Below are 230,686 nucleotides of genomic sequence, written 5' to 3' on the forward strand. Positions count from 1 at the left end.
CATGGTGGCACCAAGGTCGATATTAAGAGCTATTTGACTAAGCTTTTGACCTTTTTGATTGCGACCGTCGAAAATAATAAGTGGTACGCGTAGTGATTGTTCATAATGAGTCCACTTACCTGCAAAGCCACGGTCACCGGCATAATAACCATTATCCGCTGTGTAAATAATTACGGTATTATCATTGAGGTTTTTCTCTTTTAAGGCATCAACAACTCGGCCCAGAGCAAAATCAATACCCGATGCCATGCGAAGGTAATTGCGCATATTGTGTTGGTATTTTTCCGGTGTATCCCAACGCCATTTATAACGGTCGTTATGCATAGAATTTTGCATGAATTTAGGCTGTGATTCAAAAATCTTTCTATCGTGAAGTTTTGGTAATGGCATAGTCATGTCGGTGTAGAGATGGGCTGCTGATTCCGGATAAGGAAAATGATCTTTCTTATCACTATCCTCTGCGTGAGTAGCATTGAAGTTCATGTTTACAAAAAAGGGCTTTTCTTCACTTTGTCTTTTAATGAAATCAATTGCGAGATCCGCAATGATGTCGGTCTCGTGCTTTAATGAACCATCGGGCATTTTTTTATGAAAGGGGTTTCTTCCCACTTGTTTGAACTCATCAAACATTTTCGCCTGTTGCTTTTTATCCAAACGAAAATGCGTCTTGCCAAAGTACGCCGTTTGATAGCCGGCTTTTTTTAGCCCCATGGGGTAGGAAGTCGCTATGTATTTTGGATTAATTAGACCGCCTTGGAAACGGTGCTTACGCATGTACATACCCGTAAGAATGGAAGCACGACTCACCCAGCAAGTGGCCGTAGTCACAAAAGCATTTTTAAAAAGCGTTCCTTGATCAGCAAGCTTATCAATATTGGGAGTCTGAATGATCGGGTGTCCCGTACAGCCGAGAAAATCATTGCGTTGATCATCTACCAAAAAGAAGACAATATTAGGTTTTTCAGCTGCGCTAATCGCAAGAGTCGTTAGACTCAAAAGGAGTAATAAATATTTCATAGGTCTCGCTCTAATTATTTCAAAATTTTTCATGATTTCCAATATCTTTTATAGCTTATAAATTAGTTAATACAGACCTTTTTAGATTGTGGGACAGCTTAAAAAAATAAAAATTGTTTATTTGTTCATGCAGCAGAGGCTGCATGCCAGTGTCGCTTGGGCTTCCAGCCCTAAGGGTGGAAGCTCGACCGAACCCAGTGTGGGGTGTGCCCCCACGAAACCAAAGTTCTTAATACTCAGAAGTAGTAAGAAAGCTTTTATTTAAACTCAGTAATAACCTTGCGCTTTGTTACCGGGTACCAATCATTGATCATTTTTGCAAGTTCCGCAACTTTCTCAGGGTGATCCTTAGCAATGTTGTTGTGCTCCGCAGGATCTTTTGAAAGATCAAAGAGTTGTGGACGTTTCTCAGTACGCGGATGAGTTGAGATATATTTGCTGACTTTGCCGTCGTAAGTGAGTAAAAGTTTGTAATTGCCTTTGATGACCCAGCGGTAAAGTAAAGTCTTTTCGTGGTCGCTGATGTCCACAATATCGTGAGCAAAGCCCTCACCGAAGATATGATCACGGGGGATTTCTTTTTTCTCAATCATGTAGGAATTGAGATCTAAGCCAGGGAGGTTCTTTGGCATGCGAGCGCCAGCCGCTGCAATAATAGTTGGGAAAATATCAAGGCTTGTACAGAGTTCTGGGCGATCCTGAGGCTTGAGCTTGTTTGGCCAAGAAAAGAAAATTGGTGTGCGCGTGCCACCTTCATAAGCCGTTTGTTTTGAGCGTTGGTCATATCTATTAGCTTTCTCCGGGTGTTGAATCCAGCCATTATCGCAAACATAAACAATGAGTGTGTTGTCTCTTACACCTTTATCTTCGAGGTGTTGAATGAGGTCTCCGCAAGCCTCGTCAAACCATTCACACATGGCGTAGTACTTCGCTACTGGTAATGGGAGGTCATACTTTTTATACTTGTCTAAAATGCGATTAGGTGGCGTGTGAGGAGTGTGCGGCATAAAAGGAGCGTACCAGAGGAAGAATGGCTTTTTCTTTTCAATGGCCATATCGACAAAATCAGTAACAGGCTTGTTACCTGTACGGCCAATTTTCAAACCATCATCACCGTGACGTCCGCCTTTTTGAGGATAACCGCGAGTCATGCCGTGAGTAAAGCCACCGCGCTTGTAGTTGCCTTCCCACCATTTACCACTCTGGTGACTGAGGTAGCCTTGCTCGCCGAGGAGCTTGGCTAAAGTATCGTGTTGGTCAACCTTAGAGATTAAAGATTCGCGCAAGTCCGGATCGTTTGGATTCTTGCTATCACCCTTAGGGTCATTGCCTGTAATACCGTGCTGGTGAACGTATTTTCCCGTTGCAAAAGTCATAAGGGAAGGGCGGCAAAGAGCGGTCGGCACGTAAGCACGTTTAAAGAGTACAGACTCCGATGCCAATTTGTCGAGATGAGGTGTTTTAATCTGCTCGTGTTCCATGAAGCTATAATCAGTCCAGGCCTGATCATCTGATAAAATTAGAAGGATATTGGGTTTGTCTGCGGCCTGCAAAGAAAAGAACAGGCATAAAAATAGTGATGCTACTAAGCGCATAAGTACTCCTTTATTTAATTGATTGTTTATTTGATTGATTGACTGGATGCCAAGATTGAATTTTTGATTTTAAATCAGCGACAATATCCGGGTATTGATCAGAAAGGTTATTGAGTTCCTGTGGATCCTTGGATAAATCATATAAGTGAATAGGAGTTTTGTCCCATTCATGAACTTTTTTATAATTTGTGGTGTCAAGCCCCTGATAGCGAATGATGAGTTTCCATTTGCCTTTAATGCACCACAAATACTGCAGAGTTTCATCCGGATCGTTAGGGTTCATATTGTGGATTGAATTTGTACAACCAAAAATGATGTCGCGTTCGGAGCGTTGTTTCTCGTCGAGGAGGTCTATACCGGGAAGGTTTGAAGGTGCCTTAGTGTTGATCACACTAGCCAGAGTTGGGAAGAGGTCGATGGCATGGGCAAAGTCATTGGACTTTTGCGGAGTGATTGTTCCGGGCCATGATATCATAATCGGAGTTCTTATACCATTTTCATAGGGTGAGCCCTTGGATTGAGCAGCATAAGCTTTTTTAATGGAGGCTTTATGATTTCCTTTGGGTACAGACTTAGCGACCCAGCCGTTATCACAGATATAGAAAACCAGGGTGTTTTTGTAAACATCTTTCTCTTTTAAAAATGAGATTATCTCACCACAAGTTTCGTCGAACCACTCACACATGGCGAAGTATTTGGCTTCATCTAATTTAGAGGTGAGTTTTCTATATTTTTCTAGTAAACGTTTGGGGGGAGTATGAGGGTCGTGTGGTAAAAAGGGAGCATACCAAAGAAAAAAGGGTTTATTTTCTTTCTTCGCTATATTAACAAAATCTTTGATGGGTTGAATACCTTGGCGACCAATTTCCAGGCCCAGATCACCATGTCGGCCACCTTTCTTGGGATTACCATGGGTCATGCCGTGGGTGAAGCCGCCATCTTTGTGGGAGCCTTCCCACCACTTCCCAGATTGGTGAGCTAAATAGCCTTGGCTCGTAAGCATTTTTATAAAACTGGGAAGTTGGTTAAATTTTTCCTGAACGGGTTTATCTAATTCAGCTCGCTTGTTTCTTCCATCTACATCATTGCCTGTAATACCGTGATCAAAAGGGTAAAGGCCTGTAACCATGGAAGCTAAAGATGGACGACACAGCGGAGATGCCACATAACCACGTTCAAAAACAATGGATTCCGAAGCCAACTTATCCAAATGAGGTGTCTTTATATGTTCATGCCCCATGAAGCCATAATCAGTCCAAGCCTGATCATCCGAAAGAATCAGTAGAATATTGGGTTTGTCGGCTGCATGTAAAGAAAAAATACTTATTATCGAAAGTAGTATTTTTAATTTCACTTATGACTCCTTAGTTATTGAAATGATTTTATTCTTCATAATTGTTGTGAACTGATTAAATCTTACAAAAGACTTTAACTTTATCACCTCGATTATATGAACTTCTTTGATGTAAAAAAACACTATTTACCTTTAGCAGCAAATAGTGTTTCGATAATTGATTCGTTCTAATTTAGAACTTCTTCAATTGAATATTTTTGAACCAAGCTTTCATGGGAACGCCGGCGTGAAGCTGCATGCCAATCATGCCTTTTTTGAGGGCTTCAGGATGATTGTCCGTAATATCAACCGTGACTTTACCGTTGATTTTGTGAATCATGCGATTGTCTTTGCAGATCACTTCATAAGTTTGCCATTGAGTCACATCAATCTGTTCTGGTGCGGTGGTTTTGCCCGTAACACGAACTTTTTGATTAGCGTCGATCTCAACTTTTTGACCGCGTCTAGCGATGATGCCGCGTTTGCCGAGACCCTCACCGTAAAGCATGGCTAAGAACTCAGGTTTTGGGTGCATATCACATTGATATCCACTGAGGCGGAAAATGCTTTGGTCTTTCCAGAAAGCGCGGTACATCATGCCTGAGTTATTACCTTCAAATTTGCCTTCAAACTTCAGGTGGAAGTCTTGGACATCACCTCCCTCCCAAACGAGGAATGAATTGGCTTTCAACTTATTGCCATGAGTGCTGCCGTAAATGACGCCATCTTCAACTTTCCACAGTTTAGAATCACCAGCCCAGCCAGTTAGGTCTTTGCCATTAAAGAGGCTCGTTGCGCCTTCTAGTGATGATGAGCCTTGGAAGTACTCATGGTCAGGGTTGCCAGCAGAGAAGATATAAGCAATGAGGTCGCTGAGTTCGTCGGGGTTGAGTGAGTAAATAAGTGCTGGAGGCATAGGAGATACGTGCCATTCTTTTTCACTCTTAATATCATTGACTTTGATTTCTGCAGTGTAATCAGCTGAGTAGGGGTTAGTCATGAGGTGGAGTAAACCATCTTCCTCTGTACCTTTACGGCCGACAACTTCTGATCCATCTTTCATTTTAAAGACTTTGCTGCCGTATTGGTCAGAGATCACTTTCGAAGGTTCGATGATATTTTCCATCATATCTTTAAGTGTGTAGCGACTTGATGAACCCGTGAGGTCAGGACCGATACCGCTTCCTGCACCAGCAAAACGGTGACAGCTCGCACAAGCAACTGCGTGGTAAAGGTTCTCGCCAGCTTTGAAGTTACGTCCTTTAAGATTGTCTATTACTGCAGCAACAGCCGATTCGACAGTCCAAATTTGACCCGGTCCTTTTGGTGGTGTGATGGCTCTTGGTTTAATGAGAGATTTACTAGAGATTTTATCATATTTAGCCTTTTTTGCGGGGTTCGCAATATTAGCGAGGGCTTCTTTACGTGAGTTCTCGATAAAGATAGCGAAACTATTGCCACCCTGCCAAGTTTTAGCTTTAGGGAACCAAGAGAAGTATGTTGCGTAGTCAGCGTCAGTCCAGCCATTTTTGATGGAGCGAAGTGAGAAAGCTAAGGAGACTTGTTGAGTATTGGGGCGGAACTGCTCAGTTCTTTTTGCAGCAGCTGCATAACGGTCATTACGCTGGAGGATTTCGTCTGAGAGAATCTTCTTTTGTTCCTCAGTGGCACTGACCATTTCGCGGACAGCGCGAGTAATGATATTGGGTGCATCGAGGTAAAGAAGAACTTGAACGAGTTCACGGTTTTCAAAGTTACTTTTTGAGGGGTAGTGAGCATTAAGATTTTTTATAACAGCTTGAGCATCAGCAGAACTTGGCTTCTCTAAACGTGTGAAGGCAAGTTGGTAAGAACGAATGGCAGCCAGTTTTTGATCATCACTTAGTTTAGCATAATCAAGTTGATTAAGTTTTTTGAGGATAAGTGATTGATCAGCCTTTTCGCCCATACGAGCTAAAGCACAAGCTCCTTCGATGATTGCCCAAGAGTTATTCTCTGAGCTCAATTTATTTTTCCAATCAGCTGTTTTTTGTCTCTCGATAGCGACACGAGCAGCATGGCGAATGAAACGATCTGAATTACTGAGGTAAGGCCAAGCCTTATCTGCAATAGCTTTTGAAGCAGGTAAGGTATGAAGTACCTCGAGTTTTTTGCGCACTAACATATCTTTGTTAAGTTGATGGGCTTGCACGGGCTTAGTAGATTCTTTGCCAGTGTAAGTCACTTTATAGAGTGCAGATGCCGTGCGGCGACCACCGACTGCAAAGTACATGTTACCATCCGTGTGAATGATCACATCAGTAAGCGGAAGGGGTTTGCCCGAAATAAATTGTTCTTTTGTCGCTGTATAAGTTGCACCTTCTTGTTTGAGGTGAATCGCGTACATCGTTCCGTAAGTCCAGTCATTGATGAAATAAGAGCGTTGGTACTTTTCGGGGAATTTTGCGCCAGTACCCATTACTGTACCTGTTGGGCTACCTGGACCGATATCAAGGGTTGTTGGAACCGTGTCGGTGTAATACTCAGGCCATTTACCTGAACCATGACGCCAACCGTAGTCTGCTCCAGATACAACGTGATTAACACGACATGGACGGTACCAAGGTGAACCGATATCGTATTCCATATCAGCATCATAAGTGAAGAGTTCGCCTTCTAAAGTGAAGCCGGCATCAAATTGGTTACGGAAGCCATGAGCAATGAGTTCGCGATCTTTACCGTCAGGAGAAACTTTAAGGATCAAGCCGCCAGGTGCTAAGCGCCCACGATTGTGACCACGGCCATCGGCCATACGAGGAAGGATGTGATCTTCACTCCAGTTTTTTGCCATGCGGTATTTATTGATATAATCAGGCTGGTCAGTGTTGTTACCACCAATGAGGTAGATGGATTTTTTATCAGGAGAAAGAACGGCACTGTGAATTCCGTGCTCGCCTCTAGTTTTAAATTGAATAAGGAATTCTTCTTTGTCGTATTGGTCATCACCATTTGTATCCGTAAGGCGATAGAGACCTTTTGGGTCTTTTTCATTATTGATAACATAAAGGCTACCAAAAGCATAGAGGACACCGTGAGCATGGCTGACTTTTACATTGAGTTTTTCGACCTGTGGCTTGTTTCCACCTAAAGTTATACGGAAAATGCCACCGTACTGGTCACAGGCAATGAGGCGACCTTTGTTGTCTGAGCATAGACCAACCCAAGAACCTTGCGTTTTACTATCTACAGTATAAATCTTTTCTGCTTTGAAACCTGGGAGAGTTGTCACAGCTTGTATCGTTGGTGATGGAGCCACTGCGGGCTGTTTATTCTTTTCAAAAATTTTACCCCAGGGCCCTTTTCCATATTGAGCCACTTCTGCGGCAGCAGTCCACTTACCTTTAGGTGCACGAGCTTGCCAGCTTTTGTCAGAAGAGTATTTTTTGCCATCGATATCCAGAGTAAAAATAAGCCCGCCCATGCTTCCTTCATTATTGGCCTGGATGAAGAATTTATTTTTACCTTTTTTAAGGTACTGCTTTAAACTCACTGTTTGCGGCTGATTCCATTCTTTTGAACTGGCAATTTTTTTATCATTGATGAATAAGGTAAAACCATTATCACAAGTGATCACCATCGAAGCTTTCTTTGGCTTATTAACTAAGTTGATCGTTTTCTGAAACTCGGCTTTTTCAGTTGTGATTTTACCTTGTTTCCAGACCCACATGGGCTCAGCTGCAAAAACAGTTGTACAGAAGAGTAGTGCCAATAAATACTTCATAGTCTAATTATCCTTATTAAATACATTAATGAATTATGCATCACTCTAAGGAGTAAAGGAAGTTTTATATATGAATTATTTTGCGAAAAATATAATAAAATCGGCAAATGGTATATTTTTATACGTTTTTTGTAACGGCAGTGTAATTTTAAAGTATTACAAGTATTCCTTTTCGATTTCCTGTAACTCGAGTTTGAAGCCACCAGAGAGGATGGGGAAGCGGCACCAGGTTTTTGGATCGAGGCTTTCGTCATCTAAATGGAAGGCGGGAGCATAACGTTCACGTTTCCATTGATTACGACTCCAAAGAGTGAAGAAACGTTGCAGGTAAGCAAGACAATCCTTGTCTGTATAGTTTTTGCGAAGTTCGCAAAAGATCTCTTTTGGGCTGAGGCGATCACGAATAGCAAGCTTTTGTATTTGATCGAGAACTTCATAGGGCATGAGGTCTTCTTCATCTTTTTGCTCTTCACCTGGAGGGCGAAGCTCGGCGGTGGGTTCCTGGGCATTGACGTAAGATAGTGCGGGTAACTTGCTGAGTCCGCAAAGTTCATTGATTTCTATTTCTCTCAGGTATTCACGTAAGAAAACTTTCCCTATACCAGCTAAAGGAGAAAGGCCACCACAGGTATCGCCATCCATGGTTGCATAACCCACAGCGGCTTCTGAGCGATTCGAAGTTGTGAGTAGTAAAGCGCCTTTCAGGTTAGCCATCATCCAAACACCTGGAGCACGCCCACGTGCTTGGATGTTTTGCATGGCGAGGTCATCGCTTTCCCAAGCTAGTTCACGGCCAAGGGCGTTTTGACTTAAGCCGCGATAAATTTCTAATACGGGTTCGATATTGAAAAAGTGATATTCAGCTCCAATTGACTTAGCTAATTCTTCTGCAGCGGTTTCAGTCACAGGGCCACTATTTGCCGAGGCTTGGTAGACACAGCTCAAGAGTAGCTTACAGAGGTCTTGGGCATTTTTAACACTGTCTGTACCAGGAATATAAAAGAGTTTAGCTTTTGTTTGTTCTAAGCTTAGTTCCACAATTAGGCGCTCACACATGTGGTACACAAGTGTGGCACAAGTAGCAGAGTCGACACCACCTGAGAGGGAAAGAATAAAGCCTTTGCTCCAACTCTTTCTCATGTAATCATAGAGTCCGAGGGTTTCGGCTAAGAGAAATTCTTCATGAGCTTCTAATTGTTTGGAAGCGGGAAAGTTGGAAACTTGATCTGATTTTACTTCTTGGAAATCATGTGAGAAATGAACGATGCAGGGAGAAGAAGTGTATTTCTCTTTTGCGGATACAGCAATATTAAATTTGTGGGTTCTGAAATCATCTAAATGAAGGCGTTCGGATTCATAGATTAGTTTATTTGGGTCAGAGTAAAAAACAGCGCCATCGTAAATAACTCGGCCAGCTTCATTGCCATTGAGGTTAGCATAAAGGTAGTGACAGTCGAAGTTTTTGGCACCATCAATGATCAGTTGTCGACGTAGATTTTGTTTTCCTAAAGCAAAGTGAGAAGCACTCGGGTTGAGGATAAGGTCGAGTTGAAGTTCGCTAAGGTGTGAGTCAAAGCGAGTCTCTTCCCAGGCATCTTGGCATATTTCAAAAGCAAAACGGAAGTTGTTTACTTGGAAAACACAGTCGCCGACAGGAACCATTTGGCCGGCAATATGAATCTTTTCGACATGACGATCGGGCCATGGTTCAAACCAACGTTTTTCATAATGTAGGCCATCATTAGCCAGGTGCTTTTTACAGTAAAAACCGATAATTTTTTCATTTGCGATGATCGCAACGGCATTATAAAGTTTTGATTTCACTTCGAGAGGAAGGCCAATGGCAATAATTTGATTTTTGCTATGAGGGAGTAATTCGAGAAGAAGTTCTTGGCTTCGTTCGCGCAAGTGAGGGCTTAAAAATACATCTTCACAACCGTAGGCCGTTAGAGACATTTCGGGAAAAAGAATAAAGTCACTCGAGGGGCATTCAGCAATGGCCGATTTAATTCTATTGAGATTGTTTTCCCAATCGAGTGGAGTTTGGTTTATGGTGATGGCAGAGAGCTGCATTTTTTAAGTTTTCCTTGGTGAATTTTGGCGAATATACACCTTTTTGAGCGGAAAGAACTCGTGGAGGTGTTAGCTTTTAAGAAAAATAAGGAAATTTATTATGGCAGTAGAGTTAAATTACTTAGAAGGTCGCAGACTTTGTGTGGTGTTTTGTAAGCTTGAGGAAGAAGATGAGAAGGGCAAGTGCACCAATATGGAAGAGCCCAAATTCCAAATTAAAACAATGCATGGTCGCGCCAACGTACTCAATAATCAGTACTTAGAATGTGTAACTTCTGAAGGCGGAAATTTTAAAATTCCTCCGAGTGCTTATGACAAAATTTTTCCGAGTGATGGGACCGATATTCTGAAAGATGCAGAATATTTTGTGATGGTAAAAGTTTCGGGAATGGACTTATAGTCTTTGTTGACCTAGCGTTTTAGGTAAGTGTTAAACTCTCTGGCGTATAGCCTTTACCTAAGAGCTGATAGTCAAAGAAATTTCTCACTTCTTTATCTAGAATGGGGTGAGTGAATTTATGCTCGTAGTTATTTAGGGTGATAAGCTTACAATCGACACCCAAGCCGATAGCTTTATTTAAGTACGCTAAAGATTGATTATAGGGAACAGCTTCGTCTTTGGTGCCATGTGCTAAGAGGATGGGACAAGTCTCCTTGTTGAGGTGCTCATAGGGACTTGCATCAAGTAAAAGTTCCGGTGCTTGCAAAGGATCTTGACCAATCAGTTGAATCACTGGAGAGTCGGGTAGTATATGACTCTTTAGTTCATGCTCTTCGTATTCAAGAATATCTAAGAGGGGTCTGAAATGAGAAGGTGGGCAATAGGCAAGAACGGCATTGATTCGAGAGTCGTTGGCAAGATGCAAGGCGAGGTGAGCCCCAGAAGAGGAACCCCAGATAGCTACTCTGTCTGTGTCAATGCCATATTTATCGGTTTGCTTAAGTGCATAGTTGAGAGCCGCTAAGCAATCGTCTTTTTGAGCTGGCCAAGGAGCCTGTTGACTAAAGCGGTAATTGATGGCGATGGCGACAAACTCCCCAGATTCTACATAGGGGATAAGGTGAGGGATTTGTAGGTCTTTATCGCCGTGGTGCCAAGCTCCACCATGTATATAGATAATGAGTGGGAGTTTTTTATCTTGTTGTTTGGGTTTGAGAAGGTGAAAGCTTTGACGGATGTCCTTTGAGTCTTCGGAATAAAATATATCATTATGAAATTCTATATTTTCAGGGATTTCTAAAAGTATTTCTGGGCGTTGATAAAGTTGCATTTCTTTCCTTGTTAATCACTACACTGAAAAATTATGATACCTGATTGAACTCAAGTCAAATTTTCAATTGATTTTACTTGTCCCCAGTTACGTACAGAGTTTCCTAGGAAAACTGACTGAGCATTCTTTAAGTCTTTAAGGCTTAGAGTTTTTTCAATGACATCTTCGTTTTCGGTGAGCACTTGTCTAGTAATGCTTGGAAGGATGCCAGATTTTAATTTGGGGATGACTTTTTGTCCTGCGTGGTCAATGATCATCAAAGCGCTAATTGAGCCTTCGCAAACTTGCCCCTTTTTGTTGAGTATGATGACTTCATCGTAATCATATTCTTGTGCAAATTTATAGGCTTTGTTATAAATATCGCGACGGTCAGTTTTGTGATAGATATAGGGGTTTTTGGAGTTTATAGAGTCTTCTTTATAAATGGCTACGCGTAAGTCCTGCCAAAAGGGTTGCTCGAGCTTTTGCTGAGTAATAGTTAAGTCACCGTTGATGTTAATGGAGACACGTATTTTGGCGTAATTGGTTTTATTAGCTGTAAGCTGAGTTTCCAGTTTAGATAATTCACTACGACAGTGATCGACATTAAAAGGTCTTAGTAACCATTGGCAGCTATGATCTAAGCGCTTCAGGTGTTTCTCTAAATGATTAAAGTTTCCTTTACGTGACCAGAGAAAGCTAGTGAATACTTCGTTGGGTGGCGGGGGAAAGTTCAAGAAAGAACTTTTTAGAAGACATTCATCCCATTCTGGACCAGAACCAGAGTCAGCAACAATGCCACTGCCGATTCCTAGAAGGGTTTTGTCTTTATGGCATTCAATGGTGCGAATGCAGACATTGAAGTCAAAATCGCCATTGGGTTGAAGGTGAAAAATAGAACCCGTGTAAATACCGCGGGGAGAACTTTCGAGTTCTTCAATAATTTCCATAGCACGTATTTTTGGTGCACCAGTAATGGAGCCTGGAGGGTAGGTGGCATCCAAAATATTATATAAACTTAGGGCGGGGTTCAATTGTCCTTCAACAGTGCCAGTCATTTGATGTAGTGAGGGGTAACGAGTGACTTGGAAGAGGTCTTTGGTTCTTACGTTTTGGCATATGCGGGATAAATCATTGCGCATGAGGTCAACAATCATGATGTTTTCCGCACGACCTTTAGGGCATTGACTCAGGTCTTTACGGCGTTTTTCATCTTGATCCCAACGGCCGGCTCGTTTAGAAGTGCCTTTCATTGGTTTTGTTTTTAGCGTATTGCCACGTCGACTCAAAAAAAGTTCGGGTGAGAGCGAAATGATTTGGAAATCATCGGTTTCAATATAAGCGGCGTAGGGGACGGGGTGGTTTTTAATGAGATGAAGGAAAAACTGCTCCGGAGAGTTATTGAGTTCTAGTTCACACCTGAAAGTGTAGTTAACTTGGTAAATATCCCCGTTTGTAATGTAGTTAAGTGATTTTTCAATGGAGTCACAGTACTCAGCTTTATCAATAGATGGCGCCACTGAAACTTTGTTGAGTTGTTCATTCGGAGTAGGGATTTCTTCTAATTGCTTTATGGAATCAAAAGTTAAGGCCATGGCCAAGGGAAGCTTATCATTTTCAATAATTCTGTGCTTCTCATCAAAAGCAATCGATGCTTCATAGGATAAAAAACCTAGAGTATGAAAGCCGTTGTGGGAGTTGCCTTCAAGTTGTGAGATGAAATCTTCAATATCCTCGGAACGTGTACAGCTATGTGTTTCTCTAATTTGATCAGAGTAAAAAAGTTTTCCTTCGTTAAGAAAATAAGCTTTAGTCATTTTTTCGTATAATGATATCGTCAATATACACGGGGATACTGCGTACGGGGTAGGTTAAAACACTAACTTGACCTTTTAAATCTAAATTTTGAAAGTTACCACTTATCATCCAGCTTTTTGGAGATGTACCTTCTTCATAAGCTACACATTGTAGTGTTGATGTCGATCCAACAGTTTTTAAATCTAATCGAATTTTGTACCAAGTATCTGGAAGCATTTTCATTTCTACTTCGTCATAAGTTATACCATTATAGATGATTCTAAGTTTACCCATTTGATCACCCGTTGGGTATAGATGAACTTTAAATCCGGCAATGCCACCACCACCGACACCTGCGGCCACGGTATTGTTCGCCGTAGATAAGTAAAAGAAACTGGCTTCAAGAGTATAATTACTTAGTTTTTCTGGACCAAATAAGAGGGCGTTTTCGGTATTGCCATTAAAGCGACTTGTGAGAGCATTGCGGTCTCCAAGTGGATCTAAAACATAATTACCAGAGAGAACAAAGAAACTATCTTTATAATCCTCGAGGTTTTTATGGTCAAAACTTTCAGAAAAAATAATGTCTTTATTATTGGAGTTTACAGATGATTTGTACATATTGCCACAGGAGGCAAACAACAAAGTGGTGAGCATTAAGAGAGTGATTTTCATGAAAGCGAGTTCCTTTTTCTAATTGGCGCTGAATTTATCACCATTGAGAGGAACATAAAATCACTTTAATACTTAAAGTGATGAAAAAGTATCAATTCTCATTGTTGCCGTTTTTGTGAACTTCTTATTGAAACTTGGACGTATGTTCATGTTTTCAACGCTACTTAAGGTCGTTTGAAGTAATTTAATCACCTCTGACCAAGTCTGAGGGCGTTCATCAATATCGTAAGCCATGATTTTGTGAACGGCTTTACGAACACTAGAGGGCAGACCTGGTTGAATTTGTCCGATGGGGATGGCGTCAGCTTCGAGTTTTTTTACTAAGACTTCCATGGCCTTATAATCATCATAAGGTGGAACGCCACTAAGGCAATGATAGAGTGTCGCACCGAGTGCGTAGATGTCGCAACGGTGGTCAAGCTCTTTTCCTGCTGCTTGCTCGGGACTCATAAAATGTGGGGATCCTAAAATCATGTCCTTTTGGGTTATATCACTAGGTTCTTCCAAGCACTTCGCAATGCCGAGATCAGTTAAGAAAGCTTGTTTAGCAGTTGGATCAATGAGGATATTGGATGGCTTGATATCACGATGGATAAGCAAGTTTTCTGCCCAGGCATACTGCATAGCAGAAGCAATTTGTAAACAATAAGTCAAAGATTCGGAAACCTCGAGAGGTCCACCAACTTGGATGAGGTTTTTACAGGTTTTTCCTGTGATCATATCCATGGCTAAGTAATAGTCATTATTAAATTTTCCAGCGTAAAATACATGGATGAAGTTTGGGTGGCGGTAACTGGATAGTAATTCTATTTCACGGCGGAAGCGCTGATGCTCTTCATGATCAAGCTTATCATGACGAATAATCTTAATGGCACTAATTCGGTTCATCAGTTCATGTTTAGCAGAATAAACCTCAGCAGTACTTCCCGAGCCAATCAGCGCATCTATTTTAAAGTCGCCGATATAAGTACCCGTTGCGTAATCGGGCGCTGGTGCATGAAAATCACATTTGCATTTTGGGCAGGTGATTTCAGCGCCACGTAAATGTTCGTTAATTGAGAGTTTAAGTCCACAGACGTGACAGTAAAATTTATAATCCATGAAATGGCCATTTAAAAAGGTTATCTATAATAATGATTTTGCATCAAAATAGACTTATTTTCAAGGGACAAAGGAAAAATAGAGTGTCATCAATACTCATAAAAGTATTGATGAGCATTGACTGTTTTATTTAGATTTACTTTAAAAGTTGGCCGTATTTAACAAGTTTTTGTTCGTAAGCTTCTTTGTTAGCTTCATTAGGTAAGAGTTGAGACTTTGCAGCGGTAAACATACTGTTTAGTTCGGACCATGCTTGCTTTGAAGAAGCGTTGGCGGCCCGCATGGCGGCGCCTAAGGCGGCAGAGTTACTGATTTCAATTCTTTCGACTTTAGCTTGGAAAACATCAGCAATCATTTGAGCGATAGCCGTGTTTTGCGAAGCACCGCCAGTCAAGCGGATCGTGCTAATAGATTTTGCGTGCTTGTTGGCATAATAACGAAGGTTTAAAATCTGACTTTCAATGAGTCCTACTAAAGCCTTTGTCGCTGTGAATTCAGCCAGTTTATCTGAATCAATTTGAGCGGGGCAATGTGGGTACATTTCATCAACGATAAAAGGGAGGTAGTTTTCTTCTAAACATGGAGTGTTTTCGGCAATTAAGTTTTCGCCTTCTTGCCAGTCTAAACCAGTAGCTTTTAAGGCTGCTTCTCGGCTAAGCGAACCATTTCTAAAACAAATGAGACTCATGTAGCCGCCAGCAGGATTGCCAAAAATGTGTCCAACACCTTTCGTATCTATAGCTTCATTACCAATTGCACCAAAGAAAGTATCCGATGTGCCCATGCTGATAACTACTGTCCCTGGATCTGTGGCACCACAACCAATAAGACTGTTAGGGTTATCGCCTGACGATAAACAAATGTCGCAATTAGCATTGAGTGAATATTTATCAACAAAGTAAGGGGAGACTTTGCCCGCCACACTTGCTGCAGGGGCAAGAGAGGGGAGTTTGTCTTTGAGATCGGGAGCACAGGCATCAAGTAAATCTTGATCCCATTGACCCGTAGATAAATTCATTAAGTTCATGCCAGCGCCATCTGAGGTGTCAATAGAGACTGATTTACCTGCAAAAATAGAAGCGCAGAAAGAACTTGCTAAATGGATGTGTTTTGTGTCCTTGTAGGCTTCTGGGGAGTTTTTGTAGAACTTTCTGATCTGAGAAGCTGTGAAGCGTTCGCAGTACAAAGAACCTGAAAGTTCCGTAACGGAGCCTTTTAAGTTATTTTGCATTTCTTTACATTCTTCACTGGTCGAGTTATCCATCCAGATAGGAACGATAGGGCGGCTGAAGCTTGGCGTGAGGCTTTTGCTAAGTTCGTCAGAAGCTTTTAACTCGGTCAAGATTTGAGTGAAATTATCCTTGAGGTAGACAGAGGCATGTTGATGGCCAGAAATTGAAATGGTTTCAATTTTAGGAGCATAGGCTTCTAGAGCCAACATCATTTTATCTATCGCCACTAAATAGAGCTGAGGATAAGAGTAGAACTCTTGGTTCTTGCCTCTAATAAAGCCATTCTCAGTTTCAAATTCTGGAAAGCTTTCAGCAAAATTTATAGATTCCTCATGGATTATTTTTCCTGCAGCACTATCGATGAGTACTGCAGAGAGGCTTTGTGTACTTAAATCAAGACCGAGACAAATCATCGTTTATCCGAGGTGAATATTGTAGATGTTTTCGTAGAGCTCTTGTTGACCAGAAATTTGCTTAGGCTCACCATTGCTTGCAGCTAAATTACGAAGGTCAGTTAGGCTGAGTTTGCCCGCTTCGAATTCAGAACCTTTTCCTGAATCAAATGAAGTGTAACGAGCTTGTTTCATTTTTGGGATATCACCAGCATTCATTTCCTCTGCAATGACAAGTGCTCTTGCGAATGCATCCATTGCTCCAACGTGACCATAGAAAATGTCTTCTAAATCGGTTGAATTACGACGTGTTTTTGCATCAAAGTTTAAGCCGCCTGGAGCAAGGCCACCCTGTTCAAGAACGATTCTCATGATGTCTACTGCACCATCAAGATTAGTTGGGAACTGGTCAGTGTCCCAGCCATTTTGGTGATCGCCACGGTTAGCATCGATTGAACCGAGCATGCCTGCATCAGAAGCTACTTGGATATCATGAGCAGGGTCGTGACCTGCGAGAGTGCCATGGTTAGGTTCATGATTAATTTTGAAATGATCTTCTAAGCCATGTTCACGAAGGAAGCCAATAACTGTTGCTGAATCAACGTCATACTGGTGTTTAGTCGGCTCCATTGGTTTTGGCTCAATAAGGAATTGGCCAGTGAAATCAATTTCTTTAGCATAGTTAACGCATTGGCGTAAGAATTCTGCAAAGTGAGCTTTTTCACGTTTCATGTTTGTGTTAAGAAGTGAATCATAACCTTCACGGCCACCCCAGAATACATAGTTTTCGCCACCGAGGAACTTAGTTGCGTCAATGGCTGCTTTTACTTGTGAGGCGCCATAACATACAACATCAAAATTAGGGTTAGTAGCTCCGCCATTCATGTAACGTGGGTTAGAGAAGAGGTTAGCTGTACCCCAAAGAAGCTTTACACCACTTTCATCTTGTTTATCTTTAGCGCGTTTCACTAAATCCCAAAGGTTTGCTTCTGATTCCTCGACAGAATTACCTTCTGGAGCCATGTCACGGTCATGGAAGCAGTAGTAAGGAACACCAAGCTTTGTGAAGAATTCAAAGGCCGCGTCCATTTTTTCATAGGCTTGTTCCATAGGGTTAGAGTTATTTAGCCATGGGAGTTGTTGTGGCCCAGGGCCGAAGGGGTCGGCACCAGTTCCGCAAAAAGTATGCCAGTAACAAACAGCAAAACGGAGGTGCTCTTTCATAGTTTTACCGGCAACGACTCTATTTTCGTCGTAGTAGCGGAAGGCGAGCGGGTTATGGCTAGAGGTGCCTTCGAATTGAATTTTTTCGATATTGGGGAAGTAAGTTTTCATAGTTTTTTCCTTTGTTTACATATTGTTAACTGATTCACAATAATACATAGAATTTAGGAAATCAACACCAGATGATAAAAATCATGTTAAATTATTTATGTTAACTATGTTAAATAGTGACTTGTAAAACAGTTTTGAGTTTATTAATTATGTTAAATAAAATTAAATGGTAGCAATAATATGAGTCAAAAAGTAAGTTTACAGGATGTGGCAAAAGTAGCTGGGGTTTCTGCCATGACAGTTTCACGAGTCATTAATAATCACCCACGCGTCTTACCCAAAACAGCCGAAAAAGTTCAAAAAGTCATTAAAGATTTAGGTTACACAGCAGTCCCCTCACTACGAAAAAGAGGAAGAAGAAGTCGAGCTCACACAGGAATTCATACAGGACAAATAGCTTTAGTACTTCTCGGCATGGAAGAGAGTTTTGCTAATAACCCAGTCATTGGTAAAACACTTCATGGTATTCGTAGTCATTTAGCATCAAACGATATATCAACTGTCTTAGTTCCTGTTCAAGATCAAAAGCAAATACCAGATATACTTGATAGACGAAGTATAGATGGAATGATTGTTACAGGTGAATTTCCTAAGGACTCATTCAAAGAATATTTTGAGAACATGCCTTTAGTGTATGTCTATTGTTTGAGTAATGAGATAGAGATGTCCTATGATCAAATTATGCCTGATAATAAAAAAGTAGCGGAACTCGCCGCTAAAAATTTTCTAGCAAGTGGCGTAAAACATTGTGCTTTCTTTGATCCTTCGCCGAACCACCCTGAGTTTAATATTCGTGGCCAAGAGTTTTTGAAGTTGATTCAAGAAGCAGGTGGAAAAGTTGATATGTATTTGGACAAAGATTTATCAGCTGCCCCGGAATCAGCTGAACAAGATGTGGATCGCTTAAAGTTCAAGAAAATGATTGATCGGTTTTTATCAGATAAAAATAGGGCTAAAGCAGTCTTCTTACCTTCGGATTCAGTTACGGCAATTTTTTACAGAGAATTAAGAAGTCAGGGCTATGACCCCAAAGACTATAAAATCATTTCTTGTAACCAAGAAAAACCCTACCTTGAAGGTCTCTATCCAAGGCCACAGTCAATTGATATCCAATCAAAAAAAATTGGTGTACGAGCAGCGGAGAGGTTGTTGGAGCGTTTGGGTGATAGTGAGTTAGGTACCGAAACTATTCTGGTTGACCCCAAGCTATAAGTTTATATTTCTCTCACAGCAGAAATCTCGAAATCAATTGGGGCATGTTCTAGAGAACGGATTCTCTCATATTCTTCTGCGGTAAGTTGAAGGACATCCATAGCTTCAGATTTATGCTGGTGTTTTTCCTTGTCTGTGAGTAATTTATAGTAAAATCCATAGGCTTTTTGAGCGTCGTCGTCACGACCAAGCTGATCTCTAATCATAAATAAAGTGTACCAACAATCTTTATTGATGGGGGCATAGTGAGCTGCTTTCCTGAAACATTTTTCTGCAAAATCCATACGGAAGAAGTCTTCAGGTTCTTCTTCCAATACTTTTAAGCCTAGAAAATACCATTGATGCCAGACCACAGGAGATTTAGATATTCTTTTACTTAAATCATCTGCGGATAATTGTGAACTCTCAATCACAGTATTTCTATTTTTTAGTTCATCTCCCAAATTAATCCAAATATAAACTGTACTTACTATAAGTATGACAGGAGTAAATAAAAAACATTTAGAAAGATATAATAATTTTTTAGAGTGATAGTGTTTTCTATAGATTTGACCTTTGTAAAGCATTAAGCCATAAAAAATGGCAATATGAAAAGCATATATCGGGATGTGAAAACCGTAGTCGTAACTAGCGTGACAGATAAATACAATGAGGCCTGTAGAGCAGAAGGACGCTATGTACTTACTAACTTTTTTCTTTCGTACGTTGTCTATTACTTTATTAAGGTAAATTCCATTTAAAAAGATAAGTAGAATAAAAAAGGGAATGCCAAATTCCTGTAAAATGTGAAAATAAGTGTTTTCAGAATGGTGAAACACTCCATTACTATATATATGTCCAGTATATGATGGAGAGATATTGCGATAGGAACCTGGTCCAGTACCGATGGGGAACTCTTTGACTATATTTGGTACTGTAGCAAAGAGTTTGTAACGTATATCTTGATTCAAATCTCTAGTATTTATTTCATCTTCGAGTTTCAAAGGTGTTAATGTAGAAAAAATTAGAACAATAAATAAAATAAAAAAAGTCTTTAAAGGTCCTGAATCTTTTCGTTTAAAAGTAAATAAATAAGATGTGACTATGGAAATGACGCCTAATAAACAAGCTCCCATTGAAGACGATAACATTATCCCAAAAATTAAAAGAGCGCTTGTTATTAAAGAAAGAAGTAGATATTTGTATTTTTTCCTTTCTAAACTTTTGAAGAAATGGCAAATCGGCAGGCCTAGTATAGCTGCACAATAAGCTCCAAAATGATTTGGGTTAACAAAAGATCCAAAACTTTTACCTGTTTGACTATCCCATGCCCACCAAATAAAACCGCCTGTGTTTCTGATTTCTTGTTGATATAAAACGGCAAATACGTTAATGATGGTCATGCTAACAATTGCATAACTTAAATATAGTTTATGGCGATGTTTAAGGTTTGCGCAGAGGTAAACTATAGGGAAAAGGTTGGTGACAAGTATGAAAATGCTTAAAGAATTGTTGAGGTTAAGTGTATTTGAAAAATTATATTCTAGCATTTTGAAAAATGCTAACTGACTTCCTTCTGTCAAAAGGCTTTCAGTAGAATAATAGTATATGGCCACTGCCTCGTTAAAATTGAAAAGAGGTAAGAAAAATAGACTTATTAAAATTAATGATAAACCAGAAGTAATAGCTAAAGGTAAATGACAAAGGCGTTTTTCTTTGAAGTTTATGTAATTATGGTATAAAGCTGTGGAATTCAAGGCAAAAGAACTAATAAATAAGCTCTCTATGATTAACCCACCGCCACATAAATGAATCATCAAGAGTACTGCTATGATGACTGATAAAGAAATCATTTAGCGTGCAGTATTAAGCCTAGTATTGCAACAAAAAAACAGTAGTAAGCAAAAAGTTCCATTTTCTGCTTTCTTATGAGAGCCATTAAAAACTTTATAGCAAAGTAGCCAGAAATTGCGGCACTCATCATAGCAACCAAATAATTTATTATTTCAGTTTGTTTAATGTTCTCGCTTAATAAATCTTTGATTTCTAGAATAGTAATACCCGCAATAACTGGGATAGACATTAAAAAAGAAAATTTAGCTGCGAGTTCAGATTTGATACCTAAAGCCTCCGCAAGAGAGATAGTTGTGCCTGAACGAGAAATCCCGGGTAAGATAGCAAAGGCTTGCCCTATACCAATAAGTAGGCTGTCTTTACTTGTCATGAAATCTTTTTTAGGTCTTTTTTTAGACCATTTTAAAGAAAGAAGTATGAAACCTGTGATTATTAAACATGTAAAAACTACGTACAAGTTATGGTAGAATTTCTCTAAATAATCTTTGAAGAAAAGACCTATAATTAGTGCAGGGACCATTGAGATTAGTATATAAATATTTAAGGAGCGATATTGTTCTTTTTCTGTTTTATTAGGCATTTTTTTAGCCCAATGTTTTGGAAGGTTTGGTAACTCTTTCAATAGTAAGAGTATGTCTTTGTAGAAGCATGAGCATACTGCAAGTAGTGTGCCAAAATGCACAAAGACTTCTAAAGCAATTCCGTCTTTTTTAAGTCCTAGTATGTCACCAAAAATAACTAAATGACCTGAACTTGAAACTGGAAGAAATTCTGTTAGACCTTGAACAAGGCCAATGATAAGCATATTGATAAAATCGTTCATATTTTGTTTTTGTTTTTAATATTCTTTTTTATAGTTATAGCCTTTATAGCCATACGTGTAACCGTAGCCATTGGGTGAGTGCACTGTTCCGGTGTATTTAGTATCTTGGCTTCTGAAACCATTGACAACAAATCCTAATAGCTTTTCCTTAGGCAGTCGTTTTACAGTTGCAGAAACATTTGGTGCTAAAGTTTTTCCTGCGCGAACAACAATGACAGTTGAGTCGGCTACTTCAGCAAGATGAACTGTATCGATAACGCGAATAGCGGGAGCTGAATCAATAATAATTAGGTCATATTTGTTTTTTAACTCAGAGAAGAGTTCTTTGATTTTTTTACCATCAATAAGCTCAGTAACATATTCATCCGATGTGCCTGCGGGTAAGTAATCCAAATCACCTACAGGTTTTTTGATAATATATTTTTCAATATTCATAGTGTCATTTTTTAAGTAATCCATTAAGCCTTCTTTAGATTTATTGGGGAATATTTTTCTAAGTGTTACACGTCTAAAATCACCATCTATTAATAGTACTTTCTTGTCAGTCCAAGAACTGCATAATGCGGTGTTTAATGAAGTGCAAGTTTTACCTTCGCTTGGACCGGAGGAAGTAAATAGAACTATTTTTCCATCCATATTTTTATCCATGAACAAACGTAAACTTCGATATGATTCAGCCAATACGGAACTTTTAGAAATTTCATTTAAAAAGAAAGGATTTTGCTTTGCGAACTTAGCAGGGAAGTGAGGGATTGTTGCAAGGCAAGGTAGGTGGTTTTCACGAGAAATGCGAGAGAAATTATATCGTTTTATTTTTAAGAAGAAGTTAAATAATATTAAGGCTGAACTGATTCCAAAACAAACAACAAATCCTTTAATTATATATTTAGATTGTTGGGGTGAAACTGGACCATCATATAGAAAAGGCTCTCGTAGCATGCGTGTAAAATATTTATCTCCGCCACTACTAGATATAGAAACTAAGGTTTCGTGTAAACTAGCTCTTAAATCATTTAGTCTTTGTTGTTTATTAACAAAACCTTCCAGGGTTGAAATGACATTAGCATTTTGCCCAAAAGTATCCTCTATTCGGTCAGCACGTAATAGATAATTTCTGTTTTGAGCCTCTAGTGTTTTTACTTTTCCTCTAAGTCCACTTAGTATGTTTTTTCTAAATACTTCTTGTTCAACTTCAATGATCTCCAATTCATCAGTAACAGCTATAACTTTTGGGTGAGACAATTTATATTTCTTTAACATGATTTTAAGTTGAGCTTCAATTCTGAATCTTGATAATTTATGGTCCTTCCATTGTTGAATATCTTGCTCGAGTCCTGTTTGCCCTATTGATAGACGGTTGTTGCCGTGTCCTACTATTTCTATTATCTGGTCAAACACTTCAGATGCTAGCGACGTTTCTTTGTCTAATCTTATAAGTTCAGGTTTTAGAATATCTAGTATGAATTGATTTTTATTGGCTTTTTCAAGTAAGTTAGAGATATATTTTTGATCAAATTCAGTTTTTGTTGAAACAAAAACAAAATTATGACGAGTTTTAAATTCAATAATTTCTTTTTCAACATCATCAATTTGTTTATCCAATGATTGAATTTTTTGTTCTAGCTGTTCTCTGCTTGCTTCAACCTCGCCACTGTTGGTGTTCACCCTAAGGTTTTCATATGCAGGAATCAATTGTTTGAGGTATTCAAGAGAAGCTTCTTTATTATGGGAATCTACAGATATATCTATTAAATCATACTGAGCACCTTTCACTGGGTTTAGATTTAGTTGGAATGATGTTAAGTTAATTTGTTTAAGTTTAGGGAATTTTTCCAATACAGAGTTTCTAATTGGGGTATTTAGTTTTGAGCTTCTAAGCATAAGCATATGCTTTTCCATCGGGTCCTCTTCCCAATAGTCATCTTTGATTCTTTCTGCAACTTGAATAGCTTGATTTTCAAAGATTTCGAAACGACATTCAGCGCGGTATTTCTTGGGTAAAGTCATACTATATGCCATCATGGCACCAGCGCCGATTAGGGATATAGGACTTATTATCCACCAATAATGAAGTAGAACTTTTAGATATTGAAGGAATTCAATATCCTGAGAAAATTCATTTTCATTAATTTGTTGATTCATATTGGCTCTCCCACAATGAAATAGAGCTCATAATTAATACACACAGTGTATTATTAGTACCCTCAGATTACACGATAAGCATAATGTAATGCTGTAAATGTTAATTACTGAATATTAAATCACTAAAAGTCTTAATTTTATTGAAAAAAATTTATTCTAGTTGAGTGGCAGAACGAAGATTTTTTAACATATATGATTAATTATTTGTCATGAGTATAAAATCTCTTTAAGCTTGACTTTTTAATCATAGCTGAAATCTTCAGAAAAATTTAATTAAGGAATCAATTGATGAGTGAAATAGAAGTTTTCTATGATATTATTTCTCCCTATTCATTTTTAGCATTGGAGCTCCTAGATAGATCGAGTTTAAAGGATGAACATGATGTCATTTTAACTCCCGTCGCTTTAGGGTCAATTTTACAAATGACAGGCAATCCTGGCCCTGCAGGAGTGGAAGCAAAAAGAGGAGAAGCTTTACGCGATTGCTGTATGCAGGCTCAAAGGCAGGGCGTTCAATTACTTGGGCCACCAGCACATCCATTTAATACTTTACCCGCATTGCGATTTATCACTTGTATTGAAGACCAAGCAGAAAGGTATGAAGTAGCGATTAAATTGAATCGCGCTTGTTGGTCTGAAGGAAAAGATATTAGTACAGATGAAGGGATCGAAGCCGTTCTCTGTGAATTGGGGCTTATGAAAGATGAATGGAAGGATGTTTATAATTTTATCAAAGAGAATAAAGGAAGGCCGTTACTCAAGCAGGCAACGAGTCGTGCTCTAGAACTCAAGGTTTTCGGTGTACCTACTTTTCGAATTGATGATGAAATGAATATTTGGGGATCAGATAGATTTGAATTGATTGAAGATTATATCAAGCGACCTGATTTTTATAGCTTTGAAGCGTATGAAAGAATGTTAAATATTAACTCGGGAATGTAAGGTCATGGATTACGAAGATTGCGCTCTCTATATATATGCGCAGGACAGCAACTGGGTGCCAGAAGCTAAGCTGATGAACTTTTTGTTGACGATGAATGAGGCCTACGATTATGCCGGCAACAAAGAGGCGGTGTTTTATAATGGATTACTCAAAAGCGATGATGATACCTATATGGATTTTGAGGTCGAAGAAAAGCAATTAAGAGAATTATTAGCCTTGTATAAACACTCAAATGTGGGTTTGTTAGACTGGTTAGGTGATGAGTTGTTAAAGTCTGTTGCGGATGATTTTGACGATGTGGCTCATCAAGAGGGACTGAGTATTGATGGTATCTCATACTTATTAGGTGAGCACGAGATTCTCAATATTGAGAATAAAAGAATTGTAAAAACAGGTTTTTCCTTTTCTTTTTACTGTCCTAATGCTCCCCAAGGAGATCTTGCACGACTGAATAAAGCTTTGAGAAGCGACGATGAATTCATGGCTCATTTCAGCCAACTTCAGGATATCATTGCTACGGAATGTAATTTTGTTATCGGACCTGCTTAGTTGAATTTAAAACAACCAGTAGATTTACATTGCCATTCAAATATCTCGGATGGCAAATTGACGCCAGTTGAGCTTACAGAGTTAATGAGTCAGCAGGGAGTTAAATTATTTTCTTTAACAGATCATGATACGACAGCCGGTTGCAAAGAAGCGGCTGATCATGCAAAGAAATTAGGTCTGCAATTTATACCTGGTGTTGAGGTTTCGAGTGATTTTAATGACAAATCGCTTCATATACTTGGCCTAGATATAGATTTAGATAACGAAGATCTCCAGTCTTTTTTAGATAACAATCGTCGATTAAGGCGCGATAGAGTTGAGAAGATTTTAAGTCGCTTGGAACATTTCAACATCAATATACGCGAAGAGTTAGGCGAATTTAGTGACGGTCAATCACCCGGAAGAACTCACTTTGCTGAAGCACTTGTAAGCAAAGGATATGCTGAGGATAAAGGAGAAGCTTTTCGTCGTTATTTACTCAAGGGTGGTGCGGCATATGTAAAGTGTCCTTGGCCAGGAATTCAAAAGACTATAGAGACCATTCATAAAGCAAACGGTAAAGCGGTCTTGGCTCATCCAGGACGCTACGGTTATTCATTGCCTGGCTTGCGAGGCTTATTTCGTCAATTTCGCGATGCAGGGGGTGATGGAGCTGAAGTTTCGAGTGGACCGCAGGCTTTAGGAGTCGTGCAACGCTTATCTCAGCTTTGTTCAAAATTTGGTCTTATGGTTTCTGGTGGTTCAGATTTTCACGATCCGTCATCTAAATGGGTAAAGGCAGGGGAGTACCAGCAAATCCCCAAGAGATTAACGCGCATTTGGGATGAGATGGAGTGGTTAGTTGAATAATCTTCCCGAAGTGATTGAAGAATTTGAAGACTTTATACTCGTCAATAAAAAGCCTGGAGAAAATTTCCATAGTGAATCTGGAGAAGAGGGGCTCTTTCATCAACTTAAGGAACATTATGGGGAACTTTACCCAGTTCATCGCTTAGATAAAGTAACCAGTGGCTTATTGTTGATGGCTAGAAATCTGCAAAGCTGTCAAGAATTAAATCAATTATTCGAAGCCCAAAAAATAGAAAAGTTTTACCTAGCGATATCCGATAGGAAGCCCAAAAAAAAGCAAGGATGGGTCATTGGGGATATGGAGAAATCTCGGCGCGGAGGTTGGAAGCTTTGCGAGTCTCGCAAGAACCCAGCAGTGACGCAATTCTTTAGTTACTCAATAGGGCAAGGGAAAAGAGTCTATCTACTTAGACCAAGGACAGGCAAAACACATCAATTAAGAGTGGCGATGAAAGCGATAGGTGCACCCATATGTGGCGACCCTAATTATTATCCAGGCCTGATTAAAGGTCATGAAGAAAGGTGTTACTTACATGCCTACGTAATTCGGTTCACCCTAAAGGAACGCGAGTATCAATTTACACTAAAACCTCATATGGGAACATATTTTTCCGATGAAACTTTTTTAAAAGTTTTAGAGGAGCAGTATCTTAAGCCATGGGATTTGAATTGGCCTGTAAAGAAATAAGAGAGAGTTGGATGAAGAAGAATATTTTGAAGGATTGGGCCGAACTTGTTCGCTTTCCAAATCTATTTACTGTACCAGGGGATATTTTACTGGGCATGTGTGCGGTCTCCAGTATAGCGACTTTAAGTTTAAGCAGTTATTTATATGTCTTGCTCATTTCACTTCTTCTGTATGCAGGAGGAATGATTCTCAATGATATTATGGATTATGATGAAGATAAGCAAGCTCGCCCACATCGAGTTCTTCCATCTAAGCGAATTACTATAGATACCGCAAAACTTGCTGTTGCAAGCTTTTTTGCGATTGCGCTTCTTTTAAGTTATTTTCACAGTCAAAGCGTATTCGTTATTTCTCTTATTCTTGTAGTGGTTATTTACCTCTATGATGGTCCCAGCCGAAAAGTTCCTCAGTTGGGTTTTTTCAGTATGGGAGCCTGCCGATCATTAAATATTCTCTTAGGTGCGGTCGCGATTAGTGATATAAACTTTACGGCTCTATTAGTTGCCTTTTGTGAAGGTGCGTACATTTACGGTGTTTGCGTCATTGCTCATAATGAAACTAAAAGTCTTCCGAAACCATTTTGGTGTAAGTTTCCGCTAATAATTGTAGGAGTGACAGTCGCTTATTTATGTGTCTATACAAATTTTGCATGGTTAGGAGTGATTGCTGGGCTCTTCTTGATAGCGACCACTTACAATATCGTTAAAGATTTGAATAACTTGTTGCCCGTAGCTAAAATACCGCCTTATATAGGTAAGCTTATTCGTAACTTAATACCTCTACAATTTTGTTTAGCTTTGTGTGTAGCTCCTCAGTATTGGTACCTATGTCTCATACTGATGTTGAGCCTACCCCTATGTGTCCGTTTGGCAAAAAAGATAACAATGAGTTAGTATACAGATTGTTCTATTTTGGCGTAAAACAACAAAAAGTTGCCGAGATTATCCTATATGACTGTCTAAAAAACACATAATGTTATGTGTATATAATTAGAAGTAATAAAGAGCAAATTATACATATTTGAATAAATATAACCATAAAACACTTGCTTAATAAATAGCCGATTAAGTTTATAATAGATTATTAGAGATTTCGGCATACAATTAATTGAGTACAAAAATTAAAGAGTTTTACTATGAAATATAAACAGAGTTTCCAAGTCGATTATACATATGAAGTGCACTTCACTCATAATGTGTTTAGTTCAGATAATGAAACATTGACCGAAGTCTTTGGTGATTCGGGTGCAAAAGCCATGTTTTTCATAGATGAAAACGTCCACAAATCCTTTCCGACACTCAAACAGGATATTCAGCATTGGTGTGAGGAACATCCTCAGAACATTAATCCAAGCCTTCCGATTCATGTCGTACCTGGCGGCGAGAAAATTAAAAATGATTTCAGTGTTGTTGAAAAATTGATTTCAGCAATGCTGGAAGGTGGAATATGTCGCCACTCCTATGTGGTGATCATTGGTGGTGGCGCTGTATTAGATGCAGTGGGTTTTGCGGCCGCTATTTTTCATAGAGGTGTGAGACAAATAAGAATACCGACCACAATTTTAGCCCAAGATGACTCAGGAGTTGGCGTAAAAAATGCCGTGAACTTTTTGGGTTCTAAAAACTTATTGGGAACCTTTGCACCTGCCACGGCAGTCATAAATGATTCTCTATTTATCAGTTCTTTGAGTGAACGCGATCGTTTAGCGGGAATCGCAGAAGCATTTAAGGTCGCTTTGATAAAGGACGAACACTTTTTTGACTACTTAAAAAATAATACCGAGGGTATTAAATCTGGTGACCCACTCGTTATTGAGAATTTGATCAAACGCTCGGCAAAATTACATATGGATCACATATGTCAAAATGGTGACCCCTTTGAAAAAGGCTCATCACGACCTTTAGATTTTGGTCATTGGTCAGCACATAAACTCGAAGCTTTAACTGATCATGCGCTCTCTCATGGAGAAGCGGTAGCGATTGGTATCTGTGTAGATATGTTAATTGCTTCGATGTTGGGTATGGTTGAATTAAAAACGAGTTTAGATGTTATCGGAACTTTCCAAAAGACGGGTTATGCCATTTGGCATCCTGCTTTAGAGCAAAGGAACTCCAAAGGTGAACTTGCCGTCGTCAGAGGCTTAACTGAATTTAAAGAACATTTGGGTGGAGAACTCACGATTCCTATGCCAACTCGGATTGGTAAAATGACAGACATCCATGAGCTTTCTCCAGAGATAGTTCGCGAGGCATTAATTCAATTAAAAGAACTCGCGGGCGTATGCAAATAAGTTCTGGGCAACACTTATCCTTTTGCCTCAATGTTTTTGCTCTAGATGATTTAGAGAAGATTTTTGCGGTTCTCGCAAATGAATGTCAATCAATAAAATCCCAAGTAAGTGAAAAACAGCCTATGGGCCTGGGCCTATGGCTTAGTGCACAGGTTGCGGATGAGTTACAAGACGAAGAGAAACTCAAATCACTTCAAGTTCAGTTAACAAAGTTTGATTTTTATGTATTCACTTTAAATATCTTTCCCTATGGAAATTTCCATGAAAGCCCCGTTAAAGAAAAAGTTTATTACCCTGATTGGGGTGATCAGAAACGTTTAGATTATACTTGTAAGGCCGCTGAAATTTTAGCTAAACTTTGTCCTGATGAATATGGGACGATGAGTACTGTTCCTGTGACTTTCGGCAAAGAACTACCACTAGAGGCAGTTGATACTATTCGTCAATGCAGTCAGTATTTACAGGCTTTAGAAAGCAGGACTGGAGTGAAAATTGAATTGGCTTTTGAGCCCGAACCCGATTGTTACTTAGAGACCTGCGATGAAGCACTTCGTTTTTTTGAAGAACTTCGTTCGCAATTAACAAAGGGTGAGATGGAGTATTTGGGTGTCTGCTTGGATACCTGTCATTCAGCTTTACAATACGAAGATCCAATAGAGAATTTAGAAAAATATGTCAATGCGGCTGTGAAAGTTTCCAAAGTTCAAATTTCGGCAGCCCCGGTGATTATGTGTGGTAGTGATAGTGATAAAGAAATTTTAAGACCTTTTGCAGAGCCAGTTTATTTACATCAGACAAGAGTAAAAGATAGTGAAGGACTTGTGACATTTTATAAAGACCTTCCCGAGGCTCTATTGAATGGTGATGCGGGTGAATGGCGTTGCCATTTTCATATTCCATTACATTTTACAGGGAATGGGGTACTTCAATCGACGAACAAAGATTTATCAAGGAGCTTTTTTGCTTTGGCTCAAAAGCATTGTCGTCACTTTGAAACGGAAACCTATACTTACTTTGTTCTTCCCAACGCGTCCGAAAGCGTTAGCGATTCAATAAGCCAAGAGTTAATGTGGGTGAAAGAGAGATTATAGCAGTTTAACTAAACTGTTTTCTTTTGACGCGCTTTTTTGTCCCAGAAGTACAATTGTCGAGTGATTGGAGAAGTTCCTGGACATAGCTACTCTCGGTTTGTGAATTAGAAATCCAATCATCAAAATTCTTAGCCACTTTTTGTACGCTCATATTTTCGGTGAATAAAATCCATATGCTATCATTATCAGCGTGGTCGATGTATAAGAATTCTTTATGACTTCTTCCAATAACTGTGGAGTTGAGTAAACGTCTAGGGTGAATAAAACCAAGATCTGAGATGATGATGTTATCTTCGGACGTTTCAATACAAGCATTTATGTGTTGATTCATAATGACTTGCATATCAAAGAATTCGGAAAGTTTTTTAGAAGATGAAAAGAGTGTCCAAGTCCTCAGAGTTGTTTTGTATTGACTCATGTACCTTGGGAAAATGTATATGTCAGTGTGATTATGGTTCTTGATAAAATCTGAGTATCTTGATGTTTGTGTTTTCATTTACCTGTCCTTTTTTAATTACCAAACCTGCGCCTTAGTAATTTAATGAATGACAAAATAAATCTAAAAGCAAGAGGTTTTTTTGTTAAAAAATCATTAGCAAAAAAGATTTGTACTTAGAGTGCTTTTTTCTTAATTGAAAATTTATGTTAAATATTATTTTTTTGACAAAAGTACTATTTCTTATCCAAATTATTTGGATTGAGACTGGTGAAAGTTCCTCTTTTAATTTAAACTCTAGTGACTGATTAATTAACCCAATGATTAGGTAACTATCATGAAAAAGATTTTAGGCTTTGACTTAGGTGGTACAAAAGTACTTGCAGCCGTTCTAGATAATGATTTTAACATACTCTCGCGAGTAAAAATGAAGGCCAATGCTGACTTAGGTGTTAAGTCAGTATATAAAGTGATATGTGCGGTCATTAAAGATGCCTGTGATGAAGCTGGTATAGATGTGTCTGACTTATCGGCAATTGGTGGTTGTGCACCGGGCTTAGTCGAGCCAAAGACAGGTTTGGTCTATGATACGCCTAATTTAGGCTTTAAGAATTTCCCATTACAAGAGAAGCTTTCTCAAGACTTTAATATTCCAGTGCACATTGAGAATGACGTCAATGCAGGCTTATATGGTGAGCTTCATTTTGGGGCCGCAAGAGGAATGGAAAATGTCTTAGCGCTTTCTCCAGGAACAGGAGTCGGAGGTGCGATTGTCATTGATGGTAAGTTAATTAGAGGGAGTCGCGGTGGTGCAGGAGAGTTTGGGCATATTATCGTTCAACCTGATGGGCCCCTCTGCGGATGTGGCCAGCGTGGGTGCTTAGAAGCGATATCGAGTCGTACGGCTCTTTCCCAACAAATATTATCTTTTGCCGTTAGAGGGAGGGTGCCTTTAGTGATCGATGAAGCAAAAGGCAATCTAAAAAAAGTGAAGAGTGGTTTAATAGCACGAGCCTACAATAGTGGTGATGAGGATGTACAGGCTATTGTAGATTATGCGGCGCGTTATTTAGGTGTGGGCATGTCAAATTTAGTTAATTCATTTAATCCAGAAGCGATTATTTTAGGAGGGGGATTAATAGAAGCACTTCCTGAGCCCTTTTTGAAAATCTCTACTAAAGTAATGCGAGAAAAAGCCATGGGAGTTAATGGAGAAAAAGTCAAAGTCTTAGCAGCTGAATTAGGTGATGATGCCGTTATTAAAGGCTCAGCGCAACTTGCAGCTGAATTAGTTCGCTAGTTTTTATGCCTTAGATTATACCAAGTAAACAAGATCCATAAAAGTAGATGGATTAAAGCGATAATAAGATAGGTTTTACTTAGTTGACCTTGAGCAGAAGAAAATGCAAAAAACCATATCACTGTACTAAGGAAGAATATTCTGCTGGGAAATACGTTTTTCTTCATTTACTCTCATTTGCTTTTCACAAAGATATATTTCTGCAAGATATTTATCCAAGTCCAAGTGAGTACGTTTTTTCTAGGAGGAGATAAAAAATAATAAAAAAAAGGCCTTTGCGATCACCGCAAAGGCCTTTGTTACTTTAGATAAGTCGAATTAGTAAACGTCTCTGACGTAACGTTTATCTGCTTTCATTTTATCCACATAAGCAATGGCCTCATCATCTGACATCTTACCGTGCTCTGCAATTACATCATGAAGGGCTTGATCCACGTCTTTAGCCATTCTGTAAGCATCACCACAAACAAAGAAGTAACCGCCTTCTTCAAGCCACTGGAAAAGTTCAGCACCATTTTCGCGCATGCGATCTTGGACATAGATTTTTTCTTCTTGGTCACGCGAGAAGGCTAGGGAGAGCTTCTCTAGGTAGTTATTGTCTTGTAAATCTTTGAGTTGCTCCTTATAGAAGAAGTCATTCGCTTCATTTCTATCACCAAAGAAGAGCCAGTTTTTACCATTTGCTTGGCGCATCTCACGCTCTTCTAAGAAAGCGCGGAAGGGAGCAATGCCCGTTCCAGGACCAACCATAATCATTGGTAAACCATCATTTTCTGGTACAGCAAAAGCTTTATTGGCATGCATGTAGCAGAGGATGTCTGTTTCATTTTCAACAACGCGATCTGCAAGGAAAGTTGATGCAACACCATGACGAGTACGGCCGTGACTGCTATAGCGAACGCTACCCACGGTTAAGTGAACTTCACCAGGGTGTTTCTTTGGACTCGAAGAGATTGAGTAAGCGCGTGCTTGAAGCTTCTTTAAGAGCGGAATAAAGCTTTGAGCCTCAAGACCGTGTTCATAGTGAGCTAAGAAATCGATGAGGTCACGTCCCCAAAGGAAATTACTTAAAGCATCTTTATCTTCCACAAGGCTTAATAATTCTTTATCTTGTGAATTTTGAGCCACTTTATTAATAAGATCTTTTGTGGGGGTCTTAATTTCGAATTTATGAAGAAGGGCGTCACGGAAGCTAACTTTACCATCTTTACCAAGGTCAAGGATTTTTTCAGGATCCTCAGCAAGCACTTCAATAATGTCGTCGACTAAAGATTCCTCGTTTACTGGGATCACATTTAAGGCATCGCCAGCTTTGTAGTCATAATCAGAACCATCTAGGCTAATTTCATAGTGAACGACTTCTTTGCTCGATTCATCAGAGGTTAAAGTGACTTTCTTGAGAAGTTTAGCAGGGAAGGGCTTTTTCTTGCCAAATGCATTATCATCCTTTTTAGTCGCCACATTGGGGCCGCCGGCTACATCGCCAGCAGATTGATCACCAAGAGCCGATAGTGCTGGAAGAGATTCGCAAGCCCACTCTTCAAATGGATCTTCAAAATCAACATCACAGTCAACGCGTTTAAAAGCACGAAGAGCACCTTGTTTCTCTAGAACTTCATCCCACTGTTTGCCCGCTTCACAGAAGAGGTCGTAAGAGCTGTCGCCTAATGAGCAGATGGAGAAGAACATACCTTCAAGAGAAGGTGCATCAGCCGAAGTCATGGCCGTGTAAAGTGCTTGAGCATTATCAGGTTGCTCACCTTCACCATAAGTAGATGTGATGATTAGGACACGTTCCATTACTTTTAGATCGTCTGCAGAAATATTGCCCATATCATGAACTTGAGCTAGCATGCCAAAGTTCGCTGCTAGAGCCGCACAATCATTGGCTAATGATTCCGAATTACCTGTTTGCGTACCAAAGAGGATATTAAGCTCTTTACCTTTAGGGGAAGAATCTTCAGAACTCGCCACACCAAAACTGAGGCCATTGAAATAACCATTAAGCCACTTTAATTGACCTTCACTAAAGGGGACGTTTTCTGGGATGAGTGGTAGGCCCGTTTCTTTATTAAGCGCATCTTTTACCAAAGCAAGTGATACTTGTGCCGCAAAACCTTTGAGGAAAGTCATGCGAGCTGCGATGGCTTCTTGGTTCTTGAGATCTTGTTCCATGATCCAAGCGTAGGAACCAAGGGAGTTGTTTTCTAAGACATCACGTAAGTAAAGGGCTTTCTTATAATCGTACACGCGCTTGTCAGCTAAACTTTTCGCAAGAAGTTCATCATCAAACTTCGAGAGAACATCACGAGAAACTTTAAGCAGCAACTCCATGAGCCCTTTATCTTCTGTAAAGATAATATTTTTGATGTACTTCGCTAAGGTTTCGTCTTTGAGTGCGAGCTCAAATTTGTTCATCTTATCTAATGTGATCGTCGACGCTTTACAGAAAATAGAATAACGAGAGATTAGACGGAAAATTAAAGCCGTATTAGTGTCGCCCAAAGCAGGTGTTTGACCATTAAAGAGGCGAGTCTCATTTTTGTATGCATCTTTGATTTGCTCAATCTGAATATGAGTATAGTTGCTTGCGAGTTCCTCGAGCATTTCTTTACGAGAAGAATTTTTAAGCAAACATTCCCAAGTTTGAGTCTCAAATAAGGCTAAAGGAATAGCGTAGTAGAAGTTAGCTTTTTCTTCTTCCCATTTATTTAGGATCTTTTCAGCAATTTCAGATTGGTTATATTTAACTTGTTCTTGAAGTAGGTAATGAACAATTTTTGCATGAACTTCAGAGTCCTTGCTCCCGTCAAATTTCTTGATGATGACAGAGTCTTGATTGTAAAATACGGGAAGTTTGTTGTCTGGATCGTACTGGTAGGCATTACCACCAGACATACCGTTGCCCCATCCTTTACCAAATGTACCCAAGTTGAGGATTGTGCCAGAAGTCATGTATTCACAGAAGAAATCACCGACGCCTTCCACTACGGCCATGGCACCTGAGTTACGAACAGCAAAACGGTCACCAGCTTCACCATTGATATAACAGCGACCACCAGTGGCGCCGAAGAGGGCGAAGTTGCCGATGAGCACGTTTTCACCCGCTAGTGAAGAACCCCCACCAGGTGATTTCACTGTGATGATACCGCCAGATTGAAGTTTACCCACGCCATCATTACAGGTTCCGAAGTGTTGGAGTAGCATACCGTTATTGAGTAGAGCACCATAGGACTGACCTGCAGAACCGTTGGTTTGAATCGTCAGACTTTCAGGAGCGAGGTAACGTCTGCCAGTATCGTTTTGAATAACAGCTATCGAACTATTAAAATCACTATCTTTAAAACGGTGATTAACAATGCGTTCAATATCTACAGAGAGTTGACCACCAACAGATTTATGACGATTGTTGAGTTTGTATTCAGCGCCTTTAAGGAGGAGTTTAGTCTCTTTGCCATAGAGGAGCTCTTTTTCAACTTTACCTAAAATCTTGTCATCAATAGAGAAGTCAGCTTCTAAGTAAATAGGATCTTCAATTTTAACTTCATCAACTTCTGCTAAAAGAGCTTTAAAGTTGAGTTGTCCAATGATTTTATCGTGATTGACGAGGTGAAGTAATTCAGTTTTACCGCGAACCTCATCAATACTCTTGTGACCAAGGTACGCTAAGAGCTCACGAACTTCTTGAGCGACATTGAGGAAGTATTGAGCAAGAGCACGAGCATCACCTGTGAATAATTCAGGGTTAGTTGTGATACCTGCAGGACACTTGATGTTACAGTTTTTAGCCATAACACATTTGAGCATCATCAGTGCTGAAGTGCCGAATTCGAAGGAATCAGCACCAAGGATCGCAGATTTGATGACATCAATGCCCGTTTGGTGAGCATTTGATGAACGTAAAATAACTTTGTCGCGAAGACCGTTGAGGGCGAGTGCTTGGTGAACTTCAGCAATCCCGAGTTCAGCAGAGCGACCCGTGTTTTTAAGTGAGGTTACCGCAGCGGCGCCTGTACCACCAGTATTACCGGCCACGTTAATGACATCGGCGCCCGCTTTAGCTACACCAACGGCAATCGTACCAATTCCCTCAGAGGATACGAGTTTAACAATCACTTTGGCACGTGAAGCTTTACAGTCGTGGATGAGTTGTCCCAAGTCCTCGATTGAGTAAGTATCGTGGTGAGGAGGTGGAGAAACGAGTTCAATTTTGGGGGTACCACCACGGCTAGAGGCAATCATTACAGTGACTTTGAACGAAGGAAGTTGACCGCCTTCACCTGGTTTTGCGCCCTGCGCAATTTTAATCTCTACTTGCTCTAAGTAAGGGTCGGCAAAATAACCAGCCCAAACGCCGAAACGCCCAGAGGCAACTTGCTTAATGGAACTCGCTTTAATTGTGTTGTAACGTACGCGTTTTTCGCCACCTTCACCGGAGTTGGAGAGTGCGCCAGCAATATTGGCACCCTGTGATACAGCTTCGTGCGCTTCGGCAACGAGTGCTCCATGAGACATGGCGGCAGATGAGAAAGTAGCCGTCACTTTGTGGGCATCTTGAACGAGTGATTTATCAATCGAGTCTTTCGCTGTACGGATATTATTTAAATAGAACAAGATATCTTCATCAGAAGTTTGAATAGTTACAGAAGAATCTTGAACCTTAGCCTGAATAAGTGAGCCAAAACGCTCTTCAAAGTATTCTTTTAGCCATTGGACACGTTCGTCACTACTTAAGGACATGGTAAGCTTAAAAGTATTGTCCTTGACTGGTTTTACGCTTAAGCCTTTTATTTTAAAACAGTTGTTACCTTTTAGGGCCTGTTTGTTAAGGATAGCTTTGAACTTTACAGCATCTTTCGCTTTGTTGATGTCTGCAGGGAAATACATGATATCACGTAGAGCAGCAGGGCGAACTTTACGTTCAGTATAAACGTTTCCTGCGAATTGACGATAGGCTTGAGTGATGCGATGTGAGTCAATTTCTTCAGGAGTTCTTTGACGCTCACCATACTTTTTGTAAGTGAGGTGGCCCAAAGGATCATCTTCGGGGTGTGGCGCTTCGGTCAAGAATTCATCAATATCGGAAGTGTAGTCCTCAGAATCGGCAATTTCAGTGTCGCGAATGAGGTTGCGATCAAGAACGCTTGCGATGGAACGCATAGCCGCTTGGTGCATCGATAATTCGGCATCCGCAAAAATGTCTGATAAAGCTGCAATCAAGTCACTTTCGTGCATGATATCTTTGCCAATTCTTTTGTAAATTTTCTTGAGATCAGCAAGAGCATTAGGGAAAACTTCTTTGAGTTCGAAACGTTCAAAAATATCTTCGAGTTCTTCGTCGATTGAATAAAGAACTTCTTCTTCAGTCATGTTGATGTACTCTCGTACTGCCACTAAACCAAATGAGTGACCTGCGCCACCTTGGCGTTCTTTGAATAAGCCTAAGTGAGGAATATCGTTTTCATCTTTGATGCCAAAAGCTTTGAAGTGCCATTCACTTGCGGAGGCCGCAATTTCTGCGTAGCCTACACCACCGACTGGCGAAGTAATATTAGGGAAGTGTTTCTTAAGTTGAGGGTCTTCTGTATTTAAGTAGTTCGATTCGAAAATTTCGCCGCCGATGTAAGATTCAGCCGTGCAGAGACCAAATTTACCCATGATTTTCATGAGAGATTTTGCGATAGCTTTTCTGTAGTTAGAGAGCGCTTTATCAACTTCATTAGGCATTAAGCTTTGAGCACGATCTTCAATAGTGAGCGGGCAAATAGCTGATGAACCAAAACCGAGTGCAGTAGCGACATCATGAGATGAAGCAATTTGTCCCGTTTCGGCAATGAGTGAAGAATTAAAACGCAAGCCTTGCTCAATAAGGTGCTGATTACTTGCGGCAATCGCAAGCAAGAGTGGGATAGCAGCTTTTGATTTGGAGATATTCTTATCAGAAAGAATAATAATGCCATTCTTTGCTCTTGCAGCGACTTCGACTTCTTTGCAGATTTGCTCGAGAGCAGAATTGAGCTTGCTCTCATTTTCTTCTTTATCTTTTGAAGGAGTATAAAGAATATCTACAGTGCAAGTTGTCAGATCTTTTTGGGCGCGAACCGAACTCAGTTCAGCAAGAGTCAAGTAGGGGTTTTGAATGACGATTTGCTTGGAGTCAGATTCAGAAAAGTTAGGTTTTGCGCCGAGGGAAACACGTAAAGTCATACCATCTTTTTCACGAATGGAATCCAATGGCGGATTAGTAACTTGAGCAAAGCGTTGTGAGAAATAACGCGACATGCCGCCTTCGTCAGCATTGAGTACATTGAGTGAAACGCCATAACCCATGGCAGAGATTTTTTCTGCTGCACCTTGGATCATTGGATCAAGTAAAAAGCGGAAGGATTCTTGATTCATGCCGTAAGCTACAGCACGTTCATAAGTGTCGAGTTCACTATTTTGTTCGGGTAGTTCTACTTTAGGAAGGTCTTCGAGAGCTAATTTTTTCTTTTCTAAAAGTACTTTATAATCTGCTTTTTTCGCAAGACTTTTTTCAATAGTTTCTGTGGTGTATGATTCGCCTGTTTCGTGGTCAAAATACAACATGCCACCAGCTTCAATACGCCCGCGAGTGACAACTTCCTCTGGGGGGAAATCAATTTGGCCAGCTTCAGACATGACGCAAACGTATTCAGTCGTTTCAATAGAGCGGAGGGGACGTAAGCCTAAGCGGTCGAGGCGAGCACCAACTTTTGTGCCGTCGGAAAAGAGCAGGGCTGCGGGACCATCATTCTTCTCTTCATATAAGGAGAAATATTCGTACATGTCGCGAATGAGCGGGTCAATATCTTGTTTGTTTTCCCATGCAGGAGGCATCATTGCGAGCACCGCAGTGGCGATATCCATTTCATCTTCGATGACTCGACGTTGGAGAGTTTGGTCAAGTCGAGCTGAGTCAGATTGACCTTTGGGGAAGATGACTTTCTTATTTTTTTGCTTGGCAATCGCATCTTCAGATAGACGGTTTTTCTTATCTGTATTTAGTTCGCCGTTGTGCGCCATGCGACGAAAGGGCTGAGCCATGAAAGTTGCTGGAGCCGTGTTGGTGGAGAAACGTGTGTGGAAAAGGAAAACGCGAATTTCCATATCTAAATCAGAAAGATCTTTGAAGTAGGGAACGACTTCGCCTGAGTTAAGGCGACCTTTATAGACGATTGTTTTTGAACTCAAAGACATGGGGTAAAAGCCATTGAGCGCTGAGTCAGAGTAACCTGCAGATTCGATTTCTGTTAGAGCGTCATTAATGAGGTTTTCGAAATCGTTTTGTGTCTTGCATGATTCTGGTTTGGCAAAAATGATTTGATAGATCGGTAATTGGGCTTTTGCAGAAGCTTCGTTGAGAGCTTTAATATTGACCGGTACGTCACGCCATTTGAGAATAGTGATTTTATATTTATCAAAAACAGTTTCAATGATTTCTCGAGCTTTGTTATCTTGACTATGGTCTTCAGGAAAGAAGAAGTTACCGACGCCAAATTCACCTAGTTGAATCTTGTCGTCCTCAAGAACTTTCTGGAAAAACTTCAGAGATAAATCAATATTGACACCTGCGCCATCACCGATACCTTCGGCACTCATGCCGCCACGGTGAGGGATAACACATAGGGCTTCATGTCCCTTGAGTAAAACATCATGGCTTTGTAGACCATCTTTGCGAGTTATAAATCCGACACCACAGTTGTCATGATACTTGTCGGCATCATACAATAATTTATTTTTTATCATTCTATAGACCTTACGAGATTTTATCTGTACAAGACAGACCCACCTTTAGTTTTTATATAAAGGTTTGATTAAATTTTATAAATCCAATAGGTCAATGGAAATAAATATTACAATATTGTTGGAATCGTTTTTTTGTGAAAAATACATATAAAATGATTTATTATATATGTAAAACATTGAATACAAGTAGTTTAAATTTATGACAAAAGTCTGTTTTTGGCACTTGTGAATTGTCGTGTTTTACAAAATAGTTATTTTGAAAAATGTACCAAATAGGATATTAATTACGTTTATGTAATAAATTAAATAATACTTACATCTATGATGTTATTTTCGAGGTCGTTTCTTTATAAGTAAAAAGACTTGATTCTAAATTTAGTCAGAAAGTACAAAGGAAGATAACTTAACTCTTTGCCACAGGTCGGAAAGGGTTGGGTGTTTCTTTAAGCCAGTTAGCTAATTCATCGAAGGACATGGATGAGACCATGAGACGGCGTGTTTTACCTTTAACCGCAATTTTGTATTCCCGTTTGAGAGCTTCTGAATCACGTAGAGAATAAAAACTCTGACACATGACAACGTTTCCATGAAGAGTTTTTGAAGCTTCTTCGAGACGAAATGCCGTGTTCACCACATCGCCCAAAATAGTGTTTTCACTCATAGCTACCGATCCCATGTTAATCCCACAGCCTATATCGATATCCTTTGGAATTCCTGGATGGATTTTGGGCAAGGTTTTGGTTAATTGATGAATATCATAAGCAGCATCTAAAATGAGGGGTACTGCAGCTGGGTCGGGACGTTTAAGTTCCCACTTTGCGAGAACGCAATCTCCAATAAACTTATCGACGACTCCAAAATTTCTTTCAATGATATTTCGAGTTGCTTTGAACCAATAAGTCATGGCCTTGGTAAGTGTTTCAATAGGAAGAGTCTCAGACATTTGTGTGAAGTTTCGTATATCGGCAACTAAAATAATCACTGAACGTATTTCCGAATTAAGCTTAACCTCTCCATAGTCGTATGAATCAATATCACCAGTTGGAGCATTTTTATGCTTGTGAAAAATTATTTTTGTAGTACCGATAGTCACAGTATCTTGATCAGAAAGTAGTGTAGGATTAATGACTCTCTGATTGTTGAGATAGACCCCATTGCGACTGCCCATGTCAATAAGGTAGTAATTATCTTTACCAACGTAATTAATTACGGCGTGATTACGTGAGCATAATGGGTCAGAGAGTTGAACAACATTAGTCGAATCTCTTCCTATAGGAGTTATAGGAAGACAAGGAACTTTTTGCGAAGATTGATCGCTATTAAAAATTTCTACAAATGAAGTCATACAAAAATATACCTTATGTTCATCCCTAATGCACACATTAAGCCAATTATCTCCAGATTAAATTGATCTTTAATATATGAAATTAGTCATTTTTTTTGTATTTAAAGAATAATGAAATTTTCTTAGTGGTTTAACACAAGATAGATATTTAAGATTTTATACTTTTTAAGTGTGAATGATTAGCATAAATATATAATTTTTTCTTAAAATCAATAATTCCTAATGAAAATATGGGGCAATAGTTAGAGTTCATATTTATGTATCATAATACGTTGTTTTTGGAATCTTTATTACAAGAATTTTAGAATCTCTAAAGCCATGAAAAATAGGCTGTTTCAAAAATATTGTAAAAAAAAACTATTTAGACAAGACGCATAACTATATGGCTTTATAGTCCTCGGATAATTATAAAGTATTAGGTATAAAAATGATTAACTCATTGTTCTTGGCGAGTTCTTCTGGACTGAACGCCACAGACCACCCCTTAGGCTATTTAGCGATAGCTGTTTTTGTGCTCTCTTATGCATGTGTGATCTTTGAAGAAATGCTTCACATGAAGAAGTCAAAACCTGTTATGTTAGCTGCTGGTCTAATTTGGATCATCGTAGGTATGATTATTTATACTCAGACTGATGATACTCCAGTCCAATCAGCTTCAGTTGAGCAGGTGCAATTGGTGGCTTCAAGCGAAAGTGTAGATAATCAGGCAAATCCTCCAGAAATCACTAAAGAAATCACGACAGAGCATGTAGAAGAAAACTCACATGATCATGTTGAAAAAGAAGTTGTTAAGACAGAGAGAGAAGAAGCCTTTTTCCACTATAACAAAGAAATCAAACACCTCTTAATCGAGTTTGCCGAGTTGTTCTTCTTCCTCTTTGTGGCAATGACTTTTATTCTCACCATGGAAGAACGCGGTGTATTCCGCGTACTACGTGCCTACCTAGTAGGTAAAGGTTACAGCTTTAGACAGTTATTTTGGATTACGGGTATCATTTCCTTCTTTCTCTCGCCGATTGCCGATAACCTTACTACAGCCTTGATTATGGGCACAGTGGTTTCTCGTATGGCGGACGGCAATAAAAAGTTTTTAGTTCCCGCATTCGTCAATATTGTTGTTGCCGCGAATTCAGGCGGAGCATTCTCACCATTTGGTGATATTACTACGCTTATGGTATGGCAAGCAGGTAAGGTTACTTTCTTTGAATTCTTTGCTCTCTTTTTCCCTGCAGTGGTTAATTTTATCATTCCCGCCGCAATTCTTTATTTTTTCGTTCCTAAAGAAAAACCAGAGCCACTCAAAGAAGAAGTTAAAGTCTATTATGGTGCTAAAACCGTTAGTCTTCTATTCTTAGTAACAGTGGCATTGTCAGTGACCCTCCACAACATGTTCCACATGCCTCCTTTCTTAGGCATGATGACAGGTATGTCTTTCTTACTCATTTATAACTACACACAGATTGTTAGAAACCGCGAAAAGCACAATGGTCAGCCTGAGATTAATGTTTTTAAATACATTGAGAAAACTGAATTTGATACACTCTTCTTTTTCTTCGGCGTCATTTTCTGTATTGGTGGTTTAGCCTACATTGGCTACATCGACAAATTGGCTTCTGTGATGTACGCAGCAGAAGATAAAACAATGGCTAACGTGATTGCAGGACTTCTATCAGCAGTCATTGATAATATCCCAATGATGTTCGGTGTCTTGAAAATGGATCCGACTATGAGCCATTATCAGTGGCTAATGATCACCTTAACGGCAGGTGTGGGTGGTTCAGTATTAGCTTTAGGTTCTGCCGCTGGTGTAGGGCTCATGGGTGTAGCTCGGGGTGAATATACCTTCATGGCTCACCTCAAGTATTCTTGGGTTATTGTCATCGGTTATGCTGCAGCAGTCTACACACATTATTTAATTAATTACCCTGGATGAGGCTTTAGTGCCTAATACTTGCTTTTATTTTTGATAGCTTATTAAAATATTCGATATAAGTAAATTTGAAAATGGGAGTTATGATCCAGTTTTTTAATAAGCACTATAGGAACCATATTCGTGAACTGTAGGGTTCTATAGAGCCCTATGTAGAGAATTATGCTTTTACTTGCACTGTTCGATATTTGCTTAAACTGAGAAAAAAAAATGACCTGTATTCCCAGGTCATCATAAATTATCTTGTCTTAAAGTAAGTTCAGGAAATCAGGTATGCGACCGATGTAGTAGAGGTAGCACATAAGCACCATAAAGCAGAAGAAGGTATAGATAGCAAAACCTAGACCGCTATTTTGTCTTCGAATAGTTTTATTGGCAGCAGCAGTGTGTTGCACAGTTGCTTTATTTGCTTTGATCGCATTCTTTTTCTTCTCGGGAGCAGGTTTGGACGCAGCTTTGGCAGAACCTTCACTACCGAGTGCTTTATCGAGAAGTAGCATAAGTTTTTCCCAACTCTCGTAACGATCGTCTGGGTTCTTGGCGGTCATTTTACCTATAATAGTATGGATCTTACTTGAGAAACTTTTATTGGGTGCCAATTCCTCAAGACTAGGGATAGGTGAGGAAACCTGCATCTGGAGGACTTCCTGAGGCGTTCCTTGGTAAATCCTTTTGCCACTTAGAGCATAAATCATTACTAAGCCCAAAGAGTACATGTCCGTATGGAAATCGACTTCTTTCATCGTGGCTTGTTCAGGACTCATGAAATCTGGAGTACCATTGATATAACCGGAATCATCGACACCACCTTGCATAGCGAGGCCAAAATCCATTACCAAATAACGTCCCTTGCTATTGCAACGAATGTTTTCTGGTTTTATATCGCGGTGAATCATATTGTGGTCATTCCAAGCATAGGAAAGTGCTTGAGCAATTTCTTTAACGAGTGTTAAAGCACCTTTTTCATCTAAAGTTTTGTTTTCATTAACAACATCAGATAGGTCATGTCCATCGACGTACTGCATGGTGATAAAGAAAATGTTATTTTTGCAACCTGCATTGTAGGTCGTGACAATGTTGGGGTGTTGAAGCGCAGCCGAGTTTTGTACCTCTTTGATAAATAAATCAACGGTACCTTCTGTATGTAGTTGATCAGGACTAATAGTTTTTAAAGCGACCTGACGATTCATTAATAAGTGTTCAGCTAAGAACACAAAACCCATTGATCCTTTACCAATAAATTCCTTAATAATATGATCGTCGATTATATTTCCAACTTCCAATTCACCTTGAAGAGGTATTTGAAACTCAGAAGAACAACTAGGGCAGTTCACTGAGTGACCACATTCCGCACTATCGGCGGCAAATACTTCGGCACATGCGGGGCATGATACTTTTATGAGCATATCCATTTCCAAATGACTATTTTAATACCTTTAAATTCTAGCATGATTTAAGAAAAAAACTATTAAGCATAAGCTAGCTTAGGTCTAAAAAAGGTGGTGATTAAGCATTTTTATGTATAAAATGATTGTTTAGATCTGAGCGATTTAATAAAGTAAACTTTATGTCTCATAAGTTCGAGTGCCCATAATAGCGCTACCAATGCGTAAAATATGAGATCCACATTCGATAGCTTCATCAAAATCGCCCGACATGCCCATACTCAATTTCACATCATTTTCGAAATACTTGCTATGTTCGACACTTTGTTCTTTTAACTCTTTAAACACTTTTAAGTTTTCTTCTTTACTCGCACTCAAAGGCCCCATGGTCATTAAACCAATTAAGTTAATGTTTTTGAGTTCTGAGCAAGAGATGAGGAGCTTTTCTAGAGAAAGGGTACTGATCCCGCTTTTTTGAATTTCTCCTGTTAAGTTGAGCTGAATGAAAATATCGATCTGTTTGCCTTCTTCTTCAGCAATGCGATCGATGCGTTTCGCTAGGGAAGTATTGTCAACTGAATGGATAGTTTTAGCCACTTTGACGGCCTGTCTCACTTTATTGGACTGCAAGGGCCCAATGAGGTGCCAGTGAATATCTTGGGGCAAGCTTTCCGCTTTTGTTAAAAGCTCCTGCACACGATTCTCAGCAAATTCATTTTGACCATGTTTATAAAGGGCAAAAATTTTATCGGCGGGATGATTCTTAGTGACAGTTAATAATTGAATATCAGTCATGTCTCTTTGATGTTTTTTTGCGGACTCCGCAATATCGTTAAGGACATTGTCGTAACGTTGGGGGACTTCACTGTTTTCGACAATAGAGTCGAGGATGTGTTTAACCATATAACAGGAGTTTTCAGCAACTAAGGGCAAAAGTGTATTAAAATCGCAAGCGGCGTTACCATCGGCACGATCTGAGATTGTCCGAATAACGAGAAAAGGGATTTTATGGCGAGAAGCCACGAAAGCTAAAGCCGCGCCTTCCATTTCGACGGCATCGCCTGCAAGTTCTTCTGTGAAGTAAGGCTTCACGTGTTCATGTGTGATGAATTGGTCACCAGTTAAAATGCGGCCTTTGAAAGTCTTGTGATTCTCTGTGTGAAAGCTTTCTGCCATATTGCACAAAAAGTCACAGGCATGAAAAACCTTTTCTTTTGTATAAGGTATTTCACCTCGCTCAAAACCTAATGCATTCAATTCTAGATCATGTTGAATAAATTCCGTACCAATGACCACATCTCCCGTATCATATTCTTCATTCAAGGCGCCTGCCACACCAGTAAAAATGAAGTAGTCCGGTTTCCAAATGTCTGCTATATGTTGAACGAGCATTGCTGCTTGGACTTTGCCTATACCAGATAGAGCTAAGAGGCAGTTAATGTTTTTATAGGAACATTCTTCATATTGAAAAGGCCCATGATTGATCGACTTTGCTGAACCAAGTTGAGGTTTAAGTTTTTCCAGTTCTTCGGGCAAAGCACCAATGATGGCGATTCTGACTTGATCTAGAGACATAATTGAATCCTGATATTTTATGATATTTGTCTATAATAGGCTCATTTTTAAAAAGGGAAAAAGTTCAAACGCTTTTAATTTCCTTTTATTATCTAATTGTTGAAATCTCATTAAAAAAATGCTTTCTGTGTCTTAGTGAATAGCCAAGTGAGTTGGGCACTATAATTTCTAGTGAACTAAACATGACAAGAAGGATTTAACTATGTCTCATTATGAAAAAATCTGGTGGTTAGCAGATGGAAAACTTGGCGGTATGCCAAAGCCACCAGTAGAAGATATTGCACAATTAAAAGCATCTGGCCTTGGCGCTATTGCTTCTTTTTTAGAAGGACGTGATAATTTAGCTGAGTATGAAGAGCATGGCATCGAGTACTTTTGGTCGCCAGTCGTCGATGATGAAGCGCCATCCCTAGAACAAGTCAAAGATTTTATTAACTTCGTTGATCAAACTCTCGAAGATGGCTTGTCACTTGCGGTACACTGCAAGGGTGGCAATGGCCGTGCGGGAACTATGTTAGCAGCTTATTACATTTCCAAAGGAAAATCAGCTGAAGAAGTTTTACAGTTTATGCGGGCCATTAATCCACGTGCAGTAGCCACGAAAACTCAAGAAGAGTTTTTAAGCCAGCTCGTCTTTGATTAAAAATTAATCCTATGTTTTGCTTTCTCTACACAGATAATGTCGCAGTTTTTGCTCCGAGCGAAAATTGTGCTTATGGGAGTTCTTTGGCAATAGAGAAAGATATTACTTACTATAAAGATTTAAGTGAAGACTTTACTTTTACACCTGTGTTTTCGAACTCGCGAGCAGCTTACTTATCAATGCCACTTGTTAACGAAGAAGGGACTTTCCCTGTTCGCCAACGCAGCGAATTTAAAGGTTTAAATGGCTATGATTTTTATGGTGGAGGGGAGCAACTTGGTAAGCTAAGGAAAAATGGTGAAGTTTTACCTGTGTACAACCGTGATAACTTCATGTATGAACAGGGGCAGAATTTATATCAAGCTCATCCATGGATTATGGCCGTGGGTCCAGATGGCGTGAGCTATGGCTTTTTAGCAGATAGTACTTATCGAGGCGAAATAGACCTCAGAGGGAATCAGCTCGCTTTTGAATTTGAAGGTGAATCTCACCGCATCTTGGTCTTAAAAGGCGAGACGCCGAGTGAAGTCCTCAAACTATTAGCCGAACTTATTGGCAAAATGACCCTACCTCCTAAATGGGCACTCGGTTACCAACAGTGTCGTTATTCATATGAGAATGAAGATGAAATGAAATCTATTATAGATGATTTTCGTTTGCGACAACTACCCTGCGACGTGGTGTGGTTTGATATTGATTACATGGATCATTTCAAAGTATTCACCTTTGACTCCAAAGCGTTTCCAGATCCAAAGCGCATGAATACTTATGCACACAAGCACAACTTTAAAACAGTTTGGATGATTGATCCAGGAGTTAAAGTTGAAGAGGGCTATAATATTTATGAGGAGATTAAGCAACAAAACCTGTATCTCAAATATAGCGACACTCCACAAGGTTCTCACCATGATATCAAAATTGATTTAGACTTAAGTTCAAATTCTCAAGATGGACACAAGCTTATCGATGGTAAAATGAGCACAGCTTGGCAGGCTTCAACTTATGATCAAAAGCCCTCTATTATTTTAGATTTAAATGCAAGTAGTGAGATTTTGAGTGTAGAACTTTATTGGCAAAAGAGTTTTCCCTTAGACTACACGATTCATCATTCCCTAGATAAGGTAAAGTGGTTTTTATTGGGGCAAGGAAAAGGCTTTATTTCAGGTGGTAAACATTCACTCCCATCGCATAAGCAAACTCAAGCGCGCTATATAAAGCTTAGTTATAGCTCTGACCCAAATCAAGATTATTCGCTAGAACAAATCATGCTTAATGGTGAAAGTTTTCATCCACTCAATGATATAACTAATGAAGATATGTTTGTTGGCAATGTGTGGCCAGGGCGCTGTGTATTTCCAGATTTTACTCGTCAAGACTGTAGTGATTGGTGGAGAGATTTGTACCCTAAGTATGTGAGTTGTGGGATCGATGGTGTTTGGAATGATATGAATGAGCCTGCGGTTTTCGGTGGAGGACCTCAAATGACTGTGCCAGATGAAGTGATGCATGAGGGTGGCTTAAGTATTCATCATCAGACTTTAGAAGCAGGACCACATAATAAGTACCATAATGTCTATGGGATGTTGATGGCCAAGGCGACGCGTGAAGGTATGCTTAAGGCTAATCCAGGCAAACGCCCATTTGTCTTAACGCGTGCCAATTACCTTGGCGGCCACCGTTATGCAGCTACTTGGACGGGCGATAATAAATCTACACTCAAGCATCTGAAGTTGGCGACACCCATGTGTTTAAATATGGGCTTATCTGGGCAAGCCTTTGTCGGTCCTGATTTAGGTGGTTTTGCGGGGAACGCAAAAGCAGAGCTCTTTGAACAATGGATGGCTATTGGAGCTTTTTATCCATTCATGCGAGGCCATTCATCTAAAGGAACCAATCGTAAAGAACCTTGGGCTTTCGGTCAGTCAACAGAAGACTCTTGTCGTTTGTCCTTACATAATCGCTATCGTTTAATCCCTTATCTCTATACACTTTTCTGGGAGGCTTCAAATACCGGCTTACCGATTATGCGTCCTGCCTTTTTTGCGGACCTCGCAAATAAAAGTTTACGCAAGGAAGAAAATAAATTTTTACTAGGAAATGATTTACTCATTGTCCCTGCATGGGATAAGACAAAACGCTTTCCTAAGGGAGACTGGAAAGAGCTATCTACTTTGTGTACTGAGTTCATCAACGTTTATTTACGCCAAGGAGCAATATTAGCTTTAGGAAAAGCCGTCAACTATGTTGAGGAACAAAAAAACTATGATTGGGAATTTATCATAAACCCGAACCAAAATGGGAAAGCAGAGGGCTTAGTTTACCTTGATTCAGGCGAGGGCTGGGATTACCTCAAGGGTGAGCAAGAACTGATCCAATTATCATATCAAAAGAGCTTGTTGAAGTCTAGCAACAACAAGCTCAATATAAGTGAGTTCACACTGCTTTAAGGCTAAGGCTTTGTTTATATAAACTCAGTTTGTCGGCCATTTTTTCACATGTAAGCCTTGAGGCCAAATAATAGTTAAGACTGCAGTTATAGTTTTTGCGAGAGGTTTTAGGGTGATCCATGCCTTGTTTTTGTAGAACTAAAATCTGTAAATGATCAATTATGATGTCGACCGAATGTGAGATGGCACGTATATAGTTGCGCATCAGTTCATAGTACTGTTTTTCCCAACGACTTAGATATAGAGCTTGGCAATTAAGTGGCTCACTGCTATTTCGTTTAAGTTCATCAATATCCATTTTTGCTTTTTGAGTATTAATGAGGATCGCTGAATAGTAATCCGCTGATTTCAACAAACGGGATAAATTCCCCTTAAGTCCATAGGAATTCGCTTTCATTGATTGATGAATAGCCGCATACTGATTTTCCGCTTCAGAAAGTCCATTTTCTAAATATTTTATTTTTTCATTAATTGAAGCGCGTTGTGATTTTTTGATTTTTTCTATGTAGTCTGATTTTAACATGATAGCCATGATTTTCTCCATACGATTGTGTTATCTTTTATTCAATTTTTAAAAGCCTTAATAGTGGCTTAGATAAAAAATAGACTAAAAGATATATTTTTATGGTGATGGTGTGTTGGCTTCATTTTTTGACTTTGTATACTCGTTTTTATAGATCAATTCTTACAGATAATATATGCCTATAGCATATAAAAACCACTCGAATATTAATCAAATTTTAATATTTGTAAAAAACATGATCTATTTTATAGTCAAAGCCATATAAATAATAAACTGAAATTGTCATGCTCAACTTAATTAAAGTAGAAAATTTTGAATTAGATTCCCTACAAATCTATCGACATCTAAGAGATAATGCGGTGACCGCAGACAATAGTTTTATCGCAGATAGCCCCAAAGTTGTCAATCTACTTATTGATTCGGGCATTCGTGTGAAAAGCATCTTAGCCACAGAAGATTACTACGCCGAAGAACAAAGCAGACTAGAGGCTTTGCAGAAAGTTGATTTTTACGTAGCGGATAAAACTATGATGAAAAAGGTGACAGGTTATAATATTCACCACGGGGTGATGATGCACGCCTTTCGTCCTGAAGAATACAAAATTAATCAGCTCGATGAACAAATCATCATGCTAGCAGAGCTTTCTAAGAACGACAATGTGGGAACCATTGCGAGAAGCGCAGCAGCTCTTGGAGTCAAGTCCTACTTAGTTCCACGCCAAGGTCCACACCCATATGGTAGACGTGCTTTGCGGGTATCTATGGGATATATCAGCCGTTTAAAGGTTTCGGTATACGATGATTTATTGAATACCATATCCGAATTACAAAGCTTAGGCTATCAAGTGATAGCAGCCGAAGCCAGTCAACACGCCATAGATTTATCCACTCTAGAAGTCCCCAATAAATGGGTTTTACTCATGGGACACGAAGGCTTAGGGCTAAGCCAAAAAGTTCAAGAAGCTTGCGATTGTGTTGTGAAAATTGAAATGGACGAGGACATAAAAAGTTTTAATGTTGGTGTAGCGGCCGCTATCCTCATGTATCAAATGGCGATTAAAACTAAGGCCTGAATTATTTTATATTGAGACTCTCAAGACTTTCTAGCTCGTCCTCTTTATAGGCTTCTTTCCTAGCTTTAGGTAGATCTTTGAGTTCTTTAATTTTTGTCAAAAAAGTGATGTCTCTATAAGGTTCAATAAGTGCGACTCGACCAAGTGTTCTTTCATGAGCTCGGCTTTGATAAAAACTACTTCCCATACTCAAAGTTTTTGAGTTTAAATACGAAATATATTGAAGTTCATCACTGGAAAACGTCAGTTTTTTATTAGCTATAATGAGCTCGCTATCATCATACCTTAATCCACTCATGTCAGCAATCGGATCAGTTTTCTTCCACTTATTCAAATCAGAATTCACTGGCGTTTCAAGAGGAAAGATGATTTCATAGTTTTGGAAAAGTTGTAGATCACTATCAGATTTAATAAGATAGGAAAATTGCGCTTCTTTTGTTTTTTCACTGGGATTATGAATCGTATCTGTAAGGGTTATTTCATGATTGTCGAGATTTATACTGAAGGTACTCTGTAAATAAAGATCCCCTTCAGGATTTTTTTCCTTGCTGAGCGTAATGATATGAAGCTCAGAGTCTCTTTTAAAAGAATAGGCATAAGGACTTTGCTGATAAAGCGTGCCATTCTCGGGTAATGCGACACCGTGATCTTGGCTTTGGGGGCCTGTAGAACTAATTCCACATCTTTGGATACTTAGATCATTGATCTTGATATTAGGGTAGACTTGATAGGCCTTTTCATTGATGAGAACATGTAATTGATCTCCCTTTTTGACAATCTTCCAAGACTTATCTTTATGTGAACCAGAATGTTGCCAATTTTCACCTTCTATGGGAGATTCATCTATTTGTGTACAGGAACAGAATAGAAGTCCAAAACATATGAGCGAAATGTGAAGCAACTTTAGCATATCAAGATTGGAGACCCTCTATTTCATTAAGTTCTTTAGGACAAGAGAGTGTGAGATTTTCATAATCTCTATCTTTAATGTGAATATTATCTTCAATACGGATGCCAATGCCTCGCCATCTATCATCGACGGATTGATCATCTTTTGGAATGTAAATACCTGGTTCAATGGTAATCACCATGCCATCTCTAAGGGATGATTTTTTCCCTGTGTTTCTATAGGAAAAGGACGAATCACTCACATCATGAACATCTAAGCCGAGATGATGACCAACTCCATGGGGGACGTATTTTCGAAAGATTTGTTTCTCTATTGCTTCATCAAAGCTTTCTTTGATAATGCCTAAATCGCAAAGTTCTTGGCAGCAGAGTTCTTGGGCTAAGACATTTAAGTCAAATAAAGAGATTTTGGTGTTGATACGTGAAAGGACTTTTTTCTGGACTCGTAAAGTTGCTTCGTAAAGGCCTTTGGCTTCGGGACTAAACTTACCTTTAGCTGGAAAGACTCTGGTGATATCTGCAGCATAACTTTGATAAGAACTACCAGCATCAATTAAAATACATTCATCGTCCTGATACTCTCTGTTGTTAACTATGTAGTGCAAGCAGGTGGCATTGGCGCCAGAAGCAACAATGGGCGGGTAGGCCATATCTGCCTGGTTTTTCATAGCACAAAAATAGCGAAACTCAGCTTCCAGTTGACTCTCATTAGTATACTTGGGAGCCATTTGCATTAAGTGTTTGTGCGCCTGTGATGAGACCTTAGCTGATTGACGCATACAATCTAAGTCGAACTCATTTTTGATGATACGTAAGTCGTGAAGCTTGGTCTTTAGTTTATTAGTACTATAGCTCTCGCTATAGGTTTCAATAAGTATTTTGAGTTCGTCTAAAAGAGGGCTGAGAAAATTGGGAAAAAGTGCTTGGACTTTTCTATTGCGAGTCAGTTTAGGAATGACTTTAGAAAATTCTTTGTGAGAATAAGCCTCATCAGCTTGGAAAATTTCTTTGGCTCCTTCAGTTCCATAACGTGGACCATCCCAGAGTTCTTTAAGTGGGTCCTTGGGAGGAACAAAGAGCGTGAATAACTTGTCGGCTGCATCTAAAATGATCAGAGAGTCGGGCTCTAAGTAGGGACAAAGATATAAAAAATCCGAGTCCTGACGAAAATCATAGTGGACATCGGAATTTTTTTGGCGCAAAAAATTTCCTGGAATGACAAGAACTTCGTCCTCGTAAAGTTCCAGGAGGTTTTGGCGGTTTTGAGCACAAGCTCGAAGGTGAGCTGAGCTAGGAATCATTACTTAATGAATTCTGCGTATTGATCAGCGGTCATTAGTGATTCAAGTGCGGAAGCATCAACGCCATTAAGCTTAAAGATCCAACCTTTATTTTCAGCATCTTCGTTGATGATTTCTGGCTCATCTTCTAAAACTTCGTTCACTTCAGTGATAGTTCCGCCAATCGGAGCATAGATGTCTGAAGCCGCTTTTACTGATTCAACAACGCTGACAGCTGCACCAGCTTCTACGCTTTCATCAGTTTCAGGGAGTTCAACGAAAGTAACATCACCGAGTTCAGCTGCAGCGTGAACAGAAATTCCAACAGTTGCAACATCGCCTTCAAGGCTTACCCATTCGTGATCTTTTGAAAAGTATTTCATATTTATTCCATCTTAGTTTTATTTATAGTTTTTCTACTTTAACTCAAAAGTTTTGGGCTGCCATATGCGAAAGCGAAAGAGGCTTCGTTTTTTAAGTGAAATTTTTGTTTAAATCCTATATAGTATAGAAAGCAGATTAATTACTGAGTTAAGTAGATTATTTTAGAAAAGCTCAGGGAACAATTCTAAGTAAAGGAGACTTATATGAGCCGGTTTGGTGTACTTTTGGATATAGACGGAGTCTTATGTGATCAATTGGGTTTGATGGCGGGTGCAAAGGATTTTGTTAGCACATTGGTGAAAAAGAATATCCCCTTTATGTGTTTGAGTAATAATACTTTAAAAAGGCGTAGCGATATGTCGGAACATTTAAAGGAATTAGGATTGCCTATAAGAACAGATCAAATCTATACAAGTGCGATGGCAACAGCCCGTTTTCTTGCACAGCAAAATAGTGAAGCGCGTGTATATGTTTTAGGCAGTGGTGGTTTAATTACAGCTCTCGAAAAGAACAATTTAAATATAGTTGAAGAGAAGCCCCATTATGTAATCGTCGGGGAAGGGCGTGATTATACCTTAGCCATGCTCGATAAAGCGATAAAATTTTTAAAAGAAGGGGCTAGGCTCGTAACGGTTAATATGGATAATCAAAGAGCGACCGCTTTTGGTTTAAGAAGTGGTTGTGGTTCTATTGTGAAACTTCTCGAAGACGAAACTGATAAAAAGGCTCTTAACCTAGGAAAGCCAAGCCCCTTGATGCTGCGTTCAGCCAGAAAGCTCTTGGGCATGCGCGCCTCTTTTACGGTGATGATTGGCGATCATATGGAGAACGATATTTATGGTGGCATTCAGTTAGGCTATTATAGCGTTATGGTCATGAGTGGTCGAGCCTCAGAAGAAGAGATGAAAAACTATTCATTCTTACCGGATAAAATCATCAATAGCTTAGAAGACTTCTCAGTTGAAGATCTTGAGCAAATCATCGATGATAAACCCATTGACGAGGATTATCTCATCACTTTTGGATAAGTACTTCCCTGAATAAAAAAGCCCTAATGAAAGTTAATTTCATTAGGGCTTTAAAAAATATCTTGTGAGATTTATTCTTCTGCTACTTTATAGCCGATACCTCGTACAGTAATGATATTGGGAGCAAAATCACCAACTTTACGTCTGATTGAAAGAATGTGCACATCCACGGTTCTCTCTGTAATAATAACATCTTCGCCACGGATTTTTTCTAGAATTGCTTCACGTGAATAAACGCGTCCAGGGTGTTTACAGAGGAAAAATAAGAGCTTGTATTCAACTGGCGTTAAATTGAGCAGTTTTCCATCGAGTTTAACCGAGAAGTCAGCTAAGTTCATGACTAAACCTTTGTGAGTAATGACATCATCACTACTAAAGTCGGTGTGATCTAAATGAGCACGTCTGAAAGCTGCATTGATTTTTGCAACGAGAATCTTTGGATTGAAAGGTTTCGTGATATAATCATCCGCACCAAGTTCAAGACCTGTTAATTGATGATTTTCATCAGAGCGAACCGATAACATAAAGATGGGGATACTCGTGGTGGAAATGTGTTTCTTGAGTGCCTGACAAACTTCAGTGCCATCAATATCGTCCAACATACCATCAAGAAGAATTAGACTAGGGTGTTCATCTTCAGCTATTTGAATAGCTTCTTTACCTTTTGAAGTGATTTTCACATCAAAACCCGCATTGATTAGAGCATGCTTAATAAGCTCTTGAGTTACGAGTTCATCTTCGACTACTAAAATACTCTTCTTCATAGTGACCTTCTCCCTGATTCACTGAATAAACTATATAATAACAATAGATTAGGCTTTTTGTTTTTCGAGCAGAAAAAAAATAAATAATTCAAATGAATACTTAAATTTTTTGTACTATTGAGTATTTTTTTTCGGTCAATTAACTTTTTTGAAGATTTTTTGGCAGGTAAAGACTAAAGGTACAACCATTGCCCAAGCTAGAATCTAAATGGATTTTCCCATTATGGAGTTGGGCAATATGTTTAACAATAGCTAATCCTAAACCAGAGCCACCTGTATTTCGGTCACGTGATTCATCCATACGGAAGAAACGTTCAAAAATTCGACCTTGGAATTTAGTATGTATACCTGGGCCATTATCAGAGACTCGAATAATCCAATGGTTCTCAGAGTCCGCTAAAGATAAAGTGACCAGTGGGGCATCTTTGTGGGAATAACGTATAGCATTCTCTAGAAGATTTCTGACAGCTAACTCAACTAGACTGTGATTGGCTACAATAACTTGATCCTCAAAGCCACTTACTAAAGAAACGTTTTTCTTATTTATTTCATCAGAAGTTAGTGCAACAATATTCTGAAGGGTATGAGCAATGTTTTTCTCCATAAAACCAAAATTCTGATTTTTTTCATCAATTTCCAGCCTAGAAAGAATGAGCAGGTCTTGGATGATATCATTAATTCTATGCGTATTCCGTTTAATAATATTATAGAAATATTTGATTTGATCGGGGTCATCGAGGCAATCTTCCATCGCTTCCAAAAAACCCATTGTAACGGTTATAGGAGTTTTAAGCTCGTGAGAAACATTAGAGACAAACTCTTTTCTTACATTTTGCAGCTTTCGCAAACGTGTAATGTCATTGATCACAATAAGAGACCCTTTGCTTCGGCTCCCAAGACTTATTCGCACCAGTTTAACGACCATATTAGTTTCTTTAGCATTGCGAAAGATATCTAAATTGTCTTCTGAATACGTGGATTCGGAATGTATAAAATCGTTAGAAAGGCGTGAAAGTTCAGAACTTTTATATGTTTGCATGATGAAAGCCCCCTTTACTTTTTTCGGGGCTTCAATATTAAAAAACTCAAAACTCAATTGATTGGCATTGATGATGCGATTTTCATCATCCACAATAATTACACCGAGCGGAATGGAGTTGAAGAATGTTTCCCAGTATTGAATTTCTAATTTAAGTTTCTTTCTGACGCTTTTTGAGCGCTTGCGGAACTTTGTTTGTAACATGAGAATTTTCATTAACTGAGGGATACCCTCATAATTATCCACCTCTTTACTTGAAGAGGTAAAGGTCTTGCTGATAGTGATTAAATCGCGCTGTGTGGGTAAGCCAATAGATACCACAATGAGCAGGCTGATAATCGCACTTATAATTAAACTGCGAAACAAAGACTGGTAGGCCATGCCTATGTATGGATTGGGGATCTCATAGGTTTTATCAATGATGATCATTTTTTTGAATTGATCATTTTTCACCGATAAAGGAAAGTAACAACGGACAAAAACTGTGCGATTTTCATTGTTATATGACGAAAAAGTTTGAGCCTCAGGCGATTGCAGGAGCTCTTCAATCGCTTGTTTGTCCCTCAGTTGATGCTTCGTGGCAGTACTCGATGCCAACATGTTTCCCTTGATGTCAACTAGGTGAACATCAGCATCAAGTTTTTTAGAGAGAGAGAACAGAAATTCTCTATCTGCTTGAGAGCTCTTATGGGAGATTTGTTGCTGGAGTATAAGAGAAGCGGCTGAACTTTTTAATTCTTCTTCATGATCAATCGTTTCTTTTTGGAGTAATTCAAAAACAAATGAGCACACAAAAAGTATGACAATTGACAATAGGAAAACACGACGACTCAGCCAATAAATATATGAAGCGGTGTTGACTGGCTTCATGCTTTGATTCTGTAACCCACTCCTCTTACAGTTTCGATATAACTTTCAAAACCGGGGATTTTACGTCTTAAGGATAGAATATGAACATCTACTGTTCTCCCTGTGATAATCACATCATCGCCACGAATTTCTTCGAGAATTCTTTCACGTGTGTAAACGCGACCTGGCTTTTTACACAAGAAATAGAGTAGGTTATATTCTACAGCAGTCAGTTTCACTGGCTGTTCCTCGTAAGTTATAGAGAAGTCAGCCTTATTCATCACAAGTTTTTCATGACGAAGAATATCTTCATCATGGCTAAGGTCTTTATTTTGTGCAGCACGCTTAATTGTAGCACTTACTTTAGCGGAGAGAACTTTTGGACTAAATGGCTTTGTGATGTAGTCATCGGCGCCTAAACGAATGCCAATGATTTGATCGGTTTCATCAGTACGAGCACTCAACATAATAATTGGGATATTTGCCGTTGATTTATCATTTTTTAAGCGGTAACAAATATCATTGCCATCCATGCCAGGAAGCATGCCATCAAGAATAATGAGGTCGGGCGCATGAGTTTCAGTCATTTTGATTGCCTTTGAACCATCACCGGTGCAAATGACGTCGTAACCTTCTTTACCTAAAGTCAGTTTAAGGAGCTCTTGAATATCGGGCTCATCATCAACTACTAAAACTCGCTTTGCCATCTTTAATCCTCGTCTTCTAAAATCATATTCTCGGGACTATGGCGAACAATTGATCCCGTAACCTTGTAATAAATATCTTCACAAATATTTGTAAAGTAATCGGCAATTCTTTCTAAAGTTCGTGAAATCGAGAAGTAGTAAAGCAATTGGTCCGTCATTTCAGGAGACTCTTGAATTTTTTCTTTTAATTCAGATAAAAGACTCTTGTTGAGTGCGTCAATCGAATTATCAAGTTCACAAACTTGAATAACAGTTTCAATGTCGTCTTTGTAAGCACAATCAATCGTTAGATTCATCATATTAAGAACTTTCGGGAACATCTCTTGAAGTTTATCTGGAACATCAATAGCGCCCGCTTTAAGCGATTTTTTGATGTAGCGGCAGATGTTACTGCAAAGATCACCCACACGTTCCAAGTCATTATTGATCTTGAGGAAACTAATCACTTCACGTAAGTCAGAGGCAACTGGTTGATAGAGAGCTAAGATTTTCAAAGCATTCTCTTCGATAATAATCTCAGCGTCATTGATTTTTTGATCTGCTTTGATGACTTTATTTGCCAAAGCTTTATCCATATCTAATAAGGCTTTGTACGTCATATTTAAACTAGAATTAACATCACCACCAAGTTCGAGGAGTTGATTTCTAAGAACGTTGATTTCTCTTTGCATATGTGTTTTCATTTTCTTCTCTCCTAAAAATTAACCGAAACGACCGCTAATATAATCTTCTGTTTGTTTTTGACTTGGGTTTGAGAAAATTAACTCAGTTTGGTCATACTCAATAAGTTTCCCCATATAAAAGAAAGCTGTCTTATCTGATACACGTGCTGCTTGGTGCATGTTATGAGTTACTATAACAATTGTGAAGTCTTTTTTCAACTCATGAATCAGTTCTTCAATTTTAACTGTTGCTAAAGGGTCAAGAGCCGAACAAGGTTCATCCATGAGGATGATCTCTGGTTGACACGCAATGGCTCGCGCGATACAAAGACGTTGCTTCTGACCACCAGAAAGACCGAGGGCATTGGCATCGAGACGATCTTTTACTTCTTCCCAAAGAGCCGCTGACTTCAAACTTTTTTCAACAACTGCATCTAATTCAGCTTTGTTACTGCGACCCGCAATTCTCAACCCATAAACAATATTTTCGTAAATAGATTTCGGAAAGGGATTGGAATGCTGGAATACCATCCCAACACGACGACGCAAAGCGATAACATCAGTTGATTTTGAGTAAATGCTCGAACCATTAATGGTAATATCACCTTTGTGATTAATACCATCAACTAAATCGTTCATGCGATTCATATTGCGAAGTAGGGTGGATTTACCACAACCTGAAGGGCCAATATAAGCCACAACTTCTTTTTCGGGAATATCCATGTTAACATCGAAAAGAACTTGATGGGAACCGTAGGAGAAATCAAAGTTTTTGATTTGTATGAGTTGTTTATTAGCAGTGCTCATGATTAATACCTATAAGTTTAATAAAAATTTTCTTAGAATGCGCCAGTCGCAAAACGTTTCTTTAGTCTTTGGCGAATTATAATACCTGCCAGGTTAAGACCTGTGACGGTGAGAATTAAAAAGAGTGTGGTCGCATAAACCATTGGCTTAGCCGCTTCTGAGTCAGGTGACTGGAAACCAAGGTCATAAATATGGAAGCCTAAGTGCATGAATTTCTGGTCGATGTGCACAAAGGGGTAAGTGGCATTCACCGGCAAACTCGGTGCGAGTTTTACAACGCCCACTAACATCAGTGGCGCTACTTCACCAGCTCCACGAGCCATGGCTAAAATCATTCCTGTAATTATACCTGGTGTTGCAGAAGGCAGGATCACTGTCCAGATTGACTGCCACTTAGTTGCACCGCAGCCCATTGCACCTTCACGAAGGCCATGGGGTACTGACGAGAGTGCTTCTTCAGTAGAGACAATAACCACTGGCAGAGTCATCAATGCGAGTGTTAATGAAGCCCAAAGTAAACCACCTGTACCGAAAATAGGTTCGCCAGTGGCGAGCTTCCAGTCTTTAAAGAAGAAGTCATCGATGTTTGAACCTATGAAATAAATAAAGAAACCTAAGCCAAAGGCACCAAATACGATAGAGGGCACACCAGCTAGGTTATTGATCGCGATGCGAACGGCACGAGTCACTAAGCTGTCTTTTGCATATTCGTGAAGATAGATAGCGGTAATGACACCAAAGAATGTCACGGGAATACACATAACGATCGTCATTACTAAGGTACCAATAATCGCAGGGAATATACCACCTTCAGTATTAGCTTCACGAGGATATGCTGTAACATACTCATAAACATTTTCAAAGAACAAAGAGAGACGACTCATTGTCCCCAGTTGATTGGGGAAGTTGTAGCGAATGACTTCACCAATAGGCATTTCGTAAGTCATACCATTAGGGTTAACCTGCACAGTTAAGCTATCTTTATCTTTTTCTTCGTAGAGATCATTTACTTTTTTGGCGTTCTCATCTGCACGAGCTTTGAGTTCTTTCATCTGAGCTTCTTCGGCAGAAGTGTCTTGCTCAGCTAATTGCTTCTTGTGAATGACGACTTTTAAATTTTTAATTTCATTAGCTATATCTAATAGGATACCGCCAACAAGTTCTTCTGCTGCGTGTCTTTTATCAGCTGCATGTTGAATCGCATTATCAAATTCCTCAATAAAGTTGGCTGCAGAGGCTTCTATCTCTTTGCCATCAACCACAATTTTTAAAGGCTTGACAATCGCGCGAGATTCAGACTCACGTTCCATAATCATTACATTAGGATCGAGTTGCTCTGAAATATTTAATTGGCTCTCTTTAACGAAGATAAAACTATTGCCATAAGCATCCCTATTTGCAGTATAATACTGTACCGAGATAGGTTTTTCTTCTTTTGAGCGTCCTGGGATCTGTTGTTCAACTCTTTTAACTTCAATACCCCAGAAACTTGTGCTCGTACCCTTTTTATCACGAATAGCGAGTTCTTCAGGAACATTAACAGTAACAACGTCTTTAGGCCAGAAAACACTAAGGCCGTAGTAAAAGATAAGACCGAGAATGGATAATGTCATGATCAAGCCCGCTGAGAGCCCTAAACCGGTAATCCAGACGCGTGTTTCGCCTTTGATTTTATGTTCTTTAGACATGATTAAACTACCTTATATTTGTTGCGGATATACTGCCTCAGTATTTCTGCAATTGTATTGATGACAAAGGTCATAAGGAAAAGTAGGAGGGCACCTAGGAAAAGAGCTCTAAAAAGCGTTCCATCTTTAGGAGCTTCAGGTAACTCAGTTGCTAAGTTAACCGATAGAGTTCTCATACCGGAGAAAGGGTTGGTTTCCATAATCGATGTACCACCACAACAGAATAAGACAATCATTGTTTCACCAACTGCGCGACCGAGGCCAATCATAATAGCGGAAAAAATACCTGCGGATGCAGTGGGGAGCACAACTTTTACTGCTGTTTGCCAGCGACTCGCACCAAGAGCAAGAGAACCTGATATGAGGTTTTGGGGTACATTGGATAGGGCATCCTCAGTAATTGTAAAGATGATAGGGATAACCGCAAAACCCATAGAGATACCAACGATGATTGCATTTTTAGATTCGTACTTCATTCCCAGTGAATGATTCCACCAAGATTTAAAACTATGATCAAAAATCATATTCTCAAAGACGGGGCCGAGTTTCCATGCGACGATACCTGAAATCACGAGAACAGGAATCAACCAAAAGAATTCATATCCATTAGCACATTTAAGTTTTGAACCAAGAGGAATCTTTGCTTGAATTCGTCCAAAAATCATCGTCATTAAGGGCAGTAAAACTAAGAGAGCAATAATAGAAGGGAATTTGTCTTCGACTTTTGGAGCTAACCAAATAGCACCAAAGAAACCAATAATAACGGAAGGCAAAGAAGCCATGATTTCCATCGTTGGTTTAACAATTTTTTTGAGGCTAGGGTGAAGGAACTGTGATGTGTATAAGGCGGCGAATAAAGCGAGGGGAGTCGCAAATAACATCGCATAAAAAGTCGCTTTGAGTGTACCATAAACGAGGGGAATCATTGACATTTTGGATTCAGCTTCGTCAGTGCCTCCAGTGGACTCCCACTTATATGATTCTTCAGGAGCGCCTTCATAGTGAATTTTACCGAAGAAAGTTTTCCAGCTAGACTCGGGGTGGGGGTCATTTAAATTGTATTGCGATAAGTTATTATTTTCATCGAGGATAAAAATGTTATCATATTTCTTTGAGATGTTGATGCCAGTAATATTGGCTTTAGCAGTGTATTCCCAACGGGATTGTTCTGTAGTGAAATTATAGAGTCGAATCGTTTTATCAGAGCTGAGTAAAAAACTTTTATTACGTGTACTCCCACTATAGCGGAAGGTCTCACCTGCAGGCATGGCTTCGAGCTCGAGCTTCGTTTTATGAAAGAGTAGGGGAGTCTTTTCGTTTTCTTTATACATAGATAAGCCGACTACTGCGCCTTGCTTATCGACTGTAATTAATGACATATCGCCAAGAACTGGAGCAAGTACTGTGTTTTCCACATCTCCTAAAGCTTCTTCTTGGAATTTTTCAGGTTTGCTGCCTCGGCAGTGAAAGATAGTGAGCTTACCTTTGTTATCAGCTAAACTAATCATATTAGCTTGATTCGAAACGAGGATTGATTTAACTCTATTCTCTAATTGTATGTCGTAAGTTTCTTCAATCTCTAAATCTCCGGCATTACCAAAAAGATCAACTTCTTGGGCAAGGTAAGCGACTTTAACTTCTTCTTGTTCGCCGTTTTGGATGAGGGCCCCAACTAATTTATCTTCGTCTTGGGCACCGTAAGAGATGGCTGATATAGGGTGTTTGCTTTGGAAATTGAATTTGCCTGCGATACTCGGGGCAAAAACGGTCACCCATTCATCACCTTTTTCAACGCGCGAGTAATTAACGTCGATAATAAAAAATCGACCTTGGTTAGAGCCGGCAACAAACTGTTCTTTTGATTGATTGTAGTCAGCGGCACTGATGATTTCGTCTTTATTTAGGCCGAGAAATTCTTTTAAGGAAATTGTTTGTAAAACATCGCCAGTTTTGGCGGATTGGAATATGAGGTTTTCTGAATCAATTGTAGTAGGGACATTAGACCATTCGTCAAACCCCCAATCGTGGATTTTTGAGCTTTCAAGTTTTATCGTTTTTACATGTTCAATTTTAGCTTTCTGAACAAGAGGGGCTACTTCATAAGAAATGTAGACCAAAAGGCACATCACAGCTGCAATGATACCCACGCCACAGACTTTTATGGCAACAGACATAAACTTATCTACGAGTAGAGTTCGCTTAGCTGTCTTAAGTGTAGATGACATATTGTTTTCCTTTATAAAATAAAAATATGATGGGATCAATAATAGATCCCATCATCAATTTTGTAAAAATCTATATGTGATTAATTCAGGCTTTTTACAATCTTGTCAGCCATTTTTGCAGGAAGTGGGTAGTAACCGTCTTTTGCAACGATCTCTTGACCTTCTTTAGAGAGAACAAACTTGAGGAATTCAAGTGTAAGTGTGTCAAGTTTTTGACCTGGTTTCTTGTTCACGTAGATATAGAGAACTCGTGCAAGAGGATATTTTCTGTTGAGGCAGTTTTTAATCGTTGGTTCGTAAAAAGTTTCGCCATCTTTTGTAAGTGGCACAACGCGAACTTCAGAAGTTCTATAACCGATACCAGAGTAACCGATACCAGAGATTTCTTTAGCAATTGAGCTAATTACAGAAGAAGAACCAGGCATTTCTTTAACGTTAGCTTTGAAGTCACCCTTAGCAAGTGCGTGCTTCTTGAAGTAACCGTAAGTACCAGAAGCAGAGTTACGACCGTACATTGAGATCGTTGTGTTTGCCCAGCTACCAGTCATACCAAGGTCACCCCAAGTTTTAACGTCTGAACCGCCGTGCTTATAAGTAGAAGAGAAGATACCGTCGAGATCTTTGAAGTTAAGACCTTTAATTGGGTTATCTTTGTGTACGTATACAGCGAGAGCGTCGATTGATACGCCAACTGGTGTTGGTTTGTAACCGAACTTTTTCTCGAAAGCGTCGAGCTCTTTTTCTTTCATCATACGGCTCATAGGAGCGAGCTGAGAAACACCTTCGATAAGTGCTGGAGGTGCAGTAGAAGAACCTTTACCTTCAACCTGAATTTTTACGTTAGGGTATTTCTTTTGGAAAGATTCACTCCAAAGAGCCATAAGGTTATTGAGTGTATCAGAACCTACAGAGTTAAGGTTACCAGAAAGTGAGCTAACTGGCTTGTAAGTTGCGAGGTTTTCGTCTACTGCAGAAGCAGTTGTTACAGTGAGGGCAGCTGCCGTGAAGGCGAATGCTTTTTTGAGGAAGTGCATGTTTGTTTTTCCTAGTTTCATTTTTAGGTTATGATTTAAGATGCATCACTATTACCGCATGCTTTGAGCTTCATCAAAATCTAAGTAGTCAAAGTCCGATTAAACCTTTGTTAAGCTTATGTTAAGCGATTGAGAGACTCTTAACTAAGCTTCCAAGCAAGAAAAAAGGCCTGAACAGAATGTTCAGACCTTAATAAGTTCTATACTTTAAGTGTAATTCTTTATTTAATACCCGCGCGAGTTTCAGCAACGTGGAGAATCAAAGTCTTGATCTTTCTATAAGAATTAATCACATCAGTGAATGTTGTACTGAGTAAAGGGTCCATGCGCTTGTCAGAAAGGCGTTCCCAATGATTTGAACGGTATTTGCGGATCTCAGCAGTGATTTCTTCAGAACGAACCGAAGCTTCAGAGTGAATAGCTTGATCATTCTTATCAGGATTTTGAATCTTTTTGTAGAAAGTAGTAATCAGCTCATGAAGCTCTAAAATCTCACTTTTCTGCTTATCATTAAATTCTAAGTTATTATCTTCAAGTCTCTTAAAGTGTTTAACAATAGTCATGATGTAATCAGAGATCGATTCGTATTCATCGGCAAGTAGAAGTTGTTTTTTAGCTTCTTCTGATTCATCGGTGTTGAGAGCTTGGCTCATGACATCAGTTAAGAAGTCGGTCACTTCAGTTTGAACTTTGTCTAATATATCTTCTGTACGGAAAATATTACGACTGAGTTTTTTATGATCGCCGTTGCCTTCAATGAAGTTTTTGAGGTCAACGAGCATAAGATCAGATTTATGTTCCATCTTTTTGATCTCATGCGCACTCTGCTCAATCGCTGCGAAAGGTGAATCGTACATCTGGAAGTCGAGATTCGTGAGGTATTTATCACCCGTAACCTTTTTGTCTTTAACGATGTTGTTAAGGATCTTAGCTGCTACAGCAGTGAAAGGTAAGAAGAAGAGAACATTAGCCACGTTAAAGATGGTGTGAACCATGGCAATACCTGCAGTCATGTATGGGAAAGTTAAGACTTCTTGGCCATCAATAACTTCAGTTACTGAAGCATTGATATCTGTAATATCTTTGAAGCGACCCATGAACCAAGTGATGAATTCCATGTATTGAGAGAAAATGAGCGTGATCCAGAAAACACCAACTAAGTTGAAGAAAATGTGGAAGTAGGCCGCGCGTTTGGCGTTGGTTGAAGCACCAATTGATGCAAGGAAAGCGGTGATTGTGGTACCAATATTTTCACCGAGTACAAGTGCAGCTGCAGTTTCAAAAGGAATAACACCTGTGGTGGCGAGAGCAATGGTAATACCGAGTGTTGCCGAAGAGGATTGAACAATAACAGTTAGGATACAGCCAACAAGAGCACATTTGAGAACGCCAATATAAGAACCCGCAGTGAAGTAAGAGAACGCTTTTTCAAATTCTTGTAATTCTTTCATCGGTTTGAAACCATTTTTCATCAGTTCAAGACCGAAGAAAACCATACCGACACCCATAATAGCCATAGAGATGAATTTAACTTTTTCTTTCTTATTAAAGAGGAACGTAAAAGCAGCTATCCCTAGAATAGGAAGACCCCATTTACCGATTTTAAGGGCAATAACCCAGCCTGTAATAGTCGTACCGATATTCGCACCGAGAATAACACCAATAGCTTGTTGTAGCGCCATAATACCGGAGTTAACAAAACCTACCGCCATTACAGTAGTTACTGAAGAAGATTGGACGAGAACTGTAAGAAAAACACCTGCAATACATGCGAGCACACGGTTGTTTGTCACCATCTTAATACATTTTTTAAGGGAGGGGCCAGCAACTTTCTGAATACCATCAGACATGAAGCGCATACCTAATAAGAAGATGCCTAGACCACCTAGAAGTGAGAAAACCATTTTCTGAATGATTTTTGAATCGAGCTTTTTATATTCTTTCTTAAGACTTTTAACAAGGGGCTTAGTGTCTGCTTTCTCAGCACTTTCTAATTGAGCTTCTGATTCCAAGGCCATCTTTGAATCGACTGCTTGAGCGGCTGAATCTTCTGATTGACTTAATTCACTTTGAACAGCTTGTGGTGGTGCGGGTGTTTCTTGGGCAAATGTAGGTGAAATAACGCTAAAAAGAAGCGTTGTTAGAAGTAAGAATTTTTTCATTTTCTTCCTGTGTTGTGATTCCTTGTCATCTCAGTTTTGAAGAACTCCGACTTAAGAATCTTTAGTTAAGAAATGGTTAGACAATTGTTAAAGATTGGTTTAGCGGGAGTTACTTACAGGCTGTATAACAAATTTCAAATGAACAAGTAAGGAAATAAATCAACACAAGGAATAATCTAGCTTATTTATAGTTGATTTGTATTCACGAAGATGAACTTATGCTTTGATAAGCAATTCTTGAATGGCGGTCCATTCACTCTGTTCTTTAGTGAATAAGATTCTCAGCTTCTTGATGCTTAGCTCTTGGATATTTACTTTCGAAACCCCATCAACAAAATCACTTATTTTATGGAAGTCTGAGCCATCACTCGAATAAAGTAACTCAGCTTCTTCAACTAAACTGCGCAGTGTTTTGGGAACACCTGAACGTATTTCTAAATGAGAGGCCTTGAGTGGCTCCTCAAAAATAAAATCGATAAATTCTCCCGGCATATAAGGAGTAGGGACCCAAACATAAAGTTCTCTATTTCCTTTCCCCGCATTAGACTCTGGTTCCTGATAACGGGCTTTGCGATAAGTCTTGATTTGATAAGGATAATGACTGTACTGGCTTTCCTGGATGTCATCAAAATTCGGGACGCGACTGACGCTTGACCACGATCCACAAGGACTGAGAAGTCGAGCTTTAAAGTCACTAAGCTCATCAGTGCTGATGGGCATGGTGTAGACTTCACTCGATTGAGTCGGCGTCGAGCCATCAGTGCTGAAATACACTTGATCATTTGGATCTTGCTTAATAAGAGAAACCGTCTTGTTTTTATAAACGATTTGCGGCTTATTAATTCTCGATGGAAAACCCTTGCTCTTTAAGTCATGACAATGATAATTCTTATAGCGTTTCATTAAGTTGGGCCAATTTTTCTCTGAACTCCAAGCCACTTCGCTAGCAGCTAAAAGTCGTGGAAATATTTGTTCCCAAATAAAATCTTTTTGATCTAAGTATTCAGCCCATAAACAAATGCCATAGCCCTTAACGAGCGCAGTATTGTTTAAGTCCTCTAAAGGTTCATAAGAATAAACTTTCTCCATGTCCAAGAAGCCCGCCCAAGAATGGCCTCGTTCAAAGGGGCCTTGAGCCATATCAATATAGCAGTAGGGGCCCGGGCACAAAATAACTGGTATCTCTCGAGCTAAAGCTTCTTTTGCGGGATCAACACCTTCCCAGGACATAATCGTCGTGTCTTGAGGAAGATTGGGGTCGGCTAAACTTTCATTCCAAGCCACAACTTCTTTACCAAGTGACTTCACAGTTTGATGAACTTGTCTAAAGAAATGATCTTGTAACTGCCGACTCGAATTAAAATGATTCGTCTCGATAGCCTTTTGACAAGATTCACAATTATCCCAATGCGCGCGTTCAACTTCATCATTGCCAATATGGATGTATTGAGAAGGGAAGAGTTCGGAAACTTCAGTTAAAATCTGCTTGAGAAAAACCAAGTTTTCATTTCTTGAAGGGCAAATGGTGTTGAGTTTAACGCCTTTATCTAAAAGTTGCTGAGAGACGGGACTGCAGCGCGTTTCAGGATATGAATTGACTATGGCAAGTGAATGGCCAGGAATATCAATTTCTGGAATGATTTCAATACCGAGCTGAGCTGCGTAGCTAATAAGTTCCCTTACTTCATCTTTACTATAAAAGCCTCCATAGCGTTTTTGACCCGATCCGCGATCGGGGGGAAGGATTTCATCGGGGCCACGCCAGGCACCTTTTTGGGTTAAATCGGGGAAAGCATCAATCTCTAAACGCCATCCTTCATCATCACATAAATGCCAATGAAATACATTGATTTTATAAAAGGATAATTGCTCAAAAAGGCGCTTAAGTGTCTCGATGGAGAAAAATTGTCTCGAGCAATCAAGGGTAAAAGAACGCCAGGGAAAGCGTGGGAAATCATTCAAACTCAATAGGGGGATGGCCACAGCCTTAATCTCACGAATCCCCACGGGAATGAGCTGTTTGATTGAATAAACCGCATACAAAAAGCCCGATGAATCATGAGCTTTGATCTGAATTTTATGGGAGTCTACATTGATTGCATAAGCTTCTTTAGCCATATCGGCCTCAACAAACTCAATCACTTGATCAGCAGAATCACTCGACTGAACACCAAGATTTTCCAAATACGATTTTAAATGGTTACAGGCAATTTCAGCCTCAGAACTTTTCACATCAAACTTCAAACAATCACTAAAAACAAAGTAGCCAGACCATACTTGCACATCCTGTGGCTTCGGAATGATGTTAACACAATTCCAAGCTCGAGCACGCTCACGTATAAACTGACGAATTGTCCCTATAGATCTTTTATGTCGCATAATATATATTATGTATAATTATCTATGTAGGCTTAATCATATTTAGATTCTAGCGAAGCATAATATGGGTATTTAGATTTGTCTTCTTTATTACGGAAAGTACCCCAGCGATTATAATACCACACCCATTGATCTGGACGATTTCTTACGAGGCTTTCCATGTATTTGAGTAGTTTTGCTGAGTAATCATCTTCCGATTCACAGTCCTCGTAGGTAAAGGGTAGCTGCTTATATGTTATATAAAAACCTTTTTGAGTTCTATGGCATTCAATCATAATCATATCGGGGTTAAACTTTTTAGCAAAGGTGGCTGGACTTCGACTTATTGTGGCATCTAAACCAAAAAACTTAGCGTACACGCCACCTTGGTGAGTCTTGGTGTTTTGATCAACGAGTAAGCCGATGGATTGCTTAGTTCGCAAACTTTGAACAAGAGCTTTGACGGCACCCTTTTGATGCGTAATTTTAGCACCTGTGGCAGTTCGCCCTTGATACATAAGGTCTTCTAAAACATTATTTTTTATACGTGTTGCAACAGAAGTTAATATCTCATCTGAAATAAGATGATAAGTTTGTGCCGTTACTTCCCAGTTGCCCATGTGCATGGTCAATAAAATACAGGGCTTTTTATTTTTATTTTTTTCTCTTTTTTCTTTGAATTCTTTAATTGAAACATCGTCCCATTCGATAAATTGACTAATTTTATGTTCACGTCCCTTGAACCATAAAAACTCGATAAAAACGTTAAATAAACTGGTCATAGAAGCAATTCCAATTTTACGAGCCTCTTTTTTACTCATGTCCGGAAAGGCAATATTGAGATTAGCCTTAACTAACTTTTTGATACTGGGTACATTGTAGCCAATATATCCAAGAATAGTTCCAAGCCTTCTTGCACCTCGTAAAGTTTGGCATTTTACACAAAACATTAAGCCGTAAATTGCAGTGACCTCAAGAGGACGTTGAATTTTTTTTCTAATTTTTTTTAATTTTTTAGCCATAATTAAACGTGATGGTAAGGTGTACCTTTTTGGATTGATAACATTCTGTAGAGTTGTTCTAAAAAGAAAACTCGCACCATTTCGTGTGTAAAAGTCATTTTCGATAAACTTAAGGTATGATTGGCCCTACTATATTCTTCCTCTGTAAAGCCATATGCACTGCCCACGACAAAGATCAATTTTCCCGAACAGTGGTGTGCTTTTTTCTCAAGCCATTTAGCCCCTTCAACTGAAGCAAACTCAAGTCCTTTTTCATCGAGTAGAATCAATAAATCCCTTGAACTCACCGCTTGTAAGATTTTGCTATCTTTTCTTTTGTCGACCGCTTGATCAGGCAATTCCTTAAGAGTTAAATTAGCATAGGGCTTTAAACGTTTTAAGTATTTGTCGATTCCCGTTTGGATCCATTTTTCTTTCGTTTTTCCGATCACCAGAAAATCTACTCTAATCATATTTATGCGCTCCGAAATAATATGCGCTAAAGTACAACTAAAGAATAATCTGTCTTGTATCTAAGGTGAAGTTTTCAGCATAAAAGTAAAAAATCTTTATTCATAAATACTTGTGTTACCACAGTAGATTTAAAAAATTGTTTTAAATGTTCATCAAGTTTTTGTTGTACTTTGTCTGGTCTTAGGTAAATTTGAACAATTATAAATTAAAAAAATGTATCATATGAACAAACTAAAAAATCAATTCTTGGAACAGTTAGGTTCCTCTAATCAGCTGGAACTGCTTCTAAGTGAATCCATGGGAGTTTATTTCTTCGTAAAGGACACTCAAGGTCGAGTAATGATTGCCAATAAGCTGACCTACGTACGCTGCGGCTTTAAATCAGAAGATGAGATCATTGGCAAAACGGATTATGATATCTTTGAGTTTGACCTAGCGGATAAGTACCACAAAGACGAACAAGAAATCATCGAAACCGGTGAAGCTGTCTTTAATATGGCGGAACTCGCCCCCAATAAAGATGGTATTATTGACTGCTATTTTTCCAATAAAATGCCCGTGCGAGATAAAGAAGGAAAGATTATCGGTGTCGCCTCTACAACTTCCAGTCATGAATACATGAAAAAAATGTTGGGCTCTTACTTAACTATTTCCCCTGCTTTAGAGTTCATCAGAGATAACTTTAGAACAAATATGTCTGTCCCCGAATTAGCCGATAGACTGAAAATGACTCAGCGCAAATTTGGTGATACTTTCAAAGAAGTCCTCACAGTAACTCCACAGACTTACATCATTAAGATGCGCATTCACTATGCCTGTGTCGCTTTAATCAGCAGCAAAACAGCTCTTAAGCAAATTGCTGAAGATGTTGGTTTTTACGACCATAGTACCTTTATTAGGCAGTTCACTAAACACATGGGAATGCTTCCTACTAAGTATCGTAAAGTCTATAAAAAATAAGTCTTTTACAAAACTCGACCAAGTTAGAAAAAGACTTAACTTATTCAACTAAATTAGCTAGAGTTTAAAACTCGCCGAATGTTCCCGGTTGCTCTTTGATATGATCACTTAAGAGTTTTTGCATTGATTTGAGCTTTTGAGCATATTCAGGGTTCTTAGCCAAATTGATTTGCTCTTTGCGGTCTTTGCGAAGATCGTAGAGCTGATCTTTATCCCAATAAGCCTTGTAGTTTTTAGGGATTTTCTTTTCCAAGCCACGACCACCACGAGTGGAGGCAATATGATAAAGTGCTTTGTCTTTAATTTTGACGTCAAAATTCTTTTCACGATCGGGATGAATTCTCCAAGCAATATATTTGAATTCATCCTTAAGCACTGCTCGTGTGGAACCAATTTGTAAGAAAACAGCCTCATTCACTGGCTTATCATCACCTTTTAGGAGACTCACAAAACTTTTGCCATCCATTTTGGGCTGGAGCTCTTTGCGGATACCGCAGAGTTCATAAACTGTAGGTGCAAAATCAATATTGGCGAGCAATTGATTTAAGCGACGACCACCCTTGAGGGGCTTGCCCCAAACAAAAGTTGGAGAAAGTGCCCCGCCCTCGTAGAGAGCTCCTTTAGCACCCATGCCATTATCGTTGAAGAAAAAGATGATTGTGTTATCGAGTTTGCCCATTTGGTCAATTTTATTGACTATAGCCGTGATGCCATCGTCCAACCAAAGTGGATCTGAATGATCTCCTTTATAGGGAATGCCGGCAGCCTTTAAACGTTCGATAATTGATTCCCTTGAAGGCTGAACACGAAGTTTTTCTTCCAAAACTCCTGCAGCCGTGAAGCGCGGATCGGCCGAATACTTTTCACCTGCGGGGCCTGGTCCATGATTAAGTGTGGTACAAAAGTGGAGGTAAAAAGGCTTTTCTTGCTTTTCGGCGAGGTTTAAAAAATCAAGCCCAGCTTTAGTGACCCAATCCATATTGTGTGCTTCCATTTCGACAGGCATGTGTCCTGGAACATTGCCTGCGTAAATGCTACCTGCAAAATCAAAACCATTATTGAGTACACGTTGCACTTCGGCGGCCTGTTTTTTTTGTAGGTAAGCTTGTGTTTTAGCATCAAAGGGATCGGCATTTCTAAAAGGCTTAATACTTGGAACTTTAATAGCTTCATCGTGAATGACGTGATTTTTACCCGCAAAACCCGTGAAGTAACCATTAGCTTTCAGGACACTTCCCATATTCGCTTTGCCTGGAGTGATATGCACATTGAAGTGAGGGTTAGGCTGATTGCCGTAGTCTTTCATATCGCGCAAAAAACCGCTATCCAAACTACGACTCGGATATTCCCCACTCAAAATACTATAGCGACTGGGGGTGCAAACCGTCGAGGTGGCATACATGCGATCCAAAATAATACCTTCCGAAGAGAGTTTATCGATCGTGGGGGTTAAGTTACGTACTTTACCCTGGCCATCCCGTCCTTCGGGCAAAAAGTTAAACTCACGACGCCATTGATCATCAGTCATGATAAAAAGTATATTTGGGCGCTCTGCAGCAAAGCTTGCACAGCATAAAAAAAATAAAGTTGGTAAAAGCTTTCTCAGCATAAATGAGTCCTTGTTTGTTTAGTTCTAATACTCATTAGAACAAAAGAATTTAACTGATCTTTGTAGTTGATTTGAGTAAATTCAATTATTTAATTCGATGATGATGGGGTAATGATCGGAAATCTTTTCCAAGTCTCCCTCTTTAGGGATTGCCGCCTGACTTAAATTTTTTGCGCTAATCGCATCAGATAAAATGAAATCGATCCTACGTAAATACTTTTCTTGAATTTCCTTATTGGGGATTTTCTCTAAAAGAGTACTAGGAAAACTACCTTGTAAGTCTTTTTGCCCCTGCAATTGCTGATGGCACAACTCTACTAATCCGAGATCCTCAAAAGCAGTCATGATGCCTATATCAAAATTATTGTCATTTAAATTGGGCTTTTTTCTTGGGGTATTGCGCATTTCCTCTAATAAGTCATCGAGTTCAGATAGGTGCTTCATATCCCGGGGACTCAAGGAGTTAAAGTCACCCAAGACAATGACTTTTCCTTTCTTTTTCAAGAGCTCACTTATTGTCGGGCTAATATAATTCAGTTCTTGTCTTCTAGCACTCAGGCGTTGGGAGGTCATATGCAATACAATGAAATCGATCCCCCTACACTTCAATTTTAAAAAGCCTCGCTTCACTCCTTTATGAAGTTCTTCGACTTCGCTTATAGGAAAACGTGAACTAAAGGCCAAAGGCATGCCATGTGGACGCTTATAAAAATAACTGTGTTCATGACCCCAGGTCTTTGCGAGCTGCGCAAATTTATTAGCATCAAAGCCCTTCATTTCCTGCAGGGCAATAAAGTCGGCTTGCTGAGCTTTGAGCCAAGCTTGCCCCTCTTGGATATTCTTCCCATGATTAAAGCCGTAAAGTACATTGTAGGTAATGATTTTTACTGACTCGGCACCGCAGCTCAAAGTTACATATAAAAGTAAAAGAAACTTATACATTAGAGTTTTTCGTCGTAATGCTTATAATCGCGATGATTGTGCAAGTGTTTCTCAATAGCCTTGGGATTAACATAAGTTTTGAGCCAAGCCTTACCTTTTTTTGTTTGAAACCAAGGATCATCTTTTTGGAGTGCAGGAAAATTCTGCAAAACTTTTCTCATCTGCTTTTGTGCTGCCGAGTGCTCGGGAAGCTTTTCGGCGCGGACATAACCCTTGCCCTGACGATTCGTTCCACAATAATAAAATCGTCCACCAGGAACACCCATAACTGGATTCATTACTTCGATTAGGTGAGTGCGAGTACGCAAGAGTTGCGAGGTAGAAGTGCAGCCATAAATCCATTCCCGGTGACTATCGCTATCGCCACTGAGGAAAGGCTTAAGACTTCTGCCATCAATATTCTGCGGAATGCTTCCCCCTGCCCAATCCACGAAAGTCGGAAGTATATCAGAGAAATCCATAATTTCATCTGTAGCACCACGTTGTTTGATACCAGGGCCTTTAAGAGTGAAGATCACATGACCTCCGCGTTCGACACCACGTGATTTTGCGGTAACCGCAGTGCCGTTATCTGAAGCATAAATAATTATTGTATCATCTTCGATAGCGAGATCTTGAACTTTCTTCTTTATGCGGCCCACGAGGATATCAATGTAGTCATTGAGCGCACGAAAGCGACGTTCTTTCTCTTCTGGCTCAAGCTTTTTTGAACCAAGGTCGCCGACCTCACCATAAATAGGACAAGTTGGATATCCCTCGCGTGCACCATGGGGGCCCACCATGGGGTAATAAGCTAAAAACGGCTTTTCTTCTTTGACACTCTTTTCCATGAATTCACAGATGAATTCAGTGAATAAATCAGGACCAAAATCTGAATTCTTAGTCTTCATTAAATGATGATTTTTTATGATGCACGGACCCCAAAAACGTGAAGGCGTACGATCGTCTTCCCAAAGTCCTGTGTGTTTGGGTTGGCCTGGTAGCGCTTCCAGTTGCTTTATGCCTTCCCAGAGGCAATATTCGTCGAAACCAACAATTTTCTCATGAGGTTCTTCTGCTGAACCCACGTGCCACTTACCAGCAACAGCGGTACGGTAGCCCTCTTTCTGCATCAGTTTAGCAAAGCTTGGATAAGCTTCGAAAAAACCTTCGCCATTTGCCGTTGGTTTAAAAAAACCATTGTAATAAGCGCCCGTGCGATTGGCATAGGAACCCGTCATTATCAAGGCTCGTGAAGGGCCGCAAATGGCCGATGACCATGCGGTCCGAAACATCACGCCCTCTTGAGCAATTTTATCCAAGTTGGGAGTCTTCGCTTCTTTATTACCATAGAAGCCATACATATCTGGACTGACATCATCAGCTAGAATAAAAATGATATTGGGTTGTTTAGCATATAAGCTGAGCAAAGATAAAAAGCTGAGCAAAGTAAAAAGTTTAATCATAAAAAGTTCCTTTGGGGTTAACTAAAAAGTAATACAGAACTAATTGCAAAGATTTAACTATCTCGAAACACAATCATCCCATAAATTTCTGAATTAGCTCATATCGCTTAATGTTTGTGCGTGTTAGCTATTATTTTCGTTGAAGGGGTTTGACGGTTTTAATTAAAACTGGACTTAATCAAACACATGCTGTCCCATAGAATGCCTTATCAAAGTTTGGTAGATACGCTTGATCTGGAACGGCTTTGATCTTTGGCGGATCACTGGCTGTCCCACAAGTTTTTAAAAGTGAAGACAAATCGAAATAGCTCCATAACACTCCCCGTATTAAAGTCGTAATTCTTGAGAAGGAATGTGGCCATTGAGATCTGAAAGCTAGAAACCTTAGTAAAACATAGGTAAGCAGAGCAGTCCAAACTTGCCATTGAATTGCATTTTTGTTATGTCCTAAAAAATCAGCTAACTTCAAGTTTTGTTTTAATTGCTTAAAAAAAACTTCAATGCCCCATCGCGATTGATAAATAGAAGCGATAGAGCTTGGTGCCCACTGTAAATTATTGCTTAGAAATTTCAGGACCTTCATTTTTCCATCAATCTCAACATTAGCGGCAACCAAACGGAGTATTTTGGGATAATGTTTTTCGGTATTCACACCATTCAGTTTAATGAGTTGATCTGATATAATATTACTTTTAGAGGATCGTTCCTCGATTATATCATAAGTCATATTGTCTTTAGAACGGGTCACCCAATTGACTCCCCGGATATCAAGATGATAAAGGTGTTTGAAATCGACATAAGCTTTATCGAACACAACGATTTCACCGTCTTTAATAGTAGCACACATCTCCTTGGCTTCTGTTGAATCGTGAGTATTAGCTTCTTTAACAATTGCATAGGAAGGTAAAAAGGTCTGAAGGTTTAATTGCATATGACATTTAGCCGCAGCTTTGCGGCGACGATGTTTAGCCCAGTCAAACAATGCGCTACTAACTGAATTGTCGTAGAATCAACCGCATATACGGCTCTTTTGAAACGTTTTGGGAAGTTTGAATTCTGTTTATCTAAACCAAAGCTAGGAAGTTGAGACTGCAGTGAATTTAAAACTTCCCAAAACAAATCTTCCGCCATTGCTGCATCCCGTGTTCGGTTGGCATTAGAGAAAGTGTTTCTTTTGGGTGCTGTCGCACCTCTAATCTGAAATAATGCACTGGAGTGATAATGTAAACCATCACATACATCATTTAAACTTAAAGCATGAGAGAGCTGAGTATATAATAAACTTACGACGTGACTCCACGAACTAAATTTTCGGGTCTTTATTCCATGCTTCTTAGCAAGTTTATTGACTATGTGAGGTGGAATTAATTGGCAGATCTGTTTTAAGGTCGATAAATTACTCTTGTTTGGCTTCATTGTAGTTCCTTTATTTGTGGTAATCTAAAGTACTCAATGAAGTCAGACTTACTTTCAGTTAGTCCAAATTATAATTTCTTATGGGATGACTGTGATCTCGAAACTAAAATATTCAAAAAAGAGTCTATCAGCAATGGCATTGTTTATAGCGGAAGTTTAGCTTACTAGAATGATAATGGGTGCACAGTGAGTAAAAAATATATTAAGCTCGATGATTTTTTTTCGGATTTCCAGGATGACCTAGGAGATCTCTACGATGGTGCCTTAGAACCTTCCAAGGAAGAACAGGAAGTACAAAAAATTATTGATCAGCTCCTAGAAAAGCGTTACCAAGGCGAAGTCTTTTTGGCTGAAGGGGGAATGAAGAAGATCATTCGCAGTCGTGATAGCCTTACCTCACGGGACGTCGCCATAGCCTTTCTCAAATCCGACGAAAAAGAAAAATTGAGTAGCTTTATCAAAGAAGCTCGCCTCAATGCCCGATTGCAGCATCCCAATATCATGACCGTGTATGATATCGGCGTCGACGATAAGAACGAAGTGTTTTTTACTATGAAGCTAATTGAGGGCCAAGAACTCGGTGACATTTTAAAAGATCTTCGTGAAGGAAAAAAATCTGCATACGACCTGCAAAAACTACTCTATATCTTTCTCAAGATTTGTGAAGCAATTGCCTTTGCTCATTCCAAAGCCATCCTTCATCTGGATCTCAAACCAGAGAATATTCAAGTAGGCGAATTTGGTGAGGTGCTCGTTTGCGACTGGGGCTTAGCCAAAGATCTCAAAGCAAACAAAGAAACTGCCGAAATTGAGCTCAATGAGCCACCAATTTTTAAAGCTGATAAAAACCTCGATTTGGATGTATGCTCCACCCTCGATGGTATAATCAAAGGTAGTCTCGGCTATATGGCACCGGAACAAGCCGAAGGACGCAATAAAGAAAAAGACGAACGCAGCGATATCTATAGCCTAGGTGCGATCCTCTACTCACTACTCACTTACGAAATTCCGGTAGATTCGAGCGACATTCACTCAGCCATACGTCAATGTGTCAGTGGAGCCATCGTCCTACCCTCAGTTCGAGCTTCGCACAAGATCCCCGAAGCCCTAGAAGCTGTCACCCTAAAAGCCATGGCAACTGATCCCAATCAGCGTTATCAGACGGTGGGTGCTTTGGTTAAAGATGTGGAAGCTTACCTAGGTGGTTTTGCGACCAGCGCAGAAGACGCCGACTTCATGACTCAAATCAAGCTCTTGATCAAAAGGAATAAGACAGCGAGCTCACTCATTGCGCTCTCATTTGTGATTATTTCCCTGCTCATTGCTGCCTTTATTGATCAGATCTTCACTCGTGAAAAAGAAGCCGTACTTGCCAAAGAAAAAGCCCAAGAATTACAAGCTTTAGCAGAAAGTGAAACTCAACGTGCCGAAGCAGAAAATCAACTGCGTATGACCCTGAGTCGTAAAGCTGCTCCCGCTTTCTTTCGTCGCTCACAACTCACTTGGAAAAATTATCAGTTCCTCGCTTTTGAGAACGCTATAAAAATGACTCTGGAGCTTGATGATAAATCAAAGAAGGCCTGGAACCTTTATGCCCTAAGCCTTTTGGGTGAAATGCAATTCGAAGCCGCTGATAAGGCATTTCAAAAGGGCTTTGGTGGCGAAGCTTACCAGCCATTTATCAGAAAATGGCGCCTGCTCAATATTCAAGAAACAAATGTGGCTCAATTTATTATCGACCTCCAAGAACTTGGGCTCAATCGAGAAATAGCCATCGTCATGAATCACTTTCAAAAAGATCGCGAATACAAAGATAAATACGTGTTTTTATCCACTATTATAAAAGCCACTTACGGTACGAAATCTAGCATAGAAGTCCAATACAATAGTAATGAACGCAGCATCAAGATTGATGGTAAATACTTTCGTAAAATATCCCTCATAAATGGCATTGCCCTTAAAAAAATAGACCTTTCCAATACAGTGGTGACCAAGTTGGATTTGTTTCATAGTTGGACACTACAAGAACTCAATTTAAGTAAAACAAAAGTCAGTGATATCCAAGCACTACAAAATAACCCCTTAGAAAACCTCGACATCTCTTACACCGCCGTAAATGATATCAATGTGCTTCAGGGTATGCCACTCAAAAAGCTAAATATTGCCGGCTTACGTCTCAAGAACCTCTCCCCCCTACTCAACTGCACACAACTGGAACAACTTACCTTGAGTCAAGATATGGTCGCACGCGAGCCAAAAGTCGTCGAAGCCCTCAAAGAGAAATGTTCAGTCATCATTCTGGAATAAAGTGAGCCCTTAGCTCTTTATCTTTATCCACTGCTTTTAACACTTGTAGATCAAAATCAATCACCCTTCCGCCCGTCGATCGCTGGCAAGCCTCGCAGGGATGGGGACGGAGTCCCTAAACTTCCAACTCAATTATTTTTTTAATTGCGAATCGCTCAATTCAAAGTTACCCTTGATGTCTTTCTTGGTGACTCAGCGTCTTGGCGTGAAATAATATATCTATGTTTCAATTGAAGTGTGTAAATGAGACTTGTTCTTTAGTTTCTCTCGCGAAAGCACCAAGACACGAAGTTTATGTTCAGCAAATAATTTAAAGAAACTATTTCACCACAGAGTGCACGGAGTACTCAGAGAGGAGTTTTAAGATTGCTCTTTTTGAACAATTGGCAGATCGGCTTCGCAGGCTCGACTTGTTTTTTTTGCTGGGAGCGCGGGTGGCTCGCCCGCAACTGCGGACAATTCTTCCTATTAAAATGGCCTTTGATGTCTTTCTTGGTGACTCAGCGTCTTGGCGTGAAATAATACATCTATGTTTCAATTGAAGTGTGTAAATGAGACTCGTTATTTAGTTTCTCTCGCGAAGGCGCCAAGACACGAAGTTTATGTTCAGCAAATAATTTAAAGAAACTATTTCACCACAGAGTGCACGGAGTACTCAGAGAGGAGTTTTAAGATTGCTCTTTTTGAACAATTGACAGATCGGCTTCGCAGGCTCGACTTGTTTTTTTTTTGCTGGGAGCGCGGGCGGCTCGCCCGCAATTGCGGACAACTCTTCCCATTCAAAATGGCCTTTGATGTCTTTCTTGGCGACTCAGCGTCTTGGCGTGAAATAATATATCTATATTTCAATTGAAGTGTGTAAATGAGACTTGTTCTTTAGTTTCTCTCGCGAAGTTGCTAGGACACGAATTTTTTTAGTTATTATAAAAGTTGGTAGATCTTTTTATTCGCATGCCTACTGCAGTGTTGGTATATTTAGAGGACGGAGTCAAGCATAAATAGCAAGAAATTGGAGTAGATAAGTTTCCTTGTGAGTCACAATTCAAATAGAAATCACTTGCTCAGCTTAGACCTTATGTAATAAATAAGTAATACCTACAGTGCTTTATTCGTTTAAACCACTAGAGTATAAACGCACAATTGTGCACATTAAATAAATATATTATGGATTCTATTATGGAAACTGGTACAGTTAAGTGGTTTGCCGATGACAAAGGCTTTGGTTTTATAACTCCAAATAGCGGTGACAAAGATCTTTTTGTTCACCACACTGAAATTCAAACAGGTGGTTTTAAATCTTTAGCCGAAGGTCAAAAGGTTGAGTACGAAGTTGGACAAGGTCAAAAAGGACCATGTGCAACTAATGTTACACCACTATAACATAGTTTTCCGTCTCTCTACAGAGACACGACAAACGATTTGAAGAAACGCCGAATTTACAAATGGAAATTCGGCGTCTCTCATTTCTCAATCACTTATATTGATATGTAGCTTCTCTGCTAAATATTCTATCTTTAAATCAACTTAAGAGATCACGATGGCAAAACCCAACTATTCATATGAAAAACGACAGAAAGACCTTGCGAAAAAAAAGAAGAAAGAAGAAAAACGCTTGAAGAAACTCGCCATAAAGAATGAGAAACTAGCAAGCGATACACCTCCTTCAGATCTCCCGCCTAATAATACATAATAAACAATCAAGCTAATAGCTTCTATTCGATGTGCTCGCTCAAGCTATAGCTTACTTTTGAACTTATGATTAAGTTTAAAACAATATGCCAGAGCCCAATCCAGCAAGAATCATAAGCTTTGCCTCCCCGAAAGATCTCGGCCAATGGCTCAAGAAAAATCACCACATCAAAAGCGAACTATGGGTGAAGATATTCAAGAAAAACACGGGCATCCCGAGTGTAACTTGGGACGATGTAGTTATTGAGATATTATGTTGGGGCTGGATTGATGGCATCAAGAAGTCAATTGATGATAAAGCCTATCTTCAGCGAATTACGCCAAGAAAAGTAAAAAGTAAATGGTCGAAACGAAACAGAGATCATGTTGAGCGTTTAATCAAAGATGGGCTAATGATGGAGTCAGGACTCGTGCACGTTCGAGCGGCTAAAGCAGACGGTCGTTGGGCGAATGCTTATACGGCAAGTGAAATGAAAGTGCCCGCCGATTTCCTCGCAGCACTCGAGACTAAGCCTAAGGCGAAAATGTTTTTTGAAACACTCACGAAATCGAGTCGCTATCTTATTGCCTACGGATTAACAAGTGCGAAGAATCCCGAGACAAGGCAGAGACGATTCGAGAAATTTTTAGAAATGCTTCGTCACAATCAAAAGCCGACTTAGTCCTAGAAAGAGCACTCAAAAGCTAAAAGCTTTTTTATACTGCTAACTGATTTTGATAACTGTCGACTTTTTCAAACTGCAGTTAGTCTGCGAACGATCTGTAGCGAATGAAATGAGCGATCTTCAAACTTTTTTATACTGCTAACTGATTTCTGACGACTGCAACTTACCCTAAATAGTTAATTTAAAACAGCTTAAGAAATCTCTTCTTCGAGGCGTTTGATTTCTTTGAAGAGGACTTGTTCGACGCGCTTTTTGTAGACGTAGGCGGAGCCTTCTGTGACGCCGACGGTTTCTGCGATCTCCGCAACTTTTTTGCCTTCGCGGAACATCATGAAGGCATCGCGAGCATTGGCATGGAGGTCGTCTTTAACATTCTTCCATGCGAGGTTGGCAATGTAAGTACGCCATTCGCTCTCGGCAATTGTTTCGATCTCTGGCAGGCTGACGCCATTGAGGTAGCCTTCGACTTCCTGACGTTTCACTTTTTCGTAGCGCTTGAGGCGGGCTTGCTGTGATTTAAGGAAGTTTTTTACCGTATTGCCCGTGACCGTACAGAGCCAACCGCGAAAACGTCCCTTCTGCTGACTATAATCAAAGTCAGGCATCTTATCCCAGAGTTTGATCAAAACATTCTGACTGATTTCTTCGGCATCGTGATGATTGAGGTTCATGCGTCGGGCAATAACGTAGAGGTAGGGACGGTAGTAATAGACAAACTCTTCCCAAGCGGATTCATCATCGTGATTTTTCGCACGTAAGAGAAGGGTCTGTCGGGTATTCCAGTCAGTCATATATCTACCTTAATTTTGAATAAATATATTTTACTGGTACAAGGCTTTTAACTCAAGGAAAAAAAGCCTTGGCTTTATTGAATTCCCGTGATTAAAGCTTGCTTTTCACGCTTCTTTGCGAGGCTCGTGCTTAGGGACTGCTTTAAAATTTCCACTTCTTGCTGATTGAGTTTCTGACTCGCTTCTTCAAGAATGAACTCTTGCTCCATCTTATAGAAATCCTGCAAGCGTTTCTGGACCTTGTCGTAGCCTCTTTTTCCGGGTTTTAATTTGGCTTTTTCAGCTTTGAGTTCTTTGTACCAATTGAGGTTCTCATCCCACCAAAAACGTTTGTATAAACCTAGGACCGCTTGCTTTGATTCACTCGTTAAACTTGAGTTTTGGATACTGGCTGGAAGCTGATAGTCCTTAGCCATGGGGATCGGTTTCTCGGGGTAATCATAATCATAGTACTTTACTTCTTCGACACCTCCAAAGGACCAGAGCTCACCCTTAATTTGTTTGCCTTTGTTAAATACATCTACACGCCAGTAATAAGTCTTTTGAGGATCGAGTTTTCCGGGTGTAAAAATATTACGGCTTTGCTGACCACGGAAAGCCGCGGCATCGCCCTTCTCTACTGCGAATTTGTCGGCGGAAAAATAGATATCAAAGGCTTCGTATTCACGTGCGGGGCGCCACATTAACTCAGCATCAGCTTTGACATTTTTAGCATTGAGCGCGGGAATCGGCATACTCGCTTTTGTATGCTTGTAACCAGGGATCCAATAATTTTCACTCGTACTATCATAGGGGCCCACATTCGCTAAAGTTTTGATCGGGCGAAAATCCAAATTGCTGGGATCGCGAAGTACAGAACGTGGGTCGGTCTCTAAGTTATTTTCACTCTTGCAGAAAAGTGGAATACCGCGGCTCACGACAAAGTGACCATTGATCGCTCCCGCGAGGTTATTTTTCACTGTTGAATAACGATTATAACCGCCCATGAGTGGCGCACAGGGAAGCGCAATATCAGTCTTGCCTGCAGAGAAAGCATCGAAGGAGAGATTATTATAAACTTGGTGTCGATCACCTTTGAGTTTTAAACCAGCTGAATTCCAAGCGACGTTGTGATTGACGGTCCCGCCCTCGCCCCAATTGACAAAAGCCGTGAACATACTGGAAGTATCGAATCGAATTGCGGCTTTACTGCGCAGGCCATGAATCCAGTTGTGACTGACTTTTACATCCTTAATAGCATAAACACCGCAGTTGATTGCCGAGCCATCGTGTTGGAGTAAGCTCATATTGTGAAGGTAATTGTATTCAACGATATCCGCAGGACCCGAACGGTAGCCCTCGGAATTACCCGCAGTATGCACCGTGTTGTAGCGGAAAGTTGTGTGACGTCCCTTGCCCATTTCTATGGTGCCACCATCTCCACCACCAATGCACGTGAAATCAATATGATGAAAGAGGTTATTCTCAACTATGTTTTTGTATCCCGTCATCTTGAGTGCTGGGCCATCAGCGTATTCAAAGACGCAATTGCTCACACGATTATTGCTGGGTTCCATTTCCGTCGACATAGAGTTCTCTATTTTGGTGTACTGATTCTTGCCAAATTCACCCAAGACAAATTTATTGAATGAGGGGTACTTAAAATGACAGTCATCCACAGTCATATTGGCGCAGTTCGCAATATTGAGTGTGGAAGCAAAAAACTGAATACCCTGAATCTTGAGGTGCTGAGATTTTTTGATCAACAAATTAAAATCCTGCACTTTGGCGCGAATTTTTAAATCCTGAGGCTTTTGTCCCGCTTGGGGTTTGAGGTAGAGTTTCTTATCCTCTGGAGTGAAGTACCATTCCTTCTCCGCATCTAGGGCCATGAGTCCCTCGAGGTAATAATGGCCCAGCTTCTTTTTGTGAGCAAAGAACTTGTCGTTATTGAGCATGTTGAGGTTGCCCTTCATGGTCGTGGTATCGTAAGTGAATTGATCACTTCCCGCTTGGTGTTTGGCAACGTGCTGAGCGTAGCTCATCCAAGCATTGATATTGAGAACGGCTACAGCACCAGTGAAGTCGATACCCGTTTGGGCTAAAGTTTGTTGATTGACGCCCTCCTCTAGACCTTTGGGTCGAGCATCTACCATGGTGCCAAAAGTACTTTCTTTACCTTGGTGGCGCCAAGTGGCTTCCATATCAAAGACGGAATCGTTTTCAAAAGAGGCGTTGGGCCAACGTGCGGTAATAGCCATTTCATCATTGATGAAGAGTTGGGTGATATCGCGATCAAGTGTGGTGCTAAATATACCTTTATCATCAGCTTGCCATTCTTGTTCTATGAGTACTGAACCATCGAAAATAACTTCTTCACCAGGATAAGCCACGAGGCTGATAGGTTTATCTTGCTGACCCTCGAGGCCAGATATATCGATGACTTCAGAATAACGTCCCGCTCTTATGTAGACGCCATCGCCGGGCTTTAAGCGTTTCGCTAAAGCATTGATAGATTTTAAGGGAGCATCAATGCTTCCCGAATTCTGATCATCGCCCTGGGCAGAGATAAAATAAGTTTGTCCAGAGAATTGAGGCAAAACAATTGCCTGATGCAGTTCAGTAGATTTATTTATACTCGCATGTGTAGCATCTTGAGCTTGATTACAGGAAGCAATGAGTCCCATGAGGCTCAGAGAGCTGAGTAAGCGCCATTTTTTATTCATTATTGATGTCCTTAATGACTTTTCTTTTTAAACTTTTTGAGGGCCGCGTAATCAATGGGCGGCGGATTTTCGAAATCAAATTCATCTCCCATGCTGACCTGCAGTTTTTTGAGGTCCGACTTCAAAGTATCTAATACAGCTTTGTATTCTGGCTTATCTGCGAGGTCATGCATTTCTTTGGGATCCTTTTCCAAATTGTAGAGGCGGTATTTCTTGGCATAGGGATAAACCATTAACTTCCAATTATCTTTGAGGATCATGCGCTGATAATTGATGTACTTGCCATAAATAGCGGGATAATGCTGCTTGGTTTTCTCCTCAATGAGGGGAAGCAGACTTTTAAATTCCACGTACTCTGGCTTGGCGATCGTCGCTAAATCAAGACTTGTTGCCATGGCATCCTGAATGTAAATAGAGGTGGCATTGCGCTGACCCTTAGGGATACTGGGACCCACGATAATGAAGGGGGCACGCATGCTATGTTCATACATATTTTGCTTACCTACTAAACCGTGTTCCCCTACAGCTAAGCCGTGATCGGAAGTGAAAATGACATAAGTATTGTCAGCTTTTCCAGAATCTTTAAGTGCCTTGAGTACACGGCCAATATTGTGATCCATGTGCGTTGTGGCCGCAAAGTATTCCTGACGGTTAATTTTAGTGGCGTATTCATTGCGGGGGAAAGGCATAATAGCGGCGTCGCGCAATTGCTTACCACAGCCAATTTGATCGCGGTAGGGATAAAGACCTAAATGGTTTTTGGGTAATGAGATCTTATCGATGGGATACATATCCACATACTCTTTGGGTGCCTGACGTGGATCGTGGGGTGCGTTAAAACCCACGTACATGAAAAATGGTTGATCAATGTCTTTGGCATCATCCAAAAATTCTATCGCATCATCTGCGGTAACTTCTGTCCAGTGTTTTCCACCTTCCCAAAATCCGCCATGCTGTTTATCCCAAGGTTTCCAACCTTGTTCATAGTCCTGTGGATGGAGAGGACGATTCTGCCCTGCTTCTGTTTGAGCTGGCATTCCACCACGTACATTTTTTGTGATGTCAAAAGGAGGGTTTTTAAATGTTTTCCCTGGCACATGCCATTTGCCAGTCATGTAAGTTTTGTAGCCCGCAGCTTTCATGATCTGAGCCCATTGAGGCTGCTTGCGTACAGTCTGATTAGCGCGATTAACAAAGGCACCCGAGTTAAACATGGCACGACTCGCCATGCAAACGGCACCACTCCAGGAACCCATATTATAAGCTCTAGTGAATAGTATGCCCTCTTTTGCCAAGCTATCTAAGTGGGGAGTCTGACATTCTAATTCCCACATGATCGACAAAGTTTCTAAGGCCTGGTCATCAGATAAAATAAAGAGAATATTAGGTTTTGCACTCTCCGCGAAAAGGCTATTCGCGAAGAGTGTAAGAAGAAGTGATATTTTTAAAAACTGAGTCATGAAAATTCCTTTTTGTTCTGATTTAACTCTAATACAAAGCTGAACTCAATCATTAAACTCAATTCAGTGATCATTTCCCCAGTTTATAGAGCGTACACTTTAACTTGCTTGAGTGCTAAAGCAGGTGCACGCATAGATTTGATGCGATCATCCTCTTTTTGCATTTGCAATTCAGATGTATTCTTCAAGCCAATTTTTACATATTTAGCCTCAGTGTTCACTTTGGGTGTAATATGCCATTCGCGACCCATGGCAATATGATAAGGATCTGCCTGCCAAATTTCCTTCCAGTCCTTACCATCGAGGCTGGTCCAAACCGTTAAGCCACGCATGGCATTCTGACGATCTTTTGAATTGGCAATGATATGAAGGCCGTTAACTTTAGCCGAATCTTTGAGCTCGAGTTGAAACCAAGCGCCTTCACCTGGTTTAGATTCGAAAATCGGACCGCTTGAAGGTTCGTCAACGAGGTTGACCACATCAGAAACTTTAGCATTTGGGTTTCTTAGTGAGCTATAAGTGACTTTAGCATTTTTCGAAACGAGTTGGCCGCGTTTCTCAGGAAAAATAGCCGCTAGATATTGTTCAGGAAAACCTGCTTGCAAACCGATTTTTGATGTATCAATTGGCTTAAAGCCCGATTTTAATGCAGGTGAATCCGCTGCTAACTTAAAATCTGCAGGAGTCATTTCTTTATTGAAATCTAAAGGCTTAGCAAATAGTGGATCGGCTAAGATAGAATTTTTTTCCTGACCTTTCCCCTTCCACGTTTCTAAATGCTTCTCAACTTTATTTAAACCATTGGTCGCGAAAAATACATTGCTCTGTAAATCACAAGACTCTGGAGTCTTGATTGTATTCGATGATCGACCCGTATAAGGAGCGATGCCTGCTCTGGTGTGATAGAAAATATTGTTTTTCACTTTTGAGCCAGGGTTAGGTTGCTGGTCTGGGTAGAGGCTAAAACGAATATTTGTATTGATGAACATATTATTTGTGACGTCATTATTACCTTTGTGAACCATTCCACCCGCAAGGATGAGGTTTTCTGTATATGTTGTGCCACGCTGCCAGTCATCACAACGCAAACCGTTACCTAAACTCATATAGAGAAAGTTACGGCGCATGATGTTACCCGTACCTGCACCCGAAACATTGAGTGCAGCGCCATCACCAATTTTTGTTCTCGCGCGATAAACGTAGTTATTTTCAACGATATTATCTCTTGTGTGAAGGTAAGGAAGCGTTTTGTCCTGGATCTTATCCCCCTTAAACTCTTTCTCTTTAATTTCATTCCAGCGCAAAGTTTTACTGGCTTCATCCCAGTCGACTTCTTTGCCTTCTTCGAAAATGGCGCCGCGAACTCCGCAAAGCCCAATAGCTTTACGAGGAACATTGCGGATATGATTATTGGCAATATGATTCGCCCCACTCTGCCAGACAAAAATGGCGTGACCATGCCAAATCACTTCGCCGCAACGATCAATGAGATTGTTTTCAATTTTATTATTTTTATTGACGTCTTTCGTTCCTGGGCCATAACCACAGAGTAAGATTCCCATGTGGCCCACACGATCTATTAAATTATTCTTTACTGTGATCTTTTGTGCGTGAAGATCGAGGCGAATTGCTGAGCTGCCGCCATTGGTGAAACGTGACTCACTTACGGAGCAGTTTTCCGCGCCACGAAAGCGCAACATGGCGTTGGCATAATCAAACTTATCCCAATCGTGCTGTATACCCCAGCCTTTATGATCGTCATACCAAGAGTAGCGATCTGTGTGGGTAAATGTTAAACCTTTGAGGTGAATATTTTTTACGGGTTGATCCACTGGACCATCATAATTAATTTTACCTTCGAGTTTCACGAGTTCGATGAGCGCTGGAGCTACGATATTGGCACTTGGCTGAGCCGATTTAGGCCAGTAGTAAATCTTTCTAGTTTGGGTATTCACACACCACTCACCAGGAGTATCCAATACATCGATAACATTCTCAACTCGCGTGGGGTTGTAGGGTTTAGGCGTAGTTGATGGAGGTGTATTGCCTTCGTATTTCAACCAAGCTACATTGCCCTCAAGTTTTTCGATCGTTGAAATATTTTGCGTCCATGGAACACCACAGAAAAAGGCTTCCACATCGCTTAAGTTTTCCCAGTTCTTAATTTTATCTCCTGGGAATTCGAGGCGTCGTAATAAGGGACGATCAGCTTCTAGGGCGACATTTCGCGTTGCAAATTTTTTGAAGTTCTGTTGTGGAGCCTGAAAACCACGACAACGAGCTCGTTCGAGCCTAAAATCGCCATCAAAGAGAACTTTAAAATCTTTTAAGCCTGTAGGCATATCGGCTACCCAGATTTTGCCTTTTGCGACTTCCGCAGTTCCTGTTGGATAATCACTAACTTTCTTCCAATTAACTACGTTCACACCCGCGCTGAGCACTGGGCTTTCATTTTTATACGCCTGGTAAGTGTTTTTAAAACCATCTAAAGCACTGTCTTCGAGTCCTAAAACAAAAGTCTTATCTCTTTTATATGTTCCCGCTCGAAGGTAGACATTGTGATCTTCTTTAATACCTTGAGCTTTTAATTTTCTAATGGATTCTCGAGCTTTCTCCAAGCTCTTAAAGGGAGCATTTAGTGATCCCTCGTTAGCATCTTTTCCCTGTGGGGAAACGTAAAAATCGGCTGCTTGAGCAGCACAGGCCAAAAGAGTCGAAGCGACTAATGACTTAATGAATTTCATTATAAAACCTTAGTTATATTGGATTGCACCCATACTTACAGAATGAGCAACAACGTTTAGATGTCTCAAAAACCCATCTGCTTAGATAAGGGTAATTGAGTAAATAAAATTTTAGCGAAAACTATCCCACATGGTATCGGACTCATCGCTAGATTCATAAGGGCTACGGAGGCCTAAAAAAGTTTGCATTAAACTCATCGCTTTAGCCGATCCATCGACCATCAAAAAATTGGCTTCACCGTATTCATGAGTCCAAAAGATACTGGCATCACCTTCTGCAGCTGCCATGTGAGCCGAACTTCTCACGCCACGGTTCATAGCGCCCAAGTTATTTCCTGCCCAGGGGTAATCAAACATCAGCACTGTTTCTGAGCTTTTGTTCACTTCAGTCGTGGATTTACCATAGGTATTGCTGACCATGCCCAAGTAACGACTATCACTGTCAGTGCCTGAAGCATTGGCTTGATTCATTGTGTAGGAACGTATTTTTCTGTTGGCATTACTGCGGACAACATCATCAACGGGGCAAATATAAATATCCGATTGAGCTGGCCATACACCCGTCATATCGCCATCGCTTAAATTCCTTCCGTCATAGCCCTGACCTAGACGGTCGTCCCAAGTGATATTTCTTCCTTCATCGGGTGCAGTATTACCTGATTTTGGGACTCGTGAATCATTATCACCAGCATACATGGCAACAGCAAAACCAATTTGCTTCTGATTACTTAGTGCCTGACCGAAATGAACCTAAGTCTTTTAAGTATAATAATTTATAAGGAAAATAAGTTGTGAGTTTTTCTAGAAAACAGTATTAAAGCACCCTATAAAACTTTTGTTTAAATGTATAGTGCTTCATCATAAACTACTTTTATCCAATAGGATACAGATAAAATAAAAGAACCCAAGGTGTCATATAGCATGCGTAATTTTACAAGTACACAAGCAGAATTAGGAGAAAACCCACTTCTCGGAGTCACGCCAATTGAACAAGTGAGACTCGACACATACTGCCGTGATGAAATAACCAAAACTCTTCGTGGTTTACAAGAAATTTATCGAAACAAAGTTTTACTCAAAGAAATCCAAGATGTTTTGTCTGAATTAGTTCCTAAAGGAACATCCTGGAATGATGGACGTAAAGGAATGGATCTCTGGGTTATTTTTGTTTTAGGCACTTTGCGTTTGAGCTGTAATTGGGATTATGACAAGCTCAAAAGTTGCTATGATTATCATCACAAAATTCGGGAGATCTGTGGAGTTGATCTTTTTTGTGATGTCGACATAGTTACAGGACGCCAAACAATACACGATAACGTTAGCCTTTTTACAAAAGAAATTGCCAATAAAATTAGTAAGCTCGTAGTTGCTTTCAGCCATGAATTACTTTTCCCAGAAGAACGAGAATTACATAGTCGTTGCGATTCTTTTGTTTTTGAAACGAATGTTCATTTCCCCACTGATTTGAATCTATTAAAAGATTCTGTACGCAAAGTATTGAGCATCGGAGGCAAATTGGCTTCATCTTTGAAAATCACTGGCTGGCGTGAAGTAAAAAGCCAGCAAAAGAAATTCCATAGCCTTTATAATAAACTGAGCAAGATGCGTCACTCTAACTCGAAGAAAGAAGAGCGAAAGGAAAAACGTCGCTTAGAAATAGAGAGATAATTAAGGATTACTTAGTGTGGCTCGAGCTCATTTACTCAAAGCAAGAACTCTCCAGAATTCTTTAGATGAAGAGTGTCCCAAGCTTCAGTTAAACATGGATTACACGGACTTATTCATTAAGCAAATAAGTCGTAGAGTTCTTAATGGAGAGACTATTTCACCCGATGAAAAGGTGTATTCGATTTTTGAACCTCACACAGAATGGATATGCAAAGGAAAAGCTGGGATTCGTCAGGAACTTGGCGTGAAGGTATGTGTAGTTGAAGATCAGTTTGGCTTTATTCTCGACCATAGGATCATGAAGGGCGAGCAGGATAAAGACGTGGCGGTTGAAATGGTTCGTAAAAGTAAGGAGCTGTACCCTGGGCTGACATCGATGAGTTTTGATAAGGGTTTTTATTCAAAGGTAGATAAGGATGGTCAAAATAATCACTCCCGCATTGAAGCATTAGAGGTAAGAGCTCACCTCCCTGTAAAAGGTCGCCGAAATAAAGCTGCTCAAGAGCGTGAAAGTAAGGAGGCCTTTGTCGTCGCTCGCAAACAACACCCCGCAGTTGAATCAGCTATTAACGCTCTTGAAAGTCATGGTTTTGACCGATGCCCTGATAAGGGTACTCCTAATTTCGAACGTTATGCCGCTATGGCGATAAGTGCCAGTAATATCCATCATCTTGGTGCTATCATCATGGCCAGAGAAATCAAAGTCCTACGTAGAAAAAGAAAAAGCGCTTAAAGCTCTTCATAATAATAAAAACGCCATTCACGACGTACTTTCTCCTGCCTTGACTTAGTGAATAAATAGAAAAAAAGCCTTTGTTCTGACGCCTAGGCCTTAAAAAAATGATAATACTATGACTGCACGACACGTATAGCCATATTTTGAATTTTTATATTAACTTAAAATCATCAACAAACTCATAAACACTGGGTTTTCGGTCACGCACTACTTAAACAAACGGCAATTCGACTTTTATGTCGAGCTTTTCCTAAAACAGGCAATAATAAACTCGCTAAAATCCCAATAATTGCCACGACGACAAGAACCTCGATCAAAGTGAAGCGAGCTCTGGGAAAATTTCTAATGTTTTGTTGATGCATTTATTACTCCATGAAAGTTCTTTATATGGATAGTAAGAAACTCAAAGCCCTCTTTTCTCAGGCTCTTTAAAAAAATTATGAAAAATCTATTTTAAGCCCGTTAATTTTATGAACGGAACTTTGTCTTAAGGCGAATGACTCAGATTCTGAAAAGTGTTATTGAAAAGCAAAATCCAAACTGACTTAGAAATTAACTATTAATCTGGAGATGAATTAGATTTACTTTTGAGTGCTGAAAGCACGGTATAGTACGCCTATGCGTACACAACATCAGCGAGGTGAAAGACCTCGTCAGGGTTGACCGTCAGCCCTGTAGTCGAAGTCAACTGCGTCGTTGTGAAACGGGGTGGGTAGTAGGGCCTAGACGAAATATCAGTCCGTAGGATGACGAACGCGTTTCGGCCGGTCAGGGTGTCGAGCCTGCTATATCATGGCGAAGACCAGAGAGCGGGAGGAAGAGCTGCGTAGCCTGAGGGCGAAGTAAGCCAACTGCTCAAGTTATACACGCTGAAGAAAGGCGGAAAGAAAAGCGGTGTATAGACGCTGACAGGTGTTTGGTGACGGAATGGTGTGAAGGTGTTGTGGATCAAGTAGGGAGACCTGTGTGGGCAGTACGGATTAATCCGCCACGCAGGAGTCAGAGCCCTCATAGTAGCGATGAAGGTGGTGAAAGTCACTGGAGCAAAGGGGGGCAGGAAGGTGAAACTGAGAAGAAAAGAATAGAAGGAATATAAGAATGTCAGAAATGGCTAAACAAATATTACGACGAGATGAACGCTTTGTTGAAATACAAGCGTGGGCGTCACCTTCTGTCTGGACGGATCAGATGCTGAAAACTCTTCATAGAGGAGTTGAAAGAGGCAAGTGGTACAGCTTATCAGATAAGCTGATGCGTAAGAATAATATTATGGAGGCTTGGGAGAAAGTGTGTTCAAATAAGGGCAAACATGGAGTGGACATGGTATCAATCGAGCGCTACGAATCAGAGCTGGAGTATAATAATGCTAAGCTTCTCGAAGAACTGCAAGATGGAAGGTATGATCCCAGTGCAGTGCGCCGAGTGGAAATCCCAAAAGGTGATGGTCGAAAGACCAGACCTTTGGGAATACCCACAGTGCGTGATCGAGTAGTTCAAACAGCTCTGAAACATGTGATAGAGCCGATATTCGATATCGACTTCTCGCCCTACAGTTTTGGATTTCGTCCAAAGCTGGGTTGCAAGGATGCACTTAGACGAGTGAATGAATTGTTAAAGCAGGGCTATCTCTATGTTATGGATGCCGACATCCAAAGCTACTTCGATACTATACCACATGAGAAACTCATGAGTCGAGTCAAGGAAAAGATCATTGATGGTAAAATTCTTGATCTGATCGAACAATTCCTCAAAGCCAATATCTTTGATGGTCTCAAACATTGGGAACCTGAAGAAGGTACACCGCAGGGAGGAATTATCAGTCCTCTGTTAGCAAATATCTATCTTGATCTCTTTGATCACAAGATGACCGAGGCTGGATTCGAGATAGTGCGCTATGCAGACGATTTCCTGATCATGTGTAAAAGTAAAGAATCAGCCAAAAGGGCATTGCGCAAAACGCGAAGGTGGATGAAAGCCAATGGGCTGAAACTTCATCCAGAAAAAACGCGAATTGCCGACATGACAGAGAAGTGCGAGTACTTCGAGTTTCTCGGATACCATTTCGAGAGAACGCGAAATACACATCGCATTAAACGTTGGCCAAGGAAGCAGAGCCTGAAGAAATGCAAAGATGCCATACGCAAGAAAACGAGGAGAAGCAATAAGGACTCAATAGAGGACATAATTGCTTACCTTCGGCCAAATCTTCTCGGATGGTATCAATACTTCAAGCACTCCACTGTGTATGCAATGCGAGGTATAGATGAATTTACACGCAGAAGACTGCGCAGTATTATAGCCAAATATAATCGCAAGAAAGGTTCTCATCGCATGATTGATACTCGTAAATACAATAAAGCCTACTTTACAGATCTAGGCTTCTTTTCACTGGAGGAAGCCTGGAAACTGGAATTTCAGTCTCTTCGGAGTAAGCACTGACTGGAGAGCCGTATGCGGGAGAACCGCACGTACGGTTCGGAAGGAGGGGAGACTCCGCAAGGAGTCTTCCCTACCCTTATAATTAGCCTAGCTCGTGAAAGCTAGGTATATGTGAAACAAAAAAATTACGAGTTCTGAAGGAACGGCATAGTGCTCTAATCCATGCATACAGCATTCATAATATGACTATGTACATTATTATCCCAAGGCTTACGCCATTGGGCTAGATTGAGTCATGCTTTCAGCATTATACTAAACTAGTAAAAAATCAAGGCCAGTATTTTCTCAATCTATATACTTGCCGAAGTAATAGACCTACGCCTAAGGGCTTACCTATGACTATCCCACATGGTATCTGATGGATTGCTATTATCCCATGGGTAGCGTTGCCCTAAAAATGTTTGAGTGAGGGAAAGTCCCTTTGCGGAGCCATCGGTCATTAAATAATTCATTTCCCCCCAGCCATGTGACCAAAAGGAATCGCCACCATCTGGGTTCGTTACATGACTAGTTTTCCTCACATGTCGATTAGGGGTTCCCAAATCATTTGCTGGAGCGGGATAATCCAGCAACATAATTGTCTCTGTAGGATTATTGATTTCGACAAGCCTTCTAACTACATCCTCATCACCATTGGTCATGCCCAATTGCGATCCTGGACCTGCTTGAGTCATCGAGTAAGAACGTGGGTGGCGACCACTTGGCGTTTCATCTAAAGGGCAAACATAGAGCTCTGAAGTTGTTGGCCACACTCCATCCATTTGATTTTCTGTTAAGTTCCGACCATCATAACCACCGCCTAAGCGATCATCCCAGGTCTTAGTGGAACTTTGGGGCACATAATCATTATTGTCACCTGCGTACATAAATATGGCTGTGCCTAGCTGTTTTTGTTGGCTTAGGCAAACAACTATTCTGCTTTGTTTTCTAGCTTTACTTAAAACTGGCATTAAAAAACTGGCTAAAATACCAATAATGGCGACCACCACGAGTATTTCAATTAAGCTGAATTTTACCGTTCTAAGAATTGTTTGTTTATTGTTTGTCATGTCTTGCTCCAATTAAACTTATATACTTAAAGTAAGAAATGAAAGTGTATGTTTTCTCAGCTAGTACTAAGTTTTTGTAAGAAAATCTATTTTCAGCCCAGTTGATTTTATGAATGGAGCATTGTATTAAGATATATAAGCCCGAGGAAATATGTCAGATTTAGAAGAATCATTTCAAGAACTGGACTGCGACTTTCAGAAATTCTATCAAAGCGATGAATTAAGTGAATTTGCGGAATCAAGTTACCCCATTTTAGAAAGCTTAAAGTCGAGTAGCAAGCATTACTCAGACGAGGAATTCATTGCTCAGGGGGGCGAGAAAAAGATTTTCAAAGTAAAGGATACTCAGGCCGATCGCTTTATCGCCCTCGCACGACCTTTGGATTCAGCTGAACCCCAACAAATTGAATCCTTTCTTCGCGAAGCCCGCATAAGTTCCTTTCTTCAGCATCCCAATATTCTCAGTGTATATGAAATGAGTCTTGACCAAGAAGGCGAGCCCTTTTTTACTATGGAGCTCATGAAAGGTGAAAGCCTCTTAAGTATACTCAATAAAATCAAAGATAATGATGCGCAAAGCATCGAAAAATACCCCTTGCCAAAACGTATTGATATTTTTCAAAAAATCTGCAGCGCGCTTTCCTATGCGCATTCCAAAAATATTCTTCACCTCGATATTAAACCCGCCAACATCCAAGTTGGAGAACACGGAGAAGTCTTACTCTGTGATTGGGGACTCGCTAAAATCATGAAGAATTTCGAAAAACAAAATTCACAAGCCATTGACCTCTCTCAAATCAGCCCAGACCCCTTATTACTCAATGAACATACACTTGTGGGGCAAATTAAGGGAACCCCGGGTTTTATGAGTCCTGAGCAAATTAACCACCAAGAGGAACTGAGCCCCGCTAGTGATATCTATGCTTTAGGTTCATTGCTTTACTCATTACTGACTCATAAAAATGCCTTTGATGGTAGCCACCAAGATATTCTTACTCGCACTCTGGAAGCTCCTCCTCTAGCACCCAGTGTGAAATGTTCCCACAAAGTCCCACGTGCCTTAGAGGCTATCTGCTTAAAAGCCATGTCTCTAATACCCACAGATCGTTATGCTCAACTTGCAGATTTGGAAAAAGACCTCGAACTTTATCAGCAAGGCTACCCCGTCAAAGCCCAGAAAGCGCGACTCTCGCTTTATCTCAGCTCTTGGTTTAAGAGACATAAAAAGACGGTGGGTTTAAGTAGCTTTTTCCTCCTGCTTATCAGCGCCATTATTTTCTTATCTTTCAAGGAAATCCAAGAAGAACGCAATGAGGCCATTAGTGAAAAAGTTCGTGCCGAAGAAAACCTTAGACTCTTTCGACAAGAACAAGCCATTGCCGAAAAAAACCGCCAGCTCTATGAACAGGAAAATAACTTAAATACAGTTCAAGCCGATTACTTTTACGAAACGATCAACAATCTCTATGAGCTTGATAACTACACCGATGCGACTAAGAGAATTAAAGCCATAAATAAACACCTTGAGCGAGAAAAAGATCCCAAACGCTTAGAAAAAATATTTGCCTATAAAGCAGGTTTGTATTTTGTTTTGCAAGATTATTCCCAATGCCTCGAGACGCTCAAGAAAATTGATATTAGCAAGTATGGGAAATTAAAGTCACTCTATGATATCTCACACAATTTTGCTCCTCGCTTAAACAAAAACTCGCGTCTTTCAGGCGAAGACCTCGAGCAACTCGCTTTACGATTCCCTAATCATATTACTAGCATGCTCTATTATACCTATTACTATCACACCATGATGGGACCTAGGAAACCCGAGGAGAATCTAAAAACAGTCAAAGTTCTTCTCAATCGAATCAATTTGCTCACGTCGAAAACTGATCGCCCTATTACGCTCACGAAAAGCCTTGATGCTAGCTATCAACTCGATTTAAGCCATCATAAATACAGTCACTTAGCCATGCCCATTCCCGTGAATCGACGCCAAAGGAATTTGCTTTTAGGCCTCAATGTAAACAAGCTAGATTTGAGCTACAGCAAATTTAATGATGGCACTCAACTTATAGGCTATAATTTAGACGAACTTCATATTCGAGGAATTCATAAAGTCAATAATTTACGCTTACTCACTACGGGTAAAATTAAAATGATTTACCACAACTTAGAGCTCTCAGATCAAGACTTGGCTGAATTATATCCGAAGACTCAATTCCTACGAATCCAGGATTAAGAAGTGCTTATTCTAAGTCTTGTCTAAGTTTATTAATTTCCTTAGCAAAACGCTCTTTCATGCGAAAACGTAGATTATAAACTACTTTTTCCTCAGCCTCCATATATTTAGCGACTTCCGCAACCGATGCCCCCTTGAGGCACATTCTAAAACCTTCTACAGCGAGCTCATCATAATCTTTTGCCATGATCGCAAAAGCTCGATTGGTCAGATAAATTTGCCATTCACTTTTCGCAATTGTTTCAATTTCGGGAAGGCGAATTGAGTTTAAGTAATCTTCATCAAAAGCTTTTTGATCACGCTTAACTTGACGTTTGCCTTGGTCAATAAAATCTAAAACCTCATGTTTAGTGACCACGCTCAAAAAAGCTCGAAAGCTCTTTTGTTCATCGTACGTCATTGTCGGAAGCTTTTTCCATAAGTTCATCATAATGCGCTGAACGATGTCATCTGCATCAGCGGCATTGATATTCATGCGTCGGATAATGGCATAGATATAGCGTTTATAGACTTCAGAAAACTCAGCCCACGCATCATCATTATATTGATCTTTGATACGCAAAAGAAGTGTTTTTCTGGTTTTGTAAATATCGCTCATATAAATCTACCCATAATTCTTATAAAAAATAATACATGGTTTATGGACTTCACTTAACTAAAAAATGTGAATAATTAAAATTTTTCTTAGATTAATTGAGAAAAAGCAGGAAGTCGTTCGGTATTATAATTAATTGATAAGAATTATAAGGCTAGCCATGACCATGAAAACCAAATTATTAAAGATCATACTGCTCTCTTCTCTTGCATTTGTAAGCTACGCCGTAGAGCAAGGTTCATTTGAAGAGAAATCCAATCGTTATAGTTGGGCATGCTCACCCATCGAAGGTTTACCTAATGTACTTCTCGTCGGTGATTCTATCTCTATTGGGTATACACTTCAGGTTCGCCAGTACTTAAAGGGCAAAGCCAACCTCTACCGACCGATGACTGATGATGGCGGTCCACAAAATGGTGGTGATGCGGGTGGTGGTAAACGCAGCCTGAAAAAATGGCTCGGCGATACAAAGTGGGATGTGATTCATTTTAACTGGGGGCTTCATGACCTTAAACGAATGGGTCGAGAAAATGGTAAAAGCGTCAGCCGTGCAGACATTTCACCACGTGTTTCCATCGAACAATACAAACAAGATTTACAAGACTGTATTGATATTATGAATGCTAGTGGAGCTAAGCTAATCTTTGGCAATACCACTGCTTATCCTGCAGGAGTTCAGCCCGTACGCTTACCCGAAGACGCCATCAAGTACAATGCGGCTGCCGCAGAAGTCATGCAAAAGAACGCTATTCCTATAAACGACCTCTATGCCCTCACACATAATCGTTTGGCAGAACTTCAAAGCCCCAAAAATGTTCATTTTACTGAGTTAGGTTCTGCAGTTATAGGCAAGCAAGTGGCCTCTGTTATTTCTAAGCACTTGGGAATAGAAATCACTCTCCCCCTCTATAACACGGCAAAAGAAGCCCTCGATGCAGGTGATAAATTTAAAAAAGAAGAGGAATTTGAGGAAGCTATTGAGGCTTACAAATTCTCTGCCTCACTCGCCCTGAGTCGCGCGGGCAAATTTAGACCACTCAAATACATTTCTGATTTAAGCTACAAAATGCAAGTGTGGGAAGATAATTACGAAGCGAACCAGGCTATTATTGCTTTACCAAGAGCCTCAAATCGAGATCGCGCTATTGCCTATTTACACGAAGCTAAAATGAATGATCAGTTAAATAAACCCGAAAAGACGAAAGCCTCGCTCAATAAACTTAAAGAAATCGAGAAGGATATCCCGCCCTATTTAAAAAATTTATACCTCACATTAAAACAATGCTTAGTTACAAGCATATAAATAGACCTACAGGCTTATTATAAAGTTAATTCATCGTTTAGATGACCATGCAAATAATTTATTTGAACCTTTTTTTTTTAAATGATCAAACAGAATCAAAAGTCGCTAAACAATTCTGTTTGTCTTTAATAAGCTTAAAATAAGGATTAGTACATGACTAAAAAAATACATAATAGCTTTACACTTATTGAACTGCTAGTGGTTATTGCCATTATCGGAATATTAGCAAGCCTGCTACTCCCCTCTTTAAGTAAAGCCAGAAAAACGTCTCTCTCTGCAGTTTGTAACAAGCAGATGAGACAAATTATCATCGCTGAACACATGTACACCTCAGATAACAATGGTGAGTTCGTCTATGTCAGGGATGACAGCGGAACAGGCGTGTGGGATATGTATTTAGCCCAAAATTATATGAATGCCCCCATAAGTGATGCTGTACGCAAACCTGTAAATATCAATATTACTGAAACAAGTCACCCTGCTATTTATAATGCTATGAAAAAAATCATTCTCTGCCCCAATGACACAAAATGGAAAAGCAGTATTGCCGGAACTTTGCGCAGGACCTACGCGAAAAGTATGAGAACTTCTGGTGTTAATACCATTTACGACAATTTAAATATTACAAGTATTGAGAGACCCTCAGAAATATTTCAGTTTATTGAACAACAATACAGCACTAATATCTTAGCAAAAGTTAGTCATGCCGGCTATCTCGATGCTGCACGCTGGCAACTCATGGCAAACGCTCTCCCCAAACTCACTTTTCACAAAAGTTCTCACTATAACTACGCCTTTGTCGACGGGTCAGTACGACTCAAGGAAGCTTTCACCGCCGCCGCCGGTGATCACTGGCGCCCCTAACTTTAGCTTTATTATGAAATTCACTCACATTGCTCTAGTCAGTGCTATTTCTTTGTCAGTACTTAGTGCTTAAGAGAAGCGTACACCACTGAGTTCGATAAATTAGTTAGCCAAGATCTGGGCCCCCTATATTCGAGAGCTCAAATCACTCATAACGATAATATCTACACACTAAAATCGAGGAACTAGCAAAGGAAAAACTGTTCTTAGAGTACTCATCCAACCCGAGGGTGGCAACAATACCGAAGGGACTCTACGACTCACAAAAATTAATAAAAAAATTACTATTTAAAGGAAGTATGTTAATGAATTTATTTAAAAAGCTTACGCTATTCATCCTCTGTACATCAGCATTTTCATTAAGTGCAGAAATTACTGTTTCCAAAATATTTTCCAGTGACATGATGCTGCAAAGAGATAAGGCCGTCACAGTTTGGGGTACTGCCGATAGTGGTGAAAAAATCAGTGTGAAAATTGCTGGTCAAAAACATGAGACTCAGGTAAGTTCTGGCAAGTGGAGTCTAAAACTCGAACCACTCAAAGTTAGCGGGCCGCACAAAATGCTTATTGAGGGTAGCAATAAAATCGAATTCGATAATATCCTAGTGGGAGATATATGGCTCTGCGGTGGTCAATCGAATATGGATTATGATATCCGTTCCTACGTAAACTGGGGAAGAAAACCCCATAAGGAGTACACTTCCATCGTTAATAACTTTGCCTCATACGATCAAATTCGTCTAGCAAAAATGAACAAAATTTCGACTCTTCCCAATCAATACGACGTCCCCTTTGTCGAAGATAAAACCTTCAAAGGAAAGTGGATGAAAGCGAGTGATAATAAGGAGCTTATCTTAGGTAGTTCTGCCGTGGGCTTCGTCTTTGCAAAAAAACTTCAGGCAGATCTAAAAATCCCTATTGGTCTCATCGATGCTAATAAAGGGGGAAGCTTTATCAAATTTTGGGAACCACCCCACGCCCTGAAAGCTCGTGGTGAATCACGTCCTGCACGCAACATGTTTAATTCTATGCTTGGCTCATATGCCCATGGCTTCCCAATAAAAGGCTTTATTTGGTACCAAGGCGAGAGTGATGCCATCAACCTTCAAAAAGCTCAAGAATATGAAAAAACTTTTAAAACCATGATAGAAGGCTGGCGACATGAATTTAAAGACCCAGAAATGCCTTTCCTCTTTGTTCAACTCGCTAGTTTTGAACGAAACCCTTATATGCATGGGATCACTTACCCCGTTTTGCGAGATGCGCAAACGGCTGCACTTGAACTCGATAATACGGGCATGGCCGTGGCCATTGATTTAGGGATGATTCACGATATTCACCCTCCGCAAAAAATTGAAGTCAGTGAACGACTTTTTCTCGCCGCTAAAAAAGTCGCCTATAATAAAGACATCGAATTCAGTGGTCCCCTTTACAAGAGCCATGAAATCAAAGGCAATAAATTCAACGTCAGTTTTGCGCACAGCGCAAAAGGCCTCAAAGCCAAAAGCATTGAACTCAACGGCACTCAACTGAGTGCGGATAAAGTCCAAGGTTTTGAACTCGCAGGGCAAAACCAAGTTTTTCACCCTGCAGAAGCTAAAATCAAGGGAGATAAGGTAGAAGTCACTTGTGCTCAAGTCAAAAAGCCCATTGCTCTTCGTTATGCCTACAAGGGCTTTCCCTATGCCAATCTTTATAACTCAGTAGATTTGCCCTGCTCCCCCTTCCGTACCGATTCCTTTGAAATCAAATTCAATCCGAATGATGCCAAAGTCTATGCTCGCAACCTCTTTCTCTCACCCAAGCTACGCAAAATAAAAATGACTTTGGCACAAAAACGTCAGCTTGTGATAATCCACGATAAACACCTCAATCCAGAAATGGAGAAAAAACGGCAATTGCTTTGGAAAACTCGAATAAATGCCATGAAAAAATATGGTTCTAGTTCGCAAGAAATGATAAAAGCTATTGCCAATTATGATAATTTTTTAAACCCTTTGATAAAAGCTATTGATTCTGAAGTCGTGAATCAGGGCATTTTCAAAGATCAAATATAAAGAGGTCCAATTATGTTAAAAATATCTTTAGTTATAACAATTTTATTGTCCTATTCCAACTTGATGGCAGACCTCAAAGTTCACCAGCTCTTTAGTAAAGGAGCCGTTCTGCAGAGAAACCAAGAAGTACCTGTGTGGGGCTGGGCCAAGCCAGGAGACCAGATTACGATTTCTTTTGCTAGTCAGAAAGAAAGTACGCAAACAGATTCCGAAGGTAAATGGATGATCAAACTCAAGCCCATGCCCGCTTCTAGTGAAAGTCGTTCTATAATAATAAGCGATGGTAATAAGACTCTTAATATCGACGATGTTTTAGTAGGTGAAGTTTGGCTTTGCTCTGGTCAATCCAATATGGATTTTGGCCTTGGTGGTGTTTGCCGTAAGACCAGGAACCCAAAATATCAGCCCATTGCCGATTTCATGAATGAAGAGATCAAAGATATTAATGATACACTCTTTCGTCAAATGACTGTTCGCCGCGAGCTCTCACCACTTAGTGAAAAAGAGAATGTCGCTGGTGCTTGGTACCCGGCTAATCAACGTTTTGTCAAAGGTTTCACTGCGGTAGGTTTTAATTTTGGTCGCGAACTTCGCAAAGAACTCAAAATCCCCGTAGGACTCATCAAATGTGCTTGGGGCGGGACTCGGGTTGAGGCTTGGTTGCCAACAGCGCAATACCAAAGTGATGATGAGCTTAAACAATATTATGATGCGGAGATCGCAAAGCTCAAGGACACCCTTTCCTCTTGGGACAAAGATAAAGTAGCGGCTGAAAACAAAGCCAAAATTGAAGCTCATAAAATAGCTGGAGAGAAAGCTAAAGTGGCAGGTAAAAAACGTCCGCATTATCCGCGACTACAGAAGAACCCAGACGAGAACAACACTCTTCCTTCTACACTATATTATGCGATGATTGCCCCACTCGTTCCCTACGCCATGAAAGGAGCGATTTGGTATCAGGGCGAAGCCAATGCGAGTTTTGCTACAGATCAGTACGAAAAACGTTTTAGTAAAATGATTGAGGGTTGGCGTCAGGCTTGGGATTTGCCTCTAGATTTTTATTGGTGCCAATTAGCTCAGTTTAAAAAAACACTCAAAGAACCCGCTCCAGCAAGCACATGGGTTCAGATTCAGCACCAACAAAGTCTATGTATGAAACTTCCAAATTCTGGCATGGCGGTACTCAATGATATTGGCGACGCAGCCGATATTCACCCCATTAATAAAATTGATGCGGGTAAAAGACTCGCTCTTTGGGCACTCAATAAATCCTATAAGAAAAAAGATGTCGTTCATAGCGGTCCGACTTATAAATCTCACGAAATCAAAGCGAATAAATTCATCATTACTTTCGATAATACGGGTTCCGGTTTAATGACTGCAAAGAAAGTTCTACACCTGCCAGTTGAACAAAGTGATGAAGCTCCTGAGATGTTTCAGATTTGTGGATCAGATGGCGTTTGGCAATGGGCTGAGACAAAAATCATCTCTTCCAATCAAGTTGAAGTGAGTCACCCTAAAATTTCTCAGCCCCTTGAAGTTCGTTATGCTTGGGGATCCAATCCAGAAGGCGCCAACCTTTATAACAAAGAAGGCCTTTCCACAGGGCTATTCAAAACAGATAAGTAGGAACTACAAATTTTTAGTATGCCCGCGGGGGCTCCCCGCCCGCCGGAGGCATTTATATATGGGGCTGGCCCCGAGATAAAATATTAAATAGGAAAAATAAATTTAACTGCCAGTTGAGGGTGGCAACCCTCACAGGGTTCGGGGCTGGCCCCGAGATCTTAGCTCAATTATCAGTATGTTAACCCCACTCAATCTAAAATTTAGCAAAGGAACTCATATGAAACATAATCCAATCAAACTTTTACTTAGCCTAATGCTGACTTGTTCAGCGCTTTTTGCTGTAGAACCTGGTAGTGCTGAAGAAAAAGCCAAAGGAAAAAAGTGGATCCCCACTCCCATTGAAGGAAAACCAAATGCCTTAATCATTGGTGATTCTATTTCCATTGGTTACACCCTACAAGTTCGTGAATTACTCGAAAGTAAAGTCAATGTTTATCACCCAATATTAGCAGGTACTGACCAACCCTGGAATTGCGGCCATACAAGTAGTATAAATGGAGGCCTTGAGCGTATGCTCAAAGGACCAAAGTGGGATGTGATTCATTTCAATACTGGACTCCATGATCTCAAACGAATCAACCGTAAAAAGGGTGCCCGTTCAGATGATCCCAGTGGTCATTTCACTTGAAAAATATCGTGAGGGTCTCGAGAAGATTGTCATACGTTTAAAAGCTACTGGCGCCAAAGTCATTTTCGCCACAACAACTCCCTATCCCGATGGAGTTTATCCCTGCCGCATCCCCGAAGACGCCGTAAAATATAATCAGGTAGCCATCGAAGTTATGAAAAAGCACGACGTGGCTATCAACGACCTCTACACTGCTTGCCTCCCGAACTTAAAAGAATGGCAACAAAATAAAAATGTGCACTTCAATGAAGTTGGAAAACAAAAATTAGCCGAGCTCGTAGCGGAAAGTATAAAAACAGAAATAATGCACTAGAGCCCTTTTTCACTGAAGACTCATCAAATAAATTTTAATCATAAATGTAGATCAGTAATACCAAATCAAGTCTTTTTAAGGCTGTATTTGATAAGACCCGCACATATTGATCTACATTTATGATTTTTTGAATTGATTTCATTCCCTTCTGAAGCAACGATTCGCCAGAGTGTTGCAATGACTTAATAAGCGTATTGAGAATACACTACAGGATAGATCTGTATAGTATAATGAGCTTAGCAAGTTAAACTTAAAAAAACTCATTATGAACCACTATTTAGCAAATGACCCCAATCTCACACGGGGGAAAATTAAGAGAACAAAAAATCATTAGATTATTGAATACTTACTCTCAGTAAGGCTTTACGAAGAAGTTGTAAAGAAGAAGTTAAACCACTGTGGGAACGGGTCAGTTCCCCGTCCTCCCCTGCGACGTCGCTATGTCCGAGGAACTCCAAAAGTGAGTACTCATTTCTGTATTCTGTATGTAAATCAATATAGGAAGAATAGATCACCGATGGCTGACCAATACCTTTTGGACTTTTTGCCATAAAGTTTTGACTATCTTCCCTGTATAATTCATTTTCATCGTTTAATTGATTCAGTTCTAAGCAAACTCTAAAATTTGAAAGCCCTTCTTTTATTGTCGTGTCCAATGAAAAAGATCCATAAATAGAGGCAGACGAAAGTGCCATGACCTCATTGTCTTGCGACGCAATTTTTTGTTCTTTAATCATCTCACGCCATTTGTACCACCAAACGGGGAGTAAAAGCCGGCGCGACAAATTAAAGCCCTGAAAGTTAAACTTTTCCTGATACGCGAGTTGGGGGCTTAAATAAAGTGTTTCTATCAAACGCCCACGATCATCTTCCACCCAAATCGAAATAGCTAGGTCATCGTAATTTAAATCATCCCAAAATTCAATCTCCAAATACGCATCTACGTTTTCGTCTGATCGCTTGACTTTTATTCCCTCACTCAGGTTTTGATATGTTGTTTTGGGATGAGCTCGAAATATTTCTGTCTTGTGGCTTTCCTCATAAGAATAAGACATCATTTTTTGAATAAGGCCGAGATTCATCCAAGAGATAGATAAGAGGAGAGTGAAAAGTCCACAAGCCCATGCAATAGCTTTCAGCTTCTTGATTTTCCAATACGTCAAAAAACGCGATTTTTGCTGAATGACATGAACAATTGCAACAAGACCAAAAAGGACTCCAAAAACAATATGTAATCGCGCATTTAAAGACGAAAAGGGCTGAAAAAAAGCCACTCCCCCTGTAATTAAGATTAGGAGACTAGTCAAAGTCATAAAAATGATGACGAAGCTTTTCATCTTTTATTGATTCCCGTACAGCACCTTGCGGGCATGAGTGGCATATACACCCCTTAAATCATTGGCATAAATCTTGAGTATTTTTTCTCCTAGGCCCTCATAATCTCCAGTTTTGTACAAAGCCCTAGCCAAAATTAATTCACGTAGTGATCCACGACGCTCCATTACATCATTTTTATCAGAGGGGGTCTTGGCGATAGCATCCTCATAATTCATAACTTGATGACCCATAATTTTGTCCTTCTTCAAAAAATCATAGAGCACTTTTTTCACCTCTTCACCCCCAAGTTTTTCGAAGGCAATCGCACAGGAACGCACGTGTGAAAAAGCGGAAGAATTATCCAGTAAAAGAAATTTACTGATGATGAGTTTTGTGGCTTCCTGAGCATTACATTCTGCCAAGGCTATAATTTTAGAATCTAGGTCTGAATAACCTGAACCATGGTTGCCCATACCTTGCATTGACCAACCGTGCTCCCAAACTTGAGTTTTTATATTCTCTAATAAAATCCCTTTCCCTGAGTCATCCCCAAAATATGCTAGAATATGAGCAGCAGGTACAGCCAAATCTGGCTTATTGATTGCTTTCTGCAATTTATCTATCGCCAATTGACGATTTGCGGCGAGAATGAAACATACTGACTCATAAGATTTTGCGAGATCCGCAATCGCTTTATCAAGTTTAGCTTCATCAGTCATTTTTGTATCAGTTTCATATATCCCCTTTATATCAAGGATACCTTTTTTAATCAGTTTTCGTTGCAGGCTTTGGATATTTACATCACGTACATTGACACCATCTCGAAGTGCTATCACGGCAGCTAAACCAGCTGCATAGCCATTATTTTGAATATCTGGTTGCATCCGTATTATTGGAGATGAATCTCGGTCGGCACTGAAACCAATCCCTGCAACTAAAACGTTCTCTACACCTTTCGGTAAAAGCATACGATAAGGAATGTAAGTTCCATAAACCTTTTTCCTGTTGGGAAACCAAAATCTAAAGAGCAAATGATTGGAGTAACCATGTGAATCCCAGTTACTTTTAGAATAGCCTATTGCATCATAGTACATTTTACCGCAGGCAATATCCACTGGCGTAATTTCGTAATCACCAACAATATGACGTCTCTCACGGCTATCTATATGTTGAGCCACATCCCAGTAATCTTTAAACTTTAGACGAGATAAAACATAGGCACGACGACGGTCTAGCATGTCTAAATCATCGACAAAAGTCCAATCAGAGTTTTCATAATCTACACCCGGAGACAAAGGAGAGAGTCCCGTCCCTTGATAACCGAATTCATTCCCATTAATAAATTTGTAATCGGCTCCCGCTAAAATAGCTAAATCGGCATTGCCCGTTGCATCTATGAGATTTTTGCACAGCACCACACCACGTCCTTGAGGTGTCATGACAATGACACCTTTAACAAACTTTCCTTCGACAAGTACACCAGCTCCAATTGAGTGAGTCCATAAAGTCCCGCCTGCTTCTACAAATTCTTTAAACAGCCAATGTGATTTTTTCTGCACATCCCAACTGCGACTATCCCTATTAACTGCGTCATCGACTTCTTTAGTAAAACCAACTCGGTTACCATACCAATACTTACCTATGAGGCCCATAGTTCCCACCCCTCCGAGACTATGATTAGCCTCCACCATCAAGACTTTTGCCCCCTCACGAGCTGCTGCAATACCTGCAGGAGCACCTCCCGTACCACCGCCGACGACCACTGTATCAAATTCGCCTAATACGGCTAGAGTCCCCCCGTCTGTTTGTATAAACTCGGAAGTGCTTTTTAGATTGCCACGGGGTCCATTTAACAATTCTTTTATTTCGCCGAGTTTTTCACTTTCTTGACTTACATTAGCTAATTTCACAGCTTGTCGATCGGCTCTGTTTGCGAGACTTGCCAAAACTTCCTTACTTATAAATTCTGCTAATCTGACCTTCGTATGCGGACGCATTAAAGATTTTGCTAAAGCCTGATCAAGGTTAGCGGCTGGTCCTGCCACAAAGATATAAGGCTGTGATTTTGAGAAGAAGCTCTCTCGGTGGAATTTTTCAATACTGGAAACTTGTTCAGTCGTCAGCTTCTTTTGAGGTAAGCCAATCATTAACTCAGATGAGAATTCTTGATCTTCCTGATATGACTTTAAGCGAAGTTGGTGATCTAAATTTATGAGCTCGGCAAAACTTTCTTCCTTTAAAGTATAAGATGCGCCATACTCATAAACTGCCATAAAAGAAGTTTTTGCTTTCGTATTTTTTTTACTGCGGCTCAAGACTTTTATTTCCCAGTCTAGTTTTTTTGCTTCAGGCCTAGCTTTTCCACCCATAATAAGGCGTTTAAAATCAACACTCTGATTATTCAATGGACTAAAATTAAGTTTAGCTAATTTTGCGAACCACGCATAATGGCTTGCATCAACAATAACTTTTGCTTTTATAGCTTGTCGCCCAGAGCGATTACCAACAAGTGCACCTGCACTGTAACCTTTTTCATCTACTAATAAATCAGTTGCATAAGTCTCGTATAAAAAATCGACTTTGGCCGCAATTAATTTCTTATCAAAGACACTCTTGATATGGTTAGGACTCACAGTGAGTATTGAGTTTTGTCTGACTTTATCATTTTTTGAAATTTTAAATAAATCATTGATCAAAGCTTGATCAATAATTTCCTCAGGTTTTAAATAAATCTTCCCACTTCCAGTAAGGTCACTCCCCATGTAGGAACGGTTCTCTACAATAAATACAGACTTACCCTGTTCTGCTAATTCTAATGCGAGGGCTACACCACAAGTGCTACCCCCAATAATCAATACATCAACTTCTTTCAAAAGCGGGATTTTTCGCGGTGACTCAGTCAGAAAGTCAAGAGCACAAACTTGCAACGAAATAGTGAATAAGAGGACTAAAAATTTCTTCATCGGATATTTCCTATTTATTATAAATGAATTATGTCGGTTTGAGCTCATATATGAAAAAAGGTACAATTCTGCCAAGCATAATTTAAAAAAAATCATTTTTTTATCAAAATCTCCATCTTTTATCGGCAGATTTCACTAAAATCACATATATAAGTAAAAACATCTGTCCGAAGCAAAGCCCCAAATTTTTGGACATAATTGTTTTATAAGGCCAAAATAAAAACTTTATGACTTTTGAACAAATGCTCACTGAAGCTCAGCCCAGGCTCTATGCCTACTTACTCAAACGCATCAGAAAACCTGATGTCGTTAAAGATCTATTGCAGGAAGTTAATATCGTGATCTGGATGAAAAAAAACAATTTCATTGCTGGGAGCAATTTCAATTCGTGGACTTATACAATCGCTCACTATCAACTCCTCAAGTATCTTCAGAAAAATAAAAAATCACCTTTAGTGTTTGATAATGAGCTTATTCAATCATTTAATGATGAGAGCTACGCAGATAAGGATTTTATTATGGCACGAAAGGAAGCTTTAGATAAATGCATGAAACATTTGTCAGATGAGAGCCGTCTTATTATAAATGTACGCTACAGCAAAACTAAATCGGTCAATGAAATTGCTGCTGAGCAAAACAAGTCCCCCAATGCAATAAGCAAAGTCCTGCACCGCAGTCGCCTCTTCTTACTCAAATGCATTTCACAAAATATAGCTGAGGGTAAATCTATATGAATAATAAGAAAGAACTGGAAAAGCTCTTAGAAGCTTTAGTGGACAATCGCCTCGAAAAGGAAGATAATGAACGTTTAAATTTGCTTCTCAATGAGCCTAATCTTCTTAAAATCTATGAGGATTACATCGAGTTACACGCCGATTTAGAGCATAGATCTAAAAAGCCTATCGTACTTAAAAAACAAAAAAAATGGCAGAGAAAAACTTGGGCAGCATCTTTAGCAGCCATTTTAGTCATTGCCTTTATTCTGCAAAAACCAAAAATTCACGGTGAGATTATCAATAGTCGAGAAGCCGTGTGGCAGGATCAGACTTTTATTACTAAAAATAGCTATAAGCTAATTACAGGCATAGCTCAAATCAAGCTGGATAAAGTTATTCTTACCTTGGAAGCTCCACTGGAACTCGAACTTATAAGTTCAAAAAAAGTTCATTTGAAGTACGGTAATTTAGTGGCTCGGGTAAAAAAAGGTGGTGAAGGCTTTGAATTAAAAACCAATAAGGCCAAGATCATTGATTTAGGTACAGAGTTTTGTGTCAATGCTTCAAAAGATAAAACGGAAGTACACGTAAGCAAAGGCAAAGTTTTAAGCCAAGGTTCTGCCCAACAAGTAGAGCTCAATGAAAATCAGGGGATAGTCTATGAAAACAAGATAGAACGGAGAATTCATGCGCAACCTGAACTCTTTGTTCGTGCCCTGCCTGGATCGAGTACTGAGAACCCAAATTATATTCACTGGAGTTTCGACAAGCTTCAGAAACAAGAGGTTTTGAGTCGTTCTCAAGGCTTTGATCCCTACCCCGCTACTATTCACTCAAATCCACTATTCACACCAGGTGTATTCGGTAATGCAATAAACTTTGATGGGGATGATGATTTTTTGAGTACTTCTTTCCCAGGCATAGAAGGACATTCACCGCGAACCATAAGTTTTTGGGTGAAAATCCCTAAAAATGCTCCTATTAAAAATGCCATATCTATGTTAGCCTGGGGCTCATATAAATATCCTGGCAACACTTTTCAAATTTCCTGGAACTGGAATAAAAAAGAAGGGAACTTTGGTGCACTTCGTGCAGGACTCTGGAAAGGACAAATTGTCGCCAAAAACGACCTCAGAGATGACCAGTGGCACCATGTTGCAATCGTTGTTTATGGTGGTTCAAAAGCCGACGTATCTAGCCACATTCTTCTTTATCTAGACGGTGAATTACAAACAACTGCCCAAAAATCTGTATTGCCTATTGCCACCGATACTCAAAGTGACGAGTCCATTAAACTACTCATGGGACGTGATGCAAAAAATTATTTATTAAATAAAGATAATCCAAAAACATTTCTTGGAAGCCTAGATGAAGTTTACCTCTTCGATGCGGCATTAAGCTCCGAGCAAATCCGTTCTCTGCAGAGTAAAAACTCTCTGCACTAATGCCGAAGGCATGGATTAGGACCTTAACTCGTTCCTTCAGAACTCCTATATTTATCACATACGCTAATCCTAGCTCTCACGAGCCAGGCTATGTTAAGCCGTCCCTTCGGGACTCAAATATGAATGCCGAAGGCATGGCTTAACTTAGCCCAATGGCGTCAGCCTTGGGAGATCACAAACCCAAACAGAAGTGAATGCCGAAGGCATGGATTAGGGCCTTAACTCGTTCCTTCAGAACTCCTATATTTATCACATACGCTAATCCTAGCTCTCACGAGCCAGGCTATGTTAAGCCGTCCCTTCGGGACTCTCATTTTACTCTATCTTCTAATCCTAGCTCTCACGAGCCAGGCTATGTTAAGCCGTCCCTTCGGGACTCTCATTTTACTCTACCTTCTAATCCTAGCTCTGACGAGCTAGGCTAAGTTAATACGTACTTACAGCACTCCAATTCAATCTGATTCCTTATCGAAGTAATAACTAATAGTTATTTATTTTGCCTGAGTGATTTTCAGGGTGAAGATATTTTTAGAGAGTGTTTTAGTTGGGTTCAGTTGAGGAATAATGACTTCAATTTCCTTAGCGGTCTTGGCAAAGTTGAATTAAAATGGAAATGAAAAGCTGATTTTACTCAGCTTCTATTATTCTACAGGGCTAATTATGTAGTGATTAATAAGTTTTTTTAAATAAAGTTTGTGTTCCCCTTTTAAGTATAATAATTTAATTTGTGTAGCGGTGTTATTATATTTAGGGGTATCTATATGAAGAAGTTTTTTTTAATCTTTTGTTTTTTACTGACAAGTGTTTATGCAGACAGAGAGTTTCCTGGTATTGAAAATAGTAGGCTGTCATTCGATTTAAGTTCGCGTAGTTCATATTGGAACGAAGCAGATGAGTTGACTCTGCAGCATTTTATTGGTATTGATTTTTATAAAATAATAACTGTTGATGGTGCGGACTTTGGTAGTTTGACTATTCAGCCATTTATCAATCGGATTGATAATGGCTACAGAACTCCTGGAGTTTATGATGACAACCACGACTGGGAATTTTTGTTTAGAACATTTGCTTTAAATATTAATGCGTGGGGAGTTGATAAGCCTTACTTTAAATTGGGTCATTTTGAAATCCCTTTTGGTGGAGAATACAACAAAGATACATTTGGTGATTTACATCAATATGGCCAAGGCCTAAAAATGGGTATGAAAATGGATTGGGGTTTTGCTGTTGGACAAGAACTTAAAGATTGGAATTATGAGTTTGCATTAACAAGAGGTTCAGGTATGAAGTATAGAGACAGAGAGGATCCTTATGCAATTTCTGGTCGAATCGGCACCCTAAACGATGATACGTTTGTTTATGGCCTATCGATTTTTCATGGCGAAATTCTCAAAGATAAAACAACTATTAAAAGAGATGTTCTAGGCTTAGATTTTGAATATTTTTTAGGCAACAAAAGTATTCTTGTTGAGTTGTATGGCGGGCAAGTGGAAGATGATGATTTATTGGGTAGTTTACTTGAATTTAATATAAAAACTTATGATGAAAGAGCTGAGTTTTATGTGCAACACTTTTATCAAAACCTTGAAAATAACACTTATTTGTCTAGCGCCGGATTTGGCGTAAGTTATCAATATAATAATCAGTTAAACCTCAGTGCTCAGTTTATGAAAGAATTTGAGTCTCCCCCGGATGTTCAAGAAGAATTAATAGAATTCCAATTACGTTATAGATTTTAGGAGTCAATCATGATCAAACTTTTTATATTATTTATTGCCGTAACATTTAACTCCGTTTATGGACAAGGTTATTGTGCTCTTCGGCATCCACAAGCAAAAATAGTCAGCCTTTATCCCGATTGTAAAAATTATGAAACGATCATTTCTACCGTTGATGATGAAACTCGCTTAACTGTTGAAAAACACCTTGGGTTCCCACTTTATTTTTATGAAATTGGAAGGCATAACTTGTATGCGATTAAAAAAGACTCACAACCACTCGGTATAATTCATTCGAGGTCCGAAAAAAGTCAATGGGGTTTAGTAGAAATAATATGGGCATTAGATTTGGAGCTCAACATTTGTAACTTCGATTTTCAACGTTGCAGAACAAGTGCAAAAACAAAGTTACTCGAAAGTGAATTTAAAAAATTGTTAGTTAAAAAGGATTTTTTTGAATTAAAAGAATCCTTCCATGAATTTGCCAACAGTGATTTATACAAAACTTTAAATACGAATGAAAAAACTTTGGCAAATATAATGTTCAAGTCTGCTATCAAAACTATTGCTTTAACTGAGGCCTCATGGACCAAGCAAATTGAATCATTGCGATTAAAAAAACTCACTAATAAGGATTTGAAAGATATCAAATTCACAAATAGCACCAATACTTTACCTAATACAAGGCTTGATTTTTTTAAAGGAATTGAAAATCAAACCTACTTTAAATTAACTGATGATAAAGCTGAGACTTCGTGCATTGGCACCTTTGAAAATGAAAAATTTAAAATTTTATACATTGGTTTATTTGAAGAAAAACCATATGATTATAAAAATATTTCAAAATTAGAAAAATCACTTAATGATTTAAAAATAAAATTATAAACTAATGAAGATTAGCTTCTACACGATCATACTTGTCATATCGTGTACATTAGTCGGCTTTACTTCGGTTGGAATTGTCTTGTACAATTCTAACAAACTTAATATTCAACAGCAAAAGATTCAGACTTTAGAAAAAGAATTTCTACGCACAAAAGAAACTACTATTTTACTAAACCAATGGTTGATGTCTCTCGATTTATATCTTATTAACCGTCAAGCTTATATTTATGATAGTCTTGCAGCTCAATCTGAAGCTATTCAGTTTTTAACTACACAATTTAACGTTAAGAACGACCTTAAAGATCTTAGTAATAAAATCAATAGAGTTATTAGATTATGCTCTAATGTACATAGTCCAGGCAGGCGTAGCCTAAATGATAATGAGTGGAATGAAATTATTTCTCAGAGTGATGTAATCACTCAAGATATATATTTACCTTTAGAAAAACATCAAAAAGCTCTCTCTAATGAAATTTTAAATTACAAAAGTAAAATTGAGACTAGCCAAGTAGTCTTTAAGAGGACCATATTTATTTGTCCTACCATTTTCCTGCTATTTGCATTTTTAATGATAAAATGGTCAAATAGTACAATCGCTAAGCCCATAAAATTATTAAAAGAATTAGCTCTTAATGAAGAGATTTCATCAGATAATTTCCCCTATGAAAACCCAATAGAATTAAAAAGTCTTGCCGAAATACTAAGCAAACATGTAAAGGATTTAGAAAAAGCTAAGGAATTTGCTTGGACCAAAGCTAAACAAGCTGAACATGCAAATACGCGAATTAGCAACATAATGGAAACGGCTGCCGATGCAATTATCTGTACAGATTCTAAGGGGCAAATAATTCAAATGAATGCTGCATTTAGAGAAATTAGTTCCGTGAATGATGAAGCTATCGAAAAAGGCCTTTCATGTTATGATTTTCTTGATGGAATTCAGTTTGAGAATTATGAATTTGATGGAAATGAAGTTTCAGTTAAACAAACTTTACTTAAGGACTCTAAAGGTGAGCAGATAAAAATTGAATTATCCCTTAGTAAATTTAACATTGATGATGCGACATATTTTACTTTAATATTTAGAGATATTAGAGAAAGAGAAAAAATGCAACAGCAACTACTACAATCTCAGAAATTGGATTCAATCGGCATATTGGCTTCCGGTATTGCTCACGAAATTAATACACCAGTTCAATATATAACTAATTATAGTTTGTTTTTGCAAGACTCATATTTAGATATTATGACTTACTTAGAAAAATCAAATAACTCTGATCCATCAGAACTAAAAGAACTATATGATGAACTTGATATAGACTTTATTAAAGAAGAAGTTCCTTCTGCTCTTAAGGGGAGCTTAGAAGGTTTAAGTAAAGTTAGTGAAATTGTAAAATCTATGAAAGTCATGGCACACCCATCTCAAGCGAAAAAAGTGAGTTATAGCATAAATTCTTTATTAAAGGAAGCGGTAGTTTTATCCAAAAACCAATGGAATCAATTTGCGGATATTAAAATGTCGTTTGACGAAGATTTACCAGAAATATTGTGCTATCCAGGCTATCTTTCTCAAACCTTCTTAAATATTATTATAAATGCTTCACATGCAATTGAAGCACAAATAAATACACAAACCATAAAAACTCAAGGAACTATTACTATCAGTACCAAATCCGAGAACAATCACGTTATTATAAAGTTTTCTGATACCGGCATTGGCATTAGTGATAAAATTAGAACAAAAGTTTTTGATCCATTTTTTACGACCAAAGATGTTGGAGTTGGAACAGGACAAGGCTTAGCCCTATCACATGATTTCATTGTGAATAAACATCTTGGCAGTATTGATTTTAAATCAAATAGAGGGCAAGGTTGTACATTTAAAATCATTTTACCAATCTCATAAAGTTTCATTGAAAAAGCATATCAACTTCTTTTAAATAGATTGACAAGACAATATAATTTTGTGATGTATATGATGTAATCTTAAAAAGAAATTAGAGTTATTTTCTCTTTGCGCTCATAGGCTACAAATAAAAAGAGCTCTGAAAGTTTCAGAGCTCTTTTTTTAGTGATTGATAGTTATTTTATTTAGCTTTCGTCACTTTCAGTGTGAAAATATCCTTACAGGGTAGTTTAGTTGGGTTCAGTTGAGGAAGGATAACTTCAATGCCCTTAGCGGTCTTGGCAAATTTAAGTTGTCCTTCTACACCAAGCATGGTCACTTTTGTATCAGAGCTTACTTCAATATCGCGGATCTCAATCTTACCACTATCTGGCCAGACGGGAAGAAGCCCGTAAATTGTATCTGCTTTCTTAGTGAAATAGAGCTCTTTGTGGGCATTGCCGGGCTTAGGTTCTAGGGTCATTTCATAGATTGGGAAACCGGATTTAAAATCAGATGCAGTGAATTTGGGTAGTGTTCCTTCACTCCATTGGCAAGCCTTTTTCCAAACAACGCTATCATAAATAGCTTCACCATTTACTTCTAACCATTTGCCCATATCAATTAAACGATTTTGCATAACAACTGGAATACGGCCATCACCTGTTGGACCAATATTGAGAAGTAAGTTACCACCGCGACTTACGAGGTCAACGAGCATAAAAACGAGCTTACGAGTGCTATTATACTGAGTGTAATCTTCGTTGCGGTTGAAACCAAAGGAATGGCCCATGCCACGGTTTTCTTCCCAAGGCTTATCAATGCCCTCGAAACCCGAACCATACTCCGTGGTAAAATAGCCACCATGCTTACCGCGACCCTTGCCCCAACGATCGTTAATAACCACTTCATCACGATTCATGGCTCCATTAAATAATTGAGCTAGGAGTGGTTTAGTTTGCCAAAAGTTGTCATCAGCCCACCAATCACCATCCGAGAAAATGAGCGCTGGTTTATATTTTTTCACGAGCTCACGAAATTGTGGATACATGACTTCACGTACATATTTATTATGCTTTTTCATGTCAATATATTTAGCTTTCTTTTTGATATCAATGCGGTCGTCATATGGATTGAACCAATCCCAGATTGAGTAGTAATACCCCATCTTCATACCACCCACAGAGCGCACGGCATCACCAAGTTCTTGGCAAAGGTCGCGGCCAGGCCCCGAATCAACTGTATTCCAAGGCATGCCAAAAGATTTACTAGCTTCTTTATTGGGCCAAAGGGTGTAGCCATCATGGTGCTTGGCAGTTAACACAACATATTTTGCCCCTGATTTCTTGAAGATATCGGCCCATTGATTCGGGTCGAACATTTCACAGGTGAATTGCTCGCGGAAGTCTTCATAGCCAAAATCTTTGCCATAGACGCGATTGTGGAATTCGTTAACTTTGAGGTGACGAGACATCTTGATTTCTTTCTTGCCCACGGGCTTAACTTTAAGTGCATTCCAGTACCATTCAGCATAAGTTCCATGGGGAGCAAAAGCTGGAACTGAGTAAAGTCCCCAGTGAATAAAAATACCAAATTTAGCTTTATTGTACCAAGCTGGGACTGGACGCGAGTCCAATGAATCCCAGTCGGCGCTATAGCGTTCTTTCATGGGTGAAGCCGCAAATCTCTTAGAGATTTCTAATGCCTTGCGTCGGTCTTCTTCATCGTAGTCCCAGAAATCTTCGATAATTTCATTAAAGGGGAATTTCTTATCGTCTTCTTTATAATCCGCACGCATCTGCTTGAGTTGATCTTTGAGTTGCTTGATGAGTTCGACGTTTTCTGACTTATCATAAACATTATTCATCTCACTTGGATCCTTAACTAAGTCGTAAAGTTCCCATGCCGGAGGTGTCAGAGGCTCATTGGACCATGATGAACCATAGAACATAATTAGCTTGTGAGTCTTTGTGCGAATGGCAATATGAGCTGGGTTATCATGGTGGAACATGTTCATCCAATAATGGTAATAAGCTGCTTGCTTTGTGCTGGCGTTTTCTTTTCCAGTCTCCAATTCATCTTTAAAGCTGCTGCCCTGCATGTATTCAGGAGTTGCGACGCCCGCAAAATCCAACATTGTGGGAGCAAAGTCCACGTTCTCATTAATGAAATCGTACTTTGAACCCGCTTTAACACTCTTAGGATAACGAATAATCATCGGCATGCGCATGGTCTCTTCATAAGCCCAGCGTTTGTCAATGTAGTCGTGCTCACCGAGCATAAAGCCTTGATCACCAGTGTAAATAATAACTGTATTATCGTAGAGACCTTCTTTTTTAAGATAATCCACAACGCGTTTCACATTGTCATCGACACCCTTGACACAACGCAAATATTTTTTGATATAAGTTTGGTAAGCTTGTTTCTTATATTGTTTATCACTTAGTTCTTGACTAATGGCTTCATCAGGAAAAACTTTACTCAAATCTAAACCCATATTTCTACGAGGGTTACGCTTGCCAATTGATGTACCAATTTTATGAATTAATTCATCATTGTGACCACGAGTAGCAATTGAGCCATGATTACCACGCTCCCACATATTGGCTGGTTCGGGGATGACGGCATCCTTTAGATAGGAGTCATAACGCGGAGCATTTTCAAACATATCATGAGGTGCTTTAAAATGATACTTAAGGAAGAAGGGTTTAGTTTTATCGCGATTCTCTAGATAATCTAAAACGGAATCGGTGATGCAATCTGAGCTATGTCCTTGCATTTTCACCATGCCTTTTTTACCCGTTTCAAAAAAACTAGGATCAAAATACTTACCCTGTCCTTTCAGTACTTTGTAGTAGTCAAAGGCATCGGGTCGATCGTGTAAATGCCACTTACCAATTACGGCCGTACTATAGCCCGCTTTTTTCATTTCTTGTGCAAGGTATTGCTTTTCTTTCGGAAGTGAATCCGCAAGAATGGGAGCTCCATTCACCGCACTATACTGACCGGTCATAATTGAAGCCCGACTCGGGGTGCAAATACCATTTGTACAAAAAGTGTTGCTGAGTAAAGCACCCTCTTCTGCTAAGGTATCGATGGTTGGAGTGGGGTTAAATTTAGCGAGGCGCCCACCATAAGCTCCTATGCCTTGTGTTGTGTGATCATCAGACATGATGAACAAGATATTAGGTTGCTCTGCTGCGATCGCCGCAAAACTTCCCGCTGCAAAGCTCAGTTTAAGTAAAAACTTAGCAAATTTCATTGTATTCTCCGTTTATTATTTGATTCAGTTCATCTAGGAGACGAAGAGCCATAAAGCTTTTAGACAGCTTTTTAATTTTATTTCATGTGAGCAATTCCTTAAGTATCGAGCTTGACATCTGATTCATTCCCCAAGTATAGTATTTGACTTATTCAAAGCTCAGGATTATCTATGGAAGACGTCTACAAAACTCGTCAAACACTCATTCAAAAAGTCAAAAACCAACACGACGAAAATGCATGGGAAGAATTCCTTCAGGTCTATAACAAATACATCTATGCCATTATTCGTGGTTCCGGCTTAAACAAAGATGACGCTGGCGATATCATGCAGGATATACTCTTGCGTTTATGGAATCGCCTTCCCGAAATGGATGAAGGTGAGATTCGTCGTTTTAGAAGTTATTTAGCAACAATCACAAAAAATTGTATAACTGACTTTTTGCGTAAAAAGATGCGCCATAAAGGCAAGCTTGAACACGTTGCGGATAAGGCAGTTGATCTGCACAGCAGTGAACTCCCCGAAATTGATGAAATCGCCACTCGAGAATGGGAAAACTACCTGACGAACCAGGCACTGAAAAATATTGCCCCAGCTTTTTCCGGCAAGGCAATCGAAGCTTTCAAGCTTACAGTCCAGGGAAAAGAATTAGAGGAGATTGCCACCATTCTCGATATTCAAAGTCAATCGGTTTATCGTTTGAGAGGTCGTGTAAAGGCGAAGCTGATCGAGGAAGTCGCTCGTCTCAGAAAAGAACTCGAGTAACTACTTCCTACTAAGAGAATCCGAGCTCAATACCTCTAAAAGTAAGTCATGAAAACGGTACTTATTTTCCGCACTCTGATTTAAAATTATCTTCAGCTCATGCTTATCCTTCAGGGTCAAATGACGACCCGTTGAATACTGTAATAATTTGAACGCTAATTTGCGAGCAATAAGATCTTGCCGTTTAACGAGCGATTCTTTCAAACTTTTTAAATCGTGGACTTCATCACCATTCGGAAGCATAGAATGCCCATCGATTTTCTTGCCCTTATGTTTGACCTTGAGGTTTTTCCGAGGAATCCAATAATTTTTATTGTACTGATGGCGGTACTCTCCAATGGGATCATAATATTCTAGAGGAAAGCCATAGGGATCAATCTTGGCATGGCAATCAGCACAGGTTTCAACATCGCGATGTTTTGATAAACGCTCGCGCAAAGTCTTGGCACCACGTATGTCCGGCTCTAGAGCTTCAACATCAGGGGGAGGAGGTGCAGGTGGAGTACCGAGTATATTTTCTAATATCCATACCCCTCGAATGACGGGCGAGGTATCAACGCCATTAGCCGTAACGGTCAAAATACCCGCTTGTCCCATAAGTCCACCGCGTTGACTCTTTTCAGAAAACTGCACTTTTCTGAAATTTGATTGATCTATTCCAGGAACGCCATAGAGCTCGGCCAATGGTTTATTGAGGAAGCTATAATTAGAGTCAATAAACTCGGCTATAGGAAGGTTATTTGTTAAGATGTGATCAAAGTACATATAACTTTCTTTTTTCATGAGTCGCTCAAGATCATCACGGTAATAATTAAAGAACTTTTTCTTATCTGGGGCCATGATACCGAGCTTTGATAGTTGTAGCCAAGAATCAGAGAAAGCCTTAGTGAAATAGTTGGCTTTGGGATTTCGTAACATTCTCTTGACTTGAGCTCTCATGATCTCTTTATCATCTAGTTGGTCTTTTTTGGCTAAATCTAAAAGTTCTTCATCGGGAATAGAACCCCACAAAGCATAGGAAAGACGACTCGCCATTTGATAAGAGTTGATCTTATCGCCCTCTTGTTGATCTTCCGTGAGGTAGAGGAAATCACGAGAAACCATGATCGCTTGCATGGTCATGATGAAGGCTTCACGCATTGATTTTCTTTTATCAGCTATCAAACTACGTGCCATCGTGATATAGGGATCCATTTCACCCTCTTTTAGTGGTCGACGATAAGCTTTTTCTGCAAAGTCTTTTATTCCCTTAGCGATAAATAGATTGCTACGCTGACCAGCTAAAAAGCGATCATTGGCGGTGGGTAAGTTATCTAAGGGTCCTTCGAGTTCTAAGCTATGCATACGAATCACGGGTCCCTTCCAAGATTCGGAAACCATTCGTCCAGGCACAGCATTTTTCCCCGTAATGGTGTAGCGGTGAGCCCCCTGCTTTGCTGAATAAGTTATATCGTCATGATACTTTGCCACCACATAACGCATCCAACTATCAGATATACTCGGTCCATTCTGCCAGTTAAAAAACAGGAATTCGCCCTTGTTGAGCCAAAGGGTAAATTCATAGTCAGATTTATGATTATCAGTGAGTTCATAAACTTTTACTAATTTACGGTTCGCTTCACCAGAAGGACTGATTCCTACATGGGAGTCAGCCACATAAATGCCGAGCTGCATGGGCTCGGATAAATCACAAGGAATCATTTTGGGGTCGTAGGGATGAGTTAAACGATTAATTGCAGCAGCACTTAATCGAACTTTATAATAACCCGAGCGAATATGATGGCGTCGATAAATAAGTTTCTTTGGTGCCGTTGCTAGAGAATTTTTATCTGAAAGTAAGCGTGAACCCGAACCTATATCAATGAATTGATCTTGATTATTGAACTTAAAAACCCAATCGCCATTAGTTTTTTTATCTAAGCCCCAATCTTCGGGTTTTAGAGAAGTGACTTTGGCTTCTCGTCGCGGACCAAACTGAAAAGCAATTTCCAGGTACTTTTTGGCGGCATCTAAATAGGCGTCTAAATGGACTTCAGACATGAACTGACTTTCTCCGATATTCTTTAAGCCATGAACATCAGAGTCTGCAGGGAATTTTTTGGTGTAGTCAAGTAATTCAGTATCAATACCAAGTAAGTCTCGGACAGTATTTTTATATTCTTGAATAGTGAGGCGTCGCATCACCGTGCCCGATTTCTTTTTGCTCTCTTCTAATGCCAATAAGCTTGTGCTCAAATAATCTGTTATATCTTTAACTTCACTAGAACTAGGATGCTTATCAGCTTTCTTGGGCGGCATTTCTCCTAGGTGAAGTTGGTCGAGTATATCGCCTAAATTATAGAGGACTTCTTCTGAGGCTAAATTAATACTCTCGCTTCCATCAGCTTTTTTGCTGAAGAGTTGATCGAGTCGGACATCGCCCTTTTGCTTTTCTTCTCCATGACAACTTATGCAATAAGTCTCTAGGAAAGGCTTGAGGACTTCTGCCTTAATATGAGTATTCTGTTCACTAGAAAAGCCTGTAAAACATGTAAGAAGGCTGATTATAAAAATGTATTTCATTAAGTCCACTCCAGACCTTTTAGAGTTCCTGTGGAAGTATTGAACTTATCTATTTTGAGTCCAAATTTTTGTAGCATGGATAAATACAAATTATTTAATTCGACTGAGCGACCATTACTGCGCGCATATTTTTTATGTTCACCATGTTTAAAACCCCCACCAGCAAGAACAACAGGTAAGTTGCGGTTGCTATGAGAATTGCCGCTACTCATGCCACAGCCAAAGAGCGACATAGTTGAATCAAACAAAGTTTTGCCCGAAGGTTCCTTAATTTGCTTCAGCTTGTCGAGAAAATAAGCGAAGCCTTCCATATATGCCTTTTCGATAATTAATAACTCCTCCATGGTCTCTGGAACATTCCCGTGATGGGATAAGCTATGGTAGTCGTGACTTACACCAGTGAAGCCACCATAATTTGGTCCCAAAGCAGAGAAACTCAAAGAAATCACTCGAGTTGAATCAGTCTGTAAAGCTAAAACCATGAGGTCATAATAATACTTCATACGCTGAGCAATATCTAAAGAATCAACCTCGTCAGATAAAACATAATCCGTACTTGGCTTGGGTTTATCTAGCCAATTGCGTGATTGTTTAGCTCTTTTCTCTAACTCGCGAATGGAAGTGAAGTATTGATCCAGTTTTTCTTTATCAGCCTTGCTGAATTTATCCTGATGTTTGCGGGCATCCTGACGAACGAGATCTAAAATTGAGTTTTTGTCATTCAAACTCTTTTCAAATTTCGCTTTTTGACGAGGTCCTAGTTGGCTAAACAGTTTTCTATGGAGCTCAGATACCTTAGTAACTTGAGCCTTTGGAATACTATTTTCTGACCAAGAGATTAAATTAAAGTCATTGCTTGTGGCACCTAAAACTAATGAGGGGTAACGCGTTTGTGTACCTATGAAGTTTGCCGCTTTCTGATCCACTGAAATATTGCCCTGTTCGAAAGCAGCTGCCTGAGAGATTTGAATGCCATTGAGGAAATAGCGTGTACTGTGATGCCCACCACCCATATTGTGATCCAAACCGCTAAAGACTGTCATGTCTTGTTTGTGCTGAGATAAAGGTTGTAATAAAGGCGTCAGTTGATAATCCTTTCCCACTTCAACAGGATTAAAAAACTTCGGCATTAAACCATAAAATACAGCGCCACAAATCATGCGTGTTGGTGAACTTAGATCTTCTTCTGAGGCGGCCATCGATTCCAATAAAGGTAAGGACAGAGCGACGCCCCCAGCTCCTTTGAGGAAAGTTCGACGATCTATGGGCGTATATTTTTTAATATTCATAAGTGCTCACCTACTTTATCTATTATACGTCAAAAATGTTTAGTCTCTTACACGAACTACAATCTTTAACATTTTTTCTAACAGTTTTACTCTATAAGACATCCGCAATGATTAATTTTAGACAGCGTCTTTGTAGAAAAGCGAGAAAATTTCAACCTTGTTACTCAATAAGTTGAAGAAAGCTATCTATTGAGTTTAAAATTTAGTGGCTATAAAATTATTAAGCACAATTTAGTCTTTTATCACTACTAATGACTTCCCGAACGCTTTTTGTTTTTCTTGATCGTGGGATCCCAGAAAGGTAGTGGATTTTCGATATCAAAATCGTCTCCCATTTCTTTCTGTAAGACTTTTAAGTCTTTTTTAAGACTTGCCAATATAGAGGCATACTCAGGCTTATTGGAGAGGTCCTGTAATTCTTTGGGATCTTTCTGGAGATTATATAAAATCTCTCTCTTGGCATGAGGGTAAACGATGTATTTCCAGTCGCCTTTCGTGATCATGCGTTGATGATCAATATATTTCCCGTAAATACGCTCGTATTGAACTTTGCGCTCTCCGCGAATGAGGGGCAACAGACTTTTAAACTCGATATGCTTAGGTGGATTAATTTCCGCTAAGTCAAGAGATGTGGCCATGGCGTCTTGGAGGTAAATTGGACTTGATATTTTTTGAGCTTTTTTGATTCCAGGCCCCGAAATTAGAAAGGGAACGCGAACACTATGATCATACATATTTTGCTTGCCAATAAAGCCATGACGTCCTACGGCTAAGCCATGATCTGCAGTAAAAATCACAATGGTATTATCTGCCTGACCCGAATCCGCTAAGGCTTTTAGTAGCCTTCCAATTTCAGCATCCATGTAGCTAATGCAGGCAAAGTATTCCTGGCGATTGACTTTCACTGCATACTCAGTTCTAGGAAAGGGTGCTAGGCGTGCATCACGCTGCAGCGGTCCACAGCCAATCAGCTCTTTATCCGGATATTCAGCTAAGAAATTTTCTGGTACAGAAATTGACTCCAAGGGGTACATATCCACAAATTCTTTGGGAGCTTGTCTAGGGTCATGGGGAGCATTATAAGCGATATACATAAAGAATGGTTTGTCATCATTTTTGGCTTCATCAATAAAGTCAATACCATGATTGGTGACAATTTCTGTCCAATGTACACCCCCCTCCCAAAAGCCGCCTTTAGACTTATCCCAGGGTTTCCAGCCCTTTGCATAAGCTTCGGGGTTTAAGGGACGGTTGTAGCCCTCTTCAGTTTGTTTCGGCATTCCAGGTCGTGGATCTTTGACCACATCAAAACGAGGTGCACCCGGAACATGCCATTTCCCCGTCATGTAAGTTTTATAACCCGCATTAGACATGAGTTCTGACCAATGGGGGTATTGCCGAATCCCCTTCTGCGCCCTGTTGACAAATGTTCCTGAGTTCAACATGGCACGACTCGCAGCACAAACGGCACCATTCCATGCCCCCATATTATAAGCGTGGGTAAAGTTCACTCCTGCGTTCATTAACTTATCGAGATGCGGGGTTTGGCATTCCGTCTGATTACCTATGGTTTCGTAAGCTTGGTCATCTGCAAAAATAAATAAAATGTTGGGTTTCTCTGCCGCTAGCAAGACACAGTTAAATATAGCTAGAAGATAAAAAAAGCGTTTCATAAAGTCCTTTAAATTAATGTTCTCTTTAATAACAGACTCAATGAAACCACTTTTTTGGACAGTCCTTGTCTAAAATTAGTACTTGGAGAAGTCTTATCATTCTAACTGACCCAAAACGGGTTGATAAAAATAAGGATTACAAAATGAAAAAACTTACTTTAGCTATTTTATGCCTCACGAGTTCGGCCACTATTTTTGCCGCTGATTACAAAAGCGAAAATGAAAAATATAAAGAAATGCGCAAGCAATCTATGGAAAAACATAGTCAAAACAATACTGAACTTAGCAAACTCAATGCTCGAACAAAAGAATTAAGTCAAAAACTCATGACACACGCGATGATCATTGAACCGAAATTAAAAGAAATTGAGGCAGATAAACGCTGGGAAAAATTAAGCAAGTCTCTCCCTAAGCTCATAAATCAAAACGAAGAATTAAAGAATATTTTTAATGAAAGAAAGGCCGCATATGAAAAAATTGCCTTAATCTTACATGAGTTAGATCCACAATTGCACGAACAAGGAAAGCGAACTTGGGAAGCTAAAAATGCTTCACAAAATATTTAAATAAGAAATGGCTCGGAGTCTACTTTTGATCCGGGCCTTTTCTTTCTTCGACAATAATATTCTTACGCATTTGCTTGAGGTCTTTAGCGTCAAATTGTCCGGGGATAATAATTATTTTTTTTAGGTCAACCCTATCCTGAAGAAGTCGAAATTTTTCGAATCTAACTTTAGTCCAACGGATATCTATGGTGTGTAGTTTTAGGCCCAAGAGCCGCTCAAGATCATCGGTACGACTATTTCTGAGGTCGAGTGAATTTACCTTGAGTGGACTCAATGCATTAAAAGGTTTTTCTGTCGCAATCGGTAAAATATACATTTGGTAAGGTGCCCCCCTCAAGCTGAGGTGCCCCGACTGATCACTCTCCAAGTCAAAGCCTTCGTAAGTCCAGTGGGCCACATTGTTGAGTAAATCTAAAATATTTTTAACGGCTTTTAGATATGATTGCGGCGAATCATCTGTACTTCGCAGGACGTGATAATAAAAGGTTTGGTAAGCCACGTGCTTATCTTGAAAACTGATAAAACGTTCTAGTAAATCACCCAATTGATGGTTAGTCAAAAGAGCTTGATCATCACTTTTTATCTTTGCATAATCACTCGCTATTTTGTGGAGCTCTGTATTTAAGCCCTCATAGGATTTTGCTGCTTGATTGAATTCTTGCAGAGTAAAATGTAAGTCTCCTTTAAAACTCGAAAGTTGATTCTTATCTAAGTCGCTATCGGGATCCGATAGGGCTTTATCCACTGACTCAATCATGATCCGTGTCGTTTCGTAATGTCCACCAAGCGAACTTTGGTGCACGACCGAACGCAAATCTTTATCAAGCTTTTGTTTGAGTTCGTTTTCAATCTTATAGAGGCGGAAATTTTCTTCTGCTTTATGCTGTGCAAGGAGTGCCTGATTCTTTTCAGAACTAATGCGTATGAATGAGTAAATGGCAAAAACAAAGAGTAGACAAAGAAAGATAAAACTTAGGCTTACCGTTTTCTGGTGTCGCTTCAGTAAGAGTTGAATCTGTACCCAAGTTGACGCATGCTGAGCCTCGGTTGCATAGCCATCTTTAAATTTTACAATTTCTTCACGAAGTTCATCCACTGATTGATAACGATGACTCATTTCAAGGGATAAAGCTTTCATCGCCACCGCACTCAAGCTAGCCGGGATATTTCGGTCCGGTGACATCTGCTCTGGAGGGATAATGAGCCCTTGCTTTGTTTTGCAAATGAGTTCTTCTAAATCATCTGCGTTTACAGGTGCTTTTGTACTAAGTATGGTGTAAAGAATGGCGCCCAAAGCATAAACATCGGTCAAAGTACTTTTTTCACAATCATCACCAATTTGTTCGGGTGCCAAGTACCCAGGAGTTCCCTTAATGAGCCCAGAGAGAGTTAAATCATTAAGGATTTCGAGGTCCTCTATTTCCTGGTGAGAGTTGGTGGGTGTGGGCTTAGTATTAACAATTTTTGCCAAGCCCCAGTCATACAAAATTACTTCACCAAAGTCACCCACATTTATATTATCTGGCTTGAGGTCGAGATGGATAACATCCCTGGAATGGGCATAGGCCATGGCATCACAAACTTTAATGAAGATATCTAAAAGTTCATTTAAACTGATTTTAGGCGACTTGTTTAGTGCCTGATTTTTAATGAGCTGTCCTAAACTTTGCCCAGAAATATAATCCATGGTAAAAAAAGGCTGGCCCTGATCATTAAGTCCGATGTCATGAATCGACATAATATTAGGGTGTTGTAAACGAGCAGTGATTCGCGCTTCTCGCAAAAAGTCTTCGTAATCTATTTGATTGTCTTCTTTTAGGGAGCTCGCTAAGGCAACTTCGCGACCTGCGCAAAAATCATAAACGCGATCAATTCTTTTTTCACCTCCACTCACTGAAGATAGAACTTCTCCATAACGTTGACGGTCAATGCGCAAGGAACTTAAGAGAGGTGTGACTTCACACATTTCATTTTCATCTAAATTCGTGAAGTCGTATAGATCTCTTAAATTTAGTTGTTCACTAAATTCGCTTTCTAATTCATCTAAATTCTGTAATTTCTTTGAAAGGTCCATTATTGCGTAAGGCTCACTTTTAAAAGCTAATAAGATGAATGAATAGAACGAATGCTTCACTCATATAGTACAGCTAAAGATAAAGGCTCTTTGAGTCTTTGTTCAAGTAAAGTACTCTAAAAAAGAAATTTATTCACAATAATGAGTTCCCGTACACAAGTTCAGATATTATATCGAGAACTAAGAGATATTAGGGTGTCCAAGTATCATCTCGGTAATTCTTTGAGGCCATATAAAGCAGCTGTATTGCTGAAGTCGCTTCAACGTGGCCATCTATAAATGCCACGTTACCTTTACCTTGATGACGTGCGACGCGAAACCCCTCTTCTACATTATAAACGGCATCTTCATCTAAACCGCCTTTCCAGAGGATAGCATTATTATTATAGGCATCGAGAAAAAATACTGTTGAGGAAGCGTGAGTTGATTCTAAGCTCAGGTTAGCATGCCAGTCCTCTTGCACAGCAACGCCATTATCCCAACCCAGTCGCCAATTCATCCCGTAATTGATCCCCCAGTAATCCGTTATATCCGCTCCATTTGGACACTTATATATGTTCGAAGTATCGTCGAGGTCAATCGCGGGCAAAAAGTCATTAATCGATAATTTTTTCGCCCAAGGGTCACTATTTTCATTTATGGGCGCAAAATTATCCTCATCATCGGAATACATTAAAGCGGCTAGACTAATCTGTTTAAGTTTGTTCACACAGACAGCTGCTTGTGAACGTTCTCTGGCTTTGCCCAAGGCGGGTAAAAGCATCGAGGCTAAAATCCCGATAATGGCAATAACGACTAATAATTCTATAAGTGTAAACTTTTTCATAACATCTCTCAGTTAGCTTCAATATATAAGCTGAGACGTAAGGAAGAAATAAGTTTAGACAAAAAAAGTTAAATTATATCAAAAAACTTATGGCTTCCAGATTTCATCGGAGTCAGTAACTGAACCCATATACAGCCACTGCTCACCTGTACGCGACTCTACATGACCATCGAGAAAAGATACATTACCCTTATTTGCATGGCGAGCCACATTTAAGCCTGGTCCAGTATTATAAACGGCATTTTCATCGAGCCCACCTCTCCACATGATTGCATTATTATTGTAAGCATCCATAAAAAAGACAGTTTCAGACGCATGAGTACTCAAAATTGAAAAATTCTCGTGGAACCCAGTTTGTTCATCTGTTCCATTATCATAGCCAAGACGCCAGTTCATGGCATAATTCATCCCCCAGTAATCAATTAAATCGGCACCCTCTGGGCAGCTGTAGATATTACTCTTATTGCTTATATCAATTTCAGGTAAATAATTATTCAGAGAGAGTTTTCTACCCCAAGGACTCCCTCCCTCATTGAGGGGGGCATAATCATCGGACTCTTCTGAGTAGATAAAGGCAGCCATGGAAATTTGTTTGAGTTTATTCATACAAACCGTCGTCTGAGACTTCTTTCTAGCTTTTCCTAAAGCTGGTAAAAGTAGGGACGATAAAATACCGATTATGGCGATCACCACGAGTAATTCTATCAGTGTAAATTTTTTCATTATGCCTCTCAATAAGATTAGTTTAAACAGAAGACGAAAGATCTATGAGAGTTTAGACAAATCACTCAAATAATTTCAAAAAGACTCATCATAAAATTTATACTCAGTCGGTAAGCTCAAGTGATTTTTCTTTTGGCTTTTACTATTATAATGTTTATCGCTTATCAGCGGGATGCGGGGAGCCCCCGCGGGCGGTTTAATAATTTTAATAGAAATTTTAAATGATCTGAGTTAATCAGTGAAATCTGTGGATGAAGTCTTATCCGCAATTGCCAAGCTATTAATCTGGCGATGAATTAGATTTACTTTTGAGTGCTGAAAGCACGGTATAGTACGCCTATGCGTACACAACATCAGCGAGGTGAAAGACCTCGTCAGGGTTGACCGTCAGCCCTGTAGTCGAAGTCAACTGCGTCGTTGTGAAACGGGGTGGGTAGTAGGGCCTAGACGAAATATCAGTCCGTAGGATGACGAACGCGTTTCGGCCGGTCAGGGTGTCGAGCCTGCTATATCATGGCGAAGACCAGAGAGCGGGAGGAAGAGCTGCGTAGCCTGAGGGCGAAGTAAGCCAACTGCTCAAGTTATACACGCTGAAGAAAGGCGGAAAGAAAAGCGGTGTATAGACGCTGACAGGTGTTTGGTGACGGAATGGTGTGAAGGTGTTGTGGATCAAGTAGGGAGACCTGTGTGGGCAGTACGGATTAATCCGCCACGCAGGAGTCAGAGCCCTCATAGTAGCGATGAAGGTGGTGAAAGTCACTGGAGCAAAGGGGGGCAGGAAGGTGAAACTGAGAAGAAAAGAATAGAAGGAATATAAGAATGTCAGAAATGGCTAAACAAATATTACGACGAGATGAACGCTTTGTTGAAATACAAGCGTGGGCGTCACCTTCTGTCTGGACGGATCAGATGCTGAAAACTCTTCATAGAGGAGTTGAAAGAGGCAAGTGGTACAGCTTATCAGATAAGCTGATGCGTAAGAATAATATTATGGAGGCTTGGGAGAAAGTGTGTTCAAATAAGGGCAAACATGGAGTGGACATGGTATCAATCGAGCGCTACGAATCAGAGCTGGAGTATAATAATGCTAAGCTTCTCGAAGAACTGCAAGATGGAAGGTATGATCCCAGTGCAGTGCGCCGAGTGGAAATCCCAAAAGGTGATGGTCGAAAGACCAGACCTTTGGGAATACCCACAGTGCGTGATCGAGTAGTTCAAACAGCTCTGAAACATGTGATAGAGCCGATATTCGATATCGACTTCTCGCCCTACAGTTTTGGATTTCGTCCAAAGCTGGGTTGCAAGGATGCACTTAGACGAGTGAATGAATTGTTAAAGCAGGGCTATCTCTATGTTATGGATGCCGACATCCAAAGCTACTTCGATACTATACCACATGAGAAACTCATGAGTCGAGTCAAGGAAAAGATCATTGATGGTAAAATTCTTGATCTGATCGAACAATTCCTCAAAGCCAATATCTTTGATGGTCTCAAACATTGGGAACCTGAAGAAGGTACACCGCAGGGAGGAATTATCAGTCCTCTGTTAGCAAATATCTATCTTGATCTCTTTGATCACAAGATGACCGAGGCTGGATTCGAGATAGTGCGCTATGCAGACGATTTCCTGATCATGTGTAAAAGTAAAGAATCAGCCAAAAGGGCATTGCGCAAAACGCGAAGGTGGATGAAAGCCAATGGGCTGAAACTTCATCCAGAAAAAACGCGAATTGCCGACATGACAGAGAAGTGCGAGTACTTCGAGTTTCTCGGATACCATTTCGAGAGAACGCGAAATACACATCGCATTAAACGTTGGCCAAGGAAGCAGAGCCTGAAGAAATGCAAAGATGCCATACGCAAGAAAACGAGGAGAAGCAATAAGGACTCAATAGAGGACATAATTGCTTACCTTCGGCCAAATCTTCTCGGATGGTATCAATACTTCAAGCACTCCACTGTGTATGCAATGCGAGGTATAGATGAATTTACACGCAGAAGACTGCGCAGTATTATAGCCAAATATAATCGCAAGAAAGGTTCTCATCGCATGATTGATACTCGTAAATACAATAAAGCCTACTTTACAGATCTAGGCTTCTTTTCACTGGAGGAAGCCTGGAAACTGGAATTTCAGTCTCTTCGGAGTAAGCACTGACTGGAGAGCCGTATGCGGGAGAACCGCACGTACGGTTCGGAAGGAGGGGAGACTCCGCAAGGAGTCTTCCCTACCCTTATAATTAGCCTAGCTCGTGAGAGCTAGGTATATGTGAAACAAGGAAAATCACGAGTTCTGAAGGAACGGCATAAATTAGCCTAGCTCGTGAGAGCTAGGTATATGTGAAACAAGGAAAATCACGAGTTCTGAAAGCACGGTATAAATTAGCCTATCTCGTGGAGCTAGGTATATGTGAAACAAGGAAAATCACGAGTTCTGAAAGCACGGTATAAATTAGCCTAGCTCGTGAGAGCTAGGTATATGTGAAACAAGGAAAATCACGAGTTCTGAAGGAACGGCATAGTGCTCTAATCCACACTAATTGGCACTAAAATGACAGGTGGCAGGTAACTGCAGGCTCTTCGAGCCGATCTGCAGGGCGAAGCCCGATCTGCAGCGAATGTAATGAGCGATCTGCAGGGCGAAGCCCGATCTGCAGCGAATGTAATGAGCGATCTGCAGGGCAAAGCCCGATCTGCAGCGAATGTAATGAGCGATCTGCAGTGAGCAACGCGAACGATCTTTGAGCCCAGCGGTCTTTCTATCCGCAATTGCCAAACTAGTGCTTGGCGCACCCATGGCGGGTAATTTTAATTTGTATACATTTACGAAATTGTTTTTTAGACAAATGTTTGAGTTTGATGTCCATTATTTTATCAATGCAGCGTCTCATCCTGTAAATTCACTGCAGTGTCAATTATCTAAGTTAAGGTTCCTTATGTTCAAAACTCTTTTTATTATATTTATTACAAGTCTTTCTTTAATGGCTGACAAGCCCAATATCATTCTAATCATCACTGACGATCAGGGCTATGGTGACTTAGCTTGTCATGGAAATCCTTGGATTAAAACTCCTCATCTCGATAAATTTCACAGTGAAAGTTTAAGACTCAATAATTATCATGTGGACCCCACATGTGCCCCTACTCGAGCCGCACTTATGACGGGGCGGTATTCGGGACGCAATGGCGTATGGCATACAGTAAATGGTCGGAATATGCTCCGCAGTAGAGAAAAAACCATGGCCTCTGTACTCAAAGATAATGGCTACACTAACGGTATCTTCGGCAAATGGCACTTAGGTGATTCCTACCCCTTCCGTCCCCAAGATCGTGGTTTTGATCAGGTGGTGATTCACGGTGCCGGTGGAATTCATCAGACTCCTGATTATTTCGGCAACGATTATTTTGACGATACTTATTTAGTGAATGGCAAGTGGAAGAAGTTTGAGGGTTACTGCACCGACATTTGGTTTGATCAGGCCATTGACTTTATAAAGAAGAATAAATCGCGTCCTTTCTTCGCCTATATTTCTCCGAATGCACCGCACACACCACTGAACTGCCCCGAAGAATACGAAGCCCCCTATCGCGGCAACCCAAATATTGCGGAGCCCGCATTTTATGGCATGGTCACAAATATTGACGACAATTTTGCCAAGCTCGAAAAATTTCTAAAAGCCGAAGGACTCTATGAAAATACTCTGGTCATTTTTACCACAGATAACGGCTCAGCTAAAGGTATTGTCTACGACAAAAAAGCTAAGAAAAAACTAGGTTTCACCGCTAATATGCGAGGGCAAAAAGGCTCGCAATACGAAGGAGGTCATCGCGTCCCCTTTTTTATGCGCTGGCCTGCCGGTAAAATCGGTGGCAACCGCGACATTAACACCTTAAGTGCACATATCGATATCCTGCCCACTCTCATCGATATGATCTCTTTAAAAAGCGATACGCCTAAGCTTGATGGAAGCTCACTCAAAGATTTAATTTATACGCAGCAGAATAACTTAGCTGAGCGAACTTTAATCGTGGAAAACCAACGTCTTGTGACACCCGAAAAATGGCGCCGCTGCTCAGTCATGTACAAGGACTGGAGACTCGTGGATGGCAAAGAACTTTATAAGTTAAGCAGTGACCCTGAACAGAAGAACGACATTGCTAAATCACACCCGGAAATTGTTGCTCGTTTAAGAGAGACTTATGAACAATTTTGGATGAGTACTTCTGCCGACCATCACCTCAACTCATCAATCATTGTTGGTTCTGAAAAAGAAAACCCCCTCACACTCACCAGCCATGATCTTTTAAGTTCAAAAACCCCCTGGAATCATCGCCAGGTTGAACAAGGGATGAAAACTCGAGGTAAATGGATGCTCAAAGTTGCTGAAGCTGGAAAATACAAAATAACTTTCAGTCGTTGGCCCAAAGAACTGGATAAACCCATCAATTCCGATGGCGGAGTCAAAGGCAAAATCATCCATGCGCAATCGGCCCACCTTGAAATACAAGGACAAAAGAGAAGTACCAAGCTATCTACTCAGGATAAGTCAATAAGTTTCACCATAGAACTCAAACAGGAACTCTCTGAACTCGTCACCGAATTTCAATTGACCGACGGCAGCTTCATGTCAGCTTATTACTGTTATGTAGAACTTATCGAATAAACAATATGATTATCTCTTAAGGAATAGATCACTCTCCTACAGTCTAAGCTCGGAACGAGCGCCCCCCTGGATAAGGGTAGGGAAAGCTCCTTGCGGAGCCTCCCCTCCTTCCGAACCGTACGTGCGGATCTCCCGCATACGGCTCTCCGGTCAATGCTTACTCCGAAGAGACTGAGATTCCAATAGCCAAGCCTCTTCCAGTGAAAAGAACCCTAGCTCTGCAAAGTATTTCTTGGTATATTTCCTGTTATCTATAAAGCGATGTGAACCTTTCTTACGATTGTACTTAGCGATAATACTTCGTAACCTTCGACGAAAGAAAGCATCAACTTCGAGCATAGCCCAACGATTTGAGTGTTTGAAGTACTCATACCAACCTTTGAGACTAGGCCTGAGACCTTTAATGATTTCTTCTACCGATTGCCAGTTACAACGCCTCGTATGCTTTCGCACAGTGTCTTTCATTTTAGCCATACTCTGTTTTCTTGGCCACCTATTTATCCTGCCCGTTCTTTTCGAGCGCTCAAAGTGATAACCTAGAAATTCAAAGTACTCATCCTGCTGATTCATGTCGGCAATTCGGGTTTTATCGGGATGGAGGTTCAGACCATGAGCCTTCATCCAACGCTTGATTTTGCGCAAGCCCCGCTTAGCCGATTTCGCATTATCACACATCACCAGAAAGTCATCCGCATACCTTACGATTTCAAAGCCAGCCGCTGTCATCCTGTGGTCGAATTCATTGAGGTAAATATTGGCAAGTAGTGGGCTAATTACGCCTCCTTGCGGAGTCCCTTTCTCGGGCTCCCACTCCTTGATCCCATCAAATATTCCTGCTTTGAGGAAAGCTTCTATAAGATCTAGGGTCTTGCCATCGCTTATTTTCTCTTTGACTCGTTCCATGAGTTTGTCGTGCGGTATCATATCAAAGTAACTTTGAATATCCGCATCAATGACGTAGAGCTGTCCCTGCGTAAGTAGATGATGAACACGCCGAAGCGCATCTTTACATCCACGTTGCGGACGAAAACCAAAACTTTGTGTAGAAAAATCCACATCATATATCGGTTCAATAACATTCTTGAGCGCAGTCTGAACAACTCTATCGCGCACGGTCGGTATTCCCAAAGCACGCGTTTTACCATCTGCTTTTGGGATCTCTACCCTGCGAACGCATTGTGGCAGGTAAGTCCCTGCCTGCAGTTGCTTCATCAATTGCTTTGTATTGTGCTCTAGCTCTGATTCGTAACGATCCAAGCTCACCATATCCACCCCGTGACTCCCGCCGTTTGCACGAACAGATTCCCAAGCTTCTATAAGGTTTACTTCTCGCGCTACTTTATCTATTAAGCTATACCATTTCTTACCTTCAACTCTTGTTTCAAGAGTTCCCAGCATCTGATCTGTCCAGACTGAAGTCGAGGCCCACGCACGAATTTCTTCGGTGCGCCCTAAGTGCTCCCATGTATGTTTAGTCATCTCTGACAATTGTTTCACTCCTTCATTCTTTTCTTCTCAGTTTCATCTTCCTACTCTCCTTCGCTCTAACAGCTTTCACCGCCTTCTTCGCTACTATGAGAGCTCTGACTTCTGCATGCCTTATTGCACTGCACATGCAGATCTCCCTAATTAACGTCACACAACCTTCACCGCATTCCGTCTCCAACCACTCTATAGACTTCCTCTACTGCTTTGCTACTCGCTGATATTCAGCATAGAGGATCTTCAGAATTACTCCTTATTATTATTATTTTCATTCCGTTCCAAGCTTCGCCACGCGATCGCAGGCTCGCCAGTACTATAAAGCCGAATCGAGTTCGTCATCCTACGGACTGCTGCTTCGCCTTGCCTTGCTCTCCACCCCGCCTCACGACAACGCAGTTAGGTTCGACTACAACATAATCAGCCTTTGTTGATGAGGACTTTCACCTCACTGATTGTGTGCGCTCTCAGGCGCACGACCGCCAAGCTCCAGCTTGGCAATTGCGGACAACACTTCATCCACAGATTTCACTGATTAACTCAGATAATTAAAAATTGAGAATTAAAAATTGGAGCTCCCCCCTGGGACCGCCAAGCTCCTGCTTGGCAATTGCGGATAGAAAGACCGCTTTGCTGAGTGAACGCTCCGCTGAGTTACTAGTTGATAGTTATTAGTGGTAAGAATCTAAGCACTGAAAAACACGAAAGTACACAGAAAAATTAGAGTCAATTAGTGTGGATTAGTGGTTCCCTCAATTAAAAATTAAGAATTAAGAATTAAAAATTTAAGCGCAGCGACCCAGCTTTATTATTTTTGCATAAACTACTGTGAATTAGTTATATAAAAATATTTTTTAAGCGTCTCAGACGAGCTCACCACTCAGATAATTAAAAATTATTTTTTAAGCGTCTCAGACGAGCTCATCACTCAGATAATTAAAAATTAAAAATTGAGAATTAAAAATTGGAGCTCCACCCTGGGACCGCCAAGCTCCTGCTTGGCAATTGCGGATAGAAAGACCGCTTTGCTGAGTGAACGCTCCGCTGAGTTACTAGTTGATAGTTATTAGTGGTAAGAATCTAAGCACTGAAAAACACGAAAGTACACAGAAAAATTAGAGTCAATTAGTGTGGATTAGTGGTTCCCTCAATTAAACATTCAACATTTAAAATTAGATCGCAGCGTCATCGGTCCGAGCGTGCAAGAAATCACTCTAAGCAATAAATACTTCTTTATGAATTCTATCTTTCTCGATAATGAAACTATCTTTTAAAAGGCATATTGATCGTCCGGTAGACCAGCAAGAACTCTGAGAGTATATCAAGTTTAGCTCTGGGTCTCGATTGTATTCTTCGCTCTTAAATAAAGTTAAATCACATAAGATATCAGAATAGATTTTGTATACTTCTGCATCACTTAAATCACCAAAGCCAAATTCATTTAATGCTGCAATAAGCTTATTCTTCATAATTAAGCCCAGCTTAGTTTTTCTATTACTTTCACTAAAAGAACAAAACTCATAATCCGCTGAATTGTTCACCATATGAGCTCGAACTGGATTGAGTTCGATGTATTGCAAACACCTTAGTAAGGCTTTACTATTCTTGAGCTGAATTGCTTTGTAACAATGATTAAAAAGCTGCCCTCTTCTACGCTTTTCAAATTGTTGATTATACCAGGCTGTGAATCGCTTCTGTAGGTTGCCCATAAAATCCCCAAGGTCATTTAAACGCTTAGCAAATTTGCGTACTTCGCAAGTTCTAGCATCGGGAACTTCTTTGAGTGACTTATACTTTTTAAAGCGGTAGGCTACATCCTTGAAACTCAGTTTAGATTCACGTTCCTTGCGTATTACGAAATGAGCATGCGTACTCATTATGCAGTAGTTAATCACTTCTAATTCATAAATGCTTTCCAACCAGAAAAGTAAATCACGTAAATAAGACTTATGCTTATGATCAAAGGCATAAGCCGTATTGCCTAAGGTATTATCCGGCACCTTGATAATAACGTGATAGAAAACCACATCACTTTCCAAATCATATCGGCGTTTCATTTTTATCTCCTTTCATTTCGGAGATAATTAATACGCTAATTTTTATTAGTGCAAATTTATACGCCAAATTTAGCGTTATTCTTTTTGCATAAACTACTGTAAATTAGTTATATAAAAATATTTTTTAAGCGTCTCAGACGAGCTCATCAGTTATATAAAAATATTTTTTAAGCGTCTCAGACGAGCTCATCAGTTATATAAAAATATTTTTTAAGCGTCTCAGACGAGCTCATCCATTAGTAAGTCAATCCTAATCGATGTTTCATTTTGATTAATAAAATAACCATTTATTATAATTGATGATCTTTTTGAATAGCTATATGTTTATCAATATTGAGATAACTAAACATAAGGATTATTCATGTGGAAAAATGTATTCACGCTCGTCGAATTTGATGCCTCAAATAAAAGGCCTGCTTTCACTAAAAAAAATAGTATTCGGCTCTGTCAACCCTTAGTTTCCTCTAATTAGGAGAGTTCTATGTTAGCTTTAAAACAAAAAGATATATTTCGCTATAGCCTAGCTGATTTTGGGGGGGGGTAACCTTAACTTTCAACTCATTGGCTTTTATCTCGCCTATTATCACCTGCGGCCTTTAGAGAGATTGTAGAATCACACTACCTGGCTTTAGAAAAAAAAGCAATGACAGTTCTAGATACAGCTTTGATAGTCTCGGCTATTTCTAGACTTAACACTTAGTCTTATAATAAAATATATGACCTTGAACTAAACAATAAAAGGACGTCAAATGGGAACTTTAAATAAAAAATTTTCAATTATAGTTGCACTAGTAATATTTATGTCTATTAATCTTCATTCAACTGATGAACAACTTTTTTCAAAAACAAAGAGCTTTGATAAATATGGTGGTTACCTAAATATTAAAAAGAAGGCTAAGGGATACTTTTATTTGGATCAATACAAGGGGAAGTCTTTTTTAATCACTCCTGATGGTTATGCTTTCTTAAATATTGGATTGACTCACACAATGAATGTAAGCAGTAAACAGGACTCAAAAGTTGATTATCTGGAACATCATTGTAGTGGAAGTATGGATTGTGCAAATAATGAAATATTTAAAAATTTTAATGATTGGGGTTTTAATAGCTTGAACTATGATCACGATTCAAGTACGAGAGTCAGGATTCCCTTTATGGCCAGTTCCTATCCAACGGGTAAGATAAGTTACTGGAGAGGAAAGGGAGTTGAGTTTCCAGACGTTTTTAGTTCAGAATGGAAGAAACAATCAACGGCTATCCTTGAAAGGATGAAAAGAAATTATGGGGAAAATTCATTTATGATTGGGATTTACTGGTCGGATATGCCTAGTTGGGATTTGAAGGATACGAAAAAGGTGGCGGGCCGTACTTGGGTAGATGCCATACGGAGTCTACCAGAGGGGAGTGCGGGCAAAAAAGAATATGAAAAGTACTTGAAAAATAGGGGGGATGCCGCCAATGATCAGGAGTTTTTAGTGATGATCGCAAGAGAAGTCTATTCTCATATTGGACCTATTACCAGAAAACTTTATCCCAATTCACTCATTTTTGGTGAACGTTATGCAGGAAGGTCGCTGGTCTATGATGTGATTAAAGAGGCTTTGCCGTATATTGATGTAATATCAGTACAACCAAGTGAAGAACATTTTAATCATGCCAAATTTGAGCAACTGTACAAAGAAATGAAAAAACCGATTATCATTTGTGATCACGCTGTTAGTTTTAAGACAAAAGATTTTAAAAAAATCATGTGGAAAACAGTAGAAAATGAAGAGATTGCCTCTCAAAGTTATCTCAGTTATCTCGAGGCGATGAAACTACCTTTTATGATTGGTTATAACCGATGTCAATACATCGATCGGTTTAAGAAAAATAAGGGAGGGGGGACTTTAAAACAAGGTCTTATCCGAGATGATGGCACGCCTTATGAAGAAATGGTGAACAAATTAAAAGGCTTAAACTGGCAGAATCATCAATACTTTTTAAAGCAATGATTTGGTTGATTTCATCGATCGTCTCCATACACATTGATAGGTTATTTAAATTTTGAAGGTGATGCTTTAATGAATTTCTTAAAAACTCTAGAGAAGTGATATCTGTCTTGAAAGTCCGTCATGCTTGCAATTTCTTCTATATTTAACTCTGAGTGATGTAGGTATCCACAGGCCTTATCAATGCGAATATCGTTGATGTATTGGTGAGGTGTAGTTTTTAGAATTTTTTTTTAATTAACGGATCCCCCTTTGAATGCTTGACTCTCAGAAGTGTTCGGCATCTAAAATGCTCTAATCTGAGGAGTCACAGAGAAAAAACATGAATGTTTTTCAGCGCTGCGATAAGAGAGTCAAAATTCGCGATTTTCTTATTAGAAAACCTATCGAGCCTCCTATTGCGCCGTAGTTATCCATATTGCCTAAACAAGGGTGTCGGCTGGCTTCAAACCCAAAACATAGGCCTATGTAACACTGTGGAAACCTAGATTACCACGGATGTAACACCTTGATTAACAGCGATAAATAACAACTATAATTATCATTATACCGCCTTATCTTCTTGACTATGAGTAAGATAAATAAAATAGAAGAACGTGACCTGAAGCCTTGGTGTTTACTTGGCGAGTTCCGAAAGTCTGTGACTAAGGAACTTAAGCATCACCCTCGACATTCCTCGGAAGATGATCCACGTCGTAAATTACACTACCTCGAGTACGCGTCAGCAATTCTATTTACGCTTTTAAACCCTGTTGTGAAATCAATGCGTGGACTCTGTACGGCAAGCAGCCTGCTAAACGATGAAGATAATTTAGCAAGTCAATCCTAATCGATGTTTCATTTTGATTAATAAACTAACCATTTATTATAATTGATGATCTTTTTGAATAGCTATATGTTTATCAATATTGAGATAACTAAACATAAGGATTATTCATGTGGAAAAATGTATTCACGCTCGTCGAATTTGATGCCTCAAATAAAAGGCCTGCTTTCACTAAAAAAAATAGTATTCGGCTCTGTCAACCCTTAGTTTCCTCTAATTAGGAGAGTTCTATGTTAGCTTTAAAACAAAAAGATATATTTAGCTATAGCCTAGGTGACTTGGGGATTAACCTCAACTTTCAACTCATTGGCTTTTATCTCGCCTATTTTTATACTGATGTCTTTGGGATTTCAGCCGCTCATGTGGCAGGACTCTTTTTAGTAGCTCGAATCTGGGATGCGATCAATGACCCCATCATGGGCTTCATTGCCGATCATACCAAATCTCGTTGGGGTCGTTTTAGACCCTACATATTATTTGGTGCTATCCCACTCAATCTCATTTTACTCGCCTGTTTTTACACTCCCGAGCTCTCCGATACTGGCAAGGTGATTTACGCCTATGTAACCTACATAACCCACGGTATCTGTTTTACCCTCGTAGCATTGCCCTATTCATCCATAAGTGCGGTTATGACCCAAGATCAACAAGAACGCGCCGTTATCTCTACCTATCGAATGTTTTTTGCCGTAGTCATTGCCCTCGGGATCATTGGCGTTGGTGTCAAACCCTTCGTCAATCTATTTGCCACTGAACAGCAAGGTTTCTTTGTAGCGGCCTGTGTCCTGGGTGCGAGTTCAGTCATCCTCTTATGGATTTCGTTTTTCTTCTCTAAAGAACGTGTCGAAGTACCCGCGGAGAAGTACCATCTCAAAGATATCATTCCCATCATCTTTAAAAATGATGCCTTACTCGTTTTAGCTGGCGCTATGTTACTCAATACCGCAGTTTGGGTGACCGGCAACGCTGTTGCACTCTATTACTTTAAATACGTCCTGGGTAACGCCGACCTACAATCTACTTTCTTTATGGTGATGCTCCCAGCCAATATGTTAGGCGCCTTGGTCACCCCCTTTATTACTAAGCGTTTTGGTAAGCTCAAAACCTTTATGTGGGCGAGTCTTGGAGTCGCTATTTTCTCTTTATCACGTCATTTCATTCCCGATGATCAACTCACACTTATTTTTGCAGTCTCGGGTATAAGTTCATTTGCCATGATGTTTTGCTCTATCGCTCAGTGGGGCATGTTACCCGACACGGTAGAGTATGGCCACTGGAAAACGGGTCAGCGTTCAGAAGGTATTCCTTTTGCCTTTTTCTCTTTTATGCAAAAATCTGCCATGGCATTAGCAGGTAGCGTGGCGGCTTACGCCATGTTCTTAAGTGGTTATGAAGCTAATACGGTACTCACCGAAAGTGCGGATAGAACCATACGCTGGCTCTTCAATATTGTACCTGCGGTTTACTCCACCCTCTGTTTTATCGTACTCATGTTTTATAAAATTGATGGCCCTCTCTACAAAAAGATTATTACTGAACTTTCATCTAAAGAGGATAAATCATGAAGTCTACTTACAATACTCAAAAGCGATTCACCCTCATAGAACTTTTAGTTGTTATAGCAATCATCGGGATCTTAGCATCGCTTTTACTTCCCAGCCTGGGCAGCGCTCGCCAAAAAGCCAAGACCGCAGTCTGTAAATCCAACCTAAAACAACAGTCCATTGCCTTTTCCATGTATAATGATGACTGGGGAACTTACCCCGCACCTTGGGATAAGAAAAGTTCTTTCGGTGGGAACTACAATGGTGCGGCTCGTTGGTGGACACCTCTAGGTCCTTATATAGGCCAAGCAGATTGGGGATATAATAAACCTACTGAAGTTAATAATAACCCAATGGCTGAAACCAATATCTTACACTGTAACAATGCGGATATTGATCAGATGTTGTACGGCGCTGATAAAAATAATGTTTATGGTTACGGTATGAACCTCTTTCTTGCTGACGATGGCACCTTAGATTGGAAAGGACTCTATATCACCTACCCTGATCCAAACTCCATTGACAAGCCTTCTCTTACGACCTTAAGCGCTGATGCACGCACAACTGTTTTGGGCTTTAGTAATGATTTATCAAGTTCTAATTTAAATGAATTTTATATATTTGATCGTATTCGACATACCAATGGTGTGAATAGTTTATTTATCGATGGTCATGTTTCATGGCAAAGAGAATCGAGTGCTTTTGCTAAGTATGAAGCTTATGGTAATGATTATTGGAAAGGAAATTATTAGAATGCTTATACGTACTCTATTACTTTTAAATTTAAGTTTTTGTTTAACCGCAAGTTCCCTCAAAGAAGCTTTTAAAGATAAATTTCGTATCGGAAGTGCCATAAATATCCAAGAACAACTCATCCAAAATCCAGAAAAATTTGAAGCTCTTATCCAAAAAGAATTCAATAGCCTAGTTGCCGAAAATGCCATGAAGTGGGATGCTATCAATCCTCGAAAAGGCGTCTATGATTTTAAGTTCGCCGATGCCCTCGTGAATTTTGCTCACAAAAATAACATGCAAGTCGTGGGACATGTCTTGTTTTGGCATAATCAGAATCCCGATTGGTTATTTAAAGATGATCAGGGTGAAACTGTAAGCAAGGATGAATTGCTCAAACGCATGCGTTTTCATATCACCACATTACACAAGCGTTATGGCAATAAAATTCAATCATGGGACGTGGTTAATGAGGCCATTATTTTTTAAGCGTCTCAGACGAGCTCATCTTATTTTTGTGTAACTAATTTGTTATTAATCAGATAAAAATATTTTTAATGCGTCTCAGACGTATTTTTAATGCGTCTCAGACGAGCTCACCTGCGGTCTCACTCCTACCTAACCGAGGGGCTCATCATTAAACATTACGTCGCGCGCAAAAAACTTTCATGTAAATATATGCACAATTAATAAAAATTTTTGTATCAAATTTGTTAACAAAGCTCACCAATGAACTGCCTGATATTTTATAAATTACTTACAAACAGTAACTTACATATAAGGACGAGATCCTAGCTGTCAATTTGCTTATTTTTTTATAACAAAATCGAGTAAATAATGTCCATTATCAAACTTCTAACAAGTGATTTTTTAAAAAAGCAATTTCATCTTAAATCAACTTTAAAATCACCCCCAAGATCTGTAGTAGCATATTTATGCACACTCACTTTATTCTTATTGATCAGCCCTATGGTACAAGCCCAAGACAATACCTTGAGTTACGAGATCACAGGTTTAGTTGATGAAAATGCATTGGCGGGACAAGGTGGCGCCATTTTCAATACGTCTACCGACATACCTGGCTCTGGCGGTTCCGACAATACTCTCTACATGGGAAATGGTTCTTACGTAGATTTCGAACTTTCTCTAGAAAACTCTGTTGATCCATATGCACACTTGAGAGTTACTGTAGATGATATCATAGGTAGTGGGTCAGGTGGTTATGGGAATTTAATGCTTGCTCAAACGTCTAATAGCCAAGGTCTCACCGACACAGGTACACTGTCCTTCTTAATGACGGGAAATGGCTATAACTCAGCCACACTTACTTTGGATTGGTATACAGCTAATGGACTTTTTGACACACGCCTGGAAGAAGAAAGGTTTATCACTTCCTATGATATTGATTACAATCAATACAATAACTTTTTTACTGACGATTTAGCAGGTATAGGTTTATCGGAAAATACAGATTTAACTTTAGAATATGATAATGGTTTAGCCAATGTTTTTTCTGATGGTGGCTCTGCAACCATGTCTGACTCTGAACATGCGGTAGCTGTTTTGACTAATGAAATATCCTCACAAGAAATACAAGTTGGGAAAGACGGTAAGGGCAATGTACTTTTCATGTTTGAATTTAGAAACCCCTCACAAAACCTAGACGAAAACTTTTACCCCGATGACATAGAAGTCGTGGCACCTGGGGCCCCTACGCCACCAATCTTTGCTCTAATGTTATTTGCGGCTATTGTAGCTCTTAAAAATAAGTTAATGGCGAGAACCGCAAAAGCCTGATATATAAAATTCATTGCCTCTCGAATCAACTCATTGCCGCAATGGGTAACTGTGTTTTATATGACTCAACTTCTACTGCTGAATCAGCAATTAAAAATTCAAAATTTAGAATTAAAAATTAGAGCGCAGCGACCCACCCTATTCTTTCTATATAAACAAATGATAATAAGTAAGATAAAAATATTTTTTAAGCGTATTCAGATTTTACTTTTATGGATTCGCAAGCGCCATTGGTCCGAGCGTGCAAGAAATCAAAGTAAAAGGCCTAACCCTACTCCAAATAAACACGCCAAATTTAGCGTTATTCTTTTTGCATAAACTACTGTAAATTAGTTATATAAAAATATTTTTTAAGCGTCTCAGACGAGCTTACCTAGACGAGCTTACCTCTTTCGGAGATAATTAATACGCTAATTTTTATTAGTGCAAATTTACACGCCAAATTTAGCGTTATTCTTTTTGCATAAACTACTGTAAATTAGTTATATAAAAATATTTTTTAAGCGTCTCAGACGAGCTCATCATTCCAAAGCTCGCGTGCTCCAATTTGAGGCAACTGCTACGTTCATATACCATTCACGAGCACTTAATGACTCAATTTTCATTAAGATCCTGTAGTGGGTCCATCCCAATTCGAGACGCACTGCGTCTCGAATTGGAAACGTAAGATAAAACTGCCTCATCTTCCTTAAATTAGTAAGATCAAAACCCTTACCAAAACGAGTCGTCAAATCTTTAGCTAAATCCTTCAAAACAGCCTTGCCGTACTCAGCTCTGGCTTCACCACCCTGCTCATCTTCAACTATTAGTTGGCCAATCCCCCAATAAGTTAAAACCAGCTTGGAATTAACGTGCCGAAGAACTTCTTGTCGGGAAGAACTTATTAGATCACTAATGCGTTGAAAGAGATCCTCTGAAGATTTTTAGGAGGCTGATTACCCAATTCGCCTAGCCCATGGTAGTATTTTAGCTGGCATCGGATGAATAAGTTCCCATACAAAAGATATCGGTTTAGATCCTTCATGCTTTTGATATTTTAGGGGACCTAGAAAGACATAAGGAGATGTTAAACCATTAGGCAATTTATTTTTGTCTCTAACAAATAATAATGGTGTATAACCTTTTTCTTCGTGATTTATATACCTTTGCCCAGTTGCTGTTTCTACACCTGTAGCATTCTGTGATTGCCAATGAAATAATCGCTCAGTAATTGCGTAATCATCGTACATAGTCGTCGGGGAATAATCTTCCTCACTTTTATTTACATCTACAAAAAAGACATCTAATTTACGCTCAGAAACATGGCACACCCCTTCGCGTGATGAGTGTGATTTTTCAAAACTTCCCATTCCCAAAGCTAATAAAATCTGCTCTCGACTGTATGAAGCATGTAAATTAAGTAGTCCTGTCCAAGGAAATCTTTTTTTCGGGATACAAGGTATTTGTTTCTGCCTCCACTGAAATAGCTCTTTTAGATCATTTTTTAACCCTAGGTGTTTTGCAACAAAATTTTCCGCTTCTTCCAAAGTTGTAACTACTTTTTTCTGCCCCCACAAAAGCGCATGAAGCAAGGATCTAACATCTTTACCTGAATCGTGGCCATCCATAATTCTTATAAATTCATTTAATAAAAACTGATCATCAGTTAACAATAAATTCCTTAAACCTTTTGCTAATTTCTCTTCAATTTTTTTATCTATACTTGAGTGATTATTCTCAATAAGATTTAAATGAGTCGACGGTAATCCTTTTTTATAAATTTCATCCGGACTATCTAATAAAAATCTATCAATAATTTCGATTAAACTTGGACGTCGTTGCAGTTGAGTATGTAGATCTCTGAGTTCATTGATCATCCTTTTACCTCTCAACATATTTGTCGCTTCACGTATATTGTTAAGAACATGTTCCTTTGCTTGCTTTTCTAAGTGTATTAAACAACCTGAAGGCAAATAAGGCATGTCTTTAATTATTTGAGTATCAATACGTAATTCCGGTCGTGAACTAATTGATTGAAACCTTTTTGCAAAACTAAAGTTTTTATTTTGAGCTGCAATAAAATCAAGAATAGTTAATTGAGCCTTGTTGGGATGTAAACGTAAGCCTCTTCCTAATTGTTGTAAAAACACCGTTAAACTTTCAGTAGGTCTTAAAAACAAAACCGTATTAACTTCTGGTATATCCACACCTTCATTAAACAGGTCGACTGTAAATATAAAATATATATCACCTTTCAATAATTTATGCTGAACAGAATTCCTCAATTCAACTGGTGAATTTGCGCTTAGTGCAACACTAGGGATATTATTCTCGGTAAAAAAACTGGCCATAAACTCGGCATGAGCTACGCTCACACAAAAGGCTAATCCCTTAATAAGGTGCCATTCATTTAGGTAATTTTGGCACTGAGACATAACCCAAGATGCGCGACGGGTATTGTTTACAAACAATTGATTTAAATCTTTAGTTTGATAGCTCCCCGTTTGCCAAGACAGGCGAGAATAATCAATATCAGAAGAGTCAGGAACCCCATAATAATGAAATGGACACAATAATGACCGTTCTATGGCTTCAGGCAAGCGAATTTCATGAGTAAAGGCCCCATCAAAGTCATTTCGAATATCAAGCCCATCTTGTCGTTCTGGCGTTGCTGTTAGGCCCAATAAGGATTTCGTTTGTATATGATCTATCACATTTTGATACGAATTAGCAGATGCATGATGTGCCTCATCAAGTACCACATATTCAAAATGGTTACTATCGAACTTATTGAGTTTTTGACTATTCCATGATTGCACTGTACAAAATAAATATTTATCCTGAGTCGGTCTATGTTTACCAGTAAGTAAATCTCCAAAACTCCCATCCCGTAACACTTGCCTAAAGGTATTCATTGATTGTTTTAAAATTTCTTCGCGGTGAGCTATAAATAACAAACTGGGTAAAGATCCTGATTTTTTACTGTAGTTAAAATAATCAAAAGCGGCAATCATTGTTTTCCCTGTTCCTGTGGCAGCGATAACTAAATGCTTAGTTTTTCCTATATCTCTTTCGGCTTGGATATCTTCTAAAACAATTTTCTGATAATCATATGGATGTAAATCAAAAAAAGTCTCAATCCTCTTAACATCTGTAGACTGCTTTTCCGATTGAATAGCTTGTTCAAAGCGTTTAATATCACCTTTACTACATTTTGAAAATTCTGTATCATCTTCCCAATGAGATTCAAAACTTGCGAGCGTTTGTTTCCATAAGTATTCCAATTCGTACTGGCTAATTTTTGCAGTCCACTCTAAACCTTCATCTAAAGCTGCTTTGGATACGTTAGCTGATCCTATATAAGCTGAACCAAACCCTGTCTTTCTATGAAAAATGTACGCTTTAGCATGTAGTCGAGTTCTCTTAGTATCGTATGAAATACGAACTTCCGTATTTGGAAGCTCAAGCAATGCTTCTATTGCTTTAACATCTGTCGCGCCCATATAAGATGTTGTTGCTACACGAAGACGAGGTGTTCCGTCATCATTAGCCACTGAACAAAAATCTTTAAGCACATCTAATATAGGTCGTAAACCACTCCATTTAATAAATGAAACTAATAAATCTGCTCTGTCACAAGTCCTAAGTTCTTTTTTTAACTGAGATTGAAGAGATGGAGTACGGGATGACCCAGTTAAAAGTGCTGAGTTAGCTAAAGCTGTATCAGGTTTTTCAGGTACAAGTTTTAAATCCTTTTGTGAAGGCGTCAAAATGAAGTCTAGGGAGCTAGAGTCGATGATTTTTAGTGAAGAATGCGCTTTAACCTCACTCTCAAAGTTATTAACAAACGTTTCTAGTTCCTGAGACCACAACTCTGGCTTTTTTTCATTAAATAATGAAGAGAACCGTTCTGCAAAAAAACTAGCAAATTGTTCTTTAATTTGAATATAAGCTTCATCTTTACTAAGCTGGCGCCATTGTGCCTGATCTGTCAAACCTGATTTTTCAATTGCCTCTTTTAAAGCTTCTGTATGAATTAAATCATATAATCCAGGTCCCATTATTTCTGCCATAAGTCATTCTCCATTAATTTCTCCTAGTCATCATAAAACCTTCACAAATACACCAATGACCGATATTTGTTCACCCTCAGAGATTTCAATATTCTGATAATCTGGATTGAGGGCTTGGAGGCTAATAGATCCATGTTGCCAACCCTCTTCGGTTTGAGACTTTTGTGAATGATACTTTTTAACTGTTAGGCGACCACCATCGTTGGGATCGCTATCATCATGGAGGTAAAAGAGCATGATGCGATTTTGTCGTGAGCCAGCCAATGCCGATCCTTTGCGGAAAACGCAAAGTGAGTTATCGGGGATTTTGGGCTCCATGGATTTTCCCACAACGCGCAAAACAAACATATCTTGATTCATTCTTGGGATTTGGCATTTAATCCACTGTTGAACCAAATCATCTTGCTGAAACAAGTTCAAGTTCCCTGCAGTGGCCTTCAGATCATAATAAGGCAGGTAATCGACAAATTGTTGCTCTGGTTTAATCTCTTGTGAATCTAAGATGATAATGTTCTTTGCTATTACTTTTTGTCCTGTGCTTTGTTTTACAGCTGGTTGCCAACGTTCAACACCACGCTGAATCGCAGTAATCTCCACAGATTCATGGAAGAATGAAAAGAGTTTATTTTGCCAATTGGGAGTAAAGCTCTCGCCACTGACTCGTTTCATTTCATAAGCAAAGCGTTCGGGGTAATTTACTTGAGTTTGTTCCCAGTAATTGATTATGCAGTCCTTGCGAGCTACTAAGAGCTGATGACTTGGGAGCTTATCACGCTTATGGTTATTGACTTTTTCATCGCTGGGCAAAAGATTCCAAAGGTCATTATTTTTCCACAGGGCATAAGGAATAGCGTGATCCACAGCAAATTTATCTTTGAGGGTTTTTCCTGACCAAACGCATTCTTTTACATCAGATTTTTTATACAAAGAGCGTACTGCCTGGACATCTCGATCTGGATCGCAATTAACTAGAAGTAGATCAATAACTTGGCTGGGGCGTAATTGTTGATTCGAGAGCTTGGCCGTAAGTTCAGCCCAACGAAGAATTGTGGCATCTTGAATCCAAGGCCCCATGATAGTGAGTTCTCGCCAAACCTCCACAGGCATGTAGACTTGTTTATCACGGTAAGAGAAAACCGTTTGTCCCGAATTAATGCCACCAGAGTAAGTAACGGGGCCCGCCTTAATTGTGTTATTTAACTTAGAAATAAGTTTGCTGTAAACAGAGCGGACTTCTTTACTGAGTTGGCCTGATTTTCTAGAGATCAAAAAGGCATTTAATCCACCCGAAGTTCGATAGTGAGCTATAAGCTGATTAAGTAAAGCTCGAAAAGCAATAGAACGAGTTGAGTCAATTCTATCTCCGTATTTTTGAGGTATATAAATTTCACTTTCACAGATTGGCCAATAATATTCGAGCCATTTCTCAGAAATGGACTGAATAGGAAGGGATACACGTTTATCGAAATGCCACAGGACTGATTTATGTTGACTCTGAGCTATATCGGCCAAAGCTCGAAACAAGGCTAATTTATAAGTAGTATCCTTTTTATCTTTATTGAGTACCGATTCTATTTTATCAAGCCCCCTGCTCCCATCCATATTCTGTAGACGAAAAGATAAAATATGCCATTTGCGGTGATCGCGATTCAGGGAGTCGGCGTTGGTCCAGTGATTAAGGTTTTGAAAGCCAAGGCGTTCGAGAAGTAGTTTGAGTTTTTCGGGATTGAGCTGATTAAAGAGGCGCCCTTTGGAGTCGCGTTGATCAATTATGGTGGGATCTTCGTCAGGAATAGAAATTAAGAGCGAGCCATTTTCTTTGAGGATGCGACGGAGGTTAAAGCAAGCATCGAAAAATTGTTCGCTGGGAAGATGCATAAGCACGGCTGAACAAAGAAGTCCATCAAATTGATCATCGTCGAATTCAGCTAAGTTGGGAAGTGATGACAGCCTTAAATTATCTTCCAAATCGGGGATATTTTTTGCACATTGCGCAAGCATTGCAGATGAAGAATCGCAGCCAAAGGCATGACAGCCCATTTGCGCTAAACGCAAAAGGTCTCGACCTGATCCACAGCCGATATCTAGAACATAATCACCGGACTTGAAAACTTGGGGGAAGTAATCGCTCACCCCGCCTTCGCAAGTCCAATAGCTTGCGCTCACTGACTCGGCGTTAGCTTGATAAAATTCTTGTGTTGCTTGGTCCACTCATTTCCCTTTCTCTTTGACACTTTGTTTCCCTGCAAGCCCTACTCTCCCATGACTTGGGAACATTGCAATATTGCCACAAGCTATATTATACAATTTGTGTTAATTTTTCTTAATATTTCTGTACAACACAGATCATTTGTCATACAGATCCAATTCTTAAGTAAATAAGTTCAATTTTGACCGTTTTAGGGATGCGGAGCAGAGCTCCTGAGTTGACGGACTAAGTTCCTGAGTTGACGCGCTAAAGCGCTGAGTTCACGGACTGAGTCCTGAGTTGACGCGCTAAAGCGCTGAGTTCACGGACTGAGTCCTGAGTTGACGCGCTAAAGCGCTGAGTTGACGAAGCGGAGCTTCTTAGGTTACAGGCTTAAGGTCATTAACCACAGATTTAACAGATGGGGCAGATAGAGAGCAATTTTTAATTGACCTGCCAGTCGGGCGGATGAAGAACAAAAGATATCGAACCACGGAAGGCACAGAAAAACACGGAAGGAGAGCAATTTTTAATGGAAAGTCAAGATCAAGAGAAGTTTAACCACAGATTGAACAGATGGAGCAGATTTATTTCTTGGGACGGTTCCACAGTTAGACAAATCCACGATTGGACAATTTAAAACTGATGACTGCAGGGCGAAGCCCGATCTGCAGCGAATGGAATGAGCGATCTGCAGTGAGCTTGCGAACGATCTTGCAGTGGAACAGTCTTACAGCGCAGCGGTCTTCCCTGTCCGCAATTGCCGAGCTGGAGCTCAGCGGTCCCAGGTTTTAGGTGATAGATGCCGCATTGAATGCGGGGCTCCCAGCTTTTAACTGATGACTGCCCTCTTCTAATTCTCTTGTCTCTTTCAGTGCAGCGGTCTTTCAGTGAGCCTGCGAACGATCTTGCAGTGAGCAACGCGAACGATCTTGCAGTGAGCAACGCGAACGATCTTGCAGTGAGCAACGCGAACGATCTTGCAGTGAGCAACGCGAACGATCTTGCAGTGGAACAGTCTTACAGCGCAGCGGTCTTCCCTGTCCGCAATTGCCGAGCTGGAGCTCAGCGGTCCCAGGTTTTAGGTGATAGATGCCGCATTGAATGCGGGGCTCCCAGCTTTTAACTGATGACTGCCCTCTTCTAATTCTCTTGTCTCTTTCAGTGCAGCGGTCTTTCAGTGAGCCTGCGAACGATCTTGCAGTGAGCAACGCGAACGATCTTTCAGTGAGCCTGCGAACGATCTTGCAGTGGAACGGTCTATCACCTCAACTGCCTAACTTTCCTTACACTGAAGAACTCATTAAGTTTGTTTTTAGAGAGAATTCACACAGTTTTTCATAAAACTTGGAAGTCAATGAAAAGCTTTGCCACATCCTATGAAAATATCCTAGATTTAGTGGATAACTATAAGCCTGATCTATATGGTAGAACGAGGAATTATCTCAATGGTGCCGTTTCGTATTTGTCTGCTTATATCTCGCGCGGAATCATTAGTACTCGCACTGTTTATGATTCTTTGATCAAACGAGGTTATGATTTAGAAAAAATCGAGAAGTTTGTTCAAGAACTAGCTTGGCGAGATTACTGGCAGAGTCAATGGAATTATCATGGCGCTAAAATTAATCATGATCTACGGCATTCGCAAATGGCGTATAACAAGCATGGCATGCCTAGTCGATTAGTTGATGAAAAATGTAGTATACAAGTGTTTAACACTGCAATAAAACAGCTTAAGACTACTGGCTACCTCCATAACCATATGCGTATGTATTTAGCGATGAGCACCTGCAATATTGGGGGCTACCATTGGCATGACCCTGCTCGATGGATGTATTATCATTTGATTGATGGTGATTGGGCTTCAAATGCTTTGAGCTGGCAATGGGTAGCAGGTTGTCTGAATGGCAAGAAGTATATTGCTAATCAAGAGAATATAAATAAGTATTGTGGGAGCTTAGAAGAGCAAACTTTTTTGGATAAATCCTATGATGAATTATCGCAAATTTATTGCCTGGATGAATTCGATAACTCCATCAAACTCGATCTTAAATGGCAGGCACCTAATCAATTGAATCCCGAAAAACTGATATATGATGATTGTCTTATTTTCAATTACTATAACCTTGATCCCCAATGGCGAAAAGAACAAGTCGCTAATCGAATTTTACTGCTCGAAGCAGAAGTCTTTGAGAAATACCCGGTTTCTCCTCGAGTAATGAATTTCTTTTTACAACTAAGTAGAAATATTCCTGACTTAATTTTATTCACGGGAAGCTTTGCAGATTTGCGTGCTCTGTGTAAGGGAAAGCTTTATTATCGTCAACACCCCTTAAATCAATATGAGGGTATTGAGGATAGGCCCCTACGCTCTGTGATATACAAGGTGACTTTACATCATTTTTTAAGTACTGGAAGCAATGTAAAAAAGCTCTGATCAATGAAAGAGATTAATGTCGTTTGGCTGAAACGTGATTTACGTTTAAATGACCATGCTTGTTTGGCTGCTGCCGAAGCATCTGAACTCCCCTATTTGATTATGTATTGTTTTGAGCCAAGTTTGATGAATGCACCAGATGTCTCAGAGAATCATCTAAATTTTATTTACCTATCACTTATGGAGATGCAGACGAAACTTGCGCCTTTTAATCGCCCTCTATACATCCTACATGCCGATGCAACTCAAGCCTTGGGATACATCCAGAAAAAATATCAAATAAGCACTCTCTTTGCTCATCAAGAGCATGGTACGGCTCGTACGTGGAAACGCGATCGCCAGGTCATCGATTTCTGTTGGCAAGAAGAGATTGAATTACTGGAAGCCGAGCATAGTGGAATTCAAAGGGGTATACAAAATCGCGACCATTGGGATAAGGCCTGGTTTTCCTGGCATAAGACTGATATCGTACGCAACAGTTATTCTATCAGCCCTTTTAATTTTGATAAGAGTTTATTTCCCGCTGCATTACAATTTAAAAAGACTTTCAAAACCTACCCAAAACAAATGCAAGCTCCCGGTGAGAATACGGCTCACCACTACCTAAAAAGTTTTTTGGCTGAGCGTGGTAAAAATTACCATAGGTTCATTTCTAAACCAAGTGAAAGTCGTAAATCCTGTGGTCGCTTATCCCCCTACTTGGCTTGGGGAAATGTAAGTTCTCGGCAAGTTTATCAATTGGTCAAAGCATCACCAAAATACAAAGATAATAAACGGGCTTATTCGGGCCTACTAACTCGACTTAAATGGCGGAGTCACTTTATCCAAAAATTTGAAGTTGAGTGTTCGTATGAGTATCTCTGCCTTAATAAAGGCTATGAATTAATGTCTCTTGATTTTAATGCTGAATTTATTGAGGCCTGGAAAGATGGAAAGACGGGCTACCCCTTGGTAGATGCGTGTATGCGTTGTTTGCATGCCACGGGATGGATCAACTTTCGTATGCGCGCCATGCTCACAAGCTTTTTTTGTCACCACTTAGCTCAGGATTGGCGAGACGGGGTTTATCATTTAGCAAAATTATTCTTGGATTATGAACCAGGAATTCACTTCCCTCAATTTCAAATGCAGGCGGGAACTACCGGAATCAATACAGTACGTATATACAACCCAATTAAACAGTCCATGGATAATGATCCCGAGGGAGAGTTTATTCGACAGTGGATACCAGAACTCAAGGATCTTAGCAATGACGAAATTCATGAGCCATGGAAAATCGAAATTATGGAAGCTAAGATGAAGGGGTACACAAATTTACATTTATATCCTGCTCCCATTATCGACATAAAAGATACTTATAGCTTAGCTAGGGATCGTATTTGGGGCTTGCGTAGTCATGCACTCGTGAAATATGAAAAGATAAGAATTCTAAGAACTCATACTCGGTAGTCCCGAGCTTAAAGGGCGCCTGCGGCTTGGGTGGCGCTGACGCTTAGGTGGCGCTGACGCTTGGGTGGCGCTGACGCTTGGGTGGCGCTGACGCTTGGGTGGCGCTCGCTACGCTTGTTTAGGTTTTAGGTATTTAACTGATAACTGCAGGGCGAAGCCCGATCTGCAGCGAATGAAATGAGCGATCTGCAGGGCGAAGCCCGATCTGCAGCGAATGGAATGAGCGATCTGCAGTGAATGGAATGAGCGATCTGCAGGGCGAAGCCCGATCTGCAGCGAATGGAATGAGCGATCTGCAGTGAATGGAATGAGCGATCTGCAGTGAATGGAATGAGCGATCTGCAGTGAATGGAATGAGCGATCTGCAGGGCGAAGCCCGATCTGCAGCGAATTGAATGAGCGATCTGCAGGGCGAAGCCCGATCTTTCAGCTTAGCGGTCTTCAATTTATTTAAACAAATAAGAACTCATTCGTCCCGAGCCACGTTTTTCTAATAGCTCCGCAAGAAGGGCTTTCTTCAGATCGCGACTGGCACTCGCAGTGGAGAGGCTAGGAAATAGCTTCAAGTAATCAGCTCGTACAAATTCCCTTTGGTGAAAACTTTCTTTGGCAAGATTGATTCTAGAATCAAAATCATGAGCTTTCATGTCCGCTTTTGCTTCATATTCCTTGAGACTTGCTAGAATTTGTTTCAGCATAAACTCAATAAAGACAGTTGATTCACCTGCCTGATCACAAATTTTCAGGACGCGGTAATATTGCTCTTGATGACTTTTGATGAGCGATTCTACCGGGAGGTACTCAAACAGGGGAGATAATTCCATTAGCTTGAGCGTTTGCCACAAACGTCCCATGCGTCCGTTACCATCACTAAAGGGATGAATAAACTCAAGTTCATAATGAAGAACGCAGCTCTGAATGAGCGCATGATCTTCATGAGAGCGAACATAGCTAAAGAGATCATTTAATAAACCAGGTACATTTTCGGCTGGAGGGGCAATATGAACAATATCATTTCCTTTTTGGATCCCCACTCCCCCACGTCGAAATTTGCCTGCATCTGCAATGAGACTCGTCATGAGGATTTGATGTGCTTCGAGGAAGTCCTTCACTTGGGCACAATCAAAGTTATGAACTTGCTCATAAAGTTTGACTGCATTACTGACTTCCAAGATATCTTTTTGTGGCCCTAAAACCGTCTTGTCATCTATAAAGGCTGTGACCTGATCTAAGCTTAGTGTGTTGCCTTCTATGGCCAAGGTGGAGTAAATTGTTTTTATGCGATTCTGGCGGCGCAATTGTGGTGAAGTTTTTGCACTCAAGGCCATACCCTCTAAACGTCCTAAGTGATGCATGACTTCTGCAAGTAAACTCAATATCGTTGGCGTGATTTCATAAGGCGGTTTCATAAGATCACTATAAAGCATTCATCTGATAGTATCAAATGATACTATCAGGATAATTGGATGAATGAAGAACGTTCGCTGCGCACTTCGTGCTTAGGTGACAGGGATCAGGTTTCAGGTGACAGGTGACAGGTGACAGGTGGCGCCTGCGGCTTAGGTTGCGGCAACAAGTTGCCTTAGGGGGCGGAGCGGAGCTCCTTAGGTTGCGCCTGCGGCTTAGGTGGCGCTGACTTAGGTGAAGCCTTCGGCTTGGGTGGCGCTGACGCTTGGGTGGCGCTCGTTCCGAGCTTAGGTTTTAGGAATCAGGTTTCAGGGGGCGCCTGCGGCTTAGGGAGCGCCTGCGGCTTAGGGAGCGCCTGCGGCTTGGGTTGCGGCAACAAGTTGCCTTGGGTTGCGGATCGGTGCTCCTTAGCTTGCGCTCGTTCCGAGCTTAGGTTACAGGAATCAGGTGGCAAGGTTAAGGACATTAACCACGGATTTCACGGATTAACACAGATGAAAGAAGCAGGGAGCGCCGACGGCTTAGGTGGCGTTGACGCGCTAAAGCGCTGAGTTCACGAAGCGGAGCTTCTGAGTTGATGCGCTAAAGCGCTGAGTTCACGGACTGAGTCCTGAGTTGACGCGCTAAAGCGCTGAGTTGACGAAGCGGAGCTTCTGAGTTGACGCGCTAAGTTCCTGAGTTGACGCGCTAAAGCGCTGAGTTCACGGATTAACACGGATGAGGAGTAGCAATTTTTCTGATCTTTGTTAAAAGTTATAGAAAACACATCAAGATTGTTAATTGTTTGTGTTTTATAGTGTATATATTTATAGTTATGAATTTAATAAGTTGTGTTTATATGAAAATATTCTTCCTCTCTTTTTTCTTTTTTGCTTTTCAAGTTTACTCGTCCACTCCAAATGTCATTTATATTTTGGCCGATGACCTCGGTTACGGTGAACTGGGCTGTTATGGTCAAGAAAAAATTAAAACCCCCCATATTGATGCACTGGCTAAAGAAGGCATGCGTTTCACCCGACACTATTCTGGAGCCCCCGTTTGTGCCCCTTCGCGTGGAGTTCTATTGAGTGGCCAACAGCTCTCCAAAGCCTACATTCGCAATAACCGTGAGCATAAACCCGAAGGGCAGGAACCTATTCCTGAACCCGGCATGACTTTAGCTCAAATTTTTAAAGACAAGGGCTATGCCACAGGCGCTTTTGGTAAATGGGGCTTAGGTTATCCGGGCTCATCAAGTGATCCTAAGGCCTTGGGTTTTGACACTTTCTATGGCTATAACTGCCAACGCGTGGCTCACTCTTTTTATCCACCTCACATGTGGAGCAATGATAAAAATATTACTATCAACGAAAAGCCTGTACCAGGGCATTGGAGAAAAGCCGTCGGTCCCGATTTTGATTTCTCACAATTTTACGCCGAAAACTATGCTCCAGACCTCATTCTTGATGAAGCTCTCAAATTCATCAAAGATAATAAAGATAAGCCTTTCTTTGCCTACCTACCCTTTGTTGAACCTCACCTCGCCATGCACCCGCCCCATTCTTGGGTCGATAGCTACCCAAAAGAGTGGGATTCCCCAAAGGAAAGCTACAAAGCGGCATACCTTCCTCATTTACGTCCACGCGCTGGTTATGCTGCCATGATTTCTGATTTAGATGAACACGTGGGTTCAGTGATGCAATTGCTTAAAGAACTCGATCTCGTAGAAAATACGCTTGTTATTTTCACAAGTGATAATGGGGCTTCCCATTGTATTGAAGTGGATCATGAATTTTTCAATAGCACCAAAGACTTACGTGGTCTCAAAGGTTCCGTGTATGAAGGCGGTCTTCGCGTGCCAATGATTGCCCATTGGCCAGGCAAAATTAAAAAAGCTCAAGTGAGTGATCACGTTAGTGGCTTTGTAGATGTCATGGCGACTTTCTGTGACCTGCTTCAAACTGAAGCACCTCAAACGAGTGATGGAGTGAGTTTTCTTCCTACTTTAAAAGGTGAAAAACAAGAACCACAGCCAGTACTCGCTTGGGAATTCCAAGGCTATAGCGGTCAGCAAGCCATTATTCTCGATGGCCGTTGGAAAGGCGTTCGTCAGAACCTTTCACCTCGTGGAAAGAAAAAAGCTAAAAGCACTCCTAAATGGGAACTCTATGACCTCAATAAAGATCCCAATGAAAAAACTGACCTCGCAACACAAATGCCAGAAATAGTCGATCGCATTCACAAAGCCATGATGAAAAACCGTAGCCATAGCGAAACATTTAATATGCCCATGGCGGCGCAATAGATTATTCGCCCTCGTCGAGGACGGTACGCATATTGATTAAGTATTCATGAGCTCCTTCGGAGCCCAGTCTATTGAGCTTTTGGAGTTTAATGTTTTAAAAGGTGCTCTTGGGCTCTGCCCAAGACCCGCTTAAGGATACAAGCACCCTTAAGAATCCCGACGCTAGTCGCTTCGCGCCTACGCTTAAGCTTATTCATCATGAATATACTTAAATCATAACTACGATCAAAAGCTGGCAAGGTATGTGACGATAATCGAAGATGGTCAATTAGTTCATATCCTGTTCTTTTTTACTCAAACGTTTCATCATTTTGGTCATGTTTGAGTTAAGACCAATATTCTTTTGGAAGTAAGTCTCTTCATTAAAACGCAGGTTATTATGCTTAAAATAAGGGATATCAATATCCGGTGATAGATCACAATCAAACCTAGCAAGAATCGATGATTTTTGAGCACCACCGCCATCTATATTGATGTGGCAAAGTCCCCAGGTGAAGCCAGTATTTTTACCATCACCTTTAAAGGCACTTGGGCAAAAAGGACCTGGAGCCACGGGAGGTACTTGGATTAAAGATTTTATTTCAAAATCTTCACCATCCTCTGAATACTGAATGGTGTTTTTTTCTGGTCCATCAAGGGCAATCAATGCACCTACCCCATCTCCGAAAGGGAACATGCATGTCTCGTGACCTGAGTTAATGACCGGATTTTTAGGTGATGGCGTAAAAGGCCCCAAGGGATCATCTGCAAATGAAACACCTTGAACGCGAAGTACGTACTCTTTGCCTCGCTCAATAGGTGCTCCCTTGTAGTAAACGAGAATCCTACCCTTGTGAACTATCGGACAAGGATCATTAATTTTTATATTATTCCACGAGCCTTTAGGCCCAGGTAAAATCACTGGCTCGGGGTGATGTGTCCAAGGACCATTGGGGGAATCGGCATAGGCGACTCTCACAGGGCAATAAGTTTGCCCACCCACCATTGGACTATAAGCTTGGAAGTAGAGGTAATATTTACCTTTCCACATCAATATCCCAGGGGTGCAAATTGAACGAAAGCCCTGCTCTGGTTTTGGTGGACGTTTGACAGCTGGCTCTTTGTCTTCCACCCAAGTCCATCCATCTTTACTAGTTGCGTGCCAAATATCGGCCAAATCCCAATCAGTACCAGGTTTTGTATCAGTCGCCTTTTTCAAACCCTCTGGTGCTTCTTTTGTTCTACGCCCCGTATACCAAACGTGATAAGTCCCATTTACTTTGATAACTTTTGTGGGATCGCGACGGGAGATGCCTTCAGCAAGCTCCAAGCCCTTCAAGCGTGTATATTTAAAATTTGAATAGAGCTCATTATTACGATCCTCCATTGGGTTCCATTGCTCATAAAGACGTTCAACTGCCCTACTATAGCCCTGAGGTTTTTCAGTCGGGATAAGTGCTGGAAACACTTTTTCTTCAGCGTTAATCCCTGCAGATAATAATATTAAACATAATGACTTGGATAATTTTTTGAGCAATGGCCATCTCCTTATTAAGAGTTACGATAGTTTCTTCCAATATAGGAAAGCAAAGAAGTTGTTGCGAACTTCTCGTTCACTTAAAGAAGAGATGAAGCCATTAAGCTCATTTAGACAGCAAAGCCTAAATTTACTCAAAAAACATAAGCATCTATTCTTGTCGACCGATTCGTGTCACTCTAATTTAGAACGATTTTATTACTCTTATATATAAACACTACTCACACGCCACTTATTTCGTGTGATCCCATTTGGTTCCTGTTTCATCTCCTGTATCCCAAGGATTGCGCAAACCATTATAAGTTTGAGCAAAGCTCAAAGTCTTCACAGAACTATCCACCATAAGGTAATTCAACTTATATCCTTGGTGATTCCAATAATTAGAATCATCAATCACATCTTTTAAATCTTCTGCACGAATAGCCACTCTTGCCCAAGCCCCTTTGGTGTTTTCTGTATGATGATAATCAAACAGTGCAATCGTATCTGAACTCTGACCAACGTTCTCCAATGGAACCGACCAGCCCGAACCACTCGTTAAACCCAATTTATTGTTGGGCAACACTTTGATTCCTTGATTAAGACTATAGGAACGGTTTGTACGATTTGCATTGGAGCTTTGATTATCATTTAAAGGACACTCATAGAGTGCGAACTCACCAATTGCAGCACCATTAACCTCATCTTCAGTCAATTGGCGTCCATCATAATCACTTCCCAATCTATCGTCCCATGCGTTTGGATCATTAGACGCGATAAAATACATGTCATTATCACTGGAATACATAAATAACAAAGAGCCCAATTGGCGTTGATTACTCTTGCAAACTGAGCTTTGTGAAGTTTTTCTTGCTTTACTGAGCGCGGGTAAAATAAAACTCGCGAGGATACCGATAATAGCTATCACCACAAGTAACTCAATCAGTGAAAAAGATTTCGTTTTTCTATTCATAATTTATCCTCTATTTAATTTATATAATAGATGACTCAAGCACAAGTAAGTTTTTCTCAGCATAAAAGAAAAAAAATTATTCTTTCCATCGATCACTGCGAAATAAACTCACTGGCAATGAAGATACCCCAGCTAGGTTGAGTGGAAAATCTGCCGATTTGTTCGTCCAGCCATAGCGAATTGCCACGGCTTTATCTATTTCATCCGCACGAACAATTAGAACTTTCCCCTTAATTTCACCTTTTGCATGATAAAAAATTTGATTTTCACTCGCTAATTCTAAGCCCTTTAATTCTTCGCCTTTTTGTATTTTGAGCTCTTGGTCAAACTCGATAATAGCCTTTTTTCCCTGAAAGTTAATCTTCATAACTCGGGGACCCGTACAAAGCACTTCTTTCTTGCCGTAAGTTCTATTTAAAGCCAGCAAAGCCAAACGCTTACCCACATCATGTTTGTTTTTGGGATGTAGATTTTTCCAATCACCCACATCATTAATCACTGCAACACCTAAGTTTTTCAATTCATCCTGCATCAAGTATTGACTTTCGCGAAGTTGATTAGAAGTAAAAAGCATTTTCCCATAATCAAAGGGGGCAATCTGCACGTAATAAAAAGGAAAATCTCCCTGGCCCCACTGATCGCGCCATTCACTTATCAATCTCTTCAAAAGGTCTTTGTATTGACTGCCCTGACGACGATTAGCTTCCCCTTGATACCAAAGTACTCCTTTGATTTTAAAGCCGATTAGTGGCTTCAACATCGTGTTATACAGAGCTGCAATCGAACGATTGGCTGTGAACCTTTCCCCCGCTTTAATATTATTTAAAAAATTCCTCATAAGTTTTTCAGTCTGAGCTTCTTTCAGCAACTCATTCTCACTCATCCAGCATTCAATGCGACTCCCTCCTACGGCACAATGTATCAAGCCTATGGGAACATCTATATCCTGCTGTAGACGCAAAGCAAAGTTTAAACCAACCCCACTAAAAGCGACACTATTTTTCGGTGTACATGGCGACCATGACATCCCGACTTTGACATCCCTATTTAAATCAGCTTTCGATACCGACATAAGTTCAGCACTTTCTTTCACCATGAAGAGTCGTATTTTATTCTCCATGCCTTGTACGTTTTTGGCGTAGGCGCCCGCACGCCAGGCCATATTGGACTGACCGCTACACAACCAAACATCCCCAACCATCACATCTTTCAAATGAACTTTTTTGCTGTCCGTTGCTAGCTTTAATTCAAAAGGGCCACCGGCTAAACCTGGTTCAAACAATATTTTCCACAAACCATTTACGGATTTTGTCGTGAAATTTTTCCCTCTAAACTGAAGCTTCACTAATTCGCCTTCTGCGGCTTTACCCCAAATAATCGTTGACTCTCCCCTCTGCAGTACCATGTGATCTGAAAAAACTTTGCTAAGACTTAATGTTCCTGCAAAAATTGAGTTCACTGCTACGAGCCCTAATAAAATAATTTTTTTCATTTTTTCTCCAAGTTAAGCTTTCCCCATATGACTCAAGCATCCTCGATTTTTCTCAGCATGATAAAATTTAATCTCAGTTAGATTTCATTTATTTGCTTTGTTGTTCTTCTTAAGCTTTCTTAAAATAAACATGTGAGATCATAAATGGACCCCTATGCAACAAGACGGACACTGATACTCCGAGTCAAAGATCAGTACGACGAAAAGGCCTGGGAGGAATTTGCCGAAATATATAGTCGTTACATCTATGCCATTATTCGCAACATGAATATTTCCGCTAATCATGCTGACGATATTCTGCAGCAAGTTATGATGAAACTTTGGAAGCGTCTTCCCCACATGGATACAGATGAAATTCGCCGCTTCCGAAACTATTTAAGTAAGTGTACAAAAAACTGTGTTTTGACTTTTATTGAAAAACGCAAAGGTATTTTAGAGCGAGAATCAAAAGCATGCACAGATGCCAGCGTAAGCTATCTCAACAATATTAAACTCAATGATATTGAAGAAATCTCCCAAAGAGAATGGCAAATCCATATCACTCATCTGGCTTTTGAAGAATTGGAAAAAAACTATCCAAAAGAATCGATTGATGTTTTACGCTTGGCTTTAGAAGGTTTTAATGTAGATGAAATCACCGAAAGATTAGACCTCGACCTGAAGAAGGTTTATAATCTTCGTTTTAGGATGAAAGAACGCTTTGCTAATGAAGTAAATAAATTACGCTGTGAACTTGAGTGATTAAGGCAAGTAGTCAAAGCTATTTAATTTGCCCATAATAGGCTGTCCAAATTCATTGTGAGAATCGACTCGCCAGTAATAAGTTCCTGGTGACTCTAAGTTAAAAAAATAAAAGTTATTTTCACTATCAGAAATCAAATCTTCCTGGCGAAGGGCTTTATCCTGTGAAATATAAATTCTGTAGCGCATCGTCTTATTGCGCGGAACCCAAGATATTCGCAACTTCGATTTATTCACTTTTATGCCATTCTGAGGATATTTAAAAAGTAGCTCCGAGCCTTTGCGACGAATAAACTTCACCTTTGGACAAAGAGCTCTTATCTCTTCATCACTTAAGGGTAAATCATGGTACACAAGTTCACAAAACAAACGAGGGATTATGGCTCTAATCGTATGTGGGCTAGCTCTTTTCATCATATTAATATTGATGATTTTTACCGATAAACCTGTGTATGCATCTAATTGGTTATCATCTATTTCACCAAAGTCAAAATAATCGAGATCAAGATTATAGAGTAGATTTAAACGGCGGTCATAAACAGGTATGGGTAAGAGAAAGCTCTTAAATACTTTATTCGTCTGATTCATACCAAATTGCTGTTTTCCATAAACAAAATATTTAAATTCTTCTCTGGGAAAGTCTTTGTAACGCATGCCATTTAGGTGCAATAAGGGGTAGTAAGTCATATTCATTAACTCTTCTCGACTGAGTTTGCGATTGCGCTTTATGTAATAATAAAAAGCATAATAACCCAAGACTCTTTCATGACCTGGGATTTGACTCAAAAACTTAGTAAATTGCTCTGCAGTTAATTTAACTTTATTGCCCTTCTTTATCTTTAACCAATTACGATTAATTGCTTCCGCTTTCAAATAAGGCTGAGTAACTTCTATTTGAGAAAAACATTGCTCGGCTTCATAAAAGTTGAGAAGAACAAAGTGCAGTAAGCCCTTGTATTCTAAAAACTCACGTCTTAATTCAAGTGATATTTCTCCCTGTAACTCTTTTTCGATGCGCTCAATTCTTTCCGTCGCATCCAAATAGTTTCTATTTTTATTCCACGTTAAAACTTGTTCTTGCAAATTAATCGAGAGCATTTCGCGTTCGCGCATTTCGTGTTTATAAAGTGCTAAATTCTGCTCAGCATTTTTCCTCGCGACTTGAGCTTGCTCCTCAGCTTCCAACGCTTTATTTCTTGCCTCAACAGCCTCTAATCTAGACTCGTCCGCCAAGCTCTTTTGCCGTTCTTTTTCACGAAATGCCGAGAACAACAAAGCCGCTGAAAATACACTGACCAAACTAATACTTGTTACAACTCTCGTATTTCTCTTAACGAGGAGCGTTAACTCTTTTATAAAACCCGCATTTTCAGCTTTAGTAGTAAAGCCTGATAGATAACGGCTCACTTCATCACGTAAATTTAAAACTGATTGATAGCGTTTTTCAACATCCAAGTCGAGTGCTTTGTGACAAACGGCTTCTAGACTCAATGGAATCTGCACTTGCGGGGCTCGCAAGCTGGCGGCTTGAATTGGTTCTTCACAAACTTTTTCGCGAAGTTCATTAATATCACTCACTTCAACTGTTCTCTGGTAAGTCAACATTGAATAAAGCAAGGCACCTAATGAGTATATATCTGCCGTCACCTGCGTTCGTTCGCCCTTGATTTGCTCGGGCGCCATATAAGCTGGTGTCCCTTTTATTTGAGCTTTTTGCGTTATATCATTGAGCAGTTCAGAATCCATCTTGACTTCAAAACCAAGTTCTTCTTCTGGCTGATTAGTGCTCATCACTTGAGCTAAGCCCCAATCACAGAGTAAAACCTGACCATAATCCCCTACTTTAATATTGGCTGGTTTTACATCCAAGTGAAGTACAGAACGCGAATGAGCATAAGCAAGAGCATCACAAACCTTGATAAAGATCTGTAACAAATGATTGAGTGGGTAAAGTTCTTTGTATTTCAACTCATTATTGCGCAGTCCGCAAATTATATCTTCTAAACTATCTCCTTCAGCGTATTCCATCGTAAAATAGGGTTGACCACATTCATCTAAATCGACGTCATACACGGTCATAATATTGGGGTGCTGCAATTGGGAAGTTATACGTGCTTCTCGCAAAAACGATTCTTTATCCGCTTCGTTTTGGATTTCTAAGCTCTTGGCCAAGGCGACTTTGCGATCTCCGCAAACATCCTTTACAGCAAAGATTTTTTTCTCTCCACCCGAATCAATAAAGACTTGCTCTGTATAACGCTGCTTTTTTACGAGTAAACTTTCGTAGATCGGATAAACCTTCTCAACTCCTCTTTCTTCAGCATAAAATTCTCCAAAAGATTTATTTCTCTTTTGAAAATCGTCTTCAAAGTTATTTCTCTTCGATTTTTTATTCACGTTATCACCAAGTTTACCTATGATAACTAATACATAATCGTTTTAGCTCATTCAACAAAATACTTAAAAGAATGTTTTATTTATTGAGAAATTGTATACTTCACTCGAGTCTTAATCCTTTAAACAAGCAAAGGATAAGCATGATCAAATATTTTCTAACTCTCATTTTCATTAGCCTCATCACCCTTCAAGGCCAAGAGCTCTTAAAAGACGCCAGTTTCAAAAAGGCGGATAAATACTGGTTTATGAAAAAGACTAATGAATACAAACAGGTGAAGGAGTCCTTTAAAAAAGGCATTTTTAGTACCGAAACAAAACACAGTTCCGAAGCGCCCTATTATTTTTTATTAAGTCAAACAAAACTAAGTGTCGGAAAATACTACCGTTTCACCTTTTCTATTAAAGCAAAAGGCGAAGGTGATCTAAGCGTTTGCTACAGGAACATCAATGATGTATTTAATAAAAAGCCCGGAAAGAAGGGACGTAAGCTAGCCATAATGGGACTTAAACAAACCTTTTCCCCAGATAATACTTGGCAGACTTACGAATGCTATTTCCAAGCTCAAGAAAACCCCACGAGTGGATACATTGATTGCCTGTGCTTAATGATGGGGGCCTACACAGGAGACATTCAATTTAAAGACCTCTCCTTAGAAGAAGCTCAAAATCCGCCCGAAATCAAAAACGTGAAATTTGGCCTCATTCAGAAAAAGTAATTTTATTTTAGTGCAAAGGACTTTGAGCGCAATAACTCAATGAGGATGTCGCGCATCAACCAACCACGATCCTTAGTTTTTGCGATAATCGCATCTACGGCATTGTGATCACTGCGGCTTAATGGACGACCGAGAGCAAAGGACATGAGCTCACTACAAAAGCTGTGGGCGAGCTCTTCTTCTTTACTCAGCATATAAGCCTTCAGACCTGCCATGCCGGCGATTTCAAAACCATCATGAGTTTTTGATTGAGTTTCTATCTTTAAATTTCCTTTGAGCTGATTTCTGACTTTACGATGAAGACCAGATCCATAATCTTTTCTGTATAAACCGATGGGATCGTAATGTTCGAGGCTTAAACCCAAGGGGTCAATTTTGCGATGACAGGAATGACAATCAGGGTTTTGACTATGTTTGTTGAGTATATCTTTTACGGAGCTCGCTCCTCGGGTATCATTATCCAAAGCCATGACATCATCAGGGGCTGGTGGCGGTGGATCACCTAAGAATTTATCTAAAAGCCAAATCCCTCGCATGATGGGGGAACTCTCGACTCCATTTGAGGTGGTGGTCAATAAACTCCCCTGACCTAATAAGCCGCCACGTTGAGAATCGCTTGGCAAACTGACTTTTTTGAACTCATTTCCTAAGTCATCAGTCGGGAGTGAATAAAGCTCCGCCAAAGCTTGATTTAAAAAAGTATAATTTGTATCCACTAAATCAGAGATGGGACGATTTTCCTTTAAGAGATAGGAAATAAAATGAAAGGTTTGTTGACGATAAAGTTCTCGCATATTTAAACTATAATACTTCTTATAACGCGTCGGATCTGGTGCCATTTCATCCATATTATCCAAGTTCATCCACTGAATTGTAAAACGACGAACGAATCGTTCAAACTGAGGCTGTTGCATCATCCAATAAATCCCCTTCGCCAAAGTTGTCGGCTTTTGCTCGAGGGTACTCGAGAGCTTAATCATTTTTGAGGTGGGATTAGAACTCCACATAAAATAAGCTAAACGTTCGGCGAGTTGCGGATTGCGACCGCCATCGGCTGGAGGTTGATTGATAAATAAGAATCTAGGTGAAACTAAAGTAGTGACCATCGTCATTCGTAGGGCTTCTAATCGATCATTTCCCTGCTGAATCATTTGATCATAATAATCACAGACTTGTTGGTATTGCTCTTTACTCGCACGACCTCTGTAGGCCCTTATCATAAAGCGTTTGATAACTTCCTTACTTTTCGCATCATCTGCCAAGGAGTAGTCACCTGCAAAGTAATGATTAATGCTGGGGCTTGGCCATTCATCCAATTGGGGGCCTTTCACTTTTATTCCATGAATTCGAATTCCTGGCCCGGGATACGACAAATCATTTTTGACAAGTTTTTGCTTAAAAGCTTTTTTAATGCCTCCATAACTAGGACCCGAACCGAACTCCAGGTGAATTTTATGCCCTTTCTCTAAGTAGACTCTTTTGCGATAAACTTTTCTTGGGGATTTTAAATTGATTTTATCTATGAAAAAGTAGGAAGGATTGAGCCCTGGCAAGATTTCGCTTCTATGTCCCGTTAAATGTAATTCATGAAAATTATTTTTTCTAAAGCGCTCAGTTAATTGATCCAAGAACTTCATACCAGATGGCTGAATTCCCTTAGCCTCTGCATCGACTTCAAATTCATAATAACCATCCGCGTCCACGATCCATTTTAGATGCGCCTTGGAAGTATGCCAAGTAAAACGTAATTCCATCCATTTATCCTTATGAATGCCTTGGTGCCCGCCCATCTTCATATCTTTCATTAAGAAATTATGCTTTTTGACTTCTGGTTTGATTCCCGGACGAATTTTATAATAAACGGCTCCTAATGCCCCATCGATAAATTCATTTATGGCTTCCTCGGAAAATATTTGGTCTTGTGAATGCGTATCATATTTAGTCGCTACGGCAAGTTTGGGGATGTAGCGTCCTGGATCTAAAAACTTATTATTTATATCCAATAAATCGCTCACGGTGAGTTTAAACTCTTCACCTGTCATCAGGCGTGGTTGAGGTTTAAGTATCTTAAATTTTAACTTTGCCAAATTCTGTTCAATTGTATTCAGCAAGTAAGCTTTGTCATCAGCCTTTAATTGAGTCTCTTCTTCAGGGGGCATTTCATCTAATTGCAGGCTATCGAGAATTTTGTACCATTGTTCGGCTTGTTCTTCCGATTTCGCTGGCCATTGCAAGTTATCGAGACGCATATCACCCTTTGTTGTAATCTCGTCATGACACTCGATACAGCGCTGCTCTAATAGACTATGAAGGCGTTTATCCATAGCGAATGCGGGTATCGCAAAAAATAACAAAGTGATGAATAAGCTAAATTTGACCATTTAAGTCCCCTCGATTATTGCCAAATTTATCTAGATAAACGCCAAGTTTATTCAAAATCGTCACATAGGCATCCGAAAGGTTTTTCCCCTTCATATCAAGCACCCCTTGGGGTTTAAGTAAACCTCCAATCAAAATGGCAGGTAAGCGCTTGTTACTATGATTATTAGCATCTCCCATTCCACTACCATAGATCATCGCACTTTGATCATACAGACTTTTGCCTGTCGCGGTTTCAGTCGCTTTCATCTGACTCACAAAGTCATTAAAACATTTCACATTATGACTATCAATGAGGTAGAGTTGCTTAAGTCGATCGGGCTGATTGCCGTGATGAGTCAAACTATGGTAACCCGTACTCACACCATCAATCGGAACTGCCGAAGGATTGGCGGGAATCCCCAGGGTAATAGCGCGGCTTTGATCAGTCATAAAGGCCAAGTGAATCAGTTCATAATACTCTTTTAAATAGCTAGCATTACTCATCAAGTTTGATGGCAACTTGTATGTGACTTGAGGCTTCTTAACATCTAACCAATTTGTTGATTCAGTAATTCTTTTTTCGACACCACGCACCCCATCCATATAAGAATCGATTATTTCGCCATCACGCTTCGTTCCAAAGCGTTTCATGCGTTTTGCTTGGCTATGAACAAAGTCCATCACAGAAGTTTTATTGGTGAGAATTTTTCTTCTCAATTCACGCCCTTTTTTACTTGGCTCCACAAAGAGTTTTCCATAGATCTCTTCGAGAGAATAAATATTGCGCATGGGCTCCCCCTTGTCATTCCAGGATTGGTGCATTGTACCCGCACCGCCCATGGCAAGTTGTAGTGACTTATAGCGCGTATTAGGATTTGTTTCTTTAACGAATTTTTGGTCGATAGAAATATTTTTTTCGCGAAGTTGCTGAGCATTTTTCACTAGGTAACCGCTTAAGAAACTATGGACAGCGCCATGACCTCCCTTGTGGGGGTGCTGAGTATTTAGTAAAACGGTCATGTCCTTTTTATGTGCTTCCATCGCACTCAAAACTCTACTCGAGCAAGGATTATCATCCTTCGGGAAAAAATATCCTGGATGAACACCAAAGTTCAATGCAACGCATAGGAGCTTCTTGCTTCCATTACTGCTTTGCGCGGCTTCACTCTCGAGCGGAGGTAGCAAAAGACTCACCCCTGCTGCTTTTAAAAAACTTCGTCGATCAAAACTCATTTAAGCCTCTTTTTATCTTCTCTAATCAAAACTAGAACAAAGCTGAATCAGCTTTCTTTGGGCTCAATAATATTATTTTGAAAATTAGCTTTTCCTGGGGCCGCCAAGCTCCTGCTTGGCAATTGCGGATAAAAAGACCGCTGCGCTGCAAGACCGTTCCACTGCAAGATCGTTAGCAGGCTCACTGAAAGACCGCTGCGCTGAAAGACCGGTGCGCTGAAAGACCGTTCCACTGCAAGATCGTTCGCAGGCTCACTGAAAGACCGCTGCGTTGCAAGATCGTTCGCAGGCTCACTGAAAGACCGCTGCGCTGAAAGATCGGGCTTCGCCCTGCAGATCGTTCGCGTTGCTCACTGCAAGATCGTTCGCGTTGCTCACTGCAAGATCGTTCGCGTTGCTCACTGCAGATCGCTCATTCCATTCGCTGCAGATCGGCTCGAAGAGCCTGCAGTTATCAGTTTTAAATTGTCCAATCGTGGATTTGTCTAACTGTGGAACCGTCACTCAGGAACTTCGTTCCGTAATCTCAGGACTCAGTCCGTGAACTCAGCGCTTTAGCGCGTCAACTCAGAAGCTCCGCTTCGTTATCTAAGCTCGTAACGAGCGGCACCTGAAACCTGATTCCTGAAACCTAAGCGCTTTAGCGCGCCACCCAAGCCGAAGGCGAAACCCAAGCTGAAGGCGCAACATTTACATATGGGGCTAATTAAAGTTATATCGCTTTGCGATAGTGCGCTCGATTATTGCACCGCTAAGGGCTAATTCTTAAATAAAAAACTAAATTTTATGCAAACTACTCAAAGATAAGTTTATATGACTTGTTTTCAGTTATATACTTACATTAATGAGGATAGTTGAAAATGAATTCCACGAACTGCAGAGCCATTAAACATAAAAGATTCTCTTTAATTGAACTACTCGTCATTGTGGCCATCATCGGGATCCTTGCAAGTATACTGCTCCCGGTACTTGGAAAAGCTCGAAAAAAATCAAGATTGGCAATCTGCACTTCAAATAGTAAACAAATCAGCATGGCGATTTATATGTATATTGAGGATCAGGACGATTATTTTCCTTTCAGTTCAGAACACAACAACACTTCCTGGGATGACCGTTTAGGCAGCATGGAATACGATGGTCGCAGCATCACTGCAGAACAAGTGGATAATAAATCTAAGCTCACTGACGCCTCGATCTATGAATGCCCTGCAAGCGAAGTTGAACTCACAAATCAAAATAATCAAAAGCGCAGTTATTCATTGAACTATGGTAAAGCTCATAAACCGAGTCAATTCAGAGGCATTGGCACTGGAAGTTGGTCGATGAAATCTAATGAAGTCAACGAAGCTTCGCAAAGCATTATGATTACCGAAAATAATAAGCCCGGCAACTACCTAGGCAATAACAACAACGACTTTACCAATAACAATTTTATTAAAGCGTTTTACGATACTCCAAAGTACTGGACTCATGATTATGGTCGACTCAACCTCGCCATGGTCGATGGCTCTGTACGCATCCTCAGCATGCAACACACCTACCTCGGCCTGCGCGATGCAACTGCTTCAGGCAACCAAATCAACACAATGTGGGACTGTCAGGATTAGAGTTAAACATCTTCTAATAAAAAAGCCCTAAATAATCTATCTTCTATATAATTTCACTTAGTTATGTTTAAGCTTTAAAGCTAATATGTAGAGATTGTAAATTTTAGCTTGGGCTTAAAAAGCTCTGTTCCTTATATGAAACAACTAACTCTATTCCTACTCGTACTCTGTTTTAGCTCGTGCATCCAAACTGATTCTGAACATCAATGGCTGTCAGGCAATGAACATCACCGTATTGATACAGTTGCTCGTCACCTACGTGGCAACGATGTCGTCATGTGGGAAGTTGATTTTCGCTACAAAAAACTTTATGAAGCATTAGAAGCAAAGAATGATGCCTATGCCTTATATCAATTAAAGAAGATTAAGTTAGCCATGAGCAATGGCTCTGAAAGAAGACCGAAGCGAAAGAAGTCTTATGAATGGTTTTTTACCAATGCGATTCCTCCCATGGAAAAAGCAATAAATGAAAAAGGCGACACAATGACTGAGTTCAAAAATTTCACCAATAAGTGTATGACATGCCATTCTATGGAAGGCGTCCCCTTCATGCCAATTGAGCAGCCTTGGCTTAGTCACAATTAATTGAAGTCAAGGCATAATCGAGTTGACTCTCATACTCATTTATGGCTTAATGTTTCCTTTTTGAGTTTATCTATTTCTAATTGCAGAGCTTTAGCTTCTCGTTCAGCCTCACTTATCGAATCAGTCTTTACCGTTTCCGTGCCACGAGTGTAACCCACATATTGGAGCCAAGCTGTTGAACGTTGGCCCGTACGTTTATTTATCAAAGCACAGAGGCGGTCCGTTCTCCTAGCTTCTTCGGCCTCAGCAAGGCTCTTGCTTTCATTAAGTAAATTTAAACTCTTAAGAAAACTTCTCGCCATCAATTGATGTCCCAAAGCATTGGGATGAATTCCATCACCACTTATCGTGTATTTGGAGTCCTTTGTTCTCATCTCATCCACATGCTTTTGAATCGGGGTGTGAATATCGATTGTGGTCACTCCTGGAATTTTTAGAGTCATGATCCACTGACCATATTTGGCTAAAACATCATTATAATTTTCATAAGGCGTCTTAAAACTATAATCATCCGCACCACCTGGTTTCAAAGTTTTTCTCGAACTGAGGGACTGAGGATCAAAAGGAGGAGGTGTCATGATTATGACTTCTGCTCCACTGGCTTTTATTTTTTCTATCAGACTTAATACCCCCTTTTGATAATCCGTAAAACGCTCTTGAGAAAGGGGGTGATAAAGTCCATCATTCATGCCATAACATATCGAGACTATGTCCGGTTTTACGAGTTCGAGTGCACGATCCAAACGTTCATGAACATTGGGGCGAGGCCAAGGGTGTTGAGCCTCTGATTTCCCAGTCGTCGTCTCACTCCCCAGCCCAAGTCCTATGATATCAATCTTGTCGTCTGGAAATGATTTTTGTAGGTAGTAATCGATGTAACGGAAATAAATCCCCGCACGAGTGATACTATCCCCCAAAAACATGACGCGCTTTTGATCGAAAGGCGAATGTGGAAGAGCTTTATCATCTTGTTTTATTAAGCTTCCTTGAGCCAAGGCGCCCATGCTGAAAATAAAAATAAGTAAATTATAAAAAGTCTTCATTAGGATTATCCCTTGTTAATTGATTCTGAGTTCAGTAAACAACTGAACTCTTCTTATCTTTGATTACTCATGCTTTACACGATGGTTTATTAAGTAAAACTCCGCCGCCTCGTCAAGGCTGTTATGTATTTTCCGAAATTTCATTGTGTTTATATAAGAAATATCACTTGGAGCATGGGCTTTTCTCACCACTTATAAAGTTTTTATAAAAAAAGCAGAACTTCTTATATTTTTGTTAGGAAAGATCCAATGGGATTGTATAATTTATACAAGTAACCGAGGGCTCATGTCAGATTTAGAAAAATCTTTCCAACATTTGAACAGTAACTTCCAGCAGTTTTATCAAGTTGATAAACTTGAAGAAATTGCTCATCCTGACTGCCCTATTCTAGATACACTCAGAAGCTCGCAGGAGCATTACACTGACGAAGAATTCATCACTGCGGGCGGAGAAAAGAAAATCTATCGCGTTCGCGACCTTCAGGGTGATCGCTACCTAGCTTTGGCACGTCCCGTTAATACCGAATCAGAGCAGGACTTAGAATCTTTTCTGAGAGAAGCTCGTATTAGTTCCCTACTTCAGCACCCCAATATTTTAAGTGTACACGAAACGGGCCTTGATAAAGATGGCCTCCCCTTTTTCACTATGGATTTCATGAGCGGTCAAACCCTTGCAAGTATTTTGAAAAAGCTTAAAAACAAGGATGCTCAAACTTTAAATAATTTCCCCTTAAGTCGACTCATAGACATTTTTCAAAAAATCTGTAGTGCTCTATCCTATGCCCACTCAAAAGCTATTTTGCACCTGGATATTAAACCTGCCAACATACAAGTCGGTGAACATGGTGAAGTACTACTTTGTGACTGGGGTTTAGCCCAAGTCATGAATGAAGATAAAAAGCAAGCTTCAAGTGATTATCATGCGAGTTCAAGCACACCCGATCCCAATATCCTCAACGACCTGACTCTCATTGGAGAAAGCTCTGGAACCCCAGGCTACATGAGCCCAGAAAAGCTTCGTAATGATGAACTTAGTCCAGCAAGTGATATCTATTCGTTAGGTTCCCTGCTTTACACTCTTTTAAGTTATCAAGAAGCTTTCCAAGGTTCGATTAAAGAGATAAGCGAGAAAACTTTAGCTGCTCACGTCTCACCCCCTAGCCTAATTTGCGATCATCGCATCCCCCGTGGTCTGGAAGCTATTTGTCTTAAAGCCATGAATCTCGCCCCATGTGATCGTTATCAAAAGATAGCTGAACTTGAAGATGACCTCAAGCTCTATTCATCTGGCTTTCCCACTAAAGCGCAAAACCCAAATGTCATTATTTACCTTAAGTCATGGAGTAAACGCCACCGTAAATCTTTGCTTTTAAGTTCTTTTTTTACAGCGCTTATTTTTATGCTTCTCTATATCTCTTTTGAGCAAATCAACTCTGAGCGCATCCAAGCCCTCACAGAAAAGAAACGAGCGGAAGAAAACCTTAGGCTCTATGAAAAAGAAAATGAGTATAGCACTATTCAAGCAGAAAATTTCATCGAGACCATTAACAACTTATACATCCTCAATAATTACGATGAGGCACCTAAGCGTATTAAAATCATTAAAAAATATCTAGAGCGAGACCTAAGTCCTAAGGACCGAAAGCTTTTACTTTCCTATAAGGCAGGTCTACATTTTGTTCTTCAGCAATATGATACATGTATCCAAGATCTTGAAAAATTAGACTACGCCAAGTCGGGTAAACTCCTGGCACTTCATAACTTATCTTCACGCTACAAAATCAAACTGAACCAACAAGGTAGCTTAGAAATCCCAGATCTTGAAAATCTAACTATCCAATGCCCCAATCACATTATTCACATGGTCTATTACAGCTATTTTTATCACTCAAAATCCTGGCCGCGGGAAAGTGAAAAAAATATTAACCTCATCAAAATCTTACTCAATCGAATTAACCTTCTCCCGCCGATTACGGATAAGGAAATAAAACTGAGTCAATACACCGATAAAACATTTTCCCTGGACCTAAGTCACCACGATTATATTAGACTTAACATGCCGATTGCTGTTTATAACCGGGGCCGTAATCTACTATTGATAATACCTCTCGGAAAACTTGATCTTAGCTACACTAAATTTAATAATATGGTTGAATTAAACACTTACTCTATGCATGAACTCCATATAGCTGGCATCCCCAAACTGCATAACATGCATCTATTTAACACTGGAAAAATAAAAAAAGTTTACCACACTTTGGATCTAAGCGATGAAAAATTAAAAAAAGATCATCCAAAGGTAACTTTCATTCGTGTAAAAAACACAGTAGATCAATAATCAAATCGAGTTCTGCTTAGTTGAGCATGGTGCTAGCTACTACTCTAAATCTCTGCGCAAGACTGCAATCTCTTTTCCAAAGCGCTCCTTCATGCGAAAGCGTAAATTATAGACCGCCTTTTCAGTCAAGTTAAAGGCCTTAGCAACTTCACTGACTTCTTTTCCTTCTAGGCACATTTTAAATGCTTCAATGGCCTCTTCGCTATAGTCCTCAGTCAAATTGTCAAAGGCTCTATTTGTGAGGTAAATCTCCCATTCATTTTTTGCGATCTGCTCAATTTCAGGGAGACGTATAGCACTTAGGTAATCATTCCCATCATCATAAGTCTGTTGATCGCGGTTCATCTGACGTTTACGCTGATCGATAAATTGCAGTACCTCATTCTTGGTGACAACCCTGAGGTAAGTGCGGAAACTTTTCTGTTCATCATAAGTCATTTCGGGAAGTTTCTTCCATAACTTAAGCATAATTCTCTGCACTATATCATCTGCATCATCTGCATTAATATTCATGCGCCGAATGATTGCATAGAGGTAACGATTATAAACCTGTGAAAACTCAGACCAGGCATCATCATTATGCTGATCTTTAATACGTAATAATAATGTTTTTCGTGTTTTATAAATATCGTTCATAGTTCTTGGACTTATTGTGATATGAGTAAATTTACTAAGTATTTAGTATACCGCAAATTAACTCTTGCACATCCCTAGATCTAATAAGTTTTTGATAAATCACTTCATTACAAGTGAGTCAAAACTTCTATAAGTAAGCTTACAAGATCCTTTTATCATATAAACTCTATGAATTTGAACCCACCCCGTACTATGAACACATCGCACCAAGAATCATTTCTTGCTATAACGAAAGGGTGAGGCTGGGAGCCCCGCTTCATTAATCAAGTTGGCTCCTTCCGGGTTAGCTTTCCATGCGTAATAGACTTTCTCTATTTTTCTTGCTCTAGGCACAGAAACAACAAGCGTGTCATGTCCTTTGATTTCTGCATTTGCATGAAGAACTTCACCACCTTTTAATTGCACCGCAAAGCCCTGGAGCTTGCCTTCTCCACGAATGGCGAGTGGAGAATTCCCCGTATCAAATATAATGATGGCTTTTTCACCTTCAAAGCGACAAGTTTTGATGAGTGGTCCCGTCCAAACTTGATCCTTTTTATTATAGCTCTTGCCTAGTGCGACCATTGCCAAACGCTTGCCCACATCACGCTTATTTCTCGGATGTAAATTCTTTGCCTCACCTATATCTATCGTGATTGCCATCCCCGTATTCTCAAGGCTTTGAGCAGTTTTTAGGAATTGTTCACGAATAGTGACCCACGGGTGCTCCTGAATTGGCTCTGTTGTCCTTTCACCAAAATTTGGTAGTTGAACAAAATAAAAGGGGAAATCGCCTTGGCCCCAGTCTTTTCTCCAAGTGCTGATTAAACGTTTTAAATCATTGTGGTAATCCGATGCCTGGCCAGGTCGAGAATTGGCTTCTCCCTGATACCATATAGCTCCCTTGATAGAAAAGGGAAGCAATGGCTTAATCATGCCATTATAAAGATTTCCCGGGTAATTTGTACTGTATAAAGGGTTGGTTTTAAGTCTTGGAGGACGAGGTCTCTTCCCGTTTTTGCCACCTTTTTCCCAACTCGCTAATTTTTCTTGATAATCACTCTGAAGCTTTTGATTTTCTTTTTTGGCTACCGCGGAATCAAAGCCTTCAATAGCCTTATCACCAAGCTTAATTCTGTGCACACTCATAGGATCACTCAATTGCTGCTCTTTCTCCGTCCAAGCTTCAATACATGTCCCCCCTACTGCACTCTGTATCAGCCCAATAGGCACATTTAATTCTTCATGTAAAGTTTTACCAAAAAAATAAGCTGTACCCGAAAAGTCCCTGGCTGATTTCTGTGTGCAAGCGGTCCATGATGCGTCGGTCTCTGTCTGCACTTCAGGCGAGGGATTCGTCTTTACGCGAAAGAGCCGTATTTGTGGATAGTTAGCTTTTTCACTACTTCCATTTGTACCCCGTAAAGCCCACTCCATGTTAGATTGACCTGAGCATAGCCATACATCACCTGACATCACATTATTGAGTGAAATAGTATTCTTAGCTTTAAATTCTATGCTGTGCGGCCCTCCTGCCCCAGGAGTTTGTAGTTTCAAAAACCACTTCCCATTAGCTCCAGCTTTAGTCTTGCTACTTTCTCCCCAACTTGCTTTTACATTGACTTCTTCCCCCGGGTCGGCAAGCCCCCAAATATTAGCCTGTACATCGCGCTGAATTACCATGTTATCGGTAAATAGTGATGCAGCTTGAACATCGGCGAATATTGATAATGGCAGTAATAGCGCGATGCTAATAAATATTTGAAAAAGTGACTTATATTTCATTTATGTTTCCATTTGTTAATTGTGATCACTAGCTATTTTAATGAAATGAATATTGAGAATTTTCGCTTAAGTAAGCTCTTATTCATTAATCCTGGCAGTCCCACATGGTACCAATTTGATTGCCAGACGCCGTGGCATCGCGTAAGCCTAGATAAGTGTGCTGTAAGGAAAGGAACTTTACGGAACCATCGATCATGCCGAAATTGAGTTTGGCGTAAGTATGGGACCAATAAGATGGAGTCCCATAATAAGACTTGATGAAGTTGTTATTATTAAGGCTATTATTATACATACCTACATAATTAGTCACCTTGTTATGTTCGGTAATCATAATGCTTTGCGAGGAGTCCCTAACTTCCGTATCTTTCATTGACCATAAATCATAAGAGCTTAGTCCTCTAAAAACGCTAGGACTATGAGATTTTCCATAATTGAGGGCATAACTGCGTATATGCCGATTAGCCACTATAGGGTCAACTTCATTTGCAGGGCATTCATAAATAAATGAATCTGTCAGTAGGTTCCTGTTTCCCACTTCTGCTGCCGTAATCGATCGACCATCGTACTGTAAATACCCTAGACGATCGTCCCAGGAAGTATCATTCGATGTCCCGCCAAGGTTTCCACCGCTGTAAGGGAAGTATCCATCATTATCACTTGTGTACATGTGAATCGCCATGCCCATTTGTTTAAGATTTGAAGTGCATAGTGCAAGTTTGGACTTCTTTCTGGCCTCCCCCAAAACGGGGAGCAGTAAACTTGCCAGTATGCCTATAATGGCAACAACCACGAGAAGCTCGATAAGAGTAAAGTGTTTTTTCGTTTGAAGCATGATCAATCCCTATGATTATAATTTCAACAAAAGTTTTCTAAACTATATCAATCCAAACATGGCCATTTCTCAGCATTCACAAAAAAAAATAAAAAAAAACATCAAATTATCTAGATTTAAATTAATCAAAACTCTTAATTTTTGCGCCTAATGAAACAGAAATATGCACAAAGACTTTATTTAAACAATCATCGAAAAATATAAATTTTTTATTTTAAATAATAAGTCCTACAAAGATTCATCTACACTCCTTGTTCTCAATAAAAAAATACTAAATTGAGGACAAGATGAAAAAACAAAACAGCAAATTTTCACTCGTAGAAATCCTTGTGGTCGTTGCCATAATTGGGATCTTGAGTTCACTACTTTTACCCGCTTTAGGACAGGCAAGAAAAAAGTCTAAGTTGGCACTCTGTACATCTAATATTAGGCAAATTAGTACAGCTTTATTTATGTACACTTCAGACCAAGATCAATACTTACCCTATTCACATAACTTAAATAATGGCAACTCCTCTTGGGATGATAAACTAGGTGTCTATGACTATGATGGGCGTGGCCTCGATGAATCAGCCTTTCAAAAAGAGTCATCGAATGGATCTAGTATCTACGGCTGTCCTGCCACGGAAGTTGAACTTCAAAACCAAAGTCGTTCACTACGTTCTTACTCACTAAACTATGGTAAAGAAGGTAATAGTAACGGTAAGTTTCGGGGATTTATGAATAGTAATTCATGGTCAATGAAAATAACCAATATAAATAATACTGGAAGTACTATCATGATTACAGAGAACCATAGACAGGGCAATTATGTTAGTGTGGGAAATAATGGGCATACTAATAATAATTTTATCAAAGACCAATATTCTAATATGACTTTTTGGGGCCACGACTACGCTAAACTCAATTTTGGTACAATCAGTGGTTCAAGTAATTTCATGTCCTTGCAACATACTTATTTGGGTCTTAGAGATGCGAGTGCCAATGGGAACCAAAAGGGCACCATGTGGGACTGCCAGGACTAAAATATACAATTTATTAAAGATAAAGTGTGAGAAAAGTTTATTTTGTGTTATCTATAATGATCAAAATAAATATGAGGCTCTAATGAAACCTATTCTACTCTTGCTAAGCTTAAGCTTTTCTTCAATTTTTGCCCAAGATCTCCCCAATAAAATTGCCTTCGGTTCCTGTGGCAGTCAGGAAAAGCCCATGCCCATTCTCTATAAAGTGACTGAGCATGAAGCTGATATGTTTATTTATTTAGGTGATAATATCTACGGCGACACAAATGATATGAAAGTCCTAGCGAATAAATATAAAAAATTAGGGGCTCGCGAAGAATTTCAACACTTAAAATCAAAAGTTCCACTCATCTATGCGACCTGGGATGATCATGATTATGGCAAAAACGATGCAGGTAAAGAGTACAAGAAAAAGGCTGAATCGAAAGAAGTCTTTCTCGACTTTTGGGATGGACCTCAAAATAGCGAACGTCGCAAAAGCCCAGGTATATACACTTCTTATTATCACAAAGCCGAAGGCAAAATACTGCAAGTTATTGTCTTAGATACAAGGTCTTTCCGCGATAAACATATTCGTCGCAATAAAAAAGAAAAACACCCTGTCTGGAAACACGATTATCGTCCCCATGAAAAAGCAGGCCAGACATTTTTAGGCGAGACTCAATGGCAGTGGCTTGAACAAGAACTTAAAAAACCAGCTGATCTACGCATTATGGCCTCTAGTACGCAGTTTGGACATGATTATAATGGTTATGAATCCTGGACTTTATTTCCTTTTGAACGTCAAAAAATGCTCGATTTAATCAAGTCAACAAAAGCCGAAGGCGTCGTTTTTATCTCTGGCGATGTTCACTGGGGCGAAATCTCAAAATTAAATGAACCAAACCTTTACCCCATCTACGATATCACCTCCAGTGGAATCAATAAGTCCTGGAAAAGTTTCGAACCGAATTCAGCACGCATTGGCGAAGTTTACAGAGAAAACCATGTTGCGATGATCGATATTGACTGGAAACAGCAAGACCCCGCAATTGAGTTTTCTATCATCGACTTAGATGGCAAGAAAGCCGTCACCCATGCAATCAAACTCAGCGAATTAAGCTTCAAAAAATAAATCATGATTACCCAGTTAACAATGTATATACATCTACAGCATAGGTAAATTATGGTGAAACCATTAGGTTCTTTCTCATTTTTTGTGGATAGATGCTCCAAGGAGTATTGTTAAGCTTATCAAAATAGGAGCTAATGATGACCGAACAACTTTTTGCAGAAATGTTAAATCTCGGGGATAAATGGGAAGTTAGTAAACTAGAAGTTTTGGCAGAGCAATCATGTATTGAAGTGACAATTAAAGATACAGCTAAACTTTTAGAAGGTATGGAATGCCCTTGTTGTAAGAGAACCGATTTAATTATAAAAGATCATGCAAATGAAAGGCTATGGGATCATCTACAAATGTGGACTTATAAAACTGTATTAAAATGCCGATTGCCTCGTGCCCTTTGTAAATCCTGTAAAAAAACGTGGACAATTCGAGCTCCTTGGGAAGGTGTCAATAAACATTCCAGTAAAGACTTTGAGGCATTAGCCTTGACCCTCATGCGTCATATGCCCGTGTCAAAAGTAGGTAAATTAATGAAAGTTGATGATCAAAAATTATGGAGGATTCTAAGAGTATATATTGATAAAGAACGGGCCAAACTTGACTGGAGTGAACTCACGAGAATTGGAGTAGATGAGTTGAGTATCGCAAAAGGTCATCGTTATGTAAGTGTTTTTGTGGATATGGAAAACCATAGTGTTCTATTCGCTGCAGACGGCAAAGATGCACAAGTTTTTGAACAATTCACCGAGGAACTTTACCTGAAAGACGGTCACCCTCATGCAATTACTGAAGTTAGCATGGATATGAGTCCCTCTTATAAAAGTGGCGTTGATTCAAATATGCGCAATGCTCGTAAAGTATTTGACTACTTCCATATTGCACAAAACTTAAACAAAGCAATTGGCAAAGTTTGTTCCAGAGAGCGCCGTACAAAAGGTGATATTCGAAACCTCCTAAAAAAGCCTCGTTTATTTCAAAAGAACAGAGACAAACTCAAGGAAAAAGATCAGCAAACTATAGAAAAATTAAAAGAGCTGAACACTGCAACAGCCATGGCATACCAAATGCGCTTAAGTCTCCAAGATATTTTTAAAACGAAGTCCGAAATCAAAGCTTTGTTAGGGTTAAAAGCATGGATATCTTGGGTTCATAATGAAGCTGAAAAAGAAATGTGGAAATACTTTTTAAACCCTCTAAAGAAATTTGCCGAATCTCTTACAAAACATTTTGATGGAATTATTGCTCGATGGAGGCACGGAACAAGTAATGCTGTATTGGAAGGAATTAATTCCGTTTTCTCAGCAGTTAAAAGACGGGCCAGAGGGTTTAGATCTAAAGAATATCTAAAAATGATGCTCTATTTCACTAAAGGAAATTTAACTGGGATACCAAACCTCATCCCCTCAAAGTGAGAAAGAACCAACCATTAAACTTTAATTAGCTTAGGGCAAAGCCCTAAGACAAATGAAGGGAGAAACATACACCATGCCTTTAGGTATGGAACTGAGAAGCCTATTTATGTCGTGTACCTAAAGGCACACAATTTTTTGCCCTTGTACTAAACCCCACATTACATGTGGGGCTATTTAAAGTGACATCGCTCTGCGATGTAAGTTCTCATCGTTAACTGATAGTACGCTTAGCCAATAGTACTCACGGTCAAACGTGATCTACAAAATTTGGCAAAGAAATGGCAATAACCTAAATTGTAATTCCACAAAACAAAAAAGGATATTGCCATGAAAATGTATACTACAAAAACAAAATTTCACTGCGGAATTGATCTTCACAAATCGATGTCTTATATCTGCGTGATGGACAAAGAAGGAAAAATATACGTGCACACAGAGATCAAAAATAATGACTTTCAGTACATGAAGAAAATCCTCTCTCCTTATTGGGATGACCTTACTATTGCCTGCGAAACTACTTACAACTGGTACAAATTATCTGATTTTTGTGAAACAGAGCCCGTTCAATTTGCCCTAGGCCATGCCCTTTATATGGGAGCAATTCATGGAGGTAAAGCAAAGAACGATAAAATAGACAGTAAAAAAATAACAGATTTGTTACGAACTAATCTCCTGCCCAAAGCGTATGCTTGTCCACGTCGGTTTCGTTCTCACCGAGATCTACTACGCCGTCGAATCAAGCTCGTGAGTATTCGCTCAGGTATATCAATTTATCTTAATCTCTTCGAAGACCAAAATAATTTAAAACATAGTTCTGCTGAGCTTCGACGAAATGCAAAGTCATCACTTCAGTTCATGGATCTTCAGACATTCCTACCAGAAGATCATGCTATGGCTCGAAACTATCAACTCAACGCCGATTTACTAAAGATGTTTACTGATCAGTTAAAACAAATAGATAAGGACCTTGTGAAATTCACCCTTGACTCTCAGTTCAAAGAAGATTTTGAAATAGTGAAATCAATGAAAGGTATCGGAGATATTTTAGGTATGACTCTGGTTTATGAAACTCATGATATTCAAAGATTTAAAACTCCAGGTGATTATGCAAGTTACTGTCGCGTTGTTAAATGCAAAAAAGAAAGTGCGGGAAAAAGTTATGGTTATAGTGGGACAAAAATGGGCAACCCTAACTTAAAGTGGGCCTTTGGTGAAATCGCAATGTTAGCAAAATCAGATCCAGTAATGAAATTCTTTGCCGATGAACTCGATCAACGTCACGGTAAACGCAAAGGACGATCCATCTTTATACATAAAATATGCCGAGCTATTTATTTTATGCTTTTACGAAAGAAACCTTTTGATCCTATCGATTTTTTCGGCAGAGAAAAATATGAGCGACTCACAAAAAAAGTTCATTAAATAAATTTAGTACCTCAGTCATGAACCTATTGATTACCCTTGTTCCGTCGAAACAACTTAACTGATTAGGATATGGCTGAGTGTACACTTTACACTCACAGCAATTTACTGATGATGACCCACTCCTCCCCGAGCCCCTAAAACCCTGGACAGTCCAATAGAGAAGGACTGAGCCCTAACACCCAACTGAATGGGACGGCGAGGATATGACCGTTAGGAGTTTCTAAGGCGTTGAGCGCAGCTAAAAGAAAAAGTTGGACTGATCAACACGGTTCCTTTAAAACCGTTGACCTTATATGGATGGCTGGAGGGCTTCACTTTTGTGAAGACTCGTACCCACAAAGTTGAAATCAAGATGGGCACAAAGTAAAGAGCTAATTCTAAGCTTCGTTTTAAGCAAAAATAACAAAAAACGGATACAATAGATTATTGTCTACTTGACAAATATGGCTAAATGGATGGGTAATCGTAAAATAAATTTAAGAGCCCACACGTTTCATCAACATTTTCAAACGATCGCGGGCACCTGGTGCCACTTTATCATTGTGACGGATTTTGTTTAAGTTATGGCTTTGTAAAGGGTCATATTTCAGGCCAAAATACTTCTTATCATTATAGTATACGTACTCCCAGTCACGGATCATTTTCTCATTCTTTGATTCACTAAAAATCCAACTGCGCTTATTGAGAGGGTTTAAATCACCACTTAGGGTTTTTACAAAGGAACGCCCATCGATTTGGTGATTGGAAATGCGAAGTCCGCAAAGCTCTTTAATTGTTGGGAAGAAATCACTCGAGTCCACTAAATCAGTCGTGTAATAACCATTTTTTGGAATGAGAAAAGGAGCCGAAATAATCAAGGGTACACTCACCCCTAAATCATTAAGTTTATGGCGATTAGCCCTAGCTTGCGCAGGTGCTTTCACCCCACTCGGACGTTTACTTACTTTAAAGGCAAATTGCCCCACTTGCTTGGAGGCTCCATCCGACGTAAAAATCAGCACAGTCTTTTTGTAAACTTTATTTTTAATGAGATTGGCCTGAAGTTCACCCATAAAGCGATCGAGATCTCTTACTGATGAAGCATAAGCTTTATTTTTATCCAAAGGAAAATTCACGTAAAGAACAAAAGGATTTGACCCCTGGTTTTTCATGAAGTCAAAGCTTTGAGAGGCCTTTTTCCCATGGGTACTGAAGCCAAAAGACTGCTGAGTCCAATTTTCAGCGAAAGGCCATTTGCCATAAAAAGCACAAGCCCAACCCTGCTCTGCTAATCTTGAAGTCCAAGCTTTCTCTGCTGAGAATCTAACTCCTGATAATGACTGATAAACACCATGTTGTGAAGGGTATTGCCCGCTCAAAATACTCGCATGTGATGACGCCTCATATGCTTGCATCCATACCGTTTTAAATAAGAGTCCGTTTTCAGCCAAGCGTTCAATATTAGGCGTCAATTCTTTCCCCTTATAGGCACTTAACCAATCTGTACTGATGCCTTCTGCACAAACAAACACTATATTGGGTTTAGCCACTTTGGGAATATAAATCGATTTTTCTAAACGTGGAATCAGAGCTTGGGACGAAGTGCTAGTAGGCGAATTTGTGGTACTAGTATGCTGAGAAACTAATCCACTATTTTCGCTTATCCCCTTATCCACTTCAGTCAGCTCACCTTTTTTACTCAGTGCATTCCCAGTATCTTTGTCTTTTAAAAAGAACCAAGCTCCAAAACCCACAGCTAAAAAGAGTACTAGAACTATTTTAGCTAAAGGTGAAGAAGATTTTTGCGCTTGCCTTCTCGGGCGCTTCGAACGGGAAGCTGCACGTTTTGATTTTATCCTCTTTTTACCTGGACTTTTCTTTATTTCTACTTGGGCTGTTTCATTGATGACTTCTTCACTTGAGTCATCGTCAGATATAAGCTCTTCTAAGCTAGGCTCAGAAACTGAGGGATTATTTGAATCATCGTCAGATAAAAGTTCTTCTAAGCTAGGCTCAGAAAGTGGCGCAGCAGTACTTGCTTGAGCTAAAATATGATTCAACTGTTCTTGGTCGGGAACTTCATTTATGGCAGAGCAGTAAGGACAATTAAGTTCTCCACCAAGTGGATTATATTCTATGCGCAATTCACGTTCGCAGCTTGGGCATTCGAGGACAATACGATTGGTCGATTCATTATATGAAATTAAGTGATTCATTTTGTAATAAACACCTCACTAAGGACAATTAATTTCATTAAGTCCCGCAGACCAAAGCCTTCTTTTTTTGCTCTTTGCACAATGGCATCAATACTTCTACGATCAGTAAAAACCATTTTTCTGCCCACTGCAAAAGTCAATAACTTTTCAGTGAGGCAGCGCGTAAACATATCTGGTTTAGATTTTATATACTGCTTAACTCCTGGCAATCCTTCAAAGTTGACTCCATCATGACTTTGCACTGCCAAGTTGATTTTGTTTTTACTTTTTGACTTATGACCATAGTGCTCGCGATAGCGCCCTAAATAATCGTAGCCTTCCATTGCGAGTCCAAAGGGATCCATCTTTTTGTGACACTCATTACAGCTGAAGTCTTCGCGGTGCTTTGCCAATAAATCCCGTACAGTTTGAGTGCCTGAAGTATCCGGAGCAATTTCCGGTACGTCTGGCGGTGGTGGCGGTGGTGGCGTGCCCATAATATTTTCTAAAATCCATACACCGCGAGTAACGGGAAGCGATTCTACTCCATTGCCTGTGACAGTTAAAACACTTGCCTGCCCCATGAGTCCCCCTCTTTCAGGCCTTCCTTGGAGTTGTACCTTTCTAAATTCTTCCCCAGTCACTCCAGAAATCCCATAGAGTGCGGCCAAACCTTCATTGACGAATGTGTAGTCGGCATCCAATAAATTTTCCAGAGGTCCATTTCTTTTCAATAAATCTTCCGTAAATAAATAAGTTTCCTGAGCCATCGCCTTTTCTAAATTATACTTGTAATAAAGTTTATCCTTCTTACTCGGAGGCATATCACCTAATGTCTCCAGCCACAACCATTGCCCTAAAAAGTCCTCGACAAAGCCTTTGGCTCGAGGGTCTATTAACATGCGCTCCAATTGCCTTAATCGCACTTTGGGATCTAAGAGTTTTTTATTGCTTGCTAATTCAAGAAGTTCTTCATCTGGTGAGGATTTCCATAAAAAGTAAGCCATCCGCACAGCTAGTTCACGAGCACTCAGTCGAGATTTTGAGCTTTTCGCTGGAGCTTCTGCCATATAGAGAAATTGCGGCGAGCTCAACATTGTCTTGATTCCAGCTTTCGCTGCTGTCCACACATCTCCATCTTGATCCATGGCTTTTTGGGCCATTTTCAAATAAGCGGGATCTTGATTGCCTTGCTCACCTCGATAGACTTGATAGGAGAGTTTCTTTAAACTGAGTTTTAAATCTGCAAATGATGAATTCGAATTCAGTGAGCCAAAATATTTTGCGAAGACGGGCAAAGGCCATTCATCATAAAAAGGCCCCTCTAAATGGAACTCCTTAATCTGCATTTCTGGCCCCGCACCAAAATACATTTGCGTTGGATTTTTATGCCCCTGCAGCGCCTCCGGGTGATATTTGTGCAGGACTTTTCGAGTGATTCTTTTAACTGAGCCGTTTGGACCATTGACCCATTCAATTTTGATCCTGCTGCCACGACGTAATTCAGTCGTAATATTGATTTCGCCCACTTGTTCATCTGCGACATCAAATTCACCAAGCACCTGAGTAAAGGGCGCACTCCCGCCCATTTTATATGCCGTAACTTTTAATTTTGCTGGTTCAGATGAATCATAACGTAAGTTACTCGAAGGTATCTGACTGGTTAAGCGGTTTAACATAGTCGCTTTGATTTTTAAATTATAGCGCCCATCGTTCGACGCTTCCCATTGGCGTTTGCCCGACTTGATTATCAGGCTGCCATTTTGAATAAACCTGGTATAATAATACTTACCTAACTCTCGAGAAGCTTCACCTCTTAGTTCAGGCGTAAGGCTTAAGTTATTGACTTCGGGCCGTGGGCCTGGTTGCACTACGCGTTCTGCTATGACTTCTCCAGCTAATAATGTCTCACGCATTAAGTATTCACTCATGATTAAGGCGCCCCCAATATTGTCGAAGCCCTCTTCTTCATTCTCTTCAGGAAAGCCCATGGACGGGTCATAGAGCTCGGTATTAATATCAAATATATCGCGAACACTATTGCGATATTCGGTCTTGTTTAAACGTCGAATAACCACTCGCCCATTGGCACTCTTATTAACTTTTTCCTTGGCTTTCTGCAAATTATTAGTTAGCCAATCAATCACCTGTTTTAATTCTTTTTCAGAGGGTTGTTTATCCGCCTTTTTGGGAGGCATTTCAGATAAATTTAAAATATCTAAAATTTCCTGAAGCGACTCTGCACTATGAGGATTGGTGAAATCAATTCGCAAGCGATCAAAACGACGATCACCTTTTTGTTTCGAGGCATTATGGCATTCCAAACAATATGTCCTCATAAAAGAACGAAAGTCTGCCTGCACGACTGATGTTAAACAAGTAAAAATGAATAATAATTTCAATTTCATCTTTAACTCAAAAGGTGATTTAAATTGCCACGACTTGTCGCAAATGATTTTTCACGAAGGCCAAAATAATTTAGACAAGTCACATAAAGATTACTAATAACACCATCTTTTGTCCCCTTTAAAGCATGGTGTTTGCCATGCTTGAGTCCACCTCCAGCAAATAACACGGTATTGTTCTTACTTGAGTGATTGCTCGCATCAGACATGCCACTGGCAAACATCAGCAAAGTCGTATCAAGCAAGGGCCGCCCATTTCCATCTTTCATTTTCTTTAATTTATCTAAGAAATTGGCTAATTGTTTGTAGCGCCATTGATCGATCAAACTCAATTGCCCAACTCGATCGGGGCGATGTCCGTGATGCGTCAGTGTATGATAAGCCGTATTGACCCCTTCTACCGGTAAAAAGCCATTGCCCCCAGGCATTTGAAAAGTCACAAATCGCGTTGAGTCCGTCTGTAGGGCTAAAGCTATAATATCCAAAAATAAATCGTTACGGTGAGGTGGCTCATCCATCTCTGCCGCCTTCTCAAAAGGGTTGAATTCCGGTTTGGGTTTTTCTTTGTAAAGCCATTGTTTTTCTTGATGGAGACGCTGTTCTGTTGCTCGTAAACTCGTTAAATATTCTTCAAATTTTTCACGATCCGTTTTGTCGAGGTTTTTCCCGAGAAATTTTGCATCGGAAACTAAATTATCGAGAATACTTAAATCTTGATTTAATGACTGTTCGCGTTTCTTGATCTCTTTAGGATTATCTTGCTGAAAGACCTTGGCAAAGAGTTTTTCCGGTGATTCTATTTTCGGAACGGCTACGCCCTTATTATTAAAAGTCACCGCCGAACCATTGCCTACAGTTAAAAGTGGAAAGCGAGTGTCTCGCCCAAATTTATCTGCAAGGTACATGTCTAATGAAAGCATTTTTTTGAGGTCGCCGCCACAAAGACTTTTTTTCATGCCATTTAACAAGGTGGAAGTAGCGGCATGCCCGCCTCCCACCATGGGATGATCGATACCCGAAAAAATTGAAAAATCCCTGCGGTGGGCATTTAAACTTTGGGCATACTTGGGCAATTGACTCAAAGGGCCTGGCTTAGTTGGAATCAAACTGGCACGGTGAATTCCGTATTCTGGAGCGATACAAATAAAACGTTTATTTACTGCAGTTGATGAGGCTTTTTTTCTTGCCGCTCTCGTCTCCAGTGATGCCATAAATGGGATCGGAAGTAAAATACCTGAGCCAGCTAAAAAGCGCCTGCGGTTAATGACAACAGTACGTTTATCCATAATAATTTCCTTATTTAAAACCTTGGGGTCCTAGAATCACCTACAGATCCAAAATCACACTTTGGACCTCTAGGCAATTTAATTTCAAATAAACCGGAACTTTTATCTTTTTTGATTTTTATGGCTGAGCAATTTCTTTCTTGGTCAATCTCACCCACTGAGGCAAAGCCTTTAATTGCTCTTTTTTAAACTGCCCTTCCTCCACAATTATCCTCTCCAAACTTTTAAATTTTGTCAGGGGAGTTAAATCCTTTATTTGCGTACCTCGCACATCCAGTTTCACCAGTGGCAGATCAAAAAGCTGACTCAATTGCTTGAATTCTGTTCCTTTAAAAATGATAACTTTAGGATTGAGCAACCATAAAATTGAACGTCGTTTCCCACTCGGGTTACGCTCAAAGCGCAAGTAATTAATGGGTCCCGATAAAGTTAACTCCCGAAGTTCTGAGTTAAATTCAAGAGAAACTTTTTTATTCGGGTGCCAAATTTCAACTAGGAGCTTTGTGATGGCTATCTCATCTTCTTCCGAACGCTTATGTGCATGGAGGTCATAACTAATCATTTGATCCATCAAGGTCCGGTAGCGAGGTCTGGGCTGTAGATCACCGAGTCGTCTGAGAACTTTAATAAAACTTTTGAGTGATTGCCGCTCTTCCCTTTTTATAAAATCCTGGCATATTTTTTTCAGCTCATCAAAACCCTCTAGGTGCTCAAAGCAAGTTTTAGCATCACGGTAGCGTTGCATAATGAAGAGCAAATGAGCTTTCTGCTTCCACGCCATGGATGCATTACTATTAAGACTTATAGCACGATCAAGATAGAGTAAGGTCTCGCGATGTAAACGATCATTATGTAATTCCCAAAAATTCATATTGTCACTTATAAAGACACTCTGATTGACCAAGTCATTGACATATTCTCTATTAAGTTTCTCGAGTTGTAGCTTTTCCTGAGCTAATAATTCAGCACTTTTTTCCGATTCTTTTTTTGCGGTCTCCGCAATAAGAAAGTTCCTTTCGACCTCCTTTCTCGCTAAGCCCTCTTTTTCTTTGGCTAAACGCGCCCTATCGCGCTCCTCAAAAGCTATAGCACGTTCATCTGCAATACGATTAATAAAGATATAAAGTCCAGTGGAGGTCACAAGAAAAAAACTCAGCAATAAGTATGAGAGCGTTTTGTTCCTCTTATAAAGCAATTGCAATAAACGCAAAGCCCCCGCATTTTCTGCTTCTGTCGCAAAACCCTCACGGTATTTACGTAAATCATTGATAAGCTGATCAACCGATAAATAACGATCTTCAGGTTTAGGTCGGATCGCTTTATCAACGATAGCGGCCAAACCCATTGCAATAGATTTATTTAATTCCAATACGGCTGTATAACGGCCTTCAACTGTCTTTGTAAAAAGAAACTCAAGTTCGCCTTTAAAGGGTTCCTTCCCAGTACAAATCTTATAGAGTATACAGCCCAAGGAAAAAACGTCTGTCTGTTGAGTTTTCTCATCACCAGAGATTTGCTCAGGTGCCATATAACCTGGGGTACCTTTGATCACTCCATGAAGAGTCATATTATTCAAAATATCAGGGTTCAACAAGTTATCCTGCTGTACGTCATCGTTTGAACCAATAATCTTACTCAGTCCCCAATCACAAACTAAAACTTCACCATAGTCACCAACTTGTATATTGTCGGGCTTTAAATCGAGGTGAACCACCGCTTTTGAATGGGCGTAATCCACTGCATTACAAACCTTTTGAAATATATCCAGAAGTTCATTCAAACCATACTTTTCTTTGTAGTTTGAGTTACCATTGGCTATTTTCTTTAAAATAAGTTCTAGATTATCACCCTGCTTTAAATCCATTGTGAAATAAGGGTGCGAATCATGATCTAGCCCTATTTCATGAATATTCATAATATTCGGGTGATCAAGCAGTGCAGTTAAACGTGCCTCTCGCAAAAAGGGTTCATAGAGCTCGGATTCTTCTTTTTTGATTAATTCTGCCATCGCAACAAAGCGATTAGTACGCTTATCAAAAACCCGACTTATTAACTTCATTCCGCCTTGGGCAAGCTCAGACTTCTGAGAATAATCTTCTGCTAAATGTCGCAGCTCGGAAAAGATCACTCCCTCATTTTGAGTATTGTCTTCCTCATCTTCAAACAAATTCATCAAGCGATCATCGCGCCCTTCTAAGGCTCTCTGACTCAACTCACTTATCTGCTTACGTTTATCCAAATTAAAATTCGAGTTCTTGACGGATTTGTTTGATTTCTTCTTTGAGGCGATTTTTGACGCGGTCACCCATTTTATAGACACTACTGCTGCCCAATTCGAGTTCCTCGGCAATTTGGGCAACGGGCTTATTATCGAGCATGCGATCAAAAACCTCTAAAGCTTTGCCGGAAAAGTGTCCCTTGATGCGCTCCATAGCTAAAGTTCGGGCGTATATCTCCCATTCTCTATGGATAAAGACGTCGAGTTCAGTCCCGTTCTCTGCATAAAGCATTTCACGCATGGAGGGATCAGAAATCATATCCTCACGCTTTTGACGGCGAGATTTTTTATCTAAATAATTAATAAAAGTATTGCGAATCACGGTACTCAACCAAGTTCGAAACTTGCTTTTATCACGATCATAACTCTTTAACTTTTCCCATAATTTGAGGAGGATCTCTTGAACTAAATCCTGATGATCTTCATGGTTGTAACACATACGGCGCAAAACCATGTAGATGAAGTTCTCATAATAGGCGACAAAATCTTCCCAAGCACGTTCATCATCGGGATTCTGCACTCGCTGAAGCAGCGTTTGTCTTGTATGAAATGGGTCGTTCATCGAGTCTCCTAGGGCTGTTTCAATACACTACAACTCCACTATGGCTTTTTTAACTGCTATTAAATAAAGATATTAAAAAGATCTAATTTTAATAAAAAAAGAGACCCTGTATCCAAATTAACACTCCCCACACTGTACAAATAATAAACTTTAACATACGAGGATTTCATGAACACTTTAAAAATCACCGCACTCTGCCTATTTCTACTTAGCTCAATGAATCTATTAGCTCAAGAAGCTGGTAAGCATCTCTTTCTACTATCTGGTCAGTCAAACATGGCTCGCTTTAAGCACACTCAGCTTTTTAACCCTGCTATTTCTAAAGCCTTGGGAGAAGACAAAGTAATAGTCGTCAGAGTGGCTCAAGGTGGACAGCCCATATCGAAATGGTACAAAGAATGGAAGTCCAGCAAAGGGGAAGTGGATCCAAAAAAAGGTGCCATTTACGATAAACTCATGACCGAGACTAAAAAAGCTATCTCGGGCCAAAAAATATCTACCGTCACCTTCATCTGGATGCAAGGTGAAGCGGACTCAAAAGCCGGCAATGGTGATGTCTACCTTAAGAGTCTTAAGGGACTGCAAAAGCAACTCGAAGATGATTTAGGCCGAACTGATATCAACTTTGTCATTGGCCGCCTCAGCGATTCGGGGTTTTTCAAAAAAGGAACGATTCCACGTGAGAACTCTAAATGGGCCGAAGTGCAAAAAGCCCAAATGGATTTTGCCGAACAAAACCCCAGAGCTTACTGGATTGATACGGATGATTTTAATGGTGAAAAAAATGAACTTCACTACATCAAGCCTGAAGGTTACGAGCAACTCGGTAAGGCTTATGTAGAAACAGCTCTAAAAGCTCTCAAGGAACATTCGCCTACAACAATTAAGTAATATTTATTCACCTTATTTCCATTCACCCCTTAAAACGAGTAACTCTTAGAGTTACTCGTTTATTTTATCTCTAATAAATTCCCCCTAGTCTACGGTTTTCATCACCTCCACCTATTTAGATACAGGCAAAGATCCATGGGCTAATAATAACACCATCGATACTATGTGGGATGCTCAGCGTTAAATTTAAAAATTAGCGAAAATTCTTTTCATGAGCAAGCTCATTTTAAGAAATAGTCCACAGATAGTACTGTCGTAAAAAACTCTATTTAAATTTATTATAGATATTTTCATTCACACATCCAAAGTCTCTTTTTTACTCTGTAAATATGTTTTAAAGATCATCAAAAACTTGGTTTTAAATCATTTATGTTAGAGGTTAACTTATGAACAGTAAAAAACAGCAAAAATTTTCACTCATCGAACTCCTCGTCGTTGTGGCTATTATAGGAATTCTCTCTAGCCTCGTTCTGCCAGCTTTAGGGAAGGCTCGCAAGAAAGCAAAAATAGCCAACTGCTTGAGTAATCAAAAGCAAATTGGCATCTCAATTTTTCTCTATAGCGGAGATAATGAAAACCACGTCCCTGGACACCTTAGCATAAATGGGAACTCCATTACTTATGATGATTATTTAGGCATTGGGTATGACGGACGCAACTTAACAAGTTCTCAAATGTGGGCTGCATATCCAGGTTCTCCCGCAAAAATGTACCAATGCCCCACTGACGAAAGTAATAAAAGCAACCCAGATATACTCCGCTCTTACAGTATGATCCAGGGAGTTCTCAATGGCAACCAAGCCTCTAAACGCGGTATGGTTGTCGAAGGTAGTGGAGCCACTATGAAATTAAGCAGTGTTAAATTTCCGACGACGACTATTATGACGGGGGAATTCCATTATTGGAGAAACCGCCTCGGTCGCAATAGTTTTGGTGTCATGCGTGCACAAGACGTACAAAATTCCACAAGTAACGGCGACCTCACTTGGAGTCATGAGAAATTTAAATTTAATTACCTATTCACCGATGGCTCAGCTAAGGGAACTCACTATATGTCTACATATTTGGATACAGGTAAAGATCCTTGGGGCAACAATAATACCATCGGCACCATGTGGGATGCTCAACGCTAAAAGTAAGCAATTCATTCAAACGATTGACAGATTTGAATATAATCTATTCGTTTCATAGTCTGTCTTTGGTAACTTAGCCCAGCGTATTCTTCGACCCCATTACTCAGCCTTTATTTCATAAGCACATCTAAATCCAAGATCCAAGCCTGTAAGTGATAACAAATAACTTATAAACGAAATGATTTCGGCTATTATGAACACGAAATACAAATCACCATTCACCCTCATTGAGCTACTCGTTGTAGTGGCCATTATTGGCATACTCGCAAGCCTGCTTTTACCTAGTTTGGCCAAAGCTCGTAAACGTGCCAAAATTTCTGTATGTAAGAGCAACCTAAAACAAATCACTAGTGCCATCCACATGTATGCCGATGATAACGAAGGTCACCTACCGGGGCATTATTCTAATCAAATTACTTATGATCAGTATCTCGGTATTGGATATGATGGCCGCACAAGTGATACTGACGGAAAACTCTATTCATGTCCCACTGACGAAACTGACCTAGGTATAAATAACAATCGTTCATACAGTGCCGTTCAAGGAAAGCTCGACGGAACTTCCGATAACAAACGAGGGGCAATTGCCGAGGGCTCTGGTGAAAGTCTTTCTCTAAATGATTTCAGTATCCCGTCGTACACGATTATTATAAGTGAAAGACATTTCATTACCAACACAATTGGTAAAACAAACTCGGCAATGATGAAGATGCAAACCATTCAAAATGGTACAATAAATGGAGATTATAGCTGGAGCCATGAAGAGTTTAAATTTAATCACATTTTTGCGGATTCTTCGGTACGAGCCATCCCCCATGTCGCCACTTACGCAGGTAGTGGATCGGACCCTTGGAATGATGAGTCGATGCTCAATACTATGTGGGATAGTCTACGCTAATTATTTAAAACAAAAACTATAAGCACACTTTGCGAGGCACTAGCTTGGCACAAACAAATTTCTAAAAATTGATAAGGTCTAACTATGAAAATAAAATCATTTATCCTAACGGCATTAGCAGGTTTCTCTAGTGCGCTAAGCCCCCTTGCGGAAGCCGCAAATAAAAAGCCCAACATCGTCCTCATTCTCGCCGATGATGTGGGCTCAGACATGTTCTCTTCTTACGGGCAAGCGCATTCGGCTCAAACGCCAAACATCGACAAAATTGGTACTGAAGGTGTCCAGTTTAAAACCTGTTTCGCACCCGCCATCTGCGGACCTTCACGTGCCCTCATTATGACGGGTGTTTATGCCAACCGCACGGGGGCCTTTCGCAATGATATGTGGGCTTTCGATTCACGTGGAACACTTTTCACCAAGCAGCATAGTTGGGCTAAACTTCTTTCAGAAGGTGGCTACAAAACAGCTGTCGCGGGCAAATGGCATTGCAGTGCTCTCGAACCCTACACTCCAGAAGTTGGTTTCGATGAATTCTGTATTTACGAGAGTGCCGACAAAATCGAAAAACACTTCGGTTTTAATCCCGTCAAACAAGGCCGCCGTAAAGATGTAAAACTTCCCGATGTTCGCTACTGGTATCCATCGACAGTACAAAATGGTAAATACCTTGACGCAACAGAAAACGATTTCGGACCCGATCAGCGCTGTGAATTTATTATGGATTTCATGGAACGCAATGCCAAAAAAGATCAGCCCTTCATGGCTTACTGGCCCATCGTTATCCCCCATGGCCCATATACTACGACTCCCGACAATGGTTTAGCCATGGATATTGAACTTAAAAAGCCTGATGTACGCGGCAAGAGCAAAGAAGAAAAAGAACGCATCATGGGCGAGTATAGTCAGAAGCAAAACACCCGTTTTGTCAACCTTATCCAATACATGGATAAACTTGTTGGCAAAGTCATGAATAAAGCCAAAGATCTTGGCATTTATGAAAATACTTACTTCATTTTCTGCTCAGATAACGGAACGGCTTCTACTGCAAAAGACCGTGCCGTTGAACGCGGAGTTCACGTCCCCTTCCTCGTTTGTGGACCTGGTGTCAAAAAACGCGGCATGACTGAAGAACTCACTGACTTCTCTGATGTGGCTCCCACACTCTTAGAAATGGCGGGTGTTCCCTTCCCAAAAGATGTTCCTTTTGATGGCAAGAGTCAGCTCCCCTTCCTTAGTGGAAAAACAGATACACACCGCGAATGGATTTACGCTTATACTGGACCGGTACAAATTTTCCGTACCAAGACCCACCTGCTTGAGGCTCGTTCAGTTCTCTATGAAAAACCAGAAGGCCGTCTTTATTTCACTGCGGACAAACGTTTTGGCGAGGGTTACAAACGCGTTGATAATAATCCAGAACATAGCCAAGCTAAAAAGCAGTTCAAAGAACTCATTGCCGAGCTACCAAATCACCTCGAACTCGACCACCCCTTTTACAAGAGTAAGTATGGCCAAAAATGGATGAATAATAACGACATCAAAGAGCTTTCCCGTAAACACCTCTATAGTCACCCAGACTGGAAACTCTACGACCAAGAAGATTAATGGGTATGCCAAGCACCTGCTTGGCAACTGCTTTTGTATGGTACGCCAAGCACCTGCTTGGCAATAACCATAGACCTTCTCCATCCGCCAGTTGAGGGTGGCAATCCTCAAAGCGTTCGGGGCTGCCCCCGAGAACCCATCAGGTTCTATCTACCAGCTTGGCATCTGCTTTTGTATGGTACGCCAAGCACTAGCTTGGCAACTGCGGATATAACGAACTTATTTCAATTTAAAACTTGGTATAAGAAATCCATAGCTTAACAAAACCATTTTCATGGTACGCCAAGCACCAGCTTGGCAACTGCTTTTGTATGGTACGCCAAGCACCAGCTTGGCAACTGCTTTTGTATGGTACGCCAAGCACCAGCTTGGCATCTGCTTTTGTATGGTACCGCCAAGCACCAGCTTGGCATCTACCGACCCACTCTTCTCAACAACTTAAATTAAACTTCCCTCAAATCATATTGCACACTACCTTTCAAAGGAAAAGCAACATCTTTTCGGTATTTCGGCCAAGCTGGTGCTTGGCGTACCCAACAAAAACTAAATTTTGTCTCTACTGCTCCAGCTCCTCAAACCTCACTTCCTCTCATCATAAGCACTGCTCATTTTCCAATCTTTCACCTTATCACACAAGCCCGCTTTCACAGGATTCTGATGAATATAGCCAATGACTGTATAATAATGCTTTTCACTGCGAATGAATCTATCCCAATAATCTCGCATCCAGAAGCGCTTAGCTTTGTCTGGTATTCCTAAATCGAGTTCTTCATTATGTTTCATTGCCCATCTCCCCGTATATGATCTCCAGGACTGAACTATTTTCGCAAGGCTAAGCTTTGATTTCATCAAAACATGAACATGATTAGGCATGATACACCAGGCGATTAAATCATATCGCTCACCATTGAACCTTAATAATGATTCACGCATAACTTCAGCCATTTCCGTATTTACCAGGGCACAACAACCATATCCTGCATCTAGATATTGATCGATAAGTTTTCTTCGTTTAATATCTAAATTCTCTTCTCCACATACACTTAAATCTTCTTCTAAATTCAGTAAAACTTTCTGCGGCAAACTATCTGCTAAACGAAAGGTAATGAATTGATACACATCCGAATTATCGTAGTGGGGTAAATAACCACGACTATGCCAGCTTGTTGAATCCTTTTCCATATCTGCTTCCTTTTCCTTATAAAAACTAAGGTATGAGTTTTCTTATGTAAATTCTATCGATCAAAAAAAGTTCGTTTTATCCGCAGTTGCCAAGCTGGTGCTTGGTGTCCCCGGTAATTTTGCCAAGCTGGTGCTTGGCGTTCCCAACTGTTGCTTGGCGTGCCCGGTAATTTTGCCAAGCTGGTAATTAGGTATAAAATTCCAGTTGTTTTTTCTTTAATGATCCAAATCCCTCCTTTAGCCCTGTAAGTTTAGAAAAACAATTTCAGGGATCCATTCATGTTAAAAATAAGCTTTCTAAATCTTTTGCTTTTACTGAGTTCTTTTGCACTTGATCGCCCCAACGTCGTTCTCATCCTTACTGATGATCAAGGCTACGGCGAAGTCGCTGCCCATGGCAATAAAATCATTCAGACTCCAGAGATGGATAAACTCTACCGCGAAGGTGTGCGACTCGATAATTACCACGTCAATTCCATCTGTTCTCCTAGCCGAGCGGCCCTCGTCACTGGCCGATACGCGAGCCGTGTTGGCGTTTGGCATACACTCGGCGGTCGAAATATCATTCGCAAAGATGAAAAAACCATCGCCGATCATTTTGTCGCTGCTGGATACAAAACTGGCATGGTGGGTAAATGGCATTTGGGTGATAACGCCCCCTATCGTCCCGAAGATCGCGGCTTTCAAGACGTCTTTCGCATTGGTGGTGGCAGCATTGGTCAATTGCCTGATTACTGGAAAAATGACCTTTGGGATGGTCACTATTGGAATAAAGGCCAATGGGTAAAAACCAAAGGTTTTTGTACTGATGTTCAATTTGATTATGCACTTGATTTTGTCGAAGAAAACAAAAAATCTCCCTTCTTTCTATTTATTTCAACTACTGCTCCACACAGCCCCACTGGCGCTGACAAAAAATATCTCGAACCCTACGAAAAGCTTGGTTTAGATAAGGGCATCTGCGCCTTTTACGGCATGGTTACAAATATAGACGATAATATCGGACGCCTGCGCAATAAACTCCGCGAACTCAAACTCGAAGAAAATACCATCCTTATCTTTTCTAGTGATAATGGCTCGGCATGCGACAAAAAAGGTGATTCTTTTAATGGTGGTATGCAGGGCAAAAAAGGTAGTCTCTACGAAGGTGGCCACCGCGTGCCCTGCTTTCTGTACTGGCCTAAGGGTGGTTGGATCGGCGGCAAACAACTCGATCAAGTCACCGCTCACATCGATATACTGCCCACCTTGCTTAAGGCTTGCGCTATTGAGAACCCATTAAACACTGCCTTTGATGGTATTGAGCTCAACGGAATTATTGCGAAGCCCGCACAAAAGCTCTCTCGCCTCTTAATCACAGAGAACAAAGCGAATAAACGCGATCAGGAATTTCAGAATAGTGTTGTACTCACAGATGAATGGCGACTCATTGATGGACAAAAACTCTACGATGTAAAAAATGACTTCACTCAGAAAAATGATATCGCCAAAGAACATAATGAGAGAGTCAAATCTTTACGTAAGTCCTATTCTCAATGGTACACTTCAATCAAAGCCCGCTTTAACGAACTCACTCCCATTGATATCGATCATGAACAAGCCGAACTCTATTCCATGGACCTCTATCCGAATGAATCTACCGGAGAAAAGGGAAAAGTTGTTTGGAATCAAAAAGGAATCTCCAAGGGTGAGCAATACCGCGGTTTTTGGGCACTCAATGTACTTGAATCAGGCAAGTACAAAATATCACTGCATCGTTGGCCCAAATACATCAAAGCGAGCCTCAGTACTGACGGTGATCATAAAACAAAGAGTCTGGATATCAAAGCAGCTAAAATTCAACTGGCTGATAGATCACTCGAACTCAGCCTCACCCCAGAAGCCGAAGCCGCTCATTTTGAAATTTCACTCGAAGCAGGAGAACTCCCTTTGCAAGCCGAATTTATTAATCAAAAAGGCGAAGCCTTCAGTGCTTATTACGTCTACATTCAAAAAATTTAATTAGGATAGAAAATGAAAAAATTTCTCACTAGTCTTCTTCTCATCTGCAGCTCAGCCTTTTGCTCAAGTGAGCGCCCCAATATTATTTTTCTTTTAGCCGATGATATGCGCTGGGACTCCCTAGGTCATCTCGATATTTTTGAGGTCAAAACCCCTACCCTTGATAAACTGGCGGAAAAAGGCGTGCGCTTCACGCGCAATTATAATACAACTGCTATCTGTATGGCTAGCCGTGCTCAAATCATGACTGGCCTCTATGAATTTTCCACGGGCTCTAATTTCCTACACGGAAATTTAGCTTGGCAAAAATGGGAGAATTCTTACCCCATGATGCTCCGTGAAAACGGTTACTATACAGGTTTTGCGGGTAAGTTTGGTTTTCACCTCAATGATGAAGAAGGCAAGGCTCTTAAGGGTGGTGCCACAGAGCGCGTCATCAATAGTTTCGACTGGTGGTCAGGCTGGATGGGCCAAGGAAGTTACCAAATGAATGAAAATCGCGAAGCGCGCGAATATAAATCAGTTTATGGTGACAAGGCTGAGCATACCACTTATGCCCTTGGCCTCATGGGTCGCGATTTTATCAAAAAAGCAAAAGCTAGCGGTAAACCCTTCTGCCTTTCCATTAGTTTTAAAGCTCCCCATACACCACTCGCTACTGACCCGCGTTACGACGCTCTCTACGAAGGTGTAAAATTCACCAAGCCCGCCGATTTCAACGAAGTCGATTCACTCCCTGAGCAAGCCAAGAGTGGTCGTCCCATGTCTAAAGGTAAGTCATGGATCAAGAGTTACGACGACACCATGAAAAAATATCACACCATGATCTACGGTATGGATAAGGCAATCGCCATGATTATGGAAGAACTTAAAGAGCAAGCCCTCGATCACAATACTATTATTATCTTCACTTCCGATAATGGTCACCATAATGGCAGCAAAGGACTTGGCGGCAAACTCTACGCTTATGAAGTCGGTTCTTTGGCCCCAGCAATCATTTACGACCCACGTCACGATACTGGAACACAATTTAAAACAATTGATGCCCTAAGTGGCAATATTGACTTTCATCCCACTATCCTTGATTATGCGGGCGTCGCAAAAGCCGCCCCTAACCATGGCAAAAGCCTTGCTTCTTTAATCAAAGGTGAAACTGATCGCATCCATGACGCCATCTTACTCATCAATGTTTGGGGTATTGCTTCTGCACAAAGCCTAGGCGTCGTCACTGATGATTATAAATACATCAATTGGTTTTATGGTGCGGGTGATTTCACTCCTACAGAAGAACTCTTTAACCTTACAAAAGATCAATTCGAACAAAATACCCTCGCAGCGAATCCCGAAGCAAAACCTCAGCTCGAAGAAATGCGCAAGATCTACGATAAGTTTCTAGAGCAATGGAAAAAAGAGCACGTTAAAAACGCTGGTTACGGTAAATATGTCCAATTAGCTGATCGCACGATCCCCTTCTCTCAAAACTCCAAAGAAGTCATTGCGAGCATGTATACTTATGATAAAGCCGGTAAAAATAAGAAGGATAAAAAGGCCAAGAAGGACAAAAAAGCTGCTGATAAAAAGGGGTGAACTTGTGCACGCCAAGCACCAGCTTGGCAATTTCGGGCAAAACTTAAATTGCCCGTACGGCAGTACCGCCAAGAAAAATCAATCTGTGTTCATCTTAATAATATGTGGATACCTTAAAACAGGAAAACTTACATGAATAAACTCTTTACTCTATTCACTTTATTGGGCTCATTCCTTCTCGCCGAGAGCAAGCCCAACATCATTTATATCCTCGCCGATGATATGGGCTACGGCGATGTAAAAGCCTACAATAAAGACTGTAAGTTCCCCACTCCCCATCTCGATTCCATGGCTGAGAATGGCATAATGTTCACTGATTCACATACCAATTCATCCGTCTGCACCCCGACTCGCTACGGCATTATGACTGGGCGTTACGCTTGGCGCACTCGCCTCAAGGATGGCGTACAAAATGGCTATGGTCCAGCTCTCATTGGACCCGAGCGTCTGACCCTAGCCTCGCTTTTAAAAGACCAAGGCTATAACACTGCCTGCATCGGTAAATGGCATATTGGCATGAACTGGAAAATCACAAGTGGTGCCTCACCCAAAGCCAAAGGCGAGAATGTCGATCATAAAACTCCTATCCAAGGTGGCCCCGTTGATATTGGCTTTGATTATTACTTTGGACTGGCTGGTTCACTAGGAATGCCTCCACACTGCTTTATTGAAAATCGTGAACTCATTGCTGAACTCGACGTAAAGCACAAAGACAAAAAGGGAGGAGATAAAAAACTTCATTCTTGCCGTCCTGGTTACGCCAATAGCGATTTCGATGTTTTCAAAGTTCTCAATCAGATTACTGATAAAGCAGTTGATTACATTGCGGAGAACGCCAAAAAGCCAGAACCCTTTTTTATCTATTTTTCTCTCAATTCCCCCCACGCCCCCGTAACTCCCCACAAGGACTTTCAGGCCAAGAGTAAGATCAATGCCTACGCAGATTTCTGTATGGAAACTGATTGGCGTGTGGGTCAAATCATTCAGGCACTCAAAGATCAGGGAATCTATGATAATACCCTAGTCGTCTTCACCACTGATAATGGCTGTTCTGGCACGGCAAAAATAGATCAATTACTCGAAGTCGGCCACAATCCCAGCGCTCACTTTCGCGGCATCAAAGGCAATCTCTATGAAGGTGGTCACCGCGTCCCCTTCCTCGTTCAATGGCCCAAACAAATCAAAGCGGGATCCGTCTCTGATCAAACCATTTGCACTACTGATTTTCTTGCGACTCTCGCAGATATGAATGGTCTAAAACTCAAAGATAATCAAGGTGAAGATAGCGTCAGCTTTCTTCCTGCACTTAAGGGACAAACTATACAAAAACAACGCGAAGCCATCATCCATCATTCTGACAAAGGCAAGTTTGCTATTCGCCGCGACAAGTGGGTACTCATCATGGATGAAGGCGCCGGCTCAGGACGTAATCCAAAATACTGGGACCCCGTCCAAAACCCTGCCGCTATTCAACTCTTTGATTTAAGCAAAGACCCTGGTCAAACAATTAACCTGCAGGCACAAAACCCCGAAGTCGTTTCGCAAATGAAAAAACAGCTCATGAGTATTATTGATAATGGTCGTAGCACTGCTGGCCTCAATCAAAAAAATGATGATGGCAAAAAAGGCTGGCCCCATTACGATGAACTCAAAACTAAATAACTTAATCCTCCCACGGGTTCATCTGGGTACTATCCACCAGCTTAGCATTTGTGGGCAAAAGCTCAGCTACAGATTACATCAAAATCATTAATCCGCCCGCGGGGGCTCCCCGCATCCCGCTGATAAGCGATAAATCCCCTACAGAAAAAACTCCCCACTTGGCGCTACCTAAGCGTCAGCGATTCCTAAGCGTCAGCGCAACCTAAGCATCAGCGCAACCTAAGCATCAGCGCAACCTAAGCATCAGCGCAACCTAAGCGTCAGCGATCCCTAAGCGTCAGCGATTCCTAAGTTCTTTAAACCAAGGCCTTCAAATTGGCGATTTCAGCTTCTTTCTCAGCAAGAAGGAGCTGTAGTTTTTCTATTTCTTTTTGGAAGGCCAATTCACGGGGAGAGAGCTCATTTGCTGAAGAAACTTCGATGACTGATTCTTGTGAGTGCTGCTCATTGTTTACGGTTGATTCCTGCTTTGTTTCTTGAACGACTTCTCCAGTTCCTGACGTCACTTCTTGAGAGCTAAGTGATGCTTCAGAACTTGAATCTTGCTCAGAAACACTTGTCGACTCAGTTGATAAATCCACATTCAATACAGTCATTTCCACGTCAGGTAAATCTTCAACTCGCTTATCCGCTTCTAAAGACTCTTGAAGTGCTTGCGCCCGCTTTTCTTCCGCTTCAATCTTTTTCTTTTCGATTTTTTTCTTAACTCGCGCAATAGTTTTTTCTGGAACACCTGTACGAACTGCCACGGATTCATTTGGAGCACTTTCGCCATGGTTATCAAGATCTTCAATGACTAATTTTTCAGCTGTATAAAAGCGGAATTTACAGAGTTTGGCAACCTTAGTTAGAAGCCCACTATCGCAATCAACTCGATCCAAGAATTCCGTTTTCATCCAACGACGACATTTTGGTTCCGCCATATAGGCACGAAGTAAGTTAGTTTTGGATGTGTCAATTGCAGAAGCTGAGGCATGACAAGCCTCTTTGATCATGATCGCTGCTGACTCAATTGTCTCCAAATCTAATTCTGCCGTCTCCAGATCAAAAGAATCTGAACATAGCTCAAGCATCAATGGGGTGGGATCAATAGTAACCTCAGGAACAATAACATGACTCATAAAAAACGGCCTTATAATAAATTTGAAAAATAAAAACTTACTATAATTGAGCTTTATAAAACTGCGCATGACTCCACTCTAGTTTTGAGAAATTTTCAGATGATTTCTTTAAGCATAACTGGGGGGCTACGAAGTCCTAAAAAAGACTGAGAATAAACTTCGCTTATTAGCGGGATACGGAGAAAACCCGCGGGTAGCTAATCAATTTTTATGATCTGAGTCAATCAGTGAAATCTGTGGATGAAATTTTGTCCGCAATTGCCAAGCTGGAGCTTGGCGGTCCCAGCGGGGATGCCCCGCGGGCGGATAAACAGGGCTTAAATACCTACATAGTCTCAGATGATACTATCAGCTATTAAAAAAAGAATGGAAATGATAGTCACTCTAAAAACTTTTAACGCTCAAGAAGTCATTCTAAACACAACAAAAAGAATGAATTCATTCTTTTTTACTAAAAAAGAATGGAAAAAGACAGGTGCATGAACTAATTTAGGATGAATTTAAAGAAAAAAGAATGAATCCATGAAACGTTTTTCCCTAAAAGTTAGTGAAGCCATGCATAAAAGCATTAGGCAATTGGCCTCTCAGCAAAAAGCCATTAATACCCTTATTGATGATTTTTCAAAGGGAGAACTCCAGCCACATAATGAGCCGAAAAATGGAAAATTAAGTCAGCAAATAAGTTTTAAATTAGAAGATCAGCAAATCGAAGACTTGCTCAAAAAAGCCAAGCTGAGTGATAGTCGACAAATGCTCAAACTTCTGCGCTCATTACTTGCTGCTTATATCAAAGTCAATTCACCGCTTAATTTTCTTCGGGGCCTCGATAATGATTTAGCAGAGATTCTAAAGAAGCGAATTCGCGATGAATGGACTCATGATTCAACTTCAATTGAGGGCAACACCCTAAGCCTCGGAGAAACTTCTTTCATTCTCAATGAGGGCCTAACAATCTCAGGTAAATCCCTGAGAGAGCACGATGAGATTGCCGGACATGCCCGAGCCATCGAGGCTATTTATCAAATTTATGATCGTGAGCAGCTCGATGAAGACGATTTATTTTTAGTTCATCGTGCAATGATGATCAATCCCGCTTTTGACATCTATAAACCCGTAGGAGCTTGGAAAAAGGAAGATAATGGTGCTTACTGGGGCCGCGAATACATCCTCTATCCCTCACCACAAAAGACACCACATTTAATGAATCTATGGTTGCATGAATTCAATCAAATCCCGCGTGATTTGAATTTACCAGAGATGCTCAAGGCCTATAGCCGACTCCATATTCTTTTTACTTGTATTCATCCCTTTTTTGATGGCAATGGTAGGATGGCTCGCTTACTCGCGAATATCCCGATCATTCGTGCGGGCTATCCCCCCATCACTATTGATAGCGAGAAACGCTTTGATTATTTAGAAATGATGCGACAATTTCACCTCCTCAAAGATGATGCCCTCGATTTCAGCGGAGACCTCAAGAGCTTTAGTGATTTGATTTATTCTCAATGGAAAAAGACTCTCAATATCGTCGAGGAAGTTAAGGCCATACAAGAACAGAGGGAAAAATAACATCGCTCCTATCGAAGATGATTCGCCTTGCTCACTGTAGAACGGCCTGCAGATCGTCCTCGAGGGACAATTATCTGAGTTAATCTGTGGGTGAGGCTTTGCCAACAATTGCCACGCTGGGTATTACCATACGGGCGAATAAAAATTGCCAAGCTAGTGCTTGGCGTACCATAGTCTTTCAGCGTAGCGGTCTTGCAGCGCAGTGAGCTTGAAAACTATCTATAAACTTTATTGTCCGCAATTGCCAAGCTGGTGCTTGGCATACCCATGGGCTACAAGTCTTGCCTCTTGCAGCTCAGCGGTCTTGCAGTATTACTGATCTAAATTGATAAGAAACTTTATCAACTCATATCCAAACAGCTTTGCAAGAGATGTATACTTAAAAAAACTTTTAGGATACAGATGAATTTTTTCTTTTATATTTTACTCTTTGTGAGCGCTGGACTCTGTTGGGCAGACCAAAAGCCCAACTTCATTTTTATGATGGCTGATGACATGGGCTACGGCGATTTGGAAGCCTATGGCTACAATGACAAACTCAAGACACCAAACCTCAATGAGATGGCTGCAAACGGCATGCTGTTTACGAGCTTCTATTCTCAGGCATCCGTCTGCTCACCTACTCGCTTCAGTTGCTATACGGGTCGCCACCCCTTTAGAACGGGCATCTGGGAAGCTAACCAAGGCTCACTTCGCGATGAGGAAATCACCCTGCCAGAAGTTTTAAAAAAACATGGCTACGCTACGGGTCACTTCGGTAAATGGCACCTTGGTCAAATGGTCGATGATCCCACACTCGGTAAAGGGGCTCGCATGCCCATGGCGCCTCCACATGAAAATGGTGTGGATGAATGGTTTGCGGTTCACAGTTGTGTGCCGACTTTCAACCCCTATGGCCCCAATGGTGAAGAAGCGGCCGAATCGGATAACGCCTATTACCATAACGGAGTCAGAGTTACAGACAATCTCGTTGGTGATTCCTCAAGGATCATCATGGACCGCGCTATTCCCTTTATAGAAAAGGCAGTTCAAAATGAAACTCCCTTTATCACTTACATCTGGTTTAATACGCCCCATGCACCTGTAACTGGCAATCCTCAATGGCAATCAACTTATGAACCCATAGTCGGCAAAGCCTGGCAATACTACTCCAACCTCGCTGATATGGATAAACAAGTGGGGCGTTTGCGCAGCAAACTTCAAGAATTGGGTGTTGCGAATAATACCGTGCTCTGCTTCACTTCTGATAATGGCCCGGTTTCACACGGTAGCTCTGGTCCCTTTCGTGCGTCTAAGCGCCACCTCTTTGATGGCGGGGTTCGCGTCCCGGGAATTATCGAATGGCCAGCAAAAGTCCGCAAGGGAAGTGAAACTGCAGCCATCTCCTGTACCACAGATTACTTCCTAACTGCCCTAGATGCTGCAGGTATTGATTATCAATCACCCTATAAAATGGATGGACAAAGTCTAGTCCCTATTCTCATAGAGGATGAAAGTACACGTAGGGAGCCATTGATGTTTCAAAGTCATGGTTCACAAGTCGTCCTAGGGGAAAAATTTAAAGCCATGCGAGTTTACGAAGGCTCTTTTTCCCAAAGTCATGCTGAAGATGCAGGCCTAAAACTTGGTGAATGGGGACTATTTAATCGTTTAAGTGATGTGGGAGAAGAAAATAATGTTGCTGCTTCCAAACCCGAAATCCTCAGTCAATTTAGTCGCATCTTTGAAACTTGGGATGCGAGCCTTAAGCAGAGTTACCTAGGACAAGAATTTGGCGAAGCTGGAGAGAAATATGCCGATGGTTCTTATCGCACTCAAGGTGGTTTGAAAGCTAAAAGTCAAAAGGCTGGCAAAGAGAAAAAAGGGAAGAAAAAGCAAGGCAAGAAGAAAAACTAAGGCTGAGAAAAAAGAAAAGTCTAAAATAAATGACACTAGAGTAAATATTTAAAGATTTTGCTGAATCCGTGAGCTGGCTTTGGAATAATCTCGTAGGTTTTTTAATTTCAGAACTTTACAACTTTTTGCAGGAATACCCGTAGGTCTTTTGAAAAAAGTTGTAAGTCAATGAAGGTGATAGACCAAGATGATTAACTTAATGTAGCTCACGGATTCAGGATTTTGCTTGTTTATACTTAAAAGACCTAAAATTAAATTTTAATGACTCAGCTATTTTGTACGTCGTAATTTATTTTTTTCATACTTTTTAGTTAAAAGTCTATTTTCTGTTCTGTATTTATTAATATAACAATTATATTTATCAAAGTAACGCCTTATGTCTTTTCGTAAAAAACATTTCTCTCTGATCGAGATTTTAGTGGTGGTGGCCATCATCGGCATACTTGCCAGTTTACTTCTTCCCTCGCTAAGTAAAGCTCGAAAAAGTGCCCAACTCGCTAGCTGCAAAAGCCAAATTAAACAAATTAATTTTGCCCTTTACAATTATCTAGATGATAATGATCAACATTTTATTCCTCAACGGCGTAATCCTTCTAGTCTAATTATTTGGGATGACGACCTATTTGATTACCTCAGTGTTTCATTGACCGATAATGAAAAAGATGGCGTTAAGCTAAATCGCACTAATTACCCTCAATTCACCAAGAAAAGCCCTTTCAAATGCCCTGCAGATAACATAGTTAGAAATGGCGACCGCAACCCTAGGTCCTATGTCTACAACGTTGCTAATACAAGTGGTCGCTTTGGTTTCAGTGGCTTAGGAACGACCTGGGGAGAAAGTATTTCTATTTCTCAACTCGGAAAAAGTAGTGAAGTTCTCACCTTTCTACAAGACGATGACCATGCCGAAAAGAAATTAGGAGCGAACGGATATTCACATATAGGAACCCAGTGGGCTAATAGCCTAGAACCAGAAAATACTCACGAACTCGTTGACCGCTACAGCGCCGGCTTTGCCGATGGCAGTGTGAGACTCATCCACAAAGGCAATCTCTATAACGCTCTACTTCATGAACCGCAATAAAGCTGGAGTACGTGGCTACGCCAAGCACCAGCTGAGCAAAAATTATTGTTCTCTTATTGTCAGTATCATTTTTTGTTTTTAAAGTCCGCAATAGCCAAGCTAGTGCTTGGCGTACCATAGCTACCTGCCACATATTAAAGCTTTTGAAAAAACCATCCAATAAGTGAGTTTCACTCTGTATAGTTTTAATAAAAGGATAAAAAGTGCATAAGCTAGCATTAAGTCTCATTTTCAGTTTTTTACTTTTCCCCAGCTTCGTCAATGCCAAGGACAAGGCACCCGAACTCAAGCCAGATGAAATTGTAAAATGGAAAAAAGTTCCTCAACGCGATCGTCCTTTAGAATTTCATTATTTTTATCCCGAAAAATTCAAAAAAACGGATTCCCGTCCCACAGTGGTTTTCTTTTTTGGGGGCGGTTGGTCCGGCTTCAATGCCACACAATTTTACCCGCAAGCTAAATACTATTCTTCCCGGGGCCTGCTTGCGATTTGCGCAACTTACCGAACAACGAGTTTCTACAAAACTGAGCCCTGGCAATGTGTACAGGATGCCAAGTCCACTGTTCGTCACTTAAAGGTCAATGCAAAACAGTTGGGTATTGATCCCAAGAAACTTATTGTCGGTGGTGGTTCCGCAGGCGGCCATATTGCCGCCGCAACGGCCACACTCAAAGAATGGAATAACAAAGAAGATGATCTAAGTATTTCCTCCACACCAAGTGCCCTATTACTCTTCAACCCCGTATTTGATAACGGTCCCGGAGGCTATGGCAATAATGAAAAAGATTCACGCGTTAAAAACTACTGGAAAACATTCTCACCACTGCACAACCTTAATGGTAAACAGCCACCCACACTTGTGCTCATGGGAGATAGAGATAAACATACCAGTGCTGAAAAAACTCGGCTCTATGGTGACACAATGAAGAAAAATAATAACACCTGTGAAGTGATCATCTACCCTGGACAAAAACACGGATTTTTCAATATCCAAAAAGGCGGCAAGCAATACTTCATCAAAACACTTGTGGCCGCAGATAATTTTCTAGTTGAGCAAGGTTTTATTTCTGGAAACGAGAAGGTCGCTGAGTGGTATAAAAACACTATAGAAAAGTAGGTGTAAATATGCCAAGCTGGTGCTTGGCGTACCCAGAGTGGTGGTCGCTGCGCTCCAACTATTAATTATCTGAGTCAATCAGTGAAATCTGTGGATGAAGTTTTGTCCACAATTGCAGGCGAGCCGCCTGCGCTCCCAGAACAATTTCTTTAAGCGCAGCTTGTGCTACGCGATCCATAATAACTACGTGAACGGTCTTTCAGTGAGTTGATTTTCTTTTCCGCAAATGCCAAACTGGACCTTGGCGATCCATAAATATCTACAGATACCCAACAAACTTTAGCACCAATATAGGCACTAAATGAAATGCTTTTTAAAGTAGAGGCTACTATTACACTAGATCAGAAAAATGATCACAGGATCCTAAGAAATGATTTATGGGGCAGTTTGTTTACTATGGTCGTGAAGATTTCTACAAGAAAAATAGCTGCGAACTAGCTGATTTAGCTCATTTGAAAATGGGTTTTAATTTAATCTGTTTCTTCAAGTGCATCTGGAGCTTTGCCGTGGTTGAGGAGTTTGTGTTTGAGTGCGACGAGGAGTTCTTTATCTTTGCAGTTGCTGACGAGGGTGATTTTCTTGCCATTGACTTTTAAGGATAAATTCCAAGACGTGGTCTTATCATTTGTTTTGGCACTCCAGCTGATATCAAACTTGGCATCATCTCGTTGACATTCGACCACTTTCGTTCCCAAGGGGTGTGTTTGTTTTACAATTAAGTTCTCGCCTTTGAGGGCGAATTCTCTTTTGATGAAAGTCGCTGAATAGAAGATGGCGAAAAAGACCAAAAAGAAGATGCCCACAACAAAGGTGACGAAGTACTCTTTATGGCTTATGGCAAAGCCAATGCCGACTCCAATGCCGCAAGTTACGATAAAGGTGATCAGAGAGGTGCTAATTCGACGCATTCTCGGCACAATGATCAGCAAACCCTGCCCAACCTTCTGCATGTGTATTTTGTAGCGCGGCAAAGCGCCTTCTAAATCGTACCCCGATTCGACTAATTTCTTCTCTTCAAATTCTTCAATAGGTTTATTTTGTGAGTCCTCGGTGACAAAAACGGGAACCCGAAATTCTTCTTTAAAATCAACACCTGGAGTTTCAGCGACTGCAGTGAGTACCCAGTACTTGCTATCTCCTGTGGATTGAGATATTTTTCCGCCACTAGGAATATCGAATTCCACTTCAATTTCTGTATTAAAGTTACTGCCATGCTGGGCTTTAATAATTTTGCTATCTTCCCAGAGCACATCTCGATGCGTCGTGGAATTCTTGCCTGAGCCCGTGCGGTATTGATGAATATTCTTGAGTGTGAGTTTAAAACCATCCATGGCTTGGACTTCAACGGGCACTTTAATGACGCCTTTGCATTGACCTCCGATAACAGCAGGAAAAGTCTCCATATGGAAATTCACCTTGCCATACTTTTTACTTCTAATGAAGTGATAGATAAAGGTTCCCACTAAACCAAAGGCAATGAGCTGAAAGAGTCCGATGATTCCATAAGCAAAAATGGGGACTTTTTTATCTGAGTTTAATACCCCCGCCCAAAAGGGAACCATAAATAAATTGAGAAAAACCGCGATGCCAAACAAGCCCCAAACGCCTTTTGAGGTCTTTGCCAAAATAACTGAGTCCTGCCAATCTTTGTTCCATTTCCATGGCTCATCTGGAGCTTTTTCTTGTAAGACCTTCTCTTTCTTTCTGGCCTTGCTAGAAAAAAGCCCTGAACACATCAAGCCGCCACCTACAAGAACAAATACTGAGCCGAAAGGAATCATAAAGACGAGCATTCTAGTGCGGTTTTTGCGATCTAAAATGACTTCTTTAGGATTGGAAGGATTTACATAACAAGGCACTGATTCATTATTGGATTTAGCTTTATTGAGCTTGTCATGAAAATTTTGGTGATAGCGTGAGACATTGCCAGTCATCATATTGAAGGCCACTTGACCGGAAGAGTAGTTTTTGCCTTCATAAGTGTAATTGTATTTTGCGATAAGTTTTACTGAGTCACCACGGCCATCTAAACTGACTTCAGTCAGAGTAGCGGGAACTTCTTTCCATTCACTCGCTAAATGATTGTGGTAAAGGGGTTTTAACGCCATAAAAATGACAAAGGCACCCGCGGCAAAAAATGGCATGCCAAATATAGTGAGAAAGATGACTGAAAAAATATTATTTTTAGTTTTCGCCATGAATCACTCCCAAATTATTTCCGACTCCAAAAAGATATTTTACGTGAGGAGTTTATCACCTTGTTCATTGACTCCCACTAAATTGCGCATTTCGCATTCTACTGCGAAAGTAAAAGCACAGACCTTTAACATATAGAGTAAAGGCATAAATAAAATGCCGATTAAAGGAATTGAATACACGATGCAGAATAGCCAGCCTAAACGCGCGGAATCTTTAAAGGGCATCTGACATAGGTCAGGAACTTCTATTTCTTCTTCCGCATAAACCATAACAACGGTGGCAATAATATCTTTTCCTGAGCTCCAGGCTACCCCCAAAAGAAAGATTGGGTAACCAATAAAAGGGATCCAACCCAAAGCAAAAAAGAGCAGAGTTACACCAAGGGTTCTGAGAGTGAGGCGCATACCCGTTTTCAATAAGCGCAATAACCAAGTCATACTGAAGGGAGTATTGGGACGATTCCGGCTGATTTTCATTACTGAAGCAATCATCTCATCGGTCCAGTAAATCATAAATAAGAAGGCTATACGCACAGCTAAATACACAATAATAAGGTAGGTTACACCGAGAATAATGAGTCCGCTAAAATCGCGAATCCATTGTTCGGGCGTGCTCAACCATTTCAACCAATTAGGCCAATTAACTTGACCTTGTACCATGGCTTCCAGTGGCTCACGCCCAAAAGCCTGAAAGACAAAATAGAAAGCCACACAGAGAGAGACTGATGCCAATAAGCAAATAGTCACACCAAATGCGTACTTCGCAAATAATTGTTTATCACGGGAAAAGAGTTTAAAGCCACCTTTCATGAGGCTGAGGCTCGTTTCTTTCTTTATTACCCTATCTAAGGCCGATAGGATCAATTCTTTTTGTTTAGGTTCTAGGGCTTGCCCACTAGGCTCCATTCGAGCTTTCTCCAATTTTTAATCTCATGTAATCCGCTCCTAGCATCATAGCAAAGGGAAGCATGAAACTAAAAACGAGCAACATTAGCACCCCTTTTAAGTAACGAAAGCTCAAATTTTTAAGCACTTTGTTGGATTGTTCTGCCTTGTTGAATTCTAAGCTCAAAAGTTCTTTAACTTTTTCTAGCTGATCTTCGATGGCCCAGTGGCTTGTGAGGTTTAAACGCAATTCATTTTTCATTTGAACAAGATCGTTTTGAACTTGAAGAACTTTGATTTTTAAATCCGTCTCTTTAACATCGACCGTCTTCTTATGTGAACCCACAAAGTTTTTGAGCACAATGAGCTTTTTGAGGTAAGAATGAGCGAGCTCCCTATTCTCCGCTTTGTCCATTTGAGCCCCTAACTCTTCTACATAAGTATAGTTTTCATCTAACTTAGTTTGGATATTTGCTAGGTTCTCCAAGGCTTTGGGGCCATAGACTGGCTCAAAATCACTGGCTTGAATTTCTTGCTCTTGATCTTCAATGAGGCCCTCTTCTTTATACATTTTAATGACAGTGGCAATTCTCGATAACATCTCCTCTAAATCTTTATTCAGCGTCTTCATGAGAAGTTCTTTATGTCCATTTATATCGGATTCAATTTGACTGAGTTCCTGACCTAGATCCTCTAGCTCCATTAAATTGCGGTAGGATTTATAGAGTTTCTCTTTTCGAAAGCTAGGAGCTTCTTCGCCAAACTGCAGCATCAAACCATTGAGGTTTGATTTGACTCGCTTGAGTTCAGTGTGAAGTTTTTCACTCTCATTACCAAGCGTATGGCTCGGTGCGTAAGAACTGACTTTGAGTTTACTGATATAATCTGCGATCTCGAGTCCAGAAATTAAGAGTCCAATAAAGAAGACTAAAAAGCTGAGGATCTTGATATTGCGGACAAAGAAATTGAGTGTTTTTAGATTTTTCACAGTCCAATGCTCTCCAATTTCAATTTCTTAATCTTTTCTTTTATGGCTTCATGATCACGTAGTTTTTGTGCTTCTTTTAACCATTTTATCGCTTCTAATTCGAGACCTTTATTTTCAGCTTCTTTGGCTTTTATCATTAGGTCAGCTTGCTTGAGGTAGGTATTTATATACCTCTTTTTAACTGGATCAGCAACATTCGAAAAATCATTCTCAATAACTTTTTTGGCTTTTTCTGGAGCGAGTACCGAATCATCTTCAAGGGACTTAAACTTCTTATCCATCTTAGCTCGCAACTCTTGCTCGCGTTTTTGCTCTTCTCGACGACGTTGAACTTGACTTGTACGTTCATTTTTCAAGCGTGCAGCTGTATCCATTTTCTCAATTTCTGCTGCCGTGTAATAACGATCGCCACGTTTGATTTTCCCTTTGGCCAATTGATCTTTTTCAAAACCTTCTACGAGGTGGGCATCCACTAGAGCGTTCATCCCCATCAAGCCGGATTTGAACTGCTCTCGCACTTTCATTTTATTGAGTAGATAACCAAAGCTACGGCATATATTACAAGGGATTTTATAGATGCCACTTCCTCCGCAAGTTTGGCAAAAGCCCGTGGCTTCACAGACTGGGCAATCCGTGCTGACTTCTTCAAAATTACCGTCAATTTTTTCTAACTTAATAATTTGTCCCTTACGGCATTCGGCATTGCGACAAGTTTTTGTCCCATTACATTTTTTACAAGCTCTACTATTTTTAGCTGAACCTTCGCAAACGGAACATTCATCACCAAATTGATCGACGCTACAAAAATTTAACCATTTACTATCACCAATATTTTGGCCGAGTTCATTTAAGGAATTGTAGGTGCGAGTGCCGTATTCAACTTTCCCCTGAAGGTACGCACCTAAGGCCGCATAAGCATAGGCACCTGCTTTTAACTCAGAATCCTCTAGTTTTTCCGCACTCTTAAGAAAGGCTCGGTAGGAGGCATAGTTGTCGGGTGCATTTTTATATAAAACCCAGGAAGATTTAAAAGCCATTGCCTCTTGGTAATGACTTACAGTTTTTTCTTCTTCTTGTGCAAAGAGCGAGAAAGTGAAAATAATTAATAAAAGTACGCGCATAAAATTCCAAAACTTTTCTTTTTAAAACGTTATACGCTAAACTTTATTGCCGGCGAGGCAAAGTAAATTAGAGATTTAAAATGAACTCTAAGGCAGAAAGATCACAATTTTTCACTGAATTTGGTGCTTCTGCACAAACAATTGGTTTTGCGTGGAACGCAAAGCCCTGCCCAGATGCATGGATCATGGGTAAATCATTGGCTCCGTCACCTACCGCTACTGTGAAAGCGGGATCAACGCCCTCTTTTCCAGCCAGTTCTAAAAGGCTTTCTTTCTTTACTTGACTATCGACGATTCCGCCGATGTGTTTACCTGTGAGGGCTTCTTCGCCACATTCTAAAACGTTGGCACGTACGTAATCAAAACCAAAGCGCTCTTGGAGTGAATCCGCGAAATAAGTAAAACCACCAGAGAATACTGCCGTTTTCCATTCACTCTGCACGAGTTTTGTGACGAGGCTCTCCATGCCCGGCATCAGTGGTAATTCTTCTTTAAGTTCATCGAGGGCTTCTAATTTCAAGCCATCTAGAAGAGCTAAGCGTTTCACAAAACTTCCAGAGAAATCTAACTCACCACGCATTGCTGCAGCAGTAACTGCTTTCACTTGGTCACCGACACCAGCTTTGACGGCCAATTCATCGATGCACTCACATTCAATGAGAGTGGAATCCATATCAAAAGCTATGAAGCCCGTATTATCCTTGAAGTAATCCATCGGCAATATTACACCATCAGATTTTGAGTTGGCTTGGAGCTTACTAATTAAACGCTCTTTAATCACTTGTACCTGTGCGTCTTCGAGCTCGAGGTGATAGATAAAGCAGTTGTAATAATCGTGGTTCTTTTCTTCTGCTATAGAGTAATCCATTTTCTCGGATTGAAAGAAGTATTCAACAGCAGATTTTGCCGAAGCCGAATCATTAAAAGGGGAAATCAAAAAGAAGTCGTATTTCATAAGAGTCTCAGGTTTAAATTTTATTTCGCTTAGCTTAACACTTTTAGCGCATCAGTGAAGTGAGTTTGAGCATTTTTATAAAACTTTGCGTTCATCGCGTTTAGTCTTGTTGGCTCAGAAACAAAAAAGGCCTCACGAGGAGGCCTTTTTTAATTGTAGAAAGTAGACTTAGGGAGTGAAAGTCGTAAATTCTTCTTCGATTGGATGTGCATCACTTTTTACTTCCCAAGAGGCATTGCCATTGAGGAGGTTCTGCAAGTCACCCATACCATACTTTTCTTTCACATCTTCAGTCTGCTGAATAACCGCATCGTTGTAGACTGGACGTTCAACCTGACGGAAGATACCAATTGGAGATGGTACTTCAGCACCTTGAAGGTCAGCTAAAATTTTAGCGTAAGTAGGTGAAGCTTGAGCTGTTTCGTGAGTCACGATATCATCTTCATTAACATCAGCTACGTTTTTAACTGTGAGTTCGAGGCCTTCGAAAACAAGACATTTATCTTTCTCTTTACCAAAGATGAGTTTCTCACCATTCATGAGCTCAACTAAGCGCTCACTACGAATTGTTCTTTCGAGAACATTATCGTGGGCACCATCGTTGAAGATAACGCAGTTCTGGTAAATCTCGATGAAAGATAAGCCGCGGTGCTTACGAGCTTCAGAGAAGACGTGCTGCATGTGCTTAGGGTTTGTGTCGTAAGTACGAGCTACAAAAGTAGCGCCAGCACTTAGAGCAAAAGACAAGGGGTTAATTGGCTCGTCAATAGAACCGTAAGGAGTTGACTTAGTTACTGTATCAACTTCAGAAGTTGGCGAGTACTGACCCTTAGTTAAACCATAAACCTTATTATTAAAGAGAAGCACAACCATATTGACGTTACGGCGGATAGCGTGCAAGAGGTGGTTACCACCAATTGATAAACCATCGCCATCACCAGTTACTAACCAGATATCTAGATCCGGATTAGCTACTTTAACACCTGTCGCTACAGACGGTGCACGACCGTGGATTGTATGGAAACCATGAGTATCCATATAAATGGGGAAACGACTAGAGCAACCGATACCAGAGATAACGACTTGCTGCTCTTTAGGGCGACCGATGTCAGCCATCGTTTTCTGTACAGCTGCTAGGATTGCATAGTCGCCACAACCTGGGCACCACTTAACGAGCTTATCGGATGTGAAATCTTTTTTCGTGTATTTTTTCTCAGACATAATTAAAGGTACTCACTGATACTGTTAACAAGTTCGGAAACGAGGAAGGGTTTACCTTCGATCTTACAAATCAATTCTGCGTCAATCGCAAATTCTGAACGAATGACTTTATGAAGTTGACCTAGGTTAATTTCCACGACTACAACTTTCTTGAAGCGAGATATGAGTGCCTCTAGATCGTTATGAAGGGGATTCAAATGTGTTAAATGTGTATAGGAAAGAGTTTTGTGCGTTTTACGCAACTCTTTAACTGCAGCACAAATACTACCATAAGTACCACCCCAGCCGATAACGAGTACGTCGCCTGAATCGGGACCCATAACTTCAAGTGAAGGTAAGGATTTGGCAATATTTTTAATTTTTTCTGCACGCTCTAAAGTCATCTTTTGGTGGTTTTCACCATCATAGGAAATATCACCGAGTGTGTTGTGCTCGAGACCTGTGAGTGTATGTTGAAGGTCCGGTGTACCAGGAACAACCCATTTACGTGCGCCTTTCTCATCGCGAGCAAAGACTTCGTAACCTTCCGCATCACCTTCATAAAACTCCACATCAACTTTATCAAGTGATTTAATATCTGGAACTCTCCAGAGGTCAGAACTGTTAGCCACAAATCCGTCAGAAAGAACGATAACTGGTGTCATGTACTCAACGGCAATTCTTACAGCTTCGCGAGCGGTATAGAAACAATCTACAGGAGATTTTGGCGCAATGACAGGGACAGAGATTTCACCATTATGACCATACATAGCAAGCATCAGATCTGATTGTTCAGTTTTAGTTGGAAGACCTGTAGAAGGACCACCGCGCTGAACATTGACCAGAACTAAAGGAAGCTCAACCATTGCTGCAAGACCGAGGAATTCTGTTTTTAAACATAAACCAGGACCAGAAGTGGCTGTCACACCTAAGGAACCTGCATAAGAGGCTCCGAGAGCCACACCAATTGAAGCGATTTCGTCTTCGGCCTGAACTGTACGCACATCATAGTGCTTGAGCTTTGCGAGCTCGTGTAAAATATCGGAAGCTGGAGTGATGGGGTAAGAACCGTAAACAAGTTTTAAATCACTTGAGAAAGTTGCCGTCGTTAAACCATAAGCTAAAGCACTATTACCCGTAACCTGACGGTATGTACCAGAAGGCATGTCATTACTTTTAATGGTGTAACGATTATTGAAGAGCTCAATAGTTTCGCCATAGGCATAACCTGCTTCGAGAGCAATTGTATTGGCTTCAATTAAAATAGGCTTTTTAGCAAACTTCTTTTTGATCCAGTTTTTAGAGAAATCTAATGAACGGTCATAAACCCAGTACATGAGTCCTAGAGCAAAAAAGTTTTTACAGCGCTTTTTTTCAGATGCTTTTAAATCGATCTCTTCGAGTGCTGTCTGAACTAACTTTGTCATGCCGACTTCTACGACCTGATAAGTTTCGTGGAGCACGGTATCGTTTTCGAAAGGATTGTGCTCGATACCAGCTTTGCGTAAGTCAATTGCGCCAAAAGAATCTGAGTTAACGACCAAAAGGCCACCGTGTTTAAGATCCTTCACATTTGTAATGAGCGCTGCTGGGTTCATAGCTACGAGAGCATCTGGAGCATCACCATGTGATGTAACAGGGTTCGAACTGAAGTTAACCTGAAAACCAGAAACACCGCCTACTGTACCAGCAGGAGCGCGAATCTCCGCAGGGAAATCTGGGAATGTTACCACATCGTTACCAGAAACCGCTGATGTATCGGTAAATTGATTACCGGTCAATTGCATGCCATCACCGGAATCGCCAACGAAGCGTACAACTGCACTTTCAATTTCTAAAATACTTGTCTTATTATCTGACATATTAAAAAATCCTGCAAAATATATAAAATTTTAATTAAATGATTGCGCAGACAGTAACATGACTTCTATTCTTTATAAAGAAGTTTTATTAACAAATATTCATAAATTATCCACTCTGACAAAGAAGGAACTGTTTATGCATTTACAAAGTCAAAAAAGCACCATGGAATCCTCTCAGTTAATCAAAGAAATCCTCTCGGCAAAAATTTACGATCTGGCAATAGAAACTCCTCTCAACAAAGCACTTAAACTCTCAACAAAGCTCAAAAACGAAATTTACCTTAAACGCGAAGACCTGCAATCCGTCTTTTCCTTTAAGATCCGTGGTGCTTATAATAAGATGAGAAAACTTGATCAGAATTCATTACAACGTGGGGTTATCGCAGCTTCGGCTGGCAACCATGCTCAAGGCGTTGCGCAAGCCGCAAATCATCTGCATATTCCCGCGACTATTGTGATGCCCACGACGACTCCTCAAATTAAAGTTGATTCAGTTGTGGAAAAAAATGCTGAAGTGATTCTTCATGGCGATAACTTTGATCAAGCTTGTCAGCGCGCCTTCGAAATAGAAAAAGAACGTGGCCTCACTTTCATCCACCCCTACGATGACTGGGATGTGATCGCTGGCCAAGGTACCATTGGCGTCGAAATTCTTAAGCAACTTAATGAGGAACCCGATTATATCTTCGTTCCCGTCGGTGGGGGGGGTATTGCCGCTGGCGTTGCGAACTTCGCAAAATACCTCAGTCCAAACACCAAAATCATCACGGTTGAATGCGAAGATTCGGCTTGCTTTAAAGAAGCTTTTCAATTGGGTGAGCCCACACAATTAGCTGAAGTGGGCATTTTTGCTGATGGCATTGCAGTTGGGAAAATTGGTGAGAATACTTTTAAGGCACTCAAGGATAATGTCGACGAAGCCATCACTGTAAGCACTGATGAAATCTGCGCAGCGGTCAAAAGCATATTTGAAGAAACGCGCGTCGTTGCGGAACCCGCAGGTGCCACCGCACTTGCAGGTGTGGTAAAGTACATCAAAGAAAATAAACTTCAGAATAAACGTATCACGACAATCATCAGTGGAGCGAACACTAGCTTTGGACGGCTCCGACACATCTCCGAGAGAACTGAACTCGGTGCAGAGAAAGAAGCTCTCTTCGCTATTTCCATCCCGGAAAAAAAAGGGAGTTTTCGCCATTTCTGTCAATTGCTTGACGGATCAAGTATTACCGAATTCAATTATCGCTATAACAATCCAGACCAAGCACAGATCTTTGTGGGGATTGAATTAAAGGATGGCGACAAGAGTCGTTTATCTATCATAAATAATTTGCAGCAATCGCATATCGATCACCTGGATCTTAGTCATAACGAAATTGCGAAACTTCACCTCCGTCATATGCTTGGAGGTCAATCAGCTGTAAAAGACGAACATTTTTATCGTGTGCAATTCCCCGAAAAGCCCGGTGCCCTACTCAAGTTTTTAAATGACCTCGGCTCAGAATTTAATATCACCTTATTCCATTATCGGAATCATGCCTCTGCTCATGGTCGTGTTTTATTGGGAATTCAGCATCCTGATAGTTCACTGATTGAAGCTCAGCTCAAAAAAATTGATTATCCCTACTTCCCAGAAGATGACAATCCCGCCTGCTCTTTATTTTCAGGTAATTGAATTGTTTTTTAAACAAAGCCTCAAAGAAAATTTAGAATTATTCCGTCAGCCCATTATTGTGCGGTTGAACAGCAATAGGAGTTGATGTGAAAATATATTTTAGTTTGCTTACCTTTTTCTTGAGTTACATGACTCTTGCCCAAAGCACCCTACCCAGTACAAGTGAAGAGGAGAACCCACAAAGCCCTTCGTCTTCAGTAGAATCTGCGCCGGCTCAAACGCCAGCTGTACAAGCTCCTGCAGCAACAACAGAAACTTCCCCCATGCAAACTCCTGCGCCAGAGAAAGAGCCCGCTCCGCTAAAGCGAAGTCAACTGGAGCTCTACCATAACCAAGCAACTCAATTAAAGAAAGTAACGAGCGAACTCAATAATCAAATCGAGGCTTTAGAAAAACTCAACCTCATTAATGACACTTCTAGAAAAGTTACTAAAAAAACACTGCCCAAAATTGAGGAGTCCATCACAGAGATTTTAAAATTATCGAAACAAATTCATCTATCCTATAAAATAGACAAGAAAGAAGCATCACAAAACGATGTGGACTTTAGTCAGAAAAACTTAAAATACAGAGAGATTTTTTTCAATTTAGCCACGGCATTGGATCAAGCTCAATCCAGCCGTGATTTTTGTTTTAAAAATACGACATCAGTTAACAAAAACTCTCTTGATAACTTTAACGCCGACTCAATAACAAGGCTAAAAGGTGAAATGAGTGAAGTCCTCACTGAGCTTAGATTTTATTATTTAACTTTGAATAAGCGCTTTCAAAAATCTTGGCAGGATTTCAGCACCTCCCCGATACCCCTACTCGCAGTTATATTCAAATCACTCTTTTTACTCTACCTTTTTAATTCTTGGTTTAAATGGCTTCAAAAAAGAGAGAATAAACGTCCCTCCACATGGCTTTGGTATTCACTTCAACTGAGCCCAGCCCTTAAAAAGGTTTTGATGGTTTATATCATAGCAACTCCGATCTATACCTTATTTACTTACCCCGACATTAAAATATATATAAAGATTTGTTACGTTTATGTAGCGGCCAACCTCGTTATCAATATTTGTAACTCTCTAGCATCTCGACGCAACTATACTTTTAACCAAGTAGATAAACCTGAGTTGCGTCAAAAGACACTCAAAATTATTGTTGGTTTTCTAGCTCTGATCTATGTATTCAAACGAATCTCACTGCTTTTTTTAGAAGGCTGTTGGATGATTCAATCTTGGATGTACTGGTTACTCGTTGCTTTATTTATTGCCGCATCTTATCACATCTTAAAAATCTGGAAAACCAATATTTTACAGATGATTGATGAGATCAGTAATGAAACATCAAACTTAAAGAAAATAAAGGGCTTCAGTAACAGAGAAGTATACAAGATCTTTACTGCGCTTTTAGGTGGTATTTATTTCTTTTTAAAAGGAACACTCCAATGGATTCTAATTACACTTTCTAACTTTGAAATCTTCCGGCCCATGATGGCATCTTTCCTCACTTTAAAAGCGATTCGACCCGAAGATGATAATGCCGAAGGTTTAAAGCTTATCGATGAAGAGCGGTACATACCCGCTGATTCAGACATACTCGTTAATGACTATGCGGCTCAAGAATTAGATCAAATTATAAAGCATGAAAATCGAACCGGAATGCATTTAATCACTGGTGAAAAAGGTTTAGGGAAAACAACTTTTTTAAAGCGATTAGAAAAATCTCTTAAGGAAAACACCAAGTTAATCTTCCACACTTGTGATCACACCAATGCCGAATCCTTCATCGAGAGAATGCAAGAAATTGTCAAGGAAAGTAAAAAGGATGATTTCCAAAGTACTACTGTACTCATTGATGACTTTCACCATATTTTCAAGGCTACTATTGGCGGTTTCGAAATAGTCGATCGCTTTATCGATCTGGTGCGAACTGAACAAGACTCTATGACTTGGTACGTTTCAATAAATAATGAATCTTGGCAGGTTTTGAAAAGAATTCGCGCAAAAAAAATTCTCTTTGAATCTGTGACTAAACTTCCAAAGTGGGATATGCCCCAATTGCAAATGATGATTTCATCACGTATTAAAAATCTCGGCATGAAAATCTCGTTTCAGGGCTTGGTGATTCCACGACATTTAGATAGCCCTCAAATAGATGGTCGACGTAAAAAAGACTTAAGTTACTACCGTATACTTAGGGATTACTCTGAAGGGAATCCGAGTGTTGCACTCTACTGCTTCAACCTCTCACTTTATGAAGGGAAACAAGGAGATGTTTTAGAAGTCAGATTGTTTAACCCTCCCTCACTAGCTGAACTCGAATCCATGCCTGCTTTAAGTTACTTTATCCTAAGAACTATTGTCCAAATGGCTAAGACGAATCGTGCCGATCTAAAAGATTGTGCAGCTGAGAAAAGCTCTTTAGTTGACGATAGTCTTCATCTCTTGCTCACTCATGGCTTTATCAAGGAACACGATGGTTTCTACAAAATTGCCACACGCTGGTTTCGACCTGTGATGATCATCCTTCAACGACAACACCTATTATCTAAGTGATGACTATGCGCCTTATTTTACTTACATTTCTTTTCTTACTAGCCCCCTCTCTTCTTTTGAGTCAGGAGAAAACTCAAACTGAGCCTGCTAATCCACCACAACAAATCGCTAGTCCTGAGCTAGTTTCACCTCCAGATAGTGAGCAAGGTAATCAAGTAGAGATCCCTGATTCTAATTTAGCTCAAGATACTTCTCAGCCAGCCAGCGAGGCTACTAAGGCCGATATCAAAGAACCCGCACAAGCACTTAATGAATCATCTGAAATCATTAAAAAGACGATTGAAGCCAGTGCTGATGAGGCCAGTGAATTAAGCTTTAGTAAAATAACACGATTTGTCCGACTTGGCGGAGTTATCATTTCGATAACACTTATTATCCTGACTATCATAATTTTACGAATTATGCACAGGTTAGTGGAACGCTTTAGTCTGCAAATCCCTCAGAAACGCATGCTCTTCCACAAGGTTGAAACAATCACCCAGTTTTTTATCTATGTGGGTGTTGCTATTAGTGTTTTTTTATTAAGCTTCCGTATTAACGATCAACTTCTGAGCATCATTGGGGGTACGCTTGCCGTATCATTTGGCTTTGCGATCAAAGATCTTATTGCTTCCTTTATTGCGGGCTTAATGATCATGATTGACCGACCTTTCCAAGTGGGCGATCGCATTACTTTTGATGGTCAATACGGCGACATAACGGCCATCGGTTTAAGGTCAGTCAGAATGCAAACTCTTACGGATGATACAGTAACTATTCCCAATAATAAGTTCCTAAGTGACAGTACGGTTTGTGGTAACTATGGTGAACTCTCAATGCAAATGACCATTGACTTTTATATTGGACTCGACCAGAATATAGAACAAGCCTGTACAATTGTCAATGAAGCCACCTCCACGAGTCATTATGTCTGCCTACCTAAACCGGTAGTCGTCTTAGTTAAACAAGTCATTATTGAAAACTACATGGCCTACCGTGTACGCATCAAAGCTTATGTATTAGATACACAATATGAAGCGGCTTTTGAAACTGATTTAAACCTACGTATTATGAAAGCTTTTAAAGAGCAAGAAATCCATCCCCCCTCAATCTTGCATCGCAATACCTAAAATGAATCAAGAAGAGTATTTTCAGCAGTTAGAATCGACTTCTACAGCCTTGTTTGATGTGGCTCTTGGACGCGATAGCAAGGAAGATCGTTATACCGAAATGAATGAAGTCGGTCGAGGCGCCACTAAACACATTTATAAAGTTTTAGATTTAAGTAGTGGTCGCACCGTCGCTCTCGCTCTTCCGAATGAAGATTTGAGTAAAGAACAAGTCCATGGCTTCTTAGAAGAAGCAAGACTCACGGCCTCTTTACAGCACCCCAACATCATTCAAGTCTATAATTTAGGTTATCGTCAAGATGGTAAGCCTTTCTTCACAATGAAATTGTGCTCTGACAAAAAACTGAGCCACATGCTTGCGGACTCGGCAAACTCACTCTTTGATTTGATGGGCATCTTCCTCAAAGTCTGTGAGGCCGTCTCTTACGCTCATAGTATGGGGGCTATTCATCGGGATATTAAAGACGACAACATCCTTTTAGGTGACTTCGGCGAAGTTTTACTTTGTGACTGGGGTTCAGCACAAATACTCAAGGACTCGATATTAGAGCAAGAAGTGGGACAGTTAATGAATCCCATTAGTCTTGGGACAAATGGTTTCATGTCACCTGAACAGACTCAAGGAGGTGAAGCCAGTGAATGTCAAGATATCTACTCATTAGGAGCCCTGCTCTACAAAATCTTAACAAAAGAAGAACCTTCAGCAACAGCAAGGCCACCACGAGAAGTAGACCCCACAATCCCTCTAAGTCTCGAAGCTATTTGTTTAAAAGCAAAAGCGACAAACTCTAAAGATAGATACCTAAATTGCGAAGAGCTTATCACAGATATCAAAGCTTACCTATCTGGCTTTGCTCCCCAAGCTGAAGGCGCTTCACTCAACAAGCATGTGTGGTTATTTTTAGTCAGGCATAAAAGCTTAACTTTATTTACTCTTTTTAGTTTTATTCTCATCACTTGTTTATCACTCTATTACATCGTCTCTCTTAAAGAAAAAGAAGCACAAACATCTATTGAACGTGATCGTGCAGAAAATGCCTTGGAACTCTACGACATTGAAAAATCCAGCCGCAAAAAAATTGCAGCACTGGGGGCTGACTACTTCTTTCAGCAGGCGGCGCAACTTATCAGTGCTCACTCGAGTCAACTTGCCATCGAATTATTAGAATCCATACCTACAAAGAGCTTAAGTAAAAAACAAGTAAAGAAAAAAAATATGCTTTATGGACGGATCCACTTTTATAGACAACAGTTCAATCAAGCCTTGGAGTACTTTAACAAAGGTGAAGTTTACAAAGATAATGAACTCATAAGGATAGCTAAATACTTTGTGAACAAAAAATCCAATGATAGCGAAAGGTTGAACAGTACTGACATAGTTAAAATTCTTGACCAGCTCTATCAAATTGAAATTCATCAGGCGCATTGCTTCTTTAGGGAGCAAGTTTTAGCAATTACAGATTATGAAGGCCAAATCCCCATAATTCAGAAAATGATTAAGCTCAATAACAAGATTGATGATGTGGATATTAAATTTGAAATCATTAATGGTAAGCATCACATGGATCTTTCCCATAACAAAAATATGCGCCGTTGGGAACCCGTAAGAGAAATGAAGCTAAATCATTTGAACTTATCTCACAGTCCCATAAGAATTCACTTTCATGTCCTTAAAGGAATGCCTTTGGAAAGTTTGAATATCGCCTTTACAAAAGTTAAAAATTTTGATTTCCTCTACACTCTCCCCAATTTAAAAGAGCTCATTATTGACAAAAGCATGATAAAGGGTTCAAACCTAAATGAAATTCTAGATGAGTTGAAAGATCAAGCTATTCAACTTAGTATTAAAGAAAGTTAACCCCACTCTTGATCCAAACGCCTTATTTCAGCCGTCAAGCGACGCAAGACACGTTCTTTGTAAACTGATACTTGATTAGGGCTCACATCCATTAACTCAGCTACTTCTGGACGTCTCCTGCCTTCCTGTAAGAGCTCAAAAATCTTGATCACTTTCTCGGAAAAGAGAGGACGAATATTATCCATGGCTCTCAAAACGGCGTATTTCTTCCAACTCTCTTCAGTAATGTTCTCAATCTCAGGGTCACTCATACTCTGATCAAAATATTTTTTATTGCGCTCTTCGCGACGCTGATGGCTCCGAAAAAAGTTCTTCACTTGATTTCCCGTCACCGTGCACAGCCAGGCACGAAAGCGGCCGTTCTTTTCATATTGAAACTCGGGAAGCTTATCCCAAAGTTTTAATAAAATATCTTGTGTGAGTTCTTCGGCTTCGTAATGGGCCACGTTCATACGACGACATACCGAGTAGATAAAGGGTCGATAAGTATCGACGAAATCTTCCCATGATTGCTCATCATGTTTATTTCGTACCTTTTCTAGAAGTGTGAGTCGCGTATTATCATTCATAAGTAAACTAATACCTTTAAAACCGCAGATTTAAAGTCTAATCCAAGATTGGTAACAGAAGCAACATCTAACTTTTTACCCTCGAGTTTTATTTATAATTTATTGAAAGCTTGTCAAAAAAAATCAAAGCCTGTCGTAGTTAAAGAAAAACACACAGGACCTAGATTGAGTAAACACGTAAAATTTGACCAGCTTTTAGCTTATGGTGCAGGTGGCATTGTGCCTATCGCCCTCTTCAATATCACCGGACAACTCATGGGCCTCATGGGGAATATTAGTCTAGGCCTAAGTGCTATCCTCATGGGCTTTATTATGCTCATTCCACGCTTATGGGATGCTTTTTCAGATCCAATCATGGGGTATATTTCGGATAATCATAAATCAAAAAATGGTCGCCGGCGTCCCTTCATCCTCTATGGCGGCGTGGCCGTTTCCATTAGCTTTGTTTTAATGTGGTGGGTACCGCGCAGCCAAGAATTCCAAGCATTGTTTCCATCTGAAGGCGCCTACCAGTGGTTCCAGCTCGCTTACATCCTCGTCTTTTTACTCATTTTTTATACTTCCTGTACAGTCTTTGAAATCCCACATGGTGCCTTGGGAATGGAATTGAGCCACGACCCTGATGATCGTACCAAGCTCTTTTCTGCAAAAAGCTTCATGGGAAATTTATTTGCCATGGGCACACCGTGGTTATTCTTTTTGGCTAACTTAGAGTTTTTTAAAGGAACAGGAAATGAAATTGATGGCATGCGTTACGTGTCGCTCTTAGTTGCCTTAATCGTCATCCCCTTATCTTTTTGGTCCTATAAGACACTTCGTGAACCTAAACAAGTTATCGAACCTAAGAAAGAACTCAAGATCAGCTTCATTCAAGAATTCAAAAACACCTGGCAAAATAAGACTTTCATTAAACTTATCTTCATCGTCTTTAGTTTAGCTATGGGCTTCAACTTCGTGGGCTTATTGGGTTACTACATCCCTATTTATTATATTTTCTCGGCGGATAAAGAAGCTGCAGGAGCGCTCTTAGGTTTCAACGGCATGCTGTGGGGTTTTACTGGCTTACTCGCCGTGTTCCCTTTAAATATGATTGCTCATAAACTTGGCAAAAAGTCTACTCTATTTATTGCGATTATGATTATGATTCTTGCCCAACTCACTAAAATTGTTTGCTATAATCCCGACTACCCTTACCTCATTGTGATTCCTACCATCATTCTCTCTATTGGTATGTCTTTCTTTTTTACCCTTGGAGCTGCAATGGTCGGTGATGTTTGCGACGAGAACACCGTCAAGACCGGAAAAACCAAGCAAGGAAGTTATTACTCCATTTATTGGTGGTTCATCAAACTAGGCACAGCTTTTGCAAGTATCATCACAGGATTTTTAATTAGCTCAGTTAATTTCGATGAAACGCAAGTTCAAAAAGCTGAAGCAATCACACAAAACATAAGAGAAATTCAAAAGTTCGACTTCCCATCTGAAGAGCAACTAAAAGAGCTTCAAAGCTCCATTGATAAATTCAAAACTCATATGCTTGAAAGTGAGCATAAAGATAAAGAAATGATTTTATCAAAGCTCTCTAGTATTGAAACAGGTATAACACACAAGTATAGCACGGATCTATACGATGAGCTTGAAATAACGAGCAAGAAACTGGCGAGCCAATCTACACACACACTTTTATGGATGAGAGTTGTGGAAATTGTTTTGCCTATTTTGCTTTGTCTGATCTCGGCAATCATCTGCTTCATTTATCCACTTGGCAAGAAAGAAGTCTTAGCCATCAAAGAACAATTTGATGCTAAGGAAGAAAATACATAAACTTCAATTATTCAACTATTTTGTACATGACAACTGAGATCTGTCCCGATGAGGGAGATCTCAGTTTTTTTATGCTTTATAATGAACTCCAAATCTCTACTTAATTTAAATAGAAAGAAATAAAGCTTTAAAAACAAGATCTAGGGCAAGATTATTAAAAAAAAACTATATTTTTGTTTAATTATTTGACCTCTTTTTGTCAACTAAGCCAAAAGCTTTTCGTAGTTCCTTTTAAACATTACTAACTAAGGAAAATTATGAAAGATATCAAATACAGGTACGAACACACCCTAGGTTTTAGCGAGTTCCGCAACAACACAGGAATGCACTTCCGCATTCTCCAAGACGGCACAGCTTATAGCATTGAAAACGACAATGTTATGGTCAACCTTTTCATGGGTAGTATTTTTGATGAAGCTGTGAGCAATATCTACCTTCGCGTTTTTAAATCAGGCGAAATCATTTCGACTCCCATGATCTCAAAAAATTCTAAATTTGCGATCTCCGCAGATGATAGAGCTTATGTTTTAAAAGGTCAATTTGAGAATATTGATTATTCCTTAACTTTCCGTCTTTCCGAAAATACAGGCACCTGGTTCTGGACAGCTTCCGTAGAAAACAAAGGTGCTGATACTGAAGTTGACTTCATCTATGTACAAGATGCCGGTGTTGCCGCTAAAGGCGCTCCCCTCAATAACGAAGGTTATGTCTCTCACTACATTGACCACACTGTGCTCGGTGACAAAGAAAGTGGTTACGTTCTCTTCTCTCGCCAAAACCTCAAACAGCACACGGGCTTCCCTTTCCTTATGTCAGGTGTTCTAGATGGTGCCACTGGCTTCAGTACTGATGGTATTGACTTCTTTGGCCACCAATACAAAGAGAATGCTGAAATCGCAGCTCTCAAAGAAGAAACATTACGCAGTATTCGTCGTCAGGGTGAGTTCTCCTGCCACGTGCTTCAGTCAAAGCGCGTCAGTCTTGCGGCTGGTGCTTCTGCAGAAAAAACTTTCTTCGCTTTCTTTGAAATCAATCACGAAGCAACGACTTCTTCTGCTGACCTCGAAAAAGTAGAACTCGCTAAAAATGAATTCGCAGCTCTTCCCGCGATTGAGTTTCCTGAAGCCAAGGCGAGTGGCTACAATAACCTCTTTGGCGAAGCTAAGTTCTTTGCTACTGAAGACCTCACTGAAGCTGATCTTGAAAAATACTTCACTGGCGAAAAACGCAACCTCGAAGAACTCAATGGTCAAACAGCCGCTTTCTTTTATGGTGATGATTCAAAACACGTTGTTCTCAAAAATAAAGAGTTGAGCTGCGACCGTCCTCACGGTCACATTGTTCGTTCAGGTGAAGACCTCTTCCCTTCTGACGAAGCCATTGCTTCGACTTGTTGGATGGGGGGCGTTTTTAACTCACAAGTCACTTTTGGTAATACTTCATTCAACAAATCAATCGGCATTGTCCGCGGTTGGGTTAATTTTCAACGTGCCTCGGGTCAACGAATCTTTGTTAAAGATGGCGATAAAATCGAACAACTTCGCATGCCTTCTGCTTTTGAGATCAGCCTCAACGCTTGTCGCTGGATTTATAAAGGCGCCGAAGAAACGATCATTGTCACAACTCAATGTGCTATTTCCGACGCTGTCCTCGTGACAAATATCGAAGTTGAATCAGGTAAAGAACTCGAGTTCATCATCACGAACAACATCATCATGGGTGTGAATGAATACGCTAATGAAACTGTGGGACGTGTGGATGACAAACGCTTTACTTTCTTCCCTGGCCACGATTACTTCGGTAAAAATAAGTACCCAAAAAGTCGTTTTGACCTCTCGGTAAAAGAAGGACAAGCAGATGCTAAACTTTCTGGCGACGAAGTTCTCTTCCTCGATGGCGAGTTCAAAAACTACCCTTACGCGACAATCACAACAAGTGCAACAAGCCAATTCGAAATTGTCCTCACGGGCACAATCACTGATGACGTAAAAGCTGATGCAAACGCCAAAAAATACACCGCCGCTGATTTCGATACGTCGATCTTCAAAGTTGAAGCCGATGCATACTGGCGTTCACTCAATAACAACGCTAAATGCTCTGGGCTTGATAACAACTCAGTATCTAAACTCAGTGAAGTGATCCCATGGCTCCAGCACAATGCCATGATCCACTACACAAAACCTTACGGTCTCGAACAGTATTCTGGCGCTGCATGGGGTAGCCGTGACGTTTGCCAGGGTCCTGTAGAACTTCTTCTTGCCTTTGGTAAGACTGAGCCCGTCAAACGCGTTGTGCTCGAAGTTTACAAACACCAATACGAGCAAAATGGCGAATGGCCTCAGTGGTTCATGTTCGACAAGTTCTCTGATATTCAGCAGGCACACGCTCACGGCGACATCATTGTATGGCCTTTGAAAGCGGTTTGTGATTACGTTGAATACTCCAACGACCTTTCCATTCTCGACGAAAAGATTCCTTACACAAATATTGAAGGTTTCGAATTCACTGACAAAGAAGAAACTCTCTTCGATCACATCAACAAAGAACTCGATCACATTCGCAATGCTTTTGTCGGTGATACTAAGCTCATCAGTTATGGCGATGGCGACTGGAATGATTCACTTCAGCCTCACGACCCAGAGATGAAAGATAAACTCG

163 protein-coding genes and 3 pseudogenes (2 of these 166 only partly in view) are annotated in these 230,686 nt (G+C 40.2%); 76 read left to right on the forward strand and 90 right to left on the reverse strand.

The features are described 5' to 3' along the window. The 5 genes from LNTAR_RS00405 to nadE form a co-directional block, all read right to left on the reverse strand. On the reverse strand, positions 1–1,017 hold the 5' portion of the coding sequence (locus LNTAR_RS00405; protein ID WP_040913975.1) for a sulfatase family protein. 339 nt of this gene lie to the left of the window's left edge; only the first 1,017 of its 1,356 coding nucleotides appear in the window; it begins with the start codon at positions 1,015–1,017; its stop codon lies beyond the left edge, outside the window. Between the two features lie 257 nt (positions 1,018–1,274). Next, positions 1,275–2,612, reverse strand: a complete 1,338-nt coding sequence (locus LNTAR_RS00410; protein WP_007276618.1) for a sulfatase family protein — start codon at positions 2,610–2,612, stop codon at positions 1,275–1,277. Between the two features lie 10 nt (positions 2,613–2,622). Further along, positions 2,623–3,966 (reverse strand): sulfatase family protein, encoded by a 1,344-nt coding sequence (locus tag LNTAR_RS00415; RefSeq protein WP_007276619.1) that lies wholly within the window; start codon positions 3,964–3,966, stop codon positions 2,623–2,625. Between the two features lie 172 nt (positions 3,967–4,138). Continuing rightward, a complete protein-coding gene (locus LNTAR_RS00420) occupies positions 4,139–7,705 on the reverse strand; it encodes a 3-keto-alpha-glucoside-1,2-lyase-like domain-containing protein (protein WP_007276620.1) in 3,567 nt (1,188 codons plus the stop codon). Between the two features lie 156 nt (positions 7,706–7,861). Further along, positions 7,862–9,778 carry an NAD(+) synthase gene (nadE, locus tag LNTAR_RS00425; protein ID WP_007276621.1) on the reverse strand — a complete coding sequence of 639 codons (1,917 nt, stop codon included), beginning with the start codon at positions 9,776–9,778 and terminating at the stop codon, positions 7,862–7,864. Between the two features lie 100 nt (positions 9,779–9,878). On the opposite strand from nadE, the gene LNTAR_RS00430 reads away from it, so the two are divergent. Further along, the gene (locus LNTAR_RS00430; protein ID WP_007276622.1) at positions 9,879–10,178 is read left to right on the forward strand and encodes a hypothetical protein; all 300 of its coding nucleotides are present in this window, start codon (positions 9,879–9,881) and stop codon (positions 10,176–10,178) included. Between the two features lie 19 nt (positions 10,179–10,197). On the opposite strand, the gene LNTAR_RS00435 is transcribed toward LNTAR_RS00430, so the two are convergent. The 6 genes from LNTAR_RS00435 to xylA form a co-directional block, all read right to left on the reverse strand. Then, on the reverse strand, positions 10,198–11,049 hold the full coding sequence (locus tag LNTAR_RS00435; RefSeq protein WP_007276623.1) for an alpha/beta hydrolase: 852 nt from the start codon (positions 11,047–11,049) through the stop codon (positions 10,198–10,200). A gap of 50 nt (positions 11,050–11,099) precedes the next feature. Then, positions 11,100–12,845 (reverse strand): aminodeoxychorismate synthase component I, encoded by a 1,746-nt coding sequence (gene pabB / locus LNTAR_RS00440; protein ID WP_007276624.1) that lies wholly within the window; start codon positions 12,843–12,845, stop codon positions 11,100–11,102. Next, positions 12,838–13,500, reverse strand: coding sequence for a hypothetical protein (locus LNTAR_RS00445; protein ID WP_007276625.1), 663 nt, complete (start codon positions 13,498–13,500; stop codon positions 12,838–12,840). The genes pabB and LNTAR_RS00445 overlap by 8 nt, the downstream gene beginning before the upstream one ends. Positions 13,501–13,572: 72 nt before the next feature. Further along, a complete protein-coding gene (locus LNTAR_RS00450) occupies positions 13,573–14,601 on the reverse strand; it encodes a serine/threonine-protein kinase (protein ID WP_007276626.1) in 1,029 nt (342 codons plus the stop codon). A 136-nt stretch (positions 14,602–14,737) separates the two neighbouring features. Beyond that, on the reverse strand, positions 14,738–16,246 hold the full coding sequence (locus tag LNTAR_RS00455) for a xylulokinase (RefSeq protein WP_007276627.1): 1,509 nt from the start codon (positions 16,244–16,246) through the stop codon (positions 14,738–14,740). A gap of 3 nt (positions 16,247–16,249) precedes the next feature. After that, a complete protein-coding gene (xylA, locus tag LNTAR_RS00460) occupies positions 16,250–17,560 on the reverse strand; it encodes a xylose isomerase (protein WP_007276628.1) in 1,311 nt (436 codons plus the stop codon). 180 nt (positions 17,561–17,740) lie between these two features. Here xylA and LNTAR_RS00465 point away from each other — a divergent pair, with 180 nt between their 5' ends. Next, positions 17,741–18,772, forward strand: a complete 1,032-nt coding sequence (locus LNTAR_RS00465; RefSeq protein WP_007276629.1) for a LacI family DNA-binding transcriptional regulator — start codon at positions 17,741–17,743, stop codon at positions 18,770–18,772. 2 nt (positions 18,773–18,774) lie between these two features. Here LNTAR_RS00465 and LNTAR_RS00470 read toward each other — a convergent pair whose 3' ends face one another. From LNTAR_RS00470 to LNTAR_RS00480, 3 genes are read right to left on the reverse strand one after another with little or no spacing between them, the layout of a single operon-like run. Further along, a complete protein-coding gene (locus LNTAR_RS00470) occupies positions 18,775–20,604 on the reverse strand; it encodes an O-antigen ligase family protein (protein ID WP_007276630.1) in 1,830 nt (609 codons plus the stop codon). Further along, positions 20,601–21,428: an undecaprenyl-diphosphate phosphatase gene (locus LNTAR_RS00475; protein ID WP_007276631.1), complete on the reverse strand. Its 828-nt coding sequence runs from the start codon at positions 21,426–21,428 to the stop codon at positions 20,601–20,603. Before LNTAR_RS00475 ends, LNTAR_RS00470 begins: the two co-directional genes overlap by 4 nt. Positions 21,429–21,443: 15 nt before the next feature. Beyond that, positions 21,444–23,570, reverse strand: a complete 2,127-nt coding sequence (locus LNTAR_RS00480; RefSeq protein WP_007276632.1) for a polysaccharide biosynthesis tyrosine autokinase — start codon at positions 23,568–23,570, stop codon at positions 21,444–21,446. A 288-nt stretch (positions 23,571–23,858) separates the two neighbouring features. Between LNTAR_RS00480 and LNTAR_RS00485 the strand changes: the two genes are divergently transcribed. The 7 genes from LNTAR_RS00485 (at position 23,859) to eboE (ending at position 29,980) form a co-directional block, all read left to right on the forward strand. Next, positions 23,859–24,512: a 2-hydroxychromene-2-carboxylate isomerase gene (locus LNTAR_RS00485; RefSeq protein ID WP_007276633.1), complete on the forward strand. Its 654-nt coding sequence runs from the start codon at positions 23,859–23,861 to the stop codon at positions 24,510–24,512. A gap of 4 nt (positions 24,513–24,516) precedes the next feature. Next, positions 24,517–25,062 (forward strand): hypothetical protein, encoded by a 546-nt coding sequence (locus LNTAR_RS00490; RefSeq protein ID WP_007276634.1) that lies wholly within the window; start codon positions 24,517–24,519, stop codon positions 25,060–25,062. Beyond that, entirely contained in the window at positions 25,063–25,911 is an 849-nt protein-coding gene (locus LNTAR_RS00495) for a PHP domain-containing protein (RefSeq protein WP_007276635.1), read from the forward strand. It abuts the gene before it with no gap. Then, a complete protein-coding gene (locus LNTAR_RS00500) occupies positions 25,904–26,599 on the forward strand; it encodes a TIGR01621 family pseudouridine synthase (protein WP_007276636.1) in 696 nt (231 codons plus the stop codon). Before LNTAR_RS00495 ends, LNTAR_RS00500 begins: the two co-directional genes overlap by 8 nt. Continuing rightward, positions 26,569–27,492, forward strand: coding sequence for a UbiA family prenyltransferase (locus LNTAR_RS24745; protein ID WP_007276637.1), 924 nt, complete (start codon positions 26,569–26,571; stop codon positions 27,490–27,492). Before LNTAR_RS00500 ends, LNTAR_RS24745 begins: the two co-directional genes overlap by 31 nt. Before the next feature lie 242 nt (positions 27,493–27,734). After that, complete coding sequence (locus LNTAR_RS00510; RefSeq protein ID WP_007276638.1) at positions 27,735–28,889, forward strand: 3-dehydroquinate synthase; 1,155 nt, start codon at positions 27,735–27,737, stop codon at positions 28,887–28,889. After that, positions 28,880–29,980, forward strand: a complete 1,101-nt coding sequence (eboE, locus tag LNTAR_RS00515; protein ID WP_007276639.1) for a metabolite traffic protein EboE — start codon at positions 28,880–28,882, stop codon at positions 29,978–29,980. The genes LNTAR_RS00510 and eboE overlap by 10 nt, the downstream gene beginning before the upstream one ends. Positions 29,981–29,984: 4 nt before the next feature. Here the strand turns inward: eboE and LNTAR_RS00520 are convergent, their stop codons facing one another. Beyond that, positions 29,985–30,476, reverse strand: coding sequence for a hypothetical protein (locus LNTAR_RS00520; protein ID WP_007276640.1), 492 nt, complete (start codon positions 30,474–30,476; stop codon positions 29,985–29,987). A gap of 277 nt (positions 30,477–30,753) precedes the next feature. Here LNTAR_RS00520 and LNTAR_RS00525 point away from each other — a divergent pair, with 277 nt between their 5' ends. Continuing rightward, the gene (locus tag LNTAR_RS00525) at positions 30,754–31,716 is read left to right on the forward strand and encodes an ROK family protein (RefSeq protein WP_007276641.1); all 963 of its coding nucleotides are present in this window, start codon (positions 30,754–30,756) and stop codon (positions 31,714–31,716) included. A 318-nt stretch (positions 31,717–32,034) separates the two neighbouring features. Here the strand turns inward: LNTAR_RS00525 and LNTAR_RS27685 are convergent, their stop codons facing one another. Then, positions 32,035–39,483 carry a glutamate synthase-related protein gene (locus LNTAR_RS27685; protein ID WP_007276642.1) on the reverse strand — a complete coding sequence of 2,483 codons (7,449 nt, stop codon included), beginning with the start codon at positions 39,481–39,483 and terminating at the stop codon, positions 32,035–32,037. A gap of 403 nt (positions 39,484–39,886) precedes the next feature. After that, positions 39,887–40,828, reverse strand: a complete 942-nt coding sequence (locus LNTAR_RS00535) for an adenylate/guanylate cyclase domain-containing protein (RefSeq protein WP_007276643.1) — start codon at positions 40,826–40,828, stop codon at positions 39,887–39,889. 427 nt (positions 40,829–41,255) lie between these two features. Between LNTAR_RS00535 and nhaD the strand changes: the two genes are divergently transcribed. Beyond that, positions 41,256–42,761, forward strand: coding sequence for a sodium:proton antiporter NhaD (gene nhaD / locus LNTAR_RS00540; protein ID WP_007276644.1), 1,506 nt, complete (start codon positions 41,256–41,258; stop codon positions 42,759–42,761). Between the two features lie 245 nt (positions 42,762–43,006). Here the strand turns inward: nhaD and LNTAR_RS00545 are convergent, their stop codons facing one another. Beyond that, positions 43,007–44,164: a serine/threonine protein kinase gene (locus LNTAR_RS00545; protein ID WP_007276645.1), complete on the reverse strand. Its 1,158-nt coding sequence runs from the start codon at positions 44,162–44,164 to the stop codon at positions 43,007–43,009. 159 nt (positions 44,165–44,323) lie between these two features. Continuing rightward, complete coding sequence (locus tag LNTAR_RS24755) at positions 44,324–45,718, reverse strand: 5'-methylthioadenosine/adenosylhomocysteine nucleosidase (protein WP_007276646.1); 1,395 nt, start codon at positions 45,716–45,718, stop codon at positions 44,324–44,326. Positions 45,719–45,920: 202 nt separating this feature from the next. Between LNTAR_RS24755 and LNTAR_RS00560 the strand changes: the two genes are divergently transcribed. Both LNTAR_RS00560 and LNTAR_RS24760 read left to right on the forward strand, forming a co-directional pair. Further along, positions 45,921–46,361: a phosphatase domain-containing putative toxin gene (locus LNTAR_RS00560; protein WP_007276647.1), complete on the forward strand. Its 441-nt coding sequence runs from the start codon at positions 45,921–45,923 to the stop codon at positions 46,359–46,361. An 11-nt stretch (positions 46,362–46,372) separates the two neighbouring features. Continuing rightward, complete coding sequence (locus tag LNTAR_RS24760) at positions 46,373–48,808, forward strand: TIM-barrel domain-containing protein (RefSeq protein ID WP_007276648.1); 2,436 nt, start codon at positions 46,373–46,375, stop codon at positions 48,806–48,808. On the opposite strand, the gene LNTAR_RS00575 is transcribed toward LNTAR_RS24760, so the two are convergent. Further along, the gene (locus LNTAR_RS00575) at positions 48,795–49,340 is read right to left on the reverse strand and encodes a hypothetical protein (RefSeq protein WP_007276649.1); all 546 of its coding nucleotides are present in this window, start codon (positions 49,338–49,340) and stop codon (positions 48,795–48,797) included. The two genes, LNTAR_RS24760 and LNTAR_RS00575, sit on opposite strands and share 14 nt — an antisense overlap. A gap of 275 nt (positions 49,341–49,615) precedes the next feature. On the opposite strand from LNTAR_RS00575, the gene LNTAR_RS00580 reads away from it, so the two are divergent. Beyond that, positions 49,616–50,404: a TrmH family RNA methyltransferase gene (locus tag LNTAR_RS00580; RefSeq protein WP_007276650.1), complete on the forward strand. Its 789-nt coding sequence runs from the start codon at positions 49,616–49,618 to the stop codon at positions 50,402–50,404. Between the two features lies 1 nt (position 50,405). Here the strand turns inward: LNTAR_RS00580 and LNTAR_RS00585 are convergent, their stop codons facing one another. The 3 genes from LNTAR_RS00585 to gcvH are packed head-to-tail and all read right to left on the reverse strand — an operon-like array spanning position 50,406 to position 52,976. After that, entirely contained in the window at positions 50,406–51,314 is a 909-nt protein-coding gene (locus LNTAR_RS00585; protein WP_007276651.1) for a hypothetical protein, read from the reverse strand. A gap of 1 nt (position 51,315) precedes the next feature. Next, a complete protein-coding gene (locus LNTAR_RS00590; RefSeq protein ID WP_007276652.1) occupies positions 51,316–52,614 on the reverse strand; it encodes an aminopeptidase P family protein in 1,299 nt (432 codons plus the stop codon). Further along, positions 52,614–52,976 carry a glycine cleavage system protein GcvH gene (gene gcvH, locus LNTAR_RS00595; protein WP_007276653.1) on the reverse strand — a complete coding sequence of 121 codons (363 nt, stop codon included), beginning with the start codon at positions 52,974–52,976 and terminating at the stop codon, positions 52,614–52,616. The genes LNTAR_RS00590 and gcvH overlap by 1 nt, the downstream gene beginning before the upstream one ends. A gap of 204 nt (positions 52,977–53,180) precedes the next feature. Here gcvH and LNTAR_RS00600 point away from each other — a divergent pair, with 204 nt between their 5' ends. Beyond that, positions 53,181–54,005, forward strand: coding sequence for an HAD-IIA family hydrolase (locus LNTAR_RS00600; protein WP_007276654.1), 825 nt, complete (start codon positions 53,181–53,183; stop codon positions 54,003–54,005). A 71-nt stretch (positions 54,006–54,076) separates the two neighbouring features. Here LNTAR_RS00600 and LNTAR_RS00605 read toward each other — a convergent pair whose 3' ends face one another. The 12 genes from LNTAR_RS00605 to LNTAR_RS00660 all read right to left on the reverse strand — a co-directional run bounded on the left by LNTAR_RS00605 (position 54,077) and on the right by LNTAR_RS00660 (position 69,774). After that, the gene (locus tag LNTAR_RS00605) at positions 54,077–54,769 is read right to left on the reverse strand and encodes a response regulator (protein ID WP_007276655.1); all 693 of its coding nucleotides are present in this window, start codon (positions 54,767–54,769) and stop codon (positions 54,077–54,079) included. Positions 54,770–54,908: 139 nt separating this feature from the next. Next, complete coding sequence (locus LNTAR_RS00610; RefSeq protein WP_007276656.1) at positions 54,909–56,678, reverse strand: sensor histidine kinase; 1,770 nt, start codon at positions 56,676–56,678, stop codon at positions 54,909–54,911. Then, positions 56,675–57,364, reverse strand: coding sequence for a response regulator (locus LNTAR_RS00615; RefSeq protein ID WP_007276657.1), 690 nt, complete (start codon positions 57,362–57,364; stop codon positions 56,675–56,677). The genes LNTAR_RS00610 and LNTAR_RS00615 overlap by 4 nt, the downstream gene beginning before the upstream one ends. 2 nt (positions 57,365–57,366) lie before the next feature. Further along, positions 57,367–58,047 carry a phosphate signaling complex protein PhoU gene (gene phoU, locus LNTAR_RS00620; RefSeq protein WP_007276658.1) on the reverse strand — a complete coding sequence of 227 codons (681 nt, stop codon included), beginning with the start codon at positions 58,045–58,047 and terminating at the stop codon, positions 57,367–57,369. Positions 58,048–58,065: 18 nt separating this feature from the next. Then, positions 58,066–58,833, reverse strand: coding sequence for a phosphate ABC transporter ATP-binding protein PstB (gene pstB, locus LNTAR_RS00625; protein WP_007276659.1), 768 nt, complete (start codon positions 58,831–58,833; stop codon positions 58,066–58,068). Between the two features lie 32 nt (positions 58,834–58,865). Next, the gene (gene pstA / locus LNTAR_RS00630) at positions 58,866–60,521 is read right to left on the reverse strand and encodes a phosphate ABC transporter permease PstA (protein ID WP_007276660.1); all 1,656 of its coding nucleotides are present in this window, start codon (positions 60,519–60,521) and stop codon (positions 58,866–58,868) included. Positions 60,522–60,523: 2 nt separating this feature from the next. After that, entirely contained in the window at positions 60,524–62,746 is a 2,223-nt protein-coding gene (locus tag LNTAR_RS24765; protein WP_007276661.1) for an ABC transporter permease subunit, read from the reverse strand. An 80-nt stretch (positions 62,747–62,826) separates the two neighbouring features. Then, positions 62,827–63,780 (reverse strand): PstS family phosphate ABC transporter substrate-binding protein, encoded by a 954-nt coding sequence (locus tag LNTAR_RS00640; RefSeq protein ID WP_007276662.1) that lies wholly within the window; start codon positions 63,778–63,780, stop codon positions 62,827–62,829. A gap of 221 nt (positions 63,781–64,001) precedes the next feature. Beyond that, positions 64,002–65,942, reverse strand: coding sequence for a Na/Pi cotransporter family protein (locus LNTAR_RS00645; protein WP_007276663.1), 1,941 nt, complete (start codon positions 65,940–65,942; stop codon positions 64,002–64,004). A gap of 216 nt (positions 65,943–66,158) precedes the next feature. After that, positions 66,159–68,321, reverse strand: coding sequence for a beta-N-acetylhexosaminidase (locus tag LNTAR_RS00650; protein WP_083799901.1), 2,163 nt, complete (start codon positions 68,319–68,321; stop codon positions 66,159–66,161). A 32-nt stretch (positions 68,322–68,353) separates the two neighbouring features. Next, a complete protein-coding gene (locus LNTAR_RS00655) occupies positions 68,354–69,322 on the reverse strand; it encodes a lysophospholipid acyltransferase family protein (RefSeq protein ID WP_007276665.1) in 969 nt (322 codons plus the stop codon). 2 nt (positions 69,323–69,324) lie between these two features. Beyond that, entirely contained in the window at positions 69,325–69,774 is a 450-nt protein-coding gene (locus LNTAR_RS00660; protein WP_007276666.1) for a 23S rRNA (pseudouridine(1915)-N(3))-methyltransferase RlmH, read from the reverse strand. A 223-nt stretch (positions 69,775–69,997) separates the two neighbouring features. On the opposite strand from LNTAR_RS00660, the gene LNTAR_RS00665 reads away from it, so the two are divergent. After that, on the forward strand, positions 69,998–70,735 hold the full coding sequence (locus LNTAR_RS00665) for an AraC family transcriptional regulator (RefSeq protein WP_007276667.1): 738 nt from the start codon (positions 69,998–70,000) through the stop codon (positions 70,733–70,735). Positions 70,736–70,799: 64 nt separating this feature from the next. Here LNTAR_RS00665 and LNTAR_RS00670 read toward each other — a convergent pair whose 3' ends face one another. From LNTAR_RS00670 to LNTAR_RS26405, 4 genes and pseudogenes are all read right to left on the reverse strand, one after another. Next, positions 70,800–72,344 carry a sulfatase family protein gene (locus LNTAR_RS00670; protein WP_007276668.1) on the reverse strand — a complete coding sequence of 515 codons (1,545 nt, stop codon included), beginning with the start codon at positions 72,342–72,344 and terminating at the stop codon, positions 70,800–70,802. Between the two features lie 81 nt (positions 72,345–72,425). Then, positions 72,426–73,286 carry an endonuclease/exonuclease/phosphatase family protein gene (locus LNTAR_RS00675; RefSeq protein WP_007276669.1) on the reverse strand — a complete coding sequence of 287 codons (861 nt, stop codon included), beginning with the start codon at positions 73,284–73,286 and terminating at the stop codon, positions 72,426–72,428. Further along, positions 73,286–74,731: a sulfatase-like hydrolase/transferase gene (locus LNTAR_RS00680; RefSeq protein WP_007276670.1), complete on the reverse strand. Its 1,446-nt coding sequence runs from the start codon at positions 74,729–74,731 to the stop codon at positions 73,286–73,288. Before LNTAR_RS00680 ends, LNTAR_RS00675 begins: the two co-directional genes overlap by 1 nt. A 178-nt stretch (positions 74,732–74,909) precedes the next feature. Further along, a pseudogene (locus tag LNTAR_RS26405) lies at positions 74,910–76,147 on the reverse strand (IS4 family transposase). 36 nt (positions 76,148–76,183) lie between these two features. Between LNTAR_RS26405 and LNTAR_RS28125 the strand changes: the two are divergent. The 5 genes from LNTAR_RS28125 to LNTAR_RS00700 all read left to right on the forward strand — a co-directional run bounded on the left by LNTAR_RS28125 (position 76,184) and on the right by LNTAR_RS00700 (position 80,805). Further along, positions 76,184–76,315 (forward strand): hypothetical protein, encoded by a 132-nt coding sequence (locus tag LNTAR_RS28125; protein WP_274377895.1) that lies wholly within the window; start codon positions 76,184–76,186, stop codon positions 76,313–76,315. 18 nt (positions 76,316–76,333) lie between these two features. Continuing rightward, positions 76,334–78,454 carry a protein kinase domain-containing protein gene (locus tag LNTAR_RS00690; RefSeq protein ID WP_007276673.1) on the forward strand — a complete coding sequence of 707 codons (2,121 nt, stop codon included), beginning with the start codon at positions 76,334–76,336 and terminating at the stop codon, positions 78,452–78,454. A gap of 1,176 nt (positions 78,455–79,630) precedes the next feature. After that, positions 79,631–79,834 carry a cold-shock protein gene (locus tag LNTAR_RS00695; protein ID WP_007276675.1) on the forward strand — a complete coding sequence of 68 codons (204 nt, stop codon included), beginning with the start codon at positions 79,631–79,633 and terminating at the stop codon, positions 79,832–79,834. Positions 79,835–79,991: 157 nt separating this feature from the next. Next, positions 79,992–80,144, forward strand: a complete 153-nt coding sequence (locus tag LNTAR_RS27630; protein WP_007276676.1) for a hypothetical protein — start codon at positions 79,992–79,994, stop codon at positions 80,142–80,144. Positions 80,145–80,229: 85 nt separating this feature from the next. Beyond that, the gene (locus LNTAR_RS00700) at positions 80,230–80,805 is read left to right on the forward strand and encodes a YdeI/OmpD-associated family protein (RefSeq protein WP_007276677.1); all 576 of its coding nucleotides are present in this window, start codon (positions 80,230–80,232) and stop codon (positions 80,803–80,805) included. Positions 80,806–80,999: 194 nt separating this feature from the next. Here LNTAR_RS00700 and LNTAR_RS00705 read toward each other — a convergent pair whose 3' ends face one another. The 5 genes from LNTAR_RS00705 to LNTAR_RS00725 all read right to left on the reverse strand — a co-directional run bounded on the left by LNTAR_RS00705 (position 81,000) and on the right by LNTAR_RS00725 (position 89,204). Next, complete coding sequence (locus tag LNTAR_RS00705; protein ID WP_007276678.1) at positions 81,000–81,599, reverse strand: RNA polymerase sigma factor; 600 nt, start codon at positions 81,597–81,599, stop codon at positions 81,000–81,002. A gap of 74 nt (positions 81,600–81,673) precedes the next feature. Then, a complete protein-coding gene (locus LNTAR_RS00710; protein ID WP_007276679.1) occupies positions 81,674–84,304 on the reverse strand; it encodes a polysaccharide lyase domain-containing protein in 2,631 nt (876 codons plus the stop codon). Positions 84,305–84,315: 11 nt separating this feature from the next. Beyond that, positions 84,316–85,764 carry a sulfatase family protein gene (locus LNTAR_RS00715; protein WP_007276680.1) on the reverse strand — a complete coding sequence of 483 codons (1,449 nt, stop codon included), beginning with the start codon at positions 85,762–85,764 and terminating at the stop codon, positions 84,316–84,318. Positions 85,765–85,847: 83 nt separating this feature from the next. After that, positions 85,848–88,508: a right-handed parallel beta-helix repeat-containing protein gene (locus LNTAR_RS00720; protein WP_007276681.1), complete on the reverse strand. Its 2,661-nt coding sequence runs from the start codon at positions 88,506–88,508 to the stop codon at positions 85,848–85,850. 111 nt (positions 88,509–88,619) lie between these two features. Beyond that, positions 88,620–89,204: a hypothetical protein gene (locus tag LNTAR_RS00725; RefSeq protein WP_007276682.1), complete on the reverse strand. Its 585-nt coding sequence runs from the start codon at positions 89,202–89,204 to the stop codon at positions 88,620–88,622. Positions 89,205–89,429: 225 nt separating this feature from the next. On the opposite strand from LNTAR_RS00725, the pseudogene LNTAR_RS26410 reads away from it, so the two are divergent. Further along, positions 89,430–90,909: pseudogene (locus tag LNTAR_RS26410) on the forward strand (ISNCY-like element ISLar7 family transposase). Between the two features lie 209 nt (positions 90,910–91,118). On the opposite strand, the pseudogene LNTAR_RS00740 reads toward LNTAR_RS26410, so the two are convergent. Next, positions 91,119–91,274: pseudogene (locus LNTAR_RS00740) on the reverse strand (type II secretion system protein); the annotation flags it as partial. 557 nt (positions 91,275–91,831) lie between these two features. Between LNTAR_RS00740 and LNTAR_RS26965 the strand changes: the two are divergent. Together LNTAR_RS26965 and ltrA (LNTAR_RS00745) are read left to right on the forward strand one after the other, a co-directional pair. After that, entirely contained in the window at positions 91,832–92,008 is a 177-nt protein-coding gene (locus LNTAR_RS26965) for a hypothetical protein (protein ID WP_007276686.1), read from the forward strand. A 2-nt stretch (positions 92,009–92,010) separates the two neighbouring features. Beyond that, complete coding sequence (gene ltrA / locus LNTAR_RS00745) at positions 92,011–93,351, forward strand: group II intron reverse transcriptase/maturase (protein WP_007276687.1); 1,341 nt, start codon at positions 92,011–92,013, stop codon at positions 93,349–93,351. A gap of 329 nt (positions 93,352–93,680) precedes the next feature. On the opposite strand, the gene LNTAR_RS24785 is transcribed toward ltrA (LNTAR_RS00745), so the two are convergent. Then, positions 93,681–94,400: a type II secretion system protein gene (locus tag LNTAR_RS24785; protein WP_007276688.1), complete on the reverse strand. Its 720-nt coding sequence runs from the start codon at positions 94,398–94,400 to the stop codon at positions 93,681–93,683. A gap of 151 nt (positions 94,401–94,551) precedes the next feature. Between LNTAR_RS24785 and LNTAR_RS00755 the strand changes: the two genes are divergently transcribed. Continuing rightward, positions 94,552–96,636, forward strand: coding sequence for a serine/threonine protein kinase (locus LNTAR_RS00755; protein ID WP_007276689.1), 2,085 nt, complete (start codon positions 94,552–94,554; stop codon positions 96,634–96,636). Positions 96,637–96,643: 7 nt separating this feature from the next. Here the strand turns inward: LNTAR_RS00755 and LNTAR_RS00760 are convergent, their stop codons facing one another. Further along, a complete protein-coding gene (locus LNTAR_RS00760) occupies positions 96,644–97,234 on the reverse strand; it encodes an RNA polymerase sigma factor (protein ID WP_007276690.1) in 591 nt (196 codons plus the stop codon). Between the two features lie 163 nt (positions 97,235–97,397). On the opposite strand from LNTAR_RS00760, the gene LNTAR_RS27635 reads away from it, so the two are divergent. The 6 genes from LNTAR_RS27635 (at position 97,398) to LNTAR_RS26880 (ending at position 104,025) form a co-directional block, all read left to right on the forward strand. Continuing rightward, positions 97,398–98,534, forward strand: a complete 1,137-nt coding sequence (locus LNTAR_RS27635) for an SGNH/GDSL hydrolase family protein (protein WP_007276691.1) — start codon at positions 97,398–97,400, stop codon at positions 98,532–98,534. A gap of 153 nt (positions 98,535–98,687) precedes the next feature. After that, a complete protein-coding gene (locus LNTAR_RS00770) occupies positions 98,688–99,398 on the forward strand; it encodes a type II secretion system protein (protein ID WP_007276692.1) in 711 nt (236 codons plus the stop codon). A 305-nt stretch (positions 99,399–99,703) separates the two neighbouring features. Then, a complete protein-coding gene (locus tag LNTAR_RS00775; protein ID WP_007276693.1) occupies positions 99,704–101,455 on the forward strand; it encodes a sialate O-acetylesterase in 1,752 nt (583 codons plus the stop codon). Between the two features lie 12 nt (positions 101,456–101,467). After that, entirely contained in the window at positions 101,468–103,084 is a 1,617-nt protein-coding gene (locus tag LNTAR_RS00780) for a sialate O-acetylesterase (protein WP_007276694.1), read from the forward strand. 217 nt (positions 103,085–103,301) lie between these two features. Further along, complete coding sequence (locus LNTAR_RS26875) at positions 103,302–103,712, forward strand: hypothetical protein (protein ID WP_007276695.1); 411 nt, start codon at positions 103,302–103,304, stop codon at positions 103,710–103,712. Next, positions 103,696–104,025, forward strand: a complete 330-nt coding sequence (locus LNTAR_RS26880; RefSeq protein WP_162026333.1) for an SGNH/GDSL hydrolase family protein — start codon at positions 103,696–103,698, stop codon at positions 104,023–104,025. The genes LNTAR_RS26875 and LNTAR_RS26880 overlap by 17 nt, the downstream gene beginning before the upstream one ends. A 335-nt stretch (positions 104,026–104,360) precedes the next feature. Here the strand turns inward: LNTAR_RS26880 and LNTAR_RS00790 are convergent, their stop codons facing one another. Then, a complete protein-coding gene (locus LNTAR_RS00790; protein WP_007276697.1) occupies positions 104,361–105,362 on the reverse strand; it encodes a hypothetical protein in 1,002 nt (333 codons plus the stop codon). Positions 105,363–105,365: 3 nt separating this feature from the next. Further along, complete coding sequence (locus tag LNTAR_RS00795; RefSeq protein ID WP_007276698.1) at positions 105,366–108,305, reverse strand: FAD-dependent oxidoreductase; 2,940 nt, start codon at positions 108,303–108,305, stop codon at positions 105,366–105,368. A 227-nt stretch (positions 108,306–108,532) separates the two neighbouring features. Between LNTAR_RS00795 and LNTAR_RS00800 the strand changes: the two genes are divergently transcribed. The 5 genes from LNTAR_RS00800 (at position 108,533) to LNTAR_RS24805 (ending at position 114,975) form a co-directional block, all read left to right on the forward strand. Next, positions 108,533–109,039, forward strand: a complete 507-nt coding sequence (locus LNTAR_RS00800) for a sigma-70 family RNA polymerase sigma factor (RefSeq protein WP_007276699.1) — start codon at positions 108,533–108,535, stop codon at positions 109,037–109,039. Next, a complete protein-coding gene (locus tag LNTAR_RS00805) occupies positions 109,036–110,466 on the forward strand; it encodes a LamG-like jellyroll fold domain-containing protein (protein WP_007276700.1) in 1,431 nt (476 codons plus the stop codon). Before LNTAR_RS00800 ends, LNTAR_RS00805 begins: the two co-directional genes overlap by 4 nt. Positions 110,467–111,227: 761 nt before the next feature. Further along, positions 111,228–112,205: a hypothetical protein gene (locus tag LNTAR_RS00810; RefSeq protein ID WP_007276701.1), complete on the forward strand. Its 978-nt coding sequence runs from the start codon at positions 111,228–111,230 to the stop codon at positions 112,203–112,205. 9 nt (positions 112,206–112,214) lie between these two features. Continuing rightward, positions 112,215–113,069 (forward strand): hypothetical protein, encoded by an 855-nt coding sequence (locus LNTAR_RS00815; RefSeq protein ID WP_007276702.1) that lies wholly within the window; start codon positions 112,215–112,217, stop codon positions 113,067–113,069. Between the two features lie 79 nt (positions 113,070–113,148). Then, positions 113,149–114,975, forward strand: a complete 1,827-nt coding sequence (locus LNTAR_RS24805) for an ATP-binding protein (protein ID WP_007276703.1) — start codon at positions 113,149–113,151, stop codon at positions 114,973–114,975. Positions 114,976–115,156: 181 nt separating this feature from the next. Here the strand turns inward: LNTAR_RS24805 and LNTAR_RS26420 are convergent, their stop codons facing one another. Further along, entirely contained in the window at positions 115,157–118,216 is a 3,060-nt protein-coding gene (locus LNTAR_RS26420) for an alpha-L-fucosidase (protein ID WP_007276704.1), read from the reverse strand. A 171-nt stretch (positions 118,217–118,387) separates the two neighbouring features. Here LNTAR_RS26420 and LNTAR_RS00830 point away from each other — a divergent pair, with 171 nt between their 5' ends. Then, positions 118,388–118,981 (forward strand): RNA polymerase sigma factor, encoded by a 594-nt coding sequence (locus LNTAR_RS00830; RefSeq protein ID WP_007276705.1) that lies wholly within the window; start codon positions 118,388–118,390, stop codon positions 118,979–118,981. On the opposite strand, the gene LNTAR_RS00835 is transcribed toward LNTAR_RS00830, so the two are convergent. From LNTAR_RS00835 to LNTAR_RS00845, 3 genes are all read right to left on the reverse strand, one after another. Further along, on the reverse strand, positions 118,982–121,543 hold the full coding sequence (locus tag LNTAR_RS00835) for a DUF1592 domain-containing protein (RefSeq protein WP_007276706.1): 2,562 nt from the start codon (positions 121,541–121,543) through the stop codon (positions 118,982–118,984). It abuts the gene before it with no gap. After that, complete coding sequence (locus tag LNTAR_RS00840; protein ID WP_007276707.1) at positions 121,543–122,832, reverse strand: DUF1552 domain-containing protein; 1,290 nt, start codon at positions 122,830–122,832, stop codon at positions 121,543–121,545. Before LNTAR_RS00840 ends, LNTAR_RS00835 begins: the two co-directional genes overlap by 1 nt. A 248-nt stretch (positions 122,833–123,080) precedes the next feature. Beyond that, complete coding sequence (locus tag LNTAR_RS00845) at positions 123,081–124,505, reverse strand: sulfatase family protein (protein ID WP_007276708.1); 1,425 nt, start codon at positions 124,503–124,505, stop codon at positions 123,081–123,083. A gap of 143 nt (positions 124,506–124,648) precedes the next feature. On the opposite strand from LNTAR_RS00845, the gene LNTAR_RS00850 reads away from it, so the two are divergent. Then, entirely contained in the window at positions 124,649–125,071 is a 423-nt protein-coding gene (locus LNTAR_RS00850) for a hypothetical protein (protein WP_007276709.1), read from the forward strand. Between the two features lie 19 nt (positions 125,072–125,090). On the opposite strand, the gene LNTAR_RS00855 is transcribed toward LNTAR_RS00850, so the two are convergent. The 3 genes from LNTAR_RS00855 to LNTAR_RS00865 all read right to left on the reverse strand — a co-directional run bounded on the left by LNTAR_RS00855 (position 125,091) and on the right by LNTAR_RS00865 (position 128,694). Then, a complete protein-coding gene (locus LNTAR_RS00855; RefSeq protein WP_007276710.1) occupies positions 125,091–127,145 on the reverse strand; it encodes a serine/threonine-protein kinase in 2,055 nt (684 codons plus the stop codon). Positions 127,146–127,335: 190 nt separating this feature from the next. Continuing rightward, positions 127,336–127,971, reverse strand: coding sequence for a prepilin-type N-terminal cleavage/methylation domain-containing protein (locus tag LNTAR_RS24810; protein ID WP_007276711.1), 636 nt, complete (start codon positions 127,969–127,971; stop codon positions 127,336–127,338). 87 nt (positions 127,972–128,058) lie between these two features. Next, a complete protein-coding gene (locus LNTAR_RS00865; RefSeq protein WP_007276712.1) occupies positions 128,059–128,694 on the reverse strand; it encodes a prepilin-type N-terminal cleavage/methylation domain-containing protein in 636 nt (211 codons plus the stop codon). Between the two features lie 640 nt (positions 128,695–129,334). Here LNTAR_RS00865 and LNTAR_RS26970 point away from each other — a divergent pair. From LNTAR_RS26970 to LNTAR_RS00875, 3 genes are all read left to right on the forward strand, one after another. Further along, positions 129,335–129,511 (forward strand): hypothetical protein, encoded by a 177-nt coding sequence (locus LNTAR_RS26970; RefSeq protein WP_007276686.1) that lies wholly within the window; start codon positions 129,335–129,337, stop codon positions 129,509–129,511. 2 nt (positions 129,512–129,513) lie between these two features. Next, complete coding sequence (gene ltrA / locus LNTAR_RS00870) at positions 129,514–130,854, forward strand: group II intron reverse transcriptase/maturase (protein ID WP_007276687.1); 1,341 nt, start codon at positions 129,514–129,516, stop codon at positions 130,852–130,854. 778 nt (positions 130,855–131,632) lie between these two features. Then, positions 131,633–133,360, forward strand: coding sequence for an arylsulfatase (locus tag LNTAR_RS00875; RefSeq protein WP_007276713.1), 1,728 nt, complete (start codon positions 131,633–131,635; stop codon positions 133,358–133,360). A 150-nt stretch (positions 133,361–133,510) separates the two neighbouring features. On the opposite strand, the gene ltrA (LNTAR_RS00880) is transcribed toward LNTAR_RS00875, so the two are convergent. Beyond that, entirely contained in the window at positions 133,511–134,839 is a 1,329-nt protein-coding gene (ltrA, locus tag LNTAR_RS00880; protein WP_007276714.1) for a group II intron reverse transcriptase/maturase, read from the reverse strand. 1,217 nt (positions 134,840–136,056) lie between these two features. After that, positions 136,057–136,899, reverse strand: a complete 843-nt coding sequence (locus LNTAR_RS00885; protein ID WP_007276716.1) for a transposase — start codon at positions 136,897–136,899, stop codon at positions 136,057–136,059. A gap of 749 nt (positions 136,900–137,648) precedes the next feature. Here LNTAR_RS00885 and LNTAR_RS00890 point away from each other — a divergent pair. Beyond that, positions 137,649–138,893, forward strand: coding sequence for a hypothetical protein (locus tag LNTAR_RS00890; protein WP_007276718.1), 1,245 nt, complete (start codon positions 137,649–137,651; stop codon positions 138,891–138,893). 41 nt (positions 138,894–138,934) lie between these two features. On the opposite strand, the gene LNTAR_RS28390 is transcribed toward LNTAR_RS00890, so the two are convergent. After that, entirely contained in the window at positions 138,935–139,117 is a 183-nt protein-coding gene (locus LNTAR_RS28390) for a helix-turn-helix domain-containing protein (RefSeq protein ID WP_083799905.1), read from the reverse strand. Between the two features lie 341 nt (positions 139,118–139,458). Here LNTAR_RS28390 and LNTAR_RS26975 point away from each other — a divergent pair, with 341 nt between their 5' ends. From LNTAR_RS26975 to LNTAR_RS00910, 5 genes are all read left to right on the forward strand, one after another. Then, positions 139,459–139,719, forward strand: coding sequence for a hypothetical protein (locus LNTAR_RS26975; RefSeq protein ID WP_157473110.1), 261 nt, complete (start codon positions 139,459–139,461; stop codon positions 139,717–139,719). Positions 139,720–139,946: 227 nt separating this feature from the next. Continuing rightward, positions 139,947–141,281 carry an MFS transporter gene (locus tag LNTAR_RS00895; protein WP_007276720.1) on the forward strand — a complete coding sequence of 445 codons (1,335 nt, stop codon included), beginning with the start codon at positions 139,947–139,949 and terminating at the stop codon, positions 141,279–141,281. Further along, complete coding sequence (locus LNTAR_RS24815; RefSeq protein ID WP_007276721.1) at positions 141,278–142,012, forward strand: DUF1559 family PulG-like putative transporter; 735 nt, start codon at positions 141,278–141,280, stop codon at positions 142,010–142,012. Before LNTAR_RS00895 ends, LNTAR_RS24815 begins: the two co-directional genes overlap by 4 nt. A gap of 1 nt (position 142,013) precedes the next feature. Next, positions 142,014–142,481, forward strand: coding sequence for an endo-1,4-beta-xylanase (locus LNTAR_RS00905; protein ID WP_007276722.1), 468 nt, complete (start codon positions 142,014–142,016; stop codon positions 142,479–142,481). Positions 142,482–142,961: 480 nt separating this feature from the next. Further along, complete coding sequence (locus tag LNTAR_RS00910; protein ID WP_238527697.1) at positions 142,962–143,789, forward strand: PGAP-CTERM sorting domain-containing protein; 828 nt, start codon at positions 142,962–142,964, stop codon at positions 143,787–143,789. A gap of 521 nt (positions 143,790–144,310) precedes the next feature. Here the strand turns inward: LNTAR_RS00910 and LNTAR_RS28395 are convergent. The 4 genes from LNTAR_RS28395 to LNTAR_RS26980 all read right to left on the reverse strand — a co-directional run bounded on the left by LNTAR_RS28395 (position 144,311) and on the right by LNTAR_RS26980 (position 151,240). Beyond that, positions 144,311–144,685 carry a DUF1016 N-terminal domain-containing protein gene (locus tag LNTAR_RS28395; protein ID WP_052607280.1) on the reverse strand — a complete coding sequence of 125 codons (375 nt, stop codon included), beginning with the start codon at positions 144,683–144,685 and terminating at the stop codon, positions 144,311–144,313. A 39-nt stretch (positions 144,686–144,724) separates the two neighbouring features. Next, positions 144,725–147,841 carry a DUF3427 domain-containing protein gene (locus LNTAR_RS00925; protein WP_007276726.1) on the reverse strand — a complete coding sequence of 1,039 codons (3,117 nt, stop codon included), beginning with the start codon at positions 147,839–147,841 and terminating at the stop codon, positions 144,725–144,727. Positions 147,842–147,871: 30 nt separating this feature from the next. Continuing rightward, positions 147,872–150,052 carry a methyltransferase domain-containing protein gene (locus LNTAR_RS00930; RefSeq protein ID WP_007276727.1) on the reverse strand — a complete coding sequence of 727 codons (2,181 nt, stop codon included), beginning with the start codon at positions 150,050–150,052 and terminating at the stop codon, positions 147,872–147,874. A gap of 864 nt (positions 150,053–150,916) precedes the next feature. Then, entirely contained in the window at positions 150,917–151,240 is a 324-nt protein-coding gene (locus LNTAR_RS26980; protein WP_157473113.1) for a hypothetical protein, read from the reverse strand. A 146-nt stretch (positions 151,241–151,386) separates the two neighbouring features. Between LNTAR_RS26980 and LNTAR_RS00940 the strand changes: the two genes are divergently transcribed. Continuing rightward, positions 151,387–152,466 carry an FAD-binding domain-containing protein gene (locus LNTAR_RS00940; protein ID WP_007276729.1) on the forward strand — a complete coding sequence of 360 codons (1,080 nt, stop codon included), beginning with the start codon at positions 151,387–151,389 and terminating at the stop codon, positions 152,464–152,466. A gap of 3 nt (positions 152,467–152,469) precedes the next feature. Next, the gene (locus LNTAR_RS00945) at positions 152,470–153,915 is read left to right on the forward strand and encodes a cryptochrome/deoxyribodipyrimidine photo-lyase family protein (protein WP_007276730.1); all 1,446 of its coding nucleotides are present in this window, start codon (positions 152,470–152,472) and stop codon (positions 153,913–153,915) included. Between the two features lie 446 nt (positions 153,916–154,361). On the opposite strand, the gene LNTAR_RS00950 is transcribed toward LNTAR_RS00945, so the two are convergent. Continuing rightward, complete coding sequence (locus tag LNTAR_RS00950; protein WP_052607281.1) at positions 154,362–155,324, reverse strand: Fic family protein; 963 nt, start codon at positions 155,322–155,324, stop codon at positions 154,362–154,364. An 836-nt stretch (positions 155,325–156,160) separates the two neighbouring features. Between LNTAR_RS00950 and LNTAR_RS00960 the strand changes: the two genes are divergently transcribed. Further along, positions 156,161–157,606 carry an arylsulfatase gene (locus LNTAR_RS00960; RefSeq protein ID WP_007276733.1) on the forward strand — a complete coding sequence of 482 codons (1,446 nt, stop codon included), beginning with the start codon at positions 156,161–156,163 and terminating at the stop codon, positions 157,604–157,606. A 268-nt stretch (positions 157,607–157,874) separates the two neighbouring features. Here LNTAR_RS00960 and LNTAR_RS00965 read toward each other — a convergent pair whose 3' ends face one another. The 3 genes from LNTAR_RS00965 to LNTAR_RS00975 form a co-directional block, all read right to left on the reverse strand. Then, positions 157,875–159,122: a glycoside hydrolase family 117 protein gene (locus LNTAR_RS00965; protein WP_007276734.1), complete on the reverse strand. Its 1,248-nt coding sequence runs from the start codon at positions 159,120–159,122 to the stop codon at positions 157,875–157,877. A 232-nt stretch (positions 159,123–159,354) separates the two neighbouring features. Beyond that, complete coding sequence (locus LNTAR_RS24820; RefSeq protein WP_007276735.1) at positions 159,355–160,074, reverse strand: type II secretion system protein; 720 nt, start codon at positions 160,072–160,074, stop codon at positions 159,355–159,357. Positions 160,075–160,150: 76 nt separating this feature from the next. Beyond that, on the reverse strand, positions 160,151–161,566 hold the full coding sequence (locus LNTAR_RS00975; RefSeq protein ID WP_007276736.1) for a sialate O-acetylesterase: 1,416 nt from the start codon (positions 161,564–161,566) through the stop codon (positions 160,151–160,153). A gap of 144 nt (positions 161,567–161,710) precedes the next feature. Here LNTAR_RS00975 and LNTAR_RS00980 point away from each other — a divergent pair, with 144 nt between their 5' ends. Next, on the forward strand, positions 161,711–162,307 hold the full coding sequence (locus tag LNTAR_RS00980; protein ID WP_007276737.1) for an RNA polymerase sigma factor: 597 nt from the start codon (positions 161,711–161,713) through the stop codon (positions 162,305–162,307). Here the strand turns inward: LNTAR_RS00980 and LNTAR_RS00985 are convergent, their stop codons facing one another. Further along, positions 162,308–164,704: a serine/threonine-protein kinase gene (locus tag LNTAR_RS00985; protein ID WP_007276738.1), complete on the reverse strand. Its 2,397-nt coding sequence runs from the start codon at positions 164,702–164,704 to the stop codon at positions 162,308–162,310. Between the two features lie 140 nt (positions 164,705–164,844). On the opposite strand from LNTAR_RS00985, the gene LNTAR_RS00990 reads away from it, so the two are divergent. Continuing rightward, positions 164,845–165,420 (forward strand): hypothetical protein, encoded by a 576-nt coding sequence (locus LNTAR_RS00990; RefSeq protein ID WP_007276739.1) that lies wholly within the window; start codon positions 164,845–164,847, stop codon positions 165,418–165,420. A gap of 2 nt (positions 165,421–165,422) precedes the next feature. On the opposite strand, the gene LNTAR_RS00995 is transcribed toward LNTAR_RS00990, so the two are convergent. Both LNTAR_RS00995 and LNTAR_RS01000 read right to left on the reverse strand, forming a co-directional pair. Further along, positions 165,423–167,801 carry a DUF1588 domain-containing protein gene (locus LNTAR_RS00995; RefSeq protein WP_007276740.1) on the reverse strand — a complete coding sequence of 793 codons (2,379 nt, stop codon included), beginning with the start codon at positions 167,799–167,801 and terminating at the stop codon, positions 165,423–165,425. Then, complete coding sequence (locus LNTAR_RS01000) at positions 167,788–169,014, reverse strand: DUF1552 domain-containing protein (protein WP_007276741.1); 1,227 nt, start codon at positions 169,012–169,014, stop codon at positions 167,788–167,790. Before LNTAR_RS01000 ends, LNTAR_RS00995 begins: the two co-directional genes overlap by 14 nt. A gap of 860 nt (positions 169,015–169,874) precedes the next feature. Between LNTAR_RS01000 and LNTAR_RS24825 the strand changes: the two genes are divergently transcribed. Then, positions 169,875–170,621 carry a type II secretion system protein gene (locus LNTAR_RS24825; protein ID WP_007276743.1) on the forward strand — a complete coding sequence of 249 codons (747 nt, stop codon included), beginning with the start codon at positions 169,875–169,877 and terminating at the stop codon, positions 170,619–170,621. Between the two features lie 135 nt (positions 170,622–170,756). After that, positions 170,757–171,206, forward strand: a complete 450-nt coding sequence (locus LNTAR_RS01010) for a hypothetical protein (RefSeq protein WP_007276744.1) — start codon at positions 170,757–170,759, stop codon at positions 171,204–171,206. A 35-nt stretch (positions 171,207–171,241) separates the two neighbouring features. Here LNTAR_RS01010 and LNTAR_RS01015 read toward each other — a convergent pair whose 3' ends face one another. After that, positions 171,242–172,249: an SGNH/GDSL hydrolase family protein gene (locus tag LNTAR_RS01015; RefSeq protein WP_007276745.1), complete on the reverse strand. Its 1,008-nt coding sequence runs from the start codon at positions 172,247–172,249 to the stop codon at positions 171,242–171,244. Between the two features lie 286 nt (positions 172,250–172,535). Between LNTAR_RS01015 and LNTAR_RS01020 the strand changes: the two genes are divergently transcribed. Continuing rightward, positions 172,536–174,587, forward strand: coding sequence for a serine/threonine-protein kinase (locus LNTAR_RS01020; RefSeq protein ID WP_007276746.1), 2,052 nt, complete (start codon positions 172,536–172,538; stop codon positions 174,585–174,587). Positions 174,588–174,626: 39 nt separating this feature from the next. Here the strand turns inward: LNTAR_RS01020 and LNTAR_RS01025 are convergent, their stop codons facing one another. From LNTAR_RS01025 to LNTAR_RS24830, 3 genes are all read right to left on the reverse strand, one after another. Then, entirely contained in the window at positions 174,627–175,223 is a 597-nt protein-coding gene (locus LNTAR_RS01025; RefSeq protein ID WP_007276747.1) for an RNA polymerase sigma factor, read from the reverse strand. A 213-nt stretch (positions 175,224–175,436) separates the two neighbouring features. Next, positions 175,437–176,987 (reverse strand): sialate O-acetylesterase, encoded by a 1,551-nt coding sequence (locus LNTAR_RS01030; protein ID WP_007276748.1) that lies wholly within the window; start codon positions 176,985–176,987, stop codon positions 175,437–175,439. Positions 176,988–177,072: 85 nt separating this feature from the next. Further along, a complete protein-coding gene (locus LNTAR_RS24830; protein WP_007276749.1) occupies positions 177,073–177,819 on the reverse strand; it encodes a DUF1559 family PulG-like putative transporter in 747 nt (248 codons plus the stop codon). Positions 177,820–178,106: 287 nt separating this feature from the next. On the opposite strand from LNTAR_RS24830, the gene LNTAR_RS01040 reads away from it, so the two are divergent. The 4 genes from LNTAR_RS01040 to LNTAR_RS01055 all read left to right on the forward strand — a co-directional run bounded on the left by LNTAR_RS01040 (position 178,107) and on the right by LNTAR_RS01055 (position 182,786). After that, a complete protein-coding gene (locus LNTAR_RS01040; RefSeq protein ID WP_007276751.1) occupies positions 178,107–178,844 on the forward strand; it encodes a type II secretion system protein in 738 nt (245 codons plus the stop codon). Between the two features lie 82 nt (positions 178,845–178,926). Further along, positions 178,927–179,958, forward strand: a complete 1,032-nt coding sequence (locus tag LNTAR_RS01045; RefSeq protein WP_007276752.1) for an alkaline phosphatase D family protein — start codon at positions 178,927–178,929, stop codon at positions 179,956–179,958. A gap of 134 nt (positions 179,959–180,092) precedes the next feature. Beyond that, positions 180,093–181,364: an ISL3 family transposase gene (locus LNTAR_RS01050; RefSeq protein ID WP_238527699.1), complete on the forward strand. Its 1,272-nt coding sequence runs from the start codon at positions 180,093–180,095 to the stop codon at positions 181,362–181,364. Between the two features lie 327 nt (positions 181,365–181,691). Beyond that, positions 181,692–182,786 carry an IS110 family transposase gene (locus LNTAR_RS01055; RefSeq protein ID WP_007276754.1) on the forward strand — a complete coding sequence of 365 codons (1,095 nt, stop codon included), beginning with the start codon at positions 181,692–181,694 and terminating at the stop codon, positions 182,784–182,786. A 479-nt stretch (positions 182,787–183,265) separates the two neighbouring features. Here LNTAR_RS01055 and LNTAR_RS01060 read toward each other — a convergent pair whose 3' ends face one another. From LNTAR_RS01060 to LNTAR_RS01080, 5 genes are all read right to left on the reverse strand, one after another. Further along, complete coding sequence (locus LNTAR_RS01060) at positions 183,266–184,984, reverse strand: sulfatase family protein (protein ID WP_007276755.1); 1,719 nt, start codon at positions 184,982–184,984, stop codon at positions 183,266–183,268. After that, complete coding sequence (locus LNTAR_RS01065) at positions 184,981–187,287, reverse strand: DUF1592 domain-containing protein (RefSeq protein WP_007276756.1); 2,307 nt, start codon at positions 187,285–187,287, stop codon at positions 184,981–184,983. The genes LNTAR_RS01060 and LNTAR_RS01065 overlap by 4 nt, the downstream gene beginning before the upstream one ends. An 86-nt stretch (positions 187,288–187,373) precedes the next feature. Beyond that, a complete protein-coding gene (locus LNTAR_RS01070; RefSeq protein ID WP_007276757.1) occupies positions 187,374–188,654 on the reverse strand; it encodes a DUF1552 domain-containing protein in 1,281 nt (426 codons plus the stop codon). A gap of 118 nt (positions 188,655–188,772) precedes the next feature. Beyond that, on the reverse strand, positions 188,773–190,893 hold the full coding sequence (locus LNTAR_RS01075) for a serine/threonine-protein kinase (RefSeq protein WP_007276758.1): 2,121 nt from the start codon (positions 190,891–190,893) through the stop codon (positions 188,773–188,775). Position 190,894: 1 nt separating this feature from the next. After that, positions 190,895–191,494: an RNA polymerase sigma factor gene (locus LNTAR_RS01080; RefSeq protein ID WP_007276759.1), complete on the reverse strand. Its 600-nt coding sequence runs from the start codon at positions 191,492–191,494 to the stop codon at positions 190,895–190,897. Between the two features lie 168 nt (positions 191,495–191,662). Between LNTAR_RS01080 and LNTAR_RS01085 the strand changes: the two genes are divergently transcribed. From LNTAR_RS01085 to LNTAR_RS01100, 4 genes are all read left to right on the forward strand, one after another. After that, positions 191,663–192,385: a sialate O-acetylesterase gene (locus LNTAR_RS01085; protein ID WP_007276760.1), complete on the forward strand. Its 723-nt coding sequence runs from the start codon at positions 191,663–191,665 to the stop codon at positions 192,383–192,385. A 386-nt stretch (positions 192,386–192,771) separates the two neighbouring features. Continuing rightward, positions 192,772–193,518, forward strand: a complete 747-nt coding sequence (locus tag LNTAR_RS01090; RefSeq protein WP_007276761.1) for a type II secretion system protein — start codon at positions 192,772–192,774, stop codon at positions 193,516–193,518. A 193-nt stretch (positions 193,519–193,711) separates the two neighbouring features. Then, positions 193,712–194,416: a type II secretion system protein gene (locus LNTAR_RS28130; RefSeq protein WP_007276762.1), complete on the forward strand. Its 705-nt coding sequence runs from the start codon at positions 193,712–193,714 to the stop codon at positions 194,414–194,416. An 84-nt stretch (positions 194,417–194,500) separates the two neighbouring features. Continuing rightward, complete coding sequence (locus LNTAR_RS01100) at positions 194,501–196,021, forward strand: sulfatase family protein (protein ID WP_007276763.1); 1,521 nt, start codon at positions 194,501–194,503, stop codon at positions 196,019–196,021. A gap of 272 nt (positions 196,022–196,293) precedes the next feature. Here the strand turns inward: LNTAR_RS01100 and LNTAR_RS26985 are convergent, their stop codons facing one another. Both LNTAR_RS26985 and LNTAR_RS01105 read right to left on the reverse strand, forming a co-directional pair. Beyond that, positions 196,294–196,434 (reverse strand): hypothetical protein, encoded by a 141-nt coding sequence (locus LNTAR_RS26985; protein WP_157473116.1) that lies wholly within the window; start codon positions 196,432–196,434, stop codon positions 196,294–196,296. A gap of 166 nt (positions 196,435–196,600) precedes the next feature. After that, a complete protein-coding gene (locus LNTAR_RS01105) occupies positions 196,601–197,203 on the reverse strand; it encodes an REP-associated tyrosine transposase (protein ID WP_007276764.1) in 603 nt (200 codons plus the stop codon). A gap of 279 nt (positions 197,204–197,482) precedes the next feature. Between LNTAR_RS01105 and LNTAR_RS01110 the strand changes: the two genes are divergently transcribed. From LNTAR_RS01110 to LNTAR_RS01120, 3 genes are all read left to right on the forward strand, one after another. After that, complete coding sequence (locus tag LNTAR_RS01110) at positions 197,483–199,204, forward strand: arylsulfatase (protein ID WP_007276765.1); 1,722 nt, start codon at positions 197,483–197,485, stop codon at positions 199,202–199,204. A 12-nt stretch (positions 199,205–199,216) separates the two neighbouring features. Then, positions 199,217–200,791: a sulfatase family protein gene (locus tag LNTAR_RS01115; protein ID WP_007276766.1), complete on the forward strand. Its 1,575-nt coding sequence runs from the start codon at positions 199,217–199,219 to the stop codon at positions 200,789–200,791. Positions 200,792–200,923: 132 nt separating this feature from the next. After that, complete coding sequence (locus LNTAR_RS01120) at positions 200,924–202,453, forward strand: sulfatase family protein (protein WP_007276767.1); 1,530 nt, start codon at positions 200,924–200,926, stop codon at positions 202,451–202,453. A gap of 296 nt (positions 202,454–202,749) precedes the next feature. On the opposite strand, the gene LNTAR_RS01125 is transcribed toward LNTAR_RS01120, so the two are convergent. Beyond that, positions 202,750–203,574 carry a hypothetical protein gene (locus tag LNTAR_RS01125; RefSeq protein ID WP_007276768.1) on the reverse strand — a complete coding sequence of 275 codons (825 nt, stop codon included), beginning with the start codon at positions 203,572–203,574 and terminating at the stop codon, positions 202,750–202,752. A gap of 522 nt (positions 203,575–204,096) precedes the next feature. Here LNTAR_RS01125 and LNTAR_RS01130 point away from each other — a divergent pair. From LNTAR_RS01130 to LNTAR_RS01145, 4 genes are all read left to right on the forward strand, one after another. Continuing rightward, positions 204,097–205,143 (forward strand): Fic family protein, encoded by a 1,047-nt coding sequence (locus tag LNTAR_RS01130; RefSeq protein WP_007276770.1) that lies wholly within the window; start codon positions 204,097–204,099, stop codon positions 205,141–205,143. A 402-nt stretch (positions 205,144–205,545) separates the two neighbouring features. Then, positions 205,546–207,039, forward strand: a complete 1,494-nt coding sequence (locus LNTAR_RS01135) for a sulfatase family protein (protein WP_007276771.1) — start codon at positions 205,546–205,548, stop codon at positions 207,037–207,039. A gap of 376 nt (positions 207,040–207,415) precedes the next feature. Beyond that, positions 207,416–208,123: a type II secretion system protein gene (locus LNTAR_RS24835; RefSeq protein ID WP_007276772.1), complete on the forward strand. Its 708-nt coding sequence runs from the start codon at positions 207,416–207,418 to the stop codon at positions 208,121–208,123. A gap of 203 nt (positions 208,124–208,326) precedes the next feature. Next, on the forward strand, positions 208,327–209,241 hold the full coding sequence (locus LNTAR_RS01145; protein WP_007276773.1) for an alpha/beta hydrolase: 915 nt from the start codon (positions 208,327–208,329) through the stop codon (positions 209,239–209,241). A 470-nt stretch (positions 209,242–209,711) separates the two neighbouring features. Here the strand turns inward: LNTAR_RS01145 and LNTAR_RS01150 are convergent, their stop codons facing one another. From LNTAR_RS01150 to LNTAR_RS01180, 7 genes are all read right to left on the reverse strand, one after another. Continuing rightward, a complete protein-coding gene (locus LNTAR_RS01150) occupies positions 209,712–211,439 on the reverse strand; it encodes a DUF3592 domain-containing protein (RefSeq protein ID WP_007276776.1) in 1,728 nt (575 codons plus the stop codon). 39 nt (positions 211,440–211,478) lie between these two features. After that, positions 211,479–212,345: an EI24 domain-containing protein gene (locus tag LNTAR_RS01155; RefSeq protein ID WP_007276777.1), complete on the reverse strand. Its 867-nt coding sequence runs from the start codon at positions 212,343–212,345 to the stop codon at positions 211,479–211,481. Continuing rightward, entirely contained in the window at positions 212,335–213,312 is a 978-nt protein-coding gene (locus tag LNTAR_RS01160; protein ID WP_007276778.1) for a hypothetical protein, read from the reverse strand. Before LNTAR_RS01160 ends, LNTAR_RS01155 begins: the two co-directional genes overlap by 11 nt. Then, entirely contained in the window at positions 213,309–214,433 is a 1,125-nt protein-coding gene (locus LNTAR_RS01165; RefSeq protein WP_007276779.1) for a DnaJ-like cysteine-rich domain-containing protein, read from the reverse strand. The genes LNTAR_RS01160 and LNTAR_RS01165 overlap by 4 nt, the downstream gene beginning before the upstream one ends. Before the next feature lie 67 nt (positions 214,434–214,500). Beyond that, complete coding sequence (gene serB, locus LNTAR_RS01170) at positions 214,501–215,388, reverse strand: phosphoserine phosphatase SerB (protein WP_007276780.1); 888 nt, start codon at positions 215,386–215,388, stop codon at positions 214,501–214,503. A 168-nt stretch (positions 215,389–215,556) separates the two neighbouring features. Further along, positions 215,557–216,609 carry a 2-oxoacid:ferredoxin oxidoreductase subunit beta gene (locus tag LNTAR_RS01175; RefSeq protein WP_007276781.1) on the reverse strand — a complete coding sequence of 351 codons (1,053 nt, stop codon included), beginning with the start codon at positions 216,607–216,609 and terminating at the stop codon, positions 215,557–215,559. 2 nt (positions 216,610–216,611) lie between these two features. Continuing rightward, on the reverse strand, positions 216,612–218,450 hold the full coding sequence (locus LNTAR_RS01180; protein ID WP_007276782.1) for a 2-oxoacid:acceptor oxidoreductase subunit alpha: 1,839 nt from the start codon (positions 218,448–218,450) through the stop codon (positions 216,612–216,614). A 136-nt stretch (positions 218,451–218,586) separates the two neighbouring features. Here LNTAR_RS01180 and ilvA point away from each other — a divergent pair, with 136 nt between their 5' ends. The 4 genes from ilvA to LNTAR_RS01200 all read left to right on the forward strand — a co-directional run bounded on the left by ilvA (position 218,587) and on the right by LNTAR_RS01200 (position 225,635). Beyond that, on the forward strand, positions 218,587–220,125 hold the full coding sequence (gene ilvA, locus LNTAR_RS01185; RefSeq protein ID WP_007276783.1) for a threonine ammonia-lyase, biosynthetic: 1,539 nt from the start codon (positions 218,587–218,589) through the stop codon (positions 220,123–220,125). Positions 220,126–220,211: 86 nt separating this feature from the next. Then, on the forward strand, positions 220,212–222,668 hold the full coding sequence (locus LNTAR_RS01190) for an AAA family ATPase (RefSeq protein WP_007276784.1): 2,457 nt from the start codon (positions 220,212–220,214) through the stop codon (positions 222,666–222,668). A 5-nt stretch (positions 222,669–222,673) separates the two neighbouring features. Further along, a complete protein-coding gene (locus LNTAR_RS01195) occupies positions 222,674–223,777 on the forward strand; it encodes a mechanosensitive ion channel family protein (protein WP_007276785.1) in 1,104 nt (367 codons plus the stop codon). Position 223,778: 1 nt separating this feature from the next. Further along, positions 223,779–225,635 (forward strand): serine/threonine protein kinase, encoded by a 1,857-nt coding sequence (locus LNTAR_RS01200; protein WP_007276786.1) that lies wholly within the window; start codon positions 223,779–223,781, stop codon positions 225,633–225,635. Here LNTAR_RS01200 and LNTAR_RS01205 read toward each other — a convergent pair. Then, a complete protein-coding gene (locus LNTAR_RS01205) occupies positions 225,632–226,204 on the reverse strand; it encodes an RNA polymerase sigma factor (RefSeq protein ID WP_007276787.1) in 573 nt (190 codons plus the stop codon). The two genes, LNTAR_RS01200 and LNTAR_RS01205, sit on opposite strands and share 4 nt — an antisense overlap. A gap of 165 nt (positions 226,205–226,369) precedes the next feature. Here LNTAR_RS01205 and LNTAR_RS01210 point away from each other — a divergent pair, with 165 nt between their 5' ends. Then, positions 226,370–228,028 (forward strand): MFS transporter, encoded by a 1,659-nt coding sequence (locus LNTAR_RS01210; protein ID WP_157473119.1) that lies wholly within the window; start codon positions 226,370–226,372, stop codon positions 228,026–228,028. A gap of 257 nt (positions 228,029–228,285) precedes the next feature. Beyond that, on the forward strand, positions 228,286–230,686 hold the 5' portion of the coding sequence (locus LNTAR_RS01215; RefSeq protein WP_007276789.1) for a GH36-type glycosyl hydrolase domain-containing protein. Its footprint extends 1,013 nt past the window's final position; only the first 2,401 of its 3,414 coding nucleotides appear in the window; the start codon lies at positions 228,286–228,288; its stop codon lies beyond the right edge, outside the window.

This window comes from Lentisphaera araneosa HTCC2155 (assembly GCF_000170755.1).
In the GTDB taxonomy this organism is placed as follows: domain Bacteria; phylum Verrucomicrobiota; class Lentisphaeria; order Lentisphaerales; family Lentisphaeraceae; genus Lentisphaera; species Lentisphaera araneosa.

Bases quoted from the DNA above. Each gene is read 5' to 3' on its own strand.
- LNTAR_RS00660 (WP_007276666.1), bottom strand. From the start codon at position 69,774: ATGATTAGAGTAGATTTTCTGGTGATCGGAAAAACGAAAGAAAAATGG.
- LNTAR_RS00815 (WP_007276702.1), top strand. From the start codon at position 112,215: ATGATCAAACTTTTTATATTATTTATTGCCGTAACATTTAACTCCGTT.
- LNTAR_RS00410 (WP_007276618.1), bottom strand. From the start codon at position 2,612: ATGCGCTTAGTAGCATCACTATTTTTATGCCTGTTCTTTTCTTTGCAG.
- LNTAR_RS01150 (WP_007276776.1), bottom strand. From the start codon at position 211,439: ATGGCGAAAACTAAAAATAATATTTTTTCAGTCATCTTTCTCACTATA.
- LNTAR_RS00800 (WP_007276699.1), top strand. From the start codon at position 108,533: ATGACTTTTGAACAAATGCTCACTGAAGCTCAGCCCAGGCTCTATGCC.
- LNTAR_RS24760 (WP_007276648.1), top strand. From the start codon at position 46,373: ATGTTTTGCTTTCTCTACACAGATAATGTCGCAGTTTTTGCTCCGAGC.
- LNTAR_RS00805 (WP_007276700.1), top strand. From the start codon at position 109,036: ATGAATAATAAGAAAGAACTGGAAAAGCTCTTAGAAGCTTTAGTGGAC.
- LNTAR_RS01195 (WP_007276785.1), top strand. From the start codon at position 222,674: ATGCGCCTTATTTTACTTACATTTCTTTTCTTACTAGCCCCCTCTCTT.
- LNTAR_RS00875 (WP_007276713.1), top strand. From the start codon at position 131,633: ATGTTCAAAACTCTTTTTATTATATTTATTACAAGTCTTTCTTTAATG.
- LNTAR_RS00600 (WP_007276654.1), top strand. From the start codon at position 53,181: ATGAGCCGGTTTGGTGTACTTTTGGATATAGACGGAGTCTTATGTGAT.
- LNTAR_RS00480 (WP_007276632.1), bottom strand. From the start codon at position 23,570: ATGAATCAACAAATTAATGAAAATGAATTTTCTCAGGATATTGAATTC.
- LNTAR_RS24810 (WP_007276711.1), bottom strand. From the start codon at position 127,971: ATGAAAAAGTTTACACTTATAGAATTATTAGTCGTTATTGCCATTATC.
- LNTAR_RS00450 (WP_007276626.1), bottom strand. From the start codon at position 14,601: ATGGATTATAAATTTTACTGTCACGTCTGTGGACTTAAACTCTCAATT.
- LNTAR_RS00790 (WP_007276697.1), bottom strand. From the start codon at position 105,362: ATGAAAAGCTTCGTCATCATTTTTATGACTTTGACTAGTCTCCTAATC.
- LNTAR_RS27685 (WP_007276642.1), bottom strand. From the start codon at position 39,483: ATGATAAAAAATAAATTATTGTATGATGCCGACAAGTATCATGACAAC.
- LNTAR_RS00545 (WP_007276645.1), bottom strand. From the start codon at position 44,164: ATGCTCATAAAAGTATCATGCCCCGCATGTGCCGAAGTATTTGCCGCC.
- LNTAR_RS24815 (WP_007276721.1), top strand. From the start codon at position 141,278: ATGAAGTCTACTTACAATACTCAAAAGCGATTCACCCTCATAGAACTT.
- nadE (WP_007276621.1), bottom strand. From the start codon at position 9,778: ATGCAGCTCTCTGCCATCACCATAAACCAAACTCCACTCGATTGGGAA.
- LNTAR_RS00580 (WP_007276650.1), top strand. From the start codon at position 49,616: ATGCTCAACTTAATTAAAGTAGAAAATTTTGAATTAGATTCCCTACAA.
- LNTAR_RS00465 (WP_007276629.1), top strand. From the start codon at position 17,741: ATGAGTCAAAAAGTAAGTTTACAGGATGTGGCAAAAGTAGCTGGGGTT.
- LNTAR_RS00675 (WP_007276669.1), bottom strand. From the start codon at position 73,286: ATGTATAAGTTTCTTTTACTTTTATATGTAACTTTGAGCTGCGGTGCC.
- LNTAR_RS00475 (WP_007276631.1), bottom strand. From the start codon at position 21,428: ATGAACGATTTTATCAATATGCTTATCATTGGCCTTGTTCAAGGTCTA.
- serB (WP_007276780.1), bottom strand. From the start codon at position 215,388: ATGAAATACGACTTCTTTTTGATTTCCCCTTTTAATGATTCGGCTTCG.
- LNTAR_RS01050 (WP_238527699.1), top strand. From the start codon at position 180,093: ATGATGACCGAACAACTTTTTGCAGAAATGTTAAATCTCGGGGATAAA.
- LNTAR_RS00895 (WP_007276720.1), top strand. From the start codon at position 139,947: ATGTTAGCTTTAAAACAAAAAGATATATTTAGCTATAGCCTAGGTGAC.
- LNTAR_RS00680 (WP_007276670.1), bottom strand. From the start codon at position 74,731: ATGATTAAACTTTTTACTTTGCTCAGCTTTTTATCTTTGCTCAGCTTA.
- xylA (WP_007276628.1), bottom strand. From the start codon at position 17,560: ATGAAAACTTACTTCCCCAATATCGAAAAAATTCAATTCGAAGGCACC.
- ltrA (WP_007276687.1), top strand. From the start codon at position 129,514: ATGTCAGAAATGGCTAAACAAATATTACGACGAGATGAACGCTTTGTT.
- LNTAR_RS00725 (WP_007276682.1), bottom strand. From the start codon at position 89,204: ATGTATGCTGGTGATAATGATTCACGAGTCCCAAAATCAGGTAATACT.
- LNTAR_RS00945 (WP_007276730.1), top strand. From the start codon at position 152,470: ATGAAAGAGATTAATGTCGTTTGGCTGAAACGTGATTTACGTTTAAAT.
- gcvH (WP_007276653.1), bottom strand. From the start codon at position 52,976: ATGAAATACTTTTCAAAAGATCACGAATGGGTAAGCCTTGAAGGCGAT.
- LNTAR_RS26875 (WP_007276695.1), top strand. From the start codon at position 103,302: ATGAAACATAATCCAATCAAACTTTTACTTAGCCTAATGCTGACTTGT.
- LNTAR_RS00470 (WP_007276630.1), bottom strand. From the start codon at position 20,604: ATGATTTCTTTATCAGTCATCATAGCAGTACTCTTGATGATTCATTTA.
- LNTAR_RS24745 (WP_007276637.1), top strand. From the start codon at position 26,569: ATGGGATTTGAATTGGCCTGTAAAGAAATAAGAGAGAGTTGGATGAAG.
- LNTAR_RS01175 (WP_007276781.1), bottom strand. From the start codon at position 216,609: ATGTCTGAGAAAAAATACACGAAAAAAGATTTCACATCCGATAAGCTC.
- LNTAR_RS01110 (WP_007276765.1), top strand. From the start codon at position 197,483: ATGTTAAAAATAAGCTTTCTAAATCTTTTGCTTTTACTGAGTTCTTTT.
- LNTAR_RS00710 (WP_007276679.1), bottom strand. From the start codon at position 84,304: ATGAATAAAAAATGGCGCTTACTCAGCTCTCTGAGCCTCATGGGACTC.
- LNTAR_RS00720 (WP_007276681.1), bottom strand. From the start codon at position 88,508: ATGAAATTCATTAAGTCATTAGTCGCTTCGACTCTTTTGGCCTGTGCT.
- LNTAR_RS00770 (WP_007276692.1), top strand. From the start codon at position 98,688: ATGACTAAAAAAATACATAATAGCTTTACACTTATTGAACTGCTAGTG.
- LNTAR_RS00910 (WP_238527697.1), top strand. From the start codon at position 142,962: ATGGTACAAGCCCAAGACAATACCTTGAGTTACGAGATCACAGGTTTA.
- LNTAR_RS01165 (WP_007276779.1), bottom strand. From the start codon at position 214,433: ATGCGCGTACTTTTATTAATTATTTTCACTTTCTCGCTCTTTGCACAA.
- LNTAR_RS00810 (WP_007276701.1), top strand. From the start codon at position 111,228: ATGAAGAAGTTTTTTTTAATCTTTTGTTTTTTACTGACAAGTGTTTAT.
- LNTAR_RS27635 (WP_007276691.1), top strand. From the start codon at position 97,398: ATGAAAACCAAATTATTAAAGATCATACTGCTCTCTTCTCTTGCATTT.
- LNTAR_RS00605 (WP_007276655.1), bottom strand. From the start codon at position 54,769: ATGAAGAAGAGTATTTTAGTAGTCGAAGATGAACTCGTAACTCAAGAG.
- pabB (WP_007276624.1), bottom strand. From the start codon at position 12,845: ATGACTAAAGCTTATTTTCTTAACGAAGGAAAACTTTTTTACTCTGAT.
- LNTAR_RS01205 (WP_007276787.1), bottom strand. From the start codon at position 226,204: ATGAATGATAATACGCGACTCACACTTCTAGAAAAGGTACGAAATAAA.
- LNTAR_RS00845 (WP_007276708.1), bottom strand. From the start codon at position 124,505: ATGAAACGCTTTTTTTATCTTCTAGCTATATTTAACTGTGTCTTGCTA.
- LNTAR_RS00840 (WP_007276707.1), bottom strand. From the start codon at position 122,832: ATGAATATTAAAAAATATACGCCCATAGATCGTCGAACTTTCCTCAAA.
- LNTAR_RS01045 (WP_007276752.1), top strand. From the start codon at position 178,927: ATGAAACCTATTCTACTCTTGCTAAGCTTAAGCTTTTCTTCAATTTTT.
- LNTAR_RS00755 (WP_007276689.1), top strand. From the start codon at position 94,552: ATGTCAGATTTAGAAGAATCATTTCAAGAACTGGACTGCGACTTTCAG.
- LNTAR_RS00535 (WP_007276643.1), bottom strand. From the start codon at position 40,828: ATGACTTCATTTGTAGAAATTTTTAATAGCGATCAATCTTCGCAAAAA.
- LNTAR_RS00435 (WP_007276623.1), bottom strand. From the start codon at position 11,049: ATGCAACTTTATCAACGCCCAGAAATACTTTTAGAAATCCCTGAAAAT.
- LNTAR_RS01105 (WP_007276764.1), bottom strand. From the start codon at position 197,203: ATGGAAAAGGATTCAACAAGCTGGCATAGTCGTGGTTATTTACCCCAC.
- LNTAR_RS00485 (WP_007276633.1), top strand. From the start codon at position 23,859: ATGAGTGAAATAGAAGTTTTCTATGATATTATTTCTCCCTATTCATTT.
- LNTAR_RS00670 (WP_007276668.1), bottom strand. From the start codon at position 72,344: ATGCTGAGAAAGCTTTTACCAACTTTATTTTTTTTATGCTGTGCAAGC.
- LNTAR_RS00925 (WP_007276726.1), bottom strand. From the start codon at position 147,841: ATGGCAGAAATAATGGGACCTGGATTATATGATTTAATTCATACAGAA.
- LNTAR_RS00960 (WP_007276733.1), top strand. From the start codon at position 156,161: ATGAAAATATTCTTCCTCTCTTTTTTCTTTTTTGCTTTTCAAGTTTAC.
- LNTAR_RS00975 (WP_007276736.1), bottom strand. From the start codon at position 161,566: ATGAAAAAAATTATTTTATTAGGGCTCGTAGCAGTGAACTCAATTTTT.
- LNTAR_RS00705 (WP_007276678.1), bottom strand. From the start codon at position 81,599: ATGACTGACTGGAATACCCGACAGACCCTTCTCTTACGTGCGAAAAAT.
- LNTAR_RS00700 (WP_007276677.1), top strand. From the start codon at position 80,230: ATGCCAGAGCCCAATCCAGCAAGAATCATAAGCTTTGCCTCCCCGAAA.
- LNTAR_RS00640 (WP_007276662.1), bottom strand. From the start codon at position 63,780: ATGCACTTCCTCAAAAAAGCATTCGCCTTCACGGCAGCTGCCCTCACT.
- LNTAR_RS24825 (WP_007276743.1), top strand. From the start codon at position 169,875: ATGAATTCCACGAACTGCAGAGCCATTAAACATAAAAGATTCTCTTTA.
- LNTAR_RS00950 (WP_052607281.1), bottom strand. From the start codon at position 155,324: ATGAAACCGCCTTATGAAATCACGCCAACGATATTGAGTTTACTTGCA.
- LNTAR_RS00655 (WP_007276665.1), bottom strand. From the start codon at position 69,322: ATGGCTAAAAAATTAAAAAAAATTAGAAAAAAAATTCAACGTCCTCTT.
- eboE (WP_007276639.1), top strand. From the start codon at position 28,880: ATGCAAATAAGTTCTGGGCAACACTTATCCTTTTGCCTCAATGTTTTT.
- LNTAR_RS00865 (WP_007276712.1), bottom strand. From the start codon at position 128,694: ATGAAAAAATTTACACTGATAGAATTACTCGTGGTGATCGCCATAATC.
- LNTAR_RS00885 (WP_007276716.1), bottom strand. From the start codon at position 136,899: ATGAAACGCCGATATGATTTGGAAAGTGATGTGGTTTTCTATCACGTT.
- LNTAR_RS26420 (WP_007276704.1), bottom strand. From the start codon at position 118,216: ATGAAATTTGCTAAGTTTTTACTTAAACTGAGCTTTGCAGCGGGAAGT.
- ilvA (WP_007276783.1), top strand. From the start codon at position 218,587: ATGCATTTACAAAGTCAAAAAAGCACCATGGAATCCTCTCAGTTAATC.
- LNTAR_RS28130 (WP_007276762.1), top strand. From the start codon at position 193,712: ATGAACACGAAATACAAATCACCATTCACCCTCATTGAGCTACTCGTT.
- LNTAR_RS01155 (WP_007276777.1), bottom strand. From the start codon at position 212,345: ATGGAGCCTAGTGGGCAAGCCCTAGAACCTAAACAAAAAGAATTGATC.
- LNTAR_RS00430 (WP_007276622.1), top strand. From the start codon at position 9,879: ATGGCAGTAGAGTTAAATTACTTAGAAGGTCGCAGACTTTGTGTGGTG.
- LNTAR_RS00835 (WP_007276706.1), bottom strand. From the start codon at position 121,543: ATGAAATACATTTTTATAATCAGCCTTCTTACATGTTTTACAGGCTTT.
- LNTAR_RS01085 (WP_007276760.1), top strand. From the start codon at position 191,663: ATGAACACTTTAAAAATCACCGCACTCTGCCTATTTCTACTTAGCTCA.
- LNTAR_RS00715 (WP_007276680.1), bottom strand. From the start codon at position 85,764: ATGACTCAGTTTTTAAAAATATCACTTCTTCTTACACTCTTCGCGAAT.
- LNTAR_RS00665 (WP_007276667.1), top strand. From the start codon at position 69,998: ATGAACAAACTAAAAAATCAATTCTTGGAACAGTTAGGTTCCTCTAAT.
- LNTAR_RS00830 (WP_007276705.1), top strand. From the start codon at position 118,388: ATGGAAGACGTCTACAAAACTCGTCAAACACTCATTCAAAAAGTCAAA.
- LNTAR_RS00995 (WP_007276740.1), bottom strand. From the start codon at position 167,801: ATGGTCAAATTTAGCTTATTCATCACTTTGTTATTTTTTGCGATACCC.
- LNTAR_RS01080 (WP_007276759.1), bottom strand. From the start codon at position 191,494: ATGAACGACCCATTTCATACAAGACAAACGCTGCTTCAGCGAGTGCAG.
- LNTAR_RS01025 (WP_007276747.1), bottom strand. From the start codon at position 175,223: ATGAACGATATTTATAAAACACGAAAAACATTATTATTACGTATTAAA.
- ltrA (WP_007276714.1), bottom strand. From the start codon at position 134,839: ATGACTAAACATACATGGGAGCACTTAGGGCGCACCGAAGAAATTCGT.
- pstB (WP_007276659.1), bottom strand. From the start codon at position 58,833: ATGAGCACTGCTAATAAACAACTCATACAAATCAAAAACTTTGATTTC.
- LNTAR_RS01055 (WP_007276754.1), top strand. From the start codon at position 181,692: ATGAAAATGTATACTACAAAAACAAAATTTCACTGCGGAATTGATCTT.
- pstA (WP_007276660.1), bottom strand. From the start codon at position 60,521: ATGTCTAAAGAACATAAAATCAAAGGCGAAACACGCGTCTGGATTACC.
- LNTAR_RS00775 (WP_007276693.1), top strand. From the start codon at position 99,704: ATGAATTTATTTAAAAAGCTTACGCTATTCATCCTCTGTACATCAGCA.
- LNTAR_RS24835 (WP_007276772.1), top strand. From the start codon at position 207,416: ATGTCTTTTCGTAAAAAACATTTCTCTCTGATCGAGATTTTAGTGGTG.
- LNTAR_RS00585 (WP_007276651.1), bottom strand. From the start codon at position 51,314: ATGCTAAAGTTGCTTCACATTTCGCTCATATGTTTTGGACTTCTATTC.
- LNTAR_RS01135 (WP_007276771.1), top strand. From the start codon at position 205,546: ATGAATTTTTTCTTTTATATTTTACTCTTTGTGAGCGCTGGACTCTGT.
- LNTAR_RS01120 (WP_007276767.1), top strand. From the start codon at position 200,924: ATGAATAAACTCTTTACTCTATTCACTTTATTGGGCTCATTCCTTCTC.
- LNTAR_RS01090 (WP_007276761.1), top strand. From the start codon at position 192,772: ATGAACAGTAAAAAACAGCAAAAATTTTCACTCATCGAACTCCTCGTC.
- LNTAR_RS01100 (WP_007276763.1), top strand. From the start codon at position 194,501: ATGAAAATAAAATCATTTATCCTAACGGCATTAGCAGGTTTCTCTAGT.
- LNTAR_RS00420 (WP_007276620.1), bottom strand. From the start codon at position 7,705: ATGAAGTATTTATTGGCACTACTCTTCTGTACAACTGTTTTTGCAGCT.
- LNTAR_RS00575 (WP_007276649.1), bottom strand. From the start codon at position 49,340: ATGGCTATCATGTTAAAATCAGACTACATAGAAAAAATCAAAAAATCA.
- LNTAR_RS00510 (WP_007276638.1), top strand. From the start codon at position 27,735: ATGAAATATAAACAGAGTTTCCAAGTCGATTATACATATGAAGTGCAC.
- LNTAR_RS01180 (WP_007276782.1), bottom strand. From the start codon at position 218,450: ATGTCAGATAATAAGACAAGTATTTTAGAAATTGAAAGTGCAGTTGTA.
- LNTAR_RS01020 (WP_007276746.1), top strand. From the start codon at position 172,536: ATGTCAGATTTAGAAAAATCTTTCCAACATTTGAACAGTAACTTCCAG.
- LNTAR_RS00455 (WP_007276627.1), bottom strand. From the start codon at position 16,246: ATGATTTGTCTCGGTCTTGATTTAAGTACACAAAGCCTCTCTGCAGTA.
- LNTAR_RS26975 (WP_157473110.1), top strand. From the start codon at position 139,459: ATGAGTAAGATAAATAAAATAGAAGAACGTGACCTGAAGCCTTGGTGT.
- LNTAR_RS00560 (WP_007276647.1), top strand. From the start codon at position 45,921: ATGTCTCATTATGAAAAAATCTGGTGGTTAGCAGATGGAAAACTTGGC.
- LNTAR_RS24755 (WP_007276646.1), bottom strand. From the start codon at position 45,718: ATGTCTCTAGATCAAGTCAGAATCGCCATCATTGGTGCTTTGCCCGAA.
- LNTAR_RS01060 (WP_007276755.1), bottom strand. From the start codon at position 184,984: ATGAATCACTTAATTTCATATAATGAATCGACCAATCGTATTGTCCTC.
- LNTAR_RS01115 (WP_007276766.1), top strand. From the start codon at position 199,217: ATGAAAAAATTTCTCACTAGTCTTCTTCTCATCTGCAGCTCAGCCTTT.
- LNTAR_RS26985 (WP_157473116.1), bottom strand. From the start codon at position 196,434: ATGCCAAGCTGGTGCTTGGCGGTACCATACAAAAGCAGATGCCAAGCT.
- LNTAR_RS00780 (WP_007276694.1), top strand. From the start codon at position 101,468: ATGTTAAAAATATCTTTAGTTATAACAATTTTATTGTCCTATTCCAAC.
- LNTAR_RS00905 (WP_007276722.1), top strand. From the start codon at position 142,014: ATGCTTATACGTACTCTATTACTTTTAAATTTAAGTTTTTGTTTAACC.
- LNTAR_RS00520 (WP_007276640.1), bottom strand. From the start codon at position 30,476: ATGAAAACACAAACATCAAGATACTCAGATTTTATCAAGAACCATAAT.
- LNTAR_RS24785 (WP_007276688.1), bottom strand. From the start codon at position 94,400: ATGACAAACAATAAACAAACAATTCTTAGAACGGTAAAATTCAGCTTA.
- LNTAR_RS01125 (WP_007276768.1), bottom strand. From the start codon at position 203,574: ATGAGTCATGTTATTGTTCCTGAGGTTACTATTGATCCCACCCCATTG.
- LNTAR_RS00980 (WP_007276737.1), top strand. From the start codon at position 161,711: ATGGACCCCTATGCAACAAGACGGACACTGATACTCCGAGTCAAAGAT.
- LNTAR_RS00795 (WP_007276698.1), bottom strand. From the start codon at position 108,305: ATGAAGAAATTTTTAGTCCTCTTATTCACTATTTCGTTGCAAGTTTGT.
- LNTAR_RS27630 (WP_007276676.1), top strand. From the start codon at position 79,992: ATGGCAAAACCCAACTATTCATATGAAAAACGACAGAAAGACCTTGCG.
- LNTAR_RS00855 (WP_007276710.1), bottom strand. From the start codon at position 127,145: ATGGACCTTTCAAAGAAATTACAGAATTTAGATGAATTAGAAAGCGAA.
- ltrA (WP_007276687.1), top strand. From the start codon at position 92,011: ATGTCAGAAATGGCTAAACAAATATTACGACGAGATGAACGCTTTGTT.
- LNTAR_RS01130 (WP_007276770.1), top strand. From the start codon at position 204,097: ATGAAACGTTTTTCCCTAAAAGTTAGTGAAGCCATGCATAAAAGCATT.
- LNTAR_RS01200 (WP_007276786.1), top strand. From the start codon at position 223,779: ATGAATCAAGAAGAGTATTTTCAGCAGTTAGAATCGACTTCTACAGCC.
- LNTAR_RS01010 (WP_007276744.1), top strand. From the start codon at position 170,757: ATGAAACAACTAACTCTATTCCTACTCGTACTCTGTTTTAGCTCGTGC.
- LNTAR_RS00610 (WP_007276656.1), bottom strand. From the start codon at position 56,678: ATGAAGCCAGTCAACACCGCTTCATATATTTATTGGCTGAGTCGTCGT.
- LNTAR_RS00990 (WP_007276739.1), top strand. From the start codon at position 164,845: ATGATCAAATATTTTCTAACTCTCATTTTCATTAGCCTCATCACCCTT.
- LNTAR_RS00615 (WP_007276657.1), bottom strand. From the start codon at position 57,364: ATGGCAAAGCGAGTTTTAGTAGTTGATGATGAGCCCGATATTCAAGAG.
- LNTAR_RS01070 (WP_007276757.1), bottom strand. From the start codon at position 188,654: ATGGATAAACGTACTGTTGTCATTAACCGCAGGCGCTTTTTAGCTGGC.
- LNTAR_RS00890 (WP_007276718.1), top strand. From the start codon at position 137,649: ATGGGAACTTTAAATAAAAAATTTTCAATTATAGTTGCACTAGTAATA.
- nhaD (WP_007276644.1), top strand. From the start codon at position 41,256: ATGATTAACTCATTGTTCTTGGCGAGTTCTTCTGGACTGAACGCCACA.
- phoU (WP_007276658.1), bottom strand. From the start codon at position 58,047: ATGAAAACACATATGCAAAGAGAAATCAACGTTCTTAGAAATCAACTC.
- LNTAR_RS00490 (WP_007276634.1), top strand. From the start codon at position 24,517: ATGGATTACGAAGATTGCGCTCTCTATATATATGCGCAGGACAGCAAC.
- LNTAR_RS01000 (WP_007276741.1), bottom strand. From the start codon at position 169,014: ATGAGTTTTGATCGACGAAGTTTTTTAAAAGCAGCAGGGGTGAGTCTT.
- LNTAR_RS00445 (WP_007276625.1), bottom strand. From the start codon at position 13,500: ATGAAAATCACTCTCTTAATGCTCACCACTTTGTTGTTTGCCTCCTGT.
- LNTAR_RS00650 (WP_083799901.1), bottom strand. From the start codon at position 68,321: ATGCGACATAAAAGATCTATAGGGACAATTCGTCAGTTTATACGTGAG.
- LNTAR_RS00590 (WP_007276652.1), bottom strand. From the start codon at position 52,614: ATGATTCCTAGCTCAGCTCACCTTCGAGCTTGTGCTCAAAACCGCCAA.
- LNTAR_RS24830 (WP_007276749.1), bottom strand. From the start codon at position 177,819: ATGCTTCAAACGAAAAAACACTTTACTCTTATCGAGCTTCTCGTGGTT.
- LNTAR_RS01030 (WP_007276748.1), bottom strand. From the start codon at position 176,987: ATGAAATATAAGTCACTTTTTCAAATATTTATTAGCATCGCGCTATTA.
- LNTAR_RS00760 (WP_007276690.1), bottom strand. From the start codon at position 97,234: ATGAGCGATATTTACAAAACCAGAAAAACACTTCTTTTGCGTATCAAA.
- LNTAR_RS00850 (WP_007276709.1), top strand. From the start codon at position 124,649: ATGAAAAAACTTACTTTAGCTATTTTATGCCTCACGAGTTCGGCCACT.
- LNTAR_RS00645 (WP_007276663.1), bottom strand. From the start codon at position 65,942: ATGAAAAAATTCTTACTTCTAACAACGCTTCTTTTTAGCGTTATTTCA.
- LNTAR_RS00695 (WP_007276675.1), top strand. From the start codon at position 79,631: ATGGAAACTGGTACAGTTAAGTGGTTTGCCGATGACAAAGGCTTTGGT.
- LNTAR_RS01040 (WP_007276751.1), top strand. From the start codon at position 178,107: ATGAAAAAACAAAACAGCAAATTTTCACTCGTAGAAATCCTTGTGGTC.
- LNTAR_RS00525 (WP_007276641.1), top strand. From the start codon at position 30,754: ATGAAAAAGATTTTAGGCTTTGACTTAGGTGGTACAAAAGTACTTGCA.
- LNTAR_RS00940 (WP_007276729.1), top strand. From the start codon at position 151,387: ATGAAAAGCTTTGCCACATCCTATGAAAATATCCTAGATTTAGTGGAT.
- LNTAR_RS01015 (WP_007276745.1), bottom strand. From the start codon at position 172,249: ATGAAGACTTTTTATAATTTACTTATTTTTATTTTCAGCATGGGCGCC.
- LNTAR_RS28125 (WP_274377895.1), top strand. From the start codon at position 76,184: ATGAAGTCAGACTTACTTTCAGTTAGTCCAAATTATAATTTCTTATGG.
- LNTAR_RS24765 (WP_007276661.1), bottom strand. From the start codon at position 62,746: ATGTCATCTACACTTAAGACAGCTAAGCGAACTCTACTCGTAGATAAG.
- LNTAR_RS24820 (WP_007276735.1), bottom strand. From the start codon at position 160,074: ATGAATAGAAAAACGAAATCTTTTTCACTGATTGAGTTACTTGTGGTG.